General features: G+C 33.8%; 215 protein-coding genes, 2 pseudogenes and 1 riboswitch (2 of these 218 only partly in view). Of the genes and pseudogenes, 79 read left to right on the plus strand and 138 right to left on the minus strand.

All coding sequences use genetic code 11. From position 1 onward, the window contains the following. The 3 genes from CEY12_RS08855 to CEY12_RS08865 all read right to left on the minus strand — a co-directional run. Window positions 1-684 carry the 5' portion of a glucosaminidase domain-containing protein gene (locus CEY12_RS08855; protein ID WP_089027350.1) on the minus strand. 369 nt of this gene lie to the left of the window's left edge, so only the first 684 of its 1,053 coding nucleotides appear in the window; its start codon is at window positions 682-684; its stop codon lies beyond the left edge, outside the window. A gap of 17 nt (window positions 685-701) precedes the next feature. Further along, window positions 702-1,610: a 1-aminocyclopropane-1-carboxylate deaminase/D-cysteine desulfhydrase gene (locus tag CEY12_RS08860; protein WP_089027351.1), complete on the minus strand. Its 909-nt coding sequence runs from the start codon at window positions 1,608-1,610 to the stop codon at window positions 702-704. 68 nt (window positions 1,611-1,678) lie between these two features. Beyond that, complete coding sequence (locus CEY12_RS08865) at window positions 1,679-2,020, minus strand: hypothetical protein (protein ID WP_089027352.1); 342 nt, start codon at window positions 2,018-2,020, stop codon at window positions 1,679-1,681. Window positions 2,021-2,057: 37 nt separating this feature from the next. Between CEY12_RS08865 and CEY12_RS08870 the strand changes: the two genes are divergently transcribed. The 3 genes from CEY12_RS08870 to CEY12_RS08880 all read left to right on the plus strand — a co-directional run bounded on the left by CEY12_RS08870 (window position 2,058) and on the right by CEY12_RS08880 (window position 4,764). Beyond that, window positions 2,058-2,240 (plus strand): DUF5522 domain-containing protein, encoded by a 183-nt coding sequence (locus CEY12_RS08870; RefSeq protein ID WP_089027353.1) that lies wholly within the window; start codon window positions 2,058-2,060, stop codon window positions 2,238-2,240. A 1-nt stretch (window position 2,241) separates the two neighbouring features. After that, a complete protein-coding gene (locus CEY12_RS08875) occupies window positions 2,242-2,769 on the plus strand; it encodes a DUF4136 domain-containing protein (RefSeq protein WP_089027354.1) in 528 nt (175 codons plus the stop codon). Window positions 2,770-2,961: 192 nt separating this feature from the next. Beyond that, window positions 2,962-4,764, plus strand: coding sequence for an endonuclease (locus CEY12_RS08880; protein ID WP_089027355.1), 1,803 nt, complete (start codon window positions 2,962-2,964; stop codon window positions 4,762-4,764). Between the two features lie 141 nt (window positions 4,765-4,905). Here the strand turns inward: CEY12_RS08880 and CEY12_RS08885 are convergent, their stop codons facing one another. From CEY12_RS08885 to namA, 3 genes are read right to left on the minus strand one after another with little or no spacing between them, the layout of a single operon-like run. Then, on the minus strand, window positions 4,906-5,226 hold the full coding sequence (locus CEY12_RS08885) for a CCC motif membrane protein (protein WP_089027356.1): 321 nt from the start codon (window positions 5,224-5,226) through the stop codon (window positions 4,906-4,908). A 20-nt stretch (window positions 5,227-5,246) separates the two neighbouring features. Beyond that, window positions 5,247-5,537 carry a DUF2752 domain-containing protein gene (locus CEY12_RS08890; protein WP_089027357.1) on the minus strand — a complete coding sequence of 97 codons (291 nt, stop codon included), beginning with the start codon at window positions 5,535-5,537 and terminating at the stop codon, window positions 5,247-5,249. A 25-nt stretch (window positions 5,538-5,562) separates the two neighbouring features. Continuing rightward, window positions 5,563-6,615, minus strand: coding sequence for an NADPH dehydrogenase NamA (namA, locus tag CEY12_RS08895; protein WP_089027358.1), 1,053 nt, complete (start codon window positions 6,613-6,615; stop codon window positions 5,563-5,565). A 100-nt stretch (window positions 6,616-6,715) separates the two neighbouring features. Here namA and CEY12_RS08900 point away from each other — a divergent pair, with 100 nt between their 5' ends. From CEY12_RS08900 to CEY12_RS08910, 3 genes are all read left to right on the plus strand, one after another. Continuing rightward, complete coding sequence (locus tag CEY12_RS08900; protein ID WP_089027359.1) at window positions 6,716-7,198, plus strand: cytidine deaminase; 483 nt, start codon at window positions 6,716-6,718, stop codon at window positions 7,196-7,198. Between the two features lie 111 nt (window positions 7,199-7,309). Next, window positions 7,310-7,487: riboswitch (cobalamin riboswitch) on the plus strand. A gap of 32 nt (window positions 7,488-7,519) precedes the next feature. Further along, complete coding sequence (locus tag CEY12_RS08905) at window positions 7,520-9,367, plus strand: TonB-dependent receptor plug domain-containing protein (protein ID WP_089027360.1); 1,848 nt, start codon at window positions 7,520-7,522, stop codon at window positions 9,365-9,367. A gap of 11 nt (window positions 9,368-9,378) precedes the next feature. Continuing rightward, the gene (locus CEY12_RS08910) at window positions 9,379-10,416 is read left to right on the plus strand and encodes a YncE family protein (protein ID WP_089027361.1); all 1,038 of its coding nucleotides are present in this window, start codon (window positions 9,379-9,381) and stop codon (window positions 10,414-10,416) included. 156 nt (window positions 10,417-10,572) lie between these two features. Here CEY12_RS08910 and CEY12_RS08915 read toward each other — a convergent pair whose 3' ends face one another. The 11 genes from CEY12_RS08915 to CEY12_RS08965 form a co-directional block, all read right to left on the minus strand. After that, window positions 10,573-11,997, minus strand: a complete 1,425-nt coding sequence (locus CEY12_RS08915) for a CCA tRNA nucleotidyltransferase (protein WP_089027362.1) — start codon at window positions 11,995-11,997, stop codon at window positions 10,573-10,575. Between the two features lie 137 nt (window positions 11,998-12,134). Beyond that, on the minus strand, window positions 12,135-12,683 hold the full coding sequence (locus tag CEY12_RS08920) for an L-threonylcarbamoyladenylate synthase (protein WP_089027363.1): 549 nt from the start codon (window positions 12,681-12,683) through the stop codon (window positions 12,135-12,137). 286 nt (window positions 12,684-12,969) lie between these two features. Beyond that, on the minus strand, window positions 12,970-13,398 hold the full coding sequence (gene tnpA / locus CEY12_RS08925) for an IS200/IS605 family transposase (RefSeq protein ID WP_089027364.1): 429 nt from the start codon (window positions 13,396-13,398) through the stop codon (window positions 12,970-12,972). A 314-nt stretch (window positions 13,399-13,712) separates the two neighbouring features. Next, window positions 13,713-14,222, minus strand: a complete 510-nt coding sequence (locus CEY12_RS08930; protein WP_089027365.1) for a DinB family protein — start codon at window positions 14,220-14,222, stop codon at window positions 13,713-13,715. A gap of 66 nt (window positions 14,223-14,288) precedes the next feature. After that, window positions 14,289-14,738 carry a GNAT family N-acetyltransferase gene (locus CEY12_RS08935; protein WP_089027366.1) on the minus strand — a complete coding sequence of 150 codons (450 nt, stop codon included), beginning with the start codon at window positions 14,736-14,738 and terminating at the stop codon, window positions 14,289-14,291. An 11-nt stretch (window positions 14,739-14,749) separates the two neighbouring features. Beyond that, window positions 14,750-15,232 carry a nuclear transport factor 2 family protein gene (locus tag CEY12_RS08940; RefSeq protein ID WP_089027367.1) on the minus strand — a complete coding sequence of 161 codons (483 nt, stop codon included), beginning with the start codon at window positions 15,230-15,232 and terminating at the stop codon, window positions 14,750-14,752. A 15-nt stretch (window positions 15,233-15,247) separates the two neighbouring features. Then, window positions 15,248-16,387: a cystathionine gamma-synthase gene (locus tag CEY12_RS08945; RefSeq protein ID WP_089027368.1), complete on the minus strand. Its 1,140-nt coding sequence runs from the start codon at window positions 16,385-16,387 to the stop codon at window positions 15,248-15,250. 85 nt (window positions 16,388-16,472) lie between these two features. Beyond that, a complete protein-coding gene (gldC, locus tag CEY12_RS08950; RefSeq protein ID WP_089027369.1) occupies window positions 16,473-16,799 on the minus strand; it encodes a gliding motility protein GldC in 327 nt (108 codons plus the stop codon). A 24-nt stretch (window positions 16,800-16,823) separates the two neighbouring features. Next, window positions 16,824-19,022, minus strand: coding sequence for a thioredoxin-like domain-containing protein (locus tag CEY12_RS08955; protein ID WP_089027370.1), 2,199 nt, complete (start codon window positions 19,020-19,022; stop codon window positions 16,824-16,826). Window positions 19,023-19,034: 12 nt separating this feature from the next. Then, on the minus strand, window positions 19,035-19,937 hold the full coding sequence (locus tag CEY12_RS08960; RefSeq protein ID WP_089027371.1) for an ABC transporter ATP-binding protein: 903 nt from the start codon (window positions 19,935-19,937) through the stop codon (window positions 19,035-19,037). 80 nt (window positions 19,938-20,017) lie between these two features. After that, on the minus strand, window positions 20,018-21,004 hold the full coding sequence (locus CEY12_RS08965; RefSeq protein WP_089027372.1) for a gliding motility protein GldB: 987 nt from the start codon (window positions 21,002-21,004) through the stop codon (window positions 20,018-20,020). Window positions 21,005-21,166: 162 nt separating this feature from the next. Between CEY12_RS08965 and CEY12_RS08970 the strand changes: the two genes are divergently transcribed. From CEY12_RS08970 to CEY12_RS08995, 6 genes are all read left to right on the plus strand, one after another. After that, window positions 21,167-21,700 (plus strand): GNAT family N-acetyltransferase, encoded by a 534-nt coding sequence (locus CEY12_RS08970; protein ID WP_089027373.1) that lies wholly within the window; start codon window positions 21,167-21,169, stop codon window positions 21,698-21,700. Continuing rightward, window positions 21,697-22,224, plus strand: a complete 528-nt coding sequence (locus CEY12_RS08975; protein ID WP_089027374.1) for a GNAT family N-acetyltransferase — start codon at window positions 21,697-21,699, stop codon at window positions 22,222-22,224. Before CEY12_RS08970 ends, CEY12_RS08975 begins: the two co-directional genes overlap by 4 nt. 11 nt (window positions 22,225-22,235) lie before the next feature. After that, window positions 22,236-23,027 (plus strand): NAD(+) synthase, encoded by a 792-nt coding sequence (gene nadE / locus CEY12_RS08980; RefSeq protein ID WP_089027375.1) that lies wholly within the window; start codon window positions 22,236-22,238, stop codon window positions 23,025-23,027. A 76-nt stretch (window positions 23,028-23,103) separates the two neighbouring features. Then, window positions 23,104-23,589, plus strand: coding sequence for a ribonuclease domain-containing protein (locus CEY12_RS08985; RefSeq protein ID WP_089027376.1), 486 nt, complete (start codon window positions 23,104-23,106; stop codon window positions 23,587-23,589). A 48-nt stretch (window positions 23,590-23,637) separates the two neighbouring features. Beyond that, window positions 23,638-23,943 (plus strand): GIY-YIG nuclease family protein, encoded by a 306-nt coding sequence (locus CEY12_RS08990; RefSeq protein WP_089027377.1) that lies wholly within the window; start codon window positions 23,638-23,640, stop codon window positions 23,941-23,943. A 49-nt stretch (window positions 23,944-23,992) separates the two neighbouring features. Beyond that, window positions 23,993-24,301: a barstar family protein gene (locus tag CEY12_RS08995; protein ID WP_089027378.1), complete on the plus strand. Its 309-nt coding sequence runs from the start codon at window positions 23,993-23,995 to the stop codon at window positions 24,299-24,301. 65 nt (window positions 24,302-24,366) lie between these two features. Here CEY12_RS08995 and pafA read toward each other — a convergent pair whose 3' ends face one another. Further along, entirely contained in the window at window positions 24,367-26,013 is a 1,647-nt protein-coding gene (gene pafA, locus CEY12_RS09000; RefSeq protein WP_089027379.1) for an alkaline phosphatase PafA, read from the minus strand. A gap of 105 nt (window positions 26,014-26,118) precedes the next feature. Here pafA and CEY12_RS09005 point away from each other — a divergent pair, with 105 nt between their 5' ends. Genes CEY12_RS09005 through CEY12_RS09015 form a run of 3 tightly spaced genes read left to right on the plus strand, consistent with a single transcriptional unit; the run spans window position 26,119 to window position 28,305 of the window. Beyond that, window positions 26,119-27,039 (plus strand): hypothetical protein, encoded by a 921-nt coding sequence (locus tag CEY12_RS09005; protein WP_089027380.1) that lies wholly within the window; start codon window positions 26,119-26,121, stop codon window positions 27,037-27,039. A 55-nt stretch (window positions 27,040-27,094) separates the two neighbouring features. Next, the gene (locus CEY12_RS09010; protein WP_089027381.1) at window positions 27,095-27,745 is read left to right on the plus strand and encodes a hypothetical protein; all 651 of its coding nucleotides are present in this window, start codon (window positions 27,095-27,097) and stop codon (window positions 27,743-27,745) included. A gap of 17 nt (window positions 27,746-27,762) precedes the next feature. Continuing rightward, complete coding sequence (locus CEY12_RS09015) at window positions 27,763-28,305, plus strand: GNAT family N-acetyltransferase (protein ID WP_089027382.1); 543 nt, start codon at window positions 27,763-27,765, stop codon at window positions 28,303-28,305. Between the two features lie 12 nt (window positions 28,306-28,317). On the opposite strand, the gene CEY12_RS09020 is transcribed toward CEY12_RS09015, so the two are convergent. Then, window positions 28,318-28,659, minus strand: coding sequence for a winged helix-turn-helix transcriptional regulator (locus CEY12_RS09020; protein ID WP_089027383.1), 342 nt, complete (start codon window positions 28,657-28,659; stop codon window positions 28,318-28,320). Window positions 28,660-28,777: 118 nt separating this feature from the next. On the opposite strand from CEY12_RS09020, the gene CEY12_RS09025 reads away from it, so the two are divergent. The 6 genes from CEY12_RS09025 (at window position 28,778) to CEY12_RS09050 (ending at window position 33,281) form a co-directional block, all read left to right on the plus strand. Further along, window positions 28,778-29,188, plus strand: coding sequence for a DoxX family protein (locus tag CEY12_RS09025; RefSeq protein WP_089027384.1), 411 nt, complete (start codon window positions 28,778-28,780; stop codon window positions 29,186-29,188). A gap of 69 nt (window positions 29,189-29,257) precedes the next feature. Beyond that, the gene (locus CEY12_RS09030; protein WP_089027385.1) at window positions 29,258-29,842 is read left to right on the plus strand and encodes a TetR/AcrR family transcriptional regulator; all 585 of its coding nucleotides are present in this window, start codon (window positions 29,258-29,260) and stop codon (window positions 29,840-29,842) included. A 63-nt stretch (window positions 29,843-29,905) separates the two neighbouring features. After that, entirely contained in the window at window positions 29,906-30,643 is a 738-nt protein-coding gene (locus CEY12_RS09035) for an SDR family oxidoreductase (protein ID WP_089027386.1), read from the plus strand. Window positions 30,644-30,650: 7 nt separating this feature from the next. After that, complete coding sequence (locus tag CEY12_RS09040; RefSeq protein ID WP_089027387.1) at window positions 30,651-31,706, plus strand: aldo/keto reductase; 1,056 nt, start codon at window positions 30,651-30,653, stop codon at window positions 31,704-31,706. A gap of 169 nt (window positions 31,707-31,875) precedes the next feature. Further along, window positions 31,876-32,118 carry a hypothetical protein gene (locus CEY12_RS09045; RefSeq protein ID WP_089027388.1) on the plus strand — a complete coding sequence of 81 codons (243 nt, stop codon included), beginning with the start codon at window positions 31,876-31,878 and terminating at the stop codon, window positions 32,116-32,118. Between the two features lie 98 nt (window positions 32,119-32,216). Then, a complete protein-coding gene (locus CEY12_RS09050) occupies window positions 32,217-33,281 on the plus strand; it encodes a tetratricopeptide repeat protein (RefSeq protein WP_089027389.1) in 1,065 nt (354 codons plus the stop codon). An 83-nt stretch (window positions 33,282-33,364) separates the two neighbouring features. Here the strand turns inward: CEY12_RS09050 and CEY12_RS09055 are convergent, their stop codons facing one another. Next, on the minus strand, window positions 33,365-34,378 hold the full coding sequence (locus CEY12_RS09055) for a DUF2268 domain-containing putative Zn-dependent protease (RefSeq protein ID WP_089027390.1): 1,014 nt from the start codon (window positions 34,376-34,378) through the stop codon (window positions 33,365-33,367). A gap of 265 nt (window positions 34,379-34,643) precedes the next feature. Between CEY12_RS09055 and CEY12_RS09060 the strand changes: the two genes are divergently transcribed. The 7 genes from CEY12_RS09060 to CEY12_RS09090 all read left to right on the plus strand — a co-directional run bounded on the left by CEY12_RS09060 (window position 34,644) and on the right by CEY12_RS09090 (window position 43,734). Further along, entirely contained in the window at window positions 34,644-35,702 is a 1,059-nt protein-coding gene (locus CEY12_RS09060) for an AraC family transcriptional regulator (RefSeq protein ID WP_089027391.1), read from the plus strand. Between the two features lie 146 nt (window positions 35,703-35,848). Then, window positions 35,849-38,701 (plus strand): TonB-dependent receptor, encoded by a 2,853-nt coding sequence (locus CEY12_RS09065; RefSeq protein WP_089027392.1) that lies wholly within the window; start codon window positions 35,849-35,851, stop codon window positions 38,699-38,701. A gap of 22 nt (window positions 38,702-38,723) precedes the next feature. After that, entirely contained in the window at window positions 38,724-39,905 is a 1,182-nt protein-coding gene (locus CEY12_RS09070) for a phosphatidylinositol-specific phospholipase C domain-containing protein (protein WP_089027393.1), read from the plus strand. A 161-nt stretch (window positions 39,906-40,066) separates the two neighbouring features. Beyond that, on the plus strand, window positions 40,067-40,612 hold the full coding sequence (locus CEY12_RS09075; protein ID WP_089027394.1) for a hypothetical protein: 546 nt from the start codon (window positions 40,067-40,069) through the stop codon (window positions 40,610-40,612). Window positions 40,613-40,725: 113 nt separating this feature from the next. Continuing rightward, the gene (locus CEY12_RS09080) at window positions 40,726-41,670 is read left to right on the plus strand and encodes an RDD family protein (RefSeq protein WP_089027395.1); all 945 of its coding nucleotides are present in this window, start codon (window positions 40,726-40,728) and stop codon (window positions 41,668-41,670) included. 268 nt (window positions 41,671-41,938) lie between these two features. Continuing rightward, the gene (locus CEY12_RS09085; RefSeq protein ID WP_089027396.1) at window positions 41,939-42,847 is read left to right on the plus strand and encodes an alpha/beta fold hydrolase; all 909 of its coding nucleotides are present in this window, start codon (window positions 41,939-41,941) and stop codon (window positions 42,845-42,847) included. Window positions 42,848-43,005: 158 nt separating this feature from the next. Further along, a complete protein-coding gene (locus CEY12_RS09090) occupies window positions 43,006-43,734 on the plus strand; it encodes a hypothetical protein (RefSeq protein WP_089027397.1) in 729 nt (242 codons plus the stop codon). 62 nt (window positions 43,735-43,796) lie between these two features. Here CEY12_RS09090 and CEY12_RS09095 read toward each other — a convergent pair whose 3' ends face one another. From CEY12_RS09095 to CEY12_RS09105, 3 genes are all read right to left on the minus strand, one after another. After that, complete coding sequence (locus tag CEY12_RS09095; protein ID WP_089027398.1) at window positions 43,797-44,723, minus strand: malate dehydrogenase; 927 nt, start codon at window positions 44,721-44,723, stop codon at window positions 43,797-43,799. A gap of 139 nt (window positions 44,724-44,862) precedes the next feature. Continuing rightward, complete coding sequence (locus CEY12_RS09100) at window positions 44,863-45,414, minus strand: biliverdin-producing heme oxygenase (protein WP_089027399.1); 552 nt, start codon at window positions 45,412-45,414, stop codon at window positions 44,863-44,865. 26 nt (window positions 45,415-45,440) lie between these two features. Continuing rightward, complete coding sequence (locus CEY12_RS09105; protein WP_089027400.1) at window positions 45,441-47,630, minus strand: ATP-binding protein; 2,190 nt, start codon at window positions 47,628-47,630, stop codon at window positions 45,441-45,443. 596 nt (window positions 47,631-48,226) lie between these two features. Here CEY12_RS09105 and CEY12_RS09110 point away from each other — a divergent pair. Genes CEY12_RS09110 through CEY12_RS09130 form a run of 5 tightly spaced genes read left to right on the plus strand, consistent with a single transcriptional unit; the run spans window position 48,227 to window position 54,196 of the window. Next, window positions 48,227-49,384, plus strand: coding sequence for a porin (locus tag CEY12_RS09110; RefSeq protein WP_157676791.1), 1,158 nt, complete (start codon window positions 48,227-48,229; stop codon window positions 49,382-49,384). Between the two features lie 21 nt (window positions 49,385-49,405). Beyond that, on the plus strand, window positions 49,406-50,836 hold the full coding sequence (locus CEY12_RS09115) for an anion permease (protein WP_089027401.1): 1,431 nt from the start codon (window positions 49,406-49,408) through the stop codon (window positions 50,834-50,836). 16 nt (window positions 50,837-50,852) lie between these two features. Next, the gene (locus CEY12_RS09120; RefSeq protein WP_089027402.1) at window positions 50,853-51,509 is read left to right on the plus strand and encodes a succinate dehydrogenase cytochrome b subunit; all 657 of its coding nucleotides are present in this window, start codon (window positions 50,853-50,855) and stop codon (window positions 51,507-51,509) included. An 11-nt stretch (window positions 51,510-51,520) separates the two neighbouring features. Further along, window positions 51,521-53,434: a fumarate reductase/succinate dehydrogenase flavoprotein subunit gene (locus CEY12_RS09125; protein WP_410493915.1), complete on the plus strand. Its 1,914-nt coding sequence runs from the start codon at window positions 51,521-51,523 to the stop codon at window positions 53,432-53,434. 12 nt (window positions 53,435-53,446) lie between these two features. Next, complete coding sequence (locus tag CEY12_RS09130; protein ID WP_089027404.1) at window positions 53,447-54,196, plus strand: succinate dehydrogenase/fumarate reductase iron-sulfur subunit; 750 nt, start codon at window positions 53,447-53,449, stop codon at window positions 54,194-54,196. A gap of 65 nt (window positions 54,197-54,261) precedes the next feature. Here CEY12_RS09130 and CEY12_RS09135 read toward each other — a convergent pair whose 3' ends face one another. Continuing rightward, window positions 54,262-55,035: a cyclase family protein gene (locus tag CEY12_RS09135; protein ID WP_089027405.1), complete on the minus strand. Its 774-nt coding sequence runs from the start codon at window positions 55,033-55,035 to the stop codon at window positions 54,262-54,264. Window positions 55,036-55,283: 248 nt separating this feature from the next. Next, window positions 55,284-56,297 carry a nucleoid-associated protein gene (locus tag CEY12_RS09140; protein WP_089027406.1) on the minus strand — a complete coding sequence of 338 codons (1,014 nt, stop codon included), beginning with the start codon at window positions 56,295-56,297 and terminating at the stop codon, window positions 55,284-55,286. 203 nt (window positions 56,298-56,500) lie between these two features. Here CEY12_RS09140 and CEY12_RS09145 point away from each other — a divergent pair, with 203 nt between their 5' ends. From CEY12_RS09145 to CEY12_RS09155, 3 genes are all read left to right on the plus strand, one after another. Then, on the plus strand, window positions 56,501-56,665 hold the full coding sequence (locus CEY12_RS09145; protein WP_228409826.1) for a hypothetical protein: 165 nt from the start codon (window positions 56,501-56,503) through the stop codon (window positions 56,663-56,665). A gap of 1 nt (window position 56,666) precedes the next feature. After that, window positions 56,667-57,023: a hypothetical protein gene (locus tag CEY12_RS09150; protein WP_089027407.1), complete on the plus strand. Its 357-nt coding sequence runs from the start codon at window positions 56,667-56,669 to the stop codon at window positions 57,021-57,023. A 317-nt stretch (window positions 57,024-57,340) separates the two neighbouring features. Then, complete coding sequence (locus CEY12_RS09155) at window positions 57,341-57,739, plus strand: hypothetical protein (protein ID WP_089027408.1); 399 nt, start codon at window positions 57,341-57,343, stop codon at window positions 57,737-57,739. 61 nt (window positions 57,740-57,800) lie between these two features. On the opposite strand, the gene CEY12_RS09160 is transcribed toward CEY12_RS09155, so the two are convergent. Beyond that, window positions 57,801-58,322 carry a thioredoxin family protein gene (locus CEY12_RS09160; protein WP_089027409.1) on the minus strand — a complete coding sequence of 174 codons (522 nt, stop codon included), beginning with the start codon at window positions 58,320-58,322 and terminating at the stop codon, window positions 57,801-57,803. A gap of 127 nt (window positions 58,323-58,449) precedes the next feature. Between CEY12_RS09160 and CEY12_RS09165 the strand changes: the two genes are divergently transcribed. Continuing rightward, window positions 58,450-59,028, plus strand: coding sequence for a hypothetical protein (locus CEY12_RS09165; RefSeq protein WP_089027410.1), 579 nt, complete (start codon window positions 58,450-58,452; stop codon window positions 59,026-59,028). A 129-nt stretch (window positions 59,029-59,157) separates the two neighbouring features. On the opposite strand, the gene CEY12_RS09170 is transcribed toward CEY12_RS09165, so the two are convergent. Next, window positions 59,158-60,267: a heparan-alpha-glucosaminide N-acetyltransferase domain-containing protein gene (locus CEY12_RS09170; RefSeq protein ID WP_089027411.1), complete on the minus strand. Its 1,110-nt coding sequence runs from the start codon at window positions 60,265-60,267 to the stop codon at window positions 59,158-59,160. Window positions 60,268-60,713: 446 nt separating this feature from the next. Here CEY12_RS09170 and CEY12_RS22590 point away from each other — a divergent pair, with 446 nt between their 5' ends. The 4 genes from CEY12_RS22590 (at window position 60,714) to CEY12_RS09185 (ending at window position 62,386) form a co-directional block, all read left to right on the plus strand. Next, window positions 60,714-61,097: a hypothetical protein gene (locus CEY12_RS22590; RefSeq protein WP_228409827.1), complete on the plus strand. Its 384-nt coding sequence runs from the start codon at window positions 60,714-60,716 to the stop codon at window positions 61,095-61,097. A gap of 164 nt (window positions 61,098-61,261) precedes the next feature. Further along, window positions 61,262-61,501, plus strand: coding sequence for a helix-turn-helix domain-containing protein (locus CEY12_RS22595; protein WP_228409828.1), 240 nt, complete (start codon window positions 61,262-61,264; stop codon window positions 61,499-61,501). Between the two features lie 92 nt (window positions 61,502-61,593). Next, window positions 61,594-62,013, plus strand: a complete 420-nt coding sequence (locus CEY12_RS09180; protein ID WP_089027412.1) for a DoxX protein — start codon at window positions 61,594-61,596, stop codon at window positions 62,011-62,013. Window positions 62,014-62,032: 19 nt separating this feature from the next. Then, entirely contained in the window at window positions 62,033-62,386 is a 354-nt protein-coding gene (locus CEY12_RS09185; RefSeq protein ID WP_089027413.1) for a cupin domain-containing protein, read from the plus strand. Between the two features lie 266 nt (window positions 62,387-62,652). On the opposite strand, the gene CEY12_RS09190 is transcribed toward CEY12_RS09185, so the two are convergent. Continuing rightward, window positions 62,653-64,227: a reverse transcriptase domain-containing protein gene (locus tag CEY12_RS09190; RefSeq protein WP_228409829.1), complete on the minus strand. Its 1,575-nt coding sequence runs from the start codon at window positions 64,225-64,227 to the stop codon at window positions 62,653-62,655. 386 nt (window positions 64,228-64,613) lie between these two features. On the opposite strand from CEY12_RS09190, the gene CEY12_RS09195 reads away from it, so the two are divergent. Further along, a complete protein-coding gene (locus CEY12_RS09195) occupies window positions 64,614-65,804 on the plus strand; it encodes a hypothetical protein (RefSeq protein ID WP_089027415.1) in 1,191 nt (396 codons plus the stop codon). A 16-nt stretch (window positions 65,805-65,820) separates the two neighbouring features. Here the strand turns inward: CEY12_RS09195 and CEY12_RS09200 are convergent, their stop codons facing one another. The 6 genes from CEY12_RS09200 to CEY12_RS09225 form a co-directional block, all read right to left on the minus strand. Next, entirely contained in the window at window positions 65,821-67,185 is a 1,365-nt protein-coding gene (locus CEY12_RS09200) for a 5-methylcytosine restriction system specificity protein McrC (protein WP_089027416.1), read from the minus strand. Window positions 67,186-67,197: 12 nt separating this feature from the next. Further along, entirely contained in the window at window positions 67,198-69,513 is a 2,316-nt protein-coding gene (locus CEY12_RS09205; RefSeq protein WP_157676792.1) for an AAA family ATPase, read from the minus strand. Window positions 69,514-69,530: 17 nt separating this feature from the next. Next, complete coding sequence (locus CEY12_RS09210) at window positions 69,531-70,517, minus strand: HNH endonuclease (protein ID WP_089027417.1); 987 nt, start codon at window positions 70,515-70,517, stop codon at window positions 69,531-69,533. After that, on the minus strand, window positions 70,517-72,352 hold the full coding sequence (locus CEY12_RS09215; protein ID WP_089027418.1) for an AAA family ATPase: 1,836 nt from the start codon (window positions 72,350-72,352) through the stop codon (window positions 70,517-70,519). The genes CEY12_RS09210 and CEY12_RS09215 overlap by 1 nt, the downstream gene beginning before the upstream one ends. Window positions 72,353-72,585: 233 nt before the next feature. Then, window positions 72,586-75,276 carry a type I restriction endonuclease subunit R gene (locus tag CEY12_RS09220; protein ID WP_317043962.1) on the minus strand — a complete coding sequence of 897 codons (2,691 nt, stop codon included), beginning with the start codon at window positions 75,274-75,276 and terminating at the stop codon, window positions 72,586-72,588. Window positions 75,277-75,543: 267 nt separating this feature from the next. Then, window positions 75,544-76,470 (minus strand): tyrosine-type recombinase/integrase, encoded by a 927-nt coding sequence (locus CEY12_RS09225; protein WP_089027419.1) that lies wholly within the window; start codon window positions 76,468-76,470, stop codon window positions 75,544-75,546. A gap of 131 nt (window positions 76,471-76,601) precedes the next feature. On the opposite strand from CEY12_RS09225, the gene CEY12_RS09230 reads away from it, so the two are divergent. Then, window positions 76,602-77,693, plus strand: coding sequence for a restriction endonuclease subunit S (locus tag CEY12_RS09230; protein WP_089027420.1), 1,092 nt, complete (start codon window positions 76,602-76,604; stop codon window positions 77,691-77,693). 60 nt (window positions 77,694-77,753) lie between these two features. On the opposite strand, the gene CEY12_RS22845 is transcribed toward CEY12_RS09230, so the two are convergent. The 4 genes from CEY12_RS22845 to CEY12_RS09250 all read right to left on the minus strand — a co-directional run bounded on the left by CEY12_RS22845 (window position 77,754) and on the right by CEY12_RS09250 (window position 80,988). Then, window positions 77,754-77,927 (minus strand): restriction endonuclease subunit S, encoded by a 174-nt coding sequence (locus CEY12_RS22845; protein ID WP_410493920.1) that lies wholly within the window; start codon window positions 77,925-77,927, stop codon window positions 77,754-77,756. A gap of 20 nt (window positions 77,928-77,947) precedes the next feature. Next, window positions 77,948-78,955 (minus strand): restriction endonuclease subunit S, encoded by a 1,008-nt coding sequence (locus CEY12_RS22600; protein ID WP_228409830.1) that lies wholly within the window; start codon window positions 78,953-78,955, stop codon window positions 77,948-77,950. A 55-nt stretch (window positions 78,956-79,010) separates the two neighbouring features. Then, window positions 79,011-80,579 (minus strand): type I restriction-modification system subunit M, encoded by a 1,569-nt coding sequence (locus CEY12_RS09245; RefSeq protein ID WP_089027421.1) that lies wholly within the window; start codon window positions 80,577-80,579, stop codon window positions 79,011-79,013. 184 nt (window positions 80,580-80,763) lie between these two features. Continuing rightward, window positions 80,764-80,988 carry a helix-turn-helix domain-containing protein gene (locus CEY12_RS09250; RefSeq protein ID WP_089027422.1) on the minus strand — a complete coding sequence of 75 codons (225 nt, stop codon included), beginning with the start codon at window positions 80,986-80,988 and terminating at the stop codon, window positions 80,764-80,766. Window positions 80,989-81,380: 392 nt separating this feature from the next. Between CEY12_RS09250 and CEY12_RS09255 the strand changes: the two genes are divergently transcribed. Together CEY12_RS09255 and CEY12_RS09260 are read left to right on the plus strand one after the other, a co-directional pair. Then, complete coding sequence (locus CEY12_RS09255) at window positions 81,381-82,196, plus strand: RNA polymerase sigma factor (RefSeq protein WP_089029832.1); 816 nt, start codon at window positions 81,381-81,383, stop codon at window positions 82,194-82,196. Window position 82,197: 1 nt separating this feature from the next. After that, entirely contained in the window at window positions 82,198-83,292 is a 1,095-nt protein-coding gene (locus CEY12_RS09260) for a hypothetical protein (protein ID WP_089027423.1), read from the plus strand. 199 nt (window positions 83,293-83,491) lie between these two features. Here the strand turns inward: CEY12_RS09260 and CEY12_RS09265 are convergent, their stop codons facing one another. The 9 genes from CEY12_RS09265 to dnaK all read right to left on the minus strand — a co-directional run bounded on the left by CEY12_RS09265 (window position 83,492) and on the right by dnaK (window position 93,569). After that, on the minus strand, window positions 83,492-84,151 hold the full coding sequence (locus CEY12_RS09265) for a hypothetical protein (RefSeq protein WP_157676793.1): 660 nt from the start codon (window positions 84,149-84,151) through the stop codon (window positions 83,492-83,494). 303 nt (window positions 84,152-84,454) lie between these two features. Further along, window positions 84,455-85,615, minus strand: a complete 1,161-nt coding sequence (locus tag CEY12_RS09270) for a hypothetical protein (protein WP_089027425.1) — start codon at window positions 85,613-85,615, stop codon at window positions 84,455-84,457. Between the two features lie 298 nt (window positions 85,616-85,913). Next, window positions 85,914-86,897: a toprim domain-containing protein gene (locus CEY12_RS09275; protein WP_089027426.1), complete on the minus strand. Its 984-nt coding sequence runs from the start codon at window positions 86,895-86,897 to the stop codon at window positions 85,914-85,916. A 221-nt stretch (window positions 86,898-87,118) separates the two neighbouring features. After that, window positions 87,119-88,348: a primase-helicase family protein gene (locus CEY12_RS09280; RefSeq protein ID WP_089027427.1), complete on the minus strand. Its 1,230-nt coding sequence runs from the start codon at window positions 88,346-88,348 to the stop codon at window positions 87,119-87,121. Beyond that, window positions 88,345-88,722, minus strand: coding sequence for a helix-turn-helix domain-containing protein (locus CEY12_RS09285; RefSeq protein ID WP_089027428.1), 378 nt, complete (start codon window positions 88,720-88,722; stop codon window positions 88,345-88,347). Before CEY12_RS09285 ends, CEY12_RS09280 begins: the two co-directional genes overlap by 4 nt. A 112-nt stretch (window positions 88,723-88,834) precedes the next feature. Then, a complete protein-coding gene (locus tag CEY12_RS09290; protein ID WP_089027429.1) occupies window positions 88,835-89,626 on the minus strand; it encodes a DUF2214 family protein in 792 nt (263 codons plus the stop codon). Between the two features lies 1 nt (window position 89,627). Further along, window positions 89,628-90,869 (minus strand): site-specific integrase, encoded by a 1,242-nt coding sequence (locus CEY12_RS09295; protein WP_089027430.1) that lies wholly within the window; start codon window positions 90,867-90,869, stop codon window positions 89,628-89,630. Then, on the minus strand, window positions 90,866-91,435 hold the full coding sequence (locus CEY12_RS09300) for a helix-turn-helix transcriptional regulator (RefSeq protein WP_089027431.1): 570 nt from the start codon (window positions 91,433-91,435) through the stop codon (window positions 90,866-90,868). The genes CEY12_RS09295 and CEY12_RS09300 overlap by 4 nt, the downstream gene beginning before the upstream one ends. 238 nt (window positions 91,436-91,673) lie before the next feature. Further along, the gene (dnaK, locus tag CEY12_RS09305; RefSeq protein WP_089027432.1) at window positions 91,674-93,569 is read right to left on the minus strand and encodes a molecular chaperone DnaK; all 1,896 of its coding nucleotides are present in this window, start codon (window positions 93,567-93,569) and stop codon (window positions 91,674-91,676) included. Window positions 93,570-94,151: 582 nt separating this feature from the next. Between dnaK and CEY12_RS09315 the strand changes: the two genes are divergently transcribed. The 5 genes from CEY12_RS09315 to CEY12_RS09335 all read left to right on the plus strand — a co-directional run bounded on the left by CEY12_RS09315 (window position 94,152) and on the right by CEY12_RS09335 (window position 103,029). Beyond that, window positions 94,152-95,468, plus strand: a complete 1,317-nt coding sequence (locus CEY12_RS09315) for a hypothetical protein (protein WP_089027434.1) — start codon at window positions 94,152-94,154, stop codon at window positions 95,466-95,468. A 318-nt stretch (window positions 95,469-95,786) separates the two neighbouring features. After that, the gene (gene ppk1, locus CEY12_RS09320) at window positions 95,787-97,859 is read left to right on the plus strand and encodes a polyphosphate kinase 1 (RefSeq protein WP_089027435.1); all 2,073 of its coding nucleotides are present in this window, start codon (window positions 95,787-95,789) and stop codon (window positions 97,857-97,859) included. Beyond that, a complete protein-coding gene (locus tag CEY12_RS09325) occupies window positions 97,856-98,740 on the plus strand; it encodes an exopolyphosphatase (RefSeq protein ID WP_089027436.1) in 885 nt (294 codons plus the stop codon). Before ppk1 ends, CEY12_RS09325 begins: the two co-directional genes overlap by 4 nt. A 317-nt stretch (window positions 98,741-99,057) precedes the next feature. Beyond that, complete coding sequence (locus tag CEY12_RS09330) at window positions 99,058-99,717, plus strand: NAD-dependent epimerase/dehydratase family protein (protein WP_089027437.1); 660 nt, start codon at window positions 99,058-99,060, stop codon at window positions 99,715-99,717. Window positions 99,718-99,987: 270 nt separating this feature from the next. Further along, the gene (locus CEY12_RS09335; protein WP_089027438.1) at window positions 99,988-103,029 is read left to right on the plus strand and encodes a choice-of-anchor I family protein; all 3,042 of its coding nucleotides are present in this window, start codon (window positions 99,988-99,990) and stop codon (window positions 103,027-103,029) included. Between the two features lie 70 nt (window positions 103,030-103,099). Here CEY12_RS09335 and CEY12_RS09340 read toward each other — a convergent pair whose 3' ends face one another. From CEY12_RS09340 to CEY12_RS09365, 5 genes are all read right to left on the minus strand, one after another. Then, a complete protein-coding gene (locus tag CEY12_RS09340) occupies window positions 103,100-103,714 on the minus strand; it encodes a response regulator transcription factor (protein ID WP_089027439.1) in 615 nt (204 codons plus the stop codon). A 720-nt stretch (window positions 103,715-104,434) separates the two neighbouring features. Continuing rightward, entirely contained in the window at window positions 104,435-106,018 is a 1,584-nt protein-coding gene (locus CEY12_RS09350; protein ID WP_089027441.1) for a flotillin family protein, read from the minus strand. A gap of 28 nt (window positions 106,019-106,046) precedes the next feature. Then, window positions 106,047-106,616, minus strand: a complete 570-nt coding sequence (locus CEY12_RS09355) for a serine protease (RefSeq protein ID WP_089027442.1) — start codon at window positions 106,614-106,616, stop codon at window positions 106,047-106,049. 112 nt (window positions 106,617-106,728) lie between these two features. Further along, on the minus strand, window positions 106,729-106,977 hold the full coding sequence (locus tag CEY12_RS09360; protein WP_089027443.1) for a NifU family protein: 249 nt from the start codon (window positions 106,975-106,977) through the stop codon (window positions 106,729-106,731). A 44-nt stretch (window positions 106,978-107,021) separates the two neighbouring features. Then, complete coding sequence (locus CEY12_RS09365) at window positions 107,022-108,131, minus strand: Mrp/NBP35 family ATP-binding protein (protein WP_089027444.1); 1,110 nt, start codon at window positions 108,129-108,131, stop codon at window positions 107,022-107,024. Window positions 108,132-108,289: 158 nt separating this feature from the next. Between CEY12_RS09365 and CEY12_RS09370 the strand changes: the two genes are divergently transcribed. Next, on the plus strand, window positions 108,290-108,751 hold the full coding sequence (locus tag CEY12_RS09370) for a hypothetical protein (RefSeq protein ID WP_089027445.1): 462 nt from the start codon (window positions 108,290-108,292) through the stop codon (window positions 108,749-108,751). A gap of 42 nt (window positions 108,752-108,793) precedes the next feature. Here the strand turns inward: CEY12_RS09370 and CEY12_RS09375 are convergent, their stop codons facing one another. Next, a complete protein-coding gene (locus CEY12_RS09375; protein ID WP_089027446.1) occupies window positions 108,794-111,136 on the minus strand; it encodes a TonB-dependent receptor domain-containing protein in 2,343 nt (780 codons plus the stop codon). Window positions 111,137-111,231: 95 nt separating this feature from the next. Here CEY12_RS09375 and CEY12_RS09380 point away from each other — a divergent pair. Further along, window positions 111,232-113,201, plus strand: a pseudogene (locus CEY12_RS09380) (GH92 family glycosyl hydrolase); the annotation flags it as partial. Window positions 113,202-113,411: 210 nt separating this feature from the next. Further along, entirely contained in the window at window positions 113,412-114,032 is a 621-nt protein-coding gene (locus tag CEY12_RS22850; protein WP_410493968.1) for a discoidin domain-containing protein, read from the plus strand. A 113-nt stretch (window positions 114,033-114,145) separates the two neighbouring features. Here the strand turns inward: CEY12_RS22850 and CEY12_RS09385 are convergent, their stop codons facing one another. After that, window positions 114,146-114,874: a phytanoyl-CoA dioxygenase family protein gene (locus tag CEY12_RS09385; protein WP_089027447.1), complete on the minus strand. Its 729-nt coding sequence runs from the start codon at window positions 114,872-114,874 to the stop codon at window positions 114,146-114,148. A 10-nt stretch (window positions 114,875-114,884) separates the two neighbouring features. Continuing rightward, complete coding sequence (locus tag CEY12_RS09390; RefSeq protein WP_089027448.1) at window positions 114,885-116,135, minus strand: dicarboxylate/amino acid:cation symporter; 1,251 nt, start codon at window positions 116,133-116,135, stop codon at window positions 114,885-114,887. A gap of 198 nt (window positions 116,136-116,333) precedes the next feature. Here CEY12_RS09390 and CEY12_RS09395 point away from each other — a divergent pair, with 198 nt between their 5' ends. The 3 genes from CEY12_RS09395 (at window position 116,334) to CEY12_RS09405 (ending at window position 119,271) form a co-directional block, all read left to right on the plus strand. Next, on the plus strand, window positions 116,334-116,816 hold the full coding sequence (locus CEY12_RS09395) for a BON domain-containing protein (RefSeq protein ID WP_089027449.1): 483 nt from the start codon (window positions 116,334-116,336) through the stop codon (window positions 116,814-116,816). 5 nt (window positions 116,817-116,821) lie between these two features. Continuing rightward, window positions 116,822-117,241: an SH3 domain-containing protein gene (locus CEY12_RS09400; RefSeq protein ID WP_089027450.1), complete on the plus strand. Its 420-nt coding sequence runs from the start codon at window positions 116,822-116,824 to the stop codon at window positions 117,239-117,241. A 170-nt stretch (window positions 117,242-117,411) separates the two neighbouring features. Continuing rightward, window positions 117,412-119,271 (plus strand): CocE/NonD family hydrolase, encoded by a 1,860-nt coding sequence (locus tag CEY12_RS09405; protein ID WP_089027451.1) that lies wholly within the window; start codon window positions 117,412-117,414, stop codon window positions 119,269-119,271. Window positions 119,272-119,364: 93 nt separating this feature from the next. Here CEY12_RS09405 and CEY12_RS09410 read toward each other — a convergent pair whose 3' ends face one another. The 4 genes from CEY12_RS09410 to speB all read right to left on the minus strand — a co-directional run bounded on the left by CEY12_RS09410 (window position 119,365) and on the right by speB (window position 122,485). Beyond that, on the minus strand, window positions 119,365-119,976 hold the full coding sequence (locus CEY12_RS09410; protein ID WP_089027452.1) for an alpha-ketoglutarate-dependent dioxygenase AlkB family protein: 612 nt from the start codon (window positions 119,974-119,976) through the stop codon (window positions 119,365-119,367). A gap of 1 nt (window position 119,977) precedes the next feature. After that, the gene (locus CEY12_RS09415; RefSeq protein ID WP_089027453.1) at window positions 119,978-120,688 is read right to left on the minus strand and encodes a class I SAM-dependent methyltransferase; all 711 of its coding nucleotides are present in this window, start codon (window positions 120,686-120,688) and stop codon (window positions 119,978-119,980) included. A 31-nt stretch (window positions 120,689-120,719) separates the two neighbouring features. Next, window positions 120,720-121,562, minus strand: coding sequence for a bifunctional helix-turn-helix domain-containing protein/methylated-DNA--[protein]-cysteine S-methyltransferase (locus tag CEY12_RS09420; protein ID WP_089027454.1), 843 nt, complete (start codon window positions 121,560-121,562; stop codon window positions 120,720-120,722). A 68-nt stretch (window positions 121,563-121,630) separates the two neighbouring features. Further along, window positions 121,631-122,485 (minus strand): agmatinase, encoded by an 855-nt coding sequence (gene speB, locus CEY12_RS09425; RefSeq protein WP_089027455.1) that lies wholly within the window; start codon window positions 122,483-122,485, stop codon window positions 121,631-121,633. Between the two features lie 171 nt (window positions 122,486-122,656). Here speB and CEY12_RS09430 point away from each other — a divergent pair, with 171 nt between their 5' ends. Further along, window positions 122,657-123,319 (plus strand): HAD family hydrolase, encoded by a 663-nt coding sequence (locus tag CEY12_RS09430; protein WP_089027456.1) that lies wholly within the window; start codon window positions 122,657-122,659, stop codon window positions 123,317-123,319. Window positions 123,320-123,370: 51 nt separating this feature from the next. On the opposite strand, the gene CEY12_RS09435 is transcribed toward CEY12_RS09430, so the two are convergent. From CEY12_RS09435 to CEY12_RS09455, 5 genes are all read right to left on the minus strand, one after another. Further along, a complete protein-coding gene (locus CEY12_RS09435; protein WP_089027457.1) occupies window positions 123,371-124,762 on the minus strand; it encodes an arginine decarboxylase in 1,392 nt (463 codons plus the stop codon). 130 nt (window positions 124,763-124,892) lie between these two features. Then, complete coding sequence (locus tag CEY12_RS09440; RefSeq protein ID WP_228409831.1) at window positions 124,893-125,765, minus strand: tyrosine-protein phosphatase; 873 nt, start codon at window positions 125,763-125,765, stop codon at window positions 124,893-124,895. Window positions 125,766-125,907: 142 nt separating this feature from the next. Then, window positions 125,908-126,555, minus strand: coding sequence for a thiamine diphosphokinase (locus tag CEY12_RS09445; protein ID WP_089027458.1), 648 nt, complete (start codon window positions 126,553-126,555; stop codon window positions 125,908-125,910). Then, window positions 126,545-127,114, minus strand: coding sequence for a cob(I)yrinic acid a,c-diamide adenosyltransferase (locus tag CEY12_RS09450; protein ID WP_089027459.1), 570 nt, complete (start codon window positions 127,112-127,114; stop codon window positions 126,545-126,547). The genes CEY12_RS09445 and CEY12_RS09450 overlap by 11 nt, the downstream gene beginning before the upstream one ends. A 122-nt stretch (window positions 127,115-127,236) precedes the next feature. Then, window positions 127,237-127,818 carry a hypothetical protein gene (locus CEY12_RS09455; protein ID WP_089027460.1) on the minus strand — a complete coding sequence of 194 codons (582 nt, stop codon included), beginning with the start codon at window positions 127,816-127,818 and terminating at the stop codon, window positions 127,237-127,239. A 182-nt stretch (window positions 127,819-128,000) separates the two neighbouring features. On the opposite strand from CEY12_RS09455, the gene CEY12_RS09460 reads away from it, so the two are divergent. Continuing rightward, window positions 128,001-128,492: a DinB family protein gene (locus CEY12_RS09460; protein ID WP_089027461.1), complete on the plus strand. Its 492-nt coding sequence runs from the start codon at window positions 128,001-128,003 to the stop codon at window positions 128,490-128,492. A gap of 82 nt (window positions 128,493-128,574) precedes the next feature. On the opposite strand, the gene CEY12_RS09465 is transcribed toward CEY12_RS09460, so the two are convergent. Beyond that, the gene (locus CEY12_RS09465; RefSeq protein ID WP_157676794.1) at window positions 128,575-129,675 is read right to left on the minus strand and encodes a linear amide C-N hydrolase; all 1,101 of its coding nucleotides are present in this window, start codon (window positions 129,673-129,675) and stop codon (window positions 128,575-128,577) included. An 11-nt stretch (window positions 129,676-129,686) separates the two neighbouring features. Further along, the gene (locus CEY12_RS09470) at window positions 129,687-130,646 is read right to left on the minus strand and encodes a helix-turn-helix transcriptional regulator (protein ID WP_089027463.1); all 960 of its coding nucleotides are present in this window, start codon (window positions 130,644-130,646) and stop codon (window positions 129,687-129,689) included. A gap of 98 nt (window positions 130,647-130,744) precedes the next feature. Between CEY12_RS09470 and CEY12_RS09475 the strand changes: the two genes are divergently transcribed. After that, window positions 130,745-131,314: a Crp/Fnr family transcriptional regulator gene (locus tag CEY12_RS09475; RefSeq protein ID WP_089027464.1), complete on the plus strand. Its 570-nt coding sequence runs from the start codon at window positions 130,745-130,747 to the stop codon at window positions 131,312-131,314. Window positions 131,315-131,392: 78 nt separating this feature from the next. Beyond that, entirely contained in the window at window positions 131,393-131,854 is a 462-nt protein-coding gene (locus CEY12_RS09480; RefSeq protein ID WP_089027465.1) for a carboxymuconolactone decarboxylase family protein, read from the plus strand. Between the two features lie 68 nt (window positions 131,855-131,922). Here CEY12_RS09480 and CEY12_RS09485 read toward each other — a convergent pair whose 3' ends face one another. Both CEY12_RS09485 and CEY12_RS09490 read right to left on the minus strand, forming a co-directional pair. After that, on the minus strand, window positions 131,923-133,650 hold the full coding sequence (locus tag CEY12_RS09485; RefSeq protein ID WP_089029834.1) for an ABC transporter ATP-binding protein: 1,728 nt from the start codon (window positions 133,648-133,650) through the stop codon (window positions 131,923-131,925). Window positions 133,651-133,830: 180 nt separating this feature from the next. Beyond that, window positions 133,831-134,910, minus strand: coding sequence for a hypothetical protein (locus CEY12_RS09490; RefSeq protein WP_089027466.1), 1,080 nt, complete (start codon window positions 134,908-134,910; stop codon window positions 133,831-133,833). 339 nt (window positions 134,911-135,249) lie between these two features. Here CEY12_RS09490 and hmpA point away from each other — a divergent pair, with 339 nt between their 5' ends. Both hmpA and CEY12_RS09500 read left to right on the plus strand, forming a co-directional pair. Then, window positions 135,250-136,452: an NO-inducible flavohemoprotein gene (gene hmpA, locus CEY12_RS09495; protein WP_089027467.1), complete on the plus strand. Its 1,203-nt coding sequence runs from the start codon at window positions 135,250-135,252 to the stop codon at window positions 136,450-136,452. A gap of 6 nt (window positions 136,453-136,458) precedes the next feature. Beyond that, complete coding sequence (locus CEY12_RS09500) at window positions 136,459-136,911, plus strand: Rrf2 family transcriptional regulator (RefSeq protein WP_089027468.1); 453 nt, start codon at window positions 136,459-136,461, stop codon at window positions 136,909-136,911. Between the two features lie 347 nt (window positions 136,912-137,258). On the opposite strand, the pseudogene lptB reads toward CEY12_RS09500, so the two are convergent. Continuing rightward, window positions 137,259-137,984, minus strand: a pseudogene (lptB, locus tag CEY12_RS09505) (LPS export ABC transporter ATP-binding protein); the annotation flags it as partial. Window positions 137,985-138,089: 105 nt separating this feature from the next. On the opposite strand from lptB, the gene CEY12_RS09510 reads away from it, so the two are divergent. Together CEY12_RS09510 and CEY12_RS09515 are read left to right on the plus strand one after the other, a co-directional pair. Further along, a complete protein-coding gene (locus CEY12_RS09510; protein ID WP_089027470.1) occupies window positions 138,090-138,383 on the plus strand; it encodes a TM2 domain-containing protein in 294 nt (97 codons plus the stop codon). 71 nt (window positions 138,384-138,454) lie between these two features. Next, window positions 138,455-139,183 (plus strand): hypothetical protein, encoded by a 729-nt coding sequence (locus tag CEY12_RS09515; protein ID WP_089027471.1) that lies wholly within the window; start codon window positions 138,455-138,457, stop codon window positions 139,181-139,183. 101 nt (window positions 139,184-139,284) lie between these two features. Here CEY12_RS09515 and hemB read toward each other — a convergent pair whose 3' ends face one another. Further along, window positions 139,285-140,274 (minus strand): porphobilinogen synthase, encoded by a 990-nt coding sequence (gene hemB / locus CEY12_RS09520; protein WP_089027472.1) that lies wholly within the window; start codon window positions 140,272-140,274, stop codon window positions 139,285-139,287. 121 nt (window positions 140,275-140,395) lie between these two features. Here hemB and CEY12_RS09525 point away from each other — a divergent pair, with 121 nt between their 5' ends. The 3 genes from CEY12_RS09525 to CEY12_RS09535 all read left to right on the plus strand — a co-directional run bounded on the left by CEY12_RS09525 (window position 140,396) and on the right by CEY12_RS09535 (window position 143,078). Beyond that, window positions 140,396-140,746, plus strand: coding sequence for a T9SS type A sorting domain-containing protein (locus tag CEY12_RS09525; protein WP_089027473.1), 351 nt, complete (start codon window positions 140,396-140,398; stop codon window positions 140,744-140,746). A 105-nt stretch (window positions 140,747-140,851) separates the two neighbouring features. Further along, window positions 140,852-141,763 carry an ABC transporter ATP-binding protein gene (locus tag CEY12_RS09530; protein WP_089027474.1) on the plus strand — a complete coding sequence of 304 codons (912 nt, stop codon included), beginning with the start codon at window positions 140,852-140,854 and terminating at the stop codon, window positions 141,761-141,763. A 4-nt stretch (window positions 141,764-141,767) separates the two neighbouring features. Further along, entirely contained in the window at window positions 141,768-143,078 is a 1,311-nt protein-coding gene (locus CEY12_RS09535; protein ID WP_089027475.1) for an ABC transporter permease, read from the plus strand. A 76-nt stretch (window positions 143,079-143,154) separates the two neighbouring features. Here the strand turns inward: CEY12_RS09535 and CEY12_RS09540 are convergent, their stop codons facing one another. The 8 genes from CEY12_RS09540 to CEY12_RS09575 form a co-directional block, all read right to left on the minus strand. Next, window positions 143,155-143,823 (minus strand): porin family protein, encoded by a 669-nt coding sequence (locus tag CEY12_RS09540; protein WP_089027476.1) that lies wholly within the window; start codon window positions 143,821-143,823, stop codon window positions 143,155-143,157. Window positions 143,824-143,839: 16 nt separating this feature from the next. Further along, on the minus strand, window positions 143,840-144,712 hold the full coding sequence (gene sucD, locus CEY12_RS09545; RefSeq protein WP_089027477.1) for a succinate--CoA ligase subunit alpha: 873 nt from the start codon (window positions 144,710-144,712) through the stop codon (window positions 143,840-143,842). 90 nt (window positions 144,713-144,802) lie between these two features. Then, window positions 144,803-145,705, minus strand: a complete 903-nt coding sequence (locus CEY12_RS09550) for an LpxD N-terminal domain-containing protein (protein ID WP_089027478.1) — start codon at window positions 145,703-145,705, stop codon at window positions 144,803-144,805. A gap of 69 nt (window positions 145,706-145,774) precedes the next feature. Next, window positions 145,775-146,338 carry an elongation factor P gene (efp, locus tag CEY12_RS09555; protein ID WP_089027479.1) on the minus strand — a complete coding sequence of 188 codons (564 nt, stop codon included), beginning with the start codon at window positions 146,336-146,338 and terminating at the stop codon, window positions 145,775-145,777. A 29-nt stretch (window positions 146,339-146,367) separates the two neighbouring features. Then, complete coding sequence (gene lpxA / locus CEY12_RS09560; protein WP_089027480.1) at window positions 146,368-147,156, minus strand: acyl-ACP--UDP-N-acetylglucosamine O-acyltransferase; 789 nt, start codon at window positions 147,154-147,156, stop codon at window positions 146,368-146,370. Continuing rightward, the gene (locus CEY12_RS09565; protein WP_089027481.1) at window positions 147,157-148,554 is read right to left on the minus strand and encodes a bifunctional UDP-3-O-[3-hydroxymyristoyl] N-acetylglucosamine deacetylase/3-hydroxyacyl-ACP dehydratase; all 1,398 of its coding nucleotides are present in this window, start codon (window positions 148,552-148,554) and stop codon (window positions 147,157-147,159) included. Then, window positions 148,547-149,578 (minus strand): UDP-3-O-(3-hydroxymyristoyl)glucosamine N-acyltransferase, encoded by a 1,032-nt coding sequence (gene lpxD, locus CEY12_RS09570; RefSeq protein WP_089027482.1) that lies wholly within the window; start codon window positions 149,576-149,578, stop codon window positions 148,547-148,549. The genes CEY12_RS09565 and lpxD overlap by 8 nt, the downstream gene beginning before the upstream one ends. 72 nt (window positions 149,579-149,650) lie before the next feature. Then, window positions 149,651-150,877 (minus strand): HD domain-containing protein, encoded by a 1,227-nt coding sequence (locus tag CEY12_RS09575; RefSeq protein WP_089027483.1) that lies wholly within the window; start codon window positions 150,875-150,877, stop codon window positions 149,651-149,653. Window positions 150,878-150,987: 110 nt separating this feature from the next. Here CEY12_RS09575 and CEY12_RS09580 point away from each other — a divergent pair, with 110 nt between their 5' ends. The 4 genes from CEY12_RS09580 to CEY12_RS09595 all read left to right on the plus strand — a co-directional run bounded on the left by CEY12_RS09580 (window position 150,988) and on the right by CEY12_RS09595 (window position 155,670). After that, on the plus strand, window positions 150,988-152,643 hold the full coding sequence (locus tag CEY12_RS09580; RefSeq protein ID WP_089027484.1) for a S41 family peptidase: 1,656 nt from the start codon (window positions 150,988-150,990) through the stop codon (window positions 152,641-152,643). 135 nt (window positions 152,644-152,778) lie between these two features. Continuing rightward, the gene (locus CEY12_RS09585; protein ID WP_089027485.1) at window positions 152,779-154,323 is read left to right on the plus strand and encodes a bifunctional response regulator/alkaline phosphatase family protein; all 1,545 of its coding nucleotides are present in this window, start codon (window positions 152,779-152,781) and stop codon (window positions 154,321-154,323) included. Window positions 154,324-154,441: 118 nt separating this feature from the next. Further along, window positions 154,442-154,819, plus strand: coding sequence for an MliC family protein (locus CEY12_RS09590; RefSeq protein ID WP_089027486.1), 378 nt, complete (start codon window positions 154,442-154,444; stop codon window positions 154,817-154,819). Window positions 154,820-154,905: 86 nt separating this feature from the next. Beyond that, window positions 154,906-155,670 carry an exodeoxyribonuclease III gene (locus CEY12_RS09595; protein ID WP_089027487.1) on the plus strand — a complete coding sequence of 255 codons (765 nt, stop codon included), beginning with the start codon at window positions 154,906-154,908 and terminating at the stop codon, window positions 155,668-155,670. Between the two features lie 52 nt (window positions 155,671-155,722). On the opposite strand, the gene CEY12_RS09600 is transcribed toward CEY12_RS09595, so the two are convergent. The 53 genes from CEY12_RS09600 to CEY12_RS09850 form a co-directional block, all read right to left on the minus strand. Then, complete coding sequence (locus CEY12_RS09600; protein WP_089027488.1) at window positions 155,723-156,094, minus strand: septal ring lytic transglycosylase RlpA family protein; 372 nt, start codon at window positions 156,092-156,094, stop codon at window positions 155,723-155,725. 334 nt (window positions 156,095-156,428) lie between these two features. Continuing rightward, entirely contained in the window at window positions 156,429-157,154 is a 726-nt protein-coding gene (locus tag CEY12_RS09605; RefSeq protein ID WP_089027489.1) for a hypothetical protein, read from the minus strand. 26 nt (window positions 157,155-157,180) lie between these two features. Further along, window positions 157,181-157,825, minus strand: coding sequence for a hypothetical protein (locus CEY12_RS09610; RefSeq protein ID WP_089027490.1), 645 nt, complete (start codon window positions 157,823-157,825; stop codon window positions 157,181-157,183). Window positions 157,826-158,238: 413 nt separating this feature from the next. After that, the gene (gene rimO, locus CEY12_RS09615) at window positions 158,239-159,540 is read right to left on the minus strand and encodes a 30S ribosomal protein S12 methylthiotransferase RimO (RefSeq protein WP_089027491.1); all 1,302 of its coding nucleotides are present in this window, start codon (window positions 159,538-159,540) and stop codon (window positions 158,239-158,241) included. Window positions 159,541-159,660: 120 nt separating this feature from the next. Continuing rightward, a complete protein-coding gene (locus CEY12_RS09620; protein ID WP_089027492.1) occupies window positions 159,661-161,049 on the minus strand; it encodes an exopolysaccharide biosynthesis polyprenyl glycosylphosphotransferase in 1,389 nt (462 codons plus the stop codon). A 73-nt stretch (window positions 161,050-161,122) separates the two neighbouring features. Continuing rightward, the gene (rfbC, locus tag CEY12_RS09625) at window positions 161,123-161,668 is read right to left on the minus strand and encodes a dTDP-4-dehydrorhamnose 3,5-epimerase (RefSeq protein ID WP_089027493.1); all 546 of its coding nucleotides are present in this window, start codon (window positions 161,666-161,668) and stop codon (window positions 161,123-161,125) included. 100 nt (window positions 161,669-161,768) lie between these two features. Next, complete coding sequence (locus tag CEY12_RS09630; RefSeq protein ID WP_172821024.1) at window positions 161,769-162,866, minus strand: glycosyltransferase; 1,098 nt, start codon at window positions 162,864-162,866, stop codon at window positions 161,769-161,771. A 57-nt stretch (window positions 162,867-162,923) separates the two neighbouring features. Continuing rightward, entirely contained in the window at window positions 162,924-164,222 is a 1,299-nt protein-coding gene (locus tag CEY12_RS09635; protein ID WP_089027495.1) for a GH39 family glycosyl hydrolase, read from the minus strand. Between the two features lie 32 nt (window positions 164,223-164,254). Beyond that, window positions 164,255-164,992 carry a glycosyltransferase gene (locus tag CEY12_RS09640; RefSeq protein ID WP_089027496.1) on the minus strand — a complete coding sequence of 246 codons (738 nt, stop codon included), beginning with the start codon at window positions 164,990-164,992 and terminating at the stop codon, window positions 164,255-164,257. Next, window positions 164,989-166,134 carry a glycosyltransferase family 4 protein gene (locus CEY12_RS09645; protein WP_089027497.1) on the minus strand — a complete coding sequence of 382 codons (1,146 nt, stop codon included), beginning with the start codon at window positions 166,132-166,134 and terminating at the stop codon, window positions 164,989-164,991. Before CEY12_RS09645 ends, CEY12_RS09640 begins: the two co-directional genes overlap by 4 nt. 22 nt (window positions 166,135-166,156) lie before the next feature. Then, complete coding sequence (locus CEY12_RS09650; protein WP_089027498.1) at window positions 166,157-167,377, minus strand: EpsG family protein; 1,221 nt, start codon at window positions 167,375-167,377, stop codon at window positions 166,157-166,159. A gap of 147 nt (window positions 167,378-167,524) precedes the next feature. After that, on the minus strand, window positions 167,525-168,427 hold the full coding sequence (locus CEY12_RS09655; RefSeq protein ID WP_089027499.1) for a glycosyltransferase family 2 protein: 903 nt from the start codon (window positions 168,425-168,427) through the stop codon (window positions 167,525-167,527). Next, the gene (locus CEY12_RS09660; RefSeq protein WP_089027500.1) at window positions 168,424-169,560 is read right to left on the minus strand and encodes an NAD-dependent epimerase/dehydratase family protein; all 1,137 of its coding nucleotides are present in this window, start codon (window positions 169,558-169,560) and stop codon (window positions 168,424-168,426) included. The genes CEY12_RS09655 and CEY12_RS09660 overlap by 4 nt, the downstream gene beginning before the upstream one ends. Beyond that, window positions 169,557-170,057, minus strand: a complete 501-nt coding sequence (locus tag CEY12_RS09665) for an acyltransferase (RefSeq protein ID WP_172821025.1) — start codon at window positions 170,055-170,057, stop codon at window positions 169,557-169,559. Before CEY12_RS09665 ends, CEY12_RS09660 begins: the two co-directional genes overlap by 4 nt. 127 nt (window positions 170,058-170,184) lie before the next feature. Continuing rightward, complete coding sequence (locus CEY12_RS09670) at window positions 170,185-170,754, minus strand: CatB-related O-acetyltransferase (RefSeq protein WP_157676795.1); 570 nt, start codon at window positions 170,752-170,754, stop codon at window positions 170,185-170,187. Between the two features lie 111 nt (window positions 170,755-170,865). Continuing rightward, complete coding sequence (locus CEY12_RS09675; protein WP_089027503.1) at window positions 170,866-172,350, minus strand: lipopolysaccharide biosynthesis protein; 1,485 nt, start codon at window positions 172,348-172,350, stop codon at window positions 170,866-170,868. A gap of 78 nt (window positions 172,351-172,428) precedes the next feature. Then, a complete protein-coding gene (locus tag CEY12_RS09680) occupies window positions 172,429-174,777 on the minus strand; it encodes a GumC family protein (protein WP_089027504.1) in 2,349 nt (782 codons plus the stop codon). Window positions 174,778-174,982: 205 nt separating this feature from the next. Further along, window positions 174,983-175,609 carry a DUF3575 domain-containing protein gene (locus CEY12_RS09685; RefSeq protein ID WP_089027505.1) on the minus strand — a complete coding sequence of 209 codons (627 nt, stop codon included), beginning with the start codon at window positions 175,607-175,609 and terminating at the stop codon, window positions 174,983-174,985. 15 nt (window positions 175,610-175,624) lie between these two features. Next, complete coding sequence (locus tag CEY12_RS09690; protein WP_317043957.1) at window positions 175,625-176,206, minus strand: sugar transferase; 582 nt, start codon at window positions 176,204-176,206, stop codon at window positions 175,625-175,627. Between the two features lie 52 nt (window positions 176,207-176,258). Further along, a complete protein-coding gene (locus tag CEY12_RS09695; protein WP_089027506.1) occupies window positions 176,259-177,401 on the minus strand; it encodes an aminotransferase class I/II-fold pyridoxal phosphate-dependent enzyme in 1,143 nt (380 codons plus the stop codon). A gap of 105 nt (window positions 177,402-177,506) precedes the next feature. Then, window positions 177,507-178,058, minus strand: coding sequence for a sugar transferase (locus CEY12_RS09700; protein WP_089027507.1), 552 nt, complete (start codon window positions 178,056-178,058; stop codon window positions 177,507-177,509). A gap of 23 nt (window positions 178,059-178,081) precedes the next feature. Beyond that, a complete protein-coding gene (locus CEY12_RS22805; protein WP_317043958.1) occupies window positions 178,082-178,270 on the minus strand; it encodes a hypothetical protein in 189 nt (62 codons plus the stop codon). After that, on the minus strand, window positions 178,267-178,986 hold the full coding sequence (locus tag CEY12_RS09705; protein WP_317043959.1) for an NAD-dependent epimerase/dehydratase family protein: 720 nt from the start codon (window positions 178,984-178,986) through the stop codon (window positions 178,267-178,269). Before CEY12_RS09705 ends, CEY12_RS22805 begins: the two co-directional genes overlap by 4 nt. A gap of 28 nt (window positions 178,987-179,014) precedes the next feature. Further along, window positions 179,015-180,226 carry a glycosyltransferase family 4 protein gene (locus tag CEY12_RS09710; RefSeq protein ID WP_089027508.1) on the minus strand — a complete coding sequence of 404 codons (1,212 nt, stop codon included), beginning with the start codon at window positions 180,224-180,226 and terminating at the stop codon, window positions 179,015-179,017. Between the two features lie 4 nt (window positions 180,227-180,230). After that, complete coding sequence (wecB, locus tag CEY12_RS09715; protein WP_089027509.1) at window positions 180,231-181,367, minus strand: non-hydrolyzing UDP-N-acetylglucosamine 2-epimerase; 1,137 nt, start codon at window positions 181,365-181,367, stop codon at window positions 180,231-180,233. Window positions 181,368-181,378: 11 nt separating this feature from the next. Next, a complete protein-coding gene (locus tag CEY12_RS09720) occupies window positions 181,379-182,497 on the minus strand; it encodes an NAD-dependent epimerase/dehydratase family protein (RefSeq protein ID WP_089027510.1) in 1,119 nt (372 codons plus the stop codon). 42 nt (window positions 182,498-182,539) lie between these two features. Then, window positions 182,540-182,959 carry a WxcM-like domain-containing protein gene (locus CEY12_RS09725; protein ID WP_089027511.1) on the minus strand — a complete coding sequence of 140 codons (420 nt, stop codon included), beginning with the start codon at window positions 182,957-182,959 and terminating at the stop codon, window positions 182,540-182,542. A 50-nt stretch (window positions 182,960-183,009) separates the two neighbouring features. Next, window positions 183,010-184,044: a polysaccharide biosynthesis protein gene (locus tag CEY12_RS09730; protein ID WP_089027512.1), complete on the minus strand. Its 1,035-nt coding sequence runs from the start codon at window positions 184,042-184,044 to the stop codon at window positions 183,010-183,012. Then, window positions 184,044-184,541: a CatB-related O-acetyltransferase gene (locus tag CEY12_RS22810; RefSeq protein ID WP_089029836.1), complete on the minus strand. Its 498-nt coding sequence runs from the start codon at window positions 184,539-184,541 to the stop codon at window positions 184,044-184,046. The genes CEY12_RS09730 and CEY12_RS22810 overlap by 1 nt, the downstream gene beginning before the upstream one ends. A gap of 28 nt (window positions 184,542-184,569) precedes the next feature. After that, window positions 184,570-185,619 (minus strand): glycosyltransferase family 4 protein, encoded by a 1,050-nt coding sequence (locus CEY12_RS09740; protein ID WP_228409832.1) that lies wholly within the window; start codon window positions 185,617-185,619, stop codon window positions 184,570-184,572. Window positions 185,620-185,751: 132 nt separating this feature from the next. After that, window positions 185,752-186,681 carry a hypothetical protein gene (locus tag CEY12_RS09745; RefSeq protein WP_089027514.1) on the minus strand — a complete coding sequence of 310 codons (930 nt, stop codon included), beginning with the start codon at window positions 186,679-186,681 and terminating at the stop codon, window positions 185,752-185,754. A 33-nt stretch (window positions 186,682-186,714) separates the two neighbouring features. Further along, on the minus strand, window positions 186,715-187,875 hold the full coding sequence (locus CEY12_RS09750; protein ID WP_089027515.1) for an EpsG family protein: 1,161 nt from the start codon (window positions 187,873-187,875) through the stop codon (window positions 186,715-186,717). Next, on the minus strand, window positions 187,876-189,075 hold the full coding sequence (locus CEY12_RS09755; protein ID WP_089027516.1) for a hypothetical protein: 1,200 nt from the start codon (window positions 189,073-189,075) through the stop codon (window positions 187,876-187,878). After that, on the minus strand, window positions 189,075-190,076 hold the full coding sequence (locus CEY12_RS09760) for a polysaccharide pyruvyl transferase family protein (RefSeq protein ID WP_089027517.1): 1,002 nt from the start codon (window positions 190,074-190,076) through the stop codon (window positions 189,075-189,077). The genes CEY12_RS09755 and CEY12_RS09760 overlap by 1 nt, the downstream gene beginning before the upstream one ends. Beyond that, the gene (locus CEY12_RS09765; RefSeq protein ID WP_089027518.1) at window positions 190,043-190,228 is read right to left on the minus strand and encodes a hypothetical protein; all 186 of its coding nucleotides are present in this window, start codon (window positions 190,226-190,228) and stop codon (window positions 190,043-190,045) included. The genes CEY12_RS09760 and CEY12_RS09765 overlap by 34 nt, the downstream gene beginning before the upstream one ends. A 3-nt stretch (window positions 190,229-190,231) precedes the next feature. Further along, complete coding sequence (locus tag CEY12_RS09770) at window positions 190,232-191,695, minus strand: oligosaccharide flippase family protein (protein WP_089027519.1); 1,464 nt, start codon at window positions 191,693-191,695, stop codon at window positions 190,232-190,234. Between the two features lie 6 nt (window positions 191,696-191,701). Further along, the gene (locus CEY12_RS22255; protein ID WP_157676796.1) at window positions 191,702-191,848 is read right to left on the minus strand and encodes a hypothetical protein; all 147 of its coding nucleotides are present in this window, start codon (window positions 191,846-191,848) and stop codon (window positions 191,702-191,704) included. Window positions 191,849-191,868: 20 nt separating this feature from the next. Then, window positions 191,869-192,984 carry a non-hydrolyzing UDP-N-acetylglucosamine 2-epimerase gene (gene wecB, locus CEY12_RS09775; RefSeq protein WP_089029837.1) on the minus strand — a complete coding sequence of 372 codons (1,116 nt, stop codon included), beginning with the start codon at window positions 192,982-192,984 and terminating at the stop codon, window positions 191,869-191,871. A 6-nt stretch (window positions 192,985-192,990) separates the two neighbouring features. Beyond that, a complete protein-coding gene (locus CEY12_RS09780; RefSeq protein ID WP_089027520.1) occupies window positions 192,991-194,382 on the minus strand; it encodes a nucleotide sugar dehydrogenase in 1,392 nt (463 codons plus the stop codon). A gap of 81 nt (window positions 194,383-194,463) precedes the next feature. After that, window positions 194,464-195,765 (minus strand): nucleotide sugar dehydrogenase, encoded by a 1,302-nt coding sequence (locus CEY12_RS09785; protein WP_089027521.1) that lies wholly within the window; start codon window positions 195,763-195,765, stop codon window positions 194,464-194,466. Between the two features lie 65 nt (window positions 195,766-195,830). Then, a complete protein-coding gene (locus CEY12_RS09790; RefSeq protein WP_089027522.1) occupies window positions 195,831-198,167 on the minus strand; it encodes a GumC family protein in 2,337 nt (778 codons plus the stop codon). 8 nt (window positions 198,168-198,175) lie between these two features. Next, complete coding sequence (locus tag CEY12_RS09795) at window positions 198,176-198,883, minus strand: polysaccharide biosynthesis/export family protein (RefSeq protein WP_228409833.1); 708 nt, start codon at window positions 198,881-198,883, stop codon at window positions 198,176-198,178. A gap of 221 nt (window positions 198,884-199,104) precedes the next feature. Beyond that, complete coding sequence (locus CEY12_RS09800; protein WP_089029838.1) at window positions 199,105-199,911, minus strand: polysaccharide biosynthesis/export family protein; 807 nt, start codon at window positions 199,909-199,911, stop codon at window positions 199,105-199,107. Between the two features lie 100 nt (window positions 199,912-200,011). Beyond that, window positions 200,012-201,961, minus strand: a complete 1,950-nt coding sequence (locus tag CEY12_RS09805) for a polysaccharide biosynthesis protein (RefSeq protein ID WP_089027524.1) — start codon at window positions 201,959-201,961, stop codon at window positions 200,012-200,014. 477 nt (window positions 201,962-202,438) lie between these two features. Continuing rightward, window positions 202,439-202,900, minus strand: coding sequence for a regulatory protein RecX (locus CEY12_RS09810; protein ID WP_089029839.1), 462 nt, complete (start codon window positions 202,898-202,900; stop codon window positions 202,439-202,441). A 63-nt stretch (window positions 202,901-202,963) separates the two neighbouring features. After that, window positions 202,964-204,229, minus strand: a complete 1,266-nt coding sequence (glyA, locus tag CEY12_RS09815; protein ID WP_089027525.1) for a serine hydroxymethyltransferase — start codon at window positions 204,227-204,229, stop codon at window positions 202,964-202,966. A 248-nt stretch (window positions 204,230-204,477) separates the two neighbouring features. Next, window positions 204,478-205,383, minus strand: coding sequence for an NAD(P)/FAD-dependent oxidoreductase (locus tag CEY12_RS09820; protein ID WP_089027526.1), 906 nt, complete (start codon window positions 205,381-205,383; stop codon window positions 204,478-204,480). Window positions 205,384-205,457: 74 nt separating this feature from the next. Then, window positions 205,458-206,978 (minus strand): glycosyltransferase family 39 protein, encoded by a 1,521-nt coding sequence (locus CEY12_RS09825; RefSeq protein ID WP_089027527.1) that lies wholly within the window; start codon window positions 206,976-206,978, stop codon window positions 205,458-205,460. Between the two features lie 12 nt (window positions 206,979-206,990). Continuing rightward, entirely contained in the window at window positions 206,991-207,557 is a 567-nt protein-coding gene (locus CEY12_RS09830) for a hypothetical protein (RefSeq protein WP_089027528.1), read from the minus strand. A 132-nt stretch (window positions 207,558-207,689) separates the two neighbouring features. Beyond that, on the minus strand, window positions 207,690-208,883 hold the full coding sequence (locus tag CEY12_RS09835) for an efflux RND transporter periplasmic adaptor subunit (protein ID WP_089027529.1): 1,194 nt from the start codon (window positions 208,881-208,883) through the stop codon (window positions 207,690-207,692). Window positions 208,884-208,925: 42 nt separating this feature from the next. Further along, complete coding sequence (locus CEY12_RS09840) at window positions 208,926-210,197, minus strand: ABC transporter permease (protein WP_089027530.1); 1,272 nt, start codon at window positions 210,195-210,197, stop codon at window positions 208,926-208,928. 57 nt (window positions 210,198-210,254) lie between these two features. Next, entirely contained in the window at window positions 210,255-211,484 is a 1,230-nt protein-coding gene (locus CEY12_RS09845) for an ABC transporter permease (RefSeq protein WP_089027531.1), read from the minus strand. A 46-nt stretch (window positions 211,485-211,530) separates the two neighbouring features. Continuing rightward, on the minus strand, window positions 211,531-212,220 hold the full coding sequence (locus tag CEY12_RS09850) for an ABC transporter ATP-binding protein (RefSeq protein ID WP_089027532.1): 690 nt from the start codon (window positions 212,218-212,220) through the stop codon (window positions 211,531-211,533). Between the two features lie 425 nt (window positions 212,221-212,645). On the opposite strand from CEY12_RS09850, the gene CEY12_RS09855 reads away from it, so the two are divergent. The 3 genes from CEY12_RS09855 (at window position 212,646) to CEY12_RS09865 (ending at window position 215,718) form a co-directional block, all read left to right on the plus strand. Continuing rightward, window positions 212,646-213,620: a ribonucleotide-diphosphate reductase subunit beta gene (locus CEY12_RS09855; protein ID WP_089027533.1), complete on the plus strand. Its 975-nt coding sequence runs from the start codon at window positions 212,646-212,648 to the stop codon at window positions 213,618-213,620. 95 nt (window positions 213,621-213,715) lie between these two features. Continuing rightward, window positions 213,716-214,003 carry a hypothetical protein gene (locus CEY12_RS09860; RefSeq protein ID WP_089027534.1) on the plus strand — a complete coding sequence of 96 codons (288 nt, stop codon included), beginning with the start codon at window positions 213,716-213,718 and terminating at the stop codon, window positions 214,001-214,003. 56 nt (window positions 214,004-214,059) lie between these two features. Then, window positions 214,060-215,718: a ribonucleoside-diphosphate reductase subunit alpha gene (locus CEY12_RS09865; protein WP_089027535.1), complete on the plus strand. Its 1,659-nt coding sequence runs from the start codon at window positions 214,060-214,062 to the stop codon at window positions 215,716-215,718. Between the two features lie 150 nt (window positions 215,719-215,868). Here the strand turns inward: CEY12_RS09865 and CEY12_RS09870 are convergent, their stop codons facing one another. Then, window positions 215,869-219,054, minus strand: a complete 3,186-nt coding sequence (locus CEY12_RS09870) for a TonB-dependent receptor (protein ID WP_089027536.1) — start codon at window positions 219,052-219,054, stop codon at window positions 215,869-215,871. A 430-nt stretch (window positions 219,055-219,484) separates the two neighbouring features. Between CEY12_RS09870 and CEY12_RS09875 the strand changes: the two genes are divergently transcribed. From CEY12_RS09875 to CEY12_RS09885, 3 genes are all read left to right on the plus strand, one after another. After that, complete coding sequence (locus CEY12_RS09875) at window positions 219,485-221,524, plus strand: T9SS type A sorting domain-containing protein (RefSeq protein WP_089027537.1); 2,040 nt, start codon at window positions 219,485-219,487, stop codon at window positions 221,522-221,524. 98 nt (window positions 221,525-221,622) lie between these two features. Then, entirely contained in the window at window positions 221,623-222,513 is an 891-nt protein-coding gene (locus CEY12_RS09880; protein WP_089027538.1) for a DUF72 domain-containing protein, read from the plus strand. Between the two features lie 184 nt (window positions 222,514-222,697). Next, window positions 222,698-222,928, plus strand: coding sequence for a hypothetical protein (locus tag CEY12_RS09885; protein ID WP_089029840.1), 231 nt, complete (start codon window positions 222,698-222,700; stop codon window positions 222,926-222,928). Between the two features lie 95 nt (window positions 222,929-223,023). Here CEY12_RS09885 and CEY12_RS09890 read toward each other — a convergent pair whose 3' ends face one another. The 6 genes from CEY12_RS09890 to CEY12_RS09915 form a co-directional block, all read right to left on the minus strand. Continuing rightward, complete coding sequence (locus tag CEY12_RS09890) at window positions 223,024-223,617, minus strand: hypothetical protein (protein WP_089027539.1); 594 nt, start codon at window positions 223,615-223,617, stop codon at window positions 223,024-223,026. Between the two features lie 39 nt (window positions 223,618-223,656). Beyond that, window positions 223,657-224,301 carry an HD domain-containing protein gene (locus CEY12_RS09895; protein ID WP_089027540.1) on the minus strand — a complete coding sequence of 215 codons (645 nt, stop codon included), beginning with the start codon at window positions 224,299-224,301 and terminating at the stop codon, window positions 223,657-223,659. Continuing rightward, window positions 224,294-225,142: a serine aminopeptidase domain-containing protein gene (locus tag CEY12_RS09900; RefSeq protein ID WP_089027541.1), complete on the minus strand. Its 849-nt coding sequence runs from the start codon at window positions 225,140-225,142 to the stop codon at window positions 224,294-224,296. Before CEY12_RS09900 ends, CEY12_RS09895 begins: the two co-directional genes overlap by 8 nt. 89 nt (window positions 225,143-225,231) lie before the next feature. Next, a complete protein-coding gene (locus CEY12_RS09905; RefSeq protein WP_089027542.1) occupies window positions 225,232-226,125 on the minus strand; it encodes a ribokinase in 894 nt (297 codons plus the stop codon). 57 nt (window positions 226,126-226,182) lie between these two features. Next, on the minus strand, window positions 226,183-226,818 hold the full coding sequence (locus tag CEY12_RS09910) for a DUF4241 domain-containing protein (RefSeq protein ID WP_089029841.1): 636 nt from the start codon (window positions 226,816-226,818) through the stop codon (window positions 226,183-226,185). Window positions 226,819-227,121: 303 nt separating this feature from the next. Then, a complete protein-coding gene (locus CEY12_RS09915) occupies window positions 227,122-229,737 on the minus strand; it encodes a valine--tRNA ligase (protein WP_089027543.1) in 2,616 nt (871 codons plus the stop codon). 128 nt (window positions 229,738-229,865) lie between these two features. Between CEY12_RS09915 and CEY12_RS09920 the strand changes: the two genes are divergently transcribed. Both CEY12_RS09920 and CEY12_RS09925 read left to right on the plus strand, forming a co-directional pair. Beyond that, window positions 229,866-230,336, plus strand: coding sequence for a DUF1573 domain-containing protein (locus CEY12_RS09920; RefSeq protein ID WP_089027544.1), 471 nt, complete (start codon window positions 229,866-229,868; stop codon window positions 230,334-230,336). 78 nt (window positions 230,337-230,414) lie between these two features. After that, on the plus strand, window positions 230,415-230,686 hold the start of the coding sequence (locus tag CEY12_RS09925; RefSeq protein WP_089027545.1) for a polyphosphate kinase 2 family protein. It continues 604 nt past the right edge of the window; 272 of the gene's 876 nt are visible here — the first part of the coding sequence; its start codon is at window positions 230,415-230,417; the stop codon falls past the right edge of the window.

The raw sequence follows: 230,686 nt of genomic DNA on the forward strand, positions 1-230,686 counted from the left end.
TTTCGTTTTAATTCTCTCTACCCTCTTCTGTTGCTGAGCATAAGAAGTCTGCTTGTAAGGAACACTCACCGTAACCGGATCTTTCTTCGTAACCTTTGAAGGCTCTAATTGTGCCATGAAAGTTCTGTCATCTTTCAAATCAGGGTATAAGCTTAGTACTGCATAAAGAACCTCTCTGGAATTCGTATTATCAAATTCATATAATTTATATCTTTCAATTTTACCAATAAGGATAGACGCATAGCGAGGATTGGTAGCATATCCAGCCTTTTTAAGACCATATGCCCACGCTCTGTAATCCTTCATATCCAGGTTGAAAAGATTAGTATAGTATTTTCTTGTTGATAAAAATATAGAATGATCTTCATAAGATTGCCTAGGATCATCATATACTCTGAAGCATTCATTAGGGGCATCATCGGTATGCTTCATGGTTTTACCTGTCCAATCTTCTTTACATTTTATCCCAAAATGATTTTTCCCTTCCTGAGCCAATCTGCTCTGTCCACCTCCTGTCTCAAGAAGTCCCTGAGCAAGTGTGATAGAAGCAGGAATTTTATACTTCTCCATTTCTTCCACTGCATATTGCGCAAATTTCTGGATGTATTGATCTTCAGTAGCCCAGGTCTGAGCTGAGAATTTTGACAAAACTAAAAGGCTTATTAGTAAGAAAAGTCTTTTCATGTTTTTCAATTTTTACTTTATATAATTAATTTTCTATTCTGTTTTTCTAAAAGCAAATTGGCCCCCTCAATCCCTTGTAAACCTCCGGTATGAAAGCACAAAATTTTACTGTTGTCAGGAAAATAACCTTCCTCTATGAGTTCGAAAACCCTCTGCATCATCTTTCCTGTATAAATCGGTTCAAGAGGAATATTATATTTCTCTTTAAAATCATTAATAAAACGGATGTTTTCATCCTTTATTTTACCATAACCTCCAAAATCAGAATCTATTAGATGATAATTTTTCTTTAAGGTTAATTGATCAATGGTATCCTCTAATGAAGAATCATGAACCACCTTAAAACCTATAACCTTCTGATTCTCTTCACAAAATTCTGAAATCCCGGCAATTGTTCCTCCGGTTCCAACTGCCGTGCAAAGATAATCAAAATCTTTTGTTTCATTATTGAGCATCATTTTAACGCCCTGAACCGCATCTTCATTGGTACCACCTTCCGGAACAATTAAAGCATTGGGAAATCCCTGTTGTAAAAATTCGGATAATTTCTCTTTATTCCGATATTCTTCCCGGGAAACAAATTTCAGATTCATTCCATTCCTAAAAGCAAAAAGGAGTGTCGGATTATCGCGCCATTTATGTTGCAGCTCTTCCCCTCTTATAATCCCAACAGTACGTATTCCTGCCAATTTCCCTATTGCAGAAACTGCAGAAATATGATTGGAAAAGGCGCCCCCAAAAGTAATGATGATTGGATCCTCAATTTGATTTTCCAAATACGTATTGACATTATGAAAAAGCTTCCAGTATTTATTTCCAGAAATTTGGGGATGAACAAGGTCTTCTCTTTTAATAAAAAGCTTAATATTTTTATCAACCGGTATTTCCTGTATGGGAATAGGTTCAGTGGGAGTTTGTAATATCATTTTATCGTGACGTGAAGATTGAGATAAGTAGGGCAAAACTATTAATTTTAAATAATATTCTTTTCTAATTAAGACATTTTATCACTTAAATACTTTCTGAAATTCCACAGTTTTCTATTTTTAAGATAATTAATATCATCTTCCATTGCATATGCTTCCTTCTCAAATGAGATACTTCTGTAGGCCAGATAAGCATTTTTCAATCTAAAAAAGTGATAATAATACTCGATCACATAAAAAATGTAGAAGAAAATAATCAACAATTCCAATTGTTGCCTTAAATGAATTTTCTCGTGGTTGATCAATACATTATTTTCCTTATCTTCGGGTTTCCTTACGAAGATAAAGGGAAAAAGAGCAATGCCATTAATTTTTAATTTTTTTAATGGTTTTTGGCACACAATTATCATAGTAACAAATATAAAGTTTTTGATCAAGATTTAACTTATGGCTCACTTTGACATCAAAGAACACGAAGACTTTTACTATAATGAACAGGGGTACAAAGTTTTTACGGAAAAGTTTCATCTGAAACGAGGATACTGTTGTAAGAGTGGCTGTAGACATTGTCCTTACGGATACGATAAAAAGACCGACACATTCATTAAAAACGATAAAAAAAATAAATAAAATGAAAAAATATATTTTTATTTTGTTAGCCGCCGCTACTTTGGGCTTAACTTCTTGTAGTCCTTTCCAAGTACGTTCTGACTATGCTGAAACTGCTAATTTCACTTCTTACAAAACTTACAAAATAAGAATTGATGATTTGAAGCTGAATGATATTGATAAAGACAGGGTTTTAAACGAATTGTCAAGACAACTGCAAAGTAAAGGCCTTTCGTCTGGGGAAAATCCGGATTTAATTATAAATGTAAAAGCAAACCATAAAAAGATAACTGATATCAACAGTTCTTCACCTTACGGAATGTGGGGATGGGGAGGTCCTTTCGGATGGGGTGTTGGAATGAACAGAACATGGACAAGCAATTATAATGAAGGTGCTATTATCGTTGACCTTATTGACGCAAAAAGCAATAAACTTGTTTGGCAAGGTATAGGAAGTGGTATTTCTGTAGATTCTCCTAAATCCAAACAACGACAAATCCCTGAAATTATGGCGGAGATCATGAAAAACTATCCTCCACAGAGAAAATAAAAATTGATTATAATTCATCATACAAAGCCAGTACAAAATTAAGTACTGGCTTTTTTGTTGTACCGTTTTTAATAGAAGCATTTATCAATTGTAAATATATTGCATGCAATGCATCGCATTGAAAATTAACAATAATGTAATTTTTCATTTCATAAAAATGTAGTAATCTTACACCCTAAATTTTTATTAAATATGAAAAAAATTATCTTATTTCTTGCTTTAGCAGGCCTTGCTAAAGCCCAGGCTCCCGCAGGATATTATTCTTCTGCTAATGGACTAACAGGATCAGCTTTAAAAACTGAATTAAGTTCAATTATTACGAATGGTCACCAGGATAAAGGCTACGGTGGTCTATGGACAGCTTACAAAACAACAGATATCGATAAGACCTACGAAAATGATGGATCTATTATGGACATCTATTCTGAAAAACCTAATAGTGCAGATCCTTATAATTATACTGTAGTGACTAACCAATGTGGTACATATTCCGTAGAGGGAAATTGCTACAACCGTGAACATATCGTCCCTCAAAGTTTATTTAACGAAGCTTCACCAATGGTTTCTGACGTTAATTTTATCAGAGCTACGGACGGAAAAGTAAATGGAATGAGATCTAATTATCCTTTTGGAAAAGTTGGAACTGCCACTTTCACTTCTAAAAACGGCTCAAAATTAGGAAACTCCGTATCCTCAGGCTATGGAGGGACCGTTTTTGAACCCATCGATGAATTCAAGGGGGATGTTGCCCGTATGATCCTGTATTTTGTAACACGTTACCAAAGTAAACTTTCTTCTTTCTCTTCAGGAAACATGTTGGGAAATACAACTTTCCCTGGACTACAGACTTGGGAATTGAATGTATTATTAGCATGGCATAACCAAGACCCTGTTTCTCAGGCAGAAATTGTAAGAAACAATGCGGCCTACGCTTACCAGGGTAATAGAAACCCATTTATCGACAATCCAGCTTACGTAGGTCAGATTTGGGGATCACAGCAGCCCTCAAATGACACTCAGGCTCCAACTACAGTTACTGGTCTTACCGTGTCAGGAAAAACATCGAACAGTGTTTCTCTTTCATGGACTGCTTCAACAGATAATGTAGGTGTTTCTTCTTATGATATTTATATGAACGGAAGCTTAAAAACAAATGTAAGCTCAACTTCAACAACAGTATCAGGGCTTAGCGCTTCTACTACTTATAGTTTCTATGCAGTAGCTAAGGATGCAGCTGGGAATACTTCTTCCAACAGTTCTACCGTTTCTGCAACCACAGAATCAGGAGGGACTACTAATCCAGGTACAGAATGTGTAAATGAAACTTTCGAAACCATTCCTACAGGTAGCTCATCAAGCTATTCTACAAGAACCTGGACTAATGGCGGAATTACATGGACTGCCACTGATGCAAGAACGGATCAGACGATTTCCAATAAGGCCATTACGGTAAGAGATGGGTCTTTAAAATCAAGCAACTCAAGCAATGGTATCGGATCATTAACGGTAACTACTCAGTTAAAATTCAGCGGAAGTGCAGGAACATTCAATGTTTTGGTTAATGGAACCCAGGTAGGAACAATTCCTTACAGTGCAACATCTGCAACATCTACCATCAATAATATCAATGTATCTGGTAATGTGGTGGTAACTTTAGAAAATAACTCAACAAGCAACAGAGTGGCTCTTGATAACTTAAGCTGGACTTGCTACTCAGGAACGGGAAAGCAAAGCAAAAGCATCTCTTCTGATGTACAGATTGAGTCTAAGGATTTAAAAATCTACCCTAACCCAATTTCAAACCAGGAAATCTTTGTAAAAGGAGACACTCAAAACGTAAAAAAGGCTGTGATCTATAATTTACAAGGAAAGGCTATGCAAACAATTAATCATCCTTTTGAAAACAGCAGAAATTCAATTAAGATTAAAAGCCTTGAACAAGGAGTTTATATTCTAAAACTGGACAACTCCAGTTTGAAATTCATTGTTAAATAATAACTTAATTCCATACAATAAATCCTTCACTACAAGTGAGGGATTTATTTTTTATCAAAATCAATGGAATGTTTTTATCTCCAAAATAAAATAGACTGTAGTTTGTACTGCAGTCTATTATTTTATAACTGATAGGGTTATTTATTTACCCATGTTTTTTAATTGATTAATCTGATCCATATAACCACTCCAACCCACTGTTGAAAGAACAAAGATCATATAGGCTAAGCTAAGGATTCCTATAACAAGACCTATAATACATAAAATTCTTCCTACTTTCAAATTGTCATAATCCGAATACAGGCTCGGATCTTTTTGATACAGGGCATTATCTTTATTAAACAGGTTCATTCCGATTAATCCGCAGATTACTCCTACGATCCCGTTACAGCAGCAGCTGCCCAGGATAGCGACGATTCCTAATACTAAAACGGTTGTTGCGTTTGGTAATTTTTGATTCATAGTTATTTATTTTGTTAATTTTATTTTATGGGTAAAGGATGTCTGTAAAAATAGGAAACGACCATGATAACTGAATTAATGATTGCTAAAAAAACTAATGCATTTCCGTAATTTCTTTTTTTGTCAACAAAATTCAATCCTACTGTAAATAAAAAAAGAAGTAAAGTATACACAGCCGGAAACATATGAAAAGCTTCTGAGAACTTCCCCTCAAAAACCAAAACAATTGCTCTTTGTGTACCACATCCAAAACATTCTATTCCCAGAAATTTCTTACTTGGGCACGGCAGCATAAAATCTTCAATTTTCATTTCCTGAAATATTATTGTTCTAAAATTAAGAAGAAATTTTAGCTCTCAGATATTGATGTGGAAAAAAACAATTTTCTTCCATCTCAAACGATCCCTGAACAGCAATATAGGGATTTCTCAAAATTTCCCTGGCAACAAAGATCAAATCAGCATCTCCCTTTTGCAAAATTTGTTGTGCCTGCTCCACTTTCGTGATTAAACCTACCGCTCCCGTTTTCACATCTGCCTCATTTCTTACTCTGGAAGAATAAGGTACCTGATAACCATCAAAAACAGAAATTTTTGCCCCATGGATATTACCTCCACTTGAAACATCAATTAAATCTACTTTATGTTCTTTTAATACTTTTGCTAATTCTACGCTGTTATTTACATCCCATCCATTTTCAGCATATTCAGTTCCCGATATCCTCACAAATAACGCCACATTTTCATTGATTTCTTCATTGACAACATCCACTATTTCCAACAAAAATCTAATCCTGTTTTCAAAGCTCCCTCCATATTCATCCGTTCTGATGTTGGAAAGTGGGGATAAAAACTGATGAATTAAATAACCATGAGCTCCATGAATCTCAATAATATCAAATCCTGCTGCCACAGCTCTTCTTGCTGCATTTTTAAAGTTCTGAACCTGCTCTTTAATTTCCTCAACGGTTAAAACATGTGGAATCCTCTCAGTAGGATGATATGGAATCGGACTAGGAGCTACCGTTTCCCACCCCTCTTCAATCGAAATCTGGATATTATTCCAGGTTGATCCCTTTCTTCCGGCATGTGCCAATTGTATTCCTATTTTACTTTCTGAATTAGAATGAACAAACTCTACAATTTTCTGAAGATTTCCTGCCTGTTCATCATTCCAGATCCCCATACATTTATTGGTAATTCTTCCCCGTGGTTCCACGCCGGTTGCTTCGACCATTATTAATCCAGTCCCTCCCTGAGATCTGCTTCCGTAATGCACAAAATGAAAGGCATTCGCCAATCCGTTTTCGCATGAATACATACACATAGGAGACATTACCCAACGATTTTCCAGTTCTACATTTCTAAATTGTATCGGCGTATATAGCATGTTTGTCTATTTTAAATTTAACATTAGGAGAAGGATAAAATAGGTTTGTCCACGTGATGAAAAAGAACTAATTTTACCTCCCCTTTTTAGGCTTCAATATATGAAAAAAGACATACAGATCGGCTACGAATACTTTAAAAATAGTAGTGAACTGAACGATATAGAAAAAAAACTTTTCGAAAGAGCAAAACTAGCTCGTGAAAATGCCTATGCTCCTTACTCTCAATTCTTAGTTGGTTGCTCTGTATTACTCGAAAACGGTGAAATATTTTCCGGAAACAATCAGGAAAATGCGGCTTTTCCTTCAGGCCTTTGTGCTGAGAGAACAACTTTATTCTGGGTAGGCGCTAATTTTCCAGATCAAAAGATTAAAAAGATTTTTATTGTCGGGGGTCCAAAAGAATTTTCTGAAAAAAATCCACCTATACCTCCATGTGGAGCATGCAGACAAAGCTTAATCGAATACGAAACAAAACAGAAGGAAAATATCGATCTTTATTTTTCAAGTATGAATGATGAAGTGGTTAAGGTAAGTTCGATTAAAGATCTTTTACCTTTTTATTTTGATGCAACGTTTTTGTAGGGTGAAACTGTGAATTTGTGAAATCGTAAAATTGCGAGGCATTAATCTGTTTATGCATGATTGTTTTCATTACAAATCATCATATACAATTGGCATTTCTTTTTAAAAACTTATCTTTGCAAAAATTTTGGTTTTCAAGCTTTTGAAAATAATAGGGAATTGGGTGTAAACCCCAAACTGTCCCCGCAACTGTAGATCGCAACCATAATTTCTATAAAAAACCACTGTGAAAACGGGAAGGTATAGAAAAGCGAAAGTCAGGAGACCTGCCAAAATGATAATATCAAAAATATATTGCTTTCGGAGGAAAAGTAAAATAGTATGAAGAAAACTTTAGTACTGCTTTTATCGTCATCTGCCTATTTTCTCTGTCTTGGACAGGAGAAAGCAATTGACACGGTTTATATTTTTGATAACCAGATGAAAAAAGTAAAGCTTTTTCATAAGGTAAATACCATCACACCTCAGGATGTAGAGAAAAACTCAACCAATCTTTCAGAACTTTTACGTTTCCAATCTCCGGTTTATATTAAAGAAAATGGCCGTGGTGCCGTTTCATCCCCTTCTTTCAGAGGAACAACAGCACAACAAACTGCTTTTGTATGGAATGGAATTAATATCAATTCAAATTTTCTTGGGCAGGGAGATGTTAATAATATACCTTTATTTGGATATGACCACTTAGAAGTGAAAGCTGGTGGCGGAAGTGTTATTTATGGAAGTGGAGCTATTGGAGGTAGTATTCACCTTAATAATAGTCTGGATTTTAATAATGGTTTTAAAGCTTCTTTGTATTCTGAGGCAGGCTCTTTCAATACCTTTACTAATTTTGGACAGGCTTCTTACAGTAATGATAAATTTAGTTTCAAAGTTTCAGGAAATCATTCGATCAGTCAGAATGATTATGAAGTAGAAGAGAAAAACTACCTGAACAGAAATGGCAAATATTATAATTCGACTTTTAATGTCGGAGCCTCTTATAAAATAGCTCAACATCAGACTATTTCATGGCAAAGTCAATTTTTTGATTCTGCACAAAACTATCCTATTTTTGTAGAAAACGGGAATAGGACAAAATATGAAACACAAAGCATCAGAAGTCTAATTTCCTGGGATATTAATAAGAATAAATTTTCAAATAGCTTAAAAGCAGCTTATACAGAGGAAAATTTTCAATATTTTGGCAACTATAACGCTCCAAAAACAAGTGGATCATCTGGGAAAAATTATATTTTCAAAAATGATTTCAATTATTTTATCGTCCCCAAATTAAACATCAACGTGATCACTGAGTTTCAGGTGAACAAAGGTGAAGGCTATCAGCCATATATTCAGGGTGTGAAAGCAGAAGGCATTGGAGATGTAAGCAGAAATGTAGGATCTGTAGCAGGATTGTTACGTTATTTCCCAACCAAAGATCTAAGATTTGAGGCTGGTGTTAAAAAAGATTTTGTTCAGGATATCAGTTCACCTTTACTTTATTCATTTTCTGGAAAATGGAACGCTTTACAATGGTATAGTGTAGGAATAAATGTATCAAGAAATTTCAGATTTCCTACTTTTAATGACCTCTATTGGAATCCTGGAGGAAACCCTGATTTAAAACCAGAAAATTCTTACCAAATGGATATGGATCATGAATTTAAATTGGGTGAGTTTAAATTAATGGTAAGTCCTTATTATCTGAATATTTCAGATGATATTGTATGGCTTCCTACAGCGGCCGGATATTGGTCACCTGTTAATATAGGAAAAGTTCAATCTTATGGTTTAGAATCACAAATTTCCTTTGAAAAACAATTTAGAGAACACCATTTCAGATTTAATTTGGGATACACATTATCAAAATCTATCAATAAGGCAACCGAGAAACAAATGATGTATGTTCCACTTCATAAGGTTTTTGGGAACTTCGATTATCAGTATAAATTCATAAAATTCTATGTTCAGGGAATGTTCAATGGCTTGACTTATACAACAACCGATGAAAAAAGAGAAGATGCCTTAGATCCTTATTTTGTTTTAAATACAGGAATATCAGCAACGCTTTTAAAAAAATATACCTTAGGGTTTAAAATAAATAACTTAACCAATACTGTTTACGAGACCGTTTCTTATTATCCGATGCCAAAAAGAAACTACAGTATTTCAGCAACTATAAATTTCTAATAAAAAATAACATGAAAATAACTAGACTTTTACAACTATTATTTGCTACGGTATTACTATTTAATATTTCGTGTAGCAACGACAGTGATAGCAGCCTACCGGTAATTACCTATGAAAATGGATATTTAATTGCCAATGAAGGGAATTTCGGCAAGCCTAATGCAGAAGTAACTTTTGTTTCAAGAGATTTAACTTTCAGTCAAAACAGTATTTTTTCAAAAAACAATGGATCTCAATTGGGAGATGTTTTACAGGCTGTAGCCTTTAATGGCGATAAAGCTTATCTTTTGTTAAACAACTCCAATAAAATTCAGGTAGTTAACCGTTACACATTCAAAAGCGCTGGCGAAGTTACCAATCAAATTGACAACCCTCGCTATGTTGCTGTTACGAATAACAATGTTTATGTAACTAATGATAAATATAACGGGGCAAAATATGTAAGTATCTATAAAAGTTCGGATTTGTCGTTCGTTAAAAAAATTACGTTCACTGAAGCTGTTGAAAGAATTGTTGAAGCTGGAGGAAATATCTTTGTTCAAAATGCAAGCTTCGGTTTTGGAAACAAAATTACTTACATCAACACTTCAACCAACGAAGTACAATCTGCAATTACATTACCCAACGGAAATATCAACAAAACTATTTCTTATAACGGAAATGTTTACGTCATTGCTTCAGGAACTGCTGATTCTTACATTTATCAGATTTCAAATACTGGAAATATTACTAAAACAACTACATTAACAGGTATTTCCAACGCCACCAATCTACAGATAGATGGTGGAAAGTATTTCTTCTCTTCTGCAAATAAAGTTTATTCAATGAATATGACTTCTAACGTCACTCCTACTACTCCAATTATCACTGCTGTAGATGGTGGACAATACTATACACTATATGGATTTAGCGTTGTAGATGGAAAAATATTCACATCAGACGTTAAAAACTTTACAGAAGACAGTGAAATTACAGTGTATACAACTACAGGATCTAAAATCAAATCTTTTACAACCGGTAAAGGTTCTAATGGTGTGTATCTGAATTAAGAAATTTATACTTCGGTATACTAATAAATTTTATTTTTTTTCATCATTTGTGTTTTTTCCGGGCTGCCTTAGGGCAGCCCGGATTTCTTTTACAAAGGTTAAAAAAAGGGGTCTGGAAAACTATTTTCCAGACCCCTTTTTTTTAGTCAGTTTATTTTAAATCTTAACTTCTAATCCCAACTTTTCAGCTTCGGCAATGACGTATTTTTTTGCTTCTTCATGATCGTTCTGGATTTCTCCCTCCAGAATCGCTTCTTTTACTTTTTCTTTTAAAATTCCAATCTCTCGCCCAGGCTTCAGATCAAACATTTCCATGATTTCTTCTCCGGAAATAGGAGGTTGAAAATTCCTTACCTGATCTTTCTCTTCAACTTCCTTTATTTTTACAGCAACATATTCAAAATTACGTTTGAATTTATCTTGCTTTTTAGAATTTTTCGTTGTTATATCAGCTTTACAAAGTGTAAATAGATCCTCCATATCTTCACCAGCGTCGAACAGCAGCCTTCTCAATGCAGAATCAGATGCATCATCAGTGATCAATGCAATCGGACGGGATGAAAGTTTCACCATTTTCTGTACATATTTCATATCCGGTCCTAAAGGTAATTTAAGTCTTTGGAAAAGTACTTTGGCCATCTTTGAACCTAAAAATTCATGTCCATGGAAAGTCCATCCTGTTCCCTCGACAAACTTTTTTGTTGGAGCTTTTCCAATATCATGAAGTAAAGCAGCCCAACGTAACCAAAGCTTATCTGTATTAAGAGAGATGTTATCCACTACTTCTAAAGTATGGTAAAAATTATCTTTATGGGTTTGACCTTCTACTTCTTCTACCCCTTTTAACTCTATCAACTCTGGAATGATGTATTTCAAAAGACCTGTCCGCTCCAATAAGCTTAATCCTATAGAAGGTTTTTCAGAAAGCATAATCTTATTAAATTCTACCATAATTCTCTCCATAGAAACAATTTTAATCCTTTCTACTTCCTGACTAATCGCCAATAAAGAATTTTCCTCTATCGTAAACTGTAAGGTAGATGCAAAACGAACTGCCCGCATCATTCTCAAAGGATCATCAGAATAGGTCTGTGCAGGCTCTAGAGGAGTCCTTAAGATCTTTTTCTCTAAATCATCCATCCCGTTGAATGGATCAATGAGTTCACCAAAATTATCTTTGTTTAAAGAAATAGCCATTGCATTGATGGTGAAGTCTCTTCTTTTCTGATCGTCTTCCAATGTTCCACCTTCTACTTCAGGTTTTCGACTATTTTCAGTGTAGCTTTCTTTTCTTGCTCCCACAAATTCAAGCTCAAGATCTTTATATTTGATCATTGCTGTTCCATAAGTTTTAAAAATGGAAACTTTTAATTTAGGATCAATTTCTCCTGCAACACTTTGTGCCAATTCAATTCCACTTTGCTCAGTAACAAAATCAATATCTGTAGAGGCTTTTCGCTTCATCAATAAATCCCGAACATATCCACCAACAATATATACTGACTGGTTATTTCTGGATGCAACTTCCGAAATGATTTTGAAAAGCTTTAGATTTTTATTTTGATTGAGATTAATGAACATATTTATTATTTAATGTAAAACCATTAAGAAACTAAGTTTCCGGACTTATTTAAAACCCTATAGATTTTAAACAAACTCACTTTCTTAATCTCTTAATGGCCAAAATGATTTTGCAAAGATAATTAAAATCTTGTTTTCTATTCCCTAAGAACCTTTATTCTGTTATCACTCCATATTTTGATCACCGAAGATCCTGAATATTTGGAAACTTTTTCTCTGTCTTCTTCCACAGCATAATCAACCAGATCAATAATTTCTGAAGAGATATCAGAAAATTTCAATGGGCTTTTATCTCCGCTAAAATTAGCTGAAGTAGAGACTAATGGCCTGTTTAGTTTTGTAATGAGTTTTTTACAGAAATCATTTTTCACCAGACGAATCCCCACACTTCCATCTTCTGCCAATAATTCTTTAGGCAATCCTCTCGGATTTTCATACACAAGAGTTACCGGTTTCTCACTGATATCAATAATTTCCCATGCCATCTCAGGCACGTCAACCAAATCCTGAAGCCTTTTTTCAGACTCCACTAAAATGATCATGGATTTGTTCTTTTCACGTTTTTTAATGTCAAAGATCTTGTTGATCGCTTCTACATTAGTCGCATCGCAACCAATTCCCCAGATCGTATCTGTAGGATAGAGGATGGTTCCACCGGATTTTAATATGTTGATAATGTTTTCCATTTTATTTTTTTAGAATAGGGAGAAAAATGAAAGATAAAAGACTTTCTTAGTATACCCCTTCAAATTGAAATTTATTTAGCAAAAATAAGGATTTTCTGTCATGCTATGGTTAAAGCCATTTAGGTTATGTTTAAAATAATAAACGGATTTTTCTCCATTTCAATAGATGCCATTTGTAATTGATAGAAATATAGATAATTTAAAAAAAAATCAAAATTTCATATCAATAGCGGTGGGCTTTAGCCCGCCTTTAATAATTAAAATTCAAATTGGCTTTAGCCAAAATTTACATCTTGAAATTATATTTCTCGATAAATTCCTGATATTCTTTTGCAAAGGTTTTCGTCTGATGATGTTTTTCCTGATTTCTAATATAATTTCTAACAGCAGGGATCATTGATTCAGAAACAGAGATCGCAAAATATTCATCCTGCCAGCCAAATTTATCTTTAATCAATTGATTTTTATTAATCCAATAAGAAGATTCTCCTTTTATTAATTGTACAATTTTCTCGATATTTTGCCCGGATCCTAAAGAAATTAAACAATGACAATGATCCGAATATCCATTTATCATATCCAGATAAATTCCTTTTTCAGTTGCGTAATCTTTTATGTGTTTCCATATTTTCACTCTTAAATGTGGAGTGTTTAGATAAGGTAATCTGTTTCTTGTAGAGAATACAAGATGGATGTAAATTTTGATAAATGACATTGTGTTTTTATCAAAAATAGGAATTTTTATATTATGTTTTGGCTAAAGCCAGTGGAAGGTAGAAAATGGTCAACGGGCTAAAGCCCGTTTCTATTGATAGCGAATGAATGATTTTTATAAAACAAAGAATCAATATTAAAAATATATCAATAGGGATAGACTAAAGCCAACTGTAATAATTAGAAGAAGCATTGGCTTTAACCCAACATCCTGAATTACATAATAAATTTTACATTAAACTCTTTTTCTAACAGCCTTAAATAAAAAGGTCAAAGCCTGTTATATTGGTCATTAGTCGAAAAAATTCCGATAAATTATTTTTGTAGTTTAGGCAAATACCTTTCTTCAATAATATTCAAATGATGATAATTGTGTCCAACGATGAGTTTCCCAATCGTTTCAACAGAAATTTCATTACCGCTGGCTGTCCCTATGTTAGCAAAAGCACTTGGGTTAAGACCTTCCAATAATATTTGAGATGATTTCCTTACTGCTTTGTACTCTTCTAATAGGGATGGTAGGTTCCTTTCGTTAGCAAAAGAATTATTAGCATAATCATTTTCATCAAATCCAGGCAATGCAGCCTGCTCTCCTCTTGCAAAAGCAAGCATTCTGTATTGGAACACTCTTTCTGTATCTGATAAATGTAATAACACTTCTTTTAGTGTCCATTTACCTTCTGCGTAAGCAAAATGAGATTGTTCCTCTGTAAGGTTTGAATAAATATCAATTGTTTTTTCTCCAGATCTGTTCATTTCTTCCGACAAATTTCCGGAAGGAACAAGGTCTAAATATCGTTGAATATATTTCTGAAATTCAGTCATGTTTTTGAGTTATGAGTTATGAGTTATGAGTTATGAAAATTAAATAATTACTCAATAGCAGATGTATTATTCAGGATTTGTCCATTCATAGAAATTGACAGAATTATACAGTTCAAAGCCACAAGCCGGATATAATTGATTTCCGACATCATTGCTTTTTCCTGTTTCCAATAAAACCCCACAAGCTTTTGAAGACTTACAAAGCTCTTTAGCTTCTTCTATTAATTGTTTTGAATATCCTTTTCCTCTGTATTGATCATTCACATAAAGATCATTGAGTAACCAATAACGCTGCATTCTCGTCGATGAAAATATTGGATACAATTGAACAAAGCCTATTAATTGTCCATTCTCTTCAGCAACAAAAATTTCAGAATCTTTATTCTCTATTCTCGCTTTTAAAAAGTTTTGGGCAGCAGGAATATCAGATTCCTTATGGTAAAAAACTCTGTATTGATCAAACAGATCAGACAATTGCTCAAGATCTGAAATACTGGCCTTTCTTGTATTTTTCATCTATTCTATAACTATAAGTGATGGTCGTAACTTAGAACTCTTTTCATTTTCCAATCTTTACCTTCTAAAATCCATAAAATGGTAAATTTTGCGCGGCTGCCTTTATTCCATTTCCCTTTAAAAAGCTCAGAAAATTCATGTTCGCCTTCCTGAATAAAAGCGTACAAAACATTATTATTGTACAGAGGATATACCTGCATGGTGTTTGGAACAAGTTCACGTTTGACCTTATTCGGTCCGCCGCAAATATTATTTTTTATAGAAGCGATAAAAGCTTCCTTTCCAGCAGTGATCCCTCCTTTATCGTGATAAAATTCAAGATCGTTACTTATTATAGAATTATAATGAGAAAGATCACATTGATTAAATCCAATATCGAATATCAGGCTGTCCAGCTTTTTGGCAGTTTTATACAGCTCATCGGTTGTTTTAACCTGCGCAAAAAGAAACGAGTTCAATAAGCTGAATAAAATTACTAATTGGATCTTTCTCATTATATATTTTTTTAATTAAGAAAAAGCTCTTTCTAAATCTGCAATAAGGTCTTCTGCATCCTCAATTCCAACACTTAGACGAACCAAATCATCAGTGATTCCCAATTCCGCTCTCTTTTCTGCAGGAATAGAAGCGTGAGTCATTAATGCAGGGTGGTTGGCTAAAGACTCCACTCCACCTAAAGATTCTGCTAGAGTGAAAACCTTTACTCTTTCCAAGAATTTGATCGCATCTTCTTTTTTTCCGGATTTGAAAGTAAAGGAAACCATTCCTCCGGCTTCTTTCATCTGGGATTTTGCTAAGTCATATTGTGGATGAGATGATAATCCCGGATAAATCACTTTATCAACAGCAGGATGACTTTCAAGATATTTAGCTACAGCAAGACCATTATCAGAATGTCTTTGCATTCTAAGAGCAAGGGTTTTAATTCCTCTCAATACTAAATAAGAATCATGAGGTCCTAAAATACCACCACTTGCAAATTGAATGAAATGTAGTTTTTCTCCTAATTCAGCATCTTTGGCAATAAGCGCTCCTGCAATAACATCAGAATGGCCACCTAAATACTTTGTTGCAGAGTGCATTACAATATCAGCTCCTAAATCTATCGGTCTTTGAATATAAGGGGTTGCAAAAGTATTATCTACAGCAACTAAAATATCTTTTCCTTTAGCAATCTCTACAACTGCTTTGATATCCACCAGCTTCATCAAAGGATTTGTAGGCGTCTCCACCCAGATCAGCTTTGTTTTATCTGTTATAACATCTGCAATTTTAGAAACATCATCAAAATTTACGAAAGTAAACTTCAGCTGATATTTTTCAAAAAGCCTTGTAAACATTCTGTAAGTTCCACCATATAAATCATCAACTGCAATAACCTCATCACCTGGATTCAGTAATTTTAAAACACAGTCGATGGCAGCAAGACCTGAACCGAAAGCAAGACCTCTTGCCCCATTTTCAATGCTCGCTAAAGAGTCTTCCAAAGCCTGTCTTGTCGGGTTTGCAGCTCTTGAATATTCGTAACCGGAATGTACTCCGGGACTTTTTTGTGCAAAAGTAGAAGTTAAAAATACAGGAACATTTACAGAACCTGTTGCAGATTCATGGTGTTGACCACCGTGTATAACTTTTGTATTAAAATTCATAATATTTTTTTTAATGTAACACTCTAACAGTGTAACAATTTAACAATTATCTTTTATTGTTACACTGGTAGAGTGATATATTGATTTACATTTTTATTGCGGACTTTATAGCAAACTCTTCTGCCATCTGCTCGATCCATTGTGCCACATCCTCTTCTCCCGTAGCTCTCTGATAGGTATTTCCCAATGAAACTAAAATCTGGTGAATGAACATTTTCATCTGGTCCACAGGCATTTCTTTCGTCCAAAGATCTATTCTTAAAGCTTCCATAGCTTTCTCATCCCAAACAGAAATCATCGTTGCTTTAGTTTCCTCCTTTTCAACACCTCCATCCTGAGCATTCCATGTGATTAATTCAGGAATGTGGTTTTCATCTAATTCAACGTCTATCGTTATCTGAGTCTTTCTCATATCAATTTTAAATTTTTCACAAAGTTAATACTTCTTGAGCTTATCTAAAATTTCTACGAAATTATCTTCATCAGGAAATGGGGTATTCAGGTTAAAAACTTTTCCTTCAGGATTGATAATAATAAATCTGGGAATCGACTGAATTTTATACTTGCTCATAAACCCCTGTGCATCTGCCAACCAGTACTGAGGGACTTTCGAAGGTTTTGTTTTCAGATAATTCAGCCATTTCGTTTTATCTTCATCTAAACTAATTGAGATAAATTGAATATTACTATAACGACGATATTGATTACTTCGGGTATCAAATATCGGTCGGATCTGCTTACAAGGTCCACACCAGGTCGCCCATAAATCTATAACCGTATATTTTCCTCTGTATTGTGATAGCTGATGTGGCTTACCATTACCATCAAGAATTTTTAAATCTGAAAAAGGGGCCCCCTTTTGTGAGAGATTAAGCTGTTCGAATTTCGATGAAACGAGTCTTTTGTATTCATTATTTTCCAAAACTCTAAATTCTCTTGAAAAAAGCTGAGCTCTTGCAGTACTATCTGATTCCAACTCCATACTTTTCACAAGGTGTTTCGATAATAATCTATCTTTATTAATGTTGTTGGGCAAGGCATTCAATTTTATAAAAAGAAGACTGTCAGAATTTGATAATCGGTCCTTATCGGTGAGCATTTGATCGAGCTTATATTGAATGTAATCATCATTTTTACTTAAAAGCTCCGTAGGTTTTTTAATTTGTGCATTCAATTCATTTAAAAATGGCTTTGGAGCAGCAAATTTAGGATCATTCCAAGAAGTCATTTTTCTGTAATTATTAATTTCATTTAAATACTGAATTGCTAAAAGCTGTTTTCTGTATTCTTTATAGTTGCCGGAAAGAGCATTGTTTTCAGGATCTGTATAATACTCTAATCGTTTTATATTATCCTCCCAGTCAGATTGTGCTAATTTATAAAATTGGGTTGGATCGTCATTATATTTCTGTTGTTCAAGAGCATATGAAAATTCAAAACCAAAACCATCTTGTGTGTTTTTAAATTCCTGTTCTGCAGACCGGTTGGATTTCATAAAGTACTTCATTTTGGTTGCGTTGCACTGGATATCAAAATCAAATCGATCTCCGCTTCCCATCATAAAGTCTATTTTTTTGGTCCCGAATTCAAGGCTATACAGATCAAACGGTATATTTTGATTGGTTTCCCATGAGAAGACCCCGTTTTTGATAACTGCACTTCCCATTTGCTTATGGAAATCTTTAGAAAAAATTTTCACAGAATCTATCTTCAGCTTTGAATCCAATACCCCTTTAATGACAATACCCTCACCCTCACTTTTATAAGCCTTTGGTTTCTGTAAAATAAAAAACGCTCCTGAAGCCACTATCACAAATACAGATGAAAAAGCAATCTGTTTTTTATTTTTAAGAAAAGCAATTTTAAAGCTTTTGCTTTGATACCAATAATACCCAATTATTAAAAATAATATTGCCCAGAACACGCTCAGGTATTCACTGTAGGTAATAAAATGATTAAGACTTCTTATGTTTGTGGCTTTCCCTAAAATATACAATGAATTGTAAGGAAAGAAAGTAAAGTCTATTCCTTTTACTAAAGAAAAAGTATTAACAATAAGTCCAAGAATACCTACGAGAAAAGCCCATATAAACCCGGGAAAAACAACAGATACGCATAGTTGAAGTGCGGCTATCCCGAGTATAGTAATACATAGTCTTACCAATGTTTTTACGATCCAAAGTATATCAAAAGTCAACAGTTTGGTTTCACTCGGATAAATGTAATAATCCAGCAATGAGAATAGGATGCTAAATCCAAAATAAGAAACAATACATAAAAAACTCAAGATCAACAATACAATATATTTTGAAAGATAAAGTTGCAGTTTACTAATCGGTTGGGTTTCCATAAGTTGCCAACCATTATTTTTATGGTCTATTTGCGCTATTCTATTGGCTGCAATAATAATGTACAGCAACAGAAAGAACATAGAAAAAGCTTTAAAATTATTCGTTATTGAATATTCAAAGACAGAATAAGAAAGATCTTCCGATGTTATAAATTTCGGATTGAAAATCTGATTTACAAAAGTTATAAGCGGAATTAAGACTCCTAAGACTAATGCCAGGTAAACTAATCCTAAACCTTTTATTTTTAACCACTCTGTAAAGACTAGTGTTGTTAATTTTTTCATTTGTGCTGTATTTTAATTTTTTGTTATTTCCATGAACCAATCCTCTAAGCCTGCACTATTTTTTATTTCAAAAATTTCAGCATCATTCATGACAAGAGTTCTGGTTAGTTTAATAATATCCTCTCTGGATTGAATCGTTACTTCCACCATATTTTCATCTGTTATTTGAGGGGTATAGTATTCGGGAATATGTGGTAGAAAAAGAGAAGCATTGTTTAAGCCTATCCTCATATGATTGTGTCGGTAATGGCTATTGAGCTCTTCAACGCTTCCTGAAAACTTAATGGCACCATGTGATATAATAGCGAGGTGAGTAACCATTTTTTCAACTTCCTGCAACAAATGACTTGAAATAAATATGGTAATTCCCTGTTCTTTATTGAGTTTAAGTAGCAATTCACGAATCTCCAGCATTCCATTAGGATCAAGCCCGTTTACAGGCTCATCAAGAATTAACAGTTCAGGATTTCCAAGTAATGTCATGGCAATGGCAAGTCTCTGTTTCATCCCTAACGAATACCTTTTCATTTTCATTTTTCTGCTGTCCCAGAGACCTACTAAATTTAAAACCCTTTCACACTCAGCATCCGGAAGATCCCTAAGCTTAGAAAGAATCATAAGATTATCCCATCCGGATAAATGATCATAAAAAGCGGGACTGTCTATAAGACTTCCTATTTTTTGAAATCCTTCAGGATAAAGCTCAGGTAATTTTTGGTTAAAGATTTCAATCGTGCTATTTTCATCAGGAAGATTCCCCAACATCAGCTTCATTGTGGTCGATTTCCCAGCCCCATTAGCTCCGAGAAAACCAAAAATACTTCCTTTAGGCACTGAAAGGCTAACATCTTTTAAGATGAGTTTGCTTTCGGTAAAACCATAATTTAAGTTTTTGATCGCAATCAAATTTTCCATACTTAATGTGTTTATTGGTTAAAAAATAAAAAAAGACCTTCTGTATTTACAAAAGGTCTTATATAGGTATGATAATCTATCTATTTCGTTACACTTGGCTTATAACCAGACTGATTAAAAATTTCAGTCGCATCCAGTTTAAGAAAGTCGGTCAGCTTCATTTCAGGCTTTTCTTTCAGATACTTTTTGCAGATCTGCCACCCTGTGAAAATACCAATTTGAGGAGAAGATTCATTGTCGATATCTGTATAAAATTTAGAAAATGGTCCTGGTGAAATAAAGCGTTCTTCTAACCTGTGATCATCTCCAAATAATAAGTTACTTTCTACAAAATAATTCCAGATATTCCCTTCATTCCCTACTGCCCAGTCATATTGCTGTTTGGTATAATTCATTTTCAGATAATCTGGCATATCAGGCAAGAATGCATCCTGAAGGATCATTACCTTTCCATTATACACAAGCTGATCGATAAATTTTTGATGGTCTGTGGAGAAAGGAACAATATTCTCGGCAAACATTCTGGATACTTTAGGTACAATATTGTTAGGATTCATCGATTTTTGAAAATACATTTCCAAACCTCTGTAATTAGGGTTTTTATCACCCATGAAACCTGAGATATCTATAAATAAAAGATTTCCTTTTTCATCATAGAAAATAGGATCCTGAATCATCTGTAAAGCCGATGAAAAAAGATAAACTTTAGGACTCTGAAATTTAGGAAAGTAATATTTAATATGTGAAAACAGATCTTTCAGTTCTTTTTGAAGCTTTTGCTGATCTATCTTAGAAATTGCTTCATTATAAATTTTCATTTCCTCGGGATCTACTCTCCTTTTTCCAAAATCCGCGTCAGACACTGTACCCTGAAACCAGGGAAATTCCGCTTTGAATTTGTCCAAAGGAATATTCTGATCATAGAATTGTTTGGAAATATCAGTCAGCTCTACTTTTTCAACTGGGGTTTTCAATTCAACTTTCCATTGGCTATCAGATTCTTTTTTACAAGAATATAATCCCAAAACTAAAATTGAAGAAAGCGCAATAGTTCTAAAAATCTTCATTATTTTTACATGAAATTTAAGGGTACGAAAATACGGATTTAAACATAATATCGTGATGAAAAATAAAATAAACGACCTTTTTAGCTACAATATTTTCATTTTTTCATGATATAGAAAATTCTCCTATATTCCCAAACCCGGTATTTTATAAAAAACTAACAAATGCAACTGGAAACTGAAAGACTTATTTTAAGAAAGCTCGAGGAAAGTGATGCTGAACGTCTTTTTCTTCTTGACTCCAACCCAGAAGTTGTGAAGTATGTAGGTACTCCTCCTCAAACGGATATTAAGGAATCTGAGAATGTAATTAAAATGATCCGACAACAATACGCAGATAATGGTGTCGGAAGACTTGCTGTAATAGAGAAAAAAAGCAATTTGCTAATTGGATGGAGTGGATTAAAGTTTATTACTAAGGAGATAAACGGCTATAACAATATTTACGAACTAGGTTATCGTTTCATACCCGAGTTTTGGGGCAAGGGCTATGCTATAGAATCTGCAAGAGCCGCTTTAAGTTTTGGTTTTAATGATCTTAACAGAGAAATCATTTATGCGTGCGCTCACTGTGAAAATGATGGTTCTAATCATATTCTTAAAAAACTGGGATTTGAAAAAACCGGGGAATTTGAAGAACCGGATGGCATTTGTTTTTGGTATGAATTGAAACGAGAAAAATATAATATAATACAATGATTATAAGGCAGGAACAGGAAAAAGACTACCCTCAGGTTTTTAAGGTTGTAGAGAAGGCTTTTGAAAATATTGAACACAGCGATCATCAGGAACAGTTTTTAGTTGAAAAACTAAGAAAATCTGATGCCTTCATTCCGGAATTATCCATTGTCGCTGAAATCGATAATGAAATTGTTGGTCATATTCTTTTTACAAAATTATCAGTTAAAAATGATTCAAGCAGCTTCATCACTTTAGCACTGGCTCCCATCTCTGTAAAACCCGGATATCAGGGACAGGGAATAGGCGGACAACTGATCAATTATGGTCATGAGATGGCAAAAAAACTGGGCTATGAATCGGTTATTTTAATTGGTCATGAGAATTATTACCCTAGATTCGGGTACCAAAAAACAACCGATTTTGGTATCTCATTTCCTTTTGACCTTCCGGAAGAAAATGGAATGGCTTTGGAACTTGTACCAGATGGCTTAAAAAACGTAAATGGGATGGTAAGATATCCTAAAGAATTTGGAATAGATTAAAAAAATAAATAATGCAAACACAAAAAGTAATCGATCATATTGTAGGCTGGTTAAAGGATTATGCAGAGCAATCAAAAGTAAAAGGATATGTAATCGGTGTCTCTGGAGGAGTTGATTCTGGAGTAGTCTCTACTCTGGCTGCCATGACTGGGCTGAAGACTTTATTAATTGAAATGCCAATTCGGCAAAAAGAAGATCAGGTGAATCGTGCCTGGGAACATATGAATGATCTTACATCAAAATTTCCAAACGTAGAAGCCATGTCAGTTAATCTGTCCCCCGCTTTCGAAGAACTGTATAAAACGTTTGATGTAAAAGATGATTTGTACCCTAATGAAAAATTAGCTTTTGCAAATACAAGATCACGTCTGCGCATGCTTACGTTATATTATTATGGACAGCTTAATGGTTTATTGGTTTGTGGAACGGGAAATAAAGTTGAAGATTTTGGAATCGGTTTTTATACGAAGTATGGTGATGGTGGTGTAGATGTTTCTCCAATTGCGGATCTTTATAAAACTGAAGTGTATACTTTAGCATCCGCTTTAAATCTTGTAAAGAATATCCAGGAAGCTATTCCTACAGATGGGCTTTGGGATGCAGAAAGAACTGATGAACAACAAATTGGTGCTACCTATCCTGAACTGGAAAAAATACAAAAGGAATACGGAACAAAGACAGCTGACGATTATGAAGGACGTGACCGTGAGGTATTTTTAATATTTGACAGAATGCATAAAGCCGCTCAGCATAAAATAAATCCGATTCCTGTTTGTGATATCCCTGAAGAATGGAGATCTTAATATAATGTACCAATGTATTTAGCAATTCCTTCATTATAAACTAGTATATTGGTGTATTGGTAAATTATCTAATAGTATGAATAGTAAAATGAGACCTTTATTTTTTGCCTGCCTCGGACTTCTTTTTGGGATGTCCGTAATGTATGTTTTCAATAAATTTTCTGATTCAAAAAAAGATGTTCAGAATCCAAAAGTTGAATACAGCTGTACCTCAGCTAATACAACAGATCAGCAATCTATCGAACAACTGACTGCTGAAAAGACTGTAATCAGCTATGTAAAACAGAATCATCAGCTTCCCCACTATTATATTACAAAAAACGAAGCTAGAAAAATGGGCTGGAATCCTTCACAGGGAAATCTCTGTGATGTGTTGCCTGGACGCGCAATTGGTGGAGACCGTTTTGGGAATAGAGAAGGCAGTCTTCCAAAGGGAAATCAGTATTTTGAAGCTGATATTAATTACAACTGCGGAAACAGAAATGCTGACCGTATTATTTTTACAAAAAACGGAGATGTTTATCTTACCAAAAATCATTACAAAAGTTTTGAAAAACAATAAATAAACGAGTCATTGCGAGGAGCATAGCGACGAAGCAATCTTTAGTAAATGAAAGCTGGCTTTATATACATAATGACAAATAAAAACAATACTACCCTTTACACAGGAGTAACATCAAATTTGTATAGCAGGGTTGTAAAGCATAAAGAAAAGTTTTATCAACGTAGTTTTACAGCTAAATATAATCTTGATAAATTAGTATATTGGGAATCTTTCCAGGAAATTGGAGATGCCATCTATAGAGAAAAACAAATAAAAGCTGGCTCAAGACAGAAGAAAATAAATTTAATCTTTTCAATGAATCCTGAATGGAGAGACTTAACTGATGAAATTAAAGATACCTTTACAGATTAATGAGATTGCTTCGTCACTTTGTTCCTCGCAATGACAAAAAGAAAAAAATATGAAAACAATATATATAGATTTTACAGATATAGGAGATTATGAGGATTTTTATGCTCAATTAAAAGAGAAGATCAATCTTCCGGAGCATTTTGGGGATAATCTTGATGCTCTTTACGATACAATCACCGGTGGATTAGAGATGCCACTCCATCTTGAATTTGTTAATTTAACTGTGGATCAGCTGGAACTTTTTGAAGATCTGCTGACCACTTTGGAAGATGCAGAAGAAGAACTGGAAGGTTTCACTTTCAGCTATTACCTTGAACAGTATGAAGATGATGATGACGAAGATGAACTTGCAGATTAATCAAAAATCAGGTTAAAAAAAGACGGACTCAATTGAGTCCGTCTTTTTTTATATTTTCCGTTGAATTATTTTCCAATGACTTCTGTAATAGGATTTCCAACACTTCCACTTGGGAACTGAATTTTCAATAAAGAAGAAACCGTAGGTGCAATATCCGTCATAAAGTACGGTTTATTACTTTCTCCGTGTTGAACTCCCCATCCCATAAACAATAAAGGAATATGAGAATCATAAGAGTTCCATACACTATGTGTTGTTCCTGTTTTTGCATAAGGAGGCAACATAGAGTCATGAGAGATCAATTGAATATCCCCACTTCTTTGTCTGTTGATCCCATTGATGATCCTTTGTTTGATCGGTTCAGGTATTGTAGATTCCTGCACTTTGGTTACGGAAACAGCATATAAAACAGTAGGATCATTTTCTAATTCTTTAACTGCGAAATCTACCACAGCATCCAACTCGATCTTGTTGTCTTTCAATAATTTTCTATCAAAATAAATCTGGTAATTGTCAACCGCATTGATCAGTTTATCTACACCAAATTTTTCTTTCAATTTCTGGTTAATGTCTTTCTGGCTGTTTTCACCAAAGAAACCTGTAGGAATTTTATGCTCCTGTAAGAAACCTACAGAATGTGCACCTCCGTGATCTGCAGATAAGAAAACAGTGTATTCTCCTTTTCCTACTTTAGAATCCAGATAGTTGAAGAATTCCGCAAGGTCTTTATCCAGTCTCAAATACACATCCTCTACTTCGATAGAGTTAGGTCCAAATTTATGACCCGCATAATCAGTAGATGCTAAATTGATCGCAAGGAAATCTGTCACATCATCACCCCCCAACTTTTCACCTTCTACAGAAGCTTCAGCCAGTTTTAGAGTCAATGTATTTCCAAAAGGTGTATAACGGATGTTATCCTTTTTATCTTTATAATCTTTTGCTAAATTACTATAAGGAAAAGTTGGTGTTTTTGAACTTCCTAAAAGACCTTCCCATGCAGAATTATCTGGGGAGCTTTCAGTGTATTGGTTGATAGGCAATAAAGTATTCCATCCATTAGAAACCAATTTTTCAGGTAAATTCTGTGAGTTGAAAGATTTTACCCACTGTGGCAAATCATTCATATACCATGTACTGGTAATGAAGTTTCCTGTAGAATCATCAAACCAGAACGCTCCGTTTGGGGTATGTCCTGCAGGAAGAATAGAAGCACGGTCTTTTAAAGACACTCCTACTACTTTTGCCTGGAAGTTGGTTGCTAATTTTAATTCATCGGTAACTGTTGTAGACCAAAGGTTCTTTGGAGAGTGGCTCCCTATTTTAGCATTGGTTGTTCCAACAGGCTGCACACTTTCATCGGTCGTACAATAGACATTCTTTCCTGTTTCTTTATCTGTCCAGTCATTTCCCGCAATTCCGTGGATTGCCGGAACAGATCCCGTATAAATACAAGTATGTCCTAAAGCAGTGATTGTAGGAACATACGGAATATGGACATTATTTAATGCATAACCAGTATTCAAGAGTCTTTTGAAACCATCATTTCCGTATTTACTGTAAAAACGGTAAAGATAATCCCAACGCATCTGGTCTACGACTAATCCTACAACTAATTTAGGTCTTTCTACCTGAGAATTTTTGTTCTTCTGAGCATCGATTGTAACTACGGACAACATAGTAAGTGCCGCAATTGAAATTTTCCTAAGCATCTAGTAAATTTTTATTGCTAGCAAATTTACGTGTTTTGAAAGTTTTGTAGTATGAAATTTTGATTAAATTTGGATTTTGCACATTAATTAAAATAAATATACTTAATGAACACAAAGACTATTTTCTTATTCCTTTTTCTTATTACGACTTTTAAGATATTTGCCTATCCCATTGAACCCAGGCCTCTTAGGAAATTAATCATCGAATCGGAAAATATCGTTTATGCAAAAGTAAAGGATATTAAAGAAAATAAGCTTGCAAAACCTAGTGATTGGAACAATAGCCACATCGCAATTCTTGTCATTCAGGAAGTTTTACAGGGAAAACTGAATACTCAAACAATTGAGGTCTATTTTTCACCTGAATTTTCATGTCCAATGCCTGCACATTATAAGAAAGGTACTACAGTTCTTGCATTTCTGGATAAAAATAAGGATGAAGAAGGGTATAAAACCCATGCGCTCAGTTATGGGGCTAAAATATTAAAAAAAGAAAAATATTCTATTTATAAAAATAGAATCATAGAAATGCAGAAAATACTGGAAATAAAAGATGAGAATGAGAAAAAAATTAAAACAACTGACTGGCTCGTTGATTGTTCATTAGATCCTGTAACAAGAGAAGAGGGAATTTTTGATCTTACCTCCAATACTAATTTCATGTATTTTGCGGAAGACACAAATAAAAAACCAACCTACGAATTCGAATTAAATGAAATTCAAAAAAATAAACTTAGGGCCGCTTTTTTTGCTGCAAAAAAAATAGATACTTTAGATCTGGAGATGGTGGATTTAGTAAAGAAGGAAAATGATAAAGAATTGTTAGATTTTTTGATCCTGAATTTTAAAAAACAAAATGAGAAGGAAAATGTAGGAGATCAATTTATGATGATGAAAATTGCAGATTTAACTAATCGGAATGATTTAAAACAAATCATAAAAAAGAGCTACGATACAGAAATTTTCGACAAAGATTATTTTAAAATACAAAAACAGATTGTAAAGGAATTTGTCAGTAAACTATAATTCCTCTCAAATCCAAAGATAACCAACATAACACATTACCCAAACACCACAAAAAATGCAATCACAAGAACTTAACAATGAGAATGAATCTTCTTTAAAGCCATCCAACTGGAATTCACATTATATCTACGGATTTATTAATGGGAATCCAATGCAGAAAATTTCTGATAAAGAGGCAGTGTCGGAAATTATACGGAATACAGCCGGTCTTCAGGGTTTTATTGGTATAGACTCTATTTTCCATCCTTATTATCTTGTCAATGAAAAAGGTGCAACAGCTTGGGATCTCGCATGGTTCTCTATTTACCTTAAAGATCAAAAAGCCATTACAGAGATCGCCAATAATGAAACGGCCATCGTTGTCGAATCCGAAAATTTAGGACTTGAAGAGTTCAGAATTTGGCCGAATGATAGTGTTGATCCTAACAAATATGAGCAATACCAGAAGTTTGTCCCTTTCATACTGCCGTACCTTACGTATTCTGAGAATGAAGAAAGCACTCCACACTGGGCTAAAATGGTCAATGCTGAAATAGAACTTCAGGGACATGCCGAAACCTATATTGAAAATTTCAACAATGTTTTTTCTCAATTTGTTACAGGGCATATCATGACTTTAGGATTTGGTACTTTCGACAGGGAAAATCCTGACAGCCTGATTGAAAAGTTCACCAGTTTTTATGAAGAAAACATAGCTAACCGATAAATCCATTTCTCTTTTTTATGATAGAAATTAAAAAACTTGAAAAACTTTCATCTGACCCAACATCTGACTGGGGACTTAATGGCTATGAAACCGACACAATATTTGTAGTATCAACTATTGGAATGGGCAATACTTTTGAATTTTCTTTACGGAAAAAAAAGCAATATTATAAAAAAGTATGGGAAACAGGTTCTGAAGATCTTGCCGAACTTAATGAAATCATAGCGCAAGGTCACTCTTTCGGAGCTTTTGAAGGGGATGAATTAGTAGGATGGCTTATCGCTGAATTCAGAACATGGAACAACAGCTATTATATTGAAAACATATTAGTCAGTGAAAAATTAAGAGGACAGGATATAGGAAAACAACTGATTAAAATGGCTAGCAAAGAAGCCAGAATTTTAGGGTGCAGAATTGTGGAGCTGGAAACTCAAAATACCAATTACCCTGCTATAAAATTCTATCAGCGGGCAGGGTTTAACTTTACGGGAATCCATACCAAATTATATAAAGATTCTACTGAAACAGCACTATATATGAGCTTTGATGTTTTATCTTAGTTTAAAATACATTTACCAGTCACTCAGAATTCTTGACCTGTGAGATAATCCCCAAAAATGCAGTTCATCCAGCACTTTTTCCAGGGACATCCCATGTTCAGTAATAGAATATTCTACTTTTGGTGGAACAGTATCAAAGGCTTCTCTTTCAATCAGCTTATTCATTTCCAAAAGCTTCAATTCTTTGGATAGCATTTTATCTGTAATTCCGGTTACTTCCTTTGAAAGTTCTTTAAATCTCTTGGGTCTTTCAGATAAAGAAAATAGAATCAGTAATTTCCACTTTCCTTCGACAGCTTCTAAAGCATCCTTGATGGAAAGCATTGTTTTAGGACATCCTCCTTTTGCCAGCATAACTCATTGATTTCATTATTACTTTCCGGTCAGAAAGCACTTTCCACCGGGAAAGCAATCCGACTCGGATAACAAAAGTAAGTAATTTTGGTCCATTAAAAATGAATAGACATTACTTATGAAAACTTCAAAAATCTTAAACATCACAATTGTGATCGCACAAATCCTTTTATCCGTTTCATTAATTTGGGCATCATCTATGAAACTCTTTCAACCTGCTGACAAATTAGCCCGGATGTGGCCATGGACTTCAGACAACAGAGAATTAGTTATCCTCACCGGAATTATTGATGCAGTAGCCGCGGTTGGGCTCATACTTCCGGACCTGATGAGATCAAAAACGAAACTTACAGTATATGCGGCTTATGGAATTATTGTACTAATGATCTCTGCAAGCTTTTTTCACATCTTCCGGGGAGAGGCCTCACAGATTGGGGTTAATATTGTATTTCTTCTTATTGCTTTATTTATCATTTGGGGCAAACACCAAAAACTGAAAATTTTCAATTCAATTGACAAAATCGATTAAAGATATTGTCAATTTTATTTTGTACCAAATAGTACAATTATATATCTTTGCTTTATCAAAATCATCATCATGGCAGGAAGACCTAAAATATTCGACGAACATCAGGCAATTGAAAAAGCCACTGAAGTTTTCAGAGCAAAAGGATATGATGCCTCTTCTGCAGATGAGCTACTCAATGCCATGGGAATTGGAAAAGGAAGTTTTTATCATGCTTTCAAAGGAGGAAAACAGGAGCTTTATATTCGTTCTATTGAACAATTTTCCGCAGGTTTTCTTAAAAGATTTGAAGATCAGCTTCTCCAATCTGACAATGAGATTGAATTAATTAAAACATTCTTTTTACAACTTGCAAAAACACCGGACTGTGATAAGGAGACGGGATGTTATCTTGGAAATGCTTTAGTCCAGTTGTCTGAAAAGGATATTGAAGCCAAACATATATCCGCCCAGCTTCTAAAAAAACTGCAACATACTTTTGAGAAAGCAGTTAAAAAAGCCCAGAATAGCGGACAAATTAAAAATACAGAAGATGCTGAAATTATTGCATGGCACCTCACCAACCTATGGAACGGGCTTCATGTCACAAGACGAATGGAAAATTCTTCCAAAATACTTAGGTCATTAATTGAAATCAATTTAAAAATACTTGACTAAATTTTTTTAAACAATTTTGTACCATTTAGTACAATAATAAAATTAATATTTAAAACAACAGTTATGAACATTACAAACAACACTATCCTTATTACAGGAGGAGGATCAGGAATCGGATTAGAAATCGCAAAATTATTGAACCCATCAAATAAAGTTATTATTGTGGGCAGAAATAAAGAAAAACTAGATAACGCAGCAAAAGGTCTAGAGAATGTTTTCACTATTCAGGCGGACATAACCAGCGAAAGTGACATTAACCGTTTGGTAGAAGAAATCAAAACCAGTTTTGGGGAATTAAACATCCTGATCAACAATGCAGGAAATGCATATGCATACACTCTATCAGATTCTTCCGATACCTATACTAAAGCGGTAGCAGAATTTACGACCAACTACTTCGCCCCTATCCGTCTCACCGAAAAACTCCTTCCTTTACTGAAGCAACAAAATGATGCAGCCATCGTGAATGTTTCTTCTATCGTGGCTTTTATACCGGGTTCTCATGTACCTACATATTCGGATTCCAAAGCTGCTTTGCATTCGTATACAAGGCTATTAAGATATGAGTTAGCAAAAGATACCCATATTAAAGTCTTTGAATTGATGCCTCCATTGGTAGATACAGATTTCTCCGTGGAAATTGGTGGCCGGGAAAATGGTATTCCTGCTTCTGTAGTCGCTGAAGATTTGGTAAAAGGACTTCAGGAAGATACTTATGAAGTACGTGTTGGCGACACTGAAGTCGTTTACAGCAACTTTTTTGCCCATTCAGAAGGAGCCTTTGGTGTACTGAATAAATAATCAGGTCATGAAATATAAAATTTTCGGAAGCAAAACAGGCCTTAGAGTTTCAGAACTGGCTTTAGGAACCGGAACTTTTGGTACACGCAGAGGATATGGCTCACAGCCAGATGAAGCTAAAAGAGTTTTTGAACGATATATTGAAGCAGGGGGAAATTTTGTAGATACAGCAGATGGTTATCAGTTGGGTGAATCTGAAGAAATACTCGGTAATATGATGGGTGACCACCGTCAAAATCTGGTTTTATCAACAAAATATTCAATGGGTGGCCGTGAGCTGCTAACTTCCGGAAACAGCCGCAAAAATCTCATCCATTCTGTAGAAGCAAGTCTGAAAAGACTTAAGACAGATTATATCGACCTTTATTGGGCACATCTTTCAGATGGACAGACTCCTATCGAAGAAATAGTTCGCGGTTTTGACGATCTGGTCAGAGATGGAAAAATTCTATATGCTGGTTTTTCTAATTTTCCAGCATGGCGAATTGCAAGTGCCTCTCTGCTGGCTGATTTACGTGGGTGGTCTCCAATTGCAGGTATTCAGATTGAATATAATTTAATTGAACGCACTCCCGATCGTGATCTATTACCAATGGCCGAAGCACTTGGTCTAGGAGTGGCATTCTGGTCTCCACTTGCGGGCGGTCTGCTGACAGGAAAATACAGAAATCCTGAATCTATTGAAAATTCCCGCAAAAAAGAATGGAATGGATATTTACTTAAGGATGAATCAGGGCCACGTGAAACAGCTATTATTGATGCTCTTGAAAAAATTGCCAAGGAGAAAGGGGTACAGGTTGGTCAGGTTGCCCTTGCATGGCTTCGTCAAAAGCATCAATACAGCTCGTTGTCAACCATTACTATTCTGGGAGCTAAAAACGTAAGTCAATTAAATGATAACTTAGAATCACTATCAACTGTACTCACTGATGAAGAGCTTGAAATATTAAATGAAATAAGTGCAGTTTCTTTAGGTTCGCCTCACGAAGTCATTACCAATATTCAACCTGTTTTATTTGGAACAAGTTCCAATCAAGTGATACAAAATGGTCCGGTAGCCTAAAGTACATCTTATCTTTCATTACCTAATACATACCAAACAATACTGGTGCTTAGTTTTAACACCAGTATTATTTGTGTTTACAATCTTAATAAATTTCAACACCCCTACTCACCAAATGGTGTGTTAATATTTTTACTATATTAGTAATCAACAAACTAAATCCTTTACTATGAAAAATTCAAAGAAATTAGCAAGAAAAGATCTGGTATTAGTCAGTGGTGGCGGTGATGTCGCATATGCTTTTTGCCTTGACGGAGTTTGCCCTCCTGCAGGCCCCGGATATAATACTTATTGCGATGGGGATAAGTGTTTCAAAACTCCTAAATCCGGGGGTGGCCCGGGAGGCGGATGTCTCGAGCCAAGACGTTTATGCCAGGAGTGGGAAACTGGATGTGGATGTATCTATTTATGATATAAGAATAAAAAAGAGCAGCTATCTGCTCTTTTTTATTTCATGAATCATCCTAATAATTTCTCTAGCTTTGTACTTTAAAACTAACACCAACCTTTATGTATAAATATTTTTTAATTCTCCTGCTTACAACTCAATATATCCACGCACAAAAAAAAACATTTAAATGCGAAAAGATTTATGATGCTGTAAAGCTTGTTGATCAAAAAAAATATGATGAAGGGATTGCTCTTCTCAAGGAGTGTGAGAAAATAGATCCTTTAGATGATTCTTATCCGTACGAGATAGCATTAGCTTATACATACAAAGAAGACTACAAAAATGCCATTGATCAATTAGAAAAAATAAAAAATTATGATAATCTAACTGATGAATATTTTCAATTATTAGGCAATAACTATGATTATATTGGGAATCTCAATAAAGCTATACAAACATATGATGAAGGGTTAAGAAGATTTCCCAACTCAGGAAGGTTATATCTTGAGAAAGGAGTTATATATGAATTTGATAAAAAATATTCAGAGGCCATAAAAATTTTTGAAAAAGGAATTGAAGTTAATCCTGAGTACCCATCAAATTATTACAGAGTATCAAAAATATACCTTAACTCATCTGATAAATTATCCGGTTTATTGTATGGTGAGATATTTTTAAATCTTGAAAGAACAAGCGAACGATCAAGAGAAATCAGTAAATTACTGTATGATGAGTACAACAATTCTATCAATCTAGGTACTGATGAAAAAAAAGGAATAAAATTTTGTGACATCATAATTGATGCGTCGAAATATGAAAAAAATAAAAAGTTCCCTTTCTGTATGATTTTTGGTAAAAGCTTTGTCCTTTCAATAATTGACCAAAAGGAATTTAATTTAGATAATTTAGCTGTAATGAGAACATCCTTTATCAATGAGTATTTCAAAGAAGATTACAAAATGTATCCCAATATTTTATTTGAGTATCATAAGAAAATGAAGGATAATAATGTGTTCAATGCTTATAATCATTATCTATTTCAAATGGGAGATGAACAAGCCTTTAACAACTGGAAAAAAAATAACCTGTCTGAATATGATATGTTTGTCAAATGGTACACTTCTAAAGAAAACATTTTAAAAATTAACCAAAAGAATGTATTCATTAATGATGGAATGAGATAAATTCAAAATAAAAAAATACCTAAGAGTATGTTTTGTTTTTGAACTCATCTCTAACAATAAATAAATGTACTTGAATAATATATTTATAATGAACCAATATACTTTTCATACTCACTTTTTTCTAAAACCTGCTTGGGAGTAAGTTGATATACATCTTTCCATGAATCCGGGCCATGTTTTTCCACATATTTTTCGACAATTCTAAATCCAAGCCAATAATTTAAAGTCTTTGGAGCCTGTGGGAAAAGTTTTTTTCTGTCATTCCTTAATAACGGATTATCTCCGGAGGTATCGGAGAAATAAGGTTTCATCTCTGTAAAGATCTTTTTTTCATTTTTAAGATACCATGCCCAATTTTCCTGTGTCATATTTTCAACAGCGTTATGCTTGTCCATTTTTCCCTCAAAAAATACCCAGGTAAAATAGCATGCAAAACCCTCATCAATAGTCTGACTCAAAGCAGAATTTTTATCAGCATCCTTATTTCGAAACTTTTCATACACCAAATGATTGAGTTCATGAGGTAATCCTTTTTCCAGCGTAAGTTCAGGATCAGTATTCTCATTATTGAGTTCAAGTGCAAATTGTTGAGCATTACAACCTCCGAAACCAATTCCGGTTAATGGAGTAAAGAGTATACTGATCGTTGCCTTGGGTTGATATGGAACCAATCTACTGAATCTCTTTAGGTTTGTCATCAACACTCTATTGAGGTTCAGCGTTAAGAGCTTTTTGGTCTTATTATCAAATTCTATCTTGTGTTTTGGATACAATGTTTTATTCCACTGGACCATACCTTCCGGATTATTGTATAAAGCAGCATTTTTTTCACCAAAGATCATCGCATAACAACTATCCCAAAGTTTCTGGTGAGGCTGATACACCTTTTCAACGATCATCTTTTCATTAAAAGAATTATTGCGATGTGCCAAGATCTGATATTTGAAAAGATTTTTAATCACAATATCATTCACTTTAATACTGTCTGCCACCTTTTCAACATCTTTTTCAAAAGAATTTTCAGGGTTTAATTTTTGATTGGTTGAACAAAAATACACAGTAATAACACTGAATATTAATAAGGTAGTTCTTTTCATCTGTGGTTTATCATTTAGTATTCTTAGTGATCAAATATTATCTTGCGGCTGTCTATACAATAGACAATTCAAAAATAAATTTTATTACACATGAATTATACATTTAGAAGATTTTTTAATAATATTTTAAGTATAAGTTCAAAAATATAAAATATAGCTTTTCAAAAGTCAATATTTTTTGAAAAAGAATGTTTACTGAAAATTTAATAATCTGTTAAAAATAGACTTCCACTTTATTAATAATTTTGACCAGATCTATTTGTGTATGTTATCTATTTTAATGGTTGTAATCCTACAGGCAATTATAACGCTTGCAGTCCTGCTTTTTCTGGCTCAAAACAGAAAGTCTTTTCATAATATGCTATTATTGTATATATTAACTGTTGTACTGGATATGGGATACGAATATTTTATCATAAACAAATTCGGTTATGAATCTATTCTGTATGAAATACCTGGAAGTTTGAGAATTTTTAAAGGTCTCATATTCTTATATATAACGTTACATTTTATAGAATTCAAGTGGCGGGATCAGTTAAAATATCTATTATTTCCTTTCTGCCTGATCGTTTTATTTCATAGTGTGGCTCTTTCTGCCAAGTTGTTTGAGTACCGGGAAGCAGACGCTCTTATTCATTTTTATAAAACCTACCTTGTCAATTATTACGTTTATTATTGGTCTACGAGTCTTATGATCTGTATTTTCTTATTGTATAAATATCAAAATAAGATTAAAAATCCTTTTTTTAAACAATTCCGGTTGTTTCTCTCTTTTATTTTTTTAGGAGTTATTGCATTTCGGTTGAGCCCGAAATTTGGAATAGATATTCTTCTGTTTCAAAAAATATATCTTCTCCTATTCTTAATTCAGTTCGCCTGGATTTTGTACGTTTATATTTTAACGTACCAGGAACAACTTAGAAAAGATGTGCCAATCCCTCCTGCAGTGGAAGTAACTGTTAAAGAAAAATATCGGTATAAAGATCTTTCTAAAATAGATTTCAAAAAAATACAGACTTCAATTGAAGTATTCTATGAGAGCAGCAGCATTTATTTAGATGAAAACTTTACGCTCGATGATCTATCTCATAATTTATCTGTTTCTAAAACAGATCTTACCATCACTTTCAATCGATATCTGGATTCCAATTTCCATGAATACACGAATCGGAACCGGGTTTTACAATTTAAACGCATGCAGGAAGAAGAGCCTGGCATGAATGTCACAGATCTCGCTTTTCAATGTGGATTTAAATCTAAATCAACCTTCTATAAGTATTTTAAAAAAGAATTCAACTGTCTTCCCAAAGAATATGCATTGTGACAACAAATCTATATTACAATTAATTAATATTCACAAACATTTAATAATCAACATATTAAAACAAAGTCAAGTCTACTTGGGTTTGTTAAAACTTAAATGAACTCTGTTCTTTTCGAGAGAAAACATCTTTGCGGAAAATTTATAAGATGTTACGTAGAAGATTTTTTTTAACAACTGCAGCATGTTTTCTATTGGGAGGTTTTGCCATTGCCCAAACTACAGTACATGGTGTCGTTATCGATCATCAAGGCAATCTCCCCAATGCCTTAGTGTATCTGGAAAACAGCAATGAAAAGATAACCTCTGATACAGATGGATCGTTTACTTTAAGTAATGTTCCTGACGGGAGTTATAGACTGATCGTGGAGTATACAGGCTATGAAAATACCTATTTAGCCTTTCGTGTCATAGATAAAAGATCAGTTGACCTTGGAACCGTTACAATTACGGAAAAGAAGATCAAAGAAAACAATATTCAGGAAGTAGTTGTTGCCAGTGTATACAAAGCTTCTCAGGCACGGGCTATTACCATGAAAAGAAACTCCAACACCATAACAGAGGTTTTGAGTGCGGATGCCATTGGTAAACTTCCGGACCGTAACGCGGCTGATGCTGTACAGCGTATGCAAGGAGTTTCCATTGAAAGAGATATGGGTGAAGGCCGTTTTGTGGCTGTTCGTGGAACTCCTGTGCAATGGACGGCTTCGACATTAAATGGTAACCGAATGCCCAGTGCCAGCGGTGACAATGCCAACAGAGGGGTTCAAATGGACATTTTCCCTTCGGAATTGATCCAAAATGTACGTTTATCGAAAGCCCTCACTCCTGATCTTGATGGAGACGCAATAGGCGGAAATGTAGATTTTATGACCAAAACGTCACCCAATAAAGAAACTCTGGCTATCAGCACTTCTACGGGATATGTGAATATGTCCAGGTCCCCTACCTTCAACTCTTCAATTGTGTATGGAAATAAAATTACAGATAAACTGAAATTTATTTCATCTGCTGTAATATGGGAAAGGTCAGGAGCCATAGACCAGATGCGGAATATTTTCAATTATGGACTTACAGATCCTGTGGCTTCTTATTCTATCAATCAATTGCAGTTGCGTGATTATGTGGCTAACAGAAGGACGTTAGGTTTTAATCATGCAATGGATTATGAGATCAACAGCAAAAACAAACTGTATTTCAAAGGGCTATACAGTCAGTATAAGGACGGCCAATCCGTAAGAGAGACTTATTTTAATTTCGACAATAAAAATGTTACGCTACAAGCCAGGCATGCAGATTATCTTACAGATCTGTATTCTATGCAGTTTGGAGGTAACCATCAGGCAGGCCAGCGCCTGGAAATAGATTGGTCATTATCAAAAGCCAGATCCACTTTCAAATTTAATTCTCCAAAACAACTGGAAGAACATGAGAGAGGTTATCCTATTGTCAATTTTGTACAGCCCATGACTTATGGAAACCTGGCTTCGGATGGTCGAAAATACTTTGCAATGGACGCTCCCGATGGCGTTGGTGATCCAAACGGCTACACTCTACCCTATACTCAAAATCCAATTTCAGGAAATCAATTGAAATTAAATCAGGTTATTCTTAATCAAAATAGAAATAGCGAAACTGACCTGCGCGGACAGGTTGATCTAAAATATAAGGTGGCTGAGAATTTCAAATTGCAATTCGGGACCAAATTTAATAACAAAGAAAAAATCGTTGATGCAGCTGTATTAGTTTGGATGCCAAAATCAGCATTAGGAATTTCGGGAGCTTCGATCAGTTATATGAATCAGTTTGAACAGACAGCTTTTCCATTCAATGGAGGTTTTATGAATCCGATAGGCAATCCATATGATTCTGTGATCATTAATCAAATCAGCAATGGGCAGATCGATCAGTTTTATAGTACAGATACTCAGAACAATCTTGGCCTTTCTCAGGTAAGCGGTAAAAACAGCAACTCGAATATCACCAGTTCTTACCATGGGCGGGAAAATGTATGGGGAACGTATCTGATGGGAACCTGGAAGCTTAATGAAAACCTACAATTCCTGGGGGGAGTACGAAATGAATACAACGACATTTCTTTTTATGGTAAAAAAGTAATTTCAGATAAAGCAGGATCGAAAGTGGAAGATATCCAAGACGGTAAAAAATATAATGTCTTTCTCCCTATGATCAATATGAAATGGAACCTCACAAAAGACCAGATCATAAGAGCTGCCTACACAAAATCTTTTGCAAGGCCTGACTTTAATGACCTTAATCCCGGAACTATTGTCAATGACCTTTCTAATACAATTACACAGGGAAACACCCAGCTGAATCCTACATTCTCTAATAATTTTGATCTTATGTTTGAAAATTATTTTGGAAAACTGGATATGATCACAGCGGGAGCTTTCTATAAGGACATTACTGATCTTATCTACAAAGATCAGTCTATTGTAAACGTTAACGGAATCCCCTATACATTTACAACTCCAAAGAATTTGGAAGGTGCTAAGCTGTATGGTTTTGAAGTTGGAATCTCCAAGCGTTTTGAAAATCTTCCCGGATTTCTGAAATATATTGGTTTTGAAGGAAATTACACCTACATCGCTTCTGAAATGAATATGCCTGTTTATACTAACGGACAACAAACCGGAACAATGAAAACCACGATTCCTAATCAGGCGAAACATATCTTCAATACGATTGTATTCTATGAAACCAGTAAGTTCATGCTCCGACTCGCTGGCAATTACAAGAGAGATTATGTGAGTGAGATCAGAACTGCAGCTGGACCGGATCATTATCAACATTTTGACAAAAATTTTACCGTTGATGCTTCTACCTCTTACAGCATTAATAAAAACATTAGATTATTTGTCGAGCTGAATAATATTTTCAATGAACCCAACCGATATTATATGGGAACAAAATCGAGAGTTGAAAATATCTCGTATTCAGGGATCAGAGGACAGCTCGGTGTAAACTTCAATTTTTAATCAAACAATAAACCTCAACTTTATGAAAAAGTATATATGCGCAGCAGCAATTACTGCTGCAGGAATCTTTCATGCACAGGAAAAATGCAAAAACATCAAAATTAATCAGCTACAGGTGCTAGGAACACATAATTCATATGCAGAACCTGTTGATCCTAAAGTACTGGAGCTTGCCGCACCAATCATCAAAAATCTGATGGCAAAATATGATTCCAGCATGTCTCCTGAACAAAAAGCAAAATTCCAGGAATACCATCCCAATGGAATGGACTTCCACGAAGCGCTGAATTACAATCATCCGGATTTCAAGCAACAGCTGAATGCCAATCTTCGTGGATTGGAACTGGATGTTTATTATGACCCCGATGGTAATCGTTTTACCAATCCAGCCTCTTACCGTGTATTGAGAGAAAAAGGGGTAAAGGATCTTGCACCACATAATACCAAAGGATTAGATCAACCCGGTTTTAAAGTTCTTCATATGGCTGATATCGATTTCAGATCACATTATCCAACTTTAAAAGATGCCTTAACAGAGCTTAGGGAATGGTCTGATCAGCATCCTCAACATACTACTATTTTTATCATGATAGAAGCTAAAGACTCAGGATTTCCAATTTTTCCAAACAGTAGCCAGGTTCTACCTTTTACTCAAAAGGCATATGATGAATTGGATCAGGAAATTGTTCAATATCTGGGGAAAGATAAAATCATTACCCCGAAAGAAGTTCAGGGTCAATTTAAAACACTCAGAGAAGCAGTGCTTCATAACAATTGGCCTAAAGCAGAAAACAGCAGGGGTAAATTTATATTTATGCTATTACCAGGAAGTGCAGGAACCAAATCGACTAAAGACAACCCTTATCTCATTAACGGTTCCCTGGAAAAAAGGCTGATGTTCATGGAAAGTGAACCTGAAGATGATTTTGCAGCTTTTATTTTAAGGGATAATTCTATCGTACGCCAAGAAGAGATCAAAAAAATGGTACAACAAGGATTTATGGTTAGAACAAGAGCCGATATCGAGACCTATGAAGCTAAAGTAAATGATCTGACCCGAGCCAAATCAGCTTTTAGCAGCGGGGCTCAGGTAGTGTCAACTGATTTCTTCAGGTCCGGGAACACCTATGGAACTCCTTATTTTGTGCAGCCTCCCCGGGATAAAGATTATTTTCTAAATCCCATTAACGGAAATTGTCAATAAGTAGCAGCCGGCAGCCTCCATTAATGAGGCTGTCCTTTTATAACCCTTTTTCCCTGTTACAAGAAAAGTAAATTCGAATATAGTATCTGACTTATACTTTATATGTAATTTTTTAAAAGCTTTTATTAAATTTGACCTATTAAAAAAACTACATTCCCTCGATGAGCGTCAATAAAAATGTCCTTGAAAAAATGTCAAGCCAGGAGCTTGAAAAATATATCAAACCAGATACTAAATTTGTTCCACAAGCGATTCAATATGCATTTGAAATATTGGAATCCAGAGGAAAGGAATTTAGTCCCGAAGAAATTGAAAGAAGGAACTCTTTACTAATAGAAAAAGAAAAAACAGAACCTACAATTCACGCCAATCATATAAAAGCAGCCAATTTAATTTATCTTTCTGGTGCATTAGGAGTTGCTAATGTAATCTGGAACTATGAAACAATTAATTCAGGACTTGCAATCTTTATAGCAATAATAACGATTTCATTCATTTTTGGAATAGGTTACTTAGCAGGAAAAGGTACTGAATGGATAAAATATCTTCTTATGATCCTTCTTATTTTGGGGGTTGTAGGATTTCCAAGTATATTAATTACTCTAAAAATAGATCCTGTACTTGGAATTATAAATATCATCCAAACCATCCTTCAAATATGGGCGGCCGTTTTGCTATTTAAGGTACCTAAAACGGTAAAATTATAATCATAATTTATGGGTTAGCATCACTATATAATAAATATACCTTTAGGGATGCATTTTACCCCTTTAAGACTAGATAAATTTTACTATTTTCGCACACAAAATTAGTAGCAAAAATGGAAAACAATTTATTCTTATCTAAATTCTGGTCGAGAATCTGGGCCTTATTAATCGATTCACTTATTCTTGGAATCTTTGGGTTTATATTAGGTTTTATATTCAAAAATTTTTTTATCTCTCTGGGGGAAAGTGCAAAGTTAATTGGCTGGGCCATTTCTCTAATTTATTTTTCTGTCTTAAATTCCAGCATTAATAAGGGACAAACCTTTGGTAAGAAAATGATGAGTATTCAGGTCGTGGATATTAAAGGAAATTTTATAAGCTTAAAAAGTTCATTCATCCGGGCTTTAGTTCTTACTGCACCTTTTTTTCTTAATGGATTTAAAATTCCAGGAGCTACTGCATTTTCGGTGGTCACAATTATTCAGGGGATTATAATTTTCAGCCTGGGTATTGGAATCACTATCTTTTATATTTTCAATAAAGAAACGAGACAGTCACTACATGACCTTGCCGTTAAAACCTATGTTGTCCAAGAGTACAGAAACAATACTGTCACGATAATGCCTCATGTGAAAAAATTATCATTTTATTTGACAGGCGGTCTTTTTCTAATCGTAATACTTACTTCGATCTATTCAGCCAATAATAATTCAAATATTACAAAATTAACTCCTGTTTATGAAAAGCTATTAAAGCAAAATAATATTTCAGATCCAGTTGTTTCCTGGAGTCAAACAACTTTACTAGGCAGTTCTAAACCTCAGTCTATCATTTATACGGTATCTTTTAGAGCAGATCAGAAATTGGAAGATAATAAAAACAACCCCCAAATTAAACAAGCCGCGAAAATATTTATTGACAGTAATGCTTATGAATCAGACAACAGCATTTTAAATGTGGTTATCAATTCAGGTTTTGATATTGGTATTGCCAGGCAAACCTATTCGTACAATGTTTACATGCCTATTTATAAGTGGAGGGAACAAATAAATAACTGATAAAAATAATTTCACACAACATAAAACGCATCACCTGATGCGTTTTTTATATTTATTTACTAAAATTTCAAATTATTACTTGTATATAATTAAATATCTTTATGCAATAAAAAAATTAAACAGCAAATGGTTCAATACAGAGATGAAGATATCATTAATAGCCAGAATCTCGAATTTGATAGGATTTTAAAAATCCTGATCGATAAGATCAAAAATGTAATAAATTAATCACCCAAGCTGTTCTATAAATATAAAATGAATAAAGCATATGAAATTCCTTTTCTTTACTCTACTATTAATCATCAATACCCTATCAGCCCAATCCGGATCTGAGGATTTTTTCCAGACCAGTGATCATGTAAAGATCCACTACAAAGTTTCCGGAAACGGAGAAGCATGCATTTATGTTCCTGGTGGACCTGGGCAAGGATATCCATCATTTGAACTGATGGGTGGTAATCATCTTGAGAAAAATTTAAAAATGATCTATATGGATCAGAGAGGATCCGGAAAATCAGCGCAGTCAGATGATTATCATTTAGATAAAATGGTACAGGATATTGAGGAATTGAGGCAGCATCTAAAATTAAATAAGATTTTTCTTATGGCTCATTCCTTTGGTGGAATCATTGCAGTAAATTATGCCAAGAAATATCCTCAACATGTAAAGGGTATTATTTTAGCAAATGTGACCTTGCATTTTTTAAACAATGAATCAGTTCAGGAACAAATTGAATATGCTAATCAACTTCTGCATTTAAAAAACAAAAAAATAGAAAAAGACAGTTTGTCCTCTGAACTATCGACATTAAGTAAGGCTTTAAGATCAAAAAAAATGGGATATCGATTCCTTACAGATGATATTGAAACGATCAAAGAAATGGACAAAATTGATTCGCTACATCCACGAATCATTGATTTTGGAATGGCTGTCATCACCAAGCCTAAAGAGTTTCCGGAATATTATGCAGACTATGCTCCACTTACAAAAGACATAAATGTTCCAACTTTAATTATCACAGGAAAAAAAGATAAAGCAGTGGGTACAAAACATTACCAATCATTTCAATTTCCTAACAAAAAAATAGCGTCCATTGATGGCGGGCATCTCCTCTATTATGAGGAAAATAAAGAATTCATCAATGCTGTTTGGGATTTTGTACGTAGAGAAAAATAAAAGATTATTATTTAAAGTAATACAAACGCACTGGATAGTGCGTTTTTTTTATGATTATTCGGTCGTCAAATAAAAAATAATATCATCGTACTTCCATTATTGTAACATTTACTCATTTTCAGTGACTTAATACTATATAACCCGCAAATTATATTATTATGAAATCAATACTTATATTCTGCTCTATTCTTATAACCACCTTATCAGCTTCTTTTCTACATGCTCAAAATAAGGTCCAGACTCCTGAAAAGAATGAAATAATTACAGATCTGATAAAGAATGAAAAAGAGAAAATGATCTGGTATGCCTTGATAAAGGATACATCCAGAGTCGAAATCGCAAAAATATTTACAGATATTAATCGCTATGACAAAAGCTTCAGTGTGAAAACAACTGTAAAAATGACAGGTAAACCCGATTGGATCGATGAAACAACTGCTGAGCTACCCCAATTAAAACCCATAAAACATAGCTCTTTCAATACAAACAGGGATATGGTATTAAATTTTGGAAAAACAGTTACCGGATATTATACAGACAAAGCAACCAATACTAAAACTGATATTAATGAAAAAGTAGAAGGAAGCTTTTTCGACAGCAACCTATATCCTCAAATCATCAGATGGCTACCGCTAAAAGAAGGTTACAAAACCGACATTGCCATTTTTGATTATAATCCTAAAGCAAGTGGAGTGATGAAAGCTCACATTACCAATACCCAAAAAGGAACTTTCAAAAATAAAGAAGTCTGGATCGTCAGTGTTACCGATGACATTTCCAATAATGCAGTAAAGATGGCTTTTTACATCGATACGAAATCCAACCAGGTATTGAAACAGGAAATGGATGCAGGAGGAAGAAAAATGATAATAGAGAGAATAGAGTGAGATTAGAATAAAGAGAAAACGCGCCCTTCGGGCGCGTTTTCTTTATGTAAAGTTTAATTTAATTAAAACTTCAAATCTCCGTTTACTTCTCTTACCGCTTTAGCAGCTTCAGCAAACTTCAATTGTTCTTCTACAGTAAGGGTAATGTTTACGATCTTTTCAACACCGTTTTTACCGATAATAGCAGGAACTCCCAAGCAGATATCAGTTTGGTTGTATTCTCCGTCAAGCATTAAAGAACAAGGAATCATTTTCTTTTGATCACAAGCAATTGCCTGAACCATTACAGAAACAGCTGCACCTGGTGCATACCAAGCAGAAGTTCCTAATAACTTAGTTAATGTAGCTCCACCAACTTTAGTTTCTTCAATTACATATTTTTGTTGCTCATCATCAAGGAATTCAGTTACAGGAACTCCATTTCTTGTTGCTTTGCTTAATAAAGGAAGCATTCCTGTATCACTATGAGCAGCGATTACCATTCCGTCAACATCAGAAATAGGACTTTCTAATGCTTCAGCCAATCTGTATTTAAATCTGGCAGAATCTAATGCACCTCCCATTCCGATGATCTTGTGTTTTGGAAGACCAGAAGTTTTGTGTACTAAATAAGCCATTGTATCCATAGGATTAGAAACTACAATGATAATAACCTCCGGAGAATGTTTTACCAGGTTAGCAGTAACATCTTTTACAATTCCTGCATTAATACCGATCAATTCCTCTCTTGTCATTCCAGGTTTTCTTGGAATCCCTGAAGTGATCACTGCTACATGAGAACCTGCAGTTTTGCTGTAGTCTCCTGTTGTTCCCGTAATTTTGGTATCAAAACCGTTAAGTGACGCTGTCTGCATCAAATCCATTGCCTTACCTTCAGCAAAACCCTCTTTAATGTCTACTAAAACTACCTCTGAACAGAAGTTTTTCATAGCGATGTATTCTGCACAGCTTGCACCTACAGCGCCTGCACCTACTACAGTTACTTTCATAATGTATACTTTTTAAAATTATTTATTTTTAGTTCAGTCTAAAAATTTGACTCCCAAATTTAACAATTCCTGAAAAATTGAGCAATCTTTCAGGAAGTTAATTATCTGCAAAAGATATATTTAGATTTTAGACCGGAAATTAATTGACGTTCAGTAAAAACGTATATAATTTTTTAGCTCCCGATAATACTTCGTTGAAGTTCTCTTCCGTCACTTCTGTATCCAGAACTTCCTTAAAGTTTTTCCACATTGGTCCCGTATTTTCCTGGTAACATCCGAAGAAATTGAAAGTTACCTCATCAAAACCCTCTGTTTTAGAAAGCTGCTTAGCAATCACATTCCCTCCTAATGTAGAGCCCTCGATGACATACATCATTCCTAATGCCTCATGTTCATTATTAACTTCAAGAGTATGGGAAACGTTTTGATTTTCCAAATCAAGACTCTTAAGATCCTTTTCAATCAGGGGAAGTTTTACTCTTTGGTTGAGCTGAAGCTTTTCAGCGAATTTTCCATTAAGACTATTGAAAATTTTATCTTCAGAATGCAAAAGCATCAGATAATTGGTATTGATGATTTTTTTATAATCCTCCAAAGTAAAAGTCTTATTAAAAATCTTTTCAGAGTTAAAAAGTTTTTCAGCAGCATCATGATATTCCGCTGTGTTTTGTTTAAGATATTCCGATACCATATTAGCAGTTTAAAGGTTCCTCAAATTTAAGGCTTTTTAAACTTTAAAATGAAAGAAGTTCCCTCTTTATTGCTTTCATAATCCACATTTCCCCCTATTCTTTTCATAATCCTATGGACAATAGACAACCCAATACCATTTCCCTTAAATTTCTTTGCGTTATCCATTCTGTTGAAAATCTTAAACATCTTGTGTTTTTCTTCTTCAGGAATTCCTATTCCGTTATCTGAAATTCTGTAAATAATCATTTCTTCATTTTCCTTCCCTTCAATTTCAATCACAGGTTGGTCCTGATGAGAGGAATATTTAACCGCATTATTGATGATATTTAAAAACACCTGATGCATCATGGTCTTATCAGCCAGTACTTCCGGGCATTCTTTGATAATGATCTCACTCTTTGGACTGTCAAAAGTAATTTTAGCGTTTTCAGATATTTTTTCAATTGTCTGAATAGTCTGCAGGCTTTCCAGTTCTATTTCACTGTGCTTAGCCCTGCTTAATTGCAGAACATCATGCATCATCTCAGCCATATTATCAATTTCCTCGATAATGGATTTCAGCTTATTTTTTTCTTTTTCAGAGGTATCCAGATTGGCAAGAAGCATTTGGGCATTGAGTTTCATTACAGTAAGAGGTGTTCCCAGGTCATGAGAAATGGTGTAAGAAAAGCTATCCAATTCTTCATTTACTTTTTTAAGCTGATCATTGAGCTGTTTTATCGTATTATACTGCTTGTGTGATGTTTCTAAAATGACATCTCTGATCGCCTGAACTCCACCAATATTTCTTGAACTCCACCGTCTGGAATTTCCTTTAATATTTTCTTTAAATACTTCAAAGGATTTTCTTGGGGAGACCATATGTTTTTCTTCACCATTCTGAACGAAAACATCGATTTTCTTTTCAGGATTTCCCGCCCAGTCAATATGTTCATCAAATTCCCTGCGGAACCAAATCAACATTTCATTTTTAGTCCGATCAATAAAGTATATAATAATTCCAGCAGAATCTTTATCTACATCCAAATCATTTCCATATTCTTTCAGAAAACTACGGTTGATGTAAATACTTTTATCTGTATTTTTATAGGCCCAACTGACTATCTTTTCAATAACAGCATGTGAAGGGGTTGTCCCTGTTTTTACAATATTTTCATCAGAAATAATAGCAAGCCCATCCGCTTCTGCAAGCTCTTTAATTTCTTTCCTGCTCTGAACCAGGGAATCAAACAAAGAATTCTGCTTCAGAAATTCTGTTTTCAAATAGGCTGATTTCTCATTGAGATCAATACGATACTCCAGTTCTTTTTTTGTTTTAAAAGAAGAATAGGCATTAGATGCTAAAGCCGTAAAAATACCGGCCTGAACACGGTCTTCAAGATCAATATGTTTCGGTGTCGAATTCTGGCATGTAACCAGCCCCCAAAGTTTATCATCGATGATGATGGAAACACTGAAGCTCGACGAAGCTCCTGAATTTTTAATATACTGACCATGGATCGGTGACATTCCCCGTGATGCAGCAAAGGTAAGGTCAATATTTTGTTTTGTTTTGCTTATAATGGGTATGTTTTCGGAATATACATTACTAAAGATCCTCTTTCTCTTTTTCATGTACAGCGCCCTCGCCTGTTTTGGAATATCGGTTTCAGGATAATGCAATCCAAGATAGCTCTGTGTATTTTTGTCTCTTTTTTCAGCTATTACTTTGCCAGATCCATCGGTCATGAATTTATAAATCATCATCCGGTCATAATTGACAATTTTGGAAAGTGTATTTAAAAGCTGATCCCATATTTCCTGGGCATTATCGATGATATAAAAATTATCATATTTATTCGATATCCGTTTATTAGGGTTTTCGACAACCTTTTCAAATTCTAAAAAAATATGGGCTCCATTGCGGAAAACAGAAAAGTGATATTCAATATCCCCGATAAAGATTTTATCAAAATAGGTTTCATTTTCCCTCTTGGTATAGGTATTCAATGATCGATAAATATCTGATTCTATTATACTTTGAAAACTTTCAGGAAAGTCACTGATCATTTTATCGAAAAGTAAATCTTTATTCCCGATAGTAAATAGATCCCGGATGTTTTCACTGAAAAAAGTAATGAAATGAGATTTTGCATCAATGCCAATCAGGTATCCAAAACTTTGTATATACCCCGGAATATGAATGGGTTCTTCATGACACTCTACAAAATTCATAATATTCTAAAATCAATCAAATATAACGAATATTTTGATGAAATATTACTTTGTGGTACCTAAAACTCAAAGAACAGCAAATAATTGATAAACAACACATTACCTAATAGATAATTCATTTTAATATAGCGAATTCTGTTAACAAAATCATAATTTTTTTATAGAAATTAAATGAAAATGATTATTAACATCAAATCAATTTTAAATTAAAATAATTCTGTTAATTAAGTAAAATTTAGTAGATTTATATCACCAAAACATGAAAATCTAAATAAATAATCAAATATTTTTATTAAAAATATATTATTTATCCATCTAACAATCAAATACATCAGCATGAAAAAATCCCAATTACAAACTCATTGCTTTTTTATTTCTTTCGCAAGCTGTAAAGCACAAAATTTAATCCTCACTTCCCATTTTCATTATCTCACCATACCTGAGAAAATTCAACTTCAGGTTTAATTTAAAAACAAAAAAATGAGATTCTGATCATCCTGACGCTATACTAGAGATTGATACAGATCTATAAAAGCAATCTTTAAATTCCAAAAATTTAAAGTAGAATTCTAAATCATTAACTAATATAAAACACTATGACCTTTTTTTCAATCAAAAAAAGAAAGCAATTATTTTGTCTGTTATTATTCTCATTATCAATGAGTGGACAGGTAAAAGACACAGTACAAACCAAACCGGAAGAGGAGAATATAAAATATCCTCAACTTCAGATCAAAGGACTTTTCCAGGCCCGATATCTTGTAGGCATGACCAAAGACGTTGATGTAAATGGACTTCATCACGAGGATGGATCGGGAACTGACAATAACTTTATGGTAAAATATATGAGGGTACAGGTTCGCGCACAAATCAGTAAACGGACGGAAGTTGTCGTACTGGCGAACCTTGCAGATTTTAAAAATGATCCTAAAAGCAGGGTTCTTGAAAATGCTTATTTAAAATATACTTTCAACCCTAAACTCGCCATTACGGTGGGGCAGTTTCGCCCATGGTTCGGTATTGAAGAAACATATCCTATTGATATTATTAAATCCCTGGACTGGTCCAATCAATATACAGAGTTTGGAAAACTGGGCTGGACAAGTTTCCAGATTGGGATGTCAGCTACCGGACAGCTTCAATTGGGAGAAATACCATTTCAGTATGCCGTTTCGATTGTCAATGGAAATGGAAAGAACCAGGTTAATGACAATGACAACGGAAAACAATATTCCACAAGACTTGTGTTTGGATTATCCAAAAAATATAATTTCAATGTAGGCTTAAACGGAGGTACCGGTGAAGTTTTTGGCAAAAAAGTGTACGCTCTGGGAATTGACCTCAGCTCACTCGTTAATTTTGATCCTAAATGGAGTCTCGATATGCAACTTGAAGCTAAGCAGGCAACCAATCATGTTTTATACAACTCAATAGATCCGGAGCAGAGACCGGACAATCCCGACAACTATTTAATCCGGGGTGTATACTTCCTTCCGAATCTGAGATATGAAATTAACCATAGAAACTTAAGTGCCTTCGAGCTATCCTGCCGCTATGAATACCTCGATACCAATTTCAGGATGAACTCCAATCCAAGACAGACCATCACTCCGATGTTTGGACTGGAATTCTTAAAAAATTATGGTGCCAGAATTCAGCTGGGAGTTCAATTCGATCGATATAAAAAGCAAATTATAAATACATCTCAATACAACAGTAATCTGTTTATTGTTCAGGTACAAAGTAGATTTTAATCATAAATACATTTAAATAGTATGAAAGAAATTAATATTAAAAATATAGCAATAACTTTTGCGGTTGCTCTTATTATCTGGTTTATTCCTGAACCCGTAGGTGTTACTGCTGATGCCTGGCATCTCTTTGCCATTTTTGCAGCAACAATTTTAGGAATTATCCTGAAAGCCGCCCCTATGGGAACGATGTGTATGATGGCAATCGCATTTACGGCGCTAACTCAGGTGGTCGCACCTGGAGATGCGGGAAAAGCAATCACTAAAGCACTTTCCGGCTTTGGAGATAAAGTGATCTGGCTGATCGGAATTTCATTTTTTATTGCCCGTGGATTTATAAAAACCGGACTGGGAAATCGGATTGCTTTTTTATTCATAAGAATTTTTGGTAAAAGCTCCCTCGGTCTTGCATATGGTTTAGGACTGGCAGATGTCTGCCTTGCTCCTGCTATTCCAAGTAACACTGCACGTGGGGGTGGGATTATTTATCCTATCATGAAATCGATGGCGATCAGCTTCGACTCCGTTCCTGAAAAACCTGAAACCCATAGAAAATTAGGAGCATTTCTGACCCTCAACAGTTATTATATGAATCTCATTGCCTCCTCCATGTTCTTAACTGGAACAGCAAGTAACCCTATGTGTCAGAAATTTGCAGCTAACCTTGGGATCAATATTACATGGATGTCCTGGGCTGCGGCGGGTTTTGTGCCTGGTCTTGTAGCATTCTTTGTCGTTCCTTTGGTTTTGTACAAACTATACCCACCTGAATTAAAGAAAACAGGAGATGCCCCTAAAATGGCGGCTCAAAAGCTAAAAGAAATGGGTCCTATCTCAAGAAATGAGTGGCTGATGTTACTCGCGTTCTTTATTTTATTGGGACTCTGGATATTTGGGGGAGCACTTTCAATTGATGCCACTACTACAGCCTTTATTGGTTTAACCTTATTGCTTTTAACTTCAGTACTTACCTGGGAGGATGTAAAATCCGAAAAAGGGGCATGGGATACCATCGTATGGTTTGCCGTACTGGTAATGATGGCTAGTTCACTCAATGAGCTTGGCTTCATCGGATGGTTCAGTGATCTTATCAAGGTTAAAATCGGAGGGCTCAGCTGGCAGGTAGCTTTCCCTGTGATTATCGTCGTTTACTTTTTCAGTCATTATATTTTTGCCAGTGCTACGGCTCACGTAGCTGCGATGTATGCTGCCCTATTAGGAGTGGGAGTTGCAGTGGGAATTCCGCCAATGTTACTGGCAATGATGCTTGGTTTCCTTGGCTCTATTTATGGAGTACTTACTCATTATGGCCACGGCCCGGCTCCCGTATTTTTCGGAAGTGGATATGTGGAATTAAAGGCATGGTGGCTTCGTGGTCTGGAAATAGGAATTGTACTTCTTATTATTTACATGGTAGTAGGGGGTCTTTGGATGAAAGTACTGGGATATTATTAAACAAAAAAACAAAATTATGCTATCTACCTTATCAAGAAAAATGCTGATGTGCCTCACAGGACTTTTCCTGAGTTTCTTCCTGCTGATCCATTTTCTGGGAAATCTTCAGCTGTTTCTCGCTCAGGAGCAAGCTCACTTACAGTTCAATGCTTATTCTCATTTTCTTTCGGGTAATATTGTTATTAAAATAGTTTCCTACGTCTTGTATGTAAGCATTATCCTTCATGCTGTAGACGGTTTGATCATTACATTAAGAAACAAAAAATCCAGTGGACATTACCGGACCGACCGACGTGGAAGAGCCAGCAAATGGTATTCCCGTAATATGGGAATATTAGGAACTTTGATTCTCATCTTTCTGGTGATTCACTTTCAGAATTTCTGGTATGTCTATAAGTTCGGAAGCCCTCCATTGGATAACAATGGTAACAAAGATCTTTATATTCTGGTGGTAACGGTCTTTAAAGAATGGTGGTATGTGATCATTTATGTGATTTCTATGGTCGCTTTATGCTATCATCTTATTCACGGGATATACAGTGCGGTGAGAACACTGGGACTTTATCACCCAAAGTTTGTCAAGTGGTTTAAAACCATAGGAATTGCTTATTCAGTTATTATCAGTATTGGATTTGCACTCATGCCCATTTATATATTCTTTACCGCTAATTAAAAAAAATGAAGATGTTAGATTCTAAAATACCGCAGGGGCCATTGGAACAAAAATGGACTAATTATAAAAAAACAGCAAAACTTGTAAATCCCGCCAACCGCAAAAAACTGGACGTTATCGTAGTGGGTACCGGACTAGCAGGGAGCTCTATCGCAGCGTCTTTAGGGGAAATGGGGTATCATGTGAAATCATTTTGCTTTCAGGACAGCCCGAGAAGAGCCCATTCTGTAGCAGCCCAGGGAGGTGTAAATGCAGCTAAGAACTACAAAAATGACGGAGATAGTGTATACAGAATGTTCGTTGACACATTGAAGGGCGGAGATTTCAGAGCCCGGGAAGCGAACGTATACCGTATGGCAGAATGTTCATTAAACCTCATCGATCAGGCAGTGGCACAGGGAGTCCCTTTTGGCAGAGAATATGGAGGTTATCTTAATAACCGCTCTTTTGGCGGTGTTCAGGTAAGCCGCACATTTTATGCACGGGGGCAAACCGGCCAGCAACTGTTACTTGGGGCTTACCAGGCTTTAATGAGACAGGTTGGTAAAAATACAGTACAGCTATTTTCCAGACATGAAATGCTTGATCTCGTCATCATCGACGGAAAAGCAAGAGGAATTATTGTCAGAAATTTAGATACCGGAGAGATTGAAAGACATTCAGCTCATGCTGTTGTACTGGCAACCGGCGGATATGGTAAGATCTATTACCTTTCCACATTAGCCATGGGATGCAATGGATCTGCTATATGGAGAGCACATAAAAAAGGAGCGCTGATGGCTTCCCCAAGCTGGATTCAGGTACACCCTACTTCACTTCCCCAATCCGGAGATTATCAATCAAAACTTACCCTTATGTCTGAATCTCTGCGTAATGATGGCAGAATATGGGTTCCTTTAAAGGAAAATGAGACGAGACCATCTAATGACATTCCTGAAAACGAAAGGGATTATTATCTTGAAAGAAGATATCCGGCTTTTGGAAATCTGGCTCCCAGAGATATATCATCCAGAGCTGCGAAAGAAAGAATTGATACTGGTTTTGGAATCGGTCCTCTGAAAAATGCGGTATATCTCGATTTTTCCAAAGCGATCAGAGAGCAGGGAAAGGAGAAGATCCAGGAAAAATATGGAAACCTGTTTGACATGTATCTTAAAATTACAGGCTATGATGCATACAAAGAGCCCATGATGATCTCCCCTTCCGCCCACTTTTCAATGGGAGGTTTATGGGTAGATTATGAACTGATGACCACTATTCCGGGATTGTTTGCTTTAGGTGAAGCCAATTTTGCAGATCATGGAGCCAACAGACTGGGCGCTAACTCTCTTCTTCAGGCTTCTGTAGATGGTTATTTTATAGCCCCTTACACCATTGCTAATTATCTCTCTAATGAAATTCATACCGGTAAAATATCAACGGAAGATCCGGCATTTGAAAAAGCTGAAAATGCAGTCAAGCAACAAATTGAAGACTTAATTAATATCAAGGGCACAAAAACCGTTGATCATTATCATAAAACCTTAGGAAAGTTGCTTTATGATTACTGTGGATTAGCCAGAAATAAAGAAGGTCTGAAATATGCCATTGAAGAAATACAGAAACTTAAAGCAGAATTCTATAAAAATGTAAGGGTTTCCGGACATGGAAATAACATGAATACCGAGTTGGAAAAAGCGGGCCGTGTTGCCGACTATTTTGAAATCGGCGAGCTGATGTGTTATGATGCCCTTACCAGAAATGAATCCTGTGGTGCCCATTTCCGTGAAGAATATCAAACTCCGGACGGAGAAGCCCTGAGAAATGATTCTGAATTCCAGTTTATTTCTGCATGGGCGTGGACTGGTGAAAATCAGGAACCTGAATTAATTAAAGAACCGCTTGTATTTGAAGAAATACAACCCACCGTAAGAAGCTATAAATAAAAAACAGAAATTATGGATTTACATCTTAAAATATGGAGACAGAAAGACAAAAGCACTGAAGGAAAGCTGGTAAATTATGATTTAAAAGAATTGAATTCCCATATGTCTTTTCTTGAGATGCTTGATACCTTAAATGAAAAACTCATCACTGAAGGAGAAGAGCCGGTAGAATTTGATCACGACTGTCGTGAAGGCATCTGTGGACAATGTGGAATGATGATCAATGGTTTAGCCCATGGTCCGTTGGAAAACACAACTACATGTCAGCTTCACCTCCGTTCCTTTAAAGACGGGGAAACCATTGTCATAGAACCGTTCCGTGCTGAAGCATTTCCAATAAAGAGAGATTTGAAGGTAGACCGCTCTGCATTCGACAGAATTATTTCTTCAGGAGGTTTTGTATCCGTGAATACGGGACAAGCTCCGGATGCAACCGCAATAGCGGTCACTCACCAGGTCGCTGAAGAGGCTTTTGATTCTGCCGCCTGCATCGGATGTGGTGCCTGTGTGGCCACCTGTAAAAATGCAAGTGCAGCATTGTTTACCTCTGCTAAAATCAGTCATATGGCGTTGCTTCCGCAAGGAAAAGAAGAAAGGAGCGAACGTGTTCTTAAAATGGTCCGGCAGATGGATAAGGAATTATTTGGCCACTGCTCTAATACGGAAGCCTGTGAAGTGGAATGTCCACAAGGAATCTCTGTCCTCAATATAGCCCGAATGAACTATGAATACAGCAGAGCTATGTTCTTTGGAAAAAAATAATCAAAACACATAAGCAAAGAATGAATAGTAATTATAAAAGTACCATTCATTCTTTGCTCCTGATGTTAAGAATTAAGTATCGCCACAACCCTTGCCGGCGCAGCAGAACCACCTACAATCTTCAATGGAAATACACATATTTTAAATCCGGAAGCCGGTAATGCACCAAGGTTAGTAAGTTGCTCTATATGTAAATATTCTTTTTCTATACCGACACGATGTGCCTCCCAGAAATACTCAGGGTCGTTCATCTCCTTTGCTTTTTTAGCCATAAATTTTAATGGCAGATCCCAACCCCACTGATCGATGCCCATTACTTTTACCCCTTGATCAATCAGCCATTCGGTGGCTTCTTTACTCATTCCTGTTCCTTTTTCTACAAAATCCGGGGTTCCCATCATCTTGTCCCTTCCTGTTTTGATAAGGACAATATTACCTTCTTCAATCGTAATGCTGTTTTTATCAAGATCTTTTTTGAGATCCTCTATTGTAATGGCTACAAAATCTTCCTTATGAGTGCAATCAATTACAATTCCTTCTCCATAGCACCATTCCAAAGGAATCTGGTCAATTGTTTTAGCCGGCTTTCCCTCAACCACGGGACCATAATGCCATGGAGCATCAATATGAGTGGTCGAATGAAGTCCCATATTTTTGATGGTATCATCTGCCCAGCCTGTCCAGTTTTTAGGAAAAAGTTTTGATGGAAGTTGTAGAGCCAGCCGGATAAGCCAGTGTGCTCTTTTGTGGGGTTTATGTTTGATCTTTACTTTCATAAACCAGGGGTCTCCGGCATTATATTGAATAGGCTTTGATAAATCGATTATTGTAGGTTTCATAGGACAAAATAATGGAAAAAAAGGGAATTGACCATCGGCAAATTGTTAAATTATGAACTGTTGACCGGTAAATGGGCAAAAAAGCAAAAGGGCAAAATTGCTTTTGCCCTTCTTACTTATTTATCTTATCCTGTAATCCGCATTTGACAGTTTTACAATTTCGCAATTTTACAGTTTTACAATTTTACAATTTAACGATTCCGCAATTCAGCGATTTTGCCTTTTCGCCCTTTCGCCTCTCAACTCCCCTACACTTCCTTATCAAAATACAACATATAGAACTTCCCTTTCTCGTCCTGTCCCTGCTCCAGCATTTTTCGGTCTCCATGGATATAGATATGGAAATTCTTGTCTAATTTAATGATACTTTTAAAATGTCGCTGGGTCTTTTTAACCGCGGCTTCGCTGATTGGAAACTCTTCTGCTATGTTGATCTGCATATCCTGTTCGTAATCTGTTTTAAAATTGACGAAGCTTTCAATCACATGTTGATCACCCAATACTTCGGTTGCAAAATCATCGAGCTTAAATTCTTCTTTTTCTTTAAAGAAATTAATCGATTTATTTAAAAAGTCGGCCTGGTCCGCTTTAGAAACTTCAAACTCCTGAGGAAGCTGTTTTGTAATATAATCTTTATAGACCATTAAAGCCTCCTGAGTATGGAAATATTCGTCATCACGCTGTTTTACTTTTAAGAAATCTTCAAACCAGTAATACATATCCCCGTTTTTGTTATTGTCTACTACAGACAATACATACCCGTTCTCTTTGTGGTTATTGTAAATCAGCGCAGCTTTATCAATTTTTGACAATCCGATCCCCTGATCTTTTTCCAATGCAAAAGTTTCTTCCTGCGGAAATATTTTTAAGAAAGATTCTCTTTTTTCAGTTTTAAAAATTCCAATTTTATCCACTTTCTCATCACCTTCCCTCTCATCTTCAAAGAAAACAATAAACAACTCTCCACCCTGAACTCTTGGGTTCTCTGCAGCTTCAAAAAGATGCTTAGCGATATTTTCAGCTTCCCAAAGGAACTTAGCTTTATCCTCAAAAATTTCCGTTACGGAACTGTAGACAGGATTATTCACTAAATAAGTATCACTATAAAACTGGTACGTTTCCTCTGTTTTAAAAGAACCTAAAAAGTAATCTTCAAGCATCTCTGCCATCCCTTCTTCCAGCTGCAATTCCTCCTGAGAAAGTATTAAAGACTCTCCGTTGATCTTATTTCCTACTCTGTGTACTATAATTTTTGAAAACATTTTTGATTTTTATGGATTGCAAAGATATTAATAATATCAAATATCAAACAGCATTTCATTCTGATAATAACCTTATCATTTTGAAATGATTTTAAACCTAAAAAACGAAACATCAAATCAGTAAAACACTGAATTATAGCAATTTAAACAAAACACATTTCTAAAGGAATACAATTGGCATCATCATTCTCAAAACATAAAAAATGGACTTAAAGACTTTAAACAGAATCGACAGATTAAGAAGATTAAAAAGCAGAGGACCAAAAACCCCAAAATGGATGAAACCTTATCATATGCTTTTCATCGCGTTCTTAGTGATCTTTATTTTTGGAGGATTTATAAAATTTTTAGAACAAAACCATTATTAATATGAACTATTTACAAGCCGTTCAGGAGATTACAGAAGTAATTCCTGGTATTCAGTACGAATTAGATGAAAACAAGACACAGAGTTCTTATCATGCCATGAACACTTTTACAGATCATATCAAAAGAATGATCCGCCAAAATGAAAGAACACTCTTATTTAAAAGCTTAAAGAAGATGAGTAACATCTATAAAAATGGAGATGCTATGCTTAAAAGTGCTATAGAGTGTACATTTATTTATTCACTGGATAATGTTACTCGTTTTTGTAGTGAAGAATACCGAAAAGCGATCTTTAATCACATGTCTCTGGATTTACAGAAAATATATGCCAAACAAATATATACCCATGGCATATAATGGCAGTGATTCCAAAATAAATGAACATTTGTCATTTTTCAAATCTTTTTTGAAATAAAACATTTCTGAAAATCTGACACTTTATTTTTTTATTACATTTTTCAACTATTTCATTACACAATTCTCATCATTATGAAAACAAAAATCAGAAAACAATTCGATTGGAAACAGTGGAAAGAGTCGAATTCCAGACACAATATTGAAATATTAGCCACTCACATAGCATTGCTTATTGGCGTATTTATTTTTGCAGCATGTTTATAAGTTTGGTACAATTTTGGCGGCACTAAAAGTGTTTGAAAAATAAAATATTATTTATGATGAACGAGCCAATGCAAACTATGAATGAAGAGACAGCTGTTGAGTATTTAAAATTTTTCTATCCCACTCTTAGAAGTGAAATTACTCAGTTATCGGTGCAAAAAAACTTTGCAGGTATTATCCAATCAACTGTAAACTACTTAAAGAACCTTTTGAGGGAATCTAAAATTAATATTATCGGCCATCACATCAAGCTGATGGAAGGGATTTATAGAAATGCCGATTCCTATGTAAAAGACATTATTGAAAATCTTTTTGTGCGGTCTTTTGAAAGTTTCAAAAAGCACACTAAAATACAGCACTGGAATGTTATTTTTCAGTCGATGCCTATGAATTTCCAGGAGATCTATCTGGAACAGCAAAAAAAAGATCAAATATTTTTTGGTAAAAAATAATTAAAACAAAACACCCCAGGATCAATTGATCCTGGGGTGTTTTTATTATATAATAGTTTTCTTATTGCGTTTTTTTCTTTACAAAAACTTTCTGAATTACTGCAAGTTCCTGCTTATTCAATTTTGTAGTTTTTTCCAGTTTTGCTAAAAATACATCTACTTCTTCAGGAGTTGCCGGAGATCCCAGATTTTCTCCTTTGTCATTAAAAGAATCTGCCAGAACTTCACCTTTAGGGTTTAATACCAACCAAAAAGGAAGGCCGGCATTTTCACCTTTATACTTATTCATTATTTCCTGTCCGCCTGGATTCTCAAGAGCTTTTTTTTCTCCTCTTTCCTGAACATCTACATAAGCAGTCACATAGTTTTTATCAAAAAGAGGTTTTGTTTCAGGAAGATTCATATTTTTCTCCATCAATTTACACCACTGGCACCATGAAGCATGAAAAACCAGGAGCACATTTTTATTCTCTTTTTTGGCTTCAGTTAACGCCTTATTTAAAACAACATCTGCTTTTTCCTGTGCAAAGCTGAACTGAAATAACAGTACAGTAAGAACCAGAATAATTTTAGAATATTTCATTTGAATTTTATTTAAAATTTAACTAAACGAATGTACTTATTTTTCTTTTTACTTTAGAGTAAATTCTATTGGTTAATATTTCAAAATAATAATTAAATACTAAATTTGATTCAATACAAATAATGCTATGAAACTAAAAATAGTTTTTATCTTTTTCTTTCCTTTTTTTAATGCTCAGATTTCAAATAATGTAAAACTGCTAGCAAAGAGTTTGGATACCATTTCCTACGCTGAATCACCTCATATTGACATAGATGGCCGGGAGAGTAAGATTTATAATTATTTTAAAAAACTATCGAAAATAGCTAATAATGATGAGCTTTATTTTTTTGCAAAACACGGAAGCAATTCATTAAGAATTTATTCAAGTCAGGAGTTATTCAAAAGAAATGATAAGAGATTTCTGACAATTTATCGTATTTATTCTAAAAATCCATTATTAATAACCTATCAATCAGGTTGTGTAAAATCAAAAAAAAATATTACGCAATTATTGACTGATGAAGTGTCTGCTACCGAAGAAATTCTTACAATGAGAGATGAATTGGCGAGAAAGAATAAAGGCAATAAATTAGAAAATTTCATGAAAAAAACTTTAATAGATCTTGAAGAAAATTATAAGAATCTTACACGAAAGGATTTGAGGTTTTATAAAATAGAAATGGAAAAAATAGACCAACAAAATAGTATGGGAAAATTGCCCTAGACAAAAATTGCTCTAAATAGAAAACACTTAAATCAATCAAAACTTCCAAAACAAAGTAACAATCAAATCCATTGTTTTGTTTTGGAAGTCCTAATTGAAAAAATATTTTTATTTCTTAAAATCACCGTTTTATTTCAAAACAGCTTCATCAGTTGAGATTCGACGAAACATAATCAACGGTTTCTTCTTTCTTAGGAGGTCTAAGGAGATCTGAACTGAAAACGTTAGAATCATGTAAAGTACGATCAATAAAAATACGAACCCTATTCCGTGTTGTCTATATCCAAAGATCCCCTTACCCCAAGATATTAATATCCATTGTATCATATACATTGACGTTAGATTTCTACTGCAATACTTTAAAATTCTCATAAAAGCATTTTCTTTCATCTTTAAGGATATATTAAAAATTGCCCATAGAAAAATCAATGTCCATCCTGCAAAATAAATTACCCCACCAGGTCCCATGTGGTAAAAACCACCATAATTATAGTCTCCGTATAGAAAAACCAGAGGCGCTCCAACAGCAATGAACAAGAGCCCTACATATAACATATTCTTAAATAACTTTTTACTGTCATAATTGGTCTCCTGAAACCATTTACCAAAAAACATCCCAATAATGATAAAAGACATCCATGGAAAGACTGGAAAATAGACATTAGCAGGAAAATCGTTGCTAAAAAAAAGATCTGAGATATAATTAAGAACCGGATAATCCATATTAATTCCACTTATCTCTTTCGACACTAATGCTATTAATAATCCAATAGCCAGAATACCAAATTTATTTTTCACATACTTTCTGATAAATCCAACAAACAGTAAAGATATTCCGGCCAATTGTAAAATATCACCTAATAATACCAAATACAAATATTGTTGTTCTATGGGACCATGCCATCCAAACTTTTGAATGAAGTCTTCGGAAGCAAAACCAAAAATAACGGGAATAATGAATTTCATAAAATTCATGAAAAAAGCAGCCAGTAAAAGGAGCCCTCCCCGTTTTATTGAACTTTTAAGACTTTGATGACTGGAAGTCATAAAGGTGATCCCCATACAGATCAGAAAAATAGAAGTTCCTCTGCCCAAAAAGACAATAAAGCCCCCAATAGCGGTTTCAGATCGTGATTGTACATTTGCATTGATGAGCAAGGTATGTATAATAATCATCCCTATAACACTCATTCCTTTGATCAAATCCAGTGCTACAATTCTTTTACTTTGTTGTTCCATAATTTTCTTAGTTTTTAATAAGGTCCACTATATTTATCACTGATAAAAAATGCTAAAAAATTGCTGACAGCCTATTTCTATCGCGACATATAGGCTTTATTATCTCATTGTTTTTATTTATTAAAGCAGAATAATTCGTCTTTTCACAAGTGAAATTGTTCTACCTGATTTTTCAATTTTTTGTTATCTTTTTAGATGTATTTTTATTTATTCTAAATAAAGGCAAATATACAGATAAAAAGAATATATTTTATTTTCTTGTTAAAATTTGATCATCCATTTATAATCCGACATTCTACATAAAAAATCACCAAGTTCGCATACTATCAAAATCACCAAAATAGAGTCTTGCACCATCATTTTACTTCAGCTTTTTTTGTAATTTAGATTAAAAGAAAACCATTAGTTCGTGAAACAAATGAACTCCATTTCTAATCCCCATAAAAATGATTGATGTAAAAAAATATTCAAGACAAACAGGATCTTCAGCACCAAAACGGGTCATCAAATACACTTTATTTTGGTGCAATAGCGGACGTGCCGAAATTCTGATTGATGAAAATGTATTTATTCTGGAAGCAGCCCAAACTGTAACCATTACATCCGGACAGTATCATCAGTTAAAATCGGTGGAAGGAGAACTAACTGCACTTGAATTCACGCTTGATTTTTTTTGTAAAAACGATAGTGATATTGAACTGATTTTTCATAATGGATTATTCTGTCATTTCGGAATGAATGAAATGATAAGTGTTCATCAACCTTCTTTTTTTCAGAAACACTTGACCTCATTGAAAAAGAGATCCGCGAAAAACCATATCAGTATTTAATCTCTACACATTCTCTGGTTGAATTACTACTTATAGAAATCAACCGTAGTAAAATTGCCAATGGAGATGAGATCTGGAAGCCGGATGCCTTATTTCTAAAATTCCTCGAAAGTGTTCGGAATAATTTTCAAAACAATTATCAGGTTTCCCGTTTTGCCGATCTGTTGACAACCACTGAATCTAAGCTCAATGAAGTTTCAAAACTTCACACCAATAAAACAGCACAAAATGTGATCTACAGCCTTATTATTTCCGAAGCCAAAAGGCTTCTTCTTTATGAAAAGCTATCTATAAAAGAAATCGCTTATCAACTGGGCTTTAATGATCCTTTTTATTTTTCAAATTTCTTCAAAAAACATACTCAACAATCACCAAAAGACTATCAGAAAACAGTGAAAAGTTAAATATTATATGTTTTTTCCGGAATTGTCTATTCTTTGAGCCATAGCTTTCACTGAACTTTGTACCTATAATTGATCACATAAAAATTATAAGTATGAAAACCCAACAGAATCTCGCCATCTTCCTTTTAAGAATAGCACTTGCAACAGGCTTTTTATCTGCTACTGCCAGTAGGCTAGGTTTTTGGGGAGCACAGTCTTCCGGGTGGAAAAAATTTGTAAGCTATACTGCTGAAACCAATTCTTTTCTACCTCAGTCCTTCGCACCCGCTATTGCAATACTATCAACTGCGGCAGAACTATCTATAGGAGTTTTACTTTTAGTAGGATATAAAGTAAGTACAACGGCTTTATGCGCCTCCGTTCTTACCCTACTATTTGCAATTGCCATGAGTTTTTCCTTTGGATTAAAAGAGCCACTGGATTACTCTGTTTTTGCTTTCAGTGCCGGAGCCCATGTACTCAGTACTTTTCCTAATTACAAATGGACTCTAGAAGAATTTTTAAATCAATAACACACTAAAATATATTACAATGAACACAAACATCCACGATTACATCGTAAAAACAGAACAAAAAGAATGGCAGCCTTTAATTGAAAAAGGAATTCACTACGAAGGAATATTTGTAAAATCTCTAAAGTTTGATCCAGAAAAAAACAGATCTACAACAATACTTTTAAAATTCGAACCGGGAGCAAGCTACCCTTACCATAATCATCCTGCTGGAGAAGAGTTGTTTATCATGGAAGGGGATGCAATTATAGCAGGGGCTCGCTTAGAACAAGGAGACTATCTGTATACCCCTCCTAATTTCAAACATTCTGTGAAGTCCGAAAACGGATGTATGATCTTTTTTATGATACCCGAAGAAGTTGAAATTCTTTAAAATTAGTATTCATCAATAAAAAAACCGCAGTAAAACAATGTTTTACTGCGGTTGTATAATGTTGTATAATTAAGTGTAAGTGTAAGTTTTACTTACAACTATTTATTTTACTTCTTCAAAAATAACTAGTACTGAAAACCAATTAGTTGTATCTTTAAGGTACAAACAAGATACTGATTTTAAATTTTTCAATGTAGAGAATTATTCGAAAATCGTCATTTCGTTTTATTCAATTTTAAATATTAGATAATTCTTAAAAACAAATCTTAGTATTTCAAATGTTTATTAATTGCAGTATTTAGCAAATGTTCTTTTTTCCGTAGTTGTGTAGAAAAAATATTACTGTCGAAGATTTTTTCACACCTTTTTATGTAACTAAAATAATTGGATTTATTTTTATTTACAGATGGTTTAACGATCATTGAGAACTCATCTCTCGCATTTTTTACAAGAAATGTTCTATTCCGAAACGTCTGTTTAATTTCTCCATTTTCCCCATCTAAATCTCGTAACGGTTTTTTGTATAATTTTTTAATTTGATTTTTAAACACTGCTTTTGGAATATTCGGATTTTTGTTTCTTATTGCTCGATTAGATCTTCGTCGAACAATAGAAATTAGTCTTCTATAAAATTTAGCAATATTTGTTGATTTTATACAAGTATTGTATCCTCGAAATTCAAATCCAAGGTATATTAAAGGCGCGTCTTTCCTTTCATTTCCTTCAACTTGCTTAAAGGAAGTTAGTCTACTATTTTGTTCTTGATTGTATATTGATTTTCTAAAAACGAAAGATTCGGTTTTTGAAGAACTTATTTTTAGATTGCTTTGTTTAATAAGATTTTCAACATAATTTTTTATATCTCCTAGATCATCCACATTTGCTATTATGATAATATCATCAGAATATCTTCTATAAAATCCACCCTTACCCTTTACGACTATATCTAGAATGTTTTTATCAAAATCCAACAAATATAAATTTGCAAGAACTGCACTTATAGGTAATCCTTGAGGAATACCTACTTGAATTTTTTCTTTATTGTAAAATGAGTTTTTATAAATTCTTAATTTCCCTTGTTTTATAGTATTTCGAAAATCTGCATTTGACTCAAAGAAACTTTTGAAGCCTTTTTCTCTTCTTATTTTTGCTAATTTTTTTTCATCGAACCCAGATCGTTTACCACTTTTTTGCAATGTGACCCGCAAATCATCTCTTAAAACATAACTGAACTTTGTACATGAGTTGAATACATTTTTATGGTCTGGAGGTAATTGTTCCTCATTCAACAGATCACTCCACTTTTTCTCTAATAAATGATGGTCTAAGCTAGAAAAAAAACTTTCAATATCGAAAGTTAGCACGCCAACTTCCTCTTGGTCGCCGCTACGATTTTTAATTTCATCAAAAACGTCTTTAGCAAAATGAATTGTACTCTTCCCCTTTCCTGTATTTTCTAAAATAATTTTCCTGTAAGCATTGACACAACCATCAAGTTCCAGATCTTTTTTTAATGCCGTTTCATACAATTCATTTAGTATTGAGGCGTAATATCCATAAATTAAAGCGTCAAAATGTGTAGCATAATGAAGAGGTCTTTTTTTTGCTGTTTTTTCAAATTTAAAATCATTGAGTTTGAAATTATGCGTCCTCTCTTTTTCATTTAAATGTTTTTCCGAATTTACTTTTTTATATTTCCTTTCTTTAATGATCGAATGCATTAAAGGATAAAAAGCATATTTCTGTATGAAAGAAGGATCTTGGATTTTCTTTTGATAACTTTTCCAATTTTCATTGATGCGTAAACTCGGGGATAAATGTAAATATCCCTTGGTTTTCATCCAATTTGGTTTGACTGTATCATTTCTCATAAAAAACCCCGTAGAAAGTTCTAGCAATAATGATTATTAAATTTACATACCTCCGAAGAGCGGACTAGTACCCATTAACTGAGTCATTGTAATGTTCGTAAAGATGTACTGCAACTAATTAATGTTGCTCCAATTAAACCCTATTTAATAACAGAATTAATGAATTTGGAACTACTAATTAAATTACTTATCTTGTGGCTTGAATGCGTGATGCTCCTTGTAACGGGAATATCGCATTGCAAACTTTTATCCTGCAAAAGCAGTAAGACCGAAGTCCTGTAGTCCTGACTAGATGTAAAAAATCAACTTCCTACGAGTACATCAAATATAGGAAAATAAAAAACTAAACAACTACTATGAGTAACTTTCAAATTGGTGATCTTATTTCTTTAAAAAACCACCCTTATTCTTTAAATCAAAAGACGAAAATTGGAGCAAATGCTTTAATGACCCCACCACTTATGGTAGTTACTGAAATATTAAAGCAAAATAAATTCAATCCAGATTCTGAGAATGAAGAAAAACTTTTAGGACAAGTTTTGGGCACTTTCTATAACTCTAAAAATTGTAATTACGAAAAATTTTGGTTTAATATTGACGAAATAATTCCTATTACTAGTGCAGAAAAAGAGAATATAGAAGAGAACATTGCGGGTAAAAAAACAGTTCCAACCGAATTAACTGCTGTAAAAAAAGAATATAAAGGAAAACAAGTGATTTTAAATACTGCTGATGCAGAATTGGGGAAAAAGAAAATCAGTTGGAGTGAAGAAGGTGATAAAGAAAAATTTCGTACTGAGTCCTATATGGATTTCTTACCGCCAGTAATGACCGTAATTGACGTTGTTGAAAATTCTAAATTTTTAAAAGATAGAAGAGATCCAAAAGATGGTACGTTGAAAAAAGATTCTTGCAAATTCTTATTAAAATGCAAATGGTTTAACCCTTCTAAACAATCATTTTCCGAGGATCTTATCCCTTTTAACATTGTAGAGGAAGTTATCTTTGATCAAGAAAAAATTGATATTATACAATTGGGTATGAGTGGAAGTAAATTATTTAAAATTCCAAAAATCACTCCATTTGAAGGACATCCTAAAAGTCAAATTAATAATACGTTAGTTGAAATCATCAACATGATTCTTTTAAATCATAAAGTACGGATCGTATATTCTGACTACTTTTCAAAAAAAGTGAAATCATCTTATTTACAAGATTTCGATTTTGAATCAACGAAGTTTAAAATTACAGATTTAGCTAAAAATAAATTTCCAGATTATTCGTCGAGCGTCTTTAATAATATAAAAAACTTATCTTGGGAGCAAGATAAGTTTTATGAAATCAACTATACCGACAGAAAAGGAAGATTTACACAAAGAATAATAACCAATTGCTCTACTAGCACATTTGAAAACGAAGATGAAATTGAAGAAACTTTTATCATTGCAAATTGCTTATTAAGAAAAGGAGACATTCGTCATTTTCGTTTAAAAAACATTATTGAACGATCGACTTTAACTAAAGATTTCGAAAACTTAATAATGTAACTTTAAACTGAACAGTTTAATTCACAAGTAAATTAATTTCTTGTAAATACATTTTTTTATATGAAGAAGAAACTCTGAATGAACTTTCGAAAAGGGGAATTTCTTCAGTTTCTTCTTTTACTTTGAAATCTTCTTGAGTGTGCTGACCTTTTTCTGTGAAATTTAAGTTTCCGGGATAAATGAAATATGTAGAAATAACGTCATCATTCTCGATTCCCAGTTCTCTGTAAACACTATTTAACCTGGTATAGCCAGCCAATTGTCGTGCATCTTCCATCGTGGGATTTCCGTTTAAATAACGTGGTTTGTACTTCGCATCTACAACAGCTTTTATTCCACAATTTGTATTTAGAATAAAATCTGGTTCTTGTTTATTGAATTTTTTATGATATTGCACTTCTCCTTCCAAAGAGTATCTGTCACGAAGTTTTCCAAATACAAACAATTCAAATAACTTACTCATATCTATCCAAAATGGCGGATGCAATGTTTTTGCTTTGTTGGAGTTTTTAGAAATATTGTAGTCATTTAACGCCAAAATTTGATTTCCTAATTGAATTGCACGATTATAGTTTTTAAAAAACGGATTACTCTCTTTAAAATCCAATTTACTGAAAGTATTGTCGCTTACCTGATGGAAACCACCATTGCAGTATCTTTGAATTTCTACTAAGTTTTTATATATGTCTGAATTTTTCGAATAATCTTCCAAATGAATTGAAACACAAGATAAAACAAATTTCAAAAATTGGTTTAATTCAATGTCAAAGCCAAATGCCTGAAATTTACAAATTGTTTTTGTGTAACGATTTTTAAGTATATTTTTTTTGATTTGTTGTCCTACCAATACTTTTCCTTTAACTTTATTGTTTAAATTTTCAACCTTTTCGTAATATGATTTTTTCAAACCCTTCTTTACTAAATCTTTTACAACAGATAAAAACTGGGCAATTAAAAAAGGTGTTAAAAGTGGTTGTAATTGATTGTCAATTTCAATCCAATCTTCATCGAATTTTATAGAGATCAAGCCGTCTAAATGTTCAAAGTTTTCTGGTTCTTTCAATGATTCCAAAAGCATTTGAACATAATTTACTTGTTTTTCTTCATTATTAATCTTTGGCTCAATGTAGATGTTAGCTCCTAAATTTGGAAAACAATCTAAACCAATATAATAAGACGAAGAAATACTGCAGGAGTATTGATTTTCCTCAGAATTTCTATTTAATGAAATGGAAACACAGTTTTTTTCTTTATCATTTTCAAAATTTATTTTATCTTCTAAAGTTGATAAATCAAAATAGTGCTCCCAATTTTCAATTTTTTGAAAAATAGAAATATGGTCTTTATGATAATATTCAAAATGTTCTGAAATCCTTAGCATTCTAATCTTTGATTAAAGAGAATTAATTACACTTCTTGCCGATTCTTTTAAAATACCATCTTTTATATATTCTTCTAGGATTGGTTTTATTTCATATTTAATTCTAAAGCTAAACTCAACAGGTTTTTCTTTAACATCTTCACCTTTTTCATTTTTTTCATAGTGTTGAATAAAATAAGAATGTCCGAGCCAAACATCCTTTGGATCAAAATCTGCTGTCATATATTCTGATTTTTTCATCACCACATTCTCATCCGAATAATCAATAGATGAATCATAATTTTCAATAAATAAGGAAGTAGCTTTAGAAAAAATATCTGTTTTAAAATCATCTTTTAATTCTGATTCCAAGTTCACTGGCAACACATCTACAAATGCAAACCTTCTTCTAATCGCATAATCAATATGCCCAATACTTCTGTCGGCAGTATTCATCGTACCAATAATGTATAGATTTTCAGGCAAAAGGATTTTTTGTTCACCTTCTACTTCATAGATACTATCTAAACCTTTCCCTCTATATTCTAAAGCGTAAATTAACTCGCCTAAAACCGTAGATAGGTTGGCTCGGTTTATTTCATCAATGACAAGAATATATTTTTTCTCCTTAATTTCTGTTTGATTTGTAGGAATAGCCTTACCTTCCAAAAAATCTCTAAACTTGTTCAAAACAACTATATAATAAGTCGCGTGCTGTCTTGCTGAACCAGATAAGTTGAGGTTTTTCACAATATCCTGTCTCGTAATATTATTGTCTAAATATGCCCTTTTAATATCTTTAAAACTCATTCTATGTTCATACCCTTTCCAGTTTTCGCCTATGTATAGAAAAGCATCATCCATCAAATCCACTAAATCTACATTATCTGATAATGATATTTTATCTTGCTCTAATGTTTCTGAAATTTTATCTATAAATAGATTAAATTCATCTTCTATCCATTTTTCCAAGGAAAGCTCGACAATGTCTTTTTTAGAATCTAAAAAATTATCTAGTGCAACTTTTGCAAATTTACTTATCGTTTTATTTACATTTTTATACTCGATTCTATCACCGTTTGCTTCAGCCACGATACCTCTTACAAAATCTTCATAAGTGTAACTTGGATGAAACTGTACAATTTTATATTGCTCGTGATCTTGAAGTTGTGCGATATCAGAAACGTCTAGTATTTCTCTGGCAATTAATTCTGCTCTTCTCGTTTTACCTGTTCCAGGAGGACCTTGTAGGATAATTTGTTTTTTGTATTCTAAAAGTTGAATTGTGCTATTCATTTCTTTTATTTTTACTTGATATTGTGAAATTAGTGTATTTATATTTTCTAATATATATCTTACTTTATCTCCGATTAGTTCGTTGATTTTGACTAACGAACTTACTAACTTTTCTGAAATATTTTCATCATTTATATTGTAAATCTCATCATATGTAAGACTTTGCGAATTTTGCCATTTTTTCCACGTGACTTTATCTGGCAATTTTTTTATTACTTGATGAAATATGTTTTTTTCTTCTTCTGTTCCTTCAAAATGAATATCTACCGAAAGATTGTTTCTATTTTTGTTTATTTCAAAATGAGCAGTTATATTACCGATTATATCTTTTGAATCAGCAATCCATAAAAAATTTGAAACGTTTGGAGAAATGTCTTCGATTTTAAATTGCGGATATTTCGAATCAACAATTTGTTTCACTTCATTCAAAATATCATAAAATTTATTATATCCTGTTGGCATCCATTCTTCTTTTAGTTGCCAAGGATAAGTCATAATATTATAACTATCCTCGTCATTGAGTTGTTTTTTGAAATATGTTAATATGTTATATGAGCTTTTGAACCAATTTCCGTTTTCATATTTAGGTACACTACCATCTGTAATACCTAATTGGAGTTTTTTATACAGCACCTTCAGGTGGTCTTCGGCAATAATAGTACATAAAAACTGAGGTTGAAGAGAAGCAATTAATCTATTAGTTGCAGCTTGCATACTCTGCGATGTAAATTGCCGTATTATTTTATTTATTAATATATATAAATCCCAATTAGGTTCATTTTGTGTTAATGCAAGATCTCTCAATAAAGGAGATATTTGACTCCAGTTTTGTTTTAATTTGTTTTTATCTTCATTCGTGAAACATCCTTGTTGAAGTGAAGAAACACATTGTCCTGCATTTTTTTCAAAAAACTCATTAAATACTTGTTGATCCCAATCCTGCCATTTATCAAATCTTGTTGCATTATTAATAAATAAAGGGATAAAATAGTGATATCGATTTTGCCATTCTTCTCTAAAAGGAATTTCTTTTAGAATTTCTTTTAAATCCATTTTATTTTATATATTCTTTATTTGATTGAGATTAGCTCATTTATAATGTCATTTTTGAATTTACTAAAGATTCTTTTATGGTAATTCTCTTTTTCTAACTCAATTCCAAAAATCAAGCGATATCTTTCTTCCTTTGAAATATCTATATCCGGAAACATTTTTTCCAAAAGAATATTTAGATAATTAGTAGAATATTTATATCGTAAATCAATTAAATCCTGCAGTTCCTTATCTGAATGCCCACGATAAATTAATTCTAAATTTAGTGCTTTGACAGTATCAATACCTTTGCTATTTAAAAATGAGTTGTTTTTAAATATAATTTGATTTTTAGTAATATCTAGAGGTAAATAACTAAATGAATAACTAGAAGCTATATTGTGATCAATATATGGATGTAAATGATTTGATAAGTTCAAGTTATCAGTACTTTTTATTGTATTACAAGTTGCGCAAGATGGTACTAAATTGTAAAATGAAAGAGCTAACATAGGAAAATCTTGTTTAGGAAACCAATGGTCAAATTGAGGAACCATACCTTTTCCTTTTTTTTCATAGACAAAAATATACTCTCTATTGCAATAATTACAAGTATGTTGATTTAATAGGTTAGCAAGTAAATAATTTTTTCTCTCATTTAAAAACCAATTTGTGTATCCTGAATCAACAAATAATTTTTCTGCTTGTTCTTTAAATTCCGTAAGTGACCTTCCAGGAATTGCAGCATAAGTGCGAGATTTTAAATCCATAATTTCAATTAATCTCGCTGGTTTTCCAGTAATAATTTCTTTTATTTCGTCAATAGAAAATAAATCGCAAAACTCTGTTTCTAAACCACTCCGTTTTTTAGAAGAAGAGCAATATTTACAAGAAGTCTCACCACAAGTATGACCTTCTGGATTTCTAATTAAATTGTACCTTCCTTTTAGTTTGATAGCCAGCCAACATACTGCTTCATTACTATAGGTCTCTAAAGCATTAACTTGTTCCCCTAGATAATTCATTATTCTCTAATATTAATATTTAAACCTGAGCTTCTCGCAATTTCCATTATCTGTCTTCTTGCTTGTTCTTTATCTATTTCGTCAGAGAAAATTTGATAATACATTTCATTCATTTTATATTTGAGTAAAGGTTCATCTACCAGATCAATAATTTGTTTGTGATCTTCTTTTGGTGATTCAAGAATCCATCTATTTTCTTCAATAATCTTGTTTAACTCCTGTTTTTTTTGTTCTAAAATAAGATCTTCAACCTGATCAAACAAATCAACTTCCTTCTGTAATAATTTATATCTCAACCATAATATAGCTAGATCAATCTTCTCTTTTGCAAAATCTCCCATTAAGCCGTCTGATAAAAAAAAACTATCTGCTAATAAATCATGAATGTTTGCCCCAAAAGTCTCCTTGTTATCGTTACTGATGATTGTCTCACCTGCTCCATTCTCATCTAAAAAAACAACATTTTGCTTAGGAATATCAGACAAAGTTAAGGGATCATGAGTGGTAAAAATAATTTGAATATTAGATTGAGTAGTAGAAAAATTGAAAAACAATGGAAGACTTTTAACTATAGAATTGACAAATTTTTTCTTCCATTCCGGATGATATCCTAAATCAGCTTCATCTAAAAGTAAAACGTATTCCTCTTGAATTTGTTCTTTCTCAATATTTTGAACACGCTCATATATTACTGAATAGAAATTTAATAATGCATTTTCTCCTGAACTAAGTTTTCGATCGGTAGATTTAATTCCTAAAAAATCGCTTACTCTAACCTTTTGATTATAATAATTACTAGTTAGATGATTTACAATTTCTTTTTGTAAAGCTTGTATTTTTTCCAGATTAATATATTCTGTATTAAAAGCTTTATTATTGACCGAATTATAATCTTGAATTTCATCTACTATCTCGTAGATAAATTTAAAAAGTTCTAAAACTTGTGTATTAAAAACATGCTTAGCTTTTTCTGGAGGTTGAGCATTAAAATGAACTTTTGCATTTGTAACGAAATGATTAAATAATTCTACCGCAGTGTAGTCAACTATTTCCAACTCATTTATTACGCCCTCGCTCAAGAAAGTATTATTTCTTTCCATTAAGTTAACTGTAATTGTTAAAAAAGAAGAAATGAGGTTCCGCTTGAAAATATATGCATTTATTTCATGTTGATTCAGTACATTCTCTCCTTCCATTCGACGGATTCCCACCCATTTGTCTATTTCTTCATCACATTTACTAAGAATATCTAATATTATTTGTCTAAATTGGTAGGGCGTATTATGAAACGAATCTCTAGAAATCTCCATCTTATTAGAACCTCGCAAAATTACAGTGCCTACTTCGAACTTTAATCCCTCAAAAATATTCGAAAACACTGAATGCTTTTCTCGCAAACTTGACGATAAAAAACTCATCTGTCTTGCAGTACTTAAATGCTCTAAATCTTGCTTTGGATTTAAACTCCATCCGTTTTCATTAGGTTCTTTTTCATCATCTATTATATTTTCTAGATCCCTTCTAAGAATTGTGTCTAAAGAAATATCATTAGGATCAACATCAAAATTATAATTGTCAATATAATCTAAGTGCGGACTGAAATAAATTATATTATCTTCATAGTTATATGGAAATGTGCTTATTCTACGATTCTTTATATATCGTAAAATACTAGATTTTCCTGTTCCATTTTTGCCAACAATAGCCGAAACCATAGAAATATTTTCACCCCAAAAATCTCCATTTATTTCACCTAAATTTATTTCAATTTCTCTCTCCTCATTACCAAAGACGTGAGGTATTTCGTAAGCATAAAATTTAATTTGTTGAATCATTTATTATTAGTTTGTTTTTTAATTTAATTATTGGTTATTAATTTTCAAAACACGTAGGATTTGAATATATTTTGGCTTCCTAGATATTAATCTTTTACATATTAGATTCAAACCATTTGAATGAAAAGATTTTAGTGTTTATATAAAGTTTGATTCTGCAAAGATTGAATATTTACAAAGCTATCAAATACAATAGAGAGCAACTTACGGAAAACCGTAAATAATATTAAAGATTACGAAACCACCCCATCAATAAACACATCCACAAAATTTTGCACCTTCTGAATAATTCTCTTACCAATATTATTACGCTCAGTAATTTTTGGTTTTATTTCAAGTAGCTTTAAAGTATCACTTATTTTAGGAGTTTTGGAAGTAAAAAGAAAATCATCGATAGCATCTCGGAATCTGTCTTTATTCAAAGATTCTTCTGTAGCAATTTTTTCAAAAGCAGAGTTTTTTTCTTTATTCCAGTATTTTTCAAATTCTTCATTAACGTTGTCCCCACCAGAAATATGGGGAAGGTTTTCTTCTATGAATTTCTCTATCAGTTCTTTTTTGCTTCGAAGCTTTGCATCGCCGGAAAGAATATCTCTGATTTCTTTTTTCTTTTGTTCTAGCTTATTGCCTTTCAGATTAGAATCAGTCAAATTGGCTAGTAATGAAAGAATATAACTTACATTGATTTCATCTCGATGAATCAATTCTAGCTCAAAGTCGACGTCATCCAGAATACTTACTCTTCCTTCGCCTCCCTGCGGTCTTGTTTCTTTCCAAATATCTAAATACTTGCTTTTATACCCATCAAATTCATATTCGGTCATCTCCAATTTATCAAACTCAAAATCGGCAAATGATTTTAAAACGTTTAAAACACGCATCACTTCACGGAAAGCAGTGATAAATTCAAATTTTTCCTGTTCGGTTTGATAACTGTTGACACTGTCAATTTCAGGGGCAACAATCTTTAATGTATTTAAAGCAGCGTTGAAAAGTTCAATATAGTCTTCAATCGGTAGAATGATAATTTCCTGAATCGCTTCTTTATTGGAAAATAAAGTTACAGCATCATCAGTTGCAGACTTTAGATTTCTAAAACAAACAATATTTCCTTGTGATTTTTTTTCGCCTAACAATCTGTTGGTACGGGAGAATGCTTGGATTAGTCCGTGATATTTAAGATTTTTATCAACAAATAAAGTGTTCAATTGTGGACTGTCAAATCCAGTCAGAAACATATTCACAACAATAATTAAATCAACTTCTTTATTGCGGACTCTTTTAGCAATATCATTATAATAATTATAAAAACTTTGGCTGTCTTTAGTTGTAAAGTTGGTTCCAAACATTTCATTGTAATGACCAATATATCTTTCCAACACATTTCTGCTATGAGAATCTCCGTATTGTGCCTGCGGTTCTGCAACCATTCCAAACTCAGGTTCATCATAGATTCCATTGGCATCCTTAGACTCTTCATTTGTCCCATAGCTGAAAATAGTAGCAATCTTTAATTGATGCTTGCCTTCCTCTTTTTTCTTTTGGAAAAGGTCATAATATTTCTGTAAAACATCAATACTGCTTACACAAAACATTGCATTGAAAGTACTGTTATGCGTTTTTCTCCCGTATTCCGCGATGAGATAATCCGCAATTTTTTCAAGACGTTTCGGGCTTTCCAGAAGTTCTTGTGTATCGATTGCTTCAACATCCGTATCAATATAAGTATTGCTGCCTTCTTTTTCTTTGTATCTTCCGACATATTCCACAGAAAACTTCAAAACATTATCATCCCGAATGGCATCTGTAATCACATATTTATGCAGGCAATCTTCAAAAAGTCTATTCGTTGTTGCAGGAGCTCCGTCTATTTTCCCAATTGAATTAACTTCAGAAATCGGAGTTCCTGTAAAGCCAATCATTTGGGCGTTCTTAAAGTATTTTTTAATATTCTGATGTGTATCTCCGAACTGGCTTCTGTGACATTCATCAAAAATAAAAACCACTTTCTTATCTTTCAGCTTGTCAATTTTATTGCCGTGCTTTTCCTTTGTAATGGCAGTATTTAACTTCTGTAAAGTGGTTACAATCAATTTTGTATTGTCTGAAAGTTGCTTAACCAAATGAGCAGTATTTTCAGTGGCATCCACACTTCCTTTTTCAAAAGCATCAAATTCTTTTTGCGTTTGATAATCTAAGTCTTTTCGGTCAACCACAAAAACAACTTTTTCTACTTTAGGAATTTCTTTAAGGATTTGACTTGCTTTAAAAGACGTCAAAGTTTTCCCCGAACCTGTTGTATGCCAGATAAAACCGTTCTTATCGGTATTTCTTACTCTTTCAACAATTTTTTCAACCGCATAATATTGATAAGGTCGTAAAACCATCAGTATTTTATTCGATTCATTCAAAACGATATACTTGGTAATCATTTTAGCAATATGGCAAGGCTCTAAAAACGCAGGAGCAAAATGATCGAGTTGAGTTATGTTATTGTTGTGTTCATCAGACCAGAAGAAAGTTTGCTTAAAAGTTTGCTTTGCGTTGTTGGAATAATATTTTGTATTGACTCCGTTACTGATGATAAACAACTGAACGTAATTAAACAATCGACTTCCAGAATTGAAAGACTGATGATGATAGCGATTGATTTGATTGAAAGCCTCTTTCATTTCTAGACCGCGACGTTTCAGCTCAATCTGTACCAAAGGCAATCCGTTGATTAGGATCGTTACATCATATCTGTTTTTAAAGTTTCCTTCCTGAGCAATTTGATTTGTTACCTGAAACTGATTCTGACACCAATGGTCTTGGCTGATGAATTCAATCCATTCGGAAGTACCATCATCTTTAAAAAAATGAAAACGGTCACGTAATGTTTTAGCTTTTTCAAAAACATTTCCTTTGGAAAGATGATTGAGGATTTTTTCAAACTCAGTATCTGAGAATGTTTTTTATTGTGAATTTCGAGCTGAGTCTTTAGATTTTTAATAAGGTCTGCTTCGTTACATATCGTAACTTTTTTGTGACCTAACTGTTGTACTTGTTCTATTAATTTCTGCTCTAAAATATATTCCGGCTGACTTGACATTCAGTTTTGAGTTTTGGTTAAAAACTTTGTCAGAAGTATGAGTTCTGACAAAGTTGTTTCAGTTTTCCCAAATGTAAGAAATAATCAATGATAACTACAACTATTTTAGCGCTTTAAACATCTGGTCAATTACTTTTTTCTTTTGTTCCAGATTGGGATGAACGTATAAGTTCAAAGTTGTACTAATATTGGAATGACCGAGCAAAACACTCACTGTTTTATAGTCGCATTTGCTTTCGATACATCGGGTTGCAAAACTGTGTCTCAGACCGTGAAACTTGATATCAGGAATTTCTAAAAATTTCATCAGGTTTTTATAATAACTCCGGTAAGTTCTTGGTTCTGTAGGCTTAGAATCATTGGTTAAAACATAGAACGCAGGATTTACAATTTTCTTAAAAGGTTTCAGCATTCTCAACAAATCCCTGCTCATCGGAATTTCACGGATTGAGTTTTTGGTTTTGGGTGTATCAATCAACAATTCTGTTTTTCTTTCTCCATCTTCAATGACATAGATTCTTTGAATGGTTCTTCGGATATTAATAATACCGTTATCCGTATCAATATCTTCCCAAGTCAATGCACAAATCTCACCAATTCGCATTCCCGAACAAAGACAGATATAAACACCCAAATTTCTAAAAGTAAAATGCTCCTGAATATAGCTCATCACTTTTTTCTGATGTGTTCTGCTCAAGACTTCAATCGTATGGGTTTCCCTAACCGTAGGATATTGCACATTAAAATTGATAAACTCAATCCACTTATTTTTTGCACCAAACTTCAGCACCATTTTCAAAACAATGAGAATATCTTTGATGCTTTTCTGGCTCAATCCCTGCTCCAGTTTTTTAAATACAAACTTTTGTACCTCATCATCCTCAATCTCAGAATAATCTTTGAATACAGGTAATAAATGATTTTCCAGCAACAGCACATAAGCCGAAAAAGTTGACTTTTTCACATACAGCTTTTTATCATTCTTCCATAGTTCAGCGATTTCTGCTAAAGTCTTCTTTCTTGTCATAATTTTTTTGATTTTATAATTAATTATTTGAAATCTTAAAAGGTATGAAATAAAGATTGAGGATTATAAATCCTTAGAGTGTAACACAGTTTCCTAATTTACGATTTCCGGGGTTTGAAGGTACGTGGGAAGTGAAAAAATTGGGTGAAATTGCAGAAGTAAAAACTGGTAGTAAGGACACTCAAAATAAAGTTGATAATGGAATGTATCCATTTTTTGTTAGATCCAATACTATTGAGAAAATAAATACGTATTCATATGATGGTGAAGCAATTTTAACTTCTGGTGATGGTGTTGGAGTAGGAAAGAATTTTCATTATATAAATGGAAAATTTGATTTCCACCAAAGAGTTTATTCAATTAGAAATTTTAAGATAGGCTATGATGGAAAATACATATATAATATTTTCTCTGAAAAATTTTATGATAGAGTAATCCGATTAAGTGCAAAAAATTCCGTTGACTCTGTTAGAATGAATATGATTTCAGAAATGAAAATCTCATTTCCGATGTTTAATGAACAGCTGAAAATTGCTTCATTTCTAACTAAGATAGGAGATAGAATTCAAACCCAAAAGAAAATAATTGAGGATTTACATATAACAAAAAAAGAAATATCTTTTAAGCTTTTTAAAGAAGGATTTAACTCATCAGAAACAAAAAAAGAAAATTTCCAAAAATTAGGAGACCTAACCTATATTGTGAGTAAAAAAAATAAGGAAAACCTCAAACTACCAGTTTATTCAATCAACAATAAAAAAGGATTTTTAAGTCAGGCTGAACAGTTTGAAGGTATTGATAGTGACGAGAGAGGCTATGATATTTCGTTATACAAAATAATAGAGAAAGAAACCTTTGCTTATAATCCTGCAAGAATCAATGTTGGTTCAATCGGTTATAGTAGAAATTTGGAAAATATTATAATTAGTTCTTTGTATGTCTGTTTTAAAACAACAGATGCAGTTGATGATGAGTTTTTATTTCAATATCTACGAACTGATATTTTCAGAAAAGAAGTTTTAAGAAATGTAGAGGGAGGCGTTAGAGATTATTTATTCTATGAAAATTTTTCAAGAATAAAAATTAATCTGCCAGATTTGAAAGAACAAATTAAAATAGCTAAGCTTTTATCAAAATTTGATGAGAAAATAACCCTAGAAAACGAATTACTTATTCAATACGTAAATCAGAAAAAATATTTATTACAAAATCTTTTTGTTTAATAGATCAAGATTTTTAAGATAACCTTTTCAATGTTTTGAAAATTGAAAAGGCTTTTTTCATTAAACAAACAAATTAGCTAAAAGAAACTTTTTCTGAAGTTCTAACTTTTTTAGAACTTGTTTTTCCGTTTCTATTTTCTCTTGATAAGAAGAAAGAAAATTAGCAATTTTAGTTTGCTCATTTAGGGAAGGTAAAGGTAAACTTATATCAGAAAAATATGCATAACTAATCATTTTACCATCTCTTATACCTTCTAATTTTTATTAAGTTGCTTTATATAAGATTCAGATTTAAAATAATATTTATAAAAATAACTATTTATTTCAGTGTTATTCCTTAAAATTATATATGCCGGACTACATATACCTTTATATTCAGAATATTCAATACCTCCTTGAAATGATCTTAAACTAATTATAAAGTCGCCTTTCTCGACAATTTTATAACTTTCCACGCTTTTATCAGTCACTGAAATTTGAAAATCAATCAAATCTCTAGGAATAGCTCCATATTCTTGAGTTACGGCTAAAATTGGTAATTCTGAATTATGATTTTTATTTGAAATATTTGAAAAAACTTCATTTCCTTTTTTTCTTTCCCAACAAGGAAATTCTGATAAGTCAGTATTTTTAAATCTAATTCTTTTATTAAACAATTTACAGCCAACTCCTTTAATTAAGGTTTCTAATTGTTCAATTATTTTCTTTTGGGTTTGAATTCTTTCATCTAAAAGCTTGAAAAGTGAAGAAATTTTTTCTTGCTCTTCTATATTTGGTATAGCAACTATGACATTCGAAAAAGTTGTTTTATTTATTATTGGTACAGCTTGTTCTGCTGAGAGAGATTTTATTTTAAGTGAGGAATATTCTAACAATGAAAAAACAAAATCATCATCATTACCAACTGGAATAACAGAATTAATTTGCTGATTGGTAATTGAATCTTCAGTTGCTTGACCTACTTTACCAATTGTAGAACCAATACATACAAAATAGGTACTTCCTCTTCTAATTTTTCTGCCTTTATTGAATCCTTTTTCTGTTAATGTCGTTTTCGTTTTAAAAACATACCTATTTGATTGTAAATCAGTTGGAGAAACAAATAGGCGATTTCCATTATAAAAAGTAGTTTCATCTGTTGCAGGAGTTGAACCAGTTATTATATTTCCCAAACTTTCTAAAGTTGTTTTCCTCCATTCCCCTTCAAACCCCGGAAATCGTAAATTAGGAAAATTCTTTACACTTTTATTTTCTTCTGTCATCTTGATCATTTTTTTGTTAAAATTCTAAGCCTTGAGGATTTTGCTAAGTCAAAAATTAGCTGACTAATCCCAATTCTTTCAAATAAACTTCAATTTCAGAATCCAGTTGAGAACGTTTTGCTTCAAGCATCTTAATTTCTGCCATTACCGCCTGAATATCAATTTCATCTTCTTCCTCAAAAGTATCAACATAGCGAGGAATATTTAAGTTGTAATCATTATCTGCAACTTCCTGTAAAGTCGCTTTATGACTGAATTTTTCAGTTACTGTACGATTTTGGTAGGTGTCTACTATTTTATTGATGTGCGAGTAAAGCAAGACATTTTGGTTTTTCTGCTTTTCAAACTCTTTGCTTGCATCTACAAACAAAATATCTTCTTCTGCTTCACGGCATTTTTTAAAGATTAAAATACAGGTCGGAATACTTGTTCCAAAGAAAATATTAGCAGGTAAACCAATCACAGCATCTAAATAGTTTTTCTCTTTAATCAGATATTTTCTAATAATCAATTCGGCAGCACCACGGAATAAAACACCGTGAGGCATTACTACTGCCATAATTCCGTTTTCATCCAAATGATGAATCATATGTTGGATAAAAGCAAAATCTGCTTTTGAAGAAGGTGCTAATTTTCCATATTGTGAAAACCTTTCATCCAAAAGGTGAAGCTCATTGGCGCTCCATTTTGCAGAGAAAGGAGGATTAGCTACAATGGCATCAAAAGTCTTGTCAAGATGTTGAGGCTTCTCCAATGTATCTTCCTGACGGATGTCGAAATTGCTGTAATTGACACCGTGAAGAATCATATTCATCCTTGCCAAGTTGTACGTGGTACGGTTCATTTCCTGACCATAGAAATCGCTAACTTTCGCTTCACGGGCAACTCTTAAAAGCAACGAACCACTTCCGCACGTCGGGTCATATACGGATTTTAACTGTGATTTTCGACTCGTAACAATTCTTGCTAAAATAGTAGAAACCTGTTGTGGAGTATAGAATTCTCCTGCTTTTTTACCAGCTCCACTTGCAAATTGTGCAATCAGATATTCATAGGCATCACCTAAAACATCAGCATTAGTATCTGAAAGATTGAAATCAATATCATCCAAATGATAAAGAACTTTGGAGATTAAAGTGTTTTTTTCGTCTTCTGTTTTTCCTAATTTCGAGGAAGTCAAATCAAGGTCTTCAAAAAGATGTTCAAAATCATCTTCACTGTTCGTTCCAAGTGTTGATTGCTCAATATTATTAAGGATTTTAGAAAGTTCAGCCAAGATAAAATTAGATTTACCTTCCTGTTTCTGATGTCCTTTTTTAGCAATATTACTGAAAAGTTCTGATGGTTTCAGGAAATATCCTAAATCTTCAACGACTTCTTCATAAATAGCTTCAACAATTTCTTTTCCTGCTTCACAATTTTCATCAACATCATTGTAATCAACATCTTCTCCCGAATCTAACAAAATTTTATTAGCCGTAAAATGTATTTTCTCTGAAAGATACTTATAGAAAATAAATCCTAAAATATAATCACGGAATTCATCCGCATCCATTTTACCACGTAAAGTATTCGCTATATTCCAAAGTTGCTGTTGCAACTGACGTTTCTGTTCTTCTGACATATTTATAAATCCTTAATCTAAGACCTCAAAGATAAAAAAAATCACCACCAAAAGATTACGACATCCCATATTACAAATAAAATAAATAAAAATAAGAAAGTACAATCAAAATTCTGCTACTGCAGATCTTAATTTCTTTAGTTAAAACTGTTAATTTTTATAAAAATTTATTCAATAATTTTTTTTACTTTAGTTTAAAATCAAAAAGTTCCTGTGGATGTACATCTAGCCCCTTCGCTAACTCTTGAATAGTAGACATTCTTAGGTCTACTTCTCCTTTTTCTATTTTACTGATATTACTATGATCTACATCACATTTTTGAGCCAACTCCCTATAACTTAAATTCAGCTTTTTCCTGAACACCTCAACTCTCTTACCAAATGCTATTCTAAATTCTGATCTATCCATTTCGATTAACTTTGAATAAACAAAATGATGAGATTTTAATAAAAATTTGTAGTCGAATTAACCTACATTAAAAAAAAATGTTTTATATTTGCTAAAGAAGTTACAATAAAGGTAACTTTGCAATAGTTCAAAATATTAATCGAAGCTATTGCTTAGATTCTCGACTAGAAAACTGGTAATTTTTATGTGTGCGGGAAGATAAGTAAATTAGCTCACGACCGCGGCGTGGGCTCACTTATCGTACACGGGTATACCAGTACCTCTAGTCAATGAGCTGAGTTCCACGCCTTTATTTTAGGCAAAATGCAGTGAATGAATATTTTGATGGTGTAGAGAATTCTTAAAAATCTAAGCAGTTCCTTCAGCAATAATTTTGCTAAAATATGCTGCTTATGAAAAGAACAAACTCTCCACCCCGAAAGCTGAGCAATCTTCAGCTGTACGAACTGCTGAAAAAAGGTAATCCGACCGCTCTCGAACACATTCATTTGCGCCACAAGAGACTTCTTTTCTGGATTGGATTACAGGTGTTGAAAGATGATTTTGTAGTGGACACTATTGTTCAGGATACCTTCCTAAAATTGTGGCTACACCGCGGCACCATTGAATCGCCTGATCATATTACCGGCTTTTTACGCTTTGTGATGAAAAGGGATTGTATCGCATATGTGACTGCGCCCAGAAATAAATTTACCCGCCTGATGGCTTCTCTTGATAGTTTTGAGAATTATCAGGAGTATCTTGCAGGCTACGATCCTTTGAAAGATAAAGAGTATTTACATAGTCAGGAATCTGATCAAAACAAATTCGATGAAATCACAAAGGTGTTACCCGTTCTGAATCCTAAAAGAAAACACCTGATAGAACTTTGCCTCGAATACGGATTCCAGTACAAGCCTATCGCAGAAGCAATGGGAAGCAGCGTGACAGGCATTAGTATGGAGGTGGGCAAAGCAATTGATGAACTTCGGAAAATCCTTAAAGTCACATCGTTTGAGCAGCCAGAGGAAAAAACTGCACTTAAAAAAGAGCAGTTAAAACAACTCACCAATCAGCAGCTCGAGATTGTCAAAAGACGGTTTGAACAGAAATCCTCTTTTGCGGTGATTGCAAAAGAACTCAAACTACCCGAAAAGGAAGTCCATCGGGATTTTCTGTATGCCTTTCAGCATCTTCAAAATCATAACCAATCTGAAATATCGCTTTGAAATGGAAAAGTCTACAATAACCCTGACGCGGAAAATTCAGCTGGTGATTGATGTTCCAGCCGATTGTAAAAGCGAAATGTGGGAAAAACTATACCGGTATCAGAACCGCTGTTTCCGTGCAGCGAATTTGATTGTTTCCCATCTGTATGTACAGGAAATGATTAAGGATTTCTTTTACCTCACCGAAGAGATTCAATACAAGCTAGCTGATGAAAAAAAAGATGAAATGGGAATCTTCGACCGTTCGAAAACAAACACGACGGCACGCTTAGTCTTTGACAGATTCAAGGGAGAAATTCCCACCGATATTCTGGGATGCCTGAACAATACAATCCAGTCCACCTTTTCCAAAAACAAAGCCGACTATTGGCAGGGATCAAAATCCTTAATGAATTATAAAAAAGACATTCCCATTCCACTTCCGGTCAAATGCATCAGCAAAATGAAATATGATCCTGATAAGAAAGCGTTCAGCTTCAATATGTTTGCGATTCCTGTCAAGACTTACTTAGGGAGAGATTTCTCGGATAAACATTTGGTACTAGAACGGCTTTTAAGAGAAGAAATCAAGTTATGCAACTCACAGGTTCAGCTGAAAGACGGTAAGATCTTTTGGCTCGCCGTCTTTGAATTTGAAAAGGAAAACCACGGTTTAAAACCCGAAATCATTGCTGAAGCATCTCTGTCATTAGAACATCCAATCGTGGTAAAAGCCAATAATGTGCGAATGAATATAGGCTCAAAAGAAGAATTTCTCTACAGAAGACTTGCAATTCAGGCAAGTAATAAAAGGATTCGAGCCGGAGTCGCTTATTCCCGTTCCGGAAATGGAACCAAACGGAAACAGAAGGCACTGAAAAAAACAGAAAATTTAGAAAAACGTTTTGTCAGTCATCATCTTCATCTGTACAGCCGTAAGCTGATTGATTTCTGCATCAGGCAACAGGCGGGCACCCTGATCCTTAAAAATCAGGAAGACAAAATAGGAATTGCAAAAGAACAGGAATTTGTGCTTCGCAACTGGAGCTATTATGAACTGCAGACCAAAATAAAATACAAAGCAGAAAAAGCCGGTATCGAATTGATTATCGGATAGCTAAAAAAATGAGGGTGCTTGTATACCCGTAGGGTGAGGTTTTGAACACTCACTAAATACTAAAAGTATATACAATGGCGTGGGCTATTTTTAAGGAAAATAAGAACCTCTTTTAAATAGCATAAAAGAGGTCGGATATTTTTAATGATTTTTAAAAATAAGTCTTATGCAACGGCTACCACTGTTAGTTGTAGTTCTTTTATTCGAAAATATTGGGAATTATCTTATATTTAATTTGAACTTCAAAATGGCTGCAACTTCTTTGTGATATATTCTTAAACATAAATGAAGTGCCAAATTTTTCTGTTAAGAATTCTTCAAAACATTTATAAATTGTTCCTTCTCCTGAATTATAAATATTGGAAGCCTTAATTCTATCATTTTCCTCTCTTATTTTTCCAATCAGCACCACATCATGATAGACTTCAAAAATTGGATTTATAGCAGAAATGGAATCGCTTATATTGAAAGGTGTTCTTTCATAAAATTCGCATTCTTCAAAATCTTTTTGAACTTTTAGTTCTACATTAACTTTTTCCTCACTTAATTTTAAAGTCACTTCTCGAATGAGTTCTTGTGGAACTTTAACTGTTTCAAAAACTTCAAACACTCCATTAAATTCATCACTTTCGTCAATAAGTGAGGCTTTTAAAACGAAATATTTTCCAATTTCTTCAAATAAATAATTAGATAAGACTCTTTTAATAATCTTATTTGAATTTTCAAATTTTCTAAATTCTTGCTCGTTTTTAACTTTAACATAGCAAATTAAATCCTTAAAATTTTTTAACTCATAAGAAATATGAAAATGAATATCTTTATTCTCAATATTTACAATTTTTATTTCGGTTTTAGTCATTTTTTTAACAGTTTTATTATAAAATTGCAGACAACTTTTAGCTTCACCCAATGCGTAAATTTGATTTATATAAATTGTTTAAAGCTATTTCTGATGCTAATATAAATTTTATTTTTTTAATTTCATGAGCAATAACATACAAAAATATAAATCTTCACTTTAATTTGAATTACCGAATATTTTACTTACAAAATCAAACATTCTAGCCAGATTGATTGCTTCCCCACATCCTTACTTTCTAGAATTCTTGCTTCCTTAATAACTATCATTCAAAAGAGATTACTCTGCAATAGGTCGCGGTTGTTAGAGTCTTTTTCTCTTTCTTGTATTTTGAATTGGAATATCCTCAACCGCATAATTTGTACTGTTATTTCCGAATTGTAATAAAGAGAAAAGCTGATTAACTATCTCAAGGTCTTTAAAAATCTCATTGAAGGCAGCAAAAGGAATGCTGTTTTCCTGAGAAATTTTTTGTACTATTTTTTCCATTTCCGTTATGAGCTTTTGTTTATCTGTTCTGTCAAGATGTGGACTTCTAAATCTTGCAAATTTGATTTCCTTCTGTAGAGTATTAATTACAGAATCCAGATATTTTTTCTTTTCAGAAGCAAATACGGTTGGGCTGGATAATAGCACAGAATTTTTGGTTTTGAAAAGATGAACTTGCTTTTTTAAATCATCGACCTTTGTGTTGAGTTCAGTAATATTTTTTGATTTAGATTCCAGTTCAGTTATATTCTTTAGGATTGTGCTTTTATACGTTCGAAAAGCTCTTTCATAATTCTCAATGGTTTTGTCAGTCTTAATTTTTTTAAAACCTAAAAAATCATTTTCCTTCACAACCAGCTGATCTGATTTTTTTGAATTCATCTCAGATTTCATCAAATCATACTTTTCTTCCAAAACTTTGAGATCTTCTTCTTTCTGCTGAATCTTAAACTCAATCGCTTCCAATCTTCCTTTGGAACCGGAAATTCCTCTTTCCATATTCAGGCATTCTGCTGTCAGATCCTGCATTTTTGAATAATGAAAGGATTGGTGTTTAAGTGTTTTTCCTGTTTTCAGATCCTGCCAGTCAGCTACCAAATGAGCGTGGTAATTGGGTTTCCATTCTTTCGTGTCTTTATCAGTGTGTCCTTCGTCTTTATGAATGGCGATCTGGAATACACGGATATCCAATTCTTCTTCCAGTCTCTTTGCTAAGTTTTGAAGTTCTAGCATCGTTGTGTTCTCTTTGATGACAACGACCGCTTCCCGAACTGGCATTGCATTCTTCTGTAATTTTCTTCCGGACTTTTCTTTGCAATATGCTTCTATATTTTGGATTCTATCAGCTATTTTCTGTTCTATCCAGTATTCATTCTTTGGCGTCAGATCTTTACGGATGTAATCAAAAGTTTTCTTCCTGAAATTATGGGTTTCCGAATCGGACTTAACAACTTTGAAATTAATAGAGGTCTTCATTGCTTTTACATCTTTAAAGTTTTACACTTTTATTGTTTTATGCTTTTAAATTTTTGTTGAAGGTGGCTATAGTTATATTACGCAGCATTACTTTTTATGTGTGTTTATTTTACACACCTTCGATGAGAATAGACCAAGTGTTTTTTACACTAGTTCAACAAGCTAACCTGATATTATTATACCCAGGTTAAAAGCCTCGCAGAGCGTATTAGAAACTTTGTTGGGAGGCACGACCTTCAAAGTTGCGAATGCGCTCCTAACTTCTGCGTGTAGTTGGTAAAAAATACAGCACTCCTTATCAGCGTTTCCTTTTAAAACCATTTGATTTTTTGATTTCCGGCTCCTGATCTCTCACTTGTTGTTTTTCCTGTTCTGGAAATTTTTCAGATAGTTTCCCTGCAATATTTGGCACATTATTTTTCATTCTCTGTATCAAAAATTCGTTGAGATCTTTATGGTTGGAATAGATACCGGAATGATCTTTTGCTTCCGGAAAGAATTTTATGATCTCAGACCTGCATTTAATCCCGGCATTATCGTTGTCCAGAAAAAGATGGATATCAGGATAGTTTTTCAGATGTTCGATGGATTTGTTTAAAAGAGCAATGGAATTCATCACAAGAATATCTCCTGCAAAAGACTTTTGCAATTCGATAAAAGACAAGGCATCCAGAAAACCTTCAAAAACTGCTACACCTTTGACGTCTCTATCTTGAATATTTGATTTATTCTGACCATTGATGCTGAGATCTATTAGTGAAACATCCTTTTTCAACAATGAACCTTTGTAGAAAGCATTACGCAATTCAAAACCGCCAGATAAGTTCTCAAAACCAATGGCATAGAGTTTCTTATTGCCGATGGTAAATTGTACTTCTTTTATGTAATCATATACTTTAGGACTTAATCCACGTCCCTGCAGATATTGTTTCAGGTTTGGATTCTGGAGATCGAATATTTCATCTATTCTGTAATCTGGTTCTGACTTTTTAATCTGTTGTTGCTGATGAAAAGAAGAAAAATTTTGTTTTTGCGCCCAGTCCAGAACTTCATTGACAGAAGTGTTCAAATATTTTTTCATAAAGTCGGTGTTATTCCCGCCGACACCTTCTGAATGAAGATACCATGAATTAATTCTCTTATTCAATTTGAAAGAGGCTTGAGATTCGATGGCAAAGGGGTTGAGATACCAAGCTTCTTTTTCATTTTGTTTCGTGGGAAGGTGTCCGAGAGAAAGGAGGACTTCTTCCAACGGGATTGTATTAAATTGTTTGCAATTCATAGCTGTAAATTTTCCGTGTTTTGAGTGAGATATTTTTTGTTGAATTGTTGAGAAAACCTTTTAACTTATTGATTGAACAATATTTAATTACTCAACAAATGCTCAACAATTCAACAAACTAGAGTTTTTCTGCTCAACAAACATTCAACAAAAAATTGGGTTTAAAAGTTTGTTGAGGATTTTGTTGAGTTTAAAGTGTTTGATTTTCTATTCATTATCAATCAATTCAACATTTCAACATGTTTATTAAGAATAAAATCCTTTTTTATGGTGAAATAGCGACCAACTGAATTGTTTTGATAAAATATTCCTGCAAAATCAATGTCGTATCTGATGTAAGTCAAACCATTATTTTGTGGATTTAATTTCCAAGTTTCTTTTAAAAGATTTCGAATATCATTTCTTGTCCAGTAAGTTGGGCGAAACATTCTATTCATCATATTGAGCAAGTCTTGCGGAACGACATTAATTTCTTCATCAGCGTTGCTTTCAAAAAACTCATAAAGCAATTCTATAATCTTAGATTCTAGCTTATTATTATTTTTGAAAACTAATTTCTGGAGTGCTTTTGTTCTGATCTCATCGGCAGAAAACCACATTCGTGTTTTCTTTTCCGTTGAAAATGGTCTTTCGATTAAATACCGAAGAAAATAGGGAATTTCGGAAATGAGATTATTCAAAAACTCAGTGTTTTCCGTTTTGATCGGATTGATTTTCAAAATCCAAAATCGAATTTCGTTTTCATCAATTTGAATAAAATTATCCTCATTATTGGAACACAGAATAAACTTGGCGAAAAAATCGATTTCTTCTCTGTCTTTTCCTTTGGCTTCCAACTTATCTTTATTGGTCGTAGACAGATACTTGAGTCTTTCTGTAATTTCTTTTTTATCAAAGAAAACTTCATCGATTGCCACCAACAACATTGCTGCCCAATCGCTGTTGAATTGACTTCCAAATGAATCTCCTTTGATGTAAGTCATATTCAATCCGAAAATCTCTCTCAGCCACTTGATAAAAGTTGATTTTCCGGTTGCTCTTTCTTTGGATACCAAACATAAAATAGGTAGAATTTGCGTTGGAAATTGCAGGAGAATTTTCAAATAATCCAGACCCATTTCCAGTTGTTCACCGAAAATATGCGCTACAAAATTCAAAGAAAATGGCATTTTAGATTTTAAATCCTCCGTTTCAGATGAGGGATGAAATGGAATTTCATTGTAAATATTATAGAAACCTTGAACGATTTGTTGATAATTTAAATGCTCCGGAATGCAACAGAAACCATCAAATTTTGGAACATTTGAAACATAACTTTTTCCGTGATCACTAACAATTGTTTCACGATTCCAGCGAACCAAAACTGAAGTTTTATCGCCAGAAATTAATGGCTTTTCTATCACTTTATAATAGGTGGTTCCAACTCGGATGTAGGGAATTTTTTGGCTCATCTTTGTAGATTTTGGTTAGAATCTACATTTGCCTTTCTTGAATTTTTTCTAAAATTGGCTTCCGCTTCAGATTGGATTTCTTGTAGTGTTTTTTTCTTTCCTTTAGAAATCCAATCCAATAGTTCATCTTCAAAAAAGTAGAGTTTCTTGCCATTTTTATAACAAGGAATCAATCTTTTCCGCACAAGAGTATAAACTGTAGGTTTAGCCTTACCGATAATTTGGCAAGCTTCTACAATATCAATCGGAATTCTTTTTACGGGAATTATCGGAGGTTCTTTCCTTTCTACAAGAAATTTAATTTCAGCTATTTCGCTAACCAGATGCGCAACTGCTCTTGGCAGGTTTTCAAATGAAATGTCATTGCTATCCATAACTATTGTTTTTAATTGTTATGGTGCAAAGAAAAAAAGTGATTGCTCTGTGATCGCTATAAACACGCAATCACAGAGCAATCACTAAACATACACTTCGTTTTGTGATTTTTTATGTTTTTTGGTAGTCTGTCAAGTCTTCCTGAATTTTGATATTACCTTTTAGAGGTTCATCTTTCAAATGTGACTTGATACTATCTAAATCAATATCATCAAGCGAAACAAATATAGTTTTTAATAATTTTGAAATTTCTTCCTGTTTTATTGGTCTAAAATAATTCCAAATATTCCAACCGAAATGATAAAGGTCTAGATTAGTTAATTCTTTGGTGTGGACAGAAATATCGTTAGGAATCCCTTCTTTTTTTGAGTATAAACTTATGGCATTACAAAGTGCATCAAGATCTTCATCTGTTACATATAATGCAAACTGATTCCGAGTATAATCTAGAGCGATTTGTAGTTTTATACTTTCATTCTGTTGCTTTTGCTGGAGTTGAGTTTTTCTTATAGATTCCAGATTTACGGATTCTGTAGTTTGATTCACAATGTTTTCATCCGAATTTTCGAGTAAATAGATTGGTGTATTTTCATCAATTATTTGCTTTTGCTTTTCCCTTACATTCTCAGGATTTTCAGATGGAATCAAATCTTCAGTAGAATTTTCGGAATTGCCTTTTTTAGGAAAAATCTTTTTGAATAAGATAATTAGACCATCGAGAAATAATATAATAAGTGCATAAAATAATATACTTAATGCTGTGATTGACCAAAATACAACATTTGCGGTATATTCGTCACCACCCTTTCCAAGAAAAGAAATTCTTGCTAACGCTCCCCCTATCACACATACTAATAGAACGGAAAGGTAGATGACAATATATTCAAAATATTTCAAGTGCATTTTATAAGTTTTTTAGTTGAATAGCGGTCGAAGCTTTATTTTTCTTTTCATCAACAACTTTTGCGTAAACCTGTGTAGTTTTTACGTTCGTATGACCTAGCATTTTACTCACTGTGTAAATATCAGTTCCACTCGAAAGTTGAAGCGTTGCAAAAGTGTGTCTAAAATTATGAAAGGTTATTTTTTTAGTAATTCCAGCACTTTCAATCCACTTCTTGAGTGGTCGTGAAATCCAAGCCGGATTAGTCAGATTTTTAAAAATCAAATCATTTGGAAGACCTACTTCACCACAAAGTTGTAATGCTTGTTTAGACATAGGCATATATTCTACACCTTTTGTCTTTTTTTGTGTGAAATTTATTTTTGCCTGATCGTTTTCAATACTTATCTCGTTCCACGTTAGTTTCTGAATATCGGAATGTCGCAGACCTGTTAATGCTGAAAAAAGTGCTGCTCGTTTAAGAACTTCAAGTTCGCACGGCGTTTCAACTAAAGTATTAAGTTCGTCAAGTGTTAAATATTCTCGTCTTGATTCCTCGTGCGGAATCGCTTTTATTTTAGCAGAAATGTCAGTCGTAAAATATCCATCAATAAAAGCTTGTTTTAACGCAGCTTTGAATACGGAAAAATAAGTCGAAGCCGTATTTTGAGAAATAATCTCTTCCTTATTGCTGCCACTTTTTGCAGTCAACAAATATGATTTAAAGTGTTCACAGAATTTTGTATTGATCTGCGAAAACATAATTTTTTCGCCTCCAAAATCTTTTAGAAATTCTATCGAACGATACCAATTTACCTGAATCGATTCGGAATTGTTTTTATGTCTTTTATTAACCAATCGATCAAAATATCCCACAAAATTCTCCTGCGATTTTTCTTTTTGTTCTACTTGAATTTTGTCGAGTTCGCTGTAAAGTTCAATATTGTCATATTCTCTCTGACGTAATTTACGCATAGAATCTGCATAGAACATTGTTTCCCGATCATTTTCGCTTTTGCAAACGATAATACCATTGTCATCTCTTTTAGGTTTAAATGAAACGGATTCGTGGGTTGTTCTTGCAGGTCTTTTCTTATCAAAATCTACGGTTGTGACACTTCGGTTCAAATATTCCCGGATTCTTTGAACTTTATCTTTACCCGGAATCATCACAGGATAACTTTCCAAATAAATGAACCATTCTTTTCGGAATTCGGATTTTCGCAATCGCACGGTAACTTTGGTTTTTAATAACTCTTTCATTTTCCGTCAAAAATTTTATCAATTAAATTTTTAGGAACATACACAAAACTTCCAACTTTCTTTGTCGGAATTTTGTTTCTTTTAATTAGGTTCGTTACAGTTCCTGGATCAGCGTAGAATTTTGAACTAATTTCGGAAATTGTGTAACAATTACCAACTTCAAAATTGGGTTTCTCAATTATTATTTCCTTTTCTTCCGGTATTTCAACTGCTGAAAATAAATCTTCCAAATCTGATCGCTTAACACGAGTTAATCTTACTCCAAAATTAACTCCCTTTATTGTTCCACGTTTTATTAATCTGTGAATGGTATCTCTCGATATTCCAAACATTACAGTTGCTTCAGCAACGGATAAAAATTCACGAGATTGAACTTCTGCAATTTTATTTACATACTTTTTCAAAAGTGTTTCTTTTTCCACTCTTTCTTTTTCCTGCTTTTTGCGCTCTTTTCCCGATTTATTAGCGCAGGAAACTGTACAAAAACGAGTCGTAACTGTCTTTGCTTCAAAGGGTTTTGAACACTGCTCACATACCCTTGGTATTTTTAATTTACTAAATCCCATTCTGAAATAACATCCTGAACATTCTCTGTTTTTTGGCTTCTAAAATAAAATAAGACGCATAAGACGCACATTACATCCAAATAACACGCGGTACAAATGAGATACAAAATTACAACAAAAATCAGTTAAAATCAACTATTAATAAAAAATACAAAAACAAAAAAAATCGCTGTAAATATTACATTTACAGCGATTTGCTAATTTATTTCGATCGATATTAATCGATGATAATTGCTACTTACTTGACTTCTTCGAAGTCTGCATCCTGTACATCTTCACCTCCTGCATTACCTCCAGGGTTCTGAGCTCCTGCATCTGCACCCTGACCTTGTTGTCCTGCTGCATACATTTCTTCTGAAGCTGCCATCCAAGCTGCATCTAAAGCTTCTGTTTTAGCTTTGATATCAGCAGAATTTTTAGATTCGAAAGCTGTTTTTAATTCAGCTGCTGCTGCTTCTACCGCTGCTTTCTTATCTGCAGAAAGTTTATCTCCAAATTCTTTCAGTTGCTTCTCAGTCTGGAAGATCAATCCGTCAGCCTTGTTGAAAATTTCAACTTCTTCTTTTTTCTTAGCATCTTCTGCAGAATTTTCCTGCGCTTCTTTTTTCATTCTTTCGATTTCTTCGTCAGAAAGTCCTGAAGACGCCTGAATCTTGATAGATTGCTCTTTACCTGTTCCTTTATCTTTAGCAGAAACGCTAAGGATACCATTAGCATCAATATCAAAAGTTACTTCGATCTGAGGAACTCCTCTTGGTGCTGGTGGAATATCTGCAAGATCAAATCTTCCAATTTCTTTATTATCGTTGAACATTGGTCTTTCACCTTGTCCTACTCTAATGCTCACTGCCGGTTGGTTATCAGAAGCTGTAGAGAATGTTTCAGATTTTTTAGTTGGGATGGTTGTATTTGCATCAATTAATTTAGTAAATACAGAACCCATTGTTTCAATACCTAAAGAAAGTGGAGTAACGTCAAGAAGTAATACATCTTTCACGTCTCCTGTAAGAACTCCTCCCTGGATTGCAGCACCAATTGCTACTACTTCGTCAGGGTTTACTCCTTTAGATGGTTTTTTACCAAAGAATTTTTCAACTTCTTCCTGGATAATAGGGATTCTTGTAGAACCTCCTACCAAGATTACCTCATCGATATCAGAGATAGAAAGACCTGCATCAGAAAGTGCTTTTTTACAAGGCTCCATTGATCTTCTTACTAAATCTGCAGATAACTGCTCAAATTTAGCTTTTGTTAAAGTCTTCACTAAGTGTTTAGGACCTGTTGCTGTAGCTGTGATATAAGGTAAGTTAATCTCAGTTTGTGCTGAAGATGATAATTCAATTTTAGCTTTTTCAGCAGCTTCTTTCAATCTTTGTAATGCAATTGCATCAGATTTTAAATCTACTCCTTCTTCAGATTTGAACTCATCTGCCATCCAGTTGATGATCACATCATCAAAGTCATCCCCTCCAAGGTGGGTATCACCATTTGTAGACAATACTTCAAATACTCCGTCTCCTAAATCAAGGATAGAAACGTCAAAAGTACCACCTCCAAGGTCATACACTGCAATTTTTTGATCTTTATGAGCTTTATCCATACCGTATGCTAAAGCAGCAGCTGTTGGCTCATTGATAATTCTTTCTACCGTAAGACCTGCAATTTCTCCGGCTTCTTTAGTAGCTTGTCTTTGTGCATCATTAAAGTAAGCTGGAACAGTGATTACCGCTCTTGTTACTTCCTGTCCAAGATAATCTTCAGCAGTTTTCTTCATTTTTTGAAGAATCATTGCAGAAATTTCCTGTGGTGTATATTCTCTATCGTCAACTTTAACTTTTACAGTGTCATTTGGACCTTTTACTACATTATAAGGTACTCTTGAAATTTCACTAGCATCATCTTTGAAATGAGTTCCAATAAATCTTTTGATAGAATATACTGTCTTTGTTGGATTCGTTACCGCCTGTCTTTTAGCAGGATCTCCTACTTTTCTTTCACCATCTTCTGTAAACGCCACGATAGAAGGAGTTGTTCTCTTTCCTTCTGCATTAGGAATCACGACAGCATCTTTGCCTTCCATTACTGCAACACAAGAGTTGGTCGTTCCTAAGTCAATTCCAATTATTTTACTCATAATATTTTTAATTTTTTCTAATTTTTAATTTGATTTACACTCTACATTTCTCAATATCCGTACCATTCAGGTATATATGACAAATTGACACACGTCTTTAAAAAGTGATGATCTCATCGGCAATCACATCAATCAAAAATTAAAATATCCCTTTATATATCAACAATTTATGAATAATACCAAGTCAGACTTTTTTGCATGCTTTCATAATGTATCTATCAATTTTGGCATACCTATTGATAATATTGACGGAATATTTTCTTTAACACAAACACACCCGATGAAAAATACAATTAAAAAATCCCAGATTCTTTATTATCCTTCTTATAATAATTTAGATAAAATTATAAACCTTAATTAATTATCTAAAACTCTATTGAAGCGGTTCTTGCCTCTCGCAAAATATAAAAATACATCCCTTTTATATAGGTAAGTCTGTCCGTGTTCACAATTTTTAATTTTCTGCATTCTTACTAAGTCGTTTAGTTAAGAGCTTTTTCGGGCTATCCATGTTGTGAAATTACACCCTAGAATATTAATATTTTTAGTACATCATAGTATAATAACTTATAAATAAACACAATGACAAAAAAAGTTTTATTTTCAACTTTAATTCTATTATTCGGAATTACAAATGCACAGATAGGCATAGGAACACCCAATCCACGCGGAGCACTTGATATTAACAAACCCACTACTAATGAACATGGGCTGGTGTTACCAACAAATTCAAGTACAACAAACATCTCCAATCCTTCAGGAGGAGAAGTTGCAATTGGGACAATTATCTATGACTCTGCTGCAGACTGTGTAAAAGTCTACAAATCTACCGGTTGGTCCAACTGCCTCTGTGATACTTGTGACGGCACTACGATTGTCCCTTTATCTACATTAGATTGCTCCAGAGGAGCACTGACAGGAACGTACATCCAGGGTACACAAAGCACGGGTACGAAAATAATCAATTACACTGGAGGAAGTGGGCAGGCCTATGGAGCAATACATATCGCGTCAACAGGTGTAACAGGGCTTAGTGCCACAGCTCCGGCGGGAACATTTGCTACTGGTAACGGAAACATTACTTTAGAGATTTCAGGGACACCGAACAAATCTGGTACAGCCAGCTTCAAAGTAACTCTTGGAGGACAAACCTGTACATTCATTATCACGGTTCAACCTAAAATTGCTCGTAGGATCAATATCCTTTCTCTTACACCAGATAACTGGGCATCAAATTTATCCTCAGATTCTTATACCAGCGTAGCCAGATCAAAACTGAATAACAGTTCCCATTTTGGACCTTCCGGAGACGTAAAAATCGAAGGTTTCAATTATAAAACAATAAATGTTTCGCAAAGCAGCGATCAGGCATTCAATGACGCCATTGACAATGCAGATATTATTTGGGTGGGCTATATCACTAACAGCACTTTTCCTCAATCTAAACGAAATATCCTGGCACAGAAGATAACTGAAAAGAAAAAGTTCTTCTATCTGGGTGCTGATGGAGGCACTGCATTCTTTCCGTTTTCGAACTTCGCGGGATATTCTTTCACCAGTACCCCAAATAATAAAAATGGAAAAATATCAGCTACTAATGTAGGTCCTACAAATGGTATTTTTGGAAATATACCTGTTGGATCTACTATTGTATTCAACAGATACGTTGGAGGAATATCATTTCCTTCTACAGCTTCAAGTTTTATGGATACAGAAAATGGCAGACCTACCGGTATTATTGATGATAATCTTATTATTATTGGAGATATTAACTGGTATATCAATAGAGATAGCCGGGATGGATTTATCAATGGAACTAGTAGCTGTACTCAAAATAATAATTCAATTTTATTCTGTAACATATTTGAGAAGGCTATAGAATATGTACTAACCCATTAGTGAGAGACAAGGTTCACGACAAGTCAAAATTATAATTCAAAGGTTGCCTTTTAGGCAACCTTTTTTCATTTTCATTCGAATTATTGGAGAAAATCCTTGTGGAATCTGTTCTATTACATCATAAAAAAACCTTGATATACACGAATTATAAATATTTGATTTATTAAATTCATTATAGAATACCTTTTATATATTTTAAAGGAGGTATGCTGGATAGGACAGTTCCTACAATCAATTTGTGAAGGCCAAAAATTTAACCTAATCAATACTTATTCAATATGTATTAATCCTTATTTTTGATAAATTTTACACACAAATATGTCGATACACTTTAATCCGAGGGATATTACCTGGCTGGCGTTTAATGAAAGGGTTTTACAGGAAGCAATGGACGAGAATGTACCCTTGCACTTAAGGATACGTTTTCTTGGAATTTTCTCCAATAATTTAGATGAATTTTTCAGGGTACGTGTTGCCGGATTAAAGCGTGCTATGGATTTTAAGGAAAAGGTCATTGCAGAATCTTTTTATCAACCACCATCTAAAATCTTGCAGCGGATCACCGAAATCGTAATCAAACAACAGCAGAACTTTGACAAAACCTGGAAAAAGATTCAGAACGAAATGGCTGATCATAAGGTTTTCATTAAAAATGCGAAAAACTTAACTGTACTACAAAAAGAATTTGTTCGAAAATATTTTGATGAAGTTGTAGAATCCAATGTGATCCCTATTCTTCTCCATGAGAATACTTCAATGCCATATCTAAGAGATAAGAGTCTTTATCTGGGTGTGGCTATGAGAAAAAAAGACTGGCAATATCAAAGTAATTACGCTATAATAGAAATTCCATCCCGCTTTGTAGGGAGATTTGTCCTTCTGCCGACAGAAGATCCTATGGAAAAAAATGTGATGCTGTTGGAGGATGTTATTACCTTTAATTTACCGCACATTTTTTCTTATTTCGGATATGACGAATTTGCTGCAAATGCATTTAAAGTAACTAAGGATGCTGAAATGGATTTGGATAACGATATCAGAACCAATTTTGCAGAAAAAATAGAAAAGGGCCTTAAAAATAGAAGAAAAGGAAAGCCAACAAGATTCGTTTTTGATAAAGATATGGATAAAGCACTATTGGAAATGCTGATCCGCAAACTTAATCTGACAAAAAAAGACAGTATAATCCCTGGAGGAAAAATACATAATTTCAAACATTTCATGGATTTTCCAGATGTTTTTGAAGCATTTGCCAGACCCGTAGAACGGACTTCTTTTACACATCCTGCTTTTGAACATAATGAAAGAGTAACGGATGTTATTCTAAAAAATGATGTCTTACTTACTTTTCCTTATCATAAATACAACCCAGTTATAGATCTTCTTCGTGAAGCTGCTATGGATCCTGATGTAAAGTCTATACAGATCACAGCATACCGTTTAGCCAGCAGCTCCAAAATTATCAATGCGCTGATCTATGCAGCAAGAAATGGCAAGGAAGTTACTGTAATGCTTGAGCTTCAGGCAAGATTCGATGAAGAGTCCAATCTTGAATGGAAAGAAATGCTGGAGCCAGAAGGAATCAATGTTTTAATAGGAATTCCCGACAAAAAAGTTCACGCCAAACTTTGTGTTATTAAGAAGAGAGCTCACAATAAAACCATTCAATACGGTTTTATAAGCACTGGAAATTTTAACGAAAAAACGGCAAGAATTTATGGAGACCATCTTTTAATGACTTCAGACAGAGGAGTGATGGCTGACATCAATAAAGTATTTAATGTTCTCAAGAAGCCAAAAGAAGATTACTTGTCTATTTTGAAAACTTGTAAAAGCCTAATGGTTTGCCCCCAGTTCATGCGCGAAAAAATTGTGCACCATATTGACAAGGAAATTGATGAGGCAAAAGCAGGAAGAAGAGCTGAAATCATTGTTAAAGCCAATTCTGTAAGTGACCGTGCTTTGATTACAAAATTATACGATGCTGCTTCAGCAGGAGTTGTTGTAAGAACTATAGTAAGAGGAATCTATTGCGTAGTCAATCAAAAAGATTTTAAAGAAAAGATAAAAGGAGTAAGTATCGTAGACGAATACCTTGAGCACGCCCGGGTAATGTATTTTTACAATAAAGGAGCCGAGGATATGTATATTTCATCTGCTGACTGGATGACCAGAAACCTGGATTATAGAATTGAGGCTGCAGTGAAGATCACCAATAAGGATTTAAAAAAAGAATTGAAAGATATCCTTGATATACAATTGAAAGACAATGTAAAAGCCAGAATTTTAGATAAAGGATTAAGCAATGAGTATGTCAGGAATGGTAAAGAGGATTGTCGTTCTCAAATCGAAACTTATAAATATTTAAAAGCCAAAACAAAAACCAAATGAAGATCGCAGCAATAGATATAGGAAGTAACGCAGCCAGACTTTTAATCAATGAAGTTAAAATTAATGGCAAACAACCTGAATTTATAAAACTCAATCTTTTGAGAATCCCTTTACGACTAGGTATGGATGTGTTTACTCTTGGTGAAATCGGTCCGGAAAGGGAGAAAATGGTCATTGACTCGATGAGAATTTTCAGTGACCTGATGAAGATTTACAAAGTAGATCATTACAGGGCTTGCGCTACCAGTGCAATGCGTGATGCTACCAACGGACAGGATATTATTGAACAGGTAAAAAAAACATCGGGAATCAATATAGAGATCATTTCAGGAGATGAAGAAGCTACCTTGGTGTACGAAAATCATGTAGCAGAAGGCCTTGATAAAGATTTCGCCTATTTATATATTGATGTCGGCGGAGGTTCTACCGAGCTTACTTTCTATGAAAATGACAAAATGGTATATGAAAAATCTTTTAATATCGGAACGATCCGTTTATTAAATAACCTTGTCACTGCAGACAACTGGTATGAAATGAAGCAGGAAGTAAAGAAAAATATTATCAGTAAAAAACCTATTGTTGCTATTGGGTCTGGAGGAAATATTAATAAAGTATTTTCAATGAGCAAAACGAAGGACGGAAAACCAATGTCCCTGGCACATTTAAAAAAGGTGCATAAAGAATTTGATGAACTAAGCGTAGATGAAAGAATGACCAAGCATAACCTTAGAGAAGACCGGGCAGATGTTTTAGCACATGCCTTAAAAATATTCAATAGTGTGATGGCCTGGTCCGATATCAACCGGATATTTGTTCCGAAAATTTCTGTAGCCGACGGGCTTATTCACAATATATACAGTAAATTACACGAAAAAAAATAATTACTTTTTATTTTAAACATTAAAGCCCATTGCATGACAATGGGCTTTTATATTATAAATACCGCTGCTCTGGTTCCCTAATTTCAGAATGCTAAAAAAATCTAACCTGATGAATCTTTTATTAAAATTTACTTAAAATAATGTTATGTTTAAAAAATTCATTTTCTCAAAAAACAGCATAATTTTCAGAGCTACAAGCTGTTTTCTTTTTATAGCAAGCTAAAATAAATGCAAGTGTTTAAAATATTTTTAAAAACTTAATTTTTTTTAAAGTAAATTTAAGTGCTAAATCGTTATAAAAGTATAATCGTAATAAAATGAGTCTAAACCCAATTAAAATAATTCTGACAGGAGCTACAGGAATGGTAGGAGAAGGTGTGCTGATGGAATGTCTTGAAAACCCTTCTGTTTCTGAAATTTTAAGTGTGAGTAGAAAGCCGTCAGGAAAGAAACATGCTAAATTAAAAGAATATATTGTTTCTGATTTTATGCAAATCGACTTAGATGATGAAAATTTAAAAGGTTATGATGCCTGTTTTTTCTGTGCCGGAATAAGCAGCGTAGGTATGAATGAAGAAGATTATACTAAAATAACTTACGACAACACCTTACATTTTGCTAATGTGGTTCTGAATCAAAACCAGGAAATGGTTTTTAACTATGTTTCCGGTGCACATACGGACAGTACAGAAAGTGGAAAGGTAATGTGGGCCCGTGTAAAAGGGAAAACTGAAAATACTTTAAAAAAATTAGGTTTCAAAGCTGCTTATAACTTTCGACCTGGATTTATGAAACCTGTAGAGGGCCAGGTGAATGTAAAATGGTTTTTTAAACCATTTATCTGGTTATTTCCTGTTTTATTGCCTTCTCAATCTTTAACACTACACCAGGTGGGAAAAGCAATGATCAATGTAGTACAAAGAGGTTACCCAACATCAGCCTTAGAAATTCGAGACATTAAAAAACTTGCCATATGAGAGAAATGTTAAAAAGAATTATCCTTGTCATTTTCATACTATTGGTTTTGACTGCAATTTCTGGATTCCTGTATACTCAGAAGCATCCATTTGAAAAAATATCAACAGATAAGCATTGGATAAAAAGTGAAACCCAAAAATAGGGTTGGAAACTGATCAGCTATGAAAAAAATAATATCATTACATATTATTAATTATTTCTTAAGATTCCATTAAAATATTTACAAAGGATAAAGTCCATTTTTGCATTAATCAAAATTTAAAGTAAAAATGACTAATAACTATCTTTTAAGAGGTTTCCTACCTATTGCTGTTTTGTTTCAGGGCAGCATTTTCGGACAGTCGTTGATCCACTATTGGAATTTTAACAACAATGTGTCAGAAACTTCTATTACCACCCCAACGTCTTCTTTAATCAACGGTTCTTCACTTATCGCAATTGCCGGAGGTACAAGTATCATTGATTTCGCTGGAGGAACCGGACAAAACTTCAATGTTGATAATTTAAATACCCGAAATAATGATCCGGCAGGAACTCACTTAAGATTTAATAATCCTATTGGAGGAGCTCTTCAATTTTCATTGCCCACAACAGGATATAATAATGTGGTTGTAAAGTTCACAACAAGAAGATCGGGCTCCGGAGCAGGGACACAGACCTGGTCTTATTCACTTGACGGTAGTACTTTTACCTCTTATCAAACGGTAAGTCCTCAGGATGGAAATCCTCAGTTAATCACTTTTGATTTTTCAGCGATTGCAGGAGTTTCCAATAATCCGAATTTTAAGCTAAAGGTTGAGTTTTCTACTGGTGCAGGAGGAAATGTAGGTAACAATCGTTTTGATAATTTCACAGTAGATGCCACAGCAACAACTGGTACTGATACTACTCCACCATCGGTAGCATACCTTCCAGCCAACAATACAAACAATGCTTCTACAACATTAAATCCCACTATTTCTTTTAACGAAAATGTGAGATTGATTGACAATTCTACTATTACTGATACAAATGCCCAGAACCTGGTTGAACTTCGTTTGGGAAGTGCTTCGGGAACATTAATCCCTTTTACTACGACTTTTAGCAATAATAAGATCACTGTAACTCCAACTGCGGGTTTAATTCCTAACCAAACCTATTATTTAGCTTTAAAACCTAATACAGTTGAAGATTTTAGCGATAATGCTGTTACCGCTACAACATCAACTATTTTTACAACCGCAGGTACGAGTATTTCATTAGATAAAAATTTCATCAAAGTAAATGAAAATGCAGGTAGCTTAAGCTTTAAAATTAATGTTAATAATCCATCCAATTCAACGGTCAATCTTGTTGTAAAACCTGCACCTTTCAGTACAGCTAACAGTAATGATTTTACGCTTAGCAATCAAACGATCAATATCACACCATCTACGACCAGCTATACCGTCAATATTCCGATTATTGATGATACCCTAGAAGAGCAGCAGGCAGAATATTTTGTGCTAAGCCTTGAAAATCCGGTCGGCACAACCATCACAGGGGATAATTCGGCAACAATATATATTGTGGATAATGACAAAGCCGCACCGGTTCCTTCCAACCAGATTCAGTTGAATTATATCGGAAGCTTCGATCCGTCAGGTAATAACAACAGTTCAACAGAAATTGTTGTTCATGACCCTTCAAGCCAAAAATTATTTACCATCAGTTCTGTGACCGATGTTTTTGATATTATTGATTTTAGTAATCCATCCACTCCAGTGGTCACTAAAACAGTAAATATGGCTCCCTACGGAGGAATTACAAGCATTGCCGTAAAAAACGGAATTTTAGCCGTTTCTTCTCCTAATGCCAATCCTCAGCTAAATGGTTCGGTGATATTTTTTGATATCAATGGAAATTTCCTTAAACAACTAACTGTAGGGGCTTTACCTGACATGATCACATTCACTCCTGATGGAACAAAAGTGATCACTGCCAATGAAGGAGAACCGAACGATGCGTATACTGTAGATCCTGAAGGTTCAATTAGCATTATCGATATTTCGGGTGGTGTAAGCAATGTGACTCAGGCTAATGTTACAACTCTTAATTTCACCAATTTTAACAATCAGGAAGCAGCCCTTTTTGCAACCGGATTGAGAAAAGTAAAGACTACAAGTACGCTCGCTCAGGATTTAGAACCTGAATATGTTACTGTAAGTTCAGACAGTCAAAAAGCCTGGGTTACTCTTCAGGAAAATAACGCGATTGCTGAAGTAAACCTGGCAACAAAAACAATAACAAGTATCTGGGGCTTAGGTAAAAAAGACATGAGCATTCCTGGAAACGGGTTTGATGCTTCAGATAATAATGGTGAGATTTTAATTGCCAACTGGCCGGTAAAAACATTTTATACTCCGGATGCGGTACAAAACTATAAAGCTGGCGGTATCAATTATATCGTAACGGCTAATGAAGGAGATGAAAAAGATCTTTCAGGCTTTAGTGAAAGAACCACTGTAGGAGCAAACGGTTATGCTTTAGATGCAACAATTTTCCCAAATTCCTCGATATTAAAAGCTTCCCACAATTTAGGAAGATTCAGGGTAACGAGTGTAAATGGAAATACAGATGGTGACACTGAATACGAAGAAATCAATGCAATGGGAGCCCGTTCTTTCTCTATTTTTAATGCGGATACAAAACAAATGGTATATGATAGTGGTGATAAGTTCGAAAGATATATTGCTGCTAACCATCCGTTAATCTTCAATGCAGATAACGAAGCGAATGGAGCTAAAAACAGAAGCCGTGCAAAAGGCCCGGAACCTGAAGGTGTAGCACTGGGAAATATCAACGGACAAACTTTTGCTTTTATCACTTTGGAAAGAACTGGTGGTGTTATGGTTTATAATATTACAGATCCTAATAACGTAACATTTACCGATTATAAGAATTCCCGTTCAACTTCTGCTTACGGAGGAGATAATGGACCGGAAGGCATTATTTATATCGCTCCTCAAAATACAACAACAGGAAAAGGATATGTTGTAATCGCCAATGAGATTAGCGGAACTCTGGCCATGTATGAGGTTACACAATCACCAACATTAGGAACAGGTGAAGTGAAAACTGAAAAAGCGACCTTCAATATCTTCCCGAATCCGGTTGCAAAAGGAAATACATTATATTTCAACAGAGCACAGGATTATGAGCTGTATGATATGTCCGGAAAACTGATTGGAAAAGAGAAAAATGCTTTGACTATAGATACTTCCAGACTTACTACAGGAGTTTACCTGGTAAAAACAGCTGAAGGTATGATCAAAAGACTAATCGTAAAATAGAATATATTATTTAGTTGAGCAAAGAGCTTCAAACAGTGTTTGAAGCTCTTTTTAGTATGTGCCTATATTTTTAATGCATGTCATCGTAAATCCGAACGAGATCCACTATATTCTTAACTTTGAGTTTGTCGAAAATCTTCTTTTTATAGGTGCTTATCGTTGACATTTTAAGATCAAGGATATTAGCAATTTCTATATTCCCATTTCCTTCTGCTAAAAGTTTAAATATCTGGAACTCTCTTTTCGAAAGCTTTTCTACGGTACGGCTATCTTTAGAATGGGAAAGCAACTTGTTAACCATCTTTGAGGGATAGTAATAACCTTCTTCAAATATGGCAGTAACCCCTTTCAGTATTTCAGATTCTGATGCCCCTTTATTAAGAAATCCTTCAGCTCCTTCCTCAATATACTGAATTCCCACACTTTCATCATACGTAGAAAATATAATGATTTTAAGATCTTCCTGCTTCCCTTTCAGCTCTTTTACCATCGCCTTAAAAACACTGTCAGGCATATCAATATCAAGGATTACCAAATCATATTGCTTTTCTAAAACTTTTTCTTTGGTCTCAATATAGCTTTCGGCAAAATCTATCTCGCAGGAATATTGAAGTTTCGATTCCAACAGCAGCGCAGTACCCGTTCTCACAATATAATGGCCATCCGCAATGAGTATTTTTTTCATAGTTCTTAGTTTTTGATCATAACTTCCAAAAGAAACCTTTTATACATTTTCTCGGAAAATATTTCCTTTTTCGATTTTAGCACGAAATGCAATACAACTTGTAGGCCGATACTCTTTTTTTCTGAAGAAATTTCTTCATAACAAAGCTCCCCCATAATATTTATGCAGTAGGTTATTAGTTTTTGAGAAAATCCATCTCCCGAATTGGTAGTTTTGATGATTCTCCATATATCTTCACTCTTCTGCATAGATAACCTCGTCGTGATCAGTTTTTAAACTGTATTGTCAGTTGGTATAGAATCATTGTATGGAAATAGCATTTATATCTACCAACCATATAGTGCCAGATTTGCCTTCTGTATTGTACCACACTCTTTTTGGCGTAACGATATGAGTCGTTTGAAAACAAATTAAAGAGTTTTGTACATCAAAATAGGAAAAGAAAAAACATAACAGAAGCAAAAAAAACCTCATATAGTGTTGTAAATAAATTTTTTACAAAAGTAACATTAATAAAACTCACAAAAACATAGAATTATTTCTATATGAATTTAATATTAATTCTACTTTACCAGCACTCCATACGTGAGTAAAATCCACAAAAAAAGACAGGATATAAAAACCTGTCTTTAAACATATTACATTATTTTAAACGAATAATTTCCTAAAAATAATAATTCACTGTAAATATTTAAATATATATAAATATGACCTCTTTTTTTATTCCTTTGGAATATCATCTTTTGGAGCTTGATTTTCTAAGGTCATATCATCAAAATTCTTTTTTTCTTTTTTCTCAATGATCTTAACAATCTCCTTTTGAACCTCCTCAGGTTTTCCTTTTAAATAATCCGGTAAATTGAGTCCGGCCATATTAAAAAGATCATTCAATGGCGGAACTGTTTTCATCATTCCGGAAACAAAATTAGCAGTAGAATTAGTTCCATCTTTACCATTTCCACTATCCCAAACGGTAACCTTATCAATTTTAATATTCTTAACCGCTTCCACCTGGGTCTTAACCAATTCAGGAAGTTTTTCAAGCAATAGTAATTGAAAAGCACTATTCGCATCCCCTCCTGCTGCTTTTATTACCTGATCATAACCTTCGGCCTGTTTTGTAAGGATCTCATAAAGACCTTTCGCTTCCGCCTCCATTTTTGCAAATATAGCATCAGCCTCCCCTTTTGCCTGGAGTCTTATTTTTTCAGCTTCAGCTTGTGCATCAATGATCATTTTCTGTTTAGAAATTTCTGCAGGAACCACAATATTTGCCTGTTGTGTCGAACGTTCTCTCTCCGCTCTTGCAGCTTCGGCTTTCTGTTCTGCAACATAAGATTCTTCTAAGGATCTTGCCGCCTGTACTTTTTCCGCAGCAGTAGCTATTCTCAATGCTTCAGCTTCTCTTTCTCTTCTTTCCGCATCAGAGTTTGCAATGGTAATTTTTGCTTCATTCTCTCCTTTTACAGCTATGGAGTTAGCTAAAGATGTAGCAATACGGGCTTCTTTTGCCGCTTCAGCTTTACCAATAGCCTCATCTTTTCCAGCTGCAGCGATACTTACCTCTCTGTCTTTCTGCGTAATCGCTATTTTAACATCACGATCTCTTTGTGTTTCAGCAATTTGGGTATCTTTTTCACGATCCGCAATCGCCTTCCCTGTTTCACCGATTTTCGTCTGTTCTGCTACACTGATGATCGCCTCATTAATGGCTTTAGCAGCTGCCTCTTTACCTAAAGCTTCAATATATCCGGATTCATCTCTGATATCCGTAACGTTTACGTTAATAAGCTTAAGACCGATTTTCTTTAATTCCGTATCAACGTTTTTAGAAATGTTATCTAAGAATTTATCTCTGTCGGAATTAATTTCTTCAATCGTCATCGTTGCAATCACCAAACGAAGCTGACCGAATAAAATATCTTTGGAAAGCTCCTGAATTTGTTCCGGAGACAGCCCCAATAAACGTTCTGCTGCATTTCCCATTGAATCCGGTTCTGTAGAGATTGCAATTGTAAAACGACATGGAACATCGACACGAATATTCTGACGTGAAAGTGCATTGGTAAGATTGGCTTCGATAGAAATAGGTTTCAGATCCAGATAAGCGTAATCCTGAATAACAGGCCATACAAAAGCTCCCCCGCCATGGATACACTTTGCAGAGCTTCCTCCGGTTTTACCATAAATGACTAAAATTTTATCTGAAGGACACCTTTTGTATCGTGAGATAAGTGCCAGAAATGTAACAAATAGTACAACTACTATTACAACGGTTAGAATAAGAGTTCCGGGAATTTCCATATATAGTTTTATAAAATGTTGATGATAATTAGACTTTTGAAACGACAAGAATTTTATCGTAGATGTATATCACTCTTACTGAATGACTCGATGGAATACTTTCTTCAGCTTCTGTCATAGCCTGAAGTTCATGATTGGTTCCATTTACAGAGATCAGGATCTTTCCCATTCCACTCATTTTAGCTGGAATCGTTAGGTATACCTCTCCCGTTTTACCGATAAGATTCTCCAGTTTAAAAGTGTTGTCTTCTGTTAATTTTAAAATTTGAAGTATAAGAATAAAGAACAAAAACAGAAATCCTGTTCCGATGAGAATTGCTACAAAGAAAAGAAGAACCTTACTTCCTATAGAGTCATAGAATGCAACTCCTCCCCAACCGAATCCTAAAAGAAAATTAACTAAGTTCCTAAAAGAGAATAGCTGAAAAGGGCTATCCCCATGGCTTGAATCGCCACTAAAATCAGTGTGAATAGCTCCGGTGTGATCACTTCCTATAAAAGTAAGAATTGTCTGAATTAAAAATATTAAACTGGCACCCAAAGCAATATACCAAAAGCCTTGATTAAGGGGTTCTAAATTTTCTAAAAATCCAAACATAAGTATGTGTTTCTCACAAATATAACGAAACTATTTTATAATTTCAAGGAGAAAACCCAACAAAAAAGACAGGCTTTAAAAAACCTGTCTTTAGTATCTATAAATCGTTGTATTACTCTACGCTTATTACTTTTTGGATTTCCGGAGCATGTTGCTTGATTGTATTTTCTACGCCTAATTTCAGCGTTGAGAAATTCAAAGAACATCCGGAACAGTTTCCCAAAAGTTTGACATAAACCATATTATCTTTCACATCAATAAGCTCTATATCTCCTCCGTCTTTATTTAAAAACGGACGAATACTTTCTAAAGCTTCCATTACTCTCGTTACAGTATCTTCGTGTGCTACGTTTGTTTCCATATTTTTCAGTTCAATTCGGTTGTTTCAAAATTTAATTTGAAATATTATTTTTTTGCCTTTGGTGAGCATCCGGCCATTGTTGTAATTTTTACAGCTTCGGTAGGTGGAAGGCTTTTATTTCTTTCTACAAGACTTTCTACCATTTTACGTGCCGTCTCAGTATAAATATCTGCAATTTTAGAATTTTCCTGTAATGCTGCAGGTCTTCCAACATCTCCTGCTTCTCTGATACTCTGGATCAACGGAATCTCTCCCAGTACAGGAATTCCCAGATCATCAGCTAAATATTGTGCTCCCTGGTTCCCAAAGATATAATATTTATTATCAGGTAATTCTTCCGGTGTAAAATACGCCATATTTTCGATTAATCCAAGAACCGGAATATTGATACTTTCCATCTGGAACATTGCAATACCTTTTCTTACATCTGCTAAAGCAACATGCTGAGGTGTACTTACGATAACAGCTCCCGTTACCGGTACTTCCTGAATAATTGACAAGTGGATATCTCCTGTTCCCGGAGGTAAATCAATCAATAAGAAGTCTAATTCTCCCCAATCAGCATCTCTGATCATCTGATTCAATGCTTTTGAAGCCATTGGACCTCTCCAAACTACTGCTTGATTAGCTCCAGAGAAATAGCCTATTGAAAGCATTTTCACTCCATAATTCTCTACAGGCTTCATCAGATTCTTCCCATTTACTTCTACAGAAATAGGCTTCTGTCCTTCAGTATCAAACATGGTAGGAACAGATGGTCCATAAATATCAGCATCTAATAAACCAACTTTAAATCCCATTTTAGCTAAAGTAACGGCCATATTTGCTGAAACAGTAGATTTACCAACCCCTCCTTTTCCGGAAGCAATCGCTATAATATTTTGAATTCCTGAAATTTGTTTTCCTTTGATCTGGCTTTGCTGAATTTCACTAGGCTCAGGAGAAACAATTTTAAGTTTTAAATGAACTTCTTCTCCGAACTCACTGGCAAAAGCCTGCTTCATCGCAGCTTCTAATTTTTTCTTTTCATGCATAGCCGGTGAATGAGCTGTCATGTCTATATATACGTCATTCCCTACAATCTGAAGATTACTTACTAAATCATCTACTTCTATTTCTTTAAGGAAATCTTGAACCTTTTCTTTCGTCAACATAAAATTGCTATAAAATTGTCTACAAATTTACGGATTTTTTCTATAATTTAGAATGAATAAAATCTATAACTCAAGGTGATAAATCGCATGACTAAAAATAGCGTATGTAATTTTTTTAGCCATGAAATATAAAAAGCAAAAACCTCAACCATAAAAAAATGAACACAAAATTAACTCCATATCCATCCAAATTTGCCTCCTCAGAAGGTCTTTTTAAAGTAGGAAAAACAAATTTCAAGTGGTACAATCTGGCAGACAATCTTGAAAACATTTCACCTAAAGACATCATGGATGCTAAGGCATCTATAGAAAATGCGGAAGAAAAATTTCAGGATATGGATGATTTAGGGTTTGTAATCCTTCATCGTTGTGGTGAAAATTATCTGCTCCTGGTATGTACATGGAGAAGTGAAAATGAATTATGGGAAAGTGTTTATTATGATGGTTCGGGAAAATTTGAAATCTGGGACAGAAATAAAACCCATCTACCAACCTATTGCGTATGGGAAATGGGAATTGTCTATTACGAATCCCAGGCCTGGAAAAAGTACCTCGGATCTTTAAGAGAAGAAGGTAATAAAGAGGATTATTTACAATCCTTTTTTGAAGGCGAAGTATAAAATAATTATGAGCTCTCAAAACCAAGACGTTAACTAACTCTATCAATTAGCTCTGTTTTTCTCATCAAATTTAACATCCCGCGCTGTTCCTTTTACTTTTTTATTTCCAAAGTTATAAGTAACTGATAAGGATAACCTTCTTGCATCATAGTAATTATTATAAAAATGGTCGGAATTGGTATAATAAATTTCACCTTTGCTTTTGGCCTGCTTAAAGATGTCCGAAACGTACACGTTGATTTGAAGGGCTTTATCCATAAGATTTAATTTAAATCCAGAAGTGATATCTCCAACATAATAAGAATATATATTTCCAAAATTTGAAGGTAATCGTGACCAGTAATTGAGAAAGAATTGTACTGTCTTGGCTTTATTCAGTGAGAAATTATTCTGCATAGAAAGATTATATCCATTTCCTTTTCTAGACGCTGCATCTGAAGCAAAAACCTTAGTTTTCATGTAATAAATATCAACGGAGCAATTGGTTTCCCAAAATTTAAAGAATGTATCTGAATAATTTATAGTCACACCTGCACTATTTTGATTATAAAAATTTTCAAATGTGCTCAATCTGTTTTCGCCTTGCAACGTCACCAATTGATCGAATGCATTAAGCCTTCTTTGTAAATAAACAGAAGTAGATAACTTTCCTTTATAAACATGTGATAATTCAAAATTATGATTAATAGATGGTTGTAGTAAAGGATTTCCTGTATAATATGAGTTGATATTAATATACCAGCGGTAAGGATTGATTGCACGAAATCCCGGCCTGTTGATCCGTTTTGAATAATTGATACTGAATGTATTATTTTCATCAGGCTTATAAGTCACATAGGTTGTGGGAAAGAATTTACCATAAGAGTTATTAGAACTTTTCCCTGATGTCACTGAGAGACCATCTATTGTAGAATACTCATAACGAAGTCCTGCTTTCGCTGACCATTTTTCATTAAATTCTTTTTCCATACTGAAGTATGCTGCATAATTCTTCTCATTATAGTTAAAAACATTGCTCTTCTCAGGATCTGTTATGTAGTTTCCGTTAATCAGATTTTTGTATTCTATCCCCGAATCATTATCAAAATTGGTAAATTTTACCCCTGTTTCTATTTTTGAAAATTGATAAGGTAAAGTAAGATCAGCCTGTCCGGAATAAATTTTATAATCAAGTGTGGAAGGAGTCCTTACCGTAAAGCTTTCTCCCGAATTACTCACAGTATTAAAATCGATAGTACTATTAGGTGTATTAGAAAAGTAATTTCCAGTAATACTAAGCTTATGGTTTAATTTTCCAAATTTAAGATCATAATAGGCACTTATAGTTTGCTGCTTACTTTCTAAACGATGCTCTGCATATGTCGATAAATTATTAGTAAAGTTCCCATTTTGAAAATAATCTGAGCTATTTTGCACATTCATGTTTGAATGCCCAAAGCCGTAATCATAAATAAATCCTAACGCTGACTTTGAACTTAAATGGTAATCCATGCTGAGGTTAGCCCCCAAACCATCATTAAAATCTCTTCGGTTATCGGAACTTATCAATCCATCAGAACCGATGATTTTGTAATTTTCATACGAATGTTTTTCTGTATCGTAATGCCTTAATTTTAATGATGATCGCAATTTTTCATTCTGATAACTGATCGTAGCATTGTTTGTACCTCCAGTATAGGTAGTTTGGACAAGTGTTGAGGTAATACTTCCATTCCATCCCAGATTTTGATTCTTCTTTAAAACAATATTAATAAGACCACTGTTTCCCTGTGCTTCATATTTTGCTGGCGGAGAAGTAATCACTTCAATTTTTTCAATATTTTCTGATCTCAGACTTTTCAGATAATTCATAAGTTCAGTTCCTGAGAGATTGAGCATTCGTTCATTGATCATAATTGCTACCCCACTTTTCCCTACAATGGAGATCCCTGAGTTTTCATCTACTTTTATGAGAGGAGTTGCACTTAAAGCTTCTGTAGCATCCATCCCCTGGGAGGCTATTGAATTGGTAATATTAAATATGAGACGGTCAGACTTTCTTTCAATCATTCTTTTTCTTCCGGTAAGAGTTACCCCTTCCAGTTGCTTCTCCTGCTTCCTGTCAATTTCAAAATCCTGCTTTAGATCACCAGTAATATTAAAATCTTTATTAAAAACTTCAATACTATCCTGTATAAGTTTCATATTGTATTTCCCTTTTTCTGAAAGCTTTAGAATATACTTACCTTTTTCATCAGAAATAGCTATTTGCCTTGTTTTATCTTTAACTGCTACAATTTCAACATAAGCTCCACTTTGTCCGTTTTGTCTGACAGTTCCTGTAATCATTTGAGAAAAGCCAAGAATGGGAAATAAAAGTAGTATTGTAGCTAAAGTTTTGTTCATGGTTCTTATTTTATATAAAACAAATCTTATCTTTATTTCATTACATCATATGGCTCAACTTTTTTTCAATATATTCGTTATTATAAAATCATTTTATGAGAAAAAGTTTCATTGTATTTTCTTTATTTATTGCCCAGATCATTTATTCCCAGAGTTATTCTCAATACGTTAACCCTTTTATAGGAACCGGAGGTCATGGACACACATTTCCCGGAGCCATTGTTCCTTTTGGAATGGTACAGTTATCACCAGATACGAGAGTAGATGGCAGCTGGGATGGCTGTAGCGGTTATCATTATTCTGATTCTGTCATTTATGGCTTCTCACATACGCATCTTAATGGCACAGGTGTTTCAGATTACGGAGATATTATGCTGATGCCTACCATGGGAAATCCAGATCTGAACAGCAAAGACTACTCTTCAAAATTTTCTCATAAAAATGAAAAAGCAACAGCAGGATTTTATGCTGTAAAACTGGATAAGAATAATATAGATGTTCGTCTGACAACTACCAAGCGAGTTGGATATCATGAATACACTTTTAATAATGGTGGAAATGCCAATATTATTTTAGACTTAAATCACAGGGACAAATTGCTTGAAGGTGAAGTAAAGATCATTGATGATAAAACCATTGAGGTTTTCAGAAGGAGCGAAGCCTGGGCAACCAATCAATATATTTATGCAAGAATTGAATTTTCAAAACCTATGAAAATTTCAAAAAAAGAAACCAATGGAAAGCAGGAAGATCGTTTTTATACAGGTACAAAATTAGCACTTGCATTTTCAACTCCCGTAAAAAAGGGAGAAAAGATTAATGTTAAAGTTGCAATTTCTCCCACAAGCTATGAGGGAGCAGAAAAAAATATGACAGCCGAAGGTGGGTCTAATGATTTTGAAGTAATAAAAAAACAAGCGGATAGTGATTGGAATAAGGAACTTTCAAAAATTGAAATAAAATCCGATGATAAAACAAGCTTAGTATTTTTTATACGGCTATGTATCATGTGTTCACTCAGCCTAATATCAATATGGATGTTGACGGAAAATACAGAGGTCGGGATAACAAATTATATACAGCAAAAGGATTTGACTACTATTCTGTTTTTTCACTTTGGGATACTTTCAGGGCTGCCCATCCTTTAATGACATTGATCGACAGAAAAAGAACAGCCGATTTTATCAACTCATTTATTAAACAATACGAGCAGGGTGGAAAACTTCCGGTTTGGGAATTGGCTTCCAACGAAACAGAATGCATGATTGGTTATCATTCCGTTTCTGTAATTGCAGACGCTATGGCAAAAGGGATTACCGGCTTTGATTATGAAAAAGCTTACGAAGCATCTAAAAATTCAGCAATGCAGGATATTTTTGGATTAAATGCTTATAAACAAAACAACTATATCAGTATAGACGATGAACACGAAAGTGTTTCGAAAACATTGGAATATGCTTATGACGATTGGTGTATTGCCCAAATGGCCAAAATTTTAAACAAAAAAGAAGACTACCAATATTTCATGAACCGTTCTCAAAACTGGAAAAACCTTTATAATCCTAAAAACGGTTTTATGCAGGCCAGAAAAAACGGAAACTGGTATGAGCCTTTTGATCCAAGAGAGGTGAACAACAATTATACAGAAGGAAACTCATGGCATTATTCTTATTTTGTGCCACAGGATATTCCAGGATTGATTCAGGCTCATGGTGGTAAAGAAAAGTTTGAACAGTTTATTGATGCTATTTTCTCTGCACCTAATACAACAACAGGAAGAGAACAGGCAGACATTACGGGTCTTATAGGACAATACGCACAGGGTAATGAACCAAGCCATCACATTGCCTATCTGTACAACTTTGTCGACAAGCCACAAAAAACTGAGGAAAAAATAAAGTATATCCTTGATCATTTCTACAAAAATGCTCCGGATGGATTAATTGGAAATGAAGATTGCGGCCAAATGAGTGCCTGGTACATTTTAAGCGCTCTCGGAATCTATTCTGTAACTCCAGGGAAACCTGAATGGGAAACTCTAACTCCAAATTTTGATGAAATTAAAATCCATCTGGAAGATGGAACGACACGAACGATTACCAAAAATACAGCGAAAGAGGACCTTAAAAAATTAGGATTTGAAAATGTAAAACCGGCAAAAGACTTTAATTATACCGAACAAACGGCCACACCTGTAATCGCCGCTGACAGGCTTTTTGATTTTTCTACAAAAGTAGAGATCACCGCACTCAATGAAAAAGACAAAGTTTATTATATGACTTTGGATGATCATGATAAAAATGTAAGAAAGACTTTTACCCCCTATAAAGGTCCCTTTATCATCAATAAGACCACACAGGTTTCTGCCTATTCAGAAAGAAAAGGAATAAAAAGCTCGGTTACTACAGCCAATTTTAACAGAAGGCCTAATCATTGGGATATTACGTTGAATTCAACGGTAAATCCCCAATATACAGCAGGTGGAAAATTAGCTCTTATTGATGGAATTAACGGAGATATAAACTGGAGAAAGGGAGAATGGCAGGGGTACCAGGGGCAGACTTTTGAAGCAATTATTGATTTTAAGTCCCCTCAGCCACTCACCAAATTATCTTCAACCTACCTTCAGGATAGCAGGGCATGGATCCTTATGCCTCAAAAGGTAGAATACTATGCATCTATGAATGGTAAGGACTTTATTCTGCTGAAAACGGTTGACAATACTGTTGATCCAAAAGATGAAAAGGTTCAGATCAAAGATTTTGAAACAGATCTACTACCTACGGAAACTCGCTACATCAAAGTAAAAGCATATCAGTTTGGAAAACTTCCGGAATGGCATCAGGGAGCCGGTGGAGATTCTTATATTTTTATAGATGAGATTTCCGTAAAGTAATTTCCCATAGTTTCACTTAAAATAAAAACATCCTTCAAATTGAAGGATGCTTTTATTTTCTATTTATTCCGACAGTAGGAAAGATTTCCCACCAAGTCGTAGTTTAGTAAAGGTTATGATAAATGCATTCTTTCTGACCACTGTAATTCTTCCGGAAGCTCTCTATCGGAGAATTCAATATGAATTACTCGTCTTTTCTTTCCATTAGTTGTCCTGTTTGAACCATGAAGCAGTAGAGGTTTCATGATCATAATTCCTCCTTTTTCCACTTTACAGATTTCTTCTTTTTCTATTGTCCAATCAATTGTTTCTGGCCTATAGATTCCTTTAGCATGAGATGTAGGAACTACTTTTAGTGCCCCATTCTCTTCATCAGTATCATCCAAATGAATTCTGAGTGTATAAATATTTTCAAGAACATCTAATGGTGGTTGTACGGCAAATTGATTCTGCTTTGTAGTCCACGGCCCGAAATCAGGTACATCTATTTTTTTATCTACAGAAATAGTTAAATCCTGGTGATAAGCAACGTACCAATTGGATTTCTCCGGCTTATCAAAATAAATACTTTTTACAATAAAGTATTTTTCACCAAAAATATCTTTTATAATTTTCTTAATGTGGTCAATGAAAATAAATTCTGTAGACTCAGGAGCTTCTTTTAAAAATTGTCTTATCGCAAAAAGATCTCCAGACTTCCTGAAAGTATCTTTTGAAGTATCCATATTTTCAATAGTATGAATGATACTTTCAATTTCTTTTTCAGAAAAAACAGTATTAATCACTGTAAAACCTTTTTCCAGAACTTCATTTTTATGGTTCTCTAAGTCGCCTGTTTTCATCAGTGCTTATCTATGCCTTAACAGCAGGATCTTCCAATTGCCCTTCCCACTTGGAAACAGCAGAAGTAGCTAAAGCATTTCCTAAAACGTTAGTCATACTTCTTCCCATGTCACAGAAATGATCAATAGGTAAAATTAAGGCAATTCCTTCCGGTGGAATTCCAAACATAGAACAGGTCGCTACAATAATCACTAAAGAAGCTCTTGGCACGCCTGCAATTCCTTTTGAAGTAAGCATTAAAACCAAAAGCATAGTAATTTGTTGTCCCAACGTCATTTCAATACCGTAGATCTGAGCAATAAATATCGAAGCAAACGTCATATACATCATACTCCCATCCAGGTTGAATGAATATCCAAGGGGTAAAATAAAGGATACTACTCTGCTGTTACATCCAAAAGCTTCAAGTTCTTCTACTAATTTTGGAAATACAGCTTCTGAGCTCGTTGTAGAAAAGGCAATAAGTAAAGGAGCCTTAATTCTTTTTAATAATTCGAAAAGACGGTTCCCAAGGATAAAGTAGCCCACCAGCAATAAAACCAACCAAAGGACTGCTAAAGCAAAGAAAAAGTCTCTCAGGTAAACGGCATATACTTTAAAAATCCCAAACCCATTCACAGCTACTACCGCAGCAATTGCTCCGAGTACACCTAATGGGGCAAACCACATAATATAGCCTACCATTTTCAGAATGGCATGCGCAACAATATCAAATAATTTAATAACCGGTTGTGCATATTCTTCACCCAGATTGGCTAAAGCTACACCAAACATAATTGAAAATACAACGATCTGAAGTACTTCATTGGTTGCTAAAGCTTCAAACACGCTTTTAGGAATAACATGCTTTACGAAATCCTCAAGAGAAAATCCTTTACTGCTTTTCAATAGCTCCTCCGCAGAGGCAGCATCCTGAATAGGCAGTTTGGTGACATGCCCCGGTTCAAGCCAGTTCACTAAAATCAATCCAATAAAAAGAGAAAGTAAGGAAGCTGAAATAAACCACAACATCGCCTTTGTTCCTACTCTACCGATCATTTTAATATCGCTCATTTTAGCGATTCCCACCACGAGAGTTGTAAATACTAATGGAGCAATAATCATCTGAACAAGTCTGATGAAGATAGTTCCCAGTAATTTAATGTTTTTAGAAAAAGGTGCCGCACTCTCGGGGTACTGCACATGAACGATTCCTCCGATTCCTACACCCAAGAGCAGTGCAATAATAATTGCTATAAATAGCTTATTTTGTCCTTTCATATCAATAATTCAACTTTGACAAATATAATAGTTTTTAAATTGTGCGTTATTCCTTATTAAATTCTAATATCTAAATTTAAAACATTGATTTTAAAAACTTTGTAAAAAAATTAAGAAACATTTAGCCAATTTTTAATCATTTGGTATAAATTTTATTATTACATTTATAGTATCAATACATTAAATAAATATACAACTATGAAAAAAACTATCGCAATGGCTGCCCTTGCCCTGGCAGTATCTTTCGGAGCTGTTTCTTGTAAAAAGAAAGTTTCTGATGCCGATCTTCAGACTCAGGCTACAACAATTGTAACGTCTAACCCGAGTGCTTCAGTTGAGGTAAAAGAAGGTGTAGCACATTTAAGCGGAACATTCCCTGATCAAGCTTCTAAAGATGCAATGATCAAGCAACTTAAAGCTGTAAACGGCGTAAAAGATGTTATGGATATGGCAACTATTGCTCCTGCTACTCCTCCGGTTGCAACTACATCAGCTGTAGATCCAGCCGTTCAGAAAAAAGTTCAGGATGCTGTTAAAGATTTCCCTTCTGTAAAAGTAGAAGTCGTAAATGGAGAGCTAACTCTTACAGGAAATGTTTCTAAAGAGCAGGCTAGAAAAATCAAACAATCAGTAGATGCTTTAAAAGCAGGAAAAGTAAATTATAACTATACTGTAAAATAATTAAAATGAGTACATTACAAGATAAATATTCAGGAGTAATTTCAGCAGCTCAGTCTGCGGGAATTTCAAATCTTCAGGTTCAGGAGCAAGATGGAATTTTATATATTTCAGGAGCTGCTTCTAATACCGCAGCAAAAGATGCAGTTTGGAATGCTTTAGGAACTATTGATTCTACTTATTCTGCTTCAGACATCAACGTTGATGTTCAGGTTGCAGGACTTGCTTCGGGAGCAGCACTTACTGTTGCTACTGAGGATTCTAATTTAAATATAAGACAAGAGCCTTCTACTGAAGCAGCAGTTGTAGGTAAGGCATCAAAAGGTTCTTCTGTAACTTTAATCGAGCAAACTTCAGATGATTGGTGGAAAGTAAAAACCGCTGACGGACAAGAAGGATATGCTTATTCCAGATATCTGAGAGCTTAATTCATGACAATAAATATTGAATCCCTGAAATTTTTTTCAGGGATTTTTTTTAGTTAAAATTTAAGATGATAGGATCTATTTTATTCATTTCTTTTGCAATCTGTTTCGTTTAGCAATATTTCTCGTTGTAAACGCGTTTTTTATTTTTAAATTAGCTCCAAATTTTATTTATGAAAACGCATATTTCCATTTTATTTATTTTCTTTTTTATCCTTGGACATGCACAAAACGCAACACAAAAGGACAGTTTTGTTAAAGATAATTTTACTAAACAGGAATTCTATATTCCAATGCGTGATGGTGTTAAACTTTTCACCGCCGTGTATATCCCAAAAGACATTACAAACAAAAATAAATATCCATTCTTAATGCAAAGGACCTGCTACAGCATTGCTCCCTATGGGGAGAATGAATATAAAGCGAAGATTGGCCCTAATCAATACCTGATGCAGGACAAATATATTTTTGTGTATCAGGATGTTCGTGGAAGATATATGAGTGAAGGGACATTCACCAATATGACACCTCAGGTAGAACGCAAAACAAAAAAAGATGTCGACGAAAGTACAGACACCTATGATACAATAGAATGGTTATTGAAAAATGTTAAAAATAACAATGGAAAAGTAGGACAATTTGGAACTTCATATCCCGGCTTTTATACAGCTGTCGGTATACTGGCTGATCATCCTGCATTAGTTGCTTCTTCCCCTCAGGCTCCTATCTCTGATTTCTGGAATGATGATTTCCTTCATAATGGAAAATTCATGCTGGGTTATTTCAGAACATTCCCGGTTTTTGGAGTCCAGAAAACAAAGGCTGAGAAGCAAGCCTGGTATATGGATTCATTTATAAAGCCTGCATCAGAAGATGGATTAAAGTTTTACAGAGAGATGGGAACTCTGAAAGATGGTTATGAAAAATATTACAAAAACAATTTCTTCATGACAGAAATTATGAATCACCCCAACTATGATGATTTCTGGCAAAAAAGAAGTCTTTTACCTCACCTTAAAAATGTAAACCATGCGGTAATGACTGTTGGCGGATGGTTCGATGCAGAAGATTTATCCGGACCTCTGAATATCTACAAAACCATTGAAAAAACAAGTCCAAAAGCAAAAAACACCATTGTTATGGGACCTTTCTCTCATGGTGGATGGTCTCAGGAAATGGGAAAACATTTTCATAATGAAATCTATTTCGGAGACAGTATCGCTACTTACTATCAGAAAAATATTGAAACCAAATTTTTCAATCATTATTTAAAGGGCAATACAAAGGAGGATGCGGGTCTTCCGGAAGCTTCAATGTATGACACGGGAGCAAAACAGTGGAGAGAATTTGCTACTTATCCACCAAAAGAAGGTAAAAAAGTTAATTTTTATCTGGCTAATGGAACTTTAAAGAACAACTCCGATCAAGGATTCTCAGAATATTATAGTGACCCAAACAATCCCGTATTAAGCTCTGCAAGCCTAAAAGATTTTAATGGATTCACTCCTAGAAATTACATGTCAGAAGATCAAAGATTTGCTGAAGGCAGACCGGACGTTATTACTTTCACAACAGATGCTTTAACAGAAGATATGACTTTTGCAGGGGAAATCATGGCTAAATTAAATATCGCATCCACATCCACAGATGCAGATTTTGCAGTAAAGCTTATTGATGTCTACCCTGAAGATTTCAAACCTACTGAGAAAAAAGACGGTGTTATTTATGGCAATTACCATCAAATGGTAAGAAGCGAAATAATGCCTGCCAGATTCAGAAATTCAAGAGAGAAAGCGGAAGCGTTGGTTCCCAATCAAAAGACTCCGGTTAATTTCAGATTGCAGGATGTAGTGCATACCTTTAAAAAAGGACACAAGATCCAGATTCAGATCAGCAGTACATGGTTCCCGCTTTTTTCTGTAAATCCACAGAAATTTATGGATAACCCGAATATGGCAACAAAAGAAGATTATACAAAAGCTTTTATCAAGATCTATAACGACAGTTCTATTGAAGCTGAGGTTATAAAATAGAAAACATGGTGATTTTGAGAACCTCAGTCACCATGTTTTTATAAATTCATTCATAAATAAAAAAAGTGGCTGAGGTTCTCGAAGCCACTTTTTTTATTCTTCAATAGTTCTAAAGGTCAGATTAACTCTTGGAGTTTTCACTTTTGTCGTCGGAGGAAGCCTGTGGAGCCAATGATCCTGAGTAGCTCCTTTCATGACCAATAAACTTCCTTCTTCTAAAAAGATCTCCACCTTTTCTTTGGTCTCCTTATGTTTAAATAAAAACTTCCTTTCTGCACCAAAAGTCACCGAAGCAATAGCTCCATGCTTTTTCAGGTCCTTTTCACTATCACTGTGATAAGCCATTCCCTCACTTCCATCATGGTACAAATTCAGAAGACAGGAATTATAGGTTTCCCCTGAAATTTCTTCACATTTCTGCTTTAGGTCTAATAATTCAGGAGTCCAGGGTATTGCAAATTTCGTTCTGTTGGAATAAGTATATTCAAATGCCTTTTCTCCAAACCAAGCCACTTTTCTTTTTGTTAAAATCAATTTACCAAAGATCACTGCTTCATCATTTTCCCAGGGAATCTGATTGAATAAATAATCATAATAAAAATCAGATTTTTCCTTAGAGAAAATGGTACCATAATAGTTAACAACTCCATCCTTTGGGAGGATATTAACCGGAAAATCCGATATTTCTTCAAACAGGCTTTTCATTTTATTTTTTTATAGCACGAATACACATAAAGGCAGGAAACTCATTCAGTTCCTTATAATGCTTAGGATCTAATTTTTCAAATTCTTTGGTTGGCTTTGGTTCAATGAGTTTATCAATATAAAATCCATTATCCGTCAACGGGATAATGCATTCGCTGAGAGGTCTTCTGAAACTATTAATTTCAATAGGATTACCGAAGCCATTCCATGTACAGTTCACATGTTCGATCTCAAAATATTTCTCTGAGTTAAAATAGTTATACTCGAAAAAAGGATGTTCGATCGATATAACAAGACTTCCACCAGGTTTCAATACCCTGCAGAATTCTTTAATGGTCAAGTTCCAATCTTCCAGATAATGAAGAGCTAATGCACAAATAACAGTATCAAAATAATCATCCTCAAACATTTCAAAAGGTAAAGACAAATCATGAACAAAGAAATCATCTTTATTATTATTTCTTTCCTTCGCTAATTCTACCATTTTCGTACTGATATCAAAGCCCTTCACCTTTGCTCCTTTAGACAATAATATTTCAGCATATTTGCCAGGGCCACAAGCTGCATCAAGAATAATTTTCCCCTCTACATCCTGAATCAATTCCAATGTATTAGGTCTGTCATAGTAGGCATTATGCGGCTTATGATCAATCAGCTCATTGTATTTTTCAGCGATCTCTTCATAAGCGGATATGATCTTATTTTTAACCATAATTATTTTCTCTTATTTTTTTCAGATTGAATTAATTGGAAGTATGTGAACCCTCCCAACCTATAATTAGTTGCTTTCTGTCACTTCCCCAATGATAACCGCCAAGATTTCCAGAAGATTGAATAACGCGGTGGCAAGGAATAAGAAAGGCTACAGGATTGCTTCCTATCGCGGTACCGACTGCCCTGTAAGCTTTGGGACTATTTATTTTTTCTGCAAGACTTCCATAGGTTGATAATTTCCCCATTGGAATACTAAGAAGACTTTCCCAGACCTTAAGTTGAAAATCGGTCCCTTTAAGATGAAGTTTTACTGTATTAAGCCTATTCCAGTCTTTATTAAAGATGGACAAGGCATTTTTTTGAAGTTCGTCCTGTTTTTCAAAAAAAGAAGCATTAGGAAATTGAGTTTTCAAATTCCCTAATGCTGTTTCTTTATCATTTTCGAAAGCCAAATGGCAGATTCCCTTTTCAGTGGAGGCTACGATTATATTTCCAAACGGGCTTTCTGAAAAGTTATAGTTGATCACCAGACTTTTCCCTCCGTTTTTATATTCTGCCGGAGACATTCCTTCTATTTTTACAAACAGATCATGAAGTCTGCTTGTACTGGAAAAGCCAGTTTCAAAAGCGGCATCAAATATGCTGAGCTTTTCTTCTTTTAATAAACCTTTAGCATGCTCAAGACTTATGAACTGCAAGAATTTTTTCGGACTTGTACCTGCCCAATCTGTAAATATCTTTTGAAAATGGGTAGGACTCAGATGTATTTTCTCCGCCACTTCCTCCAGACTTGGCTGAAGCTTAAAATTGCTTTGGATATATTCTATTGCCTTAGCAATTCTGTTATAATCTATTTGACTTTGTGTAGACATATCTTTGTATTTTATCTCACAAATTTCCAAAGAAAACTTCGCAGAAAAAATCCGATTCTTGCGGAATTTTAGTCTTTGCTGATGTGATAGTAAGCTAACATTTTATAATATAACTTAGCCGCCAGAAAAGCACTTGGCTTAGCCATTGGAGAATCCATTAATTCTACAATATCAAAAGCAACTACATTACATTTTTCAAATACCATTCTCAATAGTTCCAATGTAGGATACCACTGTAAACCTCCAGGCTCAGGAGTCCCTGTTGATGGACAAATTGAAGGATCAAAAGCATCTAAATCGATGGTGATATATACATTCCCGGAAACCTTCTCCAATACATCATTGATCCAGTTATCATTTACTGCAATTTCATGAGCAAAGAATACTTGTCCTTCCGGCAAATACTGATATTCTTCAATATCCATAGATCGGATTCCCACCTGAACCAGATTATGTTTCTGGCTAGCTTCATATACTGCACAAGCATGATTAGAAGTAGATCCGTGAAATTCCGGACGTAGATCCGTATGAGCATCCAATTGTAATACAGTTAGATTTTCATATTTTTCACCTACAGCACGGATAGAACCAATAGAAACAGAATGCTCTCCCCCAAAAAGAGTAAATAATTTTCCATCATTTTCCAGAAGGTCCTTTGTTTTCTGGTATACTGCTTCTGTCATAGCCTCAGGCGTAGAGTTTTCAGAAACTTCACCTGCCAAATACACTCCGTCCAGATATGGTTCTGTTCCTGTTTCAATATCATAAAGCTCCATATTTTCAGAAGCGTCAAGGAATAATGCAGGACCTTTATCAGCTCCTTTACCCCATGTTGAAGTTCCGTCATAAGGAACTGTAACCAACATTACTTTTGAATTTTCTAATGATGCATTTTCTTCAGGAATTCCCGCGTATGTTTTCATGCTTTTATTTAAAAATTAAATGATTTAAAAATTTGAAATATTTCCGACAAAGATACAAAGAACTTAGAACTCGGAAGCAAGAGGCCGGAAGTTTTGAATCGAAATCTTTAAATCCTTTAATTTTTAAATCTTTAAATTTTTAATCCCTATTTTTGCACTCAAAATTTTAATATGTCCTTAAAAGCGGTACTTTTCGATATGGATGGAGTCATTGTAGACACAGAACCATTGCACAGAAAAGCTTATTTCAAAATGTTTGAAGATCTTAATATTGACGTTTCGGAAGACCTTTACACTTCATTCACCGGATATTCCACTAAAAAAGTTTGTGAAATATTAATTCAGACATACGGACTCAACAATACCTATCAGGAACTTAGCGATATAAAAAGGAATTATTTTAAAGAGTATTTCTACCATGATCCTGATTTTGATCTGATACCGGGAGTAAGAAAACTTATTACCCACTATTATGACAACCAAATCCAGCTCATTGTAGCCTCCTCTGCAAGTATGGTAACCATCAATATGGTTTTTGAGAAGTTCGAACTAGAGAAGTATTTCAATGGAAAAGTGAGTGGTGCTGAGCTTAAAGAATCAAAACCCCATCCTGAAGTTTTTCTTTTAGCAGCAGAAAAGGCTAATGTACCCAAACAGAACTGTATGGTGATTGAGGATTCAACTAATGGAATTTTAGCAGCTCATAATGCAGAGATTTTTTGTGCAGCCTATAAAAGTGAACATTCAATAAATCAGGACTATACTTTAGCTAACATTACCGTTTCAGATTACACAGAACTGGAACTGGATAACATTTCAAATTACTTTATATAATAGAAAAAGGTTCTCAGTCGAGAACCTTTTTTATGTTGATCTGTTAGTTTATCAGTAACCTAAAAGCTTAAGAACATCTTCCGGTTCCTGTCTTTCACGGAATATTTCATATTGGAATTCTCCGTTTTCATCTTTCTGAATAAGGATGTGTCTGGGCTGCGGCATCAAACAGTGATGAACACCTCCGTAACCTCCGATTGTTTCCTGATATGCTCCTGTATGGAAGAACCCAATATACAGTGGTTTTGTATCACTGAAAACCGGCAAATAGATCGCATTGGTATGCTGTTCAGAGTTGTAATAATCATCTGAATCACAAGTTAAACCACCAAGGAAAACCCTCTCATAGGTATCTTCCCAACGGTTTAGAGGAAGCATGATAAAGTGTCTTGAAATTGCCCACGTATCTGGAAGTGTAGTCATGAATGATGAATCGATCATATTCCATTTTTCTCTGTCGTTCTGACGTTTTTGAGAAATAATCTTATATAGATTAGCCCCACTTTCCCCTACTGTGAAGCTTCCAAATTCTGTATAGATATTCGGTTCTTCTACACCTTCTTCCTCACAGAATTTTTTAATCTGAGAAACGATTTCTTCAACCATGTACTGGTAGTCGTAATCGAAATTTAAAGATGTTTTAATAGGGAAACCTCCTCCAATATTCAATGAATCCACCTCTGGTGCAATTTTTTTCAATCGGGCATAAACGCGGAGACATTTATACAATTCATTCCAGTAATACGCTGTATCTTTTATCCCTGTATTAATGAAGAAGTGAAGCATTTTCAATCTTGCATTCGGGTGTTCAGCAATTTTCTGACTGTAATAAGGGATGATATCTTTATATCCGATTCCTAATCTTGAGGTATAAAATTCGAATTTTGGTTCTTCTTCAGAAGCTATTCTTATCCCAATATCAAAAGTACTGTCAATACTTTCCGTAAGCTTATCAAGTTCTCTGTAATTGTCTAAGATTGGCGTAATATTTTCAAAGCCGCTATTGATCATTTCTGAAATCTTCGCCAGATAATCATCGGTTTTAAATCCATTACAGATCACCTCAATATTTTTATCTACCTTCCCTTTTTTGTAAAGAGATCTTACAATATCCATATCATAAGCCGAAGACGTTTCGATTGAAATATCGTTTTTCAGCGCTTCTTCAATAACAAAATTAAAATGACTGGATTTCGTACAGTAGCAGTATCTGTAATTTTTCTTATATTCGATTTTCTCAAAAGCCTCTTTGAACCAGCTTTTTGCTTTTTGAATATTTTGAGAAATCTTCGGGAGGTAACTAACCTTTAAAGGCGTTCCAAACTTTTCAACAACTTCCATCAGTGGAATATCGTGAAACAACAAATTGTTCTCAGAAACATTAAATTCTTCCGTTGGAAAATATAATGTCTGATCAATAAGTTCCGAGTATTTTATTTTCATTTTTTAGCAAGTGAATTAAGAATGCAAAATTGCTAAAAAAGTTTGATTTTTTGATGTTAAAATTATTATAATTTTCACGGGTTCTCCTGAAAGGCCCTGTGCAAAACCACAATGATAATTTCTTTATTTATTAATATGTAAACTTACGAATGTAGAATTCTCTTTTATCGTCAGAAATCCCCAACACCTTTTGAATATAAACATCCGTAGAACCGTATTTATTGTCAATTTCGTTAAATGCTGCATCCAGATAATCGCTCTCAATCCAGCTTAATTTTTCCAGTACTTTTATATCCATTTTAGGATATAGAAAATGTAAGTTATTAGCAAGTCGAAGCCTCTTTAATACAAGTTTTTGTCTAAAATTATTTGATAAAAGATAATCATTGTAAATCGTTGCTTTATCAAATTTCAATATGGTTAAGATAAGGGCAGTAATAATTCCCGTTCTATCTTTACCTGCAGTACAATGATATAAAACAGGCTGATTTGAATCTAAAATTTCTGTAATGATCTTTTTTATGGTCTCTGGATTTTCTGTCACATACTCCTTATAAAAATCAATCATCCTTTTATCAGCATCCTGAGCATTAACCTTACCCTTTAAAACTAATTTTTTAGCTTGTGATAATTGATCTCCCTGATCTTCAAAAGCTGAATATTTTTTATACATAAGATTTGTGGGAAGTTGATCTGGATTGGCCGTAATTTCTCTGTCATTTCTAAGATCAATAACCTCTTTAATCCCTAATTTTTGAAATTTATCAAAAGATTTTTTCTTAAGATTATTAAGATGTCCACTTCTGTAAAATACACCTTTCCGCAATGTTTTTCCGTCAGAATTTTTAATATCTCCGACTGTTCTAAAGTTGTGTACCTTTTTTATGTGCAGCTTTTCTGGTTCGTTTTTGCCGTATTCGGGCACTGTGAAATTTTGGGTTTTACAGGAGAAAACACAGAGTGCCATGATCAGCAGAAAGGATATTTTGAGTAATTTTTTCAATACGATAAAAGTTTATTCACAAAAGGTACAAAAGTTTTTGGAGATTATTTAGCCATTAGGTTTTGGCTAAAGCCGGTTGAATATATGTATAATTATAAACGGGCTAAAGCCCGTTCCTGTTGATCGTATGAATTTCAATTTCTTAATATATTGCCGGATATTCTATTTCTTTACGTCCTACAAAAAATAGCAAATCACCTGATGCATATTCAACAGAGACCTCATCTTCAATGGCAAAATTTCGTGTTCCTATTCTTGAAGTGATGCTTAAATTCCCATTTGCTAAAGGCCAGTTCAACCCTTTGGTGGTAATATTTTCTACAAATGGAAATGGATAAAGAGAGATCATTTTATTTTTGACCTGATTTACTTTAAAGCTTTTAGGAATAAAATAATATTCTGAAAATTCATCATAGAATTTAAGATTCAATTGATCTTTAAATGAATAGGCAACTGTGAGGTTTCCCAGGAAATGATCTTGCTCTCCGCCACTTGCACCAAAAACATCTACAGTACGAAATCCTTTCTCCAAGATAATTTCAAGAGCTTTATGAAAGTCCGTTTTATCCTGATCAAGGGTAAGAATAAACTTTTCCTGGTACACATTTTCATCAGATCCTGTATGAGAATCAAAATCACCTGATATAAAATCTAATTGATCTAAAGAAAAATTCTGTTGTTTTAAATAATGAAATGCGCCGTCAGTACAAGCAATTAAGCCATAATCATCTAAAGCTGGAAAGAATTTTGGAGGTTCTCCATTAATAAAAAGTAGCGCTTTATCTCTCATTCGGATTCCAATATTCTTCCGGTTCGTTATTTAATTTTGAAACGTACCGCGCCAAAACAAAGAGATAATCTGAAAGTCTGTTGAGGTATTTGATCAGTTCTGGACGTACCTCTTCTGCTTCATTCAGAAAAACAAGAGAGCGTTCTGCTCTTCTGCAAATCGTTCTTGCGGCATGTAAAAAAGTAGCAGCTCTACCTCCACCAGGAAGTATAAAATACTGCAGGGGTTCCAATTCTGTATCAAAATTATCCATCCACTGTTCAAGCTCTTCAATTTCAGTTTCTGAAATAATGAGTGGAAGACGGGATTTTCCGTTAGCAAGCATTAATTTATCTACTGGGGTCGCAGCTTCAGACCCTACTGTAAATAAATCAAACTGGATTTTCTTCAGCTGATGTAAAACTTCACTATCTTCAATATGGCTTTTTGCAATACCGATAAAAGAATTCAGCTCATCTATATTTCCATAACTTTCTACCCTTGCACTGGCTTTCGAAACTCTTGTTCCGCCATAAAGGGCAGTTTGTCCTTTGTCTCCTGTTTTTGTATAAATTTTCATAGTACTAAATTACTTTTTTAAAATTATCTCTACAAGACTTTAAAGTTTTGTTTTCTTTAGATCTTTTAAAAGTTTTCATTTATTCCATAAAAAATGGCCGATAAAAACCGACCACTCACAAATTATTTATTTACCTCTACATATTGCAGCACCGTTCTGTTTTTAGAATTATAAATGATCGTACTGTTATTTGGAAATCTCTTCAATTTATAATATTCAATACTCTCATCATTCTTTATGTCATCTAATATACTTTGATCAATAGTATTCTCAGGAAGAAACTTTTCGATAAAACTTATTTTGTCAACAATATTCTGTCCATCTACCTTACGGGCTTTTTTATCAGAACGAGCTTCATCGGTAGTGGGCTGGCCTTCCAAAAAAGGAATCAGCTCTGCTTTATCTGCCTTATATTTAAAAATATATCCTTTCGCTCCATTAGGAAACACAAACTTCTTTCCAGTTTCAGCAGAAATAAATCCTCCTGAATTAGGGAAAACCTGATTGAACTGAATATCTTCGGAATTGGTAAGTGATTTTATAGATTCATTGACCGTTTTCTTCACTCTTTCTTCTACAGCCTGCTGAGTTTTTTGCTTCACCGTCTCTGTAGTTTCCTGAACGGTCTGATCTATTTTATCACTGATCTTATTACAAGCTAAAAGAGAACAAGCACTTGTAAGACTTAAAATAAGCTTCTTCATTTCTCTGAAATTATAAATAATTATCTACTTGAGCAGTACTTCTACTCTCTAAACGAAAAAATATGAATGATATTTTGAAATAAAAATAAATATTTTTTCACTCTTTAAAATCCTACTGACAATCTGTTGTCATCACCTCCTTCTATCTTTGTATCAACAATAACAAATAAAACAAAAATATTATGACAACTACAGCCATCGCAACAAAACAATTTATGACATCTGAACAATTATTAGAACATTGGCAAGGGCACAGAAATCTAACAAGAAGAGTGATTGAAGCTTTTCCTGAGAAAGAATTATTTGAATTTTCTGTTGCTGGAATGAGACCTTTCGCAAAATTAGCCTTAGAGTTGATCAGCATTGCCGGACCTGCCCTAAAAGGAATCAATGAAAAAAATATGGAGGCTTACAGTGAAGAAGGTTTTAATCCTACAACAAAAGAAGAAATTCTAAAAAAATGGGATGAGGAAACTGAAGTAATCAATCATTATTTCAATCAGATTTCTGAAGAGCGTATGCAGGAAACATTTAACCTATTTGGACAATATGAGTTTCCGGTTTATCAGAATATTCTTTACTTCATTGATAACGAAATCCATCATCGTGGACAAGGATATGTTTATTTAAGATCATTAGGAATTGAACCCCCATTCTTCTGGGAGAGATTCTAATTCTCCTCCATCACTTTTCTATCAAATTATAAATTAAGCAACGCAAAAGCTTTCAGAAAAATCTGAAAGCTTTTGTCATTTTTTAGCCCGGTAAAATATTTTTAAAAAAGCTTACAATATTCTCCTTAAGCTGAGTAAAAGCACTGGATGTACCGAACTCTTTGTTATCATACCCAATGGGGAATCCCTTTGCTACATATTCGTTATTTTTCTCTAAAGTAAGCGTCTGGAAATGATTATTTACCTTACCCAATTCATCTGTATGAATATCTAAAAACTTCACTGAGGCCTGCTTTGAAAAATCAAGTTTGTTGATATCGATCGTTTTTATTTCCTTTTTCAGATCGGAACGAAAATAGAGATTCATGTTTTTGACATCGATGACAGTCTGCCATTCTCCGGCATATACAGAATTGAGAATATTCCAGGCATAATCCACAGGCTTTTTATCATACTTGTAATTATTTAGCATGTAATAAGCCTTGTTATATCGCTCTTCCCATTTGTTTTGCTGGCTAAGGTCAAACTTTTCCTTCCCACCTAAAAAATCATATTTCTGAATATTGTCAAAATCCTTTTTATATTGATTATTACATAAAACAGGCATTGGCATATCTTTACCCGCAATTACTTTGTATTTCCCATTCAGCAGTGCAATATTTGCCGTATTTCCTTTAGCATCACTCAGAAAAAAATGGCTTCCTCCTGCATTTGGCCACCAATCTATATTGGGACCTTCATTCAAGTGATCTACAACTTCCTGTACCGATTTGTAATTATCTAATTGATATTGTATCCATTGTGCCCAAAACATATTGGGTTGTGTTGGGTTAAATACTTTTGTCGTTTCGTCCAGTGAAAGCTCAACCAAAAAAAGTCCTTTTTCGTTTACTCCATAGCATGGAAAATCATATCCAAGAAGATTAAAGGTAACAGAACCGTATTGAGAATCCCAATTCTTTGCTGCATTCAAATTGTTGGTCGTAAGATTCTCCCAACTGATATTCCTTTTGGAAACCCCACGTTTGTTCACCACGATCATCCCCGGCATTGTTTTCCAATTCTCATTGAAACCTACTACACAATAATCATTTCCTTTTAATAAAAATGCTGAACAAGCAGAAGCCAAAGTACAAGATGTAATGGCCAACAGAAGTAGACAGCGTGAAAATAAATATTTCATAATCTTTTAGTTTAAATGTCTTTATATCTTTCAGAAATATCATTAACAAGATCTCTGAGCCTCACTTTAAGCATTTCAGGTTCCAAAATTACAGCGTAATCAGCAAATGTGATCAGCCATCGCGGAAAACCATCCTTGATCCATTCGGTTTCAAAAGTCATCAATACCCCTTCATCTGTTTCTACTTCTTCTGTTAATCCATAATACTTTTTTGCATTGACCAGATGATTCATTATTTTCTTTTCTACCAGTAACTTCACTATTGTCACTTCATTTTTCGAATTTCTACGGTAATCATTAATCCCTCCATATTCCTGCGAAAAAGGATTGTTGGTCTTAGCAACCTGTAGGATACGATCAACCCGGAATTGTCTGAAATCTTTTCTTAGCGTACAAAAAGCCATAATGTACCAGTAATTAAATTCAAGAAAAACCCCTACAGCCTCAATCATTCTATTGGAAACTTTAGCATCAATACTCTTATATTCTATGGATAACTGAGTCTTTTCTGCAATACTCTCAAGGATAGTAGGAATGATATTTTTGATACTATCCGTAGTTGGCGCATGATAGTTAAAGATATCCACCTGTTTTTCGACCGTTTGAATTAAATTTTTATCCGAATTCCTAAGAACAGAGCGCACCTTTTCCATTGCAGTCTGATAATGGGATCCCAAACTCTGATGCGAATATTTTTGCATTAGTTTTTCAGCTGTGATAAAACTTAAAACTTCCTCCTTGGTAAACATTACCGGTGGAAGCTTATAACCTTCCATCAAAGAATATCCACTTCCCGCTTCACCTAAAATTGGGATTCCGGCATTCTCCAGTGTTTTCACATCCCGATAAATCGTTCTGATGCTTACTTCAAATTTTTCCGCCAAATCCTGTGCTCTTACGAGAGGTTTGGATTGTAATTGGGTAAGAATCGCTGTTACTCTATCCAGCTTTTTAAGATAATGGTCATTCATTCTATCTGATCGATCTAAACTTTTACACAAAATTCTAAATAAGGTAAACAACAATTTTACTTATATTTAGATATTCAAGAATCACATTTTATTTAATAATGAGCTATACTAATTTCATCCAGACCGTTGAAAAAATTTCAATCCTTGAAAAGCATGTTCTCGATGAATTAATTTCAAATTTAGAATTAAAAAATTATAGAAAAGGGGATTTTTTATTAAAATCTGACGAAACCTGTAAACATTTTTATTTCTTAGAAAAAGGACTGGTCAAATTGTTCTTTGATAATGGGGATAAAGATTTTATTATGACTTTTTTTTCTGAAAATTCTTTTTTCACAGAACTCAGCGGATTTCTTACAGGAAAAGCTTCCAAATACATGTTTGTGGCACTGGAACCGGTAGAAGTGTATTCTATTCGTAAACAAGTTGTGGATGACTTATGTAAAAAATACCATTCTGCAGAAACACTTTTCAGCAAACTCTACTCAAAAGCTCCGGTTAATATGATGGGACGGATCAGTGAAATGTTAGAAGACGATGGTAAAAAGCGCTATAATAATTTCCTTAAACAAAGGCCAGAACTCATACAAAGGATTAGTCTTGGAGATCTTGCAGACTATATTGGCATCACCCAGGTCTCACTCAGTAGAATCCGTGCACAAAAATGATTTTTTATCATTTGTAAAAAAATAAGAATTAAAAGCCATCTACATTTGTCACATAATTAATCAATAAAAAACAAAATTATGTCACAAAGAATCAACGCATTTGCAATGGGAAACAAATCAGTAAATGCACTTCACACTATGGGATACCATGTAGAAAATTCATCAATTGACAATTCATTTTTAGAACTCCTTTATTTCAGAGTTTCCCAAATGAATGGCTGTGCTTTTTGCCTGGATATGCACTCAAAACAATTAAGAGCGAAAGGGGAAACCGAACAAAGAATCTTTTTAATAAGCGCCTGGAGAGAATGTTCTTTTTACACAGCAAAAGAGAAGGCAGGACTATTATGGGCAGAACAACTTACGGCTCTCAACGGAAAAGAAATTGCGGAAGAAATATATCAGGAAGTGAGCAGTCAATTTTCAGAAACTGAGATGGTAGATCTAACGATGGCAATTATTGCAATTAACAGTTATAACAGAGTTAACATTGCGTTTGGAGCAGAAGTAGGCAGTTATCAGGTTCCAGAAAAAAATTAAATCAACCCCTATTTTGAAAAACGGAGTCCATACTTTTTGTATGGACTCCGTTTCTTATCTACTTACATTTAGCTGTCTTTAAATGTGTTTATTAATTTATCCAGATTCAGACTCCTTGCTGAAGCATCAAAAATTTCCCGGTAAGTCCCATTTTTCTGAACCAATTCACCATGCGTTCCGCTTTCAACCACCCTTCCTTTTTTCATGACATAGATCTTATCTGAATCTAATATCTGAGACAGGGAATGTGAAATAATGATTACCGTTCTTCCTTCTTTAATAGCATCAAGAGAGTTCTTGATCTGTTCTGTTGCAATGGCATCAAGACTTGCCGTTGGTTCATCCAGAAATATAATCGGGGGATTTTTTAAAAATAGCCTGGCGATAGCAATTCTTTGCTGCTGCCCTCCCGAAAGTTGAGTCGCATCATGATTATACTGATCAGGCAGATCAAGAATCTGATCATGCAGATAAGCTTTTCTTGCAGCATCCTGAATCTGATCAAAACTGGCATCCATATTTCCGTAACGGATATTATCTTCAATACTCCCCTGGAAGATATGGTTTCTTTGAAGTACAAGGCCTATATCATTCCTTAAAAATGTATTATCGAAATGATTTAAATTAACACCATCCAACAAAATCTCTCCGGAATCAGGCGGATAAAATTTACACAAAAGATTAATGATTGTTGATTTCCCGGCACCGCTTAATCCTACCAAAGCTGTGGTTTTCCCATTTTCAATTTTCATGGAAACATCATGTAAAGCCTTAGTTCCATTGGGATAAGTAAAATCTATATTTTTCAGTTCGAATGTCCCTTTAATTTCTTTTTCTACAAATGTCCCATTTTGTTCTTTTTCATCATCAGCGTTCAGGATATCAAAATAACCTTCAGCATAGATCATTGCATCATTCATATCATCATAAATACGGTGCAGCTGGCGGATCGGCGAAGAAACATTATTAAAAAGCATAATATGAAGCATAATGGCTCCAATGGTCATCTGTTGGTCTAAAACAAGATAAACGGTCAGTAAAATAATAAGAACAACTCCAAACTGCTCTATAAAAGTTTTTAAACCATCATAAATAAAATTGGTTTTTCTCGTGAACATCTGGCTTTCCATCAATTGCATCTGCAGGTCATATTGCTTTTTGCCTTCAAATTTCTCCCGTACGAAACTTTTAATAACCATTATGGAATTGATAAGATTCAGGAGGCCCGAAGTTTTCTGTTCCCGCTGATTCCTTAACTGACGCCGCACTCCCCCTAGTTTTCCAGCTTGCAGAGAACTGATGTAAAAATAGATAGGAACAATAATAGTAGAAACCATCCCCACATAGACATTCTGCATATACATAATAATCAATGCAATTATTGCATTAGAGAAAAGAGGCAAAATATCAATGAAAAAATTCTGAACAAGTTTGGTTAAACTTTCAATTCCCCGGTCAATCCTTATCTGTAGTTTACCGGATTCATGATTCTCATCATTAAAATAGGCAACCCGATATGTTAATATCTTATCAATAGCCGATTGTGCTAAAACAGAACTTACATTGATCCTGATCTTTTCGCCATAGAACTTTTGACCGAAATTGATGAAGATATTTAACAACTCCTTTCCTAATAAAATAATAGAAATGATAACCAATACATGGATTCCTTCCGACATTGGGTGTGGGAGGTGAGTCAGTTCAGTTACCTCATCTACCGTGTATTTCAGGACAAGTGGGTTAACCTGTGCGGCAAGCGCCCCTAAAAAAGTAAGAAACAATGTTCCGTAGATCATTAAACGATAAGGCCTGATAAACGGAATAAGTTGTTTGTATATTCCAAATAAGGTAATGGTTCTGTTAAAAGGTTTCGCCATAGATATAAGATCTTTAGTAAAATTAAAGCTTTTTTAAAACAATCCATAAAAAAAGCTGGTGTAAAACCAGCTTATCTTTTAGTAACATAAATTTTATTTTTAGTACCTCGTTTTTAAAACGATCTTTCCTAAATCCAGAAGTTCATCCTGATGAGTAAAATGAACATTTCCCTTTTTTGAAAATACTTCCCATGCAATAATTGACACAATATCATCAACAACCCCTTGTTCTTTGGAATCATCTGCATACCCAAATGTCCTCTCATCGATCATTTTTACGGGTTGTTCATAATCCTGATGCACAATCAACAGGTCTCCTCTACCATCCAATGCGGCCTGATAAATTTCCTGCAGGTCCGTAAGGACTGTTCCCTTGGAAACCGCCTCCTTAATTTCTTCTATAGCGAGAGCACGATTTTCTTTTTGTGTAGCCTTTATAATTTCATAAGCCTGTTCTACAATATGATGCTCCTCCGCAGACACATAATTTTTATGGTCATGGCCAATGTAAATTTTAGGTATATCTGCAACTTCAAGTAGTTTACTATAGTTATCTGCCGTACTGATGACAATAACATTTAAATCCGATTTCTTATGAATCTCAACAATCGATTTATCAATTCTGTTAAAATATTCCTTGATGTGATTGTCAATTTGTTTTGAATCACTCCTTACATCAGAATGGGTAATATAGAAAGGATTCTGCGGAAAAGGAAATCCTTCTTCCCTAACTTCTTTTATAATAGAGTCATTTAATGCTTCATACAGCTTTGTTCCACTTTGTGTTAATAATAGAATAAGATATTCCTCAGCCCTTACTGCAGCTTTAATAAGAGGTCTTACAGCAAATTTTTCATCCACTTCGGCAACGTTTCCTCTTGAAGCCCAGGTAGACTTTATAATTTCTTCCGTATCATTAGAGATAAAGATATGCAAGCTATCAAGATTATACTGATGATCCACTTTTGCTGCAACCTTTTCAAGCTTTTCCAGAACACCTGCTGCTGGTCTTTTACCGTATTCTTCAACTACCCGATTTTCAGCTTCTTTGATAAGATTTTTTAAAACAATTTCATCTTGTTGGTTTTCCGGGAATGTTCTGTGGGTGTTCAATGAAATACTTACACAAGGCTTATTTATTTCAGTTGCCAGTTTTTGTAATTTCTCCTGTAATGCCATATTTGTATTTTTAGTTAATTATTAAATTTAACAATTTATTTTATCACTTTAACAACATTAAATACAAAAACCAGACCTTTAAAACAATAAAAAATACATTTAAATAAGGATTATTAAAAATATGATATAAAACTAAGTATTGCCTTAAAAAAATACCATTTTTACTTTTATAACACTAAGAAATTACGCACAAATATTAACCTCATCAATTAATCGGTAATCTTACAGACTTTTTTCCTCCAATGCTATTGTGTAAATATCATATTGCAATTGTTATATTTTAAATACAACAATTAAAATATTTATTGTAGATTTGTTTCATCATTAAAAAATAATAAGATGGACGACAAACAAAAAGCTTTAGTAAAAGCTACCGTTCCTGTTTTAAAAACAAACGGTACAGACCTCACCAAACATTTTTATAAAAGGATGTTTCATCATAATCCTGAACTTAAAAATCTATTCAATATGAGCCACCAGGCCAGTGGCAAGCAACAAAATGCATTGGCCGGTGCAGTACTAGCCTACGCTGAACATATTGATAATCCCGTTGTACTGATCAATGCATTAAAATCAATTGGTAATAAACATGTGAGTTTAAATATAGCTCCGGAACAATATGATATTGTAGGTCTGCATCTGATCTCTTCAATCAAAGAAGTATTAGGAGATGCTGCCACAGATGAATTACTGGAAGCATGGACGCAAGCTTATAATGAACTGGCTCATAGTATGATTTCAATCGAAACTGAAATGTATCAATCTACCCTACAAAAAGAAGGTGGATGGAAAGGCTGGCGCACATTTATTATTGCAGATATTGTAGAGGAAAGCAGCGAAATTAAATCATTTTATCTTAAACCTAAAGATGCTCAACCCATTGCTGGTTATCTTCCCGGACAGTACATATCTGTAAAAACATTTATTCCGGAACTCGGACACGAACAGCCCAGACAGTACAGTTTATCATCTGCATTCAATTCTGATTATTACAGAATATCTGTAAAAATTGAAAAAAGTGAGCAAGCTCCGGATGGTGCAGTATCCAATCTTTTGCATTCTAAACATATCGGTGATCAAATAGAAGTAAGTGCACCTTCAGGAATATTCCATTTAAATCCTGCTTCAGAAGATCCATTGGTACTGATAAGCGGAGGCGTAGGTGCTACCCCACTTTTAAGCATGTTGGAGACGAACAAAAATAATCTTCAAAAAAATACAATTGTATGGCTACATAGCTGCCGGGATGAAAAGGTACATGCTTTTAAAGACCATGTAGAACAATTAAACAAAAATAACCAGTGGCTTACCACCCATATTTTCTATGAAAACACTGGTAAAGAGGATGCCCGTTCCATAAGAAAAGGGAGAATTAACCTTCATGAAATCAAAGAAGAAATTCTTATTGACAAGGCAAAATACTATATTTGTGGACCCGAAGCATTTATTAAAGTGCAGTATAATTCTTTGATGCAACTGGGTATTGCCAAAGAAGATATTCTTTACGAAGAATTCGGACCTCAGCTCCTTCATCTAAATTAACGATCAATGAAATTGAACCACTTTACCGACTATAGTTTGCGTGTCTTAATCTATTTAAACAAAAAAAATAAGACCACTTCATGTTCTTTGGATGAATTATCTGAAAAACTGAATATTCTGCGCAATCACCTTATTAAAGTGGTTCAGTTTTTATCGCAAAAAGAATTGGTGATTACCAAAAGAGGGAAAAATGGAGGGATAATAATTTCCGACAAAGCAAGAGAAACAGGGCTCGGTAGCCTTATCCATTTATTAGAACAGGATGACAGCCCGATTATCAACTGTCATTCCAAACCTTGTGTTTTCATGTCTTACAACTGCCAATTAAAATCATTTTTAGACACAGCCTATCAGGCCTTTATAGACAGTATGAACAAGCATTATCTATCAGATCTGGTTTTTAATAATTGGGAAATTATTTTCAGTAACCAACATACTAGAACGAAACCGTCTGCTTAGCCTCTTTGTTCCTAACCTTCGTACATGTAAGTAGTCAGATAATGCAACTCTGGCTTGCTCCCATCTTTAGATTCAGCTTCTGCCTGCTCTAAAGAATATTGTGAAGTGATTTCTTTTCTCTGAAATACAAACGAATTATTAGCATTTTTATCAACCACATCATTAAAGATATGCTCAATCTCTGAATTAGCTAGAGATGCAAAACTAATATCTTCAAAACCATACATCAATCTCAAATCATCAAATTGCGAAAACTCATGATCTACAAAGCTTTGAAGTTGCGATTTAGAATCAAAATTTCCAGCCCAGATATTGTAAGCGTATTTCTTCTTTTTCGGTTTATCTAAAATACTCTGATAAACAAAGTTCTCCCCAAGATAAGCTTCTCTTACCTGTGGGTCATTTGCCAACTCTTCAGGAAGACCTTCTTTAAGAATTCTTCCTTCAAACATAATGTAAGTTTTATTAGTAATGGCAAGTGTCTGCTGAACATTATGATCGGTAATTAAAATCCCGATATTCTTATCCACCAGGCTTCTCACAATTTTCTGGATATCTTCCACAGCAATTGGGTCTACCCCCGCAAAAGGCTCATCCAGAAGAATAAAGTTCGGACTTGTCGCCAGACATCTTGCAATTTCTGTTCTCCGTCTTTCACCACCCGAAAGAAGATCTCCCCTGTTTTTACGAACATGCTGCAATGAAAACTCTTCCACAAGCTCGTCGCATTTTATCTGCTGTTCACGTTTTGAAAGATTGGTAAGCTGTAAAACCCCCATAATGTTTTCTTCTACAGAAAGTTTTCTGAACACAGAAGCTTCCTGAGCAAGGTAACCGATTCCTTTTTGAGCTCTGCGGTACATCGCATCTGTTGTTATTTCCTGTTTATCCAGGAAAATTTTCCCTGAAGTAGGCTTAACCAATCCTACGATCATATAAAATGAAGTGGTTTTACCCGCCCCGTTAGGACCTAGCAAACCAACAATTTCTCCCTGTTGTACCTGTACTGAAACGCCTTTAACAACTTTTTTCGGACCGTATTCTTTGATTAAGTTTTCTCCTCGTAAAATCATAGTCGCAAAGATATAAATTTGTTTTAAGTTATGATTTTGTAACTACTCATATTTTCGTTCGACTTATGTTAAAAACAATTCACTTTATCATAAAAAATTATTAAAATGGAAAATTACGGTTATACAAAAACAGAAAATGATCACAATCAGCAATCTGCAGTACCCTATCGTTCAGAAAAGAAAATTCCGGCAGCTTTATTAGGAATACTTGTCGGATGGCTGGCATTAAATAAATTCTATCTTGGTTACACGAAAGAAGGGATTATACAGATTATCTTAAACATTGTTACATTAGGAGCAGCTTCTCTTATTCCCTTTATCGAAGGTATTCTATATTTATTTATGAGCGACAAACAATTTGATGACACTTACGTCTATGGCAAAAAAGGTTGGCTGTAAATAGATTGTGAATGGAGGGAATATTCTATTTATTTCTATAAATTTACAGGATCAGTTACAATACAATTTTTATGGAAAATAATAAAGAGCTAACGGAACTTCTTGCGTTAGATTTAGGAATTAATCTTGTTGATCGAAGACCTTATGCTAAAGAGGTTTTCAAATGGCAGGATATGGATCTCCTTCCCCATTCTTCAACAGATACGCTGCTTTGTGAAATTTTTGAATGGAATGGCAGAAACTGGAGAACAACGGGTAATAATCTCATTGGATATTTATTCAGTGATGAAAGCTTAGCTGCCGTTAAAAACCAATTGATCAATGCTCCAAAACATCCGGCCTTAATTCCTGATTTTGAATTTACCAAAGACAGCATGATCGAATATGGTCTTTCATTACCTTCATTATTTAATATCGGTGTTAATGGAGACATCAAAAATGTCAAGAGTTTCTCAGTGCGGGTAAATGGAGTGACAAAATCCAGAATCACGAATATTGATTCTCCAGGAATTGAAATTTTAAAAAATTATTCGATTTTTACCGATGATCAAACCAAAGTGTACAGAAGAAATATAAAATTTAATTATCTCAGTACTTCATTATTTTATGCTGAGAGTGTAGAAATATTTCTGGAAAAAGAATCATCAGTGGGATTAGACGTAAGTTTTCAGACACAGGATGTAGAGGTAGAAGCTAAATTAGATACAGACACCAAAAAACATTTTGTATTAAAATATTCGGGTAACCAGGCTCCCTTCGCCGCGAAATTTACAAAAGGAAAAGATTTCAATATTATGTAATCAGTTTTTAATGTTTTTAGTTATCAAAACATTAAAATGCCTGCTTCAGATAAATAAAAAACACCTCATATGAGGTGTTTTTTATTTATTATATTACTTTTTTATTTATTTAAAAGAATCGCTGCTTCTTTTGCAAAGTAAGTAAAGATCATATCAGCTCCGGCTCTTTTAAAGCATGTCAAACTTTCAATGATCGTTTTATCATTGTCTAGCCAACCATTCTGAGCCGCGGCTTTCACCATGGCATACTCTCCGCTTACGTTATAAACAGCAATTGGAAGATCTATTGCTTCTCTAACCTTAGACACAATATCCAGATATGGAAGTCCCGGTTTAATCATAATAATATCTGCACCTTCATCAATATCCTTAAATACCTCATTTAAAGCTTCGCGTGAATTATGAAAATCCATCTGATATGTCTTCTTATCTGTTGGGATTTCTACATTATCTTTTGGTGCACTATCTAAAGCACTTCTAAAAGGTCCATAGAAAGAACTTGCATATTTTGCAGCATAACTTACAATTCCTACATCAGTAAAACCACTTTCTTCCAATGCCTCACGGATTCCTAAAATTCTACCGTCCATCATATCACTTGGTGCCACGATGTCAGCTCCTGCTTCTGCATGGGATACAGACATTCTTGCCAATGCATCAACGGTAGCATCATTTATGATTTTTCCATTTTCTATGATCCCATCATGTCCGTAAATGGAGTAAGGATCTAAAGCCACATCAGGCATTACGATCATTTCCGGAAGAGCATCTTTTATTGCCCTGATTGTATTTTGCATCAAACCATCTTTATTCCATGCCTCTTTTCCAGTATTATCTTTCAGATGATCAGAAACTTTCATATACAAATTCACAGATTTCACGCCAAGCGAAAATAGTTCCCGACATTCTTTTACTGTTAAATCGATACTGCGCCTAAAAATTCCAGGCATCGATGCAATTGGTTCTTCCTTGTTTTCACCCTCCATTACGAAGATTGGCATTACGAAATCATTAGTTGTAAGCACATTTTCTCTTACTAAACTTCTCATTGATTCATTAACTCTTAGCCTTCTATTTCTTGAATGTATCATTTTGGAATACTTTTTGAATAAGTTTAATGCAAATTTACTACAAGTTAAATGAAAAAATATGTTGGAGAGTGGTAGATTTTTTATATTTTTGTTTTATAAATACTTGAGAAATTATATTTTGATGAAAAAACTTTTACTTTTATTTCTTTTCGTAGGCACTTTTGTTGGATTTTCCAGCAATGTAAAAGCTCAACTAAGGGAGCCGGGTTCCATCTCACAAAAATCTGATGATGGAGTTTTTATTGCCTATCCAAATCCTGCTAAGGATTTCCTTATCATTAGGGCAAAAGATCCTTCTTTAAAGGTCAAAAATGTTACATTCTACTCTATATTAGGTACACAGGTTGCCACATATGCTGTTAATATGAATTCGGGAGAAATCAATATTGAAAAATTGAAACCGGGTAAGTATTTAATTCGTTATATCTTAAGTGACAACACACAAAAAGTTACCCAAATAGTAAAACAATAAAATTAAATCCTGATAATCATCAGGATTTTTTCTTTTACGTTAGTTGCCCTGTAATTATTCCGTAACTTTCGGAACATTTTCATACTAATTGTAAAAAACAATTTAATGCTAAAAGCTGAACATATTACTAAAACCTACAATGCAGGAAAAAAGACAGCATTGGATGATTTTAGCATACATGTCCCAAAAGGGAGTATTTATGGTCTTCTAGGGCCTAACGGAGCCGGAAAAACATCATTTATCCGCATTATCAATCAGATTACGCAAGCAGATTCCGGAGATATATTCATCAATGGAGAAAAGCTAAACCCCAATCACATTAAAAATATTGGATACATGCCTGAAGAAAGAGGTTTGTATAAAAACATGAGTGTGGGAGATCAGATCCTTTATTTTGGAGAGCTCAAGGGAATGAGCAAAAACGATGCTCTGAGTGAGGCTAAAAAATGGTTTGAAAAGCTTAATATTGATCAATGGTGGAAGAAAAAGCTTTCAGAACTTTCAAAAGGGATGGCACAAAAGATTCAATTTGTAGTGACTGTTCTTCACAGACCTCATCTTCTGATTCTCGATGAACCCTTTTCCGGATTTGATCCTGTAAACGCCAATCTTATAAAAGATCAGATTATAGATCTTAAGAATAATGGAACTACGATTATTTTATCCACCCACAGAATGGAAAGCGTGGAAGAAATGTGTGATTATGTAGCCCTGATTGATAATTCAAAAAAAATCCTTGATGGAAGAGTTTTTGACGTTAGGGAAAAGTTTAAGAAAAACATTTTTGGAATTACTCTTTCTGAGGTAAATGATCCTAGCTTTGAAACTTTCAAAGAAAAATATGAGGTTTTTAATTTTTCAAATGAAAATAATCTTATCTCGTTTGATCTAAAAAATGAAAGTGATCAGAATAACATTCTTTTGGATTTAGTACATGTGGGAAAGGTAAGATCATTTGATGAAAGAATTCCAAGCATGAATGAAGTATTTATTAACGCAGTAGGTCACCATTCTTAATTTTATGAATAATATTTTTTTAATTACAAAAAGGGAATTCCTTACACAGGTTAAGAAGAAATCCTTCATTATATTAACTTTACTGGCTCCTGTTATGATTATTGCCTTTGGGGCAGTGATTGGATTAATGTTTAAAGCCAATGAATCACATAATGTTATTGAAGTCGTTGATAGAAGCGGTCTTTTTAAAGATAAACTACCGTCAGATTCTAAACTGAACTATGTCTTTATTCCTGCTGCTGAAGAGAAATCAAAAGTCAGTACATTAAAAGGAAACGAATCTTTGGATGGCATCCTTATTTTACCTGAATTAAACAGTCATAATTTTGATGATCTTGAAAAAAATACAAGACTGATTATTAACAGTAAGATTGGTTTTGATACCAAACAACGTATCATTTCTGATATTTCAAATGTTATTAAAAAGGAAAAGATCAAAGAACTAGGCATTGCTGAAGTTCAGCTTAATAATCTGGATAAAAGCTTTACTTTAAAAACCATTAACGTCTCTGAGAATAATAAGGAAGACTCTGATCTGACTTTTGGAGTAAAAAGTGGCTTAAGTATGGTTTTAATGTACGTCACATTCATGTTTATAATCATCTACGGGGTTAGAGTGATGAGAAGTGTTCTGGAAGAAAAGAATAACCGTGTGGTTGAAATTATCATTTCTTCTGTAAAACCATTTGAATTGATGATGGGAAAAATTTTAGGGGTAACAATGGTTGCTTTAACGCAGTTCATTATATGGATCACCATGTCTGTTATTGGAGCATTGATTCTGAATACAGGCTTCTCATCCATCCAAAAAAATATTCCCGGTGGAAATGAGGGCATAGCAAGTAAACTGGATGTTGCACAAATTGCGACCCAGGTTTCTCACAGTCTGTTGGAACTTAATTTTCCGTTAATTATTTTTGTATTTATTGTGTTTTTCCTTCTTGGATATATCTTTTACAGCTCCGTATACGCAGCTATTGGTTCTGCTGTTGACAATGAAACAGAAACACAGCAATTTACTTTATTTGCGATATTACCGCTAACCTTAGGCATGTATGGAAGCTTCTCACTAATGAACAATCCTGATGGACCTCTTGGTTTTTGGTTATCAATGATCCCCTTTACTTCTCCTGTGGCAATGATTGCAAGAATTCCTTTCGGCGTACCAGCATGGCAAATAGCATTATCTATAACATTACTGGTGCTGACTACTATTTTTATGATATTTTTGGCCGGAAAGATTTACCGGGTAGGTATCTTAATGTATGGAAATAAGGCTACTTTAAAAGAACTTTGGAAGTGGATAAGAAATTAACACTTGAAGTATAAATAAAAAAATAAACCCTGAAACTAAGTTTTAGGGTTTATTTTTTTATTTGAATGAAATATTCTTATTGAAAGATATAACTTAAACTTACGCTAAGAACTTGTTCGGATTTACCTTTGCTTGTCCCACCAGGTTCTTTTCCAAGATTAGGATATGTATTAGAGAATCCATAGTCATATTTTACAGCTAATTCCAACTGTCTTTTATAGCTATATCCTACACCTACACCTAATCCAAAGTTAAAGCTATTTGCCTTTCCATTAACTCCAGGATATTTAGGATCAGTAACATCAGGATCGTAATAAGGTCTGCTTACAGGAGCATTTTTAACATTTTGATTCAGCAAAAAGTTAAATCGAGGTCCTATCATTCCAAAGAACTCAGATTCTGCCTCTGAAAAATATCCTTTGAAATAAAGAGGAACACTAAGGTAATTATTAGCATATACTGCATCATAACCATCTCTTCCTTTAACATCTTTATCCTTTCCTGTTTCTCCAGCACCATAGTATAATACTTCAGGCTGAATATAAAACTGATTTCCTTTTCCTACAGGTATTAGTGCTAAAGCACCAGCCTGTACAGCAAATCTGGGTCCGGAAGGGTTGTGTGCATTTTGCACTCGGGAATAGTTGCCTCCAGCTGTAATACCAAATCTTGTATTCTTGAAATTAATCTGTGCAAAAGATAAGGTAGAAAAAGCCAAAGCAGAGGCTAATAAAAATTTTTTCATATGTTTTGTTTTATAATTAAGCTAACACTTTAGCAACAGTAGCGCCAATGTCAGCAGGAGAATCTACAACGTTAATTCCGTTTTCTCTCATGATTTCCATTTTTGCCTGTGCAGTATCTTCTGCTCCACCTACGATAGCTCCTGCATGTCCCATTGTTCTTCCTTTAGGTGCAGTTTGTCCAGCGATGAAACCAACTACAGGTTTAGTAGAACCACTCGCTTTATACCATCTAGCAGCTTCAGCTTCCAATCCTCCACCAATCTCACCAATCATTACAACAGCTTCTGTTTCTGGATCGTTGATAAATAATTCTAAAGCTTCTCTTGTAGTAGTTCCAATAATTGGGTCACCACCAATACCAATAGCAGTAGAAATACCGAAACCAGCTCTTACAACCTGGTCTGCAGCTTCATAAGTAAGAGTACCAGATTTAGAAACGATACCTACTTTACCTTTTTTGAAAACAAAACCTGGCATAATACCAATTTTAGCTTCGTCTGAAGTAATAATTCCAGGACAGTTTGGACCGATTAGTCTGCAATCTCTATCTGCGATGTAAGATTTTACTTTAACCATATCCGCTACAGGGATTCCTTCAGTAATACATACGATAACTTTAATTCCAGCTTCAGCAGCTTCCATAATAGCATCAGCAGCAAATGCAGGCGGTACGAAAATAATACTTACGTTAGCTCCAGCTTTTTGAACAGCATCAGCTACAGTATTAAATACAGGCTTTCCTAAGTGCTCGCTTCCTCCTTTTCCTGGAGTAACCCCACCTACTACATTTGTTCCGTATTCAATCATCTGACCTGCATGGAAAGTACCTTCGTTCCCTGTAAATCCTTGTACAATTACTTTAGAATCTTTGTTTACTAAAATTGACATTTTATTGTTGTTTTTAATTTATTTACTATTTTATTAATGCTCACAAATTTACTTAAATTTCTTTGATTTCAGACAAAACTTTCAATTTGTTTATTTGAGATTTCTCAGCTTAACTTCTTTTTTAAGGTAGGTTTTAAAGTCTTCTGCGAACATACCAATATAGGTTCCTTTTTCCAGATCTCTGTTCACTCCGGTTTTCCCAAGTAAGATTGATCCACTCTCAATCTTGTTTCCTGAAGCAATACCAACTTGTCCCCATAATGTTACCTCATCACCGATAACACAACATCCTGCGATGCCCACTTGCGAAGCAATAAGACATTTTTTACCAATAACAGTATCATGACCGATCTGAATCTGATTATCCAGTACAGAGCCTTCTCCGATAACTGTTGAGTCAGTAACTCCCCTATCAATTGTGCAGTTATTTCCGATCTCCACATTATTTTCAATAACCACATTTCCTACAGAAATAAGACGATCAAAATTTCCATTCAGTTTGCGGTAATAAAAAGCATCTCCTCCCAAGACTGTTCCGGATTGTATAATTACATTGTCTCCAATCACTGTTCTGTCGCCAATAACAACATTTGGAAAAATAAGCGTATTCTTTCCAATCTGCACATTATTACCAATAACTGCGGAGCGATGAATTTTTGTTCCTTCTCCAATTTCTACATCATGCAGTTCTTCTGTAAAATTATAGATTCTGGTGAAGTGAGTATTGATTTTATTAAAATCCCTGAAAGGATCATCGGAAACAAGTAGCGCTTTTCCTTCTGGGCATTCTACTTCTTTGTCAATTAAAATGATCGTTGCAGCAGAATTTAAAGCTTTATCATAATACTTTGGATGATTAACAAAAACGATATCCCCTGGTTTTACCATATGAATTTCGTTTGTTCCCAGCACTTCAAAATCTTCGGGACCAACAAATTTCGAATTAATCAGTTCTGCAATAGTTCTAAGTTTTTGTGGAGAATGGAATCTCATAAAAAATGTATTTCTTATAAAACAAAATTCGGACTGCTTCTGCAGACCGAATCTATGTATATTGTATTATTATTTTACTCTTTCTAAGTAAGAACCATCTTCAGTACTTACTTTTATTTTGTCTCCTGGCTCTATAAACAGTGGAACCATTACTCTTGCACCAGTTTCTACAATTGCATTTTTAAGAGCATTGGTAGCTGTATTTCCTTTTACTCCCGGATCAGCTTCAATCACATCTAAAAATACAGACTGTGGAAGTTCAGCAGAAAGTGGAGTTTCATCAGCCTCTTTCAGAATGATCGTAACTTCTTCTCCCGCTTTCATAAACTGAGCATTTTCAATCATTTCTTTATTGATATATAATTGAGAAAAATCATCATTGTTCATGAAGTGAAACCCATTTTCATCATCATAAAGATACTGGAACTTTCTTGTGATTACTTTTACTTCGTCTATTTTATGGCCAGCTGAAAAAGTATTATCAATTACTTTCCCATTGGTTACTGATTTTAATTTTGTTCTAACAAAAGCAGGTCCTTTTCCTGGTTTTACGTGTAGAAATTCAATTACTTTGAAAATATCGTTGCTATATTCAATGCAAAGTCCCTTTCTAATATCGTTACTTGTTGCCATTAATTTTTATATCTTTTTATTTTATTAAATTATTCTTTTCCCGTTCCGTATCCTTTTACAATACCTCTTGGAGAGTTTTGGATAAACTGAAGGATTTCATCTCTTTCAGCAGTTGGAAGCATCTCTTTCTCAATATGAGTAATCGCTTGGGAAACATTCATTTTCATTTGGAAAATTGCTCTGTATATCTTTTGGATCTCAAAAATTTTCTCATTGGTAAATCCTCTTCTTCTCAGACCTACTGAATTGATTCCAGCATAAGCCATTGGCTCTCTTGCTACTTTTACGTAAGGTGGAATATCTTTTCTTACCAATGTTCCTCCGGAAATCATAACGTGCTTACCGATTTTACCAAATTGATGAACAGCACTTAATCCTCCCATTACCGTATAATCCCCAATTTCTACGTGACCAGCAATTCCGCATCCATTTACAATAATAACATGATCTCCAATAACGCAGTCGTGAGCAATATGAGATGTAGCCATGATCAGGCAGTTTTTACCAATCTTGGTAAATCCAAGAGCTTTGGTTCCTCTGTTCACTGTTACACACTCTCTGATTGTCGTTTCGTCACCAATAATCACCTGAGTATCCTCACCATCAAACTTTAGATCCTGTGGAATCGCTGAAATTACAGTCCCTGGAAAGATCCTGCAATTTTTCCCAATTCTAGCCCCATCCATAATGGTAACATTGGGACCAATCCAACTTCCTTCTCCGATCTCCACATCCCCTGCAATAGTAGTAAAAGGTTCTACAATTACATTTTTGCTGATTTTTGCACGTTTATCTACGGCCGCTAATTGATGAATCATTTAATCAACTTTATTTTTTGCAACTTGAGCCATTAATTCGGCCTCTACAGCCACAGTATCTCCTACATATCCGTATCCCTGCATATGAACGATACCTCTTCTGATAGGCTCTATCAACTCAATTTTGAAAATCATTGTATCTCCCGGAACTACTTTTCTTTTAAACTTTACTTTATCCATTTTTATGAAATAAGTAGAATAGTTTTCAGGATCCGGAACACTCGCTAAAACTAATATTCCTCCCGTCTGTGCTAAAGCTTCCACTTGTAAAACTCCAGGCATTACCGGTTCTTTTGGAAAGTGTCCAACAAAGAATGGCTCATTCATTGTTACATTTTTCAATCCTACAACATGAGAATCGGAAAGTTCAAGAACTTTATCGATCAATAAAAACGGAGGTCTGTGTGGCATCAATTTCATAATTCCATTGATATCAAAAACAGGCTCTTTTGTAAGATCAAAATCAGGAACATTTTTCTTTTTCTGTAATTTCCACTGACGATTCAATTTTTTCGCAAATTGAGTATTTACAAAATGTCCCGGCTTATTGGCAATTACTTTTCCTTTAATTTTAACTCCAGCTAAAGCTAAATCACCAATCACATCAAGTAATTTATGTCTAGCAGCTTCGTTCGGATAATTTAATGTAAGATTATCCAGTATACCATTAGGTCTGATAGAAACATTGTCTTTACCAAAGGCTTTTTTCAATTTTTCAGTGGTATCCGGAGTCAGATCTTTATCTACATAAACAATCGCATTTGAAATATCCCCCCCTTTAATCAGGCCATGATCTAAAAGCATTTCCAGCTCATGTAAAAAACTAAATGTTCTTGCGGATGAAATCTCCTCTTTAAATTCAGAAATATTTTTTAGAGTAGCATTTTGGGTTCCTAATACTTTAGTTCCAAAATCTACCATCGTTGTAATTTCGTAATTATCCGATGGAATGATTGTTATCTCAGAACCTGTAGCAGGATCTGTATAACTTAGAACTTCTTTTACCACCAGATATTCTCTGGCAATTGCCTGCTCTACAATGCCAACACTTTCTATGGCTTCAACAAAAAACTTTGAAGATCCATCTAAAATTGGAGGTTCAGAAGCATCCATTTCTAATATTGCATTGTCTATATCACAACCTACTAAGGCTGCAAGAAGGTGTTCGCAAGTATTGATTTTTACTCCTAGTTTTTCTAATGTTGTTCCTCTTTCAGTTGCTACAACATAATTAACATCAGCTTCAACCTGAGGGTGTCCCTCCAAGTCGGTTCTAACAAAAACAAAACCCGTATTTTCTTTAGCAGGTTTAATGGTAAGTTTTACTTCTTTACCGGTATGAAGGCCAATTCCAGAAAGAGTAACCTCTTCCTGAAGTGTTTTTTGCATATCACTCATTAGTATTATCTTTTGAGGTATTCTCAAGATTATTTATTCGTCCTACAATTTCAGTAAAGTTTCTGAAATGAACATAATTTCTAAGGTAGTCATTATAACTTATTGCCGGAGAACCGTACAATGTTTCTTTGTCACTTACACTGGAGTTCACTCCACTTTGCGCCTGGATTTTTACCTGATTGCCAATTTTAATGTGACCAACCACTCCTACCTGTCCACCAATCTGATTCCAGTCACCAATAGTTGTAGATCCTGCAATTCCAGCCTGAGCTGCAATTACATTATTCTGACCAATCTTCACATTGTGCGCAATCTGGATTAAGTTATCTATTTTAGTTCCTTTTCCAATAATAGTAGAGCCAATAGTTGCTCTGTCTATACTACAATTTGAACCAATCTCCACATCATCCTCAATAATAACATTTCCAAGCTGAGGAATTTTCTTAAATCCTTCAGCAGTAGGTTGGAAACCGAATCCATCTCCCCCCACAACGGTATTGGAATGGATTACACAATTGTCTCCGATAATGCAGTAATCATAAATTCTGGCACCACTATCGATCTTACAGTTTTTCCCAATCTTTACCCCTTTACCAATATATACTTGTGGATAGATTAGAGTTCCTTCGCCTATCTTAGCTTTTTCAGAAACATAAGTAAATGCTCCTATATATACTTTATCAGCAATAACAGCAGTATCATGGATAGATGCTCCGTCTTCAACGCCTTCTTTTTTACCCTGCATTTCCTGATACAAATTCATCAGAACCTGAAAAGAAAGGTAGGCATCCTTTACGGCAATAATAGTAGGATTGTAAAAATCTTTTACAATAAGTTTTTCAGAAGCAATTATTACTGAGCATTTTGAAGTATCCAAATAATGAGAGAACCGATCTTGTGCTATAAAAGAAAGATGTCCTGATTCCCCATTTTCAATTGGTGAAACGCCATTAATAAGTGCATTTTCGTCACCTATTATTTTTCCGTCAATAAAACTTGCAATTTGCGAAGCTGTAAATTCCATATTCTGCAAAGATAAGAAATTCTATTATTCGTAAACATTTTTTAGTTTTCGGATCGGTAATTTTAATATTATTTAAGAAATTATTTTAGAAAAATCTCTGGGAAATGTTAAAATATACCGGGTCGTCTTGTTTACAATTAACCCCGATAGAAGCTGATCCTCAGACTCATCCAGTCGTATTTTTTCACCATTTTTCTGCAATAGGTAAATGGGTTGCATTTTTGTATTGTAAGGCAGAAGTTTTCTCTTAATCTCGTGAACTAACTCGGCTCCGTTATCAATTTCAAAAAGCTCGTTAGTATTTTTTATTTTTTCCTCAACAAAAGTTTTTTCAAAAGGATGTGATGAGATGATGGTTTTAGGAAGCTCTCTCTTAATCACACATTTACACCAATATGCCAGTATAAAATCATCAGACTTTTGCCATAATTTCATGGCTTGAATTACATCATTATCGTCCAATTGAGTAAATCTTTCAACATCTTCATCTGTAGCCTCACCTTTTTCTCTGTTTAAAAAATATTTCAAGTTTTCAGTAGCAGGTAAATCTATTCCCTGGGAAACTAAATATTTTGCTCTTTCCAGAATCTTAACTAATATAAATTCGGCTAAAGCTGATGTTTTATGGTAATAAACCTGCCAATACATAAACATCCTTGCAGTCAAAAAATTCTCAATCGAATAAATTCCTTTAGCATCGATCACCAATTCGCCTTCCTCACAAACATTCATCATAGAGATGATCCTTTGTGTATTAATATTCCCTTCAGAAACTCCCGTAAAAAAACTATCTCTTTTTAAGTAATCTAAACGGTCAACATCCAATTGAGAAGAGATGAGCTGATTAAAAAACTTTCTATGATACTTCCCCTGAAACATTTCAATTGCAACGGATAGCTGACCATCAAATTTTTCATTTAACCTATTCATTAGCAAAAGTGACAAGTTTTCATGATGCCAGTCATCCATTAGCATATTCTCTAATGCATGGGAAAAAGGACCATGACCAATATCATGCATTAAAATTGCCAACATTGCTCCTTTTTCTTCTTCATCTGATATTTTAACCCCTTTTTGCTTTAAAGTTTCAAGAGCAGTGAACATCAAATGCATGGCTCCAATAGCATGATGAAATCTCGTATGGGTAGCTCCGGGAAAAATTAAATTAAGAAGTCCCGTTTGAGAAATCCTTCTTAATCTCTGAAAATAGGGATGTTCAATAATATCAAATAAAATTTCGTGTGGAATCTTGATAAATCCGTGAACGGGATCGTTGATAATTTTAAGCTTATTTTGCATTTGAAAAACTGAAGTATTAGTAAACAAAGTTAGGGAAATTTAATCTTAGGTTTTATTTTCACAAATAATAGATCATAAAGTATAGATTTATATCTTTGAAATTATAATTAATGACAAGTGTAATGCGAGCGCTTTGTATTTTAGCTTTATTATTTTTAAGCACCTCCACTTTTTCTGCCCAAACAATTTCCGAAAACCAAAAACTGGAATCTCTGTGTAAAGTATGGGGATTTTTAAAATATTACCATCCCAATGTAGCCAATGGTAAATTTGATTGGGATCAACAGTTGATTCAGAAAATAGATGAGCTAAAAACAGTCCATACTAAAAGTCAGCTCAATTTTTTATATTCCCGATGGCTCAATAATCTTGGAACCGTTGAAAAATGTACTTTATGTACACTGGACAATAATAAAGTGTACTTCCGTAAAAATCTCAATCTAGATTGGAGTAAAGACAAAAATATTTTCACATCAGATGTGATTAAAAAACTTCAATTCATTGAAGAGAATCGGTACATTGGCACTCCCTACTACTTTGGAACAGGTGGAAGAAAAATATTTTTCAGAAATGATGATTCTCTGGGCTCAAGTTTCACTTCAAATTCGATTGCGCTTTTAGAATTATTCAGATATTGGAATTTTGTTGAATACTTCTTTCCTTATAAATATGAAACAGATCAAAACTGGAATGATGTTTTAGAAGAAATGATTCCCAAATTCCTTACCATAGATAATGATGTACATTATCATTTGACATTAGCAGAACTCGTTACAAAAACTGATGATTCTCACGCCTTCCTGTTTTCACCATTAATCAGCTTAAACCAATACGGACGTAGAAAAATTCCTGTAGAATATTCTTACGCAGAAGGAAAACTTATCGTCACAAAAGTGAATTCCAATAAGTATAAAGAAGAATCCATTTTGAAAGAAGGAGATATCATCTACGACATCAACGGGAAAACGATTCCACAAATGGTCAATGCCTTTTCAAAATACATTCCTGCATCAAATACATGGGGAAAAATAAAGAAAGTAAAAAACCTTTTTCTTTTTTCCAATAGGGATAGCATAGAGATCAAATTAGAAAGGGATGAACAAAATATAGTCTTAAAAGCAAAAACCTATCTTCTAAAAGATATTATTTACGACAAGAAGGCAACTCCTGAAAAATGGCAATTTTATGATGCAGAAAAAAAAATCGGATATGTCAATATGGAGATTATAGAAAAAGAAGATTTGAATGAAATGTATCAAAATTTAAAAACAACTGAATCCATTATCTTCGATTTAAGAAACTATCCCAGACAAACGATAAGGCCATTAAGTTTGTTACTCCTTCCTAAAACAAGTATATATTATCAGTTCAATTTTCCTGAAACTACCTATCCCGGTCTTTTTTACAGCAGAAAAAATAGTATTGGAAGAAAAAATGATGATTATTATAAAGGAAATGTAGTAGTTTTGGTAGATGAGAATACCCAAAGCCAAGCTGAAACTACCACAATGATGTTTAAGCAACATCCTCGGGCAAAAATAATAGGAAGCAATACTTCCGGAGCCAATGGGGATGTGATCCGGTTTAAAATTGCTGGCCTGGAAACCAGCTTTTCTGGTCTTGGAGCTTACTATCCTGATCAGAGAGAAACTCAAAGAATTGGAATTATTCCGGATATTATTATAAAACCAACTTTAAAAGGAATAAAACAAGGAAAAGACGAGGTCTTAGAAAGAGCTTTAGAATACGTTAAGAATGGCCATTAAATGAAATATTCAACCAAAAGAGAATAATTGATTTTCATTTAACTATAATTTAACTTTTTAACTGTTTGTTTTGACAGATTTTAATAGTGATTTGGTCGCACTTTTGATACGATAACCATGTAAAAAATAAATATTATGTCGGAAAAAATATTATGGATAGATGATGAAATAGATTTACTTAAACCTCATATTGTATTTTTAGAAAAAAAGGGTTATCATGTAACCCCAGTTAATAATGTAAATGAAGCGTTAGAGTTGATAGATTCCGAAAAATTTGCATTGACACTCATTGATGAAAATATGCCGGGTATTTCCGGATTGGAAGCCATTCCTATGATAAAAGAAAGAGATAATTCTTTAAAAATAGTGATGGTTACCAAAAGTGAAGAAGAGCACATTATGGAAGAGGCAATTGGCTCCCAAATTGCGGATTATATTCTTAAACCGGTAAACCCTAATCAAATTCTTTTATCCCTGAAGAAAAACCTACAGGAGGAGAATTTGGTTGAACAGAAAACCATTCTACAGTACCAACAAGAATTTAGAAATCTTTCTATGGAGCTTTCTTATTTAAAATCTTACCAGCAATGGGCAGAATACTATAAGAAAATCCTAAACTGGGAAATTAAATTCGATAAGGTAACAGATAACGAATTTGCAGATCTTTTACAATCTCAAAAAGAAGAAGCTAATATCCAATTTGCTAAGTTTATTGAAAACAATTACGAAGAATGGCTTAATGGAAGTGATAAACCAGCAATGAGTCATACTCTTTTCAAAGATAAAGTAAAACCTGAGGTAGAAAAAAGTAAAGTTCTATTACTTATGGTAGACAATCTAAGGTATGATCAATGGAAAGTGGTAGAGCCTTTATTTACCAAATATTACAATAAGGTTTCTGAAGACTATTATTACAGTATCTTACCGACAGCTACACAATATGCAAGAAATTCTTTCTTTGCCGGCCTTTTACCTTCCGAAATAGAAAAACGTTTTCCGGATAAATGGTTTAATGATAATGAAGAAGGTAATAAAAACGAGTTTGAGCGTGATTTTCTTGAAGATCAAATGAAGAGAATCGGTTTAGGTTCTAAATCAATGAAATATCTAAAAGTTTTAAATGCAGATTTCGAGAGAAAGATTTATGATGACTTCAATCAACATAAAAATAATGACCTATTAGTAATTGTTTATAATTTCATTGATATTCTATCCCATGCAAAAACTGACAACCACATTGTGGATCAGTTGATTCGGGATGATAAAACTTTCAGATCCCTTACATACAATTGGTTTGAAAACTCTTCTATTCTGAAGATCATTAAATTAGCAGCTGAAAATGGCTATAAATTAGCAATTACTACAGATCATGGAACTGTTTACGTTAAAAGACCAAGCAAAGTGGTTGGTGATAGGGAAACCTCAACAAATATCCGTTATAAGACAGGAAAAAGCTTAACATACGATGACAGAGATGTATGGGCCATTACAAATCCGGAAAAATTATTTTTACCTAAAGGGAATCTAAGTTCAAAATATATTTTTGCGAAAAATAATATTTTCCTGGCTTATCCAAAAAATTACAATCACTTTGTAAACTATTATAAAGAAACTTACCAACATGGAGGAATATCACTGGAAGAATGTATTATTCCTATCAGTATTTTAGAACCCAAATAGTTTTTTTAATAGTAATTAATTGGGGTTCAAGGCGGAAAAAATCAATTGATTTTCTCCGCCTTTTTTTATTGAGGCACTCATTTTGTATACTAAGAAATACACATATAAGTATAATATTATGAAAAGAAACATTTTCGTTGCTACTGCATTAGTAGCATTATTTTTGACGTCATGTACAAAAGAAAAGAATGCAGCAGATACTTCATCTGCTACTGTAGATACACTTTCTTCAAAGCCTTCGGATTCAGCTACTGTTTCGCCTAATAAAGATGAAATTGTAAAAAGCACTTCAAAAGACAGTAGTGGAAAAACATTGGAAATGACTTTCAATAACACCAAAAATACAGCAACAGTAGTATTTAATAAGGAAACAATTGAATTGCAGGGACAAAAACCAGCATCAGGAATCTGGTATAAGAATGATCATTATGAATTAAGAGGAAAAGGTGAAGAAATAGAGCTTACAAAAGACGGGAAAACAGTCTTTAAAAAATAAAATTCATTATTAAATGATAGAAGTCAGTTTTGAAATTCAAAGCTGACTTTTTTATTTCGCTACATTTGAGAAATTTATTTTTGTTTATGAAATTAATCACTTACAATGTCAATGGGATTAGAGCCGCTTTTACGAAGGATTTCCTAGGTTGGTTGAAGATTGCAGACCCTGATATCATTTGTATTCAGGAGAGTAAAGCTGGAAACGACCAAATAGACATCGATAGTCTTCAAAAACAAGGCTACCATAGTTACTGGCACTCTGCGCTAAGAAAAGGCTATAGTGGCGTTGGAATAGCTTCCAAAACAAAACCTAATCACGTAGAGTATGGTTGTGGAATAGAAAGCTATGATAATGAAGGAAGAATCATACGTGCTGATTTTGATGGTTACTCTGTAATTTCAGTGTATGTTCCTTCTGCATCAAATATAGAAAGGCTTGATTTTAAAATGCAGTTCTGTCAAGATTTCCTGAACTATATTAAAGCCCTTAAAAAAGAAATTCCTAACCTTATTATTTCCGGGGATTTTAATATCTGTCATCAGGCTATTGATATCCATGATCCGATCCGTTTGAAAAATGTTTCAGGATTCTTGCCTATAGAACGTGAATGGATGAGTAATTTCATAGAAGAGTGCGAATTAATTGACAGCTTCAGATTCTTTAATAATGAACCTAATAATTATACATGGTGGAGCTATAGACAAAATTCAAGGGCTAATAACAAAGGTTGGAGGCTAGATTATAACTTCACTTCGTACGCATTGAAAGAAAAGCTTTCAAGAGCTGTTATCTTAAAAGAGGCTGTACATTCCGACCATTGTCCTGCCTTAGTAGAATTAGATATATAAAAAGAAAAAGCCAACTGAATCAGTTGGCTTTAAAATTTAATAAATCATAAATTTAATCGACAATTTCATATTCCACCGGAATGGTACCAAGATTGGTATTTCCGATTTCATCGAACGCGGCTCTAGAAATATCTAGTGCTCTTGCTGAATGGAAAGGTCCTCTATCATTTATCCTCACTGTAACCTCTTTTCCATTGCTTAAATTGGTAACTCTAATTTTAGTCCCAAAAGGAAGCGTTCTATTTGCAGCGGTGAATTTTGAGTTATCAAAAATTTCTCCGTTTGCGGTTTTCCTACCATTAAACTTATCGTGGTAGAACGATGCATAACTTGTTTTTTTCGCATCTGTGGCATTATTCTTGAAAGAATAAATACCAAAGGCTGAAATCATCATTATGATTACGAGAATGAATCTTTTCATCATTTTGAATTTTATTGGTTTTGACTTGGCAAATGTATCATGAATCTCTTTAAGACCATAGCCGAAATGTTAAAAAGTGTTAACTAAAACCCAATTCAAAGTTAACGATGTCTGTAACCCTCTGCCAACAGGGCTTTTACAAAGCACTGTTAAAAAGTGTTAAAATTAAGGCTTAAAAGTTAAGATAATTAACGTTACTCATTTCGTCACACCGCGATAATGATCATAAAACACTGATAAACAATCACTTAAAAATCCGTAAATTACAGTGAAATCAATCAAAAAACCAATGAAAAATTTCATTGGTTCTATATAATTAGTAAATAAGAAATATCTGTTACTTCAAATATTCGAGAACATAATCATAAGTTCCGGCTGGGTACACAACAGACATACTCTGAGATCCAGTCACTGCATTTCCATTTGCAGTTCCTAATGTGTATGAATATAAATCTCTAGAATAGACTGTGTTTGAGCCTGCTTTATAAATTGTAATTCCATACATGCCCTTCATACCAGCTGGTGAAGGAATATCAACATTAGTCGAAGTACCGCTGGCTGCAAATGTTCCCTTTACAGCATAAACCTGGGCATTGTTAATTAAGGTATGTGTGGCAGTTTCATTGCTTGTTATATTAATTTTGTCTGAACTACCTCCAGAGTTTCCTCCAATTGCTATCCACTTACCGTTTGTAATATTTCCAGGATTTCCAGGATTTGAAAAGTAGTAAAAACCAGGTACTACAGCTGTTGTTACACCTTGTCCTGCTGTAGTATTTCCTGTTGCACTATTATACACTACCATCCCATCAAAATCAGAAACAACCACTTCATCACTCGCTGTAGCTTTATTGAATACAAAACTGGTTAAATCGGTTCTTGGGAATCCTAAACCTCTTCCATAGCTTTTGTTTGCTAAACCCTCAAAATTACTTGCGTCCATAAAATAATTTGTGTCAGCCAATCCCGAAGTTATGTTTCCATTGCTAAGAAGCTGCGCATTGATGTTACTGCTTAGAAATAATAAAAAACAGCCAGTTACACTTAATAAAATATTTTTCATCTTGTTTTATGTTTTTATTTATGTTTTTAATTTCTACCTGCAACGAGATACCATGTTGTACCATTACTATGTATTTGAATCGCCGCTGAACCTGTTATAGAGGCAATTCCTTTTGGAGTACCCACTCCATCAGTTCCCGAAAACTGCAGCGTCCCCCCAACCTGATTTCTTATGTAAATTGTTCGACCACTGTAAGAAGATGGAGTTGGTAAGGTTAATTGAGATCCCGAGGTAAACTCCCAAAAATCAAAATCAGAATTTGACCAATCATATGCAGTAGAAGCAGGTTGAGCTAAATTCAATCTAAATGCAGTTGGAGCTACCGTTCCTCCACTAGCTAACGCAACCCATTTTGAGGTAGGCTCATCATAGTAATAAAAACCAGTTCCTGTTACCTTTTCTGTTTTCCCTCCGCTGTTTCCTCTACCAGAGATAACAAAAACAAGAGCTCCATTTTGGGCTGCTGTATAAGCTGCATCCTTGTTTGCTAATTCAGTAGCAGTCATTCTTGGGATTAAAACAGCATCCGGCATGCTTCTATCTGTAGTATTCGCTACAATATCAAGCGTTGCTTCCGGTTTGGTAGTATTAATACCAACTCCTTTTTGTTGGGCTTTTGAAACTATAGCCAAAGAAATCAACATTACTGTTGTCAATAATTTTTTTTTCATAAACATTTGAATTTTAAATTGCTTTTTTATTATCGATAATTTCCATTTATACACAATTGTACAAATCCCAACCTGATCTTAGTAAATTACTAAAATAAGAACCGGGACTGCTCATATTTTATATTTACTTCTCATCTACTAAGAGAGATTGATTACAAAATTATTCTTTTGACAAAGTTAAGATTTAATTATTTAAAATTCACAATATCTTCGTTAAGCAAGGAAAAACCAACCTAATCTACAACATATAACAATCTATAAATCAAATATTTGTAAAAATTACATTAAAATAAATGAAACGAATAAAATTGCATTAAAAACTTAACAACGCTCTATTCATTAAAAACAATGGTGTAAAATCTTTCGATTATACACCATTATCATAAAAAAAAATATTTTTTTCGTATTTTTTATCAAATTAATTCTCCATATAGGTCAAATTCTTCTGCTGAGGTTATTTTTACCATCGCAAATTCTCCAATTGAGATGTAAGTATTTTCTGCGGAAACCAAAACTGTATTATCAACATCCGGAGAATCGTACTCTGTTCTCCCTACAAAATAATTCCCTTCTTTTCTGTCAAACACACACTTATACACTTCTCCTATTCTTTCCTGATTTTTCTCCCACGAAATTTGAGACTGAAGTTCCATAATTTCTTCTACTCTTGCCTCCTTTACTTCCTGAGGGATATCATCTTCTAAAACATGTGCTGTTGTATTTTCTTCATGAGAATAGGTAAAACAACCTAATCTGTCAAACCTTTGCTCTTTCACCCAATCTTTCAATTCCTGAAATCTCTCTTCTGTTTCTCCGGGATATCCTACAATTAAAGTGGTTCTTATAGCCATATCTGGCACCTTCTCTCTGAATTTTGCTAAAAGAGCATCCGTTTTTTCATGTGTAGTTCCTCTTTTCATCGATTTTAGTAAATCAGAATTAATATGTTGAAGAGGAATATCAATATAATTACAAACTTTAGGCTCTTCCCGAATAATATCTAAAACATCCTCAGGAAAACCACTTGGGAAAGCATAATGAAGTCGAATCCATTCGATACCTTCTACTTTCACCAATTCTTTTAAAAGCTCTCCAAGTGCACGCTTTTTATAGATATCCAATCCATAATAAGTAAGGTCCTGTGCAATTAATATCAATTCTTTCGTTCCGACCTTAGCTAATTTCTCAGCTTCACGAACCAATTTTTCGATAGGTGTAGAAACATGCCCTCCTCTCATTAATGGAATTGCACAAAAAGAACATGGTCTGTCACATCCTTCAGATATTTTAAGGTATGCATAATGTTTAGGAGTAGTTGTCAGCCTTTCACCAACAAGTTCATGCTTATAATCAGCACCCAAATGTTTCAGCAGGATAGGCAAATCTCTGGTTCCAAAATATTGATCAACATCAGGAATTTCTCTTACCAAGTCAGGTTTATACCTTTCAGAGAGGCATCCGGTCACAAAAACTTTCTCTACCTCACCTCTATTCTTAGCATCTACGTAATCAAGGATTGTATTAATAGATTCTTCTTTTGCATTATCGATAAAACCACAGGTATTGATAACAACAATATCCCCTCTATCTTCGTGTACAACTTCTTTACCATTTGCTTTAAGCTGACTCATCAAAACTTCTGAGTCGTATACATTCTTAGAGCAACCCAGGGTTACGATATTGATTTTCTTTTTACCTATAGATTTTGTGCGCATCTTTTTGATTTTGAGTTTGCAAAGATACGAAATAATAATAGTACTTATTAAATAGGAAAGGCAGTTAATAAAGAAGTACTTACAACTCTCTTATATATTTATTTTTATTGACAACGATAATTAGTAAGCTTGTTCGTCCCCTTTTAAAATATTATACAGCGTCAGAAAAATGATTTTAATATCTAAAAAAAAGGACCAATTCTGAATATACCAAATATCTTTTTCAATTCGTTTCTCCATATCCCGGTGAGAAAATATCTCTCCTCTCGAACCCATCACTTGTGCCCATCCGGTAATTCCAGGTTTTACAATATGCCGTGTCATATATTTTTTTGTAATCTTGGAGTACATGTCTGTTTGGGACATCATGTGAGGTCTTGGACCCACAATAGACATATTGCCTAAAAAAACATTAATGAACTGAGGTAATTCGTCAATGCTTGTTTTCCTCATGAAAGCTCCAAATTTAGTAACCCTTGGATCATTCTTTTTTGCAATTTGTAAGTCAGCATTTGTATTAATAGTCATGCTTCGAAACTTGATGCAGTTAAATGGTACATTATTAAGTCCAGACCTTTTTTGTAAAAAGAACACTGAATCATTACTTTCTAATTTAATTATTAATGCAACAATCGGCACTAACCAGGATAATAAAAAAACAATTACAAATAATGAAAATCCAATGTCAAATGTTCTTTTTAAAATTTCTTTTTTATGATTAGATAATGGCTCTCTAATTAATTTTAAAAATGGAATTTCGTGAATCACATCAAAATAATAGGGTCCCAAATTGGCATATTTAAAATCGGGAACCATATAGATTCTAATCATTTTGTGTTCTGCCACCTCCACGATTTTTTTATATAAATCAACATCAATTCTGTCATCGCAAAAAATGATACTGTTGATTTTGGTATTTTCTAAGTCTTCAAATAACTGATCTATTTCACCTAAATATCTGTTTTTGGTTTCTGTCTCGATGGGTGCGTACACACCTCTTAATCCCATAAATCTTCTTAGATCTTTATTTGATAATAATGATGTTGACAATTTATTCTCTCCAATAAGCACTGTATTAAAGGAATATAATTTTCGTCCTAATTTAACCCTGTTCTTTTTTCTGTACAGGAATAAAAGAAATCTGGTAAGAGTCATACAAAAACCAACTAATAAAAAATAAATTATCACATTTTTATAGTCAATCTTCACAGAAAAAATAAGATATAAGTAAAGTAATGAAGCCCCTACTAATAAAGCGAAAGATTTTGTCAATGCATTAAAATGCAATGAAGACTCCATAATTTTCAAACTTTTATAGGGCTTAGTTATCATTGTAATGACAAACCAGGACACATTCAAAAGAATAAACTGGACTTTAAAATCCTGTGCAAAACTTCTTTCATCAAACTCAAAAAAATACAGTTTCCCTAAAATAAAAAGACCATTGATAATAATATAATCTCCTATCAAAAAAATCCCACGTAAATATTTAAAAAAAGAAACTAGCATAAATTCGGCAATGGTTATTCAATTTTCCTTGATAAATCAGTAATTTAATTAATTTTATAGAGATTTCAATGAATTAAAAAAATTTTGAAGAAAATGCAGGCAGTACTTTATCTTTTTCTGAGAGTATTACATCTTGTAAGGGAAGCTGCCAATCAATATTAAGTTCTAAATCATTCCAAAGAACTCCACCTTCTGATTCCTTATCATAAAAATTATCACATTTATAAGAAAATACAGCAGTCTCGCTAAGAACCGAAAATCCATGTCCAAAACCTCTTGGAACATATAATTGTACTTTATTTTCCTCTGTTAGTTCAATAGAAAACCATTTTCCAAATGTTGGTGAATCTTGTCTTAAATCAACAGCTACGTCCAGAACTTTCCCTTCCAAACATGAAACTAATTTTGCCTGGGCCTTTTCTCCTCTTTGCAAATGCAAACCTCTAAGAACTCCATAAGTTGATTTCGAGATATTGTCCTGAACGAAATGCCCATTCATATCTGTTAATTCTTCGAATTTCTTCTCATTGAATTTTTCGTAAAAATATCCTCTTTCATCTTCAAAAAGAGTGGGTTCTATGATGTAGCAGTCCCTAAGTGGTGTTTCTTTTATTTTCATAGTTGTGTCGGCTTCTATTACAAAGCTTATCATTTTGTTTTATAAGTACACGCTTAAAAAGCGCACAAATATAAAGATTAATGCTACATAAAAGTAGTTTTTATTTAATAACCCTTTTATAAAGATTAATCAGATTTAAAAAATTATTATTTTTGTTATATTCCTTAAAGGCTTTTTCAAATGAATTATCGCCCATTTCGATTTTCTTTTTTTTGTCAAAAAACAGCTTAATTTTATCTACTGCTTCTTCTGTTGTATTGTAAACATAGCCATTATAACCGTTATCAACTGTATCTTTATTTCCCATTACATTACTCACCAGAAGAGGCTTTCTAACTGCCATAGCTTCTAGAATAGCAATTGGAAGGCCTTCCCATAAAGATACCTGTAAATACAGATCAAGAGTGTTTAATTTCTGTAATAATTCTTCTCTTGTTCTTATCCAACCTGTAACGGTAATGTTTTCCGAAGTTATATCATCAATTAGCTCCCCATTTCCGATCCACACGAAATTAACATTTGGCAACTTAGAGGCAATCTCATTAAAAGCTTTTGGATTTTTTTGTGCTGTTAATCTCCCAACCGTTCCTACTGTAAAACGTTCGTTAGATACTGGAGAATATACTTTTTGGGGCAGTTCAAAATCAACTCCATTTCTAATAAGAGTTGTTTTCCCGATTTTCTTTGCCATCTCATATTCTGTATTCCCAGACGCCACTGTAGTTCCTCCGAATAGAAAAGGCATTAGATACTCTATAATTTTAAAAAATAAAACCTTCGTTTTTGAAATATTCTGCTGAACAAAGGAAAATCCGTGAGGAGAATAATAAATATTTTTTTTAGATACAAATCCCTGGCAGGCTAGTCTGCCTATTACACCTGCTTTTGCAGAATGAAGATGAATTATATCTGGTTTTATCTTTTTAAGGATTTTACGGGTCTCTCTGATTACCGTGTAATCCTTTTTCAAATTGATCGGACGCTGCATATCTAGTTCATGAAGATAAATATCAGGATGTATTTCTTTATCAAATAATTCTTTATCCAATTCAACCCGGTTGGGACTATATATCAAATGAATATCACAGTTCATATCAGACTGATGGGTTGCCAAAAAGTTGCTTAAATCTTTTACATAGGTATAAACTCCTCCTCCAAAAGCTTCCACAAATTGAACGATCTTAATCTTCTTTTCCAAACTCATTATATTTTTTGATATACTGTGATCTATTTTTTAATAATTGAACTTCGTGTTTTATTTTGAGATAGACAGATAATATACTGTTTTAGGGTTCATACTCGGGATGGTAATGGTTGTCTCATTTTTATTGACTACAATCTTTTGTTTTTGATTAAAAACCATATTTTCTAACGGCAGTTCATTGGTATTAGGAATTTCAGATACAGTTAAATTAAAATTTTTATTTTTTGTATCCGGAGCTTTTAAATTCTTCAATATAACTTTAGCATTTACAATTCTGTTTCCGCTATTATTATTCAAAATAATATACTGTCCTTTATTATCATAAGAGGCAAATACAGATGTTTGATCATAATTTGTGATATCCTTTACCCTGGTCCCTTTAGTACTTTGATTATAGATCTTATATGCCCACCATACAGATCTCGGTTTTCCGTTTTTATCCAATAATCCATTCATTGAATTATTACAGTTAAAAACTCCATCACTCTCTGCCCAACACGCTTTGCAAGCACCATCTATATTATTATTTTCCAAATATTTAAATACCTGCAATACTTCTGAAGGAGAAAATTGCGAATATTGATTGATTATTTCATTGAGAATAATTTTCTTTACTCCAACCTTCGGATATTTAGGAAGAATATTTTTTCTCAATCTTTCCACATCCTTATTAAAATCTTTATAATACTCACCGTCCCTCAATTCATGCCAACTTAGTATGTCAACTCTTATATTATTTTTATTACAAAAACTTAAGAATCCCTCCATTTCTTTTTCGTTATAGCGATCAAAGGACGGTCCTGTAATTAAAGCTTGCTCCCCTGCAGGCAAAGACCTGATCATATCATGAGCCTTTTTAAATATTTTGTAATATTCTTCAGTATCAAAATCTCCAAATCCCCCTTGATGAAAAGGCTCATTCCATATATCATAGATTACCTTGTTATTGAATTTTTTATACTCAGCATTGATTACTGTTTTAAGTCGGTCTGTATATAAGGGATGAGACCATTCTTTATTATTTTTTTTGCCCGGATAACCATACATATCAGATAAGACTAAAATGGGGGTAATACCAAAACTTCTTAAATACTCTATATCATCAACTGATTTATAAGACCATCCTATTCTCCAATATTTGGGTTGCAAAGCAATAATATCATTTTGAAGCATTCTGATATTATCATAGTGAAGAAAACCAGACATAGATTTTACATTACTCACCTTTTTACTGAAATCAATCTCTACAATTACAGAATCTTTAGTCCTTTGACATTTAACAAGAATTAAAGAAATAAAAAGGATAATTATAGGGATTATCTTTATTTTAAAGGCATCAATTACTTTCATGTATCTTATTGTAAAGGATTAGTCTTGCTAATTTACATTTTCTTCGATAATTTATACTTAACCGCCAGCTTTGATACTGCGAATAAGGTAACCATCCTTTTATAAATCTTCATATGGAAAGGTCTGTCACTTCTGGATAATAAACTTCCGAGCTGAGTAACGGTATTGTCTGATCTCCTGTAAAGTAAATAAGGCTTTTCTATAAATTTTACTTTACCTACAACTTCTGCTACCAGCCCTATCCATAAATCTATTGAAACTTCTTTATTTTTTGGAAATGGCATAGAGTAATTTAAAATCCTTTTGGTAAAAGCCATACAGCACCCATAATATGTGCTGCAAACTATATTTTTTATTATACCTGTACCCGAGTTATATATTGTAAAAAAAGATTGATTAGTAACATTCAAAACCTCATCTGTCACCATTGAATTTGTAACAACCAGATCATTGGTTTTCAAATTTTCGACCATCACATCATATTTACCCGGCAGCCAAACATCATCCTGATCTGAAATAAAGATAATATCACCGCTCGCCTCTTTTAATGCATTTTGAAAATTAGGAGTATAACCACGTTCTCCTTTATTAATTAATATTTTTATTCTATCGTCGTTTATATTTCTAATGATTTCCAATGTCTTATCAGTAGATCCATCATCAGAAACAATTATTTCATCATGTTGTCCGATTTGATTCAAAATCGAATCAATTTGTTCAAATATAAATTTTTCGCCATTATAAGTAGCCAAACATATACTTATTTTCATTTCTTTTGTATTTTTTCAAATGTGTCCACAAACTTATCTGCTGAGCTTTCCCATCCTTTTTCTCCTGAAAAATATATTTCCTCAATATGCTGAGACATTTGTTCTAGCAAACTTCTATTACTGTACAGCTCTAGTATAGCATCAACAATTGCTTTGGAACTCCTGGGTTCAATTATAAGTCCCGTTTCTTTATCTTTAACCATCTCTGGCAAACCTCCTACATTTGTAGCAATAACAGGTTTTTTAAATGCATAGGCAGACATAATAACACCACTTTGTGTAGCATCTGTATATGGACAAACTACTACAGAGGCATTAGAAATAAGATTAGCCAGATTTTCAGGATAAATATACTCATTAAGGATCTTTATTTCCGGATATTGCCTGTATACTTCAATATCGAAGTCAAAATTTCCGCCTCCAGCAATTGTAAGAGTCATATCATGAAATTTTTGGGTCGATATAATCTCTACAAAAGCATCTAATAGAAACTTAATCCCTTTATAGGGTGATATCCTACCAAAAAACAATATGTTAAATTGAGATCTAGATCCCTTGTCTGTTTGATAATATCTCAGATAATCATACACACTTAAAAAAGAGGTATGAATATTAGCTGGTTTTTGTTTATAATATTTTATAAAGTCATCCTTCTGATTTTCATTCAACAACATCTTATGATCAATGACACTGAAATGAAACTTTCTCAAATATTTATCAATGATGAAATTTTCCCCGGAATGTAAAAATGGATCGTGTACAATGAGCAACATTTTTTTTCTGTACGACAGTGTCGAAAAAAAATAGGTTAGCATATAGTTGTCGATAACAATGACATCCGGATTAATTTTTTTTATATACTGATTGATTTTATATGAAATATAAAGCTTCTTAATAAAATTGGCATTACGTGTTCCTTTTACAACGAATGTTTTGTCTAAAGAAATCAATTCCCGAAATCGTAATAACTCCTCTACTTCTGTACCTTTGGAAATTGTTTTTGTTAATTTTTCCTTATCTAAAAAATTATAAATCTCATAAAGTGCTTCTGTAAAGAAATAAACATCACATTTTTTACCAAGTGCATTGATCAGAGAAACATTAGCATCCAAAGCAAATGTGGATAAGAAAGCAACTTTCATTATAGAATCTGGTTTTTAATCGTTACTTTTTTGGATTAAGGATTTTGTCCATATGTTTATTAAAGATAAAATATGCTCTGCTTATAGAAGGCTTATCCCATAATATATTCTCATACCTTCTGATAATGAAATTATTGGACTTATACATTTTTAGAATTCCAAACAATAATAATACAACCGTAAAAATTGTTTTAAACAGACGTTCTAATGTAGCATAGAAATAAGGATACAATATCCAATAAGAGACAGCAAAAAGCGTTGTCATTCTGTCAATTAATACAGAATATTCAGACAAAAACAAATAGGTTGTTGTAAAAAGGAAAAGCAGGTTGAAGAAAATATTGAGCATCTTTTCATCTTTTATAAAATTTCCTATTTTATCATATGCTGAATAAAAAAGAACGAAAGTTAAAAACTTCTCTATATACCCTATTGTAATACCATAACCACTGCTATATAAGCTACTTTTGGAATATGCCTCTGCCATGATAGAATAGAATCCTCCAAATAAATTTCCTAATGCCAAAACTATAGGTGTTATAAACTTTATCTGTCCCAAGTACAAAATATTTCCAAGAATAAAAGTTCCCCACACGAAAGCCGGTAAAAATTTCTTATGCAGAAAAAAGTAAAGTGGAAAATAAAAGATAGCTGATGTGTGAAAAAGTAACCCTATCCCATTACATATAAAATATTTAGCCGCATTTCTTTCTTTAATAAATTTTAAAGAATATATAAAAAGAAAGATCGCTTTAGAGTTTCTCATCAGATTAATCTCTATAATCAATCCAGAGAAAATAAAAAACATAATAAAACCCAATATGTATTGAGGAGAATATTTTCTGAAAAAATAATTAAGAAATAAAACATCTATGAGTGATGATATTATCTGAAGGAAAAAGTAATCGGGAGTAACGCTTTTCAGTAAAATTAAAAGCACTTTAAAACCTGGTTCTACTTTTAGAAGATAGTCTTCATTTACGCTCGAAAAAAATTGTGCTACCCCACGGCTATCTGAAAGCGTCGGGGCACTTTCATACAAAGGATAATAAACGGCAAAATCGGTATCAAGATATCCTCTAAATCCAAAGAAAATAAAAAAAACCAGCATACCTAAGTACCTGACAATTTTAATATCGCTTCCGTCTTTTCTTAGTTTATTTTCCCATAAGAAAAGAACAAAGTAAATCAAAAAAAGAATAATATATGGTATTGAATATATATAGCTAAAGGTTGGTTCCATAAAACATCATACTTTTTGATTTTTTTTAACTGCAAATATAAATAAATGCATACACTCCGTATTCTAATATTAAGTTGAAATAATATTTAAAAGAAGCAAAAAAAAAGTAACTTTTCCTCTATTTTTTAAATATCATATTCTAGTCGATTATCCAGCAGGTCTTTTATTTAGATATAAACTGAATCCCTCTTTATATGCTCTTAATGCTATCAACCACTGTTTTTTGGGATATCTAAAATACAACATGATAAGAATATACAAAAAATTATAAACTGTAACATACAATGCATAAAAAGGATTATAATTTTTTAAAGAAAAATAAACCAGATTTCGCCATAAAAACCTTACTGAAAAATCACTCATTTTCCCGGTTGAACTAGATTCATTATGATCTATCACAGAATCTGAAATATACCACAATTCCTTTTGATGCTTATTAAGTGCTCTGTAAACAAAATCAGTATCATCATAATAAACAAAATAATTCTCATCCATTAATCCTACACTGCTGAATACCTCTTTTCTTATAAGCATAAAACAAGTAGGTGCATATATGATCTTTTTATCAGTATCAAACTGTCCTTTATCCTCTTCCTCCTGTCCATACTGTACGGTAAGCCCATTTCGTTTATTATAACCTCCTCCTGCTGCCCATATTTTTTTTGTTCTGTAAAAATAAATTTTCGGCACAGCCATATCTGCATCATATTTATACAAACCTGCGGATAACTTTTCAATAGCATCATTTTTAAGTGCAATATCATTATTAGAAAGCAATACCAAATCACAGCCATCTGCTATAGCTCTCCTAATCCCTATATTATTGCCTTTCGCTACACCATAGTTTGCATCATTTTCAATGATGACAGTATTATATTGATATTTTTCAGATAATTGCTTGCTTACTTCTAGAGAACCATCAGGGGAAAGATTATCTACGACATATAGTATGAAGTTAGTATAGGTTTGCTCTCCCAATGTTCTGAAAAACTCTTCGAGGACGAGCTCACTATTGTATAAAACTGTGACTATTCCTATTTTCCCAATCATTTGTAGAGTCCTTTATTTTTCATTTCCTCAATAGATAATTCATATTTATCTTCAGGAATTTCCTGCTCATTAACCCAATTTGTAAAAGCTTGAATACCTTTATCAAAGTCCCATTTGGGCTCAAAACCCAACTCTTTTTTTATTTTAGAAATATCGGCAAAATTATGCCTTATATCACCTAATCTGTAGTTTCCGGAAATTTTTATTGGTATCTCACGTCCATAGAACTTTGAAAGTGTCTCAGCAACTGTGATCACGTCTGTTGCAACACCTGTCCCTACATTATATACCTGATCGTTAGCTTCATCCTTCTCCAATCCTACTATCGTTGCATCTGCTACGTCTTCAATAAATACAAAGTCTCTTGTTTCTTTTCCATCTTCAAAAATATTGATCTCATTTCCATTTTTAATGCGTGTAGAAAAGATAGACAATATTCCAGTGTAAGGATTAGACAAGGACTGACCAGGCCCATATACATTTTGGTATCTAAATCCTACTGCGGCAATTCCTATCGACTTACAAACTGTTAACACAAGTTGCTCTTGGTTCTGCTTAGTGATGCCATATACAGATGTCGGATGTATCTTACTGTCTTCGGTTGTTGCAAGTATATCTACTGTTTCGAAGCATATTGGACATTTGCATAAGAAATCTCCTTTTGCCATGTCTTCGTCTAATCTTTCAATTGGATACACTATTCCGTGTTCTGAACAATTGTATTTTCCTTCTCCATAAATAGCCCTTGAAGCAGCAACTACAACTTTTTTTACTTGATGGGTATTATTTGCAAGTATATCCAACATCAATGCAGTACCTCCAATATTGACTTCAATATACTTTTGGATTTCATACATTGATTGACCGGTTCCTGTTTCAGCGGCTAAATGTATAATTGCATCCTGATCTTTGATTGCATTAACCCAATCTTCTTTTGATGTAACAGATCCCTGAATAAAATTAACTTTATTACTGATACTTTTATACAGTGGAGAAGTAGTTTTGGGATCGTCACCATGAATCTGAGGTGAAAGATTATCCAAAACCGTTATATTCCATCCTTTGTCTATTAGTTTAAGTGCAATATTAGAGCCGATAAAACCTGCTCCACCTGTAATCAATACATTTTTCATATTTCAGTAAAATTTCCTTTAGCATCAGTTTTTAACCATGCCTGTTTCTCAAATGAATAGCGTTTTATAATTTTAGCTGGTGAACCAACAATAACACAGTAATCAGCAAATTGTCCGGATACAACACTGTTTGCACCAATAGTACAGTGCTTTCCAATCTTTGTCCCTGGCAGAATAACAGAGTTATTATAAATTTTACAGTCATCACCAATAAAAACAGGATTCGTTTTTATGTTCTGATGTTCTATTGGAATATTTATATCATCATAAGGGTGATGAATATCTGTTATTGATACGTTAGCCGCAATTGCCGTATTTCTCCCTATTTCTATCGACTCTGCGCAGGTAAGATGCAAATTCTGTTGAATAGAAACTCCTGAATTAAGAGTGACCTTAGGAGTAAATTTTTTGGATTGATATTGTTTAACTCCTTCTATCCTTGCTCTCCAGCCGATAAAAACATTATCTCCCAATATTATTGATTCGGGTGTAATCAACAAAGGATTTATTAAAATACAATGTTTTCCTATTTTTTGAAAGAAAAAACTATATAAAAAAACAGTTTTAAACCTATGCCATTTAAAACTCATTATATCAATTATCTTCAATATTTGAGACATTGTTTTATGATTTTAGGTTTTTATAAAAGTCATCAATATTCAGGAAAATACTTGAATTCTTTTCAATCCAATCAATATCTCTATCCCACCATTTAGATTTATTTAAAACATCAATTTGCTCTTCTTTAAATCTTTTTCGGATCACCCTCGCAGGAATACCTCCCACAATCGTATAAGGTTCTACATCAGAAGTTACTACAGAATTAGAACCAATTATGGCACCGTCCCCAACATTTACACCATCTGCTATAATAACATTAGCACAAATCCAGACATCATTACCTATTGAAACATTTCTCACAGGATTATGATGGTCTTTAGTCTGAAAATTCTTAAGACAATATTCTGGATTTGAATATATTGCCGGATGAGTACTTACAAAAGTATGTGTAGGATGTTTTCCTGGGGCTATCCTAACATTTGGTCCAATAGAACAGAACTTTCCCATCTTGGTTTCGCTTATTACTGAACCATCAGAAATATATGAAAAATCATCAATTGAAGAATTTATGATAATTACATTATTGCCGATCCAGTTATATTTGCCAAAAGTAGTACTGAATAATTTTGACATATAGCCAATTCGAAGATACTTATATTTAGACTGGTATTTTATTTTTGTAATCAGCCATTTCAAATACTCAGAAAAGGGATTTTGTAAATAAGATCTATCAAACATACCTTTTTACTTTTTTGTTAGTGAAATTAATTGCCTGACGTTTTCATTTTTCAAAACAACAGGGAAGTATAAAAAAAGTGAAAGTACACCTATAATTATCTTTAAAATATTTTTTTCAGGAGAAATTAATTGATTGGAAAAAACATTAATCGCAATAATCAATATACTCAAAAAGAATAATTTAATTTCTTCTTTTTGAAATACTTCTAAGAATCTAATTTTTAAAGATTTATTATAATTAACAATAACTACAACCGATCCCACAGACAGAGCAATCCCCCAAGCGATAATAATACCATATCCCCCGGCATATCTCCCTAGAATCATACCTAAAACAATATTAATAACAGCCATACCAATATGGACAATAACCAATACATTTAATCTACCTTCCCCCATTGAGCTAAAATAAGCAGGCCCACACATAACGTTCACAAAGGTAGAAGCTACTAAGACAAGCATCGAAAAAATAAAATCATTATTATAATCACCAAGCCACAATAAAGATATAAAAGGCGTTGCTATAAATAAGATCGTTGATAAAGGTAAATTAAACAAAAATAGAATACGATTCATCTTAATATAGAAATTCTGCAAGAAAGAAGATCCTCCAATCTTTGCTTTTTCGGCAACCACAGGAACTACTACTTGATTGGCATTGGTTAATAAGGCTCTAAACTGATTCACAGCTTTGGTGGCCATCTCATAATGTCCTAGAAGTGCAAGTCCTCCATATTTACTCAATAAAAGTTTTGTAGCAGGTTCATATAAAAGCTGGCTTATTGATACAAGTTGAAACTTATAGCCATAATTAAATAATTCTTTAAATGATTTTGAACTCCACTTCCAAAAACGGATTCTATTATTAGGATTGATTTTTACAGTACATATCAGCGCAACAATAAAAATAAAGACAGATTGCAAAAGCTGAACAATTGCAACTCCCTTGAGGTGATAATAAGGTGTTAATAATACTGTACCTCCAAACATAACAACTCCTGAAGCTATATATATGAAATTTCGAATATAATTTTTTTGATGTCCCTCTAAGACAGAAGTAAACACACCACCAACAGCATTAATACATAAAGAAGCCAGCGAATATGGAAGTATCTCTAATGCAACATTCAAAAAACTTTTATCTATAACATATACCAAGAAAAACCTTGCAAAGGATAAAATAATTAAACTTAAAAGTCCAAACAAGACCAGCATTGATAAAATTGATGTAAATATCAGTTTTCCAAGTTTAGTCTCGTCATCTTCTAAAAGATATTCTGCAACAAATTTTACCAATCCGGAAGTCAATCCCAAATTGGCTAAATTAGCAATAGAAGAAAATGATAAAATAAGGGACCATACTCCCAATTGCTTAACTCCAACTGCAACTAATAAATATTTATACAAAAAAAAGTACAACAAAGCTGTAAATACAACTTGCATAACTGCCGACAAAGCATTAATTGTAAGTTTTTTCGAAGAGAAGTTCATTATTAGTTATTATACATTTAGTTGTAATTAATGTAAAATGTATTGTATCATTTCATAAACATTTTACATAGACTATATTTAAAAATATTTTTGCCACCATTTTTTCTCCTCAGCCTGGTATCCATATCCATACTTATTTCCATATCCAAAATTAGATTCTTTGATCTCATTTAAAACAATTCCTACATTCTTAAGTTTATTGTCTTCTATAGAGTTATTCAAGAATTCTATATAGCTTTTTTCTGTAATTTCAGACCTTGTTACATATACAATAGCATCACTCATATCAGAAATCAGGAAGGAGTCTGTAACCAGCAGAAGTGGAGCAGTATCCAAAACGATATACTTGTATTTGTTTTGTGCTCTGACACTGTCTAACAACTCTTCCAGCCTTCCGTTTTGTAAAAGATCTGTAGGGTTAGGAGGAATAGAACCTGAATAGATGAAGTCACAATTTTCGTTATAACTACTTGAATGAATAATATTATCAACAGAATTTTCTTCTCCACTCAGAAATTCTGTTAATCCTTTTGCAGTCTTCATTGAAGGATTATAACGCTGTAATTGAGGATTTCTCACATCTGCACCAATTACCAGAACTTTACTTCGGGAAGAGGCCAATATAATGGATAAGTTGGTTGATACAAATGTTTTTCCTTCACCCTTCACAGACGAAGTCACCATAATTACACTGGCTCCTGTTTTTTTAGGCAGTAAAAAGTTTAAATTCGTTACAAGAATCCTGAAAGATTCAGCCATAGGTGAAACATCGTTAAAACTTACAAGTGCATTTTCTTTACTTTTCAGTCTTGGAATTTCTGCAATTACCGGCAATTTTGTAAGCTTCGTAAGATCTGCTCTTTTAATAATTGTACTTTGCAGAAGTCCTTTTAAATAAATGACTGCAAATGGTATTAATAAACCTAAGAAAGCAAATACACCAACTATAACCAATTTCTTAGGAGCAACTGGTTTTTTAAACACAAACGCTTTATCAATTACTCTTGCTTTTTCAGCAGTTATTTCCATACTGATCGCTGCTTCTTCTCTTTTTTCGAGTAATAATAAATAAAGATTTTCCTTTATTTGCTGTTGTCGTTCAATACTTCTGAATAATTTTTCCTGCCTTGGAATTTTGCTGATCATTTGTTCTGAACCGCCTAGCTGACTCTCAACTTTTCTTTTTGCCAATTCCAATGTCATCCGATTTTTCTGTAAAGATTGCGTTAAAGAAGATTTCATTTCTTCAATCTGCTTATTAGCACTCTTTACAAGTGGGTTATCAGGAGTAGCTTCTTCCAGATATTTATTTCTTTGAAGTACCAGTGTGTTATATTCCTGAATTGCTTTTACAGCAGATTCACTTTCCAAACCGATATTTAATGGCAAGACATCTCCAGTGCTCTTTTTATTCAAAGAACTCTGAAGCATTTGATTAAGCTCTAACTGAGTCCCTAATTCCAGAATCTGTGCCTTACTTTGCTCTTTTAACTGGAGATTAATTTTAGCTTCTGATGGTAAATCAACAATATTATTGCTTGACTTATATCCTTCTTTCTCAGTTTCTACATCACCAAGTTCTTGTGAAATAAGTGAAATTCTTTTATCGATAAAATCCTTAGTTCTCTTGGATTCAATATTTTTATCCTTAATAGCATAAACATTATATTGTCTAACTATACCATTGAGAAAATCCTTTGCTTTATCTTTATTTTCAAAATCGACAGCAAGACTTATGATTGTTCCATCTTTATCTAATAAATCTACTTTTACAGCTTCCTGATAATCATTAACTGTATTTTCAAAATCACTATAGTTGAAATAAATATCCGAAAGATCAACTTTTTTAGGTGCTTCAAATTCCGGATTTTTACGGATCATTATCACCGCAAAAGGCAAACTTGTCGTTTTATTAAAAGAAGTCTTTATATCATTCTTCCATTCTTTAGAGGACAATATAATTTCATTTCCTTTTGTTTGAATAGAAATCGGCTTCTTTGGTTGTTCCTCATCCTTTTTTTCCTGAATAACATTAATTATATAAGGATTTGTAGTTCCATACAACTCTACATTCTTAAATGTTTGCTTAGCATATATAGTTGTCTGAAAATTATGTTCTTTCAAAACATCTTCTACAATTGTTTTGGATTCAAAAACACCTACTTCATTTTCAATACTATTCGTACCCATACCACTAAGACCACCTATACTTTGTAGCACTCCAATATCTCCCGAGGCTACGGACATTTTTTTAGCATCTTTTATGAGTACAGACGTCTGAGCTTTATAAACAGGAGCAGTAGACTTTATGAAATAAATTGCCAATATCAACATCAGGAAAACCATTCCGAGAAAGTATTTCCAATTTTTTAGATATGGACTTATAAGTTCTTTTAAATCTACTTCTTTAGTGTTCAGTTTATCCATTTTCTAGGATTATATTATCAGGTGAAAATTATGTTTAGTAATTAAATTAAAACGTTTGCAAATATATCCAATATTTTATATAATTATTTTAATATTGATTAAATATATTCTAATAGAACTATTTCTCAGCTATACCCTCATTATAAAATTAATCAGATTTGAAAAAACAATACGTAAATAATACTTAATGAAAGAAAAATTTTAATTATTTTATTTTATATGTCAGCATCAAACCTCCTCTTGTAGGGATTAGTTCACCACTTTTATTGAATTTCGTTGCTCCTTCATATCTTTGGTTATTATCTTTAAAATATCCTTTATAAAATGATTGGGTTGTTCCTATTCCAGCATATAAATCAAGTCCCCAATTATCATTGATTGTGAAATGATATCCACCACTTATACCAAAAATAAAGGCAAGTCCCTTCTGATACCTTCCTGTTACACGAATACTTCCATCAGGCAATCTTTCCGGATTTTTATTTTCATCCAGAACCTGTCTGTCATTCCAATAGTTCCATTTTTGAAGGTTGAATGCAGCCATTGAAACATAAGTTCCCACGTACCATTTTTTCATTTTCTCTTTAAAATAATATCTTCCCTCAACAGTTCCCATATAGGCCTGCAGGTTTCTGCCATCAAAAGATTTCCAAGGTGACACAAGTGCCTCAACCTGCATGGTGATTTTGTTATTAATTGGTTTTTCAACAGCAATATTGTAGATACCTACCGGAAGAAACAGAGTATTTACTTTTATTTCTGTTTGTGCACTCACAATAGATGCAAGAAATAAACTTCCTGTAAAACAGAGGTTTTTAATTAAAGATTTCATTAGACTTTTAACTTATTAATATATTATGTAAATGGTTTTGAGAAATATGTAAATATCTTTTTTAAAAGACAGATGATGGTAGTAATCAAGGTTCATTCTTACTTTATCAGGAAATAAAACCGTATCATTATACTGTAAAGGATTTTCTTGCTGGGATAACAATTCCTCTTCATTCCTATACTTAATTCCAGCTTCACTGGTAAGCCCGGGCCTAAGAAGAAGCACGAGACGATCTTCTCCCTGCAACTTATCATAATATCCCGAAATATCCGGACGAGGCCCTATTAAAGACATATCTCCCTTCAGAATATTGAATAATTGGGGAAGTTCATCCAATTTGGATCTCCTCAGCCAGTATCCTATCCGTGATTTTTGAAATGTTTTAGGATCTAAAGTTCTGAATTTATAAATATTAAAAGGTCTCGCATTTTGTCCAATCCGTTCCTGAATAAAAATCCCAGGAAAACCTGTATCAAAAGAGACCAGTATAACCAACAAAAAGAATAGAGGTAACAGGAGAATAACAGCAAAAGTTGCTATACTGTAATCCATCAACATTTTCCAAATAGGGTATTTTTTCACAATATTTGTATTCACCACAAATATATAAAATATGTCACACTAAATTGACTCATTCTGCTTTTCATAATCATTTCTTATTTTGAAAAAAAGAATTGATCACTTTAGCAATCCTTTTTTTGTCTTCATCTGACAGATTAGATCCTGAAGGCAGGCATAAACCCATTTTGAAAAGGTCTTCTGCTATTTTTTTCCCGTAGTAGGGTGCGTTTGAAAATACAGGTTGCATATGCATAGGTTTCCAAAGTGGCCTGGATTCTATATTACTTTCCAAAAATGCAAGACGTAAATCTTCATATGTCCGTCCAGTTTTTTTTTCATCAATTGTAACAGCAGACAACCAGTGATTAGAGAAAAAATCTGTGTTAGGCTCTGAGAACACATCAACACCGTCAATATTCTCAAAGAGATCTACATAAAAGTCATGCATTTTTCTGCGGGCTTCTATCCTATCATCCAAGACTTCCATCTGTCCCCTTCCAATTCCAGCAACAATGTTGCTCATCCTGTAATTATATCCAATATGGGAATGCTGGTAGTGTGAAGCAGCATCTCTGGCCTGTGTAGATAAGAATATGGCTTTATTTTTATCTTCCAGTGAATGGCAAACCAATGCTCCACCTCCTGAAGTTGTTATAATTTTATTTCCATTAAAAGATAAAATCCCAAATTGTCCAAAAATACCACAAGGTTTTCCTTTATACTGTGATCCTAATGACTCAGCAGCATCTTCAATTAATGGTATCTCATATTTTGAGGCTATGGATAAGATTTCATCCATTTTGGCAGGCATGCCATAAAGATGTACTAAGATAATAGCTTTTGGCTTTTTCCCTTTAGAAAGTCTGTCTTTGATAGCCTCTTCTAGGACATCCGGGCACATATTCCAGGTGTCAGGTTCACTGTCTATGAAAACAGGATCCGCTCCACAGTATACAATAGGATTTGCTGAAGCTATAAATGAGAAGGTTGATGTCAGAACTTCGTCTCCCTTACTAACACCCAACATTATTAGTGCTAAATGAATAGCTGATGTTGCAGAATTCAGAGTACAAACTTCAGTATTATTTTTTAGAAAGTTTTTTAAACTCAATTCAAACTCATCGATGTTACTCCCAATTGAGGTAACCCAGTTTTTTTGAAAAGCATCTTCAATAAATTGTAGCTCATTTCCAGAGAGATGAGGGGGAGAAAGCCAAATTTTATCTTGCATCGTGTGTTATTGTTGAGCAAATATAACTTTTCCTGTTGAAATTAGATCTTGGTTTTTAAATTTATGAAAGAGATTATAAACGATTATAGTGGTAATAACTCCATTTTATTTTTTGATTCTGTCTCCCTGTCCTTTTCCACCAACAGTTGCAAAAATATATTTTAAATAGTCTGATACCGTCAGGTTCCTAAGCATTTCAGCATCCTTTTCTGCCAATTCAACGGGTGTAGACATATCAATTTCATTAATTTGGGCAAGCCCTGTAATTCCGGGCAGAAAATTATATACTCCTCTTTTATCCCTTTCCTCTATCAATTCTATTTGATTAAAAAGATTGGGTCTTGGGCCTACAAGGCTCATATCACCAATTAAAACGTTAATAAGCTGAGGAAGTTCATCTAGCTTTGATTTACGTAAAAAACCACCAAATTTTGTTACAGAAGAAGTACTTGAAAGGTGCGTTGCTACAGATTTCGTATTAACGTGCATGGTACGGAATTTCATCAATCTGAATGGCTTTTTTTGTTTTCCTACTCTTTCCTGATAGAAAATCGGTGATCCGGTATCAAATAAACCTATGATATAAAGTATTACTCCAATAGGCCATAGAAAAAGAATTCCAAAAAAGGAGAATAAGAAATCAAGTGTACGTATCATTATAAAAATGTTTAAGTTTGAGTTTAATTAGTATTAAAACTTTTTACGGTTTTAATTAATCCTTCCTGAGCCGTTACAGGCAGTGATTTTATTTTTAATTCGTTTTTTATTTTTTGATTTGAAACTATATAAGATTCAGTAAGTTTCTTTAGCCTCTCTGAATTTAGCGGTAAATGTAATTGATCTCCCAACTTTGCAACATTTTCAATCATTTTTTTGATAGATTCCAAAGCCTGGCTTTTTTACCAACTGCATAATTAATAGTTTTGATCAATTCATTCGTTGATACCGCATCATCATCAGCAAAGTTATAAATTCCGGATGCCAAATCTTCCTTATTCAGCATTTGATCTACCAGAAAATTCAAGTTATCAATACTTAAAAAAGATCTTTTATTTTCAAAAGCAGTTAATGGCCATGGAATTCCTTTCTTTACAATTTTATAAAGCAAATTTAAATTCCCTTTATTTCCCGGACCGTGAATCATACACGGACGGATTACATACACCTTTTTGTTTGCAGGCAATGGTTGATTAAGAATATATTCTTCAGCTTCTTTTTTAGATTTACCATAAGGGGTATACGGGATTGCCTCTGTTTCTTCTGTTAAAATATGATCTACTCTATCTGCTGCTGCTTTTACTGAGCTAAAGTAAAAAAATTGTTTAATCTCCGAGTTTAAGAATTCATTAAATAATTCAATAGTAAGGTCCCTGTTTATTTGATAGTATTCCTGATCTTCAGAAGTATTGGATGTATCATGTGCCTTACCTGCTAAATGAATAATGGCATCAGCATTTACCGGAAAACTACTTTTCCAGTCTTTATTTCTAAGCGACAAAGAGATCACCTGATTATCTTTTTGCTTTAAATACTCTGTTAGGTTTTGGCCTACAAATCCAGACGCTCCGGTAATAATTACATTCATAAATTATATTTTAAATCTGATAAATAGGCTAATCTTTTCTTTTTATGATCTTTTCTAAATTGGAAATACAGGTAGACATTCTAAAATTATCTTCATAGTATTTTCTACTGTTCTCTCCCAACTGACCAAGCACATCACCTGGCAGTCCTGAAGCCTTTAAAATAGTATTGGCCAGCGACTTATAATCACCCGCAGCAACTGTAAATCCACAATCTGCTTCAATCACATTATCTGCACCTTCTCCATTCAGCATAGCAATAACCGGTTTTGATGCACTCATATAGGCTTGTAGCTTTGCGGGTACGGTAAGGTTGAAAATAGGATCGTCTTTTAATGTTACAAGCATTGCATCTGCTTTATCAAAAAAACTTGACATAGCTTCGACAGGAAATCTTCCCATCGTAAAAACAGTTTCCTGCAGTTGATGTTCTTCAATAAACTCTTTTACATAGGGCATTTTTCGGCCGTCTCCTACTAAGATGAACTTAATATCTTTTTTATCTTTGAGCTCTAATGCTGCTTTTACAATATTTTCAAGGTCTTGGGCTTCACCTATATTCCCGGCAAACATTACTTTGAAGCCTTCCGGTAGAGAAGGGATAGAAAAATCTTTATTTCCTTCCGATATAGTATCTTCTGCCCAGTTTGGAAAATAAACGATCTTATCATCAAAATTTCCTTTCTGATTAATCGATTTTCTAAATCCCTGGGATGTAATCAAAATTTTCTCTGAATTCTTATAAAATCTTTTGATAACGTTTTCATAATAATTCAGAATCCATTTATTTTTTACCCCACCTGCAATAGATAAACTTTCAGGCCATAGATCCATCACCCAAAAATAAACCGGTGTTTTCCATATCTTATTCATAAGGAGTGCCGGATAATATTGTGTTATCGGTGAAGGCTCGTGTACGATAATGGCATCAAATTTATTATTAAAGCCCATAAAAAAAGCTTTAACTGAAGCGAAAAAAGCAAAGCTGTAATAGTTTATAAATAATCGTATTCCACCCCCTTTTCCTCTTGGAAGAAGCAAAGATCTTATGACCTTTACTCCATTCACAATTTGCTTTCTATTTTTAAAAACACTGTATCCATCAAATATCTTTCCTTCTGGATAGTTAGGAAGACCGGTAAGTACAGTAACATTATGCCCTCTCTTTTTAAGTTCGAAAGCAAGATCATTACTTTTAAAGTTTTCCGGATAGAAATACTGTGTTATGATAAGGATATTCATATTTTTATTCTTCGCTCCACACCACTCTTTTGATATAATCTGTATAAGAAATAATAATTCTCACTACTTTTTCAGATACATTAGGCATAGAATAATCTGCAACAGGTCTGAAGTTGCGCTGCTCTCCAATATTTTGTCGCTGAACCTGTACCAACCCCTGCATAATACGCTCCGGTGACAATCCAACCATCATTACACTCGCCTCTTCCATTGCTTCCGGTCTTTCATGTGCCTGACGGATGTTTAAAGCTCTAAAATTAAGTATAGAAGATTCTTCAGAAATAGTTCCTGAGTCTGATAATACTGCAAAAGAACGCTTTTGAAGAGCATTATAATCATGGAATCCTAAAGGTTTAAGAAACTGGATTTCAGGACGAACTTCAACTTTCATTTTATCGATCATATTTCTTGTTCGTGGGTGTGTAGAAACAATAATCGGATACTGATAATGTTCTGCGATAGCATTTAAAGAATCAATTAATCCTCTGAAGTTTTTTTCAGAATTGATATTTTCTTCACGGTGAGAAGATACTACGAAAAACTTTCCTTCTTCCAGGTTCAGTTTCTCCAGTACATTGGAAGCATTGATCTCTGGCAGATAGTGATTCAAAACCTCAAACATCGGAGAACCGGTTTTGATAATTCTGTCAGCAGGCAGCCCTTCACGTAATAAATATTCCCGTGCAATATCAGAATAGGTTAAATTAACATCAGCCGTATGATCTACAATCTTACGATTGGTTTCTTCCGGTACTCTTTGGTCGAAACATCTGTTTCCCGCTTCCATGTGGAAAATAGGGATATGTCTCTTTTTAGCAGGAATTGCACAAAGACAAGAGTTGGTATCTCCCAAAACTAAAAATGCCTCTGGCTTTAATTCTTCTAATAGCGGATCTATTTTTATTAAAATATTTCCGATGGTCTCAGTTGCTGTCTTTCCAGCTGCCTCCAGGAAATAATCTGGTTTTCTAAGTCCCAGATCATCAAAAAAGATCTGATTGAGTTCATAGTCATAATTTTGACCTGTATGAACGATAATATGTTCTACAGCTTCGGAAGAGTCCAACGCTGATAATACTCTTGATAATCTAATAATCTCCGGTCGTGTTCCAACAACCGTCATTACTTTTAACTTTTTCATTAATTAATATTTTAAACTTCTACAAAATAAGTGTCCGCATCTTCCGGATTATAAGCCTCATTGATCCAAAAAATAGTGTACAATTCTTCTTCACCAATATTTTTAATATTGTGAGTATACCATATTGGCATATCTACGTAAGCAGGATCTACTCCATCCAGATAAAAATCAAGAACCTCGTCGGAATCTATTTTTCTTAACTGGATCAGGGCCTTTCCTTTAATCACAGCAAAACGCTCAATTTTTCTGGTGTGAAAATGATTTCCTCTTGTTATTCCCGGAACTGTGGTTGAAAATGAGCACTGCCCTCCAATTCCCAAACGGATAATTTCAACAAAAGCGCCTCTCGGATCTGTATGTTGAGTAAATTTAACCGGATAATGTGTTTTATAATCGATGTAAGAACGATAGGTATTAAATAAATTGTGCTCAAAAGAATCACTAATAGCAGGGATTTCACCACCATCAAAATACTTGGCTTTGAACTCATTAAGCAGCGCCAGGACTTCTGATACTTTTTTAGAAGCAGTAGGCTCCACAAATAATTCTTCAGTACTCTTTTCAGATCGAATCTCTTTAACAATCTGATCTACTAATTCCTGTACATAAATTAATTTTACTTCTCCATCATTGGCAATGCTGGGTGTTTCACCATGGGTCAGCTGATGACAAAAAGTGGCTATAAAAGAATTGTAAAAAGGTTTGCCAAATGCACCAAAAACATTCGGAATAATGAGTCCTGTCACTTTTCCATTATTTTCTTTGGCCCAGTTTACAATGAGCTCACGTCCTTCACGTTTGGACTTCCCATATAAATTGTCTCTTTCCTCCTGGGTAGAAGATGAAATCAATACATGTGCTTTAGAATTTGTACGTTTTAAAGAGTTAACTAAATTCTGAGCTAAAGCGACATTAGTTTCATAAATAAACTGTTCGCTTTCATGGCGGTTCATTGCTGCGAGATGAACAATAACATCACATTTTGAAACGAAGTTATCTAACTTCTCCTGGTCTTCAAAAAGTTCTTTCTCAAAATCAATCCGCTCAAATTCCTCCGGAAATAATCCTAATGTATTATATAAATGGCGACCTACAAATCCATTTTGGCCCGTGATTCCTATTTTTTTCATTTAATTATTTTTGACACAAATATTTGGTATCTCTCTAAATTCTTAAAAATTATTATTTTGTTTAAAATAATCTAATTCAAACCTATACTCATCTTCAATTTCTCCCACTCCATAATCAGCCAAAACAAGTAATTTACTTCCTTCTTCCAAGCTTTGGATAGCAGTTAAACAACCCGCATTGATATGCAGATAGGTTAAGGTTTCTGAAGAAAGTATATATTTGCTTATTTTCAGATCTTTTGAAGGGTGCTCAAAATCATCAACTACTATAACTGATATTTCAAACTGCCCCTTCATACATGCAAACCAACGTTGTTCAATTTTATGTCCCTGCCATCCTCTGACAAATTCAGTGGAATGATTCTCTATTGTATAAATACGCTTGATCAGGGAGGCATCAAACTCATTGTTATAAGTAATAATACCTCTTAAATCTTCATGTCTGTTTCCTTTTAGTATCATCAATCTATACTTTGATCATTATCTGGGAGCAATTTCTTGTGGAATGATTCTTATGGATATTGCATTACATCTTCACCGAATACTTCTTTTCGTATTAACGGAAGCGTGGATATTAACTTTTTTAAGCCTTCTACCCCTTGTTGTTCTGTATTATGAGAATGATAATCTTCTATTCTGGATATGTCTTCTTCTCCTTCAGAGAAATATTTCGCATAGTTCAAATCACGATTATCAGCAGGAATACGATAGAAATCCCCCATATCTTCAGCTTTTATCATTTCTTCACGCGTACATAGAGTTTCGTAAAGCTTTTCACCGTGACGGGTTCCAATAATCTTAACGGGAACTTCTTTACCTGTTAATTCAATTAGTGCTTTCGCTAAATCTCCAATACTCCCTGCTGGAGCTTTGTTTACAAACAGATCTCCTGGATTTGCATTTTCAAAAGCAAATAAAACCAAATCTACAGCATCTTCTAAAGACATGAAGAAACGAGACATATTAGGATCGGTAATGGTAATTGGTTCTCCTTTTTGGATCTGATTTAAAAATAATGGAATAACAGATCCTCTGGAAGCCATCACATTTCCATAACGTGTTAAACAAACAGTGGTATCTTTCAAATTACGTGCTTCAGCTACCGCCACTTTCTCCATCATTGCTTTGGAAATTCCCATAGCATTAATCGGATATGCAGCTTTATCAGTTGAAAGACAAATAACCTTCAAAACTTTATTTGCAGACGCTGCACGAATAACATTTTGAGTTCCTTCCACATTGGTCTTTACTGCCTGCATAGGAAAAAATTCACATGAAGGAACCTGTTTTAACGCTGCGGCATGAAAAATATAATCAACTCCTCTTGTTGCTGGTTCCACCGAATTGTAATCTCTTACGTCACCAATATAATATTTGATCTTCTCATTTTTATACAGGTTACGCATATCATCCTGTTTTTTCTCATCACGAGAGAATATGCGGATTTCTTTGAAATGATCGGTCTGTAAAAAGCGATTCAAAACGGCTGTCCCAAAAGATCCTGTACCGCCTGTTATTAATAATACTTTATCTTTAATTCCTTGCATTACTTTGTATAATCGTTAATCGTTATTTTTAAATTCTCTTTTAACATTCTCTGATGAATTTTTATTTCTTCTTCATTAAACCTAGCTTTAATAAACTTAGCTGGTGATCCTCCTATAATTGTATAAGGCTCAACATCTTTCGTTACTACAGAATATGCAGCAATAATAGCTCCGTTACCAATCCTAACTCCTCTGCTGATAAAGGCACCATATCCAATCCATACATCCTCACCAATTATAGTTTCAAGATCTGATTCTCTACCCGAAAAAATAATTGGTTTTTCAGGGTTCTTATAATAATGATCACCACCAACAATTTTCACTTCAGGAGCTAACATTGTATATTTACCTATACTGACCTTAGAATAAATAGTACAATTTGGTCCGATATAAGAGTATTCATCCGCTTTAAGATCACTTGCAATATTTGACTTCCCACCCATATAAAAAGTATCATGTACATTTTTTAAATGATACTTCTTTCGGTAAATAATCATTTTTATATTTCTATAAATTTGTCTCAGCTTATTTTTCATCGAAGTCATTAATAATTCTTTTTATAATTTCAATCTGATAATCAGGATTATATTTATCTTTTATTACTTTTCTGCAATTCTCTGATATTGTTTCCTCATCTTTTCGTACAACGATCCAATCCTTGATTTTAGATTTCAGATCGTCCAACGAATCTTCTACAAAAAAATCACCTGAAACGCCAGGAACAATTGCTTCAAATTCAGGCATTTGATTCTTAAAATTAGAATGGGTAATAACTGGAGTTCCATATACTAAAGAATGCATAGCTGTCAATCCAACATTTCCAGGAGAAATACATAGATCAGCATTATTAATTAGTTCAGCAATTTCTTCTTCTTTATAAGTAGCACCATAAAACCAAACATATGATCCCAAATTATTATTTTCCACCAAGTTACGTAAATCTTCTTCTTTTTCTCCTTTACCAATTATTACTAAATTGATAAATATTTCATCTTTCTGAAGCTCCTTTAATGCAAAAATAATCTGCTCAATTTTTTTCCTTTTCTGCAATCTCCCTATATAAAAAACGACTTTGTTATTATTTTTAAAATGATCTTTATAAATATTGGTTTTACTTAAGGATCTATATATTCTGTCTTGCTCTTCAAAATCTAAAGAATTATAAATAATATCTAATTTTTCTCCAGCTATATTTTCTTTTATCATCAACTGCTTTGCATAATCTCCGTACAATAAGATTTTATCAGCAAAAGAGAAATACATCTTTTTAATTATTCTTTTGCCAATACCTTCATTACCATACCAGCCATGTGACCACAAAATAATTTTCTTTCCCTTGATTTTAAGTACAATAAATAATAACCAATGGGTAATACAAAAATATTCACCGAGCAGGATATAATTGGAATAATTCTTAAAGGCAAGACTCATCAGCCCTTTCTGCCAATAAAAAATTTTATATAGTTTTACATATTTTAAGATACCCTTATACCCCTTCAATTCATTATAATCGAAAATCTTAATATCTTCGGAGTTATCACCAAAATAAAAATCAACAGATAATTCCTGATCCATCTTTTTAAATATTGGTTCTCTGTAATGCTGACCAAAGTTATATATTAAAACATTCTTATTTTTATTCCCCATTCTTAACAGTATCTATTTAAATATCTTTCAAGCCATATAAGTATTCATACTTGCTATTGCTTATTTAGTAGCATTATAATATGTTTTAAAGGTGTTTAAATCATACTGATCAACATCTTTTACATCTGAATATTCCTTCTGAAGGGCAGGATATTTTTTTCTATTTAAATAAAAATATTTTTGGCTGTCCCACCATATGATTCCGTTGACTCTCTTTCCTGAAGAAACACGAGAGGCTATCATTTTATAGTAATTCTTAAAAATATCAACAGGAATAAGAGACATCGCCATATTTGAATTTCCTGAGTTTCTTTTTTGCCATATAAACGGATAAACTTCCTTATTATATTTTTTACCCATTTCCAGTGCATAGTCGAGATTCACATAGATATAATCTCCACTCCCTAATTCTAATATCGGAGATCTTGCATTATATACTCTGGGATTTACATTGTACATATACAAAGAAGGAGCAATTATATCCACTGCAGTAAAAATAGGAGAAAGACGTGCGTTTATATTTTTCCAATCATTATTACTTCCTTTAAAAGTTCTTACAGGCAATCCATAAAATCCCCACTTTAAATTAGGACGCAGTTTTTTTGCTGTTCCCACAGCTTTAACAAATTGTTGAATAGCTGCCTCTGCATCACTATCATTTGAACCAGAAATAGCTTTCATCGCCGGTCCCTCCCAATCAATGATCGCAATTCCAGTGTTGTCGGCAGATGTTTTTTCCATGATATTTTTTGTAAACATATCAACATCAAGATTACTTCCATCAGTGGTAACTTCCTTCTGATAGAAGATAATTGCCTTTTCCAATCCATTGTCCTTAATATATGCCTCCTGCTGAGGATTCAGACCTGACATGCCAATATATAATTTAGGCTGTACCTGGGAATTCATTCTACCAGGAAAAACTAATAACAGGATTGCTATTAAAAATAACAATGAACTGTTTCTTTTTTGGTATTCTGTTACTTGCATTGCTATAATATTTAATTATTTTCAGATAAGAGTTTAATCCGGTACATTTAAACCTTTTTCTTTAATAGTCTCCCCTGTACGTTTATGATATTCTATTTTGTTGACATTACTTCTATAGCTTTTAGGTAAATGATCACCAGACAGAATATAATAAATACTATTGGTATAAGGAAGATATTGATATCCACTCCATATTGTTTTAAAAATAGTTAACCCAACTAGTAGATAAAGAGAATATTTAATTTTAAAATTCGCATATTTTATTATTATTGCTAAGCAAACGGCAAAAAATAGTCCAAAATATAAAGTAATTCTGAAACCTGTTGGAAAGATCATTAAAATCCTGAACAGGTACATATATAACAACGCGAAAAAGAAAAGGACATCGCCATATTTATTATTTAAAATTATCTTTCTATAGCGCAATAAAACAAAGAACAGGAAAAACATGATCAGAGAACCTAAAGTAAAGATGGCATTATTAGATTCTGCAACGTATACATTTAATAATTTATAGGCTATTGTAGGAAATAATGTAGCAAAGTAATTTGAAAACTCATTTAAAATCTGAGGAAACAAACCAATTACACACGCTATAATATACCAGACAGATAGTACAACATTCGATTTATATATTATTCTTTTCCTGAAAACTATTAGTAAAGATAAGAGTATCGGGGCAATCAATGAGATGTGGAATAAAAGCGCCAATAAAGCAACGATAATAAATTTAAGATATTTTTTATCTATTAAATAAACCGTACTCCATATCAATATCAATGATCCTGACATAAACCTTAAAGGATTATCAACCAACATAAAGAGTAGGTTATAATTAAGCAATAATCCAATCGCTAAAAACTCAGCCTTAATAAATTTCTTTATAAATTTAAAAACAGAATATAAATAGAGACATTTTATAAGTCCAAGAAAAAGCCAGAAATCGGGTATAATACGTCTTACAATATAAATGAGAAAATAAAATCCCTGCTCATAATCTCTCCGCAAAAGATCGTTATCTGTGGAAAGATTATACAAATCTTCGTAATGCCTCCAGTCAGTTCCTACCGTATAACCAAAGCACAGAAATGCATATAGCCATACCATAAATAACTTCTTTCCCAATATATGCTTTCTATCGGGTAAGTTATCCATAAGGATGCATAGAAAAAATGTTACAATATAGAAGAGCATTTACAATGTATTATATAAATTCAAGATATATTCTTTACCATAAGTATAATTAAAGCTACTGTTTTTAAGCTGTCCGTTTTTATAATCTGAATAGACTTTTTTAAATTCCATACAAATTTCATCTTCATTCGTAATATCAGCAAAATATTGCACATCTCCATTCTTATAAAGGTCATTTAAAACTCCTACTGATGGACTAATACTGAATATCGGTGTATTATTGGACATATAATCTCCAACCTTTGTAGGTAAGAAAATACCTTCTTCACACGGAGCTTCAATTATCAGAGCTACATCATACTCTTTTAAAAGTTCCAAGCTTTTTTTATATTCTACAGGAGGCAACAAACTGATCTGATTAGTGGGATCAACATTTCCCACTAATTCTCTTAAATCATTTTCAAATATTCCTATGAAATCAAGCACAACATCATCTGCATTATTTTCTCGGATAAATTTAGCAAATGCGCGGACAACAATCTTTGGATCACGAGGGGCACGAACATTTCCTGAATGAATCAACCTAAGTTTCCCTTTGTTCTCCTTATTCTCATTGGAGGGCTCATAAGCTAAATGAGGAATTATTATCGTTTTGTTTTTATCGGGATCAAGATAATTTAACATATAATTCCTTAATCTTTCATTTGGAAAAATATGTTTGTCTGCAAAATCCATTATTTTGATAATATTTTTATTGTAAAATGGCATTTTAGCATTTAATCCGCTCCCATAAGGAACAGGATATTTCAAAGGAGGATATGGATCGTTCCAGGTAGCAATCCATTTTAATCCGTATTTTTTTTTCAGATAATATCCAATTAAAAAGCTGGGAGTGTCTTTCGTAATAACATAATCATATTTTTTATCCTTAAAAAAAGACGTATTCTTAAAGATAACTTCGTAAGCCCAGTGCGCGCCTTTGAAAACAGTTCCGAACAATAAATAAATATACAGGTGTTGAAGTAAAGTTTTCAAAGTGAATTTATTATCAACTTCTACAACAATATTTCTATTAATTTTAACATTTAAATCTTCTAAAGATTGCGTAGATGGATAGTTACTCCATTTTATTTTTTTTGAAATTAAATCGATTTCATAACCATTATTACTTAATAGTTCTAACAGCTTGATATTAACTATAGCTTCAGGGGAATTAACCGGATATGAACTGGGTGCAATAAAAAGTATTTTCTTTGACATTATTCAAAATTTCTTAAAACATTTAACACATTATCTACCATCGCATTTGCTCTGTTATTAAGGTTATTATAGCTAACCTCTATATTTTCCTGATGCAAGGAATATTTGTCTTTTATCTCTCGGATATATGTATCCAGGGCCTGAATATCTTCTTTCGGATCCCAATAGTAAAATCCTTTAACTTCATCACAAAGAGCTTTAAGTTTTGGATCAATTCCCAAACAGATGGTTGGTATTCCAAGATTGAGCGCAAAAATTGCAGCATGATAACGAGATGTAATCAGAATATCACATTCATTTAGGTATCCATAAAACTTCTCAAACTCATATTTCAAAGGATGCCAGACAATTAGTTTCTTTATTCCTAAATCTGATCTTTTATTAACTCTTTGGATCAAGGCATCATCTTTTGATTCAGAAAACATAAATAAATTCCGCTCAAAATCTTTTTGTTCTGGTAACCAGTTAAAAATCTTATTATTGATTATTTCCCCTACATCATTGTGTGGCCAATCTCTAAGCACAACACCAAGCTTCAAATTATCATTATCGGTAATCTTATGTTTTAAATGATATTTCTTTTTAAAGAAATCCGTCAGACATAAATCTGCTCCGAAGCTTCTGTTTGATAAGTCCCATTTTTCCAAATATTGGAGAGAAATATTATCTCTGCAATAAATATGATCATACAAAGCCACTTCATTTTTAATCTCCGTTTCAACTTTCTTCGAATCAAATGGTCCCAGCCCTATTCCCAAAGCCAGCTTCAATCTGATCTCTTTTTTCTTTTTAGCTTTTGAGGCAAAAAAACTAACCAGTAAAGACGGTTCTTTTAATAAAAGATTGAAATATAATTTATATCTGGAAATTGTTGATATCTCTCTCTGTGATTTTTCAAATGAGAAAAACTGAGTTCCGCCACCCAGTATATAAATATCTGCGGACTCAAAACGGGAAGCTGCTAAACTCAGGAATTTAGCATTCTTGAATCGCTCTGTAATATATTTTTCTTTTTACAAACAATCTTTAAGTCGACATCTTTATTCATTTGAGCAAGAAGATCCAAGGTCATTTCCAGCAATAAATCATCCCCAACGTTTGCATCTCCATATGCCCCTTTGATTAATATCTCAATTTTTTTATTTCCCTGCATCTTTTAATTCTTTATATACAAATTATACCATCTCTTAATTGTAACCAATACGATTAGTATACTAACCACAAGTAAAATTATTCTAACGACCACAGAGACATTCATTTTAAAAAGAAAAAGTCCCCCAAGTATAATTCCAAAGTATAATAAATTATACCACGTTAGTACCAGTTTTCTGTTTACCAGCTTGTTTTTTATAAAATAAGGAATAAATAATGCGGTATTTAAAAAATAAGCTATTACAAAAGCTATCCCTCTTCCAATAGCACCATAATCAACAAGCAAATAACTAAATGCTATCGCTGTAGCACCCCAGAAACCATTACTAAAAACACTAAACCACATGAAATTTCCGGCAGCAAAATTTCTTGCAATACCTTGCTTCTGAGAATTGATAATTGTAAATATCGAAACCAATATTGTGGTCATGTACATATCATTATTATGATACTGCGAACCGAATAATGATGAAAATATTTCTGGTAAGAATACAGTCGGCAGACATATAATCAAGCCAAAAAACATGGGATGAATAATATTAAGAAATTCAAATTTCTTATTTCCATTTCCAAAATTTTTCATCGCATACGGATAAAAAACCTGCCCGATAATCGAAAGCAAAATCATTGAAATCTGCGAATAATTATTACTAGCATTAAATATTCCCATTTCATATAATCCGTTATGATTTCTCTTGATCAGGATACTATTACAAATCAGAATAATCGGATTTACCATAAGACTGCTAATGAACGCCGGCAAACTAAACTTTAATATGATATCAAAATTAGTTTTTACATTATCCAATGAAAACCAGATTCCATGTTCCTTGCAAACTTTCCTTAATAATATTGCAGAGCATAACCATATAGAAAAATTGGTAATTAGCAATGCCAAAGCAAATCCATTAACACCATATTTTTCAGTTAAAATGATAATTAAAGGAAAAGAAAGTAATCCATTAACAATGTTAATGATAGAGATAGACTTAAAATTTTCAAATCCTGCTAATGCTCCGGTTTGAAGACCATTTATTGAAGAAAAGAAAATAGCCACAGAGCAATACAGCATGGATTGCCATATGACTTCTTTACCCGTTAGTAGTACACAAAGTTCTTTATTAAAAACTAAGGAACTTACCAGTACAATTATAGCTAATAAAAAAGAAGATATGCGCACCAGGGAAAATATTTCACTGGTTTTTCTTTTGCTCTCCTGAAGGTTGATCGCAATATATTTTGTTGCGGTAACACCAAAACTAGCAAGACTCAGTAAAGAAAAAGTTGTTATATATGACTGTAAGATTCCTATATTTCCAAAGTCTGCAACAGACAACTTTCTAGCAACAAAAAACATAGCCAGAAAGCCAAGTCCTTTTGAGGCAATTACTCCCAAGAATGACCAAAAAACACCTTTTAAAATGGTATTTTTTTTAAACTCGTCAATAAGATTTTTAATTTTTATCATTAAATTTTAATGATTGTAATTTAACGTTACCCCTTTTTTTATGAATGTTTCATATTGAGAATAATCCCAATGCGTAAACATATTATTGCCAGATAAAGTGAGGGTTTCCCATCTGATATATTCTACATCAATCATTATTTCTTTTGACTGCATTCTTTTATTTTAAAATATTACTATTTTTCTTTAATGAATTCTGCAATTCTCTGACAGGCCTTGCCGTCACCATAAGGATTGTGCAGTTCACTCATCGATTGATAACGTTGCTCATCATTTAATAAGCTATTAGCTTCAGATACAATTTTATTCTTATCTGTTCCCACCAAGATCACGGTACCAGCTTCTACAGCTTCAGGACGTTCGGTAGTATCTCTCATGACCAAAACAGGTTTACCTAGGCTAGGTGCTTCTTCTTGTACACCTCCGGAATCTGTAATGATCATATAAGATTGATTCATTAGCCAAACAAAAGCCGGGTAGGCCAACGGATCAATTAATTTTATGTTTTCAATCCCCGATAGGATTTCGTATACGGGACCTTTTACATTTGGATTTAAGTGTACAGGATAAATGATCAGTACATCAGGATTCGAAACTGCTATCTCTTTTAAAGATTCGCATATATTAATGAAACCCTGACCATGATTCTCACGTCTGTGCCCTGTTACCAGAATTAGCTTTTTAGACGGATCTACGATAGACTTCAGCTGATCAATTTCATCATTGGAAATCACATTTACCCTATTGGTACTATCCAGTAATGCATCAATTACGGTGTTACCAGTTACCAGGATATCTTCAATCTTTACATTTTCTGCTAGTAAATTTTCTTTAGATTGTGAGGTTGGAGCAAAATGATAATCCGCTATACGTCCCGCAACCTGTCGATTGATCTCTTCGGGAAAAGGAGATCTTTTATTATGAGTTCTGAGTCCTGCTTCTACATGACAAACTTTAGCACCTGAATAAAATGATGCAATGCTTGCCGCCATAGTTGTAGTCGTATCACCATGTACATACACAAAGTCTGGTTTAAAATCTTCCAAAATTGGCTTTAATCCGGTAATAATATCAGCCGTTAAAGAATACAAATTCTGGTTAGGTTTCATCAAATCTAAATCAAAATCCGGTTTGATATCAAAAAAATCCAGTACTTGATCCAGCATTTCTCTGTGTTGTGCAGTAACACACACTTTAGTCTCAAAATTTTCATATTTTAAAAATTCTTTAACCAGGGGAGCCATTTTTATCGCTTCGGGTCTTGTTCCGAAAATGATTAAGTTTTTCTTTATCATAGCTTAATTACCTATTCCTTCGTAAGTAAATCCTATTTGCTGAATTGTTTCATGGTCCAAAATATTACGTCCGTCAAAAATATAAGCTGGCTTTTTCATCTGCTTATAAATTGCTTGATAGTCATATCCTTTAAATTCATCCCATTCCGTCAAAATTGCAATAGCATGTGCATCATGAAAAATTTCTGTAGTATAGTTATGCACAATGACACGTTTTCTGTTTTCTTCCGGAGTACGTGAATTCAGATAATCAAGATCTGAATAGATTTGTTCTGCAGTCACTTTTGGATCATAGACATGGATTTCAGCATGTTCATCAACCAACATATCTGCTACATAGATGGATGCAGATTCTCTTGTATCGTTAGTATCCTTTTTAAACGCCCATCCCAGAAATACAATTTTCTTTTCAGCCACTGTATTAAAAAGTTTTCTCACAATATTTCTTGCAAATCTCTTTTTCTGATGATCATTCTGAATAATTACCTGATGCCAGTAATCCGCTACCTGTTGAAGGCCTAATGATTCAGCAATGTAAACAAGATTAAGCACATCCTTCTGGAAGCATGATCCACCAAAACCAACTGAAGGCTTTAAAAATTTGGGACCGATACGTGAATCCATTCCCATGGCTTTTGCTACTTCTTCCACATTTGCTCCTGTGTGTTCACATAACTCAGAAATTGCATTGATCGAAGAAATACGTTGCGCTAAAAATGAATTGGCTGTTAGTTTTGTTAATTCAGATGACCAAACATTAGTTGTTAAGATTCTTTCCACCGGAATCCAGTGTGCATAAATATCAACAAGCGCTTGTTTTGCGCTAAGACCTGATTCTGTGTTATCTCCACCTATTAGTACCCTGTCAGCATTAACTAAATCCTGCACAGCAGTACCTTCTGCAAGGAATTCAGGATTTGAAAGAATCTCAAAGTGATGAGGATTCCCTGAATTCTTTAAAATATCTTTTATAACATTTGCCGTTCTTACCGGCAGAGTTGATTTTTCTACAATAATTTTATCAGAATTTGCAACATCGGCGATCTGACGTATACAAAGTTCTACAAACTTCATTTCTGCAGCCATTCCAGCACCCTCACCATATAATTTAGTTGGGGTATTTACTGCCATGAAGATAACTTCCGAGTCTTTAATTGCTTTCTCAACATCCGTTGAAAAGAATAAATTTCTACCTCTGGCCTCTGCTACAACCTGATCTAAACCCGGTTCATATACCGGTAGTTTACTTACATCAGGATCATTCCACGCTGCAATTCTATCCTGATTTAAGTCGACAACTGTAACATTAATTTCCGGACAATATTTTGCAATAACTGCCATAGTTGGTCCACCTACATAGCCTGCTCCAATACAGCAGATATTTTTAATTTTCATTATACCTTAATATTTTGTGATTAATTTTCTAATATTATTTAATGGAACTTATTCAATGTAAATAAGCTCTGCTTTTAAAAACTATAGTCTAGAATCATAATGTTTTAAAAATCCTTTTACATCATAAACAACACCACCTTCTTTCAAAAATTTTGACAGGTCAAGGTCCAAAAATTCATTATGAGAAACGGTAAGTACTATGGCATCAAACCGGCCTTCAATTTCATTCACCTGATCTACTGAACAAATATTATATTCATGTGCTACTTCTTTAGGATTTGCCCAGGGATCATATGTTGTAACTTCTAGAGAATATTCCTCTAATCCTTTTATAACATCGGCTGCCTTTGTATTTCGGACATCAGGGCAGTTTTCTTTAAAGGTGATACCAAGATTGAGGACTTTTGCATCAGTAATATTAATTCCCTTTTTGATCATTGTTTTTACTACCTGAGAGGCAACAAATGCTCCCATTGAGTCATTCAACCTTCTGGCAGTTAAAATAAGCTCGGAATAATACCCTACATCCTGTGCTTTCTGGGCCAGATAAAATGGATCAACTCCAATACAATGTCCTCCTACAAGGCCAGGTTTAAATGGCAAAAAATTCCATTTTGTTCCTGCCGCTTCCAGAACTGCATGAGTATCGATACCTAATAAATTGAATATTTTGGCTAATTCATTTACAAAAGCAATGTTGATATCACGTTGCGAATTTTCAATAACTTTAGAAGCTTCTGCAACTTTAATTGTTGGAGCGAGATGAGTTCCCGCTTTAATTACGGATTTATATAAGTCATCTATCACTTTTCCTATTTCAGGAGTAGATCCAGATGTAACCTTTAAAATTTTCTCTACAGTACGTTCCTTGTCACCAGGATTAATTCTTTCAGGTGAATAGCCTGCAAAAAAATCAATATTGAATTTAAGGCCCGAAATTTTTTCCAGTACAGGAACACATTCTTCTTCTGTCACCCCAGGGTATACCGTAGATTCATAAATAACAATATCTCCTTTTTTAAGAACTTTCCCTACCGTTTCTGAGGCTCTGTAAAGAGGTGTCAGATCCGGACGGTTATGTTTATCTACTGGTGTCGGTACTGTAACAATATAAATATTTGCATCTCTGATATCCTCTAAATCCGATGAACAATATAATCCATATGAATTCCCAGATTCTTTTAATGGGTTCTTTTCACTCAATACAGTTTGTAGTACATTGTTATCAACCTCTAACGTATTATCTATTCCCTGATTTAATTCGTCAATTCTTTTTTGATTGATATCAAAACCCACTACTGGATGTTTTGTTGCAAATAGTCTTGCCAGTGGTAATCCCACATAACCTAAACCAATTATACTAATTTTAACCTGTGTATTCATTGATATTTTATAAGCCAAAGCTTCTTAAATATTATTTATTTTTTTAGATCTTCTAATAAATAAGGTTACTTTTTAAATAGCTTTTGCCACCAATTTTCTTTTTTATCTTTCGTATAGCCATAACCATAACCATAGTTATATCCATATCCACCAGCACTTTTTGAGACGTCATTGATAACAAACGATACATTTGAAAGCTTGGAATCTCTGACCAAGTCATTAGTAAAATCTATCAATATATTTCTTGATACTCCCGATCTTACAACATATAACGTTGTATCAGCCACATCTGCAATATTAAGAGTATCGGATACAAGCATCAATGGTGCAGAATCCACAATAATATAAGCATACTGAGATGTCATTTGACTGATCAGTTTTTGATATCTTCCGTTAGATAAAAGCTCCTGAGGATTTGGAGGTATACTTCCTGCATAAATAACATCACAATTCGGATTAGTATCTGACGTATGAATAAGTTCATTTATATCAGTTGAATCGTCATACAAATATTCTGTAAGCCCCTTTCTTTTTATTGGCTCATTGTCATATCGCTGAATTTGCGGATTTCTAATATCAGATCCTATTAACAGCGATCTTCCATTTTTATTTCCTAGCGTAAGCGCAAGATTTACAGAAACTAAAGTTTTCCCCTCACCTTTAACCGAAGAGGTAACCATTATTACTTTAGCAGAATCTTTTACCGGTAAAACAAATTTAAGATTGGAAACCAACACCCTAAATGCTTCTGCCAATTCAGAAAAATCATTTTTCTGTACCAAATGGCTTTCCTTATCATTTAGTGTTGGTATATCTGCTAAAATACCTAAAGAGGAACGCTCTTTTATGTCATCTCTGTTATAAATTTTATCATCCCACATAAAGAATAAATAAAATACAGCAAAAGGAAGTAGTATCCCTAGTACGATAGCTCCAAGAAAAACAATACTTTTCTTTGGTGATATAGGAATATCATCCGTAAATGCAGGATTTACAATTTTCGCTTTTGGAACATTAACGGATAAATTGATAGCATTTTCTTCCCTTTTTTGTAATAGGAATAAGAAAAGCTGTTCTTTAAGATTTTGCTGGCGCTCTATACCACGATAAATTTTTGATTGCCCAGGAACCTTCTCAATAAGCCCGGTACTTGTAGCAATCTGGTTGTTGAACTGTGAAATAGTAGCTTGCACCGTTTCTTTTTGCTGGCGGATATTCTCGCGAACGATTTCTTTTAAAGATGCAATTTCTTTGTTCATTTCCACTACTGCAGGGTTTTCATTGGTAGCCTGTTTTAGTGTTTTATTTCTAGTAATAAGAAGTGTATTGTATTGAGAAATAGCCTGCTCCAGTGAAAGATTAAGTCCAAGGTTGGAAGGCATAAGTTGATTTCCTCCTTTCGCTGCTTCCTGTGCCAAAGAGTTCAGCAATTCAAGCTGTGCCTGCTGCTGAAGAAGAGCCTTAGTATTATCATTTGTATTCTGAAGAGCTAGCTGTGCCTGTGCTTCTAAATCGACAATACGGTTACGATTTTGAAAATCCTCTTTCTGGTTTTCCACTCCTGATAGATCTCGGGTAATAACCTCTAATCTTTTATCAATAAATTCTTGTGTATTTTTAGCCTGAAGATTTTTATCTCTGAGACCATCCAGATTATATTGTCTAGTTACTTCATTAAGTATTGCTTCTGATTTTTCGGGAACCCCTCCTATCAAGCTAATATCCATCAACAATGCTTTCTGATCAGGTAAATCTACTTTCACCTTCTCTTCTAATTTTTTTACCCTTTCTATCGGATTCCAAAATACCATAACATATTTTGAACTGAAGGCAATCCCTGAATTTTTATGTAGAATTACGGTCCCAAAATTTAAATGTAGCGGTTTATCAAACTCTCCTTTGATCTCACCTTTCTTTTCATCAACTAATGTAAATTGACGTTCTTTTACTTCAGTAACGGTATATTCTGCAGATTTAAATTTCTTTTCATTCTTAAATGAAAGAATTTTACCTGTAATAGGTATCTGCGTAAATAATTCTGAATCTTTAATTTCTCCCGCACTGAAATATTGTACACTAAGATTTAAATTTTGAACAACCTGCATAAGTATAGGTCGTGATGTTACCACAGCAACTTCACTCTTCATCTCATCTGAGTTTCCTAAACCTATACCTAAATTATCCAAATCGGCTAAAGCTGAAGTCAGATCAGTTTCCTTTTTATCGAATTTAAGAGTTGTTTTTGATTGATATTGAGGGATAGAATATCTTAGATATACATATGCTCCTACCATAAACATTAAAATGGAGCAAATAAACCAAGGCCATTTACGTAAGTACTGTCCAATAATCTTTTTTATATCTAATATTTCTTCTTTTTCCTGAGATTCTATGTGCTGCATGTTTTAGTTTATCGGGTTAAAGAAATAACAAGAGTTGCTGCGGCCAATGCTGAAGCAATAATTTGGAATGTTAGAGCTCTATTTGGATTAGAGTTAGCTTGTACTTGCTTATTATGATCTGGTTCTATATAAAGTACATCATTTTGTTTCATATAATAATAAGGCGAATTTACAATATCTGATCTCGACAAATCCAAATTAACAACCTGATCAACACCATCATCTCCAGGACGAATTAGTTTTACATTCGTTCGGTTTCCAAAATCTGTCATATCACCTGCAAGACTTAATGCCTGAAAAATATTAAGCTTTTGGGTAGGACTTTCTTTTTGTCCAGGAAGCTTAACTTCTCCCAATACACTAACATTGAAGTTTTTTAAAGTAATAGTAACCAAAGGATCTGTTAGATATCTTTTCAAACGTGATTCCAATTCTTGTTTTAATTGGATTTGCGTCATTCCTTTAGCATATACATTTCCTAAAACAGGAAAATTAATATACCCTTCTTCGTTTACCATATATTCACTAGGCTGAACATATTGGTTGATCCCGGTAGTTGATTCACTACCTACTTTATTTACAGTATTAAGATTGAAAGGCTTTACAGCTATTTCGTCTAGTGCAGAAACAAGAATTAACAGTACATCACTTTCCTGAATATGAAGCCCCTGAAACTTAGCTTTGGCAACTTCTTCCTCCATATTATGTTTTGACATATATACCATATTCTGCTTAGGCTTACATGATACTAAGACCACTGCCAAGATTAAAAGGTATTTAATAATTGTTTTATTCATGATATTATTTAAGTCTACTGAAAGTTATGTTTTCATCATACAAACTATGTACGACCAGACATACTTTACATTTTTCCTATTATTTGTGATTTGAAAACCACCCTTTTGGTGATTATTATTCTAAAAATTTCTATGTTTTACTAATTTTTAATCAAAGCCAAAATTCCTACAGTGATCGAAGCTATTACTGAAGCAACAGAAATATAAAGTCCTGTATTTGGGTCTACTCTTGCTGCTTTTTCTCTATTCGTACTAGGCTGAACATATACAACATCATTCTGCTTAAGATAGTAATACGGCGAATTAATAAAATTAGCACTTGTAAGATCAACTCTTTCCTTGCTAATCTGACCGTCTACGTTTCGAACAATTAATATGTTATTTCTAACTCCATATACCGTAAGATCTCCTGCTAAACCAAGAGCCCCCAGCAAAGTAGAATTTCCGTCAGGTATCATATAGGTTCCCGGTCGGGCAACTTCTCCAAGCACAGAAACTTTAAAATTAACCAGCTTAACATCCACAATCGGATTTTTCACATAATCCGATATTAAACCAACCAGTTTAGTACGTAGCGTCTCAATATTTTCATTCTTTGTACTTATTTGCCCTATTTGAGGAAAAATAATATTCCCACTTGTATCTATAACATAAGTAGGTCCTGACACAGGAACCTGTTGTGGAAGATTGTTAGAACTTGGTACAGAGTATTGTGTAATCGTAGAGTTTGAAGAATAATTTTGATTAAACGGTTTTACGACATCCAGATCCTTTGCAGAGACTGTAATAATCAACTGGTCTCCTGGCTGAAGATCTACTCTGCTATTCTTAATTGAATTTTCCAATGCGATATTATCGATATCTTTCATATAATTAATATCCTGCTTGGTCGCACAAGAAAACATAGCCAAACTTACAGCTCCATAAATAAAATACTTTAAACTCATTCCTGATAATTTTTCCACAAAAATAGGATAATTAATTTTCTCGCAAAACATGCGTTGATTTACTCTTATTGATTAGTGTATTAATATGTTGATCTATGACTTATTCCTCTACTAAAGGTTCTCTATCTAAAATTTCAAATTCCGAATTATTACTAATAAATTCCTGAACAATAGTTTTTAATATTCTAACAACCTGCAATTTATCTCTTTTTACAGCTGCTAAAATAATCTGTTTACACAACATATCAACTTCTTCAAATTCCATCAAAGGATCTCTAGAGATCAGAATTTTCTCATGGTGAGTTGGAATGGTAACCGTATTATTACTTAAAAGTTCTTCATATAACTTCTCTCCTGGCCTCAAACCAATAAATGTAATTTTGATATCGACATCCGGTGTATATCCGGATAATTTTATCATTCTTTTGGCAAGATCTAAAATTTTAACAGGTTCACCCATATCAAACACATAGATTTCCCCTCCATTCCCCATAGTTCCGGCTTGAAGCACCAATTCGCACGCTTCAGGTATTGTCATAAAATAACGGATGATATCAGGGTGCGTAATTGTTACCGGTCCTCCTTTCTCGATCTGTTTTCTGAAATGAGGAATTACTGAACCATTTGAACCTAAAACGTTTCCAAAACGGGTAGTTATAAATTTAGTTGTATTTCCAGGTGAGTTCTGTAAAGACTGTACAAACAATTCTGCTGCTCTTTTTGAAGCACCCATTACATTGGTAGGGTTGACAGCTTTATCCGTAGAAACCATTACAAAACGGTTTACCTTATATTTTTTAGATAATAAAGAAAGGTTTTTTGTTCCTAATATATTGACGAAAATTGCCTCATGAGGGTTTTCTTCAATTAATGGTACATGTTTATAGGCAGCAGCATGATAAACCATTGAAAACTGATAGTCTTCAAATACTTTCTCTAATCTGTAACTGTTCGAAATATCTGCCAATACAAATTTGAACTTCTGATCCGGGAATTTTTCCAACAACTCGAGTTCCAACTCATATAAAGGTGATTCTGCCTGATCGAGCACAACGATCAATGAAGGATTAAATTGTGAAACCTGTCTCACAATTTCACTACCAATAGATCCGGCACCCCCTGTTACCAGAACATTTCTTTCAAAATGTCTCTTCCTTACATCCTCACTCTCGATCTTGATTGGTTTGCGGTTTAATAAATCTTCAATCTGAAGGTTACTGATTCCCCCCACCAAATCACTGTCTCTCATTTTACTGAGTGTAGGAGCTTTTAAAACTTTTAATCCATTATCTAAAGCTAAGGTCATCCATTCTTCAATTTCTTGCTTTGTCATGATTTCCTTAATTAATAAGACAGCATCGAACTGTTTTATCAATTTATCACTTTTAAAGAATTGATTTTTATTATAGATCTTATACCCAAGTAACAGGGCACGGTTAGAATCCGATCTCCCTGTAAGAAACCCCTGTAATCGGTATGGATAATTTGGATTATGCATAATTGCACGGGCTAAAGCTACAGAAGCTTCACCCACGCCTACAACAGCTATCCTTACCTTAGAAGAAGCTCCTTTAATATCAATAAGAATATTAAAGAATTGCTTTGTTACCATTCTAAAGAAGAACATTATAGATACTGAAATAAGAAAATATAAGAATAAATTAGGGTATAGAAACAGGGATGTTCCCATAGCTAACTGGGAAATATAATTTATTATTAACAGACTTACCAGCGTACTACCAGATGATAGTATGATTTTGAAGAAATCAAAAAATGTAGAATGTCTTATAATTCCCGCATAGGTTTTAAAGACATACATAAATAAGATATTCGTTCCTATCAGTAAAATTCTTTTCTGAAAAGTATACTCTGGAAAATTGACTTTAACATCTAGATTTCTTAGGAACAGACGTGAAAGCAATATAGAAAATAATATAATAAAAATATCAATCAGAATTACAACCCATCGGGGTACATATCTCAATTTGGTAATTTTCACAATGTTATCGCCATTGTAAAGAGCATTAAAAGCTTCATGCAACTTTTTCATTCAACATTAGGTGATTTTATTAGCTTGGCAAAGGTAATAGATAATATTCATATTTCTAAATGCAAAAATTAATTTCTTTTTCTATGTTATCTATTTCCAACAGATCTATATTCCTCATCCATATTATTGTTAATAACTTTAATATAGTACAAAATTCACAAATTTCCTTCATAATTCATACCGTATTTTTACCCTTTTTTAGATATAAATCCGAAATGTAAATATTGCAAACCACATGCATTTTTCGTGCCACTTATTACATCCCTTAATTAAAATTTTAATTTTTTCTTAATAAATTTATGTAATGTATTACGTATAAAAGCCTTATATTATAAAAATTAACAGATCAAAATAAAAAATATAGAAAAGAATTAAATTATACCTCATTATTTCTGATTCCAATTCATATTTAATTTAAATCTAAGCAAAACTATTTTTTTTTACGCTAAAATAATCTCCGTGGAAATTACATATATGTTAATTATCTATGATCTGTAAGATCATTTCGTATTCAAAACCTTTACCCATCAAATATTTTATGGTTTTAGACTTTCTTTGATACTCTTTAGGTTCTTTGAGCTTCGAATAATAATCTTCGAAGTTTTTTCTGATTGTTTTCACATAATCATCTTCATCGATTTCATCAAAACAGGCATTTATAAGTTTTTCTGAAATTTGTTTTTGTTTCAAATTGATCCTGATTTTATTTCTTCCCCAATGCTTTATATAAAATTTACCTCTGATATAACTTCTGGTAAATCTTTCTTCATTTAAATAATTTTCCTGCAACAGGTATAAAAGAATTTCTTCTTTAGCTTCGGGAATCAACATAAATTCCCTCATCTTTTGATCTACTTCAGCATGGCACCGATCCTGATAAACACAATAGTTAACCAGCTTCTGTTTAATTTCCTCAAAAGTATAAGATTTCTTATCCATAAGTTTATAAAAAAAGAATGAGCAGTTGTTGCTCATTCTTTATATTTCAAATTAGCTAAAAAACTAGTAGTTAAATAAAGCCTTCCCTTCCATTAGTTCATTTACCTTTTTTCTTACTGAGGTAAGAACTTCTTCATTTTTGATATTATCAACAACCTCAGAGATTAATTCTGAAATAGTTTCCATATCATTCTCCTTCAACCCTCTTGTAGTGATCGCTGCAGTTCCCAGTCTAATCCCTGATGTTGTAAAAGGTGATTTATCATCAAAAGGAACCATATTTTTGTTACAGGTGATATCAGCTAATACCAATGCTTTCTCAGTTTCCTTTCCATTTACTCCCTTATTTCTAAGATCTACAAGCATCAAATGATTATCCGTTCCTCCACTCACAATATCAAAACCTCTACTGATCATTGCTTTTGCTAATGCCTGAGCATTAGATTTAACCTGCTTAGCATACGTTTCAAATTGAACATCCAAAGCTTCACCGAAAGCAATTGCTTTACCTGCGATAACGTGTTCTAGTGGTCCACCCTGAATTCCCGGAAAAACAGCTCCATCAAGAACCTGACTCATCATCTTAATTTCTCCTTTTGGTGTTTTGTGACCATACGTATTTTCGAAGTCTTTCCCCATCATAATCATACCTCCTCTAGGACCTCTTAATGTTTTATGAGTAGTTGTAGTTACTACGTGGCAATGTTCAAACGGAGAATTCAATAATCCCTTCGCCACCAAACCTGCCGGGTGTGCAATATCTGCCCACAACGTAGCTCCGACTTCGTCTGCCACTTCTCTGAATTTCGCATAATCTAAATCTCTTGAATAAGCTGAAAAACCTGCGATAAGCATCTTTGGTCTTTCTCTTAAAGCCACCTCTCTCATTTGATCATAGTCGATCAAACCAGTTTCCTGCTGTACCCCATAAGAAACAACATTATATTGAATTCCTGAAAAGTTAACTGCAGAACCATGAGTTAAATGTCCTCCCATTGAAAGATCCATTCCCATAATCTTATCTCCTGGTTTCAAAACTGCAAGATAAATGGCAGCATTGGCCTGAGACCCGGAATGAGGCTGAACATTTACATAATCAACTCCAAAAAGCTCCTTCGCTCTGTTTATTGCTAAAGTTTCGACCTCATCTACTACTTCACATCCACCATAGTACCTTTTACCAGGGTATCCTTCTGCATATTTGTTAGTCAGTACACTACCCATCGCTTTCATTACATTATCAGAAACAAAATTTTCTGATGCGATCAGCTCTAATCCATGGGTTTGTCTTTGTTTTTCCTTTTCAATCAGGTCGAAAATAATATCCATTTTACTTTAAGTTTTTAAGATTTTCCAGTCCAAATGTACGGAATTTCCTGCAAGATTTCAGTAAGTCTAAGGATGATTTTTGGAATAAAATTTCATAAAAATCACTCATTTCCAAATCCCTATCTACAATATTTCCAGTCAGAATAAATTCCTGTATTTCTACTCAATAATTCACAAAAAAATATTATAAAAGAAATTCCCTGCTACAAACAAATGCAACAGGGAATACTAAAACACTTAAAATTTAATTAAAATTCTTCTTCAATAAGCTCTTTATTTACCATAGCTCCCGCGGTATTTCCCGACCCGACAGCATTAGCAACTGAACGCATCATTGAAGAACTATCTCCACAGGCATAAACACCGTAGATATTTGTTTTATAAAAAGCATCCGTTTTAATATGGCCAGACTCAGCCAGTTCAATTCCTAAATCTTCTAAAATATTTAGGTTTTGTACAAAAGGAACTTTTGAATAAATAGCTTTTACTTGTGACCTGCTTCCATTTTTAAAAACTATAGCCTCCACTTTTCCATTAATATGCTCCAGGCTTTCAATTTCGTTTTCATTGACCTGAATATTATTTTCCTGCAATTTTCTTCTCTGACCTTCATCCAGATCTGACTTTCCATTGGTAAATAAGGTGAGATCTTTTGTCCAGTGGGAAATCATTTTTGAAAATTCAAAAGCAAAATCTCCATTTCCGATAATTCCGGTTTTTTCATACTTAACTTCATATCCATGGCAGTAGGGACAATGCAGAACAGAAATCCCCCAACATTCACTAAACCCTGGAATACCTGGTTTCATATCAAAAATTCCTGCAGCAACGATCAGTTTTTTACCTCTGAATGCTTGCCCGGATTTTGTTGTAACTTCAAAGCTATCCTGGATGTTCATCACTTTTACTGCAGTATCATCATAAAACTCTACAGAATGATAGTTCCTAACTTGTGCTTTAGCTATTTCACTGATCTCTTTCGGAGTTTTACCATCCTGCGTGAGAAAGTTATGTGAATGAGGAGTTTGTTCGTTACAAGGTTTACCGTTATCTATAATCAAAACATTTCTTAAAGATCTTCCTAAAGCCATTGCTGCTGAAAGCCCGGCATAACTCCCTCCAATTATTATGATATCAAAATGATTTCCTTCCATGGTTTCAAATAAAAATTAAAACAAAGATATGATAATTTTTAAATAACGCAACATAATTGCAATAATAAAGCCTTTTAAAATTCACTTTTAACATCATCAATTTCCTTCCTTATTTTCCCTCTAACATCTACTTTTGCCTGGCTGAAACTAAAAATAAGCGTACCTTTTTCTCTTGCAAAAGGATTGGTAATAGAATCAGCCTTTTTTGAAACCTCAAAATAAGGACCTGTCTCTTTTAATTCATCATCATTATCATTGTCCTTTATTCTTATTAAGTTAAAATATTTGTCCTTAAGATCAAACCAATTGATATAATCAGCATTGAATGAGACTGCCTTTATTCCCATCTTGGAATAATAATTAATAGCTCCAGCCTGACCATAATTATCACATAGAACTAATGTTTTTCCTGTCTTCGATAATTTGGAATATTCTTTATCTACTTTTTGAGCCAATTCTTTCCATCCTTGCATATCTGCAAAATCCTGAGGCAAAGAGTGATCTTTTCCATCCTCCCAACGCAACAATCCAAATTTTTTATATCGCTCCGGATTGTTCACAATAAACTCAGGACTTTTATTAGGAAATGAAATGCGATACATCGGGATAAATAAGATTATAGGATGCAGGATACAGATGGGCTTGAGAAACCGCTTCCATCCGTCTTTCAAAATGTAATCCAGGTAGACCGCTCCAAAGGCAACATAAACAGGGTAAAGACCTATCGCATAATAATCTTTGGCTTTAAAAAATACGAACAGCGTTATTGAAATTACATATCCCCAAAAGAAAAACCTGAACTTCTCAAATGGTTTGTAAAATAACAAAGCGTAAAAACCAAATATTATAACAAAAGTAACACCTATAAAAAACAATAGCTGAGACTTAAAAAAATCAAATCTGTTTACATTCACCAATTGGTTTTCAGACAGCAGTTTCATATGATGAATAACCGGAAAATTATTATGATATTGCCATAAAAGATTAGGGAAAACAATAACTAAAGTGATGAGGCCAGCCCAATATGTATGTTTGTTACTAAAAATTTCCCTTTGTTTTGTTAACAAAAGTGCAGGAATAAAACCCAATGCCAGAAAAGCAATATTATATTTATTTAAAACACCTAACCCAAAAACCACACCTGCGAAATAAAGCCATTTTACTTTTTCTGTATTCAGATATTTAATTAAATTATAAAAAAACAAAGTCCATAAAAGTACTTCTGAGGAGTTTGGTTGAAAAAGCATATTTAACCGTAAAAGCACAGAAAACAGCAACCCCAGAGAAGCTAAAACCTGAGCAAACAATCCTCCTTTCAATTCTTCAATGATTTTCCAGACCACAAGCATAGTTAATGCCCCGAATAAAGCCGGAAAAAATTTAACCCAGAATACAGACCCTCCCAGTATTTGAATCAACCACGCAAACCAGGAACTAAAAGGAGGAACCGACAAATACCCCCACGCAAGATGACTTCCCTGATCAATATGTAAGTACTCATCCCGCTGTAATTCATATTCAGGACTGATCAGTGAATATTGAAGAATAAATTTTACGATAATAAAAAGAAGCAATATCAGGGTATTTTTTTTCATTCCTAAATAGATTTAATTCATATTAAAATTTTGTTTCATCATTTCATTTTTAACATCTGTTATTCTTTCATTCCAGTAATTAACTCTCTCCATCTTATCCGGATATTCACTCGTCGTTTTATCCTGATAAAAAATAATATACTCATGATATTCCCGTAAAGCTAATTTTAAATACTCTTTATAGTCATTTAGATTCCGAGGTATATATCCAATCCCATTGCATCCACAGCTATGAAAATACTTCCCTACTCTAAACAGCCCTTCAATAATTTTCCATTCTTTATTGGCTCCTTTTTTAGGCACTCTAAAATCTTTGCCTAAATCAGCCATTAAGCTTCCACATTCGGGACATTTTATCGGCCGTGATTCTATTTCGTTAACCAATTCCGATAGCTTACTTCTTTCTGCTTTAGTAAAAAAGTGTCCAACTTTTCGAACAGACTTTCCTTTAGGCTCATGAAAGATTTTATCCTTCTTTATCCGAACTAGAATATCATTTGGATGTGCCTGCTTAAAAGATTTTTTACATTTAAAACAGGCATAATTGGATTTATATGTTTTCCCTGCATATCTACACATAATTATATTTTATAAACCGTTCAAATTTAGAAAATCATTTCTTTTAAAACACTTCAAGTAACAATTTCATTACATAAAAAAATCCCGGAAATTACTTTCCGGGATCTCAGATAAATGTATCTAGTTAGTTTATTATTTTTGTTTTTCTTTAAGTTCTTCCTTGTCTTTATCAGAAGGGTTCCAAACTTTCACTTCAGAATTTTTATCAATCCCTGAAAGCACTTGTACATTGATCCCATCACTAGCACCTAACTTCACATATACTTTCTTGAACTTTCCATCTTTCTGTTTCACTTCAACAAAAGGCTTATCTTTTCCATTACTCTTTTCATATTGAACGAGTGATTCATCCAATAGCAAAGCATTTTTTTGAGAATTTAATACAATCTCTCCGTTTGCTGAGAATCCAGCTCTGATGTATTCATTGCTAGGATTGCTAACATCACCTTCCACCGGGAATTTAATAGTTCCTAAATTATCTTTTCCTTTAGGAGCAATCATCGTTAATTTTCCAGGGAACGTTTTATTCTGAAGAGCCCCAATTACGATATTCATTGGCATTCCCTGTTTCAACTTTCCTGCCTGAGCTTCATCAATTTCTCCCTGGAAGATCAGTGAATTAAGATCTGCAATAGAACAAATTGTTGTTCCTGCATTAAAAGAGTTAGCCTCAATTACCTGACTTCCTACTTTTACAGGAACGTCAAGTACAGTTCCCGCTGCTTTAGAACGGATCTGTGTTGTAGCAAATCCTTGAAGCTCCGGTGTTACTCCGGTTTTTACGATCTGTAATCTTTTCTGAGCGGTCTGCAACTGCTGATTAGCATTCTTAAGGGTCTGTTGCTGAGAATACAATTGCTGTTGAGAATTTAAATAATCCTGTTTAGAGATCACTCCCTGGCTATAAAGCTTCTGCTGCATATCAAATTGCTTCTGCATATTGTCTACATTCAATTTAGCATTACTAATCTGAAGCTGAGAGTTCTGAACCTCTTGCTGCGCATTATTTACGTCATCAATTTTAGGAATAATCCTTACCGTCGCCACTAGCTGTCCTGCTACCACTTTATCACCTTCATCTACTAAAATTTTATCAATGATACCCGCAATATTGGGTTTGATTTCTATTTCTTCTTTTGGGATAATTTTTCCTGTCGCCATTACTTTATCATCCATATTCTGGATCGTTGGTTTTCGCGTAAGGAACGCCTCACTCTCTTTTGAATTAGATTTTATAAGATAACCAATTCCTGAGAATAATGCCACTACAAATAAAAGCCCCAACAATATATAAATGGCTTTTTTCAAAGTGAATTTCTTTTTCATATCTCTAGTTTATTTTTTTATTTAAATGGTTTAAAATTTCAATTATTCTGATCTCAATGCTTCAATAGGTCTGATTTTTACGGCTCTCTGAGCAGGGATCATTCCAATAATCAATCCAAGCACCACCATCACAGCCATCGCTGCGAATACATTTCCGTAATTGACCGTTGGATTATAGAATGGAAAAGCATCCTGATTCTGAGTAGCCATATTGAGGATCATGAGCACAAATATTCCCGACATAAATCCTAACAACCCGGAAGATAATGTGATCACAACACTTTCCAACAGAATCTGATTTCTTACTTCCGAAGGCTTCGCTCCTAAGGCTCTTCTGATCCCGATTTCTTTTGTTCTTTCTTTTACGGTAATCAATAAAATATTTGAGATCGCAATAACTCCGGCAAGGATCGTTAATGTTCCTACGATAATTGTTAAAAGCTGCATCCCTGTAAGGAATCCTGTTAATTTGCCAAATTCTTTTCCAAGATTAAAACTTCCGAAGGCATTGGTATCTTCTGGTGAAACTTTATTTTTAATTTTTAATACTTGTTTTACTTTTTCTTCTACAACTTTCAGATCTGCTTCAGGTCTGCCAACGATAGCAAACATATCAATATTGTCGCCGGCATTATACATTTTTGTATAGGTAGAAAGTGGAATAAATACAGTCCTGTCATTTTCAAAACCACCTCCCTTTTTTACTCTGAAAACACCAATGATATTAAAAAACAACCCTTTTACATTGATTGATTTCCCAATTGGGTTTTCTTTCTTTTTAGAATCAAAAAAGTTTTTATAGACTTCCTCTCCAATCACCGCAACACTTTTATTTCCTGACAGATCGGCATCATTGATGTAACGTCCGAAAATCAGTTTTTTCTCCGAAATTTTATTTCCTACAGGATAATCTCCGGAAAGTGAATAGGTAGCACTTTTACCATTTCTAGACATTGATTCTCCAGGTGTTCCTGTAAAACTTCCTCTTGCATTTTGTGGCGATATATAATCTATTTCCGGCACTTTCCTTTTCAGCATTTCCATATCAGGCAAGTGCAGTTTCATCTCTCTACCTTTTGGAAAACCTTCATAAGGAATGGAAGTTTTCTGAGCCCAAAGAAAAATGGAGTTTGTTGCAAAGCCCGAGAATAATTTATCAAAACCATTCTCCATCCCTTTTGCCGCTCCAAGCAAGCTTACGTACAAAAACATACCCCAACCCACTCCGATCATGGTAAGGAATGTCCGTAGTTTATTATTTCTCAGTGAATAATAAATTTCCTGCCAGGTATCCTTTTTAAATATGATGTTCATTGATGCTAGTTATGAGTTTGATTATATTTTTTTAAATATTATTAATAGCTGTCGGTTCTATTCTGATCGCAATGCCTCGATAGGTTTAATTTTTGATGCTCTATAAGCCGGAACGAAACCAGCGATAAGTCCTGAAAAAACCAAGGCTAAAAATGCCATAAAGACTTCTACTCCTCCTACACTAGGATTTTTAATAAAAAATTCTTCAAGCTTATTTCCTATCAGATTAAGAGTCAATATACCAAGTCCTACCCCTACAAACCCTGAAACCACGGTAATAACAACACTTTCCTGAACAATTAATGCTACAATACTTTTTGGTTTTGCTCCAATGGCTTTTCTCACCCCTATTTCCTGTGTTCTTTCCTTAACGATATACACCATAATATTACTGATTCCAATAATACCGGCAATCAGGGTTCCCAAACCAATAAATCCTACGATTCCTGTGATTACTGCTATGAATGTAAATGTATCATTCATATTTTCAGCATTATTCCAAACACGGACTCCATTTTCATCATCCGGAGAAACATTTTTCCGGGCTTTCAATCTATCTTTAAGCTCATTACCATACTTTATTGCCTGCTGTGGATTAAGGTTTTCGCTATAAGCAATATAGACTGTATTTACGGTATCAGAGCCTTTTTTCATTTGCTGTAAAGTTGTGATAGGGATACTAATATGCCGCTCATCCCAGTCTCCTCCATCATCAGAAAATACCCCAACTACCTTAAACATAGTTCCATTAATATTAAGGTCTTTTCCTATAGGACTTCCATTCTTAATTAAATCCCGTTGTACCATCCTTCCTATAACAGCAACATTTTGTTTTCTATCGAGATCACCGGCATTCAGGTACCGGCCTTCAAGAACTTTTCGGTTTTCTATAAATTTTTCTTCAGAATCGGTTCCATGTACCTGATAGGTCCCACTTTCCTTTCCATACTTTACCAATAAGTTAGCCTCATATCTTGGTGATGCGTGGCCCACTTTTTCTTTATCTTCATTAACAAGGAAATTGTAGTCATCATTATTCATTGTAACGGTACGATCAGACTGTAATCCTTTATAAGCAAGTGTAGTTTTCCCTGTAAAAATGGAAATCAGATTTTGGGCATCTCTTGCAAAACCCTCTGTAAAAGCGTTTTGAAGACCTTTACCTATTCCAAAAAGAACGATAAAGATAAATAGCCCCAGTGCTACAGTAAATCCGGAAAGTACTGTCCGCAATACATTACTGCGAATAGAGCTGAATATTTCCTGCCAACGATCCAGGTCAAACATAATTTTATTTTTTTTACTTTTTTAAAGTCAATGTAAGGTTCACTGTTTACAAAACAATCTGTTTTATAAATTCATCGCTTTCAATAATCCCATCTTTCAGAATAACATTTCTTTTAGTTTGTGCTGCAACATCCGGCTCATGGGTAACCACAATAATTGTCTTTCCTTCATTATTAATATCCTGAAGCAATTTCATAATATCATGAGTTGTTTTTGAATCCAAAGCTCCGGTAGGTTCATCGGCCAGCACAACTTTAGGATTGGTAATCAAAGCCCTTGCAATCGCTACCCTTTGTTTTTGTCCACCTGAAAGTTCATTTGGGAGATGCGTAGCCCATTGAGCAAGGCCTACTTTCTCTAAATATTCCATTGCGATCTGGTTACGTTCTTTTCTGGCTACATTTTGATAATACAAAGGAAGAGCTACATTATCTAAAGCTGTTTTATATCCGATCAAATTAAAAGACTGGAAAATAAATCCCAGAAATTTACTTCTGTATTCAGCAGCCTTCACCTCTGATAAATGTTCGATTGGAACACCATCCAGCTCATAAGTACCCGAATCCTTTTCGTCCAGAATACCTATAATATTAAGGAGTGTAGATTTTCCTGAACCCGAACTTCCCATAATGGAAACAAACTCGCCTTCAGAAATATTCAGATTAATTCCTTTGAGAACGTGCAGTTTACTTTTCCCGGTATCGTATGATTTGTTTAAATCCTGAATTACTAACATTAAGTGATCTATGTTTTATACTCAATAAGTAGAAGATAATTTCAATTTGTTACAAGAATAGAAATTAATTGTAATTTTTTACTGTTTAATATATTAACCCTTTATTAATAGATATTTAAAAATATTTGTTTAACTGTAACTTATCAAAAATATTTATTTACTGCCTATTAGTGTAGTTAAACCAATATCAGTGCTTGTTTCATGTAAATGTGGAAAACTTTTACGGTTAAAAGTCAACCAATTAGTGTTTACCCCTTTCAAAATCATTTCTTTTTTTCGAACTTTGTGCTTCGCACTAACAAATAATAAAAACACTTTTCTTGTGAAAAACTTTTAAATATAAGTTACAACAAATCAAGCCGTTATTTATTCTTTGAGTTTTATCCACAGTGATCTAATTATTTTAATTTAAACACATTTTTAATATGGGAATTTTTGATAAGAGAGTAAGTTACAAGCCATTTGAATACCCTGAGGTTCTTCAATTTGTAGAAGCGATTAATAAATCGTTCTGGGTACATTCAGAAGTGGATTTTACTGCAGACATTCAGGATTTTCATTCGCAGTTAGAACCGCATGAAAAAAATGCTGTGAAAAATGCCTTATTAGCTATTGCACAGATTGAGGTGTCTGTAAAGACATTCTGGGGAAACCTATATAATCATATGCCAAAACCTGAACTTAATGGTTTGGGAGCAACTTTTGCAGAATGTGAATTTCGCCATTCAGAAGCGTATTCCCGTTTATTAGAGGTACTAGGATATAATGAAGAATTTAGTAATGTAATAGAAGTTCCGGCTGTGAAAAAGAGAATTGACTTTTTGTCAAACGTTCTTAAGCATGCTAATTCTTCTACACCAAAGGAATATGTTTCTTCATTATTATTATTCAGTATCCTTATTGAGAACGTATCTCTTTTCTCACAATTTGCGATCATCCTTTCTTTCACCAGATTTAAAGGATATATGAAAAACGTTTCTAATATTATTGCCTGGACTTCTGTGGATGAGCAAATCCATGCTAATGCAGGAATTTATTTAATCAATAAAATTCGTGAAGAACAACCTGAGTTATTAACTGATTCTGATATTGAAGATATCTACACGCTAGTGGATCAATCTGTAGAATTAGAAGGCGAAATCTTAGATTGGATATTCGAATTAGGAGAAATAAGCGTGTTCTCAAAAGAAGATTTATTAAACTTCATGAAATACCGTGTTGATGACAGTTTAAAGAAAATCAATATGGAAACGCGTTACAACATTTCTCCGGAACAATACCGTCCAATGAAATGGTTTGAAGAAGAAGTGTTTGCTAACTCTATGGATGATTTCTTTGCGAAAAGACCTGTAGACTATACAAAACATGATAAGAGTATTACAGCGAACGATCTGTTTTAATTAAAACAATTTCTGACAAGTAATTTAATAACAAGAATCTGTCCTTTCAGAAAAAGATTTTTTTCTGAAAATGACAACAAACTCCAAACACAAAGATGATTAACGTAATTGTAACCTATACTGTAAAGCCTGAATACGTTTCAGAAAACAAAGCGAATATTCAAAAGTTTCTGAATGACTTCAAGCAATTGGATCAATCAACATTTGAATATAAGGTGTTTGCAAAAGAGGATGGCGTTACATTTTTACATTATTCAAATTACATCAATGAAGAGGTACAACATGAGGTTCTGAATATACCATCTTTTAAAGAATTTCAAAGATTAAGAGATGAGAGTGGACTGAATGATTCCCACAAAGTAGAATTTTTACAATCAATTTAATAATACAAAATTCCTGACTGCAATAAAGTATTCAGGAATTCGAAAATATAACAACTATGGAGGAACAAAACACAAATATATGGTGGCTCAACGAGGAGTCTGAGCAAATGCTGAACAGAGGGTATCTGTTAAAAGGGGAAACTGTAGATGGGGCAATTGACAGAATTACAACTGCTGCTGCCAAAAAATTATATAAACCGGAATTACAGCCGGCTTTCAAGGAAATGATCACTAAAGGGTGGATCAGTTTCTCTTCTCCGGTTTGGGCTAATATGGGAACTCAAAGAGGTCTTCCTATCTCTTGTTTCAACGTTCACATTCCAGACAGTATTGAAGGGATTACCCACAAAATGGGTGAGGTCATCATGCAGACAAAAATTGGAGGTGGAACTTCTGGATATTTCGGGGAGCTTCGTAACCGAGGAACTGCAGTGACTGATAATGGAAAATCTTCAGGAGCTGTTTCTTTCATGAAATTGTTTGATACTGCAATGGACGTGGTTTCACAGGGAGGAGTAAGAAGAGGAGCTTTTGCTGCATATTTGGATATCGACCATGGAGATATTGAAGAATTTTTATCAATCAAAGATATCGGAAGCCCGATCCAGAATTTATTTACAGGAATCTGTGTTCCGGATTACTGGATGCAGGACATGATCGATGGTGATATGGATAAGCGTAAGATCTGGGCAAGAGTTTTAGAAAGCCGTCAGCAAAAAGGTCTTCCTTATATTTTCTTTACAGACAATGTAAATAGAAATAAGCCACAAGTTTACAAAGATTTAGGATTAACTGTAAACGCAAGTAATCTTTGTTCTGAAATCATGCTTCCTTCGACAAGAGAGGAATCATTTATCTGCTGTTTATCTTCCATGAACTTAGAATTGTATGATGAGTGGAAAGATACGGATGCTGTAAAATTAGCTGTTTATTTCTTAGATGCTGTTTTAACTGAATTTATTGACAAAACAGAAGGAAACTATTATCTGCAGGGAGCGAGAAATTTTGCATTGCGTCATAGAGCTCTTGGGCTAGGTGCTTTAGGATATCATTCTTATTTACAGAAAAACATGATTCCGTTTGAAAGTTTCGAGGCTACTCAGTTCAATGCAAGAGCTTTTAAACATATTAAAGAACAAGCAGAACAGGCTTCAAGAGAATTAGCTAATATCTATGGAGAACCTGAATTATTGAAAGGTTACGGGTTGAGAAATACTACGGTAATGGCTATCGCTCCTACCACTTCAAGTTCAGCTATTTTAGGACAAACTTCTCCTGGAATTGAGCCTTTTGCATCTAACTATTACAAAGCTGGTTTGGCTAAAGGAAACTTTATGCGTAAGAACAAGTATCTGGCAAAATTATTAGAAGAAAAAGGACTTGATAATGAAGAGACATGGAGAACTATTATGTTGAACCATGGTTCTGTTCAGCATTTAGCTGAGTTGTCTGAAGAAGAAAAAGCAGTATTCAAAACATTCAAGGAGATCTCTCCAATGGAAATTATTTCTCAGGCTGCTCAAAGACAACAGTATATTGACCAGGCACAATCATTAAACTTACAGATTCCATCTACAATGCCTGTAAAAGATGTCAACTACCTGTACATCGAGGCATGGAAAAAAGGAGTAAAAACTTTATATTATCAAAGAAGCTCATCAGTATCTAAAGAAATGATGGTGAACTTTGTGTCTTGTTCAAGCTGCGAAGCTTAGACTACAAATAATAAACATTTATATATGAAGCACGTTTTTTTAACGTGCTTTTCTTATTTACTAAATCCAATAAAGTCTGGTGGTTGATATAACATAAAAAAAAGCCCGGAAAGAAAATCCGGACTCTTGAAAGAATATATAAAGTAAAAATTAAAAATTATATCGAACTCCGATCTGTGCCTGGAATCTTGATGCAAACTGATCAATTGTGTATGGTAATCCCGGAGATTTGAAGTTATAGGTTGGATCTCCCGCACCTGGCTGTCCTGTAGCAACATTTCCAACTTTTGTTAATCCTACACTTGCTGTCGAGTTGAAGGTATTAGGTACAAAATATACTTTACCCCAATCTTTATTTAACAGGTTCGTGAAGTTGATGATGCTTAAAGAAATCTGTAAAGTATTCTTAGACTTCTCACTCAATCTTATTTCATCCATAATTCGGATATCAGCTTGTATATTCCACGGAGTTGTATCTCCATTTCTTTGAGTAAATGTTCCTCTTCTGCTGCTCAGATATTTGTTACTATTAACAAAATTTTCATAATCAGCAATTTGCTGTTGAGCAGACACTAACACTGTACCTGCAGCATCTTTTATTGGAACAATATACTTCGCTGCTTCAGCAGCATCCTTGAAGATATAAGCCAATCCGGCAGCCTGTCCTGTATTGGCAATTGTACTGTTGATGAAGCCCCAAGAAAATGGATTTCCTGATTGAGCATTAAAATATACGTTCGCGGATAATCTGTTAGATTCAGAAACATTGAAGCCATATCCCAGATTCGCAACGATTCTATTTTTAATAGCAAAGTTAGAAGTTGTTAGCTGAGGGTTATTAGGTGTCAGAGACTGATTCATCTGCCAGTTACTTTCCATTGAGTTTCTGATCCCGTTGGTAATATCTTTTGCATCTCCATAAGTATATGCTGCAAAGAAGTTAAATCCAAAATTGTAAGATTTAGAAATCTGTGCGGTTACATTATATCGGTATCCTTCTTTTGTGTTGGATAACATATAAGCGTTAGAGAAATTACTATTAATGTTAGTCGTATAAATAGGCATTTGGTGGTTTACATCATAACTATAATACGTTACATTATCAGTTTTATTCACCTGCTGGAATTTCAGGTCATAAAGTACCTTGGTGTAAATACCTTCTAATGTCAGTTTATATCCTCCAACAGTATAATCAACCCCTAATGAACTTCTCCATACTTTAGGCATCTTAAAATTGTTGTCAATAAGGTCTACCTGAACTTTAGAAGAATTTTGCCAGTTAGCAAAATTACCACTTACCAATGGATCTCCGTTTGTAGCTAACTGAGCAGCTGTTGGTCCATTATAATCATAACTACCGAATCCTACCCCATCATTATAATAAGCGTATCCTAACCATGCAAAAGGTATTCTTCCTACGAAAATACCGGAACCTCCTCTCAATACAACAGATCTATTTTCTGTAAGATCTAAAGTAAATCCTAATCTAGGAGAAAATGTTGGTTTGTTAAGGTATTTATTGGTAAGCTGGTTTAAAGGTGTATAGCTATACGTATTTCCCATATTAGGATCTACAGGGGAATTATTAACCTGCGAACTTAAAAGGGGTTTGTTTGGTAAATCTGTATAGTCTACTCTTACTCCTGGAGACAAACGCAGTCTTCCCCAATTAATCTCATCCTGCAAGTATAATGAAAGGAGATTAACTTTATATGAAGCATATGGATTATTGAAAAGCGTTTCTCTGTTTTCTCCATTAAATGGATAAGTTCCTCTTATTCTCGCTGGCTTTGAATTATAGAAATCGTCCAGATTCTTGTAAGAGATCCTTCCATTCAGAGCATTTACAAAACCATAATCGATATTGTACAATTCGTTATGCGTTCCCAATAAAAAGGTATGATGACCTGTCTTATACGTTAAGTTATCAGTGATTTCAAATGTTTTCTGTTTCATATTGAAAACCGTAGCCTCTCTGTCATTCCCTAACAAAATAGTCCCTCCATTATAACCGATTTCCACCTGTGGGAACATAGCATTAGAAGAGGTAGGGTCTCTGTAATCATTAATAGAAGAATATCCTAATACTAAGTTATTATTCCATTTATCATTAAAACGGCTTTTCAACTCCAAAGTAGTGGTTGAGGCATTGTTCTTCTGAATGTAATCCATGCTTGAAAATCTGAAGTTGGCATTATCTCTTTCAAGATTTGAAGCTTGTGAAAACACGGTGTTATTCTTAATGGATAATGTATGTTTATCATTAATCTTCCAGTCTAACTTGTTAAAAAGCTTCGCACTTTCTGAAAAGTTAGTATACTGATTGAAACTTCCAACATTAAAGCCATATTTACTACGTACAAAATCCGATATCTGCTGGGCAACTGTATTATTAACCAATCCATTAGGATCATCAGCATTATAGAAAACAGGATCTTTTCTCTTTGTATATTCAAGATTCGTGAATAAGAATACCTTATCTTTTACAACAGGTAAACCTACTCTCCCTCCATAAATGAAATCTTCGAAAGAGCTTGGCATCTTTGAATTATCTCCTACTCTGTTTTTCCCCGTGATAGAAGCATTACGCCCATACACATAAAAAGATCCCTCCACATTATTACTACCACTACGGGTAACTGCATTGATACTTCCTCCAAGGAAGTTTCCTAATTTTACATCGTAAGGAGCAATATAAACCTGCACGTCCTGGATCGCATCCAAGCTTATTGAATTTGAACGGGTACTGCTTCCCGGCATTCCGGATGTTCCGGTTTGACCTCCTAAAGAGGGACTAAAACCAATGGCATCATTATTAATTGATCCGTCAATGGTAACGTTGTTATAACGGAAGTTGGTTCCATTAAAAGAATTGTTAGCACTCTGCGGAATTAGTTTGGTAACATCCTGGATCCCTCGGTTAATATTAGGCAATCCCGAGATTTGTGCCTGACTTATTCCAACACCGTTTTTTACAACAGTTCGTTTAGAAGTAAGCTTTACCTCATCAATTACTTTTTCTCTATTCTTAATTTCCACTACGGGCAGATCATTACTTCCTAATGAAAGCTGCACATTGGTATTCGAATAGATAACTTGTGAACCGTCAGAAATCTCTATCGTATAAGGTCCTCCGGGTTGTAGATTATCCAAACTAAATTGTCCTTTGTTGTTACTTTTAGTTTCAAAGGTACTGTTGGTGGGAAGGTGAATTACTTTTACAGTAACTTCAGAATTAATTCCTTTTAATCTCCCGAAAATTTTAGAGCTGGTTTCCTGCGAAAATGCTAAGCCAAATGACAAGAGAGCAAAAGCACAGATTATTTTTCTCTTCATATTTTTTTATACTTCTAAATTGTACGGCAAAATTAGAAGCAACTGAGAGGAAGTGTGGTAACATACAGTTAACATTATATAACATAATGTTTAATATTTCCTTAAAAAAAACTTAATTACTTTACGAAAATTTAGCTTACAAATTTCCATTAACCTATTAAAAACAAATATTTTACTTATTAAAACTCATTTTACATTGAATGAACGCAATGTGAACGATCTCTTTTTTTATTAATTTTTTGTCTTTTTTTTAATTCTGGAAATATTTCAAAAGATGATTACGTATTAGTACGGTTAAAAAATATAGTAGTATTACTATAGTATTATTTCTAAGTTACTGGTCCTTAAAATATAGTACTTTTGTAGGGTTAGGTTTCTATATTCCCTTTATAAAATCTGACTTTATAAATAACCCCTTTAAAAACACAATATGTACAAAATGTTACTTACTTTTTGTGTAAGCCTATCTTGTATAGCTTACTCTCAGAATCTTAATTTTACAGATTTAAAATTTAAGGCTTTACTATTGAGTTCGGGTCCGAATAATTCAATAGCGAAAGATATCAATGGTAATAATATTAAAATTGATACCAATGGAGATGGCCAGATTCAGGTTATGGAAGCCCAACAGGTGAAGACTTTAAATATAAAATTTAATCTGCCTCCCCTTTCCCAAAATCTTCCGGATCAAATCACCGATGCTCTTCTTTTCCCCAATATGGAGGAACTTTATATCAATGATACAAAGTCGGCAGTAATTAATTTTATTAATAATAATAAGATTAAAAAAGTTCTTTATACAGGAAGTGGAGGATTTGTAAATAACGCAGGTGCTGTTCATCTGGTCCCTATCGATTTTTCATTTGAAAACTGTCCTTCAGTAGAGAACATCAATGATTTTGTTGCAGATATTAACCTGTCACCTTATAATCCTTCTACAATTCTGAGATACAAAAATTGTCCTCTGATTAAAGATGACATTACTTTAAGCAATAAAAATATAAAGGAACTCCATATTATGAACTGTGGTATCAAAACATTGACCTTCATATCGTGTAAACGCCTAAGCAAGATCAATGTTCCTCATCTTAGTTCCTTAACAAAAATATCTGTTTCAGGCAGCAATGGATCATCACTGACAAACACCAACCAGAACATCAGCCTTATTGCTAATCATTGTACAAATCTTGAAGAAATTACAGCAGACACGGATCACTATGATACAACAGGAGCCTATTTTACTTCCGTAAATTTAAACGGCTGTTCTTCGTTAAAAAAGATCAAAGGCCTGAATGCATCTTCTGTTAACTTTTCCAACGCCGGGCTGATCAACCTTGAAGAATTAGATGCTTCATTCTACAACAGGTATGGTTATAATACGACATCGGGAGTTTATTTTGGAAATGTCAGCTCTTTAAATGTATCGGGTCTTCCAAAACTTAAAATACTAAAAGCTTTTAACCAACCGATCGTTAATACAGTTAATTTCACTGCAGCGAATGCATTAGAAAATATAGATATTACAAACTCTTGTGGCTATATGAGTGTTTTGAATGTCAGTAATCTCTCTAACCTTCAGACTCTAAAAGCAGACATTCCTGGCAATTTAAACGTTTTGAGTACACATACGGATCTGCAACAAATCTTAGCACAAAACTGTTCTGCTTTGATCACCCTGACTATAAACGGAAATAAGGATCTGAAAAGTTTAAACCTGCAAAACTGCTCAAATTTACAGACTCTGAACCTTGGTGCCGGTCTACCCGGAAATTCTTCTTTTGATAACTTTTCAGAATTAAATACATTGAATATCAGTCAGTGTACATCGTTGAAGGAATTGGGAATCACGTATTCAAAAGTTTCTTCTCTAGATTTCTCACAATGCCCACAGCTGGAATCTGTCGACTTAGAGTATAATTCTTTATTAGCCGATATCGATACTTCACAAAATAGTCTGTTGAAATATGTAACCCTTCGCAGCTGTCCTCTTTTAACCAACTTAAACCTGTCACACAATTCTATTTTAGAAGCGATCGCATTCTATAATATGTCTGGTTTGACCAATGTGAATATTAAAAATAGTTCTTTGGAAGGATGTGATTTTTTTGGTTACAACAGCCAATTAAACATGTGTGTTGATGCTGATCAGCTCGCTGATTTACAAGCAGGATATCCGGACATTACTTTTAATACGAATTGTCCTACTATCCTTGCAAAAGATGTAAAACAGGATAATATGACCACAGGTATAGATATTTTTCCCAATCCTGTAAAAGATGTGTTTCAGATAAGGTCTCAGGAACCTATAAAAAATATAAAAATACTCAGCAGTCTGGGAACATTGCTGTTGGACCAGGACACTAACAAAAACACTGTTAAATTAGATATTTCCAGCTACCTCAAAGGTGTTTATATTATTCAAATAAAAACAGAAAAAACAGAAATATCCAAAAAGATAGTGAAAGATTAGCTTCTATTCCTATTGCCATACTTTCACAGAAAATCATAAAATATTTGTCTGGTTTTATTCTATATTTGTTATACAGTTAATTCTTAAAAACTTCAAATATGAAATTCGGACAAGTAGAAGATCCTTCAAAAATAGATTTTACATTACCTAAAGATCACGCCAGAACTAAAGAAATTCTGAAGCAAAATAAAAAAGGATTAGAAAATATCTCTATAGGATGTGCTAAATGGAATAAAACCGATCTCAAAGGATTTTATCCAAAAGGAACAAAAGATGAATTGACCTATTATGCAACCCAGTTCAATTCTATTGAACTAAACGCTACATTTTACGGAATGCCTACACCTGATCAGGTATTGACATGGAAGGAAAAGACCCCTGCGGACTTTAAATTCTTTCCAAAGATTACAAATACCGTTTCCCACTTCAGAAGACTCATAGATGTTACCGAACCCGTTACCCAATTTGCAACTTCGGTTCTGAACTTCAATGAAAAGCTGGGAATGGTATTCCTTCAGCTGCATGATAATTTTAAACCAAAAGACTACGACAGATTAGAAAAGTTCGTTAAAGAATGGCCAAAAGAAGTGCCCTTAGCAATAGAACTTAGAAACACAGACTGGTTTACAGATGAAGATATTTTCAATACAACCTGTGACCTTTTTGAAGCTCACAACATCACTAATATTATTGTGGACACTGCTGGAAGAAGAGATATGCTTCACATGAGGTTAACGACACCCAATGCATTTATCCGTTATGTGGGAGCTAATGCAGAAAGTGACTATGAAAGACTCGATGATTGGTTACAACGGGCTGCCCAGTGGAAGAAAGAGGGTCTTCAAAATCTGTACTTTTTTGTTCATCAAAATATTGAAAAAGCATCTCCATTATTATCAGCTTATTTAATAAAAAAAATGAACGAGGAGTGGAAAACTGATCTACACGTCCCAAAAATGGCAACCGAAGGGACACAAACTCTATTTTAGCATCAAAAAATCATTAGCTATTTAATCATTTCCTTTAAGATTTTATAGCTATTTTTTTATTTTTATAATAAATATATCACCAAATAGTGTAAAAATAAGTTTATTTATAAAAACTTATTTTTTTCACTTATAAATGATATATTGTGATACAATCCCTTATATCAACTACATAAAATCAAAAATTATGGAAAAAGAAATTTGCACGATCAGTATCACAAACAATTCACTTGGTGACAACTATACCTTTTACGAAGATCAGAAGATTAAGAGAATCTATGACAGTAATAGTCAGCATCAGGATATAACAGAATGGTTAACCTATGATCAGATAAGCAGTCAAAGTAAAGATAAGCTCGTTAAAAACTGCCCGGAAGAACTTAAGGAAAAGATCATGATCATTTTAAATTATCCATAACCAGAAAGAGGATAACAAAATAAGATTCTATCAAAAAAAAGATGATTTGCAAAAGTTTGCAAATCATCTTTTTCCTTTACAGCAAAGAGCTTATTTTATTTTTTTGTTCTAACGAGTAAAACTAAATTGAGAAATAATAAAAGAAAATCCAGAGCCACCCATATTCCAAGTTTTACATTTTCATAGTTATAGGCCTCCACCAGCTTTTTAGCTCTTTCAGAAAGCTTTGCACTTTGGTTGATGTAGTTATTGACCTCCACAATCTGATCAATGTTCTTGTTGGGAACAGAATGTTGTGAAAAATAAACCAGGTTCTTTTTTCCTAAATATCCAATGATCCAATATTCATCCGATTTATCCATCTTCAGATATTCAATCCTGTAATATTCCGGACGTATCTTTCCGATATGCTTTGCTTCATGCATTTCATTTTTATCCGGATTATTGATATTGATAACATAAAAATCAAGGGTCTGTGGAAGCTTATTAATAACCTGCAGACCCACAGCATTATTCACGACTCCCACCGCACTTTTTTTGATAAACCAATACGTAAAAACCGAAATAGAAAAAATAAGTGTTGCAATACGAAATAATTTCGCCCATTCAGCACCTTTTCCTGATTTTACCTTAGATAAAATAAGAGAAAAAATAGAACAGAGAAAGATAACAAAGATGACTAATCCCATATTGCAAATATACTGATTTAAGAATTTTCAGAGAGAATGTTAATCAACATTCCATTCTTTATAAAATTGATCCAGAAATTTCAGCATAACATTATGTCTTTCCTGAGCCAGTTCTTTTCCTTTTTCTGTATTCATTAGATCTTTTAAGAGTAAGAGTTTTTCATAAAAATGATTGATCGTAGTTCCGTCAGATTTTTTGTATTCCTCTTTAGACATATTCAGCTTCGGTTCAATATCCGGATGATACATCAGGTTATTTTTGAACCCTCCGAAATTAAATGTTCTGGCAATTCCAATCGCTCCTATCGCATCGATTCGATCGGCATCCTGAACAATTTTCAGTTCAATAGGCAAATCCTGAGGAACCTCTCCTCTATTCTTGAATGAAATATTTTTAATAATAAATAAAACCTGCCCAATAATTTCTTCTGATACCTGCTGTTTCTCCAAAAATTCACGGGAAACTTTCAATGCTATTGTTTCATCACCGTTATGAAATTTAGGATCTGCAATATCATGAAGTAATGCTGCTAATTCTACTACTTCTTTATTACAATTTTCATTTTCAGCAATCTTTTTCGAAAGTTTCCAGACTCTTTCGATGTGAAACCAGTCATGCCCGGCTTCTGCGCCTTCTAATTTTTCCTTTACAAATTCTACGGTCTTTTCAATTGTACTACTCATTATGTATTAATTCATTTAAAATAATATTCCAAAGCTTCATATTATAGCTCCTAAAAAAATTCACATGCCCAATTTCTCCTTTTTCCGATTCGGAGGTCTTTATCAGGCGATAAGTAGGCTTAAGATTAGGATAAGTATCATTCAACAGGCTCTTAACTCCTTTATCGGTCAGCCACACATCATCTTCAGCTCTTATGACAAAAACCTTTTGTGCTAATTCTTTAGAATAATCATCAATTTTCTCCAACAAACTGTTGGTTGATTTTTTATTCAAAATTAAGGTTCTCCAGTCATAAGCGCAATTTTTAGGAAGACTTTCTCCCAATCCAAACCAATGAGCCGGAAAATAGCCCAGAAGTTGTGTAGACAAAGGCTGTGCGATCCCAAAACCGAGATAAGCTTCAATTTTTGTTTTAAATTTTAAATTACCCACAAAAGCATTTTGTGTTCCCACGAAGAATAATTCTTTAAAGATTTCGGAATCCTTATTCATTCCCAGGATCAAAGCCCCCACAGAATGTCCCAGACAATACTTTTCATAGGCTGTAAAACGGGTTCTGATATAGGTGGTCACTGCCTTATAATCTTTAGCCCCCCAAATTCGCATGGATGCATTAAAACCTTTCATATGATCTGGCTTTGAAAGTCCTATTCCCCGGTAATCATAAGTGATCACCGTAAAGCCCTTTCCTGAAAAATACTTTGCAAAGGAAAAATACACCTGTTGTTTTACGCCGGTAGCAGAATTAATCAATAACAACTTGCTATTGCTTTTCTCAGGCAGAAAAAGATGGGCGACAATAGAAATATCATCTGTTGTTGTGAGAATCAGTTTTTCCATAGTTTAAAAAGAAAAAATCCACTCAAAAGTGGAAATTTTACTGTTCATTTTATGTGAATTGATACACTTTCGATATGTAATAAATAGCTTTAGGCAATGTAATCCGACATTCTTGGTAATCCTGTCTGTGATCCTTTTGTTGTAGAAACTTTTAAAGAAACTTCATTTCCGAACTTTACACATTCCTCAATCGGATTATTATGGCAGAGTGCAATAGCAAATCCTGATGTAAAAGCATCCCCCATTCCCATTTTATGGGCTGTTTTGTTATCATTGTGATCTCTAAAATACTTCATTTCCGTTCCATCAAAATAAATCGTGGAATTGGTATCATCCCTTACAAATACTTTGTTGAAATATTTTTCAAGAACCTGCTCTTTTTCTTCTTCACCAAAAACAATATAAAGCTCACTGCTTTTAGCAACTACAAAATCCACACTTTCTAAGATTTCCTCACTCACCTTCATTGCTGGTGAAGCATACAATCCTACTTTTTTCCCGTACTTCTTAGCCTTTCTTATGGTGTATTCTACTACTTCCAAAGAGACTTCCAACTGAACCAGAATAAGATCTACCGTATGGAAATACCTGTCAGCATCTTCGATATGTTTTATGCTTAGTAACTTGTTTGCTGCAGGTACTACAACAATTGCTGCATTACCGTTGGAAGTTGTTACATATGCTGTTCCCGTTGCTTCTCTATCCGTTTCTGCGACAAAACCTACATTCACATTCTCATTGACAAGATTTCGCATGATCTGCTGTCCCAGAGGATCCATCCCTACACATCCAATGAAATATACACTTGCTCCCAATCTTGCAGTTCCTACAGCCTGATTGGCTCCCTTTCCACCAAAGTAACTATCCGAGTTGATCGCTAAAACAGTATCATTAGGAGCTGGAAGCTTTTCTGTTTCTAAGACCAGGTCTATTGAAGAGCTGCCAACAACTATAATTTTGGGTTGTACTGAGGAGAAGTTCATTTTCGTTAAATTGATTAATACAAAAATATAAAAATAGGAATACTAATATAAAAATAATTAACTTATTTCAATAAATTCCGTCACCACCTTTACCGGGGCATTATTTTTATCATAAGCGATATAGCTTGCGTAGAAACCTTCCCCATATCCAGTCTCAAAAGCGAAGATCGTTCCCGGATGCTCTTCAGCTGGTTTTAAAAAGGCATATTGGTCAATCGCTCCATTTTCATCAAAAAAGTATTCATGAAAAAACTCTTCATAAATCCCCATAAAATCAACTCCTTTGCTATGGTATAATCTTTTTTCAAGCTCATTAAGCTTTTCCTGAGTGTCTACATCCATAAAACATCCCATTCCGCTTTCTACAGGGTAACCAAAAATTTCCTCATCAGCAAGGTCTTTAATATTCTGACCAGCAGTAGTTGCAAGCTTCCAGTCGGATATCTCAGAATTACTGAAAATGATCTCAGCATAAGCCACACAATTACTCTCTCTTTCTTTATGCAGTAATACAGAAAAATCTCCTTTTGGAAATTCTGTAGAAAAAGGCTGCATATCATTCGTGATCAAAGGATCACAAGCCACCAGTTTTCCGCTGGAAAGGTAAATCTTTCCGACTTCAAAACTTTCTAATAGGGGACTTTCTACAAAGTCTCTTGAGAATAGCTTTTTTATATTTTCTATGTGTGTCATTTTATTATAATTGTTTCTTTTTGTCAGGCTGAGCGGAGTCGAAGCCTCCTTTATCAAAATTATCCGAATGACTATCATTTTGACAAACAGACAACTCTTTTAATTTTTCTCAGTTATCATTAATGATAGCTCCCTTTTTCTTTCTACTCCAACCCTTTACTTGATTTTCAAATGCTATCGCCTGAACTATCTCATTAAATTCACAAAAGAAGACAAGTTAAACAAGTCTTCTTTTATGGATATTGTTTTCCGGAATTTTTCCGGATTGATATAAGTCTTATTTCAATATAAGTGCCAAAAGATTTACAAACTTTTCAGTTTCTCTTCTAAAATAGCAATCTTATCCTGAGCATCTTTCTGTTTCTTACGTTCTGCATCTACAACTTCAGCTTTAGCATTGGCAACGAACTTTTCATTGGAAAGTTTCTTTTCTACAGAAATTAAAAAGCCTTTCAGGTATTTTACTTCTTCTTCCGTTTTTGTTTTCTCTTCTCCAAGATCAAGATTTTCACTTAGTGGAATAGAAACTTCTGTAGCCTCAACAAGGAATGTAAAACTTGGCTTATCTGTTTTCTCTCCAAAATGAATTTCTGAAACATTGGCCAGTTTTTTTACAACAGCTTCATTAGCAAATTCAGAAGCATTGGTATAAATTTCTGCCGCTTCTTTTGGCGAAATACCTTTTGTCTGACGGTAGTTTCTAACTCCTGAAATCAGCTCCTGAGCTCTTTCAAAGTTTTTGATAACCGTCTCATCAAATGCTCCTGCTTTTTTCTGCTGAGAAATAATTAATGCTTCTTCTATACTTCTTTCAGAAATAGTTTGCCATAATTCCTCTGTCAAGAACGGCATAAACGGATGAAGCAATTTCATTAATTCTTCGAAGAAATAAATGGTTTTCTCATAAACTTCTTTAGAGATCCCTTCACCATAATTTGGTTTGATCGCCTCTAAATACCAAGAGCAGAAGTCATCCCAAACTAGTTTATAAATTAAATGTAAAGCATCAGAAATCCTGAACTTTTCAAACTGATCGTCAATTTCAACAATAGCTTTATTCAGCTTGCTTTCAAACCATTCTATCGTCTGTATTTCAGTTGCATTGGCTGGTTTATCCTCATGATTCCACATATTGATCAATCGGAAAGCACTCCAGATTTTCGTCATGAAATTCCTTCCCTGAAGCATCAGATCCTCATCAAAAAGAAGATCGTTACCTGCTGCCGCACTTAACAAAATTCCAACACGAACACCATCAGCTCCATATTTATCAATTAATTCCAAAGGATCCGGTGAGTTTCCTAAAGATTTAGACATTTTCCTTCTTTGCTTATCTCTTACAATACCTGTAAAGTAAACATTTTTAAAAGGAACCGTCTTTTTATACTCTAATCCGGCCATGATCATTCTGGCTACCCAGAAGAAAATAATATCCGGACCTGTAACTAAATCAGAGGTAGGATAGTAATACTGGATATCTTTATTTTCAGGATCAAGTAATCCATCAAATACGGACATTGGCCATAACCAAGATGAGAACCATGTATCCAAAGCATCCTGATCCTGTGTTAAACCCTCTGCCGTGAGATTCTGATTTCTTGTCTTTTGTTTTGCTAATTCCAAAGCTTCTTCTTTGGTTTCGGCTACAACAAAGTCTTCATCTCCACTCCCATAATAATAAGCAGGGATCTGCTGACCCCACCACAGCTGACGTGAAATATTCCAGTCACGGATGTTTTCCATCCAGTGCTTATAGGTATTTTTAAACTTTTCAGGATAGAATTTGATCTCATCATCCATTACCACATTCAAAGCAGATGGAGCAAGCTCAGACATTTTCAGGAACCACTGAACTGAAACCTTAGGTTCAATTACGGCACCTGTTCTTTCCGAAGTCCCCACTTTATTTACATAATCTTCAGCTTTTAGAAGAAGATCCTTTTCCTGTAATTCTTTAGCTATTTGTTTTCTAACTTCAAATCTGTTCTTTCCTGCATAATGCAATCCGTATTCATTCAGATTTCCATCATCATCTAAAGCATCAATCATTTTCAACTGATGTTTCTGCCCTATTTCATAGTCATTGGTATCATGAGCCGGAGTGATCTTCAATGCTCCTGTACCAAATTCAATATCCACATATTCATCTTCAATGATAGGTACAACACGATTAACGATAGGTACAATTACATTTTTACCTTTCAGATGTGCATATCTTTCATCATTGGGATTGATACAAACGGCAGTGTCCCCAAAAATCGTTTCAGGACGCGTAGTCGCTACAGAAAGAAATTCTTCTGAGCCTTCTATTTTATATTTCAGGAAATAAAGTTTCCCATTTTGTTCTTTAAAGATGACCTCTTCATCAGAAATATTCGTCTTTGCCTCAGGATCCCAGTTGACCATTCTATATCCTCTGTAGATCAGACCTTTATTGTACAGATCAACAAAACTTTTGATTACCTGTGCAGACAATTTGTCTTCCAAAGTAAATCTAGTTCTGTCCCAATCGCATGAACATCCTAGTTTTTTTAGCTGGTCAAGAATGGTTCCTCCGTATTTGTCAGTCCATTCCCAGGCATGTTTTAAAAACTCTTCGCGGGTAATATCTGATTTATTGATCCCTTCAGATTTCAATTTAGCAACGACTTTAGCTTCTGTAGCGATTGAAGCGTGGTCTGTTCCCGGAACCCAGCAGGCATTAAAGCCCTGCATCCTTGCACGGCGGACCAGAACATCCTGAATGGTGTTGTTTAGCATATGCCCCATATGTAAGATCCCCGTAACGTTTGGCGGAGGAATTACTATCGTATAAGGCGGCTTTTCATTGGGTTCTGAGTGGAAAAATTTATTCTCCAACCAGTAGTTGTACCATTTTTGTTCTGTTTCCTGTGGATTATACTTTTCTGAAATCTGCATAAATTCTATTTCTTTAGCTTACAATTTGCAAAAATAGCTTAAAGAAAAAAAATTTTCAGCATGAATTAAAATAATTTTTAACTTTGTTTCTCAAAATTTATCTAACAAACGTATTAACATTCAAGAATATGAAAAAATTAATTGCAGGAATTGCACTATTTGGAACATTTGCTATCGCATCAGCACAGACTATTACTTTTGATAAAACTACTTTCGACTATGGTACTATTAAGCCAAGTTCTGATGGTACTAGATTTTTTACAGTAACAAACACTGGTGATAAGCCTTTGGTTATTTCTAATGTAAAGCCTTCTTGCGGATGTACAACTCCTGAATTTAGCACAGATCCTGTTATGCCTGGAAAATCTGCTAAAATCAAAGTAGGATATAACACTGCTCTTAACGGGCCTTTCAATAAAATGATTGAAGTATTCTCTAACGACCCTTCAAACAGCAGAAGCGTAATTTACATCAAAGGAAATGTAGATGCAAATGCTGCTGAAGTTGCTGTTGCTCCGGCTAAAGTTGAAACTCCGGTAGATGCTAAGGCTGCTAAAAAAGCTGCTAAAGCTGCTAAAAAAGCAACTGCTGCAAAATAAGCTCTACTCAGAAAAAATAAAAAAACCGTCTCCATGGAGACGGTTTTTTTTATTACATTTATTTTAAATAAACAAATTATGGACACCAACTTCTCGGATGATTTTGAAGTAAAAGGAAAGTTTTCGATCAAAAAAACCTCAACGGAATATCAAGGCTCGCTTACAAAGCAGGAAGGACAGGCGTTATTGGCCGTAGAAAAAGAAAAGCTACGTAATCTTCAGGAGAAACTGTATGCTGATGGCAGTAAATCTCTTCTCGTTATTTTACAGGCAATGGATGCAGCTGGAAAAGACAGCCTTATTGAACATGTATTCGGTGGGGTAAATCCACAGGGGTGTAACGTAACCAG

This window comes from Chryseobacterium sp. T16E-39, assembly GCF_002216065.1.
Classification (GTDB): domain Bacteria; phylum Bacteroidota; class Bacteroidia; order Flavobacteriales; family Weeksellaceae; genus Chryseobacterium.

What these genes read in the sequence shown, in the direction of transcription:
- CEY12_RS08860 (WP_089027351.1), bottom strand. Translation starts at nt 1,610, where the DNA reads ATGATATTACAAACTCCCACTGAACCTATTCCCATACAGGAAATACCG.
- CEY12_RS08865 (WP_089027352.1), bottom strand. Translation starts at nt 2,020, where the DNA reads ATGATAATTGTGTGCCAAAAACCATTAAAAAAATTAAAAATTAATGGC.
- CEY12_RS08870 (WP_089027353.1), top strand. Translation starts at nt 2,058, where the DNA reads ATGGCTCACTTTGACATCAAAGAACACGAAGACTTTTACTATAATGAA.
- CEY12_RS08875 (WP_089027354.1), top strand. Translation starts at nt 2,242, where the DNA reads ATGAAAAAATATATTTTTATTTTGTTAGCCGCCGCTACTTTGGGCTTA.
- CEY12_RS08880 (WP_089027355.1), top strand. Translation starts at nt 2,962, where the DNA reads ATGAAAAAAATTATCTTATTTCTTGCTTTAGCAGGCCTTGCTAAAGCC.
- CEY12_RS08885 (WP_089027356.1), bottom strand. Translation starts at nt 5,226, where the DNA reads ATGAATCAAAAATTACCAAACGCAACAACCGTTTTAGTATTAGGAATC.
- CEY12_RS08890 (WP_089027357.1), bottom strand. Translation starts at nt 5,537, where the DNA reads ATGAAAATTGAAGATTTTATGCTGCCGTGCCCAAGTAAGAAATTTCTG.
- namA (WP_089027358.1), bottom strand. Translation starts at nt 6,615, where the DNA reads ATGCTATATACGCCGATACAATTTAGAAATGTAGAACTGGAAAATCGT.
- CEY12_RS08900 (WP_089027359.1), top strand. Translation starts at nt 6,716, where the DNA reads ATGAAAAAAGACATACAGATCGGCTACGAATACTTTAAAAATAGTAGT.
- CEY12_RS08905 (WP_089027360.1), top strand. Translation starts at nt 7,520, where the DNA reads ATGAAGAAAACTTTAGTACTGCTTTTATCGTCATCTGCCTATTTTCTC.
- CEY12_RS08910 (WP_089027361.1), top strand. Translation starts at nt 9,379, where the DNA reads ATGAAAATAACTAGACTTTTACAACTATTATTTGCTACGGTATTACTA.
- CEY12_RS08915 (WP_089027362.1), bottom strand. Translation starts at nt 11,997, where the DNA reads ATGTTCATTAATCTCAATCAAAATAAAAATCTAAAGCTTTTCAAAATC.
- CEY12_RS08920 (WP_089027363.1), bottom strand. Translation starts at nt 12,683, where the DNA reads ATGGAAAACATTATCAACATATTAAAATCCGGTGGAACCATCCTCTAT.
- tnpA (WP_089027364.1), bottom strand. Translation starts at nt 13,398, where the DNA reads ATGTCATTTATCAAAATTTACATCCATCTTGTATTCTCTACAAGAAAC.
- CEY12_RS08930 (WP_089027365.1), bottom strand. Translation starts at nt 14,222, where the DNA reads ATGACTGAATTTCAGAAATATATTCAACGATATTTAGACCTTGTTCCT.
- CEY12_RS08935 (WP_089027366.1), bottom strand. Translation starts at nt 14,738, where the DNA reads ATGAAAAATACAAGAAAGGCCAGTATTTCAGATCTTGAGCAATTGTCT.
- CEY12_RS08940 (WP_089027367.1), bottom strand. Translation starts at nt 15,232, where the DNA reads ATGAGAAAGATCCAATTAGTAATTTTATTCAGCTTATTGAACTCGTTT.
- CEY12_RS08945 (WP_089027368.1), bottom strand. Translation starts at nt 16,387, where the DNA reads ATGAATTTTAATACAAAAGTTATACACGGTGGTCAACACCATGAATCT.
- gldC (WP_089027369.1), bottom strand. Translation starts at nt 16,799, where the DNA reads ATGAGAAAGACTCAGATAACGATAGACGTTGAATTAGATGAAAACCAC.
- CEY12_RS08955 (WP_089027370.1), bottom strand. Translation starts at nt 19,022, where the DNA reads ATGAAAAAATTAACAACACTAGTCTTTACAGAGTGGTTAAAAATAAAA.
- CEY12_RS08960 (WP_089027371.1), bottom strand. Translation starts at nt 19,937, where the DNA reads ATGGAAAATTTGATTGCGATCAAAAACTTAAATTATGGTTTTACCGAA.
- CEY12_RS08965 (WP_089027372.1), bottom strand. Translation starts at nt 21,004, where the DNA reads ATGAAGATTTTTAGAACTATTGCGCTTTCTTCAATTTTAGTTTTGGGA.
- CEY12_RS08970 (WP_089027373.1), top strand. Translation starts at nt 21,167, where the DNA reads ATGCAACTGGAAACTGAAAGACTTATTTTAAGAAAGCTCGAGGAAAGT.
- CEY12_RS08975 (WP_089027374.1), top strand. Translation starts at nt 21,697, where the DNA reads ATGATTATAAGGCAGGAACAGGAAAAAGACTACCCTCAGGTTTTTAAG.
- nadE (WP_089027375.1), top strand. Translation starts at nt 22,236, where the DNA reads ATGCAAACACAAAAAGTAATCGATCATATTGTAGGCTGGTTAAAGGAT.
- CEY12_RS08985 (WP_089027376.1), top strand. Translation starts at nt 23,104, where the DNA reads ATGAATAGTAAAATGAGACCTTTATTTTTTGCCTGCCTCGGACTTCTT.
- CEY12_RS08990 (WP_089027377.1), top strand. Translation starts at nt 23,638, where the DNA reads ATGAAAGCTGGCTTTATATACATAATGACAAATAAAAACAATACTACC.
- CEY12_RS08995 (WP_089027378.1), top strand. Translation starts at nt 23,993, where the DNA reads ATGAAAACAATATATATAGATTTTACAGATATAGGAGATTATGAGGAT.
- pafA (WP_089027379.1), bottom strand. Translation starts at nt 26,013, where the DNA reads ATGCTTAGGAAAATTTCAATTGCGGCACTTACTATGTTGTCCGTAGTT.
- CEY12_RS09005 (WP_089027380.1), top strand. Translation starts at nt 26,119, where the DNA reads ATGAACACAAAGACTATTTTCTTATTCCTTTTTCTTATTACGACTTTT.
- CEY12_RS09010 (WP_089027381.1), top strand. Translation starts at nt 27,095, where the DNA reads ATGCAATCACAAGAACTTAACAATGAGAATGAATCTTCTTTAAAGCCA.
- CEY12_RS09015 (WP_089027382.1), top strand. Translation starts at nt 27,763, where the DNA reads ATGATAGAAATTAAAAAACTTGAAAAACTTTCATCTGACCCAACATCT.
- CEY12_RS09020 (WP_089027383.1), bottom strand. Translation starts at nt 28,659, where the DNA reads ATGCTGGCAAAAGGAGGATGTCCTAAAACAATGCTTTCCATCAAGGAT.
- CEY12_RS09025 (WP_089027384.1), top strand. Translation starts at nt 28,778, where the DNA reads ATGAAAACTTCAAAAATCTTAAACATCACAATTGTGATCGCACAAATC.
- CEY12_RS09030 (WP_089027385.1), top strand. Translation starts at nt 29,258, where the DNA reads ATGGCAGGAAGACCTAAAATATTCGACGAACATCAGGCAATTGAAAAA.
- CEY12_RS09035 (WP_089027386.1), top strand. Translation starts at nt 29,906, where the DNA reads ATGAACATTACAAACAACACTATCCTTATTACAGGAGGAGGATCAGGA.
- CEY12_RS09040 (WP_089027387.1), top strand. Translation starts at nt 30,651, where the DNA reads ATGAAATATAAAATTTTCGGAAGCAAAACAGGCCTTAGAGTTTCAGAA.
- CEY12_RS09045 (WP_089027388.1), top strand. Translation starts at nt 31,876, where the DNA reads ATGAAAAATTCAAAGAAATTAGCAAGAAAAGATCTGGTATTAGTCAGT.
- CEY12_RS09050 (WP_089027389.1), top strand. Translation starts at nt 32,217, where the DNA reads ATGTATAAATATTTTTTAATTCTCCTGCTTACAACTCAATATATCCAC.
- CEY12_RS09055 (WP_089027390.1), bottom strand. Translation starts at nt 34,378, where the DNA reads ATGAAAAGAACTACCTTATTAATATTCAGTGTTATTACTGTGTATTTT.
- CEY12_RS09060 (WP_089027391.1), top strand. Translation starts at nt 34,644, where the DNA reads ATGTTATCTATTTTAATGGTTGTAATCCTACAGGCAATTATAACGCTT.
- CEY12_RS09065 (WP_089027392.1), top strand. Translation starts at nt 35,849, where the DNA reads ATGTTACGTAGAAGATTTTTTTTAACAACTGCAGCATGTTTTCTATTG.
- CEY12_RS09070 (WP_089027393.1), top strand. Translation starts at nt 38,724, where the DNA reads ATGAAAAAGTATATATGCGCAGCAGCAATTACTGCTGCAGGAATCTTT.
- CEY12_RS09075 (WP_089027394.1), top strand. Translation starts at nt 40,067, where the DNA reads ATGAGCGTCAATAAAAATGTCCTTGAAAAAATGTCAAGCCAGGAGCTT.
- CEY12_RS09080 (WP_089027395.1), top strand. Translation starts at nt 40,726, where the DNA reads ATGGAAAACAATTTATTCTTATCTAAATTCTGGTCGAGAATCTGGGCC.
- CEY12_RS09085 (WP_089027396.1), top strand. Translation starts at nt 41,939, where the DNA reads ATGAAATTCCTTTTCTTTACTCTACTATTAATCATCAATACCCTATCA.
- CEY12_RS09090 (WP_089027397.1), top strand. Translation starts at nt 43,006, where the DNA reads ATGAAATCAATACTTATATTCTGCTCTATTCTTATAACCACCTTATCA.
- CEY12_RS09095 (WP_089027398.1), bottom strand. Translation starts at nt 44,723, where the DNA reads ATGAAAGTAACTGTAGTAGGTGCAGGCGCTGTAGGTGCAAGCTGTGCA.
- CEY12_RS09100 (WP_089027399.1), bottom strand. Translation starts at nt 45,414, where the DNA reads ATGGTATCGGAATATCTTAAACAAAACACAGCGGAATATCATGATGCT.
- CEY12_RS09105 (WP_089027400.1), bottom strand. Translation starts at nt 47,630, where the DNA reads ATGAATTTTGTAGAGTGTCATGAAGAACCCATTCATATTCCGGGGTAT.
- CEY12_RS09110 (WP_157676791.1), top strand. Translation starts at nt 48,227, where the DNA reads ATGACCTTTTTTTCAATCAAAAAAAGAAAGCAATTATTTTGTCTGTTA.
- CEY12_RS09115 (WP_089027401.1), top strand. Translation starts at nt 49,406, where the DNA reads ATGAAAGAAATTAATATTAAAAATATAGCAATAACTTTTGCGGTTGCT.
- CEY12_RS09120 (WP_089027402.1), top strand. Translation starts at nt 50,853, where the DNA reads ATGCTATCTACCTTATCAAGAAAAATGCTGATGTGCCTCACAGGACTT.
- CEY12_RS09125 (WP_410493915.1), top strand. Translation starts at nt 51,521, where the DNA reads ATGTTAGATTCTAAAATACCGCAGGGGCCATTGGAACAAAAATGGACT.
- CEY12_RS09130 (WP_089027404.1), top strand. Translation starts at nt 53,447, where the DNA reads ATGGATTTACATCTTAAAATATGGAGACAGAAAGACAAAAGCACTGAA.
- CEY12_RS09135 (WP_089027405.1), bottom strand. Translation starts at nt 55,035, where the DNA reads ATGAAACCTACAATAATCGATTTATCAAAGCCTATTCAATATAATGCC.
- CEY12_RS09140 (WP_089027406.1), bottom strand. Translation starts at nt 56,297, where the DNA reads ATGTTTTCAAAAATTATAGTACACAGAGTAGGAAATAAGATCAACGGA.
- CEY12_RS09145 (WP_228409826.1), top strand. Translation starts at nt 56,501, where the DNA reads ATGGACTTAAAGACTTTAAACAGAATCGACAGATTAAGAAGATTAAAA.
- CEY12_RS09150 (WP_089027407.1), top strand. Translation starts at nt 56,667, where the DNA reads ATGAACTATTTACAAGCCGTTCAGGAGATTACAGAAGTAATTCCTGGT.
- CEY12_RS09155 (WP_089027408.1), top strand. Translation starts at nt 57,341, where the DNA reads ATGATGAACGAGCCAATGCAAACTATGAATGAAGAGACAGCTGTTGAG.
- CEY12_RS09160 (WP_089027409.1), bottom strand. Translation starts at nt 58,322, where the DNA reads ATGAAATATTCTAAAATTATTCTGGTTCTTACTGTACTGTTATTTCAG.
- CEY12_RS09165 (WP_089027410.1), top strand. Translation starts at nt 58,450, where the DNA reads ATGAAACTAAAAATAGTTTTTATCTTTTTCTTTCCTTTTTTTAATGCT.
- CEY12_RS09170 (WP_089027411.1), bottom strand. Translation starts at nt 60,267, where the DNA reads ATGGAACAACAAAGTAAAAGAATTGTAGCACTGGATTTGATCAAAGGA.
- CEY12_RS22590 (WP_228409827.1), top strand. Translation starts at nt 60,714, where the DNA reads ATGATTGATGTAAAAAAATATTCAAGACAAACAGGATCTTCAGCACCA.
- CEY12_RS09180 (WP_089027412.1), top strand. Translation starts at nt 61,594, where the DNA reads ATGAAAACCCAACAGAATCTCGCCATCTTCCTTTTAAGAATAGCACTT.
- CEY12_RS09185 (WP_089027413.1), top strand. Translation starts at nt 62,033, where the DNA reads ATGAACACAAACATCCACGATTACATCGTAAAAACAGAACAAAAAGAA.
- CEY12_RS09190 (WP_228409829.1), bottom strand. Translation starts at nt 64,227, where the DNA reads ATGAAAACCAAGGGATATTTACATTTATCCCCGAGTTTACGCATCAAT.
- CEY12_RS09195 (WP_089027415.1), top strand. Translation starts at nt 64,614, where the DNA reads ATGAGTAACTTTCAAATTGGTGATCTTATTTCTTTAAAAAACCACCCT.
- CEY12_RS09200 (WP_089027416.1), bottom strand. Translation starts at nt 67,185, where the DNA reads ATGCTAAGGATTTCAGAACATTTTGAATATTATCATAAAGACCATATT.
- CEY12_RS09205 (WP_157676792.1), bottom strand. Translation starts at nt 69,513, where the DNA reads ATGGATTTAAAAGAAATTCTAAAAGAAATTCCTTTTAGAGAAGAATGG.
- CEY12_RS09210 (WP_089027417.1), bottom strand. Translation starts at nt 70,517, where the DNA reads ATGAATTATCTAGGGGAACAAGTTAATGCTTTAGAGACCTATAGTAAT.
- CEY12_RS09215 (WP_089027418.1), bottom strand. Translation starts at nt 72,352, where the DNA reads ATGATTCAACAAATTAAATTTTATGCTTACGAAATACCTCACGTCTTT.
- CEY12_RS09225 (WP_089027419.1), bottom strand. Translation starts at nt 76,470, where the DNA reads ATGACAAGAAAGAAGACTTTAGCAGAAATCGCTGAACTATGGAAGAAT.
- CEY12_RS22845 (WP_410493920.1), bottom strand. Translation starts at nt 77,927, where the DNA reads ATGATTAGTTATGCATATTTTTCTGATATAAGTTTACCTTTACCTTCC.
- CEY12_RS22600 (WP_228409830.1), bottom strand. Translation starts at nt 78,955, where the DNA reads ATGACAGAAGAAAATAAAAGTGTAAAGAATTTTCCTAATTTACGATTT.
- CEY12_RS09245 (WP_089027421.1), bottom strand. Translation starts at nt 80,579, where the DNA reads ATGTCAGAAGAACAGAAACGTCAGTTGCAACAGCAACTTTGGAATATA.
- CEY12_RS09250 (WP_089027422.1), bottom strand. Translation starts at nt 80,988, where the DNA reads ATGGATAGATCAGAATTTAGAATAGCATTTGGTAAGAGAGTTGAGGTG.
- CEY12_RS09255 (WP_089029832.1), top strand. Translation starts at nt 81,381, where the DNA reads ATGAAAAGAACAAACTCTCCACCCCGAAAGCTGAGCAATCTTCAGCTG.
- CEY12_RS09260 (WP_089027423.1), top strand. Translation starts at nt 82,198, where the DNA reads ATGGAAAAGTCTACAATAACCCTGACGCGGAAAATTCAGCTGGTGATT.
- CEY12_RS09265 (WP_157676793.1), bottom strand. Translation starts at nt 84,151, where the DNA reads ATGACTAAAACCGAAATAAAAATTGTAAATATTGAGAATAAAGATATT.
- CEY12_RS09270 (WP_089027425.1), bottom strand. Translation starts at nt 85,615, where the DNA reads ATGAAGACCTCTATTAATTTCAAAGTTGTTAAGTCCGATTCGGAAACC.
- CEY12_RS09275 (WP_089027426.1), bottom strand. Translation starts at nt 86,897, where the DNA reads ATGAATTGCAAACAATTTAATACAATCCCGTTGGAAGAAGTCCTCCTT.
- CEY12_RS09280 (WP_089027427.1), bottom strand. Translation starts at nt 88,348, where the DNA reads ATGAGCCAAAAAATTCCCTACATCCGAGTTGGAACCACCTATTATAAA.
- CEY12_RS09285 (WP_089027428.1), bottom strand. Translation starts at nt 88,722, where the DNA reads ATGGATAGCAATGACATTTCATTTGAAAACCTGCCAAGAGCAGTTGCG.
- CEY12_RS09290 (WP_089027429.1), bottom strand. Translation starts at nt 89,626, where the DNA reads ATGCACTTGAAATATTTTGAATATATTGTCATCTACCTTTCCGTTCTA.
- CEY12_RS09295 (WP_089027430.1), bottom strand. Translation starts at nt 90,869, where the DNA reads ATGAAAGAGTTATTAAAAACCAAAGTTACCGTGCGATTGCGAAAATCC.
- CEY12_RS09300 (WP_089027431.1), bottom strand. Translation starts at nt 91,435, where the DNA reads ATGGGATTTAGTAAATTAAAAATACCAAGGGTATGTGAGCAGTGTTCA.
- dnaK (WP_089027432.1), bottom strand. Translation starts at nt 93,569, where the DNA reads ATGAGTAAAATAATTGGAATTGACTTAGGAACGACCAACTCTTGTGTT.
- CEY12_RS09315 (WP_089027434.1), top strand. Translation starts at nt 94,152, where the DNA reads ATGACAAAAAAAGTTTTATTTTCAACTTTAATTCTATTATTCGGAATT.
- ppk1 (WP_089027435.1), top strand. Translation starts at nt 95,787, where the DNA reads ATGTCGATACACTTTAATCCGAGGGATATTACCTGGCTGGCGTTTAAT.
- CEY12_RS09325 (WP_089027436.1), top strand. Translation starts at nt 97,856, where the DNA reads ATGAAGATCGCAGCAATAGATATAGGAAGTAACGCAGCCAGACTTTTA.
- CEY12_RS09330 (WP_089027437.1), top strand. Translation starts at nt 99,058, where the DNA reads ATGAGTCTAAACCCAATTAAAATAATTCTGACAGGAGCTACAGGAATG.
- CEY12_RS09335 (WP_089027438.1), top strand. Translation starts at nt 99,988, where the DNA reads ATGACTAATAACTATCTTTTAAGAGGTTTCCTACCTATTGCTGTTTTG.
- CEY12_RS09340 (WP_089027439.1), bottom strand. Translation starts at nt 103,714, where the DNA reads ATGAAAAAAATACTCATTGCGGATGGCCATTATATTGTGAGAACGGGT.
- CEY12_RS09350 (WP_089027441.1), bottom strand. Translation starts at nt 106,018, where the DNA reads ATGGAAATTCCCGGAACTCTTATTCTAACCGTTGTAATAGTAGTTGTA.
- CEY12_RS09355 (WP_089027442.1), bottom strand. Translation starts at nt 106,616, where the DNA reads ATGTTTGGATTTTTAGAAAATTTAGAACCCCTTAATCAAGGCTTTTGG.
- CEY12_RS09360 (WP_089027443.1), bottom strand. Translation starts at nt 106,977, where the DNA reads ATGGAAACAAACGTAGCACACGAAGATACTGTAACGAGAGTAATGGAA.
- CEY12_RS09365 (WP_089027444.1), bottom strand. Translation starts at nt 108,131, where the DNA reads ATGTTGACGAAAGAAAAGGTTCAAGATTTCCTTAAAGAAATAGAAGTA.
- CEY12_RS09370 (WP_089027445.1), top strand. Translation starts at nt 108,290, where the DNA reads ATGAACACAAAATTAACTCCATATCCATCCAAATTTGCCTCCTCAGAA.
- CEY12_RS09375 (WP_089027446.1), bottom strand. Translation starts at nt 111,136, where the DNA reads ATGAACAAAACTTTAGCTACAATACTACTTTTATTTCCCATTCTTGGC.
- CEY12_RS22850 (WP_410493968.1), top strand. Translation starts at nt 113,412, where the DNA reads ATGACTTTGGATGATCATGATAAAAATGTAAGAAAGACTTTTACCCCC.
- CEY12_RS09385 (WP_089027447.1), bottom strand. Translation starts at nt 114,874, where the DNA reads ATGAAAACAGGCGACTTAGAGAACCATAAAAATGAAGTTCTGGAAAAA.
- CEY12_RS09390 (WP_089027448.1), bottom strand. Translation starts at nt 116,135, where the DNA reads ATGAAAGGACAAAATAAGCTATTTATAGCAATTATTATTGCACTGCTC.
- CEY12_RS09395 (WP_089027449.1), top strand. Translation starts at nt 116,334, where the DNA reads ATGAAAAAAACTATCGCAATGGCTGCCCTTGCCCTGGCAGTATCTTTC.
- CEY12_RS09400 (WP_089027450.1), top strand. Translation starts at nt 116,822, where the DNA reads ATGAGTACATTACAAGATAAATATTCAGGAGTAATTTCAGCAGCTCAG.
- CEY12_RS09405 (WP_089027451.1), top strand. Translation starts at nt 117,412, where the DNA reads ATGAAAACGCATATTTCCATTTTATTTATTTTCTTTTTTATCCTTGGA.
- CEY12_RS09410 (WP_089027452.1), bottom strand. Translation starts at nt 119,976, where the DNA reads ATGAAAAGCCTGTTTGAAGAAATATCGGATTTTCCGGTTAATATCCTC.
- CEY12_RS09415 (WP_089027453.1), bottom strand. Translation starts at nt 120,688, where the DNA reads ATGGTTAAAAATAAGATCATATCCGCTTATGAAGAGATCGCTGAAAAA.
- CEY12_RS09420 (WP_089027454.1), bottom strand. Translation starts at nt 121,562, where the DNA reads ATGTCTACACAAAGTCAAATAGATTATAACAGAATTGCTAAGGCAATA.
- speB (WP_089027455.1), bottom strand. Translation starts at nt 122,485, where the DNA reads ATGAAAACATACGCGGGAATTCCTGAAGAAAATGCATCATTAGAAAAT.
- CEY12_RS09430 (WP_089027456.1), top strand. Translation starts at nt 122,657, where the DNA reads ATGTCCTTAAAAGCGGTACTTTTCGATATGGATGGAGTCATTGTAGAC.
- CEY12_RS09435 (WP_089027457.1), bottom strand. Translation starts at nt 124,762, where the DNA reads ATGAAAATAAAATACTCGGAACTTATTGATCAGACATTATATTTTCCA.
- CEY12_RS09445 (WP_089027458.1), bottom strand. Translation starts at nt 126,555, where the DNA reads ATGAGAGATAAAGCGCTACTTTTTATTAATGGAGAACCTCCAAAATTC.
- CEY12_RS09450 (WP_089027459.1), bottom strand. Translation starts at nt 127,114, where the DNA reads ATGAAAATTTATACAAAAACAGGAGACAAAGGACAAACTGCCCTTTAT.
- CEY12_RS09455 (WP_089027460.1), bottom strand. Translation starts at nt 127,818, where the DNA reads ATGAAGAAGCTTATTTTAAGTCTTACAAGTGCTTGTTCTCTTTTAGCT.
- CEY12_RS09460 (WP_089027461.1), top strand. Translation starts at nt 128,001, where the DNA reads ATGACAACTACAGCCATCGCAACAAAACAATTTATGACATCTGAACAA.
- CEY12_RS09465 (WP_157676794.1), bottom strand. Translation starts at nt 129,675, where the DNA reads ATGAAATATTTATTTTCACGCTGTCTACTTCTGTTGGCCATTACATCT.
- CEY12_RS09470 (WP_089027463.1), bottom strand. Translation starts at nt 130,646, where the DNA reads ATGAATGACCATTATCTTAAAAAGCTGGATAGAGTAACAGCGATTCTT.
- CEY12_RS09475 (WP_089027464.1), top strand. Translation starts at nt 130,745, where the DNA reads ATGAGCTATACTAATTTCATCCAGACCGTTGAAAAAATTTCAATCCTT.
- CEY12_RS09480 (WP_089027465.1), top strand. Translation starts at nt 131,393, where the DNA reads ATGTCACAAAGAATCAACGCATTTGCAATGGGAAACAAATCAGTAAAT.
- CEY12_RS09485 (WP_089029834.1), bottom strand. Translation starts at nt 133,650, where the DNA reads ATGATCTACGGAACATTGTTTCTTACTTTTTTAGGGGCGCTTGCCGCA.
- CEY12_RS09490 (WP_089027466.1), bottom strand. Translation starts at nt 134,910, where the DNA reads ATGGCATTACAGGAGAAATTACAAAAACTGGCAACTGAAATAAATAAG.
- hmpA (WP_089027467.1), top strand. Translation starts at nt 135,250, where the DNA reads ATGGACGACAAACAAAAAGCTTTAGTAAAAGCTACCGTTCCTGTTTTA.
- CEY12_RS09500 (WP_089027468.1), top strand. Translation starts at nt 136,459, where the DNA reads ATGAAATTGAACCACTTTACCGACTATAGTTTGCGTGTCTTAATCTAT.
- CEY12_RS09510 (WP_089027470.1), top strand. Translation starts at nt 138,090, where the DNA reads ATGGAAAATTACGGTTATACAAAAACAGAAAATGATCACAATCAGCAA.
- CEY12_RS09515 (WP_089027471.1), top strand. Translation starts at nt 138,455, where the DNA reads ATGGAAAATAATAAAGAGCTAACGGAACTTCTTGCGTTAGATTTAGGA.
- hemB (WP_089027472.1), bottom strand. Translation starts at nt 140,274, where the DNA reads ATGATACATTCAAGAAATAGAAGGCTAAGAGTTAATGAATCAATGAGA.
- CEY12_RS09525 (WP_089027473.1), top strand. Translation starts at nt 140,396, where the DNA reads ATGAAAAAACTTTTACTTTTATTTCTTTTCGTAGGCACTTTTGTTGGA.
- CEY12_RS09530 (WP_089027474.1), top strand. Translation starts at nt 140,852, where the DNA reads ATGCTAAAAGCTGAACATATTACTAAAACCTACAATGCAGGAAAAAAG.
- CEY12_RS09535 (WP_089027475.1), top strand. Translation starts at nt 141,768, where the DNA reads ATGAATAATATTTTTTTAATTACAAAAAGGGAATTCCTTACACAGGTT.
- CEY12_RS09540 (WP_089027476.1), bottom strand. Translation starts at nt 143,823, where the DNA reads ATGAAAAAATTTTTATTAGCCTCTGCTTTGGCTTTTTCTACCTTATCT.
- sucD (WP_089027477.1), bottom strand. Translation starts at nt 144,712, where the DNA reads ATGTCAATTTTAGTAAACAAAGATTCTAAAGTAATTGTACAAGGATTT.
- CEY12_RS09550 (WP_089027478.1), bottom strand. Translation starts at nt 145,705, where the DNA reads ATGAGATTCCATTCTCCACAAAAACTTAGAACTATTGCAGAACTGATT.
- efp (WP_089027479.1), bottom strand. Translation starts at nt 146,338, where the DNA reads ATGGCAACAAGTAACGATATTAGAAAGGGACTTTGCATTGAATATAGC.
- lpxA (WP_089027480.1), bottom strand. Translation starts at nt 147,156, where the DNA reads ATGATTCATCAATTAGCGGCCGTAGATAAACGTGCAAAAATCAGCAAA.
- CEY12_RS09565 (WP_089027481.1), bottom strand. Translation starts at nt 148,554, where the DNA reads ATGAGTGATATGCAAAAAACACTTCAGGAAGAGGTTACTCTTTCTGGA.
- lpxD (WP_089027482.1), bottom strand. Translation starts at nt 149,578, where the DNA reads ATGGAATTTACAGCTTCGCAAATTGCAAGTTTTATTGACGGAAAAATA.
- CEY12_RS09575 (WP_089027483.1), bottom strand. Translation starts at nt 150,877, where the DNA reads ATGCAAAATAAGCTTAAAATTATCAACGATCCCGTTCACGGATTTATC.
- CEY12_RS09580 (WP_089027484.1), top strand. Translation starts at nt 150,988, where the DNA reads ATGACAAGTGTAATGCGAGCGCTTTGTATTTTAGCTTTATTATTTTTA.
- CEY12_RS09585 (WP_089027485.1), top strand. Translation starts at nt 152,779, where the DNA reads ATGTCGGAAAAAATATTATGGATAGATGATGAAATAGATTTACTTAAA.
- CEY12_RS09590 (WP_089027486.1), top strand. Translation starts at nt 154,442, where the DNA reads ATGAAAAGAAACATTTTCGTTGCTACTGCATTAGTAGCATTATTTTTG.
- CEY12_RS09595 (WP_089027487.1), top strand. Translation starts at nt 154,906, where the DNA reads ATGAAATTAATCACTTACAATGTCAATGGGATTAGAGCCGCTTTTACG.
- CEY12_RS09600 (WP_089027488.1), bottom strand. Translation starts at nt 156,094, where the DNA reads ATGATGAAAAGATTCATTCTCGTAATCATAATGATGATTTCAGCCTTT.
- CEY12_RS09605 (WP_089027489.1), bottom strand. Translation starts at nt 157,154, where the DNA reads ATGAAAAATATTTTATTAAGTGTAACTGGCTGTTTTTTATTATTTCTA.
- CEY12_RS09610 (WP_089027490.1), bottom strand. Translation starts at nt 157,825, where the DNA reads ATGAAAAAAAAATTATTGACAACAGTAATGTTGATTTCTTTGGCTATA.
- rimO (WP_089027491.1), bottom strand. Translation starts at nt 159,540, where the DNA reads ATGCGCACAAAATCTATAGGTAAAAAGAAAATCAATATCGTAACCCTG.
- CEY12_RS09620 (WP_089027492.1), bottom strand. Translation starts at nt 161,049, where the DNA reads ATGCTAGTTTCTTTTTTTAAATATTTACGTGGGATTTTTTTGATAGGA.
- rfbC (WP_089027493.1), bottom strand. Translation starts at nt 161,668, where the DNA reads ATGAAAATAAAAGAAACACCACTTAGGGACTGCTACATCATAGAACCC.
- CEY12_RS09635 (WP_089027495.1), bottom strand. Translation starts at nt 164,222, where the DNA reads ATGAAAGTAATTGATGCCTTTAAAATAAAGATAATCCCTATAATTATC.
- CEY12_RS09640 (WP_089027496.1), bottom strand. Translation starts at nt 164,992, where the DNA reads ATGAAAATAAGTATATGTTTGGCTACTTATAATGGCGAAAAATTTATA.
- CEY12_RS09645 (WP_089027497.1), bottom strand. Translation starts at nt 166,134, where the DNA reads ATGAAAGTTGCTTTCTTATCCACATTTGCTTTGGATGCTAATGTTTCT.
- CEY12_RS09650 (WP_089027498.1), bottom strand. Translation starts at nt 167,377, where the DNA reads ATGGAACCAACCTTTAGCTATATATATTCAATACCATATATTATTCTT.
- CEY12_RS09655 (WP_089027499.1), bottom strand. Translation starts at nt 168,427, where the DNA reads ATGATTGGGAAAATAGGAATAGTCACAGTTTTATACAATAGTGAGCTC.
- CEY12_RS09660 (WP_089027500.1), bottom strand. Translation starts at nt 169,560, where the DNA reads ATGAAAAATGTATTGATTACAGGTGGAGCAGGTTTTATCGGCTCTAAT.
- CEY12_RS09670 (WP_157676795.1), bottom strand. Translation starts at nt 170,754, where the DNA reads ATGTCAAAATTATTCAGTACTACTTTTGGCAAATATAACTGGATCGGC.
- CEY12_RS09675 (WP_089027503.1), bottom strand. Translation starts at nt 172,350, where the DNA reads ATGAACTTCTCTTCGAAAAAACTTACAATTAATGCTTTGTCGGCAGTT.
- CEY12_RS09680 (WP_089027504.1), bottom strand. Translation starts at nt 174,777, where the DNA reads ATGGATAAACTGAACACTAAAGAAGTAGATTTAAAAGAACTTATAAGT.
- CEY12_RS09685 (WP_089027505.1), bottom strand. Translation starts at nt 175,609, where the DNA reads ATGAAATCTTTAATTAAAAACCTCTGTTTTACAGGAAGTTTATTTCTT.
- CEY12_RS09695 (WP_089027506.1), bottom strand. Translation starts at nt 177,401, where the DNA reads ATGCAAGATAAAATTTGGCTTTCTCCCCCTCATCTCTCTGGAAATGAG.
- CEY12_RS09700 (WP_089027507.1), bottom strand. Translation starts at nt 178,058, where the DNA reads ATGATACGTACACTTGATTTCTTATTCTCCTTTTTTGGAATTCTTTTT.
- CEY12_RS22805 (WP_317043958.1), bottom strand. Translation starts at nt 178,270, where the DNA reads ATGATTGAAAATGTTGCAAAGTTGGGAGATCAATTACATTTACCGCTA.
- CEY12_RS09705 (WP_317043959.1), bottom strand. Translation starts at nt 178,986, where the DNA reads ATGAATGTAATTATTACCGGAGCGTCTGGATTTGTAGGCCAAAACCTA.
- CEY12_RS09710 (WP_089027508.1), bottom strand. Translation starts at nt 180,226, where the DNA reads ATGAATATCCTTATCATAACACAGTATTTCTATCCGGAAAACTTTAAA.
- wecB (WP_089027509.1), bottom strand. Translation starts at nt 181,367, where the DNA reads ATGAAAAAGTTAAAAGTAATGACGGTTGTTGGAACACGACCGGAGATT.
- CEY12_RS09720 (WP_089027510.1), bottom strand. Translation starts at nt 182,497, where the DNA reads ATGAAAAAAATAGGAATCACGGGCCAAAATGGATTTGTAGGTCGCCAT.
- CEY12_RS09725 (WP_089027511.1), bottom strand. Translation starts at nt 182,959, where the DNA reads ATGATACTAAAAGGAAACAGACATGAAGATTTAAGAGGTATTATTACT.
- CEY12_RS09730 (WP_089027512.1), bottom strand. Translation starts at nt 184,044, where the DNA reads ATGCAAGGAATTAAAGATAAAGTATTATTAATAACAGGCGGTACAGGA.
- CEY12_RS22810 (WP_089029836.1), bottom strand. Translation starts at nt 184,541, where the DNA reads ATGATTATTTACCGAAAGAAGTATCATTTAAAAAATGTACATGATACT.
- CEY12_RS09740 (WP_228409832.1), bottom strand. Translation starts at nt 185,619, where the DNA reads ATGGATCAGGAATTATCTGTTGATTTTTATTTTGGTGATAACTCCGAA.
- CEY12_RS09745 (WP_089027514.1), bottom strand. Translation starts at nt 186,681, where the DNA reads ATGCAAGTAACAGAATACCAAAAAAGAAACAGTTCATTGTTATTTTTA.
- CEY12_RS09750 (WP_089027515.1), bottom strand. Translation starts at nt 187,875, where the DNA reads ATGCTCTTCTATATTGTAACATTTTTTCTATGCATCCTTATGGATAAC.
- CEY12_RS09755 (WP_089027516.1), bottom strand. Translation starts at nt 189,075, where the DNA reads ATGTCAAAGAAAATACTTTTTATTGCACCCAGTTCATATCCGGTTAAT.
- CEY12_RS09765 (WP_089027518.1), bottom strand. Translation starts at nt 190,228, where the DNA reads ATGCAGGGAAATAAAAAAATTGAGATATTAATCAAAGGGGCATATGGA.
- CEY12_RS09770 (WP_089027519.1), bottom strand. Translation starts at nt 191,695, where the DNA reads ATGATAAAAATTAAAAATCTTATTGACGAGTTTAAAAAAAATACCATT.
- CEY12_RS22255 (WP_157676796.1), bottom strand. Translation starts at nt 191,848, where the DNA reads ATGCAGTCAAAAGAAATAATGATTGATGTAGAATATATCAGATGGGAA.
- CEY12_RS09780 (WP_089027520.1), bottom strand. Translation starts at nt 194,382, where the DNA reads ATGAAAATTAAAAATATCTGCTGTATTGGAGCAGGCTATGTAGGTGGA.
- CEY12_RS09785 (WP_089027521.1), bottom strand. Translation starts at nt 195,765, where the DNA reads ATGAATACACAGGTTAAAATTAGTATAATTGGTTTAGGTTATGTGGGA.
- CEY12_RS09790 (WP_089027522.1), bottom strand. Translation starts at nt 198,167, where the DNA reads ATGCAGCACATAGAATCTCAGGAAAAAGAAGAAATATTAGATATAAAA.
- CEY12_RS09795 (WP_228409833.1), bottom strand. Translation starts at nt 198,883, where the DNA reads ATGTCAAAACATAATATGGAGGAAGAAGTTGCCAAAGCTAAGTTTCAG.
- CEY12_RS09800 (WP_089029838.1), bottom strand. Translation starts at nt 199,911, where the DNA reads ATGAGTTTAAAGTATTTTATTTATGGAGCTGTAAGTTTGGCTATGTTT.
- CEY12_RS09805 (WP_089027524.1), bottom strand. Translation starts at nt 201,961, where the DNA reads ATGAAAAAGTTGCATGAAGCTTTTAATGCTCTTTACAATGGCGATAAC.
- CEY12_RS09810 (WP_089029839.1), bottom strand. Translation starts at nt 202,900, where the DNA reads ATGGATAAGAAATCTTATACTTTTGAGGAAATTAAACAGAAGCTGGTT.
- glyA (WP_089027525.1), bottom strand. Translation starts at nt 204,229, where the DNA reads ATGGATATTATTTTCGACCTGATTGAAAAGGAAAAACAAAGACAAACC.
- CEY12_RS09820 (WP_089027526.1), bottom strand. Translation starts at nt 205,383, where the DNA reads ATGGAAGGAAATCATTTTGATATCATAATAATTGGAGGGAGTTATGCC.
- CEY12_RS09825 (WP_089027527.1), bottom strand. Translation starts at nt 206,978, where the DNA reads ATGAAAAAAAATACCCTGATATTGCTTCTTTTTATTATCGTAAAATTT.
- CEY12_RS09830 (WP_089027528.1), bottom strand. Translation starts at nt 207,557, where the DNA reads ATGTGTAGATATGCAGGGAAAACATATAAATCCAATTATGCCTGTTTT.
- CEY12_RS09835 (WP_089027529.1), bottom strand. Translation starts at nt 208,883, where the DNA reads ATGAAAAAGAAATTCACTTTGAAAAAAGCCATTTATATATTGTTGGGG.
- CEY12_RS09840 (WP_089027530.1), bottom strand. Translation starts at nt 210,197, where the DNA reads ATGAACATCATATTTAAAAAGGATACCTGGCAGGAAATTTATTATTCA.
- CEY12_RS09845 (WP_089027531.1), bottom strand. Translation starts at nt 211,484, where the DNA reads ATGTTTGACCTGGATCGTTGGCAGGAAATATTCAGCTCTATTCGCAGT.
- CEY12_RS09850 (WP_089027532.1), bottom strand. Translation starts at nt 212,220, where the DNA reads ATGTTAGTAATTCAGGATTTAAACAAATCATACGATACCGGGAAAAGT.
- CEY12_RS09855 (WP_089027533.1), top strand. Translation starts at nt 212,646, where the DNA reads ATGGGAATTTTTGATAAGAGAGTAAGTTACAAGCCATTTGAATACCCT.
- CEY12_RS09860 (WP_089027534.1), top strand. Translation starts at nt 213,716, where the DNA reads ATGATTAACGTAATTGTAACCTATACTGTAAAGCCTGAATACGTTTCA.
- CEY12_RS09865 (WP_089027535.1), top strand. Translation starts at nt 214,060, where the DNA reads ATGGAGGAACAAAACACAAATATATGGTGGCTCAACGAGGAGTCTGAG.
- CEY12_RS09870 (WP_089027536.1), bottom strand. Translation starts at nt 219,054, where the DNA reads ATGAAGAGAAAAATAATCTGTGCTTTTGCTCTCTTGTCATTTGGCTTA.
- CEY12_RS09875 (WP_089027537.1), top strand. Translation starts at nt 219,485, where the DNA reads ATGTACAAAATGTTACTTACTTTTTGTGTAAGCCTATCTTGTATAGCT.
- CEY12_RS09880 (WP_089027538.1), top strand. Translation starts at nt 221,623, where the DNA reads ATGAAATTCGGACAAGTAGAAGATCCTTCAAAAATAGATTTTACATTA.
- CEY12_RS09885 (WP_089029840.1), top strand. Translation starts at nt 222,698, where the DNA reads ATGGAAAAAGAAATTTGCACGATCAGTATCACAAACAATTCACTTGGT.
- CEY12_RS09890 (WP_089027539.1), bottom strand. Translation starts at nt 223,617, where the DNA reads ATGGGATTAGTCATCTTTGTTATCTTTCTCTGTTCTATTTTTTCTCTT.
- CEY12_RS09895 (WP_089027540.1), bottom strand. Translation starts at nt 224,301, where the DNA reads ATGAGTAGTACAATTGAAAAGACCGTAGAATTTGTAAAGGAAAAATTA.
- CEY12_RS09900 (WP_089027541.1), bottom strand. Translation starts at nt 225,142, where the DNA reads ATGGAAAAACTGATTCTCACAACAACAGATGATATTTCTATTGTCGCC.
- CEY12_RS09905 (WP_089027542.1), bottom strand. Translation starts at nt 226,125, where the DNA reads ATGAACTTCTCCTCAGTACAACCCAAAATTATAGTTGTTGGCAGCTCT.
- CEY12_RS09910 (WP_089029841.1), bottom strand. Translation starts at nt 226,818, where the DNA reads ATGACACACATAGAAAATATAAAAAAGCTATTCTCAAGAGACTTTGTA.
- CEY12_RS09915 (WP_089027543.1), bottom strand. Translation starts at nt 229,737, where the DNA reads ATGCAGATTTCAGAAAAGTATAATCCACAGGAAACAGAACAAAAATGG.
- CEY12_RS09920 (WP_089027544.1), top strand. Translation starts at nt 229,866, where the DNA reads ATGAAAAAATTAATTGCAGGAATTGCACTATTTGGAACATTTGCTATC.